This is a genomic window from Ochrobactrum teleogrylli, assembly GCF_006376685.1.
Classification (GTDB): domain Bacteria; phylum Pseudomonadota; class Alphaproteobacteria; order Rhizobiales; family Rhizobiaceae; genus Brucella; species Brucella teleogrylli.
This window is the reverse complement of record NZ_VEWL01000003.1, coordinates 113,491-344,176: the sequence shown is the minus strand read 5'-3', so window position 1 is coordinate 344,176 and position 230,686 is coordinate 113,491. Positions and strand designations below refer to the sequence as shown.

Sequence of the window (230,686 nt, the reverse complement as noted above, 5' to 3'; positions counted from 1 at the left end):
GTTGCTTTCCTGACCGTAACGCGAACGCGCTGCCTTCTGGATCGCATCGGCCATGGCCGCAAGAACGATCTCGCGGTCAATCGACTTCTCGCGTGCGACCGCATCGGCGATCTGCAGAAGCTCCAGCCTGTTAGCACTGACTGCCATAGGTCTCTCCTTGGTGTCGCACCCGGCTTCTCCTTGCGCCGAATGCCTGAAACTTTTTTCGTCGGCTTATTTCTCGTCAGCCGTATCTTCTGTCGCCGCTTCTTCCGGCGCATCGCCCAGATCGTCTCCGGGGATGCGGCCTTCACGAAGGGCCTTGTCCTTGCGCAGCGCATCGCGGATCAGATCGTCGGTGAGGACCAGACGCGCATCCGAAATCACATCGAAGGGAATGCGCACGACCGGTTCGTTGCCGTAAGACACCTGATCGCTTTCGATCACCACCGTCTCGGCATCGCCCAGCACGATACGACCGCGGAACTTCTTGCGGCCTTCATGCACGATAGAAGTCTCTACCTTGGCGATATGGCCTGCCCAGTCGGCGAAGTCCGACTTGCGCACCAGCGGACGATCGATGCCCGGCGACGAGATTTCCAGATGATATTTGCCGCTGATCGGATCTTCGACGTCGAGCACCGGCGCGACGGTACGGCTGACCAGCTCGCAATCGTCAACGGTCATCGTGCCATCGGGACGCTCGGCCATGATCTGCAAGGTCTGGCCATTGAGGCCGGAAAGACGCACGCGCACCAGACGGAAGCCGAGCGTATTGAGGACCGGCTCCACAATGCCTGCCACTTTCGCGTCGATGCCCGTTTCGCGAATGATGCGCTCATCCACAGCCACGATTGGCGTCTCTGCTTCGTTTGCCTGAACCTGTTCCGTCAACTCTGAACCTCTCGAAGGGGTCGAAAAACCTCTGTTTCCTGGCTCTAAGTAACAAAAAAGAGCGGGACCGGACGGACCCACTCTTGTTCGTTCGACCAAGAATTTGAGAGTTATATACCAGCGGAAGCGGATTTTTTCAAGTCCCGCTTCTGTCTAGAGCATTTCCAGCAAAAGTGCGCAGCGATTTTGCGCAGGATAATGCGTAAAAACAGATAGATAGAGCGGTTCCACGATACCGTTATGATCGGAACCGCTCTAGAATTTCAACGTCGGATAAATGTCAGATAGGCAGCCTTGCGGCCCTCGCGGAAGGCCTTCGCTTCATAACGCGTTCCGGGCCACCCTTCATAGGCGTCGTTCCAGTCCGCCGGACCTTCCGCTTGCCAGTCAAAAGCATCGTGACGGCGGCAATGTTGCAGCGTCCAGTTCACATAATGCTCGATATCCGACGCGAAGCGGAATTTTGCGCCGGGTTTCAAAATGCGGGCAAAACGATCCAGATTGGCGTCGCTGACAAAACGGCGCTTCCAGTGGCGGCGCTTGTGCCACGGATCGGGATAAAACAGGTCGATACCGGTCAGCGATGCATCCGGCAGCCAGTCGAGAACCGCCGTCGCATCTTCATCGTAGAGCCGCATATTGGGACGCAGCTCCTGATCGAGCGCCGCCAGCATCTTGGCCATGCCGTTGACGAAAGGCTCGACGCCAATGAAGCCTGTCTGCGGATAGCGGCCCGTTTCATGATGAAGATGTTCGCCGCCACCAAAGCCGATTTCCATGCGCACCGCGTCAACCGCGACGGGGAACAACGCGCGCAGATCCTGCGGCGCAGGCTTGGCAAGGTCGAGCTTCAGCTCGGGCAGAAGGTCCTCGAACAGGTTCCGCTGATGGCTGCGCAGCGGCTTGCCGTGACGACGGCCAAAAAAGTTTCCGGCACCGCGCAGAGGATGGGTTTCTTCGGTCATGTTTTATCCGTCAGAATAAGCGAAGAGCGCGGTCAATCTTGACGCATTATCCGACGCAAAACCGCTTCGCACTTTTGCTGGAAATGCTTTAGACCGCGCTCTTTGATATTTGCAGGACACATAACGCCAAGCGGTCTGTGATGCAACTTTTGGAACAGGCTTTAAGCGACAGACGCTTTGAGTGCCTTGGTGAGGTCGGTCTTCTCCCAGGAGAAGGAACCGTCACGGCCCGGCTTGCGGCCAAAATGACCGTAAGACGAAGTCTTGGCATAGATCGGCTTGTTGAGGTCGAGATGCTTGCGGATGCCGGTCGGCGACAGGTCCATCACTTCACGCAGCGCTTCTTCAACAGCGGATTCCGCAACCTTGCCGGTGCCGTGCAGATCGACATAGACCGAAAGCGGCTGCGCAACGCCGATGGCGTAGGCAAGCTGGATCGTGCAGCGGTCTGCAAGATTTGCCGCCACGACATTCTTGGCCAGATAACGCGCTGCATAGGCAGCCGAGCGGTCAACCTTGGTGGTGTCCTTGCCGGAGAATGCGCCGCCGCCATGCGGAGCCGCACCGCCGTAAGTGTCGACGATGATCTTGCGGCCCGTCAGGCCTGCGTCACCGTCCGGGCCACCAATGACGAATTTGCCGGTCGGGTTGATGTACCAGTTGCAGGTCGCTGCAATCGGCAGCTCGCCCAGCGCGTCGCGGATATAGGGCTCGACAACCGAACGAACCTTCTTCGAATCCCAGCTGGCATCCAGATGCTGCGTCGAGAGCACAATCTGCGTAACTTCCGCAGCCTTGCCGTTTTCATAACGCACCGTGACCTGGCTCTTGGCGTCCGGGCCAAGCTTGCCCGCATCGCCTTCGCCCTTATGGCGGGCTTCGGACAGCTTTTCGAGAATCTTGTGCGAATAATAGATCGGCGCTGGCATCAGATCAGGGGTTTCGCGGCAGGCATAGCCGAACATGATACCCTGATCGCCCGCACCTTCTTCGCCCTGACGGTCGGCGGCATTATCGACGCCCTGCGCGATGTCGGCAGACTGCGGGTGCAGAAGCACGTCGATCTTGACCGTCTTCCAGTGGAAGCCGTCCTGCTCGTAACCGATTTCGCGGATCGCCTTGCGGGCTGCCGAACGGAAGCGGGCAGGATTGATCAGCGGATGGCCAGCGGCGTCCCTGGCGATCGAGCCGTCCTTATTCTTCTTCAGGAAAGTCTCCGGCACGCGCACTTCACCGGCAATCACCACGCGGTTGGTGGTGGCAAGCGTTTCGCAAGCGACGCGGACAGACCACGGATCCACGCCGGTGCGGCGCGCTTCCTTGTAGACCATGTCGACGATTTCATCGGAGATACGATCGCAAACCTTGTCCGGGTGTCCTTCAGACACAGATTCGCTGGTGAAGAGATAAGAACTGCGCGACACGGGTAACCCCTCTTGAAAATCCAACGGAGGACATCTCCGCCTAGGAAACACAGTAGCGCCCGGAACTTTCCGGGCGCGTCAAAGTGTTAGCGAAGTTGGGATCGAACCGTCAATGCATTTTCGTATTGCGACAGGGCGCGGTTGGAAAAATTCATTTCCCAAGGTCGAAAAGCCACCGTCAAAAGGGGAAAAACGCGCATGAATCGCCAGAAAACAGGCGTAAAGGGGAGTGACTTACTCGGCGTCTGCTGCCAGCGACTTCACCAGATCGATGATTTTCCGGCGAACTTTCGGATCTGAAATTTTCGTGAACGCCCGTGTGAGCTGGACGCCTTCGTTCGAATTCAGGAAATCGACCACATAGGTCGCTTCGTTATCTTCCGCAAAGCCTTCCTGGCCGACGGGGTTTGATCCCGGTGCGTCTTCGAAGAAAAAGGAAACCGGTACATTGAGAATGGCTGAGATCGCCTGCAGGCGGCTGGCACCGACGCGATTGGTGCCCTTCTCGTATTTTTGAATCTGCTGAAACGTGATGCCCAGATTTTCGCCAAGCTTTTCCTGACTGAGGCCCAGCATGTTGCGGCGGAGACGAATGCGGCTGCCGACGTGTACGTCGATTGGGTTGGGCTTCTTTTTATTCTCAATCATACAGCTGTCACTCCTCGCGGCTGCGAGCTTTCATTCATGTACTGTTCATCTGAACAGGGATAACATCACGTTGTGGGAGGTAGTCTGACGCGTTTCGCACGACTTCACACGTGGGAACCGTCACCGCGCCGGTATAACATCTTAACAAAATTGCCGTGTCAATGAAAACGCCTGCGGAATGACACCGTGAAAGCGACGTTGACAAAGAGTAAGGTTAACAGGATCGTTATCGTCTGTTTCGATCCCGGCGCTGTGCCCCAAAATGGTGCACGAACTGACGGTAGGGAAGCATCCACAACGCCGACGGCATCCAGCGCGAGACCTTCAGTGATTCGACCGTAGGAATCCGTTACCGCCGAAAGCCCGTTATTGGCCGCACGCACGAGCGGCAGGCCTTGCTCCACGGCGCGAACCTGCGCCTGCCGGAAGTGCTGATAAGGCCCTGGCGTGTTGCCATACCAGCCATCATTCGTGACGTTGACGATTGCTTTGGGCGCGCTTGTTTCCGGCCCCGAAACGCCCAGCTCATCCGGGAAAATCGCCTCGTAGCAGATAAGCGGCAGGAGCGTCTGGCCCGGCCTCACATTCAGGAGACGCCGTGAGGAACCGGCGGTAAAGCCGCCCGGCATTTTCACCACTTCCTGAAGTCCAAGCCCCCGCAGAAGGCTTTCCAACGGCAGATATTCGCCGAATGGAACAAGATGCACTTTGTCGGTAGCGTCGGTGATCTCGCCCCGGTCGTTGATCGAATAGATGGAATTGTAATAGCGCGGCTCGCCATTGCCTGCGGCCCGCTCTTCGCGCACGGCGCCGGTCAACAGAACCTGACCGTCCTGCAATGTATTGCCGATCTGGGCCAGCGCTTCCGGTGTCGACGTCAGAATATAGGGCACTGCCGTTTCAGGCCATATGACGACATCGGGGCGCGGCTTGCCATCAGCGGGCAGCTCGGCCGTCAGCGCAATCAGCTTGTCGAAGATCGAGCGGCGCGCGGCATTGTCCCATTTCATGGTCTGCGGGATGGAGGGCTGCACGATGCGGATATTGATGTTGCCCTTTTCGTCGCCCACGGCTGGCGCGCGCGAAAGTGTCCATGCGCCAAAGCCGACATGGGTTGCAGCAAGAAGAATGGCGAGGGCGATACCGCTTTTTGCAAGCCGTCCGCCGATCAGCAATGCGGGCGATGCGAAGATGAACACGGCAAGCGCGCTCATGCCCACAAGGCCGACCACCGCGACCGACTGCATCAGCAGCGGCACCGGCATGGCCGCATAGCCGATAGCGTTCCACGGGAAGCCGGTCAGCAGGAAGGTGCGCAACCATTCTGCAAGCGCAAAGCCGAACGCGAGCGCAAAAATCCTTCCAAGCCCGTCAGACCAGAAAATGCGCGCAACCATGGTCGCAAAGGCATAGAAAATCGCCAGAAAGGCGGGCAGGCCCAGCACTGCCAGCGGCAGGGCCCAGGCAAACTCGTCTGCATCGACCAGAAGCGCCGTCCCGATCCACCAGAGGCCCGAGACGAAATAGCCGAAGCCGAACCACCACCCGACCATTGCCGCGGGCAGAATACGCCGGATCGGGCCAGCATCGGCGCGCGCCAAAGCGCCGTCGATCAGCCAGACGAGGATCGGAAAGGAAATGAAACCGGCGATGAAGAGATCAAAAGGCGGCTGGGTCAGTGTCGCGAAGGCGCCACTCAAAAAAGCGGCCAGCGCACGACGCCAGCCGCTTGAAAGAATGATCCTGCCCGCAAGCCGTTCGATCATCAGGCCTCTTTGAAGGTTTCAGTGTCTTCGGCGGTAGCCGGAGACTGCTCTTCAGGCTTGGTGGTAACAACGGCACGCTGTTGCCTGCGGCGGTCAGCGGCGGAAAGCGGCACGATGCGCACCTTCTTCACGCGGCGCGGATCAACCTCCAGTACGTGGAATTCATAGCCGGGCACGGCCTGCACCACTTCACCGCGAACCGGAATCCGGCCCAATACGGAGAAGATCAGGCCGCCAACCGTATCGACATCCTCGCCATGTTCGCCCACCGCGAAGGACGGGCCAATCTTGGCGGCGAATTCGTCCAGATCGGCGCGCGCATCGACGACGAACACGCCATCGGCTTCCTCGGCGATCATGATTTCTTCGTCATCATGCTCGTCTTCAATATCGCCGACAACCATTTCGACAATGTCTTCCAGCGAGACGAGACCATCGGTGCCGCCATATTCGTCGATGACCAGCGCCATCTGGATATGGGTTGCCTGCATGCGGGCCATCAGGCCGCTCGCCATCATCGACGGCGGCACGAACAGCACCTTGCGCATGAGGTTGAGCTCGCCGATCGTCTTGGTGAGATCAATGCGGCTCATATCGAATTTCGGCGGCGTCGCCGCAGCAGGCGTCTTGGCCGTCGTGCGGCGGCGCGTTTTCTGGCGCGCCTGACGCGTGATGAAATTCAAAACGTCGCGGATATGGATCATGCCGCGCGGATCGTCCAGCGTTTCGGCATAGACCGGCATACGGGAATGGCCGGATTCCTCGAAGAGTTCCAGCACTTCCCAAAGCGGCGTGGAAATTTCCACGGCCTCGACATCCGCGCGCGGAATCATCACGTCTTCGACGCGGATTTCACGCAGGCGCAGGATATTGTGCAGCATCGCCTTTTCTTCGGGCGAGAAGGCGGAATCCTGTTCGCTTGCCGTGCTGGACAACGCATCGGCCAGATCTTCACGCAAGGAAGATTGCTGCCGCGAGCGGATGAAAGGGAAAATATTCGACAGAAGGGAACGCTTTTCGACCGCTACCGGTCGCTGCGTACTTTGCCCTTCGGCGTCTTGGGTCTCGCTGCGATTCTCGCCCGCGGACGGAGGTTGTGAGGTTTGATCAGCCATGGTCAATCGTTGTTAATGGTCTCTTGGGATACAGCATAAGGGTCCGGGATGGCAATAGCATGAAGAATCTCGACCTCGCGGCGTTCCATTTCCTCTGCTTCCTCGTCGGTTTCATGGTCATAGCCCAACAGATGCAGGAAGCCATGCACGACAAGGTGTGAGAGGTGATGGTCAAGAGGCTTGCCTTCTTCAACCGCTTCACGCTCCACGGTTTCGCGGGCGATGACAATGTCGCCCAGCATCGGTCCCGGTTGGTTCCCGGCCTTGACCGGAAACGCGGGAAACGACAACACATTGGTAGGCTTGTCCTTGCCGCGCCATTCGGCGTTCAGCTCCTGAATGGACGCATCGTCGGTAAAGACGATACTCAATTCGCTGTCGGCATCCTTGAGGCCCAGATTGGCCCATGCCGCCTCGACAGACTTTCTGACAAGTCCTTCGAGTGTTGTTTCATCCGGCCAGTTGCCAGCTTCAATGGTGATATCGATATGGATCGCGTTGTCTGACACGTTCTGCGGCGGCTTCCCGGACAGCAAGCCGCTTCGTCCTTTCAGTTGTTCGAAAGCCGTCTGCCCCAAAAAGGCAGACAGCATTTTTTAGATCGTAGTTCTAACGACCAATTACAAGTCCTTGGCACCTATTCCGGACGGACCGGCTGCTGGACATGCGTTTTGGCATCGCGGTCATAGGCGTTGACGATTGCCGCCACCAGCGGATGACGCACCACGTCTTTTTGGGTGAACCGCACCTTGATGACGCTTTCCACATCGTCCAGCACGCGAAGCGCTTCGACAAGCCCGGATTTCTGACCGGGTGGAAGATCGATCTGGCTCGGATCGCCCGTCACGATCATCCGCGATCCTTCACCAAGGCGGGTCAGGAACATTTTCATCTGCATGGATGTCGTGTTCTGCGCCTCATCGAGGATCACCGCCGAATGGGCCAGCGTGCGCCCGCGCATGAAGGCCAGCGGCGCGATTTCGATGACGCCTGCCGTGATGGCCCGCTCGACCTTTTCGGCGGGCATCATGTCGTAAAGCGCGTCATAGAGCGGACGCAGATAGGGATCGACCTTTTCCTTCATGTCACCCGGCAGAAAGCCCAGGCGTTCACCCGCTTCAACAGCCGGGCGAGAGAGGATGATCCGCTCCACCAGACCACGTTCCAAAAGCATGGCTGCATGAGCGACGGCCAGATAGGTCTTGCCTGTACCGGCGGGACCGACACCGAACACCAGTTCGGAACGGTCGAGCGCCCGCATATAGGCGTCCTGCGTCGGGGTGCGCGCGAAGATCGTCTTCTTGCGCGTGGAAATCTGGGCAGCTGACAGCTTGCCCTTGTTTTCCATCGTCGGCAGGTCGAGCTGATCATCAGCGGCAATGGCCATGCGCAAGGCGCCATCGACATCCGATGCCGTCAGTTCATGGCCTTTCTGCACGGTTTCATAAAGATGATCGAGCGTGCGGCGCGCCTGTTCGGTCGCGGTCGGTTCGCCCCGGATCGAGAGCTGGTTGCCCTTGGAGCGAACATCGACACCGAGCTTTTGCTCGATCCGTGCCAGATTTTCGTCGAACTGACCGTAAAGCGCACTGGCCAGGCGGTTGTTCTCGAAAGTGAGCACGATATGGGCCATATCCGAGGCCCCGGTAGTCGGGCTTTTTTGCGTTAGAGTGGTTGGCTTGGCAGGTCTCAGCTTTTCCGTGGCGCTCAACCGTATCTCCTCAAGAGTTCACGCATTGCAATCACAGTTCCGACGGGATCATCGGCCCGACAGGATTATCGGCACGAGACTCAAGCGCCGAACCATCTGCCTGAACGGTATCATGCCTTCACGCCAGTTTTTGCGCAATAAGGCTATTGGTCCCAGTGGAGGTGATTTTCACATGAATAATTTCGCCGACCTGATCATTGTTGTCATCGATGATCACCGGAAGGAGCCAGGGCGAGCGTCCCACCATCTGCCCCGCCTGACGGCCGGGCTTTTCTAAAAGCACGTCCATCTCGCGACCGATCATGGATTCCTGAAACGCATATTGCTGTTCCGACAGCAAAGCCTGCAGGCGCTGAAGCCGCTCGTCTTTCACCGCTTCGTCCACATGACCGGACAGATCCGCGCCGGGCGTGCCGGGACGTGGCGAATATTTGAAGGAATAGGCCTGCGCGTAATTCACATCGCGCACCAGCTGCATCGTATCTTCGAAATCCTGATCGGTCTCGCCGGGGAAGCCGACAATGAAATCGCCCGACAGCGCCATATCCGGACGCACGTCACGGATGCGCTCGATCAGGCGTCGATATTCGTCCGCCTTGTGGCGGCGGTTCATCGCCTTGAGAATACGGTCCGAGCCGGACTGCACCGGCAGATGTAGATAAGGCATTAGCTGGCGCAGGTCGCGATGCGCGGCGATCAGGCTGTCATCCATATCGCGCGGATGGCTGGTCGTATAACGCAGGCGCGCAACACCCGGAATACGCGCGAGGCGGAACAATAATTTGCCCAGCCCCCATTCGCGGCCATCGTCGCCCTCGCCATGCCAGGCATTGACGTTCTGGCCGAGCAGGGTCAGTTCGCGCACACCGCCATCGGCAAGGCGTTCCGCTTCGGCCACGATCTGTTTGACGCTGCGCGACACTTCCGAACCGCGCGTGTAGGGCACCACGCAGAAGGTGCAGAACTTGTCGCAGCCTTCCTGCACCGTCAGAAAAGCAGAAACGCCGCGCTTGCGGGTTTCCTCGCGCTTCGGCGACGGCAGATGTTCAAACTTGTCTTCAAGCGCATATTCGGTCTCGACGACCTTTTCGCCGCCGCGAACGCGCGCCAGCGCATTGGGCAGGCGATGATAGGTCTGCGGTCCGATCACCAGATCGACATTCGGCGCTCGGCGCAGAATTTCCTGTCCTTCGGCCTGTGCCACGCAGCCAGCAACACCGATGGTCAGTTCCTTGCCATTGGCTTGCCGCGCGTCCTTCATCTTGCGCAGGCGTCCCAGCGCGGAATAGAGCTTTTCCGAGGCCTTTTCGCGGATATGGCAGGTGTTAAGCAGCACCAGATCGGCATCGTCCGGCGTATCGGTCGCGACATAGCCTTCCGCTGCAAGGCTGTCGGCCATGCGCTGGCTGTCATAGACATTCATCTGGCAGCCATAGGTTTTGACAAAAACCTTGCGCGTATTCGAACGCGTATCGGCGTGGTCTGCCGCTGGCACAATATCGGTGATGTTTTCGCTCATGCGGGGCTATCTACAGCTTTTGTCGCCGCTTTGGAAGGTGACAAACTGATCGGCTTTTTCGCTATCGCATTTTCGAACGCAAAACCGCTTCGCACTTTTGCTGAAAATGCTGGTTACTCTTCCGAAATCTCACGGCCCAGAAGTGCGCTTTGCAAAAGTGTGCGCACCCGGCTTTCCATGGTGCGGGCCAGCATCTTGCGGTCTGTGGCTGCCGTGACGACCATCGGCTCGCCGAAGCGGATTTCAACATCGATGGCGCCTTCGCGCAGGATGCCTTTCAGATGCGGCATCAGCTCGACATCGCCCGGCCAGGATGCAATCGGGCGAAAATAGCGCCCCATGGCCATGCCATGCACGCCGGTATAGGCGATGGCGACCGGCTGCACGAGCACTTCCGGCACACCGGCTTCCCTGATCGCCGCATGGGCTGCACCGAAAAGTGCCGTCTTGAACGGCAAGACGCGATTGCCATCGGAGGTCGTGCCTTCGGGAAACAGCACCATGGCATCTCCCTCGCTCATCCGCGTGGCGATTTCAGAGGTTTGTTCGCCGGTCTTGCCGCGCCGCTCGCGCTCGACAAAAACGGTCCGCTGCAAAACAGCGAACATGCCGAAAATCGGCCAGCTGCGCACTTCTGACTTGGCGATGAACGACACCTGCCCGACCGAGGACAGGACAACAATGTCGCTCCAGGACGTATGATTGGCGACCAGCAACAACGGGCGACCGCGATGCATTTCGCCGACGGTGCGCACCCGAAAGCCGAACAACCGCGCAATCACGCGGTGGAAAAAATTGGGCAGGCTGCGTTTCCAACCATTCCTGAGTTTCAGAAACACATATTGAACCGGGATCAGCGACAGGCTCAGCATGACCATGGCCGCGAGAACGAGAAAGACCCGGATCGCGCCAATCATTGCGGTCTCTTCAGATCGCGGCGCAGAACGAGCGCTGCCGAGCGCCCATTGGCGGTTTCGTAATAAGCCGGGCGATCACCGACCTTCTGAAACCCGAGACGCCGGTAAAGCGCCTGCGCCGCGACATTGGCTTCATCGACTTCGAGAAACAGCGTTTCCGCCCGTTCCTGATAGAGATAGCGCAACACGGCATCCATCAGCGCGCGACCGACACCCTGCCGCTGCACATCGCGAGAAACCGCGATGGTGAGAATTTCCGCCTCTCCGGCAACCAGCCGCGCCAGAACGAAACCGCAGGCGTCATTGGGCTTGCCTTCCGCACGGGCGACAAAGCCGAAAACCGTATCCTGCGCGATAAGCGAGCGAAAATCATCCGAGCTCCAGCCATGGTGAAACGCGACGGCATGAATGCGCTGGATCACATGGCTGTCCTGCGCGCTGAGCGCTTCCACCGAAACCTGTCGGCGACCGAAGCGACCGAATGGCAAGCCCATCATCGCCTATTCTCCGGCCTGCCTGCGCGGCAATGCAAACCCGACCTGCGGCTTGGCATCTGGCCCGCGCATATAAAGCGGCTTCGGCGCATCACCGGGCGCGCGCGCGGCTGCCAGGCGGGAGAAAGTGGCGATATTGGCCGTCGGCTCAATGGGGCCAAGCGCAAACTTGTCACCCAAGGCCTCGTTGATCGACTTTGCTGCCGATCCGGCCAGCACAGTATCGAGGGGCGCATTGCCAGCAAAAGCTTCCGCTTCCTCCCGCGACAGGACCGATGGCTTGGACAGGGCAGCACCATTGGCGTCGAATGTCTGCGCGTAAATCTCGCCGCGATGCGCGTCGAGCAGGATCGTCACCGGCTTGCCCGGCATGTGTGTGATTGTCTCATCCGCCAGCGCCTCGAAGGCGGTGACGCCAATCGCCGGGGACCCAAGCGCCAGTGCAAAACCCCGCGCCGCCGAAACACCGATGCGCACGCCCGTGAAAGAACCGGGGCCGATATTCACCGCCACCCGGTCGATATCCTTTATCGTCACGCCTGCCTCGGCCAGCGCGCGTCCGACATAATCCATCAGCACTTCGGCGTGCCCCTTGCCGATATTCTCGCTGATCTGAGCAAGAACGACATCGCGGCCAGCGTCATAGACGGCGGCGGCGCAATAGGAAGCGGCGGTATCGAGGGCGAGTATCTTCATGCACTTCCGGGTAAATGAGAATTGGCCCCGCGACAAGTCTAACCGTGCCGAAGCCGACACCAATTCATCGCCAAAGAGCAGCGCTTCTTATCATTTTCATCTTTTCTGCGGAACAAAATCGGCTGACAGGCGTTTTTTCGTCGGGTGCGGGATGATTCCGTTTGCGCCTCTCTTCGACCGCCCCGACGCTGGCGATTCTCCCAATCGCTGCGAGCCAGCCAATCGCTCGCGCCTGATTGTGCAAAGGATATGAGGATAAAATGTCCAATAAGTCGACGCATGCAACCCGCAACGATCTTCCTTCCAACACCAAGACGTCCATGATCGCGCTTCTGAACGAAAATCTGGCTGCGACCATCGATCTTGCACTGATCACCAAGCAGGCGCATTGGAACCTCAAGGGGCCGCAATTTATCGCAGTGCACGAAATGCTCGACGGTTTCCGCACCGAACTCGACGATCACGTCGACACCATTGCCGAACGGGCGGTGCAGCTTGGCGGCACAGCCTATGGCACATCGCAGATTGTGGTGAAGGAAACGAAACTGAAGCCCTATCCGACCGATATTTATGCGGTTCACGATCATCTGGGCGCGCTGATCGAGCGTTATGGCGATGTCGCCAATCTTCTGCGCAAATCGATCAAGGATTCGAACGAGGCGGGCGACGACAACACGGCGGATATTTTTACCGCCGCTTCGCGCTCGCTGGACAAGGCGCTATGGTTCCTCGAAGCCCATGTGCAGGAAAAGAATTGAGCGGCAAACTTTTTCTCAAAGCCAGCGTGGGTGCCATATAATAAAGACACGTGCGCGCTGAACGACTCGCTTAATCCCGAAATTTACGATTTTTGGGATTAAGCGACCGGAAAACTAAAGTTGCCATTTTCAACCGGGCAGGCGACTTGGATAGATACCTAAATTGTTTCAAGCCGCGGATACTCCATGATACGCCACATCGTTCTTATCAAATTCAAGCGGGAACTTGATGGCGCGGCCATCGAGCGGGCACTTGCTTCGGTCGTTGCTCTCAAAGGCAAGATCGACGGCATAGTTTCTGTCACGACCGGGGCCAACAACAGCCCCGAAGGGTTGGAAAAAGGCTTTCGCCACGGTTTTGTGGTGGATTTTTCCGATGCTGCGGCGCGTGACGCCTATCTGCCGCATCCCGAACACGTCAAGGTTGGTAAGGCTCTCGTCGAAGCTGCGGAAGGCGGTGTCGACGGCATTCTGGTGTTCGATTTCGACATCTGACCATTAGCCTATAACAGAAGCCCGCCCACGCCCATGCGGGACAAGTCGGTCGAATTGAGGTCGATGCCTGCCATCAGGCGGTCCAGCACCCAGTCGAGACTGTTTTCCCGCATGCTGCGGGCCGAACCCGGTGCCGCGATGATATATTTGCCGTCGCGCCTTCCAAGCACCAGCAGATTGCCGGGATCGACCGGCATGCCGATGCGCAGAATTTCTCCGCCACTCTGGAGGATCGAACGCGGCACGATGTCGGTGGCGTCGGCAACCGCCGATGCACTGAAAACCACGAGAATGTCGCAGCCAATGCTTATGCCCGAAATCGCGCTGGCCAGCGCCTCCGTGTCATGCGCGACACGCTTTTCCACGATGAGCGTGCCGCCATTGCGCGCAACGCGCTTTTCCATCAGCTCACGCGTCTTGTCGAGCACGGTCTCGCGGATCGAGGGAAGTCGCGACTGGATCAGGCCGATGCGCAGCGGGCGAAACGCCTTGACGTCCATCGCCTGTTGTCCGTGGAGGAGGGGGCAGATGGCATCGACAATATTTTTTGGTACGGCAAAGGGAATGATCTTGACCGTCGCGACCATCTGGCCTGCTTCCACGCGCATATGATTGCGTATTGTCGCCAGAGAAATGCGCGCGTCATAGACGTTGACCGTATCGATTGTTGAAGCATTCACGCAGAAAACGCCATCGAAGCTGGCAAAAAGATTGATGCGTCCGGTCGTCGCCGTGCCGGTATGGATCGTCTGCGAGGTGAGGGCGGCCCCGATCGACTGCGCCGCTTCGTCTTCGCCAATATCGCCGGGCTCGAAACGAGCCGCCAGAACGCTTGCGAGGCCAGCCCGCTGCAAGGCCGCGCAATGGTCGCGGGTGAGTACGGTCCCCTTGCGCAGCGTGAGCGCACCCGCTGTTACCGCATAGGCCAGTACCGCGCCTTCGGCTTCATCGAGCGGTAAGTCGGCGAAAATCATGGCGTTCCTTCCAGACTTCAGTCGGCCAGCCCCAAAACGTTGCGGGTTTTAGGTTGTGTGTTTTTAGATTGTCTTAATCGCGGCCCGGCGACTTCACAATGTTGTTTATCGGTTCCAGATCGCGCGGCTATCGCAGCATTTATCCGTTGGTTGTACTTGCATGACCGGGGACAAAGGGTTAAGTCACCGCCGCGTCAGCGCAACAGGAGCTCTAATTCCCCGCGTTCAGGCGCTGGCGGAGATGCCATTTCCGCCAATTGGAGTCTGGTTTGCGGCGTTTTTGACCGCGACATTACGATCCAGCACAAATTTCTCCAGACAGGTGACAAACGGAACTATTCGTTATAACGGTACGTTTGGAATTTTCAGAATTTACCGAAAACTGAAAAACGACATACGTGCCGGATTTGACGCTCGCGACATGACGAACCCCTGCGGTTCACGTTAACGGGCAGCTTGAAAGTGATTTCAAGTTCAAAGCCACACTGAGACGAAATCGCTCTGGTGCGATCTGAAGAACTGAAGCGTCTGACCGGGAATAATCCCGGCAGCGGGTTTCAGATTTTCAGATCGCATCGGTGCAGGATGGAAAGACAAATGAAACTCGGCATCCCTCGGACGATCGCTTCGTTCGCCGTACTGGCCCTGACTGCGTTTCTTGCCGGCTGCGAGAACCAGGTTCTTCTCTCTCCCAAGGGAGAGGTCGGCGTGGCGGAACGCGATCTTATCCTTTTTGCGACCGGCCTCATGTTGCTCGTCGTGCTGCCTGTCATCTTCATGACGCTGTACTTCGCCTGGAAATACCGCGCTACGAATGAAAAGGCGGATTATCAGCCCGACTGGCACCACTCGACCAAGATCGAACTGGGCGTCTGGCTCATCCCTCTGGCGATCATCGTGGTTCTCGGCACGGTCACCTGGATCAGCACGCATAAGCTCGATCCGTACCGCCCGCTGGAATCCAGCGTGAAGCCGATCAATGTCGAAGTGGTTGCGCTCGACTGGAAATGGCTTTTCATCTATCCCGATCAGGGCATTGCCACCGTCAATGAAATGGCCATGCCTGTTGATGTTCCGGTCAACTTCAAGCTGACCTCCAGCAACATCATGAACTCCTTCTTCATTCCGGCGCTGGGCAGCATGGTCTACACCATGCCGAGCATGCAGACGAAGCTGCATCTCATCGCCAATCATGAAGGTGAGTTCGACGGCATTTCCGCCAATTATAGCGGTCAGGGCTTTGCCCAGATGCGCTTCAAGGCGCATGCCTATAATCAGGCCGACTTCGACAAGTGGGTTGCCGACGTGAAGGCCAAGGGCGAAGAACTGGGCCGTGATCGCTATGCATCGCTGGTTCAGCCGAGCGAAAAGCATGCGGTGCAGTTCTTCAACTACAATGACAAGACGCTGTTCCACGATATCGTGAACCGCTGCTGGGACGGCAAGTCCGTCTGCATGGACGATGAAATGCACCGTCAGCAGATGATCCGCGAAGCACGCGCAAACCTGCGCAAGTCTTCGCCTGTCGATTTCAGCCAGTGGGCGAGCGACATCATCTGTGCAGTGGCGCCGCAGCGCCTGTCGCAGCTCGCAAACTGATTTGCCCTTGCGCCGTGATCTCCTGCGAGATCGCGGCCATCGGCATTCAATCTTTTGTTTCACGCGGTTCCGGACTGAAAGCCGTTAGAGGCTTTCCCGGAATTGCTCCAATCGAAGCGTGATAAAAATGTTCGGAAAACTTACGCTCGAAGCGATCCCGTATCACGAGCCGATCATCATGGTCACATTGACCGCGGTGGCTGGTGGTGCGCTCGCTATTCTGGCAGCCATCACTTATTACGGCAAATGGGCCCCGCTCTGGAAAGACTGGCTCACGACGGTCGATCACAAGCGTATCGGCATCATGTATATCATTCTGGCTTTCGTGATGCTGTTCCGCGGCTTCTCGGACGCCGTGATGATGCGCGCGCAGCAGGCTCTTGCCTCGGGCGCGAATGAAGGCTTTTTGCCCCCCCATCACTACGACCAGATCTTTACCGCCCACGGCGTGATCATGATCTTTTTCGTGGCGATGCCATTCGTCGTCGGTCTGATGAACTTTGCGGTTCCGCTCCAGATCGGTGCGCGCGACGTTGCTTTCCCCTACCTCAACTCGCTGAGCTTCTGGCTCACGGTCGCCGGTGCGGTTCTGATCAACCTGTCGCTCGGCATCGGCGAATTCGCCAAGACCGGCTGGCTTGCTTATCCGCCGCTGTCCGGCAAGGAATTCAGCCCGGATGTCGGCGTGGATTACTATATCTGGGCCTTGCAGATTTCCGGTATGGGTACGCTGCTTTCAGGTGTCAACCTGATCACCACGATCATCAAGATGCGTGCGCCCGGCATGGGCATGATGCAGGTTCCGGTCTTCACCTGGACCGCGCTCTGCTCGAACGTGCTGATCGTCGCAGCCTTCCCGATCCTCACTGTCACGCTGGCCCTGCTTTCGCTGGACCGCTATCTGGATTTCCACTTCTTCACCAATGATGCTGGTGGCAATCCGATGATGTATGTGAACCTGATCTGGATTTGGGGTCACCCGGAAGTCTACATCCTCATCCTGCCTGCTTTCGGTGTCTTCTCCGAAATCATCGCGACCTTCTCCGGCAAGCGTCTGTTCGGCTACAAGTCGATGGTTTACGCAACAGTTGCCATTACGGTCCTGTCGTTCCTCGTCTGGGTGCACCACTTCTTCACCATGGGTGGCGGCGCCAATGTCAACGCCTTCTTCGGTGTTGCGACGATGATCATCTCGATCCCGACGGGGGCTAAGGTCTTCAACTGGCTGTTCACGATGTATAAGGGTCGCGTCCGCATGGAAACGCCGGTTCTGTGGACGATCGGCTTCATGTGTACCTTCGTGGTTGGCGGTATGACGGGCGTTCTGCTTGCTGTTCCGCCTGCGGATTTCGTGCTGCATAACTCGGTGTTCCTGATCGCTCACTTCCACAATGTGATCATCTCGGGCGTGCTGTTCGGCTGCTTTGCCGGTCTCGTCTACTGGTGGCCGAAGGCTTTCGGCTTCAAGCTGAACGAACGTCTGGGCCGCAACGCGTTCTGGTGCTGGCTGGTCGGCTTCATCATGGCCTTCATGCCGCTCTATGTGCTCGGCCTGATGGGCATGACCCGTCGTCTGAACCACACCGAAAACCCGGCATGGCACATCTATCTGATCATCGCCGCCGTCGGCGTTGCGATCATCCTGTGCGGTATCGTGTTCCAGGTTCTGCAGATCATGGTTTCGATCCGCGACCGCGAAAAGCTGCGTGACAACAACGGCGACAGCTGGGGTACGGGCCGTACGCTGGAATGGTCGCTGGCTTCGCCGCCTGCATTCTACAACTTCGCTGAAGTGCCGCATGTCCGCGACCACGACAGCTGGTGGGATATGAAGCAGAACGGCTATGTGCGCCGCACGGAAAAGTTCGCACGCATCCACATGCCGAAGAACACCGGTACGGGTTTCATCATCGGCATCATGAACATTCCGCTCGGCTTTGCGCTGGTGTGGCATATCTGGTGGCTGGCCATTGCCTCTGCCGTGGGGGTACTCGCCGTTGCGATCTTCCACTCGTTCAACAATGACAGAGACTTCTACGTCTCGGCCGAAGAAGTGCAGAGCGTCGAAGACCTTCGCACCCGGCAACTGATGGCTCAGGAGGCTTGATCCATGAGCGCTAGCATTTCAACGGCCGGTCCATTCAAGGGCGGCAACGAGCATCCTGCTCACGAAGACCATCACGATGCAGGGTCGACCACGCTGGTCGGCTTCTGGATCTACCTGATGAGCGACTGCGTCCTGTTCTCGGGCCTGTTTGCAACCTATGCCGTTCTGGCGCACCAGTTTGCGGGCGGTCCGACCGGCCGTGAACTCTTCGACCTGCAGTTTGTGTTGACCGAAACCATGCTGCTGCTGGTCTCGTCGCTGACCTATGGTCTGGCGACGCTGTCCATGTACAAGAAGAACCGTGCAGGCGTGCTGTTCTGGCTGGGCGTCACGTTCCTGCTGGGTGCAGCCTTCCTCGTGATGGAAGTCTATGAATTCCATCACCTGATTCTCGAAGACGCCGGCCCGAGCCGCAGCGCGTTCCTTTCGGCATTCTTCGCGCTGGTCGGAACCCACGGTCTTCACATCACGTCCGGCCTGATCTGGATTCTGGTGCTTTCCGCCCAGCTTCTGCGTGACGGTCTGACGGAAAAGAACCAGACGCGCGTGATGTGCCTCAGCCTCTTCTGGCACTTCCTGGACATCATCTGGATTGGCGTCTTTACCCTTGTCTATCTGCTGGGTGTACTGTGATGAGTTCTGCACACGAAACACACGATCATGCCGCGCATGGCAGCCTGAAGTCGTATTTGATCGGCTTCGTGCTGGCGGTTATTCTCACCGTCGTCCCATTTCTTCTGGCAATGAACGGCTATTTCACGCCTGCCACGACCGCAGCCGTTGTTCTCGGCATCGCCGTCGTTCAGATCCTGGTGCATCTGGTTTACTTCCTGCACCTCGATCCGAAGTCGGAAGGCGGCTGGAACATTCTGGCGCTCATCTTCACGGTCATCATTCTGGCTATCGTGCTTGCCGGCTCCATCTGGGTCATGCATCACCTCGATACCAATATGATGCCGATGTACATGACGCCTGACGACGTGCGTAACCTGCCGTAATCAGCCCACGCCCGGCGGGGCTGGTCTTTGACATGCCCCGCTGAGCTACCGTTTCTCCCGTGCGCCGGACCATGATCCGCACACGGTTTGAATCGCGGCTTTATCCTCCCTCTCTCCCCCCAAAGCCGCGTGGCGCTCCGGTTCCCTCCGGAGCGCCTCCCTTTTTTGTGCGCTTCATATTTTGCATTTTCAGCGCGAAGTCTTCGCGTCTGCGACCGGGCGTTGCGTAAAGCTGTGGTAACGTTAACACTCCCTTGACTGAATCCGTTCATATCTAGAGCTTAAGCTGTAGGCTCAGGACCTGCTAATTTGATGGAAATGGCACCAGAAATGACAAGATTTGCAAGGAGAGGCGTGAAGAACGGGGTGTTTCCCCCGGTCGAGCGGCTCGACGCCGCAGATCGCCAGTCATTTCGGTGTCCAGAGGATGTGGTCCATCCGTCCGGCTACTTTGTCGAAAAGGCTCGAAAATGATTACATTTCCTTCGCCTCTTCTCCTCGTATCCGAAAACGGATGGTCTCACACCATTTTCACCAAATTAGCAGGCCCTGAGCCTCGGTTGTTGCTTGGCCCCCCGACCTCCCTATGGTAATCCCTGAAACGTCCTGGGTGGGAAATGGAAACGGGACGCTGCCAGGCGACCGCATAGACAGGAACCGGACAGTAACGCGTATGACTCGGAGTAACAGGACGATACAGGGAAAAGGCATTGCCATGCTTTTGCTGGCGGCGCATTTTTCCTCGTTTACCGTGTCGCCTGCTTTGGCGTTTGAGCTTTTTGGCGTCCGTCTTTGGGGCGAAGACAAGAAAACCGATCCCGATATCATCGATCCGAAGACCTATGAGGTCGAGGTCACTACCACCGGTGATCGCAAGAATGCGGATGGCACCGAAGCCGATCTGAAATCCATCGTTGAAGGTGCATCCGGTCTGGTGACCGACGCGGACAAGCCCGCCTCGGGTTCCGCCGGTCTGCTGGCCAAGGCGCGCGGCGATTATCGGCGTATTCTGGCCGCCCTTTACGGTGAAGGCCGCTATGGTGGCACGATCTCGATTCTCGTCGATGGCCGCGAGGCGAACGACATTCCGCCGGACGCTGATATTCCAAACAATGCGAAAGTGGCGATTTCCGTCGATCCGGGACCGCAGTTCCTGTTTTCGCGCACGGCCATTTCCAATATAGCGCCACCCGCCACCGACAAGCGCGATGTCGTGCAATCGCCCGAAGATGCGGGTTTCGCGCCCGGTCAGGTAGCGCGCTCTGGAACGATCATCAAGGCCGAGCGTCTTGCCGTCGAGGCTTGGCGTCAGCAGGGCTATCCGAAGGCGCAGGTGACAGGCGAAGAGGTTGTCGCCGACCATGACGGCAACACGGTTGCCGCCGATGTCGCGCTCGATCCGGGCCGCAAGGCGCATTATGGGCCGGTCAGCGTGGTTGGCACGGCGCGCATGGACCCGCAATTCGTCGCCTGGATGACCGGACTGACTCCCGATAAGGAATACGACCCCGACGATATCGAAAAAGCCAAGAAGCGTCTTGGCCGCATGGAAGTGTTTCGTGCGATGAGTTTCGAGGAAGCCGAAACCATCGAGCCGGATGGCAGCCTGCCGATGACGCTCAACGTGCAGGAGCGCAAACCCCGCCGGTTCGGCTTCGGTGCGGAATATTCGACCATCGACGGCTTCGGCGTGACCGGCTACTGGATGCATCGCAACCTGTTCGGCAAGGGTGAAAACCTGCGTTTCGACGCCAAGGTCAGTGGCATTGGCGGTTCGCAGGATAATTCGTTTAATCCGCAGAACTATACCTATCTGCTCGGCGGCACGTTCAAGAAGCCCGGCGTCTATACGCCTGATACGGATTTCGTTCTGTCGCTCGACGCCAAGCGCGAAGTGCTCGACGCCTATACCGAGACCTCGATCAACGCCAAGACCGGTTTCACGCAGATTTTCAGCGACGAACTGTCAGGCGCGATCTATGCCAAGGCGAGCCAGGGACGCTACACGGACTATCCTTTCGGTCCCCGTGACTTCACGACAGCCGGTCTGGAAGGCAGCGTGCTTTACGACAGCCGCAACAACAAGCCGGACCCAAGTTCGGGCTTTTATCTGGAAGGCAATATCCAGCCCTTCTACGAATTCCATTATGGCAATTTTGCCACCCGCTTCACCGCCGAGGGCCGCACCTATTACGGCCTTGGTGCAACGGATCGCGTGATTCTGGCCGGGCGCGTGAAAGTGGGATCGATTGTCGGCGCTTCGATTGAAGATTTGCCGCCGAGCCTGTCCTTCCTTGCGGGCGGCGGCGGCTCAGTGCGCGGCTATGCCTATCGCAATATCGGCGTCGATGCCGGAAACGGCAACATCGTCGGCGGACGGTCGCTGCTGGAAGCTTCGGGCGAGGTGCGCACCCGCATCACCGATTCCATCGGCGCGGTCGCCTTTGTCGATGCGGGCTATGTCGGCGAAAAATCGTTTCCGGATTTCTCGGAACAAATGCGCGTCGGCGCCGGTGGTGGTCTGCGCTACCTGACCGGCCTCGGGCCGATTCGCCTCGACGTCGCCATACCGCTTAACCGCCGCTCGGGTGATCCGAGCTATGCATTCTATGTGGGCATAGGACAGGCGTTTTGACCAGATTTATCACCGTTTTCCTCTTCCTGATTCTCGCCGCTGTGGCCGCCGTGCTGGCCATTCCGGGCGCATGGGTCACGCTTATCGGCGTGGATACACAGACCACGGCGTCGATTGTCGCCCCGGCAAATGCGCAAACGCAGGGCCAGAGCGAACAGCAGGCCGAAGCATCGGAAAGCAACGAAGAGCAAAAATCCTATTTCCTGTCTTTCGTGGAAAGCCAGCTTTCCGCGCCGAACCGCCGTATCTCGCTTTCGGGCATCAGCGGCGTCCTGTCGTCGGAAGCCTCCATCGGCTCGATCACCATTGCCGACCGTGAAGGCGTCTGGCTGCGGATCGAAAATGCCAAGCTGAACTGGAGCCGCACCGCTTTGCTGCTCGGTCGACTCAGCATTCAGTCGCTGAGCGCGGAGCGCATCGATATTGCCCGCAAGCCGCTGCCGGACAACAGCCTGCCATCGCCGGAATCGTCGAGCTTCAGCCTGCCGGAACTGCCGATCTCCATCAGTTTGGATCAGCTTGATGTGGCGCGGCTGCGTTTTGGCCCCGAGATTTTCGGCCTCGAATCGGAAGTCTCCGCAACCGGCAGCCTTTCGCTGGCCGATGGTTCACTGAACTCGTCCTTCGATATCAAGCGCCTTGACGGTCCCGGCGGCAGTTTCACCCTGCGCGCCGCCTATGCCAATGCTGACCAAAAGGTCGATCTTGATCTGAGAGTTGCAGAACCCGCCAATGGCATCGTGGCCAACTTGCTCAATATTGACGGTCGCCCGCCAGTCGATCTCACCTTGACAGGCGCTGGCCCGCTTGATGATCTGAAAGTGGATTTGGCGCTCGACACCAATGGCAGCCGCACGCTGACCGGTGCATTCACGCTGAACCGTCAGGGCGAAGCGCCCAATGGCGGTCGCGTTTTCGCAGCGCGCTTCAATGGGCCGATTGCTGTTCTCGTGCCGCCGGTGTTCCGTGACTTCTTCGGTTCCGAAACCGTGCTTTCTGCCGATGGCTTCCTGAAAGATGCGGGCGGGTTCCGTCTCGATGATCTGGCGCTGACAAGCGCCGCGCTGAAGCTGAAGGCTGCTGCCGAATCCGGCAATGATCACTTTTTGAACAAGCTCAGCATCGACGCGTCGATTGCCGATGAAAGCAAGGGCCGTGTGCTGCTGCCGGTCAAGGGCGCCGAAACCTATATCGACAATGCGCGGTTCCAGGTTTCCTATGGCGACCGTCCGACGAATGACTGGACGGGCCAGTTTTCCGTCAACGGCTTGAAGAATGCGACCATTGCCGCCTCCAGCGTGGCGCTGGACATGGGCGGCGTTGCAGAAAACCTCAACGATGCCGCAAACCGCCACATCACTTTCAAGGTGACGGGCGGCATGGACGGCATTTCATCGCCACGCGCAGAACTGGCGCAGGCACTGGGCAGCAAGATCGCGCTTCTCATTGATGGCGGCTGGCGCGCCGGTTCTCCGGTGGAACTTGCACAGGCGAATATCGAGGGCAACGGTCTCAGCCTTGATCTCAAGGGCAATATTGACGACTTCGTCTTCAATGGCGATATCGCCGCCAAGGTCGCAAGCCTTGCGCCCTTCGGCGCTTTGGCGGACAAGGAACTGGCGGGCAGTATCGACGTCAAGGCCAAGGGCACGGTTCGCCCGATCAGCGGCGCATTCTATCTCGATCTCGACGGTACGGCGCAAAACATGCGCACCGGCACCGAGGCGGTCGACAATATTCTGGACGGCGAAGTGCGGCTGGCCGGTGCTGTCGGTCGCAGCGCCGAAGGTTTTTCCGCCCGCGATTTCCGCATCGGCAATGCGCTGAGCGAAATCACCGCCAATGGTTCTTTTGCATCGGACAAGGCGAATTTCGATTTCGGCGTGATGCTGTCCGATATGAAGCTGCTTTCACCGCAGGCATCGGGCCGTATGACGGTCAAGGGCAGTGCGCGCGGTGACGACAAGCTGATAGCGCTGGCGTTGCGGGCCGACGCGCCACAGGGCACGCTTGCGGGCCGCAAGCTTACCAATGCCGGTCTTGATTTCAACGCCATGCTCGATGGCAATGCGAGCACCGGCGCGGCTCTGTCCGGCAAGCTGTCAGGCAATGCCTTCCTCAATGGAGAGCGCATTGAACTGGGTTCGCTGATCGACATCGTCAATGACGAGAAGCGCCTGACCAATCTTCTGTTCAATGCGGGCGGGGCGCATCTTTCCGGCAATGTCACGCAGACGGCCAAGGGTTTGCTCAATGGCGTGCTGAAGCTCGACGCGCCGGATATCTCCACTGCCGCCGCACTGTTTCTTGCCGAGGCAACCGGGGCGGCCAATGCCGATATCGCGCTCCAAGCGGATGGCGACCGGCAGAATGCAACCGTTTCAGCTGACGCCAAGGGCGTGAAGGTCAATGGCAATCATATTGCGTCCGCCAATATCGCGCTGACCGCACAGGATCTGTTCGGCGTGCCCGTCGTGGACGGCAATGCTGCCGCGCGCGATATCATGGTCGGCACATTCGGTATCGACACCTTCGACGCCAAGGCAAACGCCACGGGTACGAAGACCGATTTCAGCGCCAATACGAAGCTCAAGATCGGCACGGTGGCCAATGCCGCCGGCTCGCTGGAGCCGAAGGATGGCGGCTTTGAACTCGGCCTTGCCTCGGCAGATGTGAAGCAGGGTGCGCTTCGCGCCAATCTCGCCGAGCCGGTGACGATTGCCATGAAGGGCAGCGCGATTTCCTTTGGCGATATCATCATCAATACCGGTGCCAATGCAGGCGCGGGGCAGGTCAAGATCAACGGCTCGGTCGATGACCGCCTTGATCTGTCGGTGGCGCTTGCCGATCTGCCGCTGGCGCTTGCCAACACCTTCAAGCCGGACCTCGGCCTTGGCGGTACTGTCAACGGGACCGCCCGCGTGACCGGTACGCGCGATGCGCCCAATATCGCCTTCGATATGGCGGCGCGTGGCGTGACGGCTGCTGAACTGAAGAAACAGGGCATCGCTGCGCTGAATGCCGATGCCAAGGGCACGTCGGCCAATGACCGGCTCAACATCGACGCCCGGGTAACCGGTGGCGCTGCAAGCGGCAATGGCATCGACGTCACGGCGAAGGGCGGCGTGCCGCTCGGCAAGGGCGATCTTGGCGTCGATGTGACGCTTGCCAATCTGCCGCTCGGCATCCTGAACGGCGCCGTAAAAGGGCAGGACCTCGCAGGTAATGTCACCGGCACGGCGCGCGTGACGGGCCCGTTGACCAATCCCGCCGCGACCTTCAATCTCAAGGGGGCCGGCCTTGCTGCCAAGCCGCTGCGCGAAAACGGCCTTGCGCCGCTCAGCCTTCAGGCAGCAGGCAGCTATGCCGCCAAGGCGGTCGATATTTCCTCGCTGACGGTGGATGGCCCGCAGGGCCTCAATGTCACGGCGAGCGGCAAGGTGCCGTTCTCCGGTCAGGGCCTTGGCGTCAATGTCAACGGCAACGTCCCGCTGGCGCTCGCCAATCGCTTTCTGGCGGATCGCGGCGCGCAGGCCAATGGCACACTGACGCTGACCGCAAGCGTTTCCGGCGGCTTCGACCGCCCGCAATTGCGCGGCATGTTCTCCACCAGCGGTGCGACCTTCATCGATCCCGAAACCAATGTCCGTGTGAACAATATCAATATCATGGGCAGCATGGAAGGTGAAACCATCACGCTGCGGCAGGTCAATGCTGCGTTCGGTAGTGGCGGCTCCGTTTCCGCAAGCGGCACGATCTCCACGAATGCAGCGGCGAATTTCCCGGCCAATATCGATATCAAGCTGGACCGCGCCCGTTATGCCGATGGCAAGCTTGTCGTCGCAACGGTCAATGGCGGCATCTCGATCACCGGACCGCTGGCAGGCGACATGCTGATTGGTGGTCGGATAGACGTGGAACGTGCGGAAATCTCGGTGCCGGAAAATCTCGGTGGCGGCGCAACCTATGTGCCGGTCGAGCACAAGAACACGCCGAAAAATGTTGCGAAGACGCTGGAGCGCGCCAAGGTCGAAACCCGCAAGGGCAAGGCCAAGTCGGTGGCGCGGACCAATTCAGCCGGACCGCGTCTCGATGTCGTCGTCAATGCGCCAAACCAGATTTTCGTGCGCGGTCGCGGTCTCGATACGGAACTGGGCGGGCGCGTGCGCCTCACCGGGCCGGTCAGCGATATCAAGCCGGTTGGTTCCTTCGACATGATTCGCGGTCGCATCGGCATTCTCGGCCAGCGCATCACCTTTGATGAGGGGCATGTCACGCTGGTTGGCGACCTCAATCCGCAGCTCAATTTCGTGGCCCGTTCGGAAGGCAATGAAATCACCGCCATCGTCACGGTCACGGGCACGGTCGATAATCTCAATATCGTCTTCTCCTCGTCCCCGGAACTGCCGCAGGATGAAGTGCTGGCGCAGCTGATCTTCAAGCGCTCCATCGGTGAATTGTCGGCGTTCCAGATTGCACAGCTTGCTGCTGCGGCAGCGGAACTTGCGGGCGGCTCCAACAATTCGCTCATGAACAAGCTTCGCGCCAGTACTGGCCTCGACGATCTTGATGTCGTGACCGACAGCAAGGGGCAGACAGCCGTTCGCGCCGGACGCTACATCCGCGACAATATCTATCTGGGTGTGGAAGCGGGGTCCGGCGGCTCGACCAAGGGAACCGTCAATCTCGACATCACGCGAAACCTCAAGGCGAAGGGGTCGCTTGGCGCAGAGGGTGATTCCAGCGGCGGTATCTTCTACGAAAAAGACTACTGATCTTTCCTCGATTTGCTTGAATAAGCCGGGCGGTTCGTCCGGCTTTTTCTTTTCAAACGCTGCATCCCTCGGTTGAGTTTTTACGCCTGCGCTAATCTTTTATGAGTATAGAAATGCCTGGTTTAACGGTTCCTCAACCATAAGACTGCAAATTACGGTTAATACCGAGCGGCATGATGCCTGCTCCCTGTCACCTGTGTTTTGGGCGATTTGCATGTCGAAGTTGAGTGATGTTCTGAGCCGCCGCCGTTTTCTGCTTGGCACCGGGGCCGTCGTTCTGAGTGGCGCCGCAGGCTGCTCGCAGACGATGGACATGTCTGCCTTTCAGGTAGATACGATGTCGACAGGCGGCATCTCGCCGATGCGTCCGCAGATCAGTGTTGATCGCGCCATCACGACGCCGGATGTCATGTATGCATCGGTGCAGGAGGGGCCTTACGCGCTGCCTGCCATTCCTTATGACAAGGTGCCGAAGCAGTTCCGCCGCCAGATTGTGCCAGACCCGACCGGTCAGGCGCCGGGCACTATCGTCGTCAGCCTGAAAGATCATTACCTCTATTATGTGCTGCCGGGCGGCGAAGCGCTGCGCTATGGCGTCGGCATCGGCAAGGCGGGCTTTGAATGGCAGGGCCGCGCCAATGTGCAGTACAAGAAGCAGTGGCCGCGCTGGACGCCGCCGCCGGAAATGATCCAGCGCAAGCCGGAACTCGAAAAATACCGCAATGGTCAGGAGCCGGGTCCGCAGAACCCGCTCGGCGCGCGCGCGCTTTACATTTTCCAGAATGGCCGCGACACCGGCTATCGCATCCACGGCTCGCCGGAATGGTGGTCCATCGGGCAGTCCATGTCGTCGGGCTGTATCCGCCTGATGAATCAGGACATTATCGACCTGTATAATCGCGTACAGGGGCAGGCGCCGATTGTTGTCAGCTAACTGCGCCGAAGATATGAATGCTTAAACAAAAGGCCGTCAGAGACGGCCTTTTTTGCATTCTATTCGTAGCGAACCGATTTCGGCATCGCTTCGCCAAGCCTGACGAAATGACGGAACTCGGCGCGCAGGCTTTCGGCGGAAGCCATGTGAACCTGCTTTTCTGGCGCAACGTCGTTTTGCGCGATCTGGGTGGATACGCCCGGCATGACAAATGCTGCTACGGTCAGTACGAGGGCAGCGGCAATGCCGAGGCGTCGTTCGGTTCTGGCCTGCATTTTGATCTCCTTGCGCTGCGTCGCAGCGGCTTAAAACTTAGAATCGTCTTTGTTCGCAAAACGCTGGGATTTTCAGATCAGTGAAAAGTCGCGCGATGCGTAATGTTCAAAGCGGTGTCGATGGCGTGAATCGGTATTGGCAGCAAAGTCTGGCCGAAATCGGCCAAAGCTTCGGCAAAATTGCTGGCGGCAGCTGCCACATCGTCGCAGCGCCGTTTGCAGGCAATGGCTTCCAGACACGTGTCGAGCAGCAGCGCATCCTGATTATGTAATCCGGAAATCAGCCCCAGCGTCAGGCATTCCTCGCGGCAGACATGATGCGAGTCGAACGGGAAAGCGCGCAACTGGCAGCTTGCACAATGACGCAGCACACGGATGAAATGCGAAAGCTCACCGACAGCGCGCTTTGCTTCCGATGGTCCGAGCACTTCCGAATAGAGACCCCAGGTCATTTCCCACGGGATGATCGAGCCAGTCTCGAAACCCGCAGTCCAGCGGCGATAACCTTCCAGCACCAGCTTTTCCGGCAGGCGGTCGAAATAGCCTGCGCTATTGGCGCCGTTCAGCTGCGATATACGCATATTCATGAGCGCCTCCACGATGCAACATCGGCAGAGGCATGCGAGACAGGAGACTTGCCCTGTTTACGCTGAGCGGGACGTTCCGTCGCGCCGCGTATAGTGCAGTATCCGGTCGGCAAGAGACTGAGCTGCCAGGGCAGGCCGTCGATATTTGCGGACCGGCATTCACCGAGACCAACCATTGGGTCCTCCAATCGAAAGGGTTCAAGGCCCAGACATCAAAGGTGCGCAGGATTGCGCGGAGCTATATAAAAGCGGCAAATTGATCTGGAGTCAATTGGTCAACTTTTAAAAAGCCGAGAGATTTCAAGAGTGTAGAATTATTCTAGACTGTTATAGTCATGTTTATAGTATTCGAATGATAACGCAACCGCTGCGGGGAGACAGCGGTTGCGGCAAACGGGCGCAATGCCGGTGGAGGAGGGAGAGAACGACACCGCGCCCCATGCTCCGGGAATCAGTGGCCGGAATGATCGGATGAATGATCGGATGAATGTTCGCTCGTCTGGCCATTCTGGGCCGTGACGGGGAAGTTGATCTCAACCTTGCCAGCCTTTTCGAATTCGAGCGTAACCGGTACGGTTTCGCCTTCCTTGTAGGGCTTCTCCGGCTGGATGAACATGAGGTGATAACCGCCGGACTTCAGCTCGACGGTTTCGCCCGCAGGCAGGTCGAGACCGCCATCGAGCTTGCGCATCTTCATCACATTGTTTTCCATGCTCATTTCGTGGACTTCCACGCGCTTTACGCCCGTTGTGCTGACGGAGATGAGCTTGTCGGCATCCTTGCCGCCATTTTCGATTGTCAGAAAACCGCCTGCCACCTTGGCGCCGGGCACCATGGCGCGAACCGAAGGCGATGTGATGGTGAGATCGCCAAGTTTCACCGGCTCGGCTGCATGGCTGCCGTGCGCGTCGCCGTGGTCACCATGACCACCGTGGCCTGCATGCTCGTCAGCGCCGGTCGTCGCCAATACAAGAAGCTGCGGGGCCGGATGTTCAAGCTCGTGCGGGTTCTGTCCGTCTTTGGCAATTTCCGTCCATGCGACGGAAGCGTCGCTGCCGCAGATCTGCGTCACGGGGAAGGAAAGCGTGGTGTCCTTGTCGAACTTGGCCAACTGGCCGACAACGGTGAACTCGTCATAGAACTCGCCCGGCAGGTTGCCCTCGGTGAAGCGCACTTCCTTGATACCGGAGGTGACATCCTTGCCATGCACTTTGTAGCTCTTGGCATAAACGCCCTTGGCGGTTTCGATTGTCCAGCCAGCCTTGACCTGCGGCTGCGCCGACACAAAACCTTCGGGAAGCTCCACTTTGACTTCGGTCGTGGCCTTGCCGTCGCAGCCGTGCGGAATGCGGAAAGTGGCCTTGTAGAAGCTGCCAGCCCTGGCTTCGCTCTGGTCGAGCGACGAATGGGCATTGGCCAGGCTTGCGAAAAGGCAAAGAGCTGCCAGCGAAATTGCGGACGCGAAAAGACGATGATTTTTCATTCTGATAAACCTGAAGTTTAAAAAAGGAAGGCGCACCTTTTGAGAAAAGGCGCACGGCTAAAAATTTTTAATCAAACAATAGGCGGAGCCTGCGGCGGCGCCGAAGGCGGGTAGACACTGCGGAATAATGCAAGCTGTGGCGGTGCAAAGCAATGGGTGATCGCGACATGCGGCGAGGGAGCGGTCGAGCTTTCCGGTGTCGGACAAAGGAAGCCGGAGGCAATACGGCAGGCCTCGCAGCTTTCGCTGCTTACATGCTTGTCATGCCCCTGATGATTCTGTTTTTCACCCTGGTTACCGATGCAAAGAACGGGATAGGTGCCATCCGGCAGTTGATACTGCGCGAGCTGATAGCTGTCGGGAGCATTGAGGTCGATGGGCTTGTGCGCGAAGGCCACGAACATCAGAGCCAATACGCTCAGGAGGCGTATGGCGAGATTGCTCCGAAACTGGCGCGCGCTAAACTTCAACCTACGGCGTCTCCCTGTGTCGCGGAGCCTATCTAGTCGAAGCCAGGCATCTTTGCCAAGCATCAAACGAAACCGGCGCGAATTGGTCGCGCCGGTTTCATCATTGCGGGCAGTCGGGGGAGAATGCCGGTCGCGGCTCAGATCGTCCGCTTTTTCATCTGCTCGGCGATGTAATCCGCCTGACGGATGGCGAGCGCCACAATGGTCAGGGTCGGATTTTCCGCGCCGCCGGTCGTGAACTGGCTGCCATCGGAAACGAACAGGTTCTTGATGTCATGCGTCTGCCCGTGCTTGTTGACCACGCCGTCCTGCGGCTTTTCGCTCATGCGATTGGTGCCGAGATTATGGGTGGAAGGGTAGGGCGGTGTCGGGAAGGTGCGAACCGCACCGACCGCTTCATAGAGCGCCTTGCCCTGCGCATAGGCATGAGTGCGCATGGCGACGTCATTCGCGTGGTCGCTATAATGAACATCCGGCACCGGCAGGCCATGCTCATCCTTCACGTCCTTGCTCAATGTGATGCGGTTGTTCTCCTGCGGCATGTCCTCGCCAACGATCCAGAGGCCCGCCATGTTGACATAATCATCCAGCGCCGAAGTAAAGCTTCGACCCCAGCCGCCCGGATTAAGGAACGCCGCCATGAAGGGCAGGCCAAGCGAAATGGTCTCCATTTCATAACCGCCGACAAAGCCGCGCTTCGGATCGTGGATCGCTTCGTCGCGGATGATGCCTGCCATGGTCGTGCCGCGATACATGTGAACCGGCTTTTCGAACGAAGCGTAAACCGATCCCGTCGTGTGCCGCATATAATTGCGTCCGACCTGTCCCGATGAATTGGCGAGCCCGTCGGGAAATTTCGACGAGGCCGAGTTGAGCAGCAGGCGCGGGCTTTCGATCGAATTGCCTGCCACACAGACCACACGCGCTTTTTGCAGATGCTGCTTGCCGTCCTTGTCGGCATAGAGAACGCCCGTCACCTTGCCAGCCGCATTGTGTTCGATCTTGAGCGCTGTGCATTCGGGACGAACTTCCAGCTTGCCGGTCTCTTCGCCCTTGGGAATTTCGGTATAGAGCGTCGACCATTTCGCGCCCCATTTGCAGCCCTGGAAACAGAAGCCGGTTTGCTGGCAGCCCATGCGGTCATCGCGCAGCGCAGAATTGATCGCCATGCGGCCGGTATGGCATTCCTTGTAGCCGAGCTTGTCGGCACCGGCTTTCATCACCTTGAAATTGTTGTTGCCGGGCAGGCCTTCAATGCCGTTGGTGCGCGTCACCCCCATTTTGTCCTCGGCCTTGGTGTAATAAGGCTCCAGATCGGCAAGGGTAATCGGCCAGTCGAGGAGATTCGCGCCTTCCAGCTTGCCGTAATTCGTCAGCGTGTGGAATTCGTGTTCCTGAAAACGCAACGATGCGCCAGCCCAGTGCGTGGTGGTGCCGCCGACCGCCTTGACGATCCATGCGGGCAGATTTGGGAAATCCTTCGCGACCCGCCAGTCGCCGGATGTGGTGCGCTTGTCCAGCCAGGCGAGCTGCGCAAAGCTGTCCCATTCGTCATTGATGAAGTCTTCGAATTCGTGGCGCTTTCCGGCTTCCAGAATAACGACGTCGATGCCTTTCTGCGCCAGTTCGTTGCCGAGCGTACCGCCGCCAGCACCTGAACCGATGATGACGACGACCTTGTCGTCCTTGAGATCATATGGAGCAGCCATGGTTTCCTCCCAATGCTTCGCCGTGTCCGCAAAGCGCTTGGCGCTTGCCGAACGGTGATGCCGCTTTGAATTTGGTTCGGTTGAGCTTGATCCGGTCTTTTGCTTTTACGCATTATCCTACGCATCGAAGCGGGATCAGAATTCAGTCCCGTGGGCTGATTTCCCCGCGTAGACGCTACGCACCTTTGCTGGAAATGCTCTAAAGCCACTCGATATCGTCGAAGCCGCGCTGGATGTAACCGCCTTTGGAATAGGCTTCGCCTTCGTAGCCGAAGAGCGGCCAGATATCCTTTTGGTTGTAAAGGCCGGTCACAAGTCCGCTGCGCACCTTCTGGAAGAAGGGGCTTTGTTCAATATCGCGCAGGATCGCCACGCGCTCTTCCTCCCAACCGAGACCCAGATAGCCTCCGGCTCCGGCCCGTTTGTCCAGATCGGCAACACCGTCCTCAATCAGCTTTTTCAGCGTTTCATCCTTGGCGGAATCCGCGTCGTAGGGTTTGACGGCAATGGCGTAGAACCGGTCGGGAAGCTTGTCATGCGGATAAATATCGCGTGCGAGCTGGATCAGCGTCGCCATGGTTTCGGGCTTGAGCGTTGTCGTTTCAAGCGCCCATGCAAATTGCGGGCAGATAACGGCATTGCCGCTGATGACCAGCATGGCCCCAAGGCTCAGGCCCGCACCGCGCTTCAAGAGGTCGCGGCGGGAGAGCTTCTTCTTTTCGTGGGTGGAAAGACCGTCGAAAACGGTTGTCATTCGGTTCTCCTCCTTTGCTTGCCCATCCGGAATGAATGGACTGGCTGCGCGCACCCGGCGCATTTTCGTCACCGGGAACGCTGGCGTCTGTCGTGGCCGCTCCTCTCGGCCATGACAGGCGATATGGTGCCGGGCGGCTTACTGGTAACGGCCGCCGCGCTGCAGAACTTCGATCTTGTAGCCATCCGGATCTTCGGCAAAGAAGAAGCGGGCAAGCTGCACACCGTTGTTCTTGAAATCGACAAGCTTGCCGACCTTGAAGCCAAGCGCAGTGAAGCGCGCATGTTCGGCGTCGACATCGTCCACGACCACAGCAAGATGACCGTAGCCGTCGCCCAGATTGTAGGGTTCGGTGCGACCCTTGTTAACGGTCAGCTCGACTTCGAAGTCGGCTTCTGCATTGCGCAGATAAATCAGCGTGAAGGTTTCGAAATCAATGCGTTCTGCAATGTCGAGCTTGAAAGCTTGGTGGTAGAAGGAAACGGATTTTTCCTCATCGAGAACACGGATCATCGAATGGATGGCTTTAGCCACAAGTGACTCCTATTTCTTGCATGTCATTTTTGGCAGCGCTTCAGCAAAAGCGGCTTGCGATTGTCTCACTGGTTGTCGATTATGAAAGAAAAAACGACGGCGTGGTGGCAATCGGCTACCACAGCGCAGTTCGTGCTCTCAAGGGAGCGCTATTCAATCTGGAAACAGATCGGCGCTCTGAAGTTTATTTTTGCGCACATCTTTTCCGAAAACCGTTTCACACTTTTCGGGATGTGCTCTGTAATGGAGGAACCCATGTGCAAGGTTTTCGCCGAGCAGGACCCGGAAGGCTACCGGCAGATCAATCGCTCTGTGCGCATTGGCGGGCATTCCACCAGTATTCAGCTGGAGGCCACCTTCTGGCGACTGCTGGATGAGATCGCAGCCAGCCAGAATCTGACCACGCCGCGCTTCATCTCGACGCTCTATGATGAAGCGCTGGAAGCCAATGGCGCGATCCCGAATTTCGCCTCCATGCTGCGCACCACCTGCGCGCTTTATCTCATGGGGCACCGCCCGGAAGCCGCCGTCTGCGAGGAAGCGGCCTGAAGGGTGCGCCGAATGAGGCCCAGAATGAGCATTGGCCTCTTGGTGAAAAGGGATTAGGGGAGTAGGGGAATAAGGGAATAGGGCAGTAGGGCAATATGTTCTATACATACTCACTTACTCACCTATTGCCTTACTGCCTTCACTAAAGGAATCGAAATGGCAAGCGTAACGCGCGAACAGGTTCTGGAACGGCTGAAGACCGTGACGGGACCGGACTTCGAAAGCGATGTTGTGTCGCTCGGACTGGTATCGGATATTTTTATTGCCGACGGCAAGGTCTTCTTCTCCATCACGGTTCCCGCGCAGCGCGCGGATGCGCTGGAGCCGATGCGGCTTGCAGCGGAAAAGGCCGTGAAGGAAATCCCCGGTGTTTCCGGCGCGCTGGTCACGCTGACGGCGGAAAAGAGAGGCGGCCGCACCAGCGACGACGCTCCGCCGCCGCCCAAGCCGCAACCGCGCCCTGCCGCTGCCGCTGCCGCACCCGCACAGCATCGCCATCCGCCGCAGCCACAACGTGCAGCAGCCAAGCCCGGCATTCCGGGCGTCGGCGCGATCATCGCCGTCGCATCTGGCAAGGGTGGCGTTGGCAAATCCACCACGGCGGTCAATCTGGCGCTCGGCTTGCAGGCCAATGGCCTGAAGGTCGGCATTCTCGATGCCGATATTTACGGCCCCTCCATGCCGCGACTTCTGGGCCTTTCCGGTCGACCGGAAACGATCGAGGGACGAATCCTGAAGCCGATGGAAAATTATGGCCTCAAGGTCATGTCGATGGGCTTTATGGTCGATGAGGAAACGCCGATGATCTGGCGGGGTCCGATGGTCATGTCGGCGCTGACGCAGATGCTGCGCGAAGTGGCCTGGGGCGAGCTTGATGTTCTGGTCGTCGATATGCCTCCGGGCACCGGCGACGCGCAGCTGACCATGGCGCAGCAGGTGCCGCTGGCTGGCGCGGTTGTCGTGTCGACACCGCAGGATCTGGCGCTGATCGACGCGCGCAAAGGCTTGTCCATGTTCCGCAAGGTCGATGTGCCGTTGCTCGGCATTGTCGAGAATATGAGCTACTTCATCGCGCCTGATACGGGCAAGCGCTACGACATTTTCGGTCACGGCGGCGCGCGCAAGGAGGCCGAACGCCTCAATGTGCCGTTCCTCGGCGAAGTGCCACTGCATATGGATATCCGCGCCCATTCGGATAATGGCACACCGGTCACGGTGGTCGAGCCGGATAGCGAACACGCGAAAATCTACCGCGATATCGCGTCCAAGGTCTGGGAAAACATGAAGGGCGGCAATGGTGCTGGCCGACCAGCACCGGCGATTGTTTTCGATTAAGGGAGTAGGGGAGTAAGGCAGTAGGGGAATAAGTGAAAAGGGCGCTTGAATAAAGTTTCGGCCTTACTAGCCTATTCCCCTATTCCCCTATTCCCCTATTCCCCTATTCCCCTATTCCCCTATTCCCCTATTCCCCTATTACGTGACCACCGTCGGCGCATCGCGTCCGCTGCGCTTCTTCACTTCGGCGATCTGCTCGGCAGCGTCGATCAGCGCGGCAAGCGTTTCCTGCGTATCGAGATTGTGCTTGGCGGTGTCCGCTTCGTAGCGCTCGATATAGATGCGGATGGTGGCGCCTGAAGTGCCGGTGCCCGAGAGGCGAAGCACGACGCGCCCGCCATGGGGGAAATAGATGCGGATGCCCTGATGCTCGCTGACCGAATGGTCGACCGGGTCATGGTAGGCGAAATCGTCGGCTTTCTCGATCTTCAGACCGTTGACCGTGGTGCCCGGCAGGCTCGAAAGCTTGGCGCGCAGGTCAGCCACCAGCTTTTTTGCGATATCCGAATCGACCGCCTCATAGTCGTGGCGGGTGTAATAATTGCGCCCGAAGCGCGCCCAATGTTCCTCGACAATGGCCTTCACGCTTTCCTTGCGCACGGCCAGAATATTGAGCCAGAGCAGCACCGCCCAGAGACCGTCCTTCTCGCGCACATGGTCGGAGCCGGTGCCGGAGCTTTCCTCGCCGCAGATCGTGACCTTGCCGTTGTCCAACAGATTGCCGAAGAATTTCCAGCCGGTCGGCGTTTCATAGATGCCGATGCCGAGCTTTTCCGCCACACGGTCGGCGGCAGCACTAGTTGGCATGGAACGGGCGATGCCCTTGATGCCACCCTTATATCCGGGTGCCAGATGCGCATTGGCGGCAAGCATGGCGAGCGAGTCGGACGGGGTAACGAAAATACCGCGTCCGATAATCAGGTTGCGGTCGCCATCGCCATCGGAGGCTGCGCCGAAATCCGGGGCCTTATCCGACATCAGCAGATCATAGAGATCTTTTGCGTAGACGAGATTCGGATCGGGGTGATGCCCACCGAAATCCGGCAGCGGCACGAAATTGACGACGCTGCCGTCCGGCGCACCGAGACGGTGCTCGAAGATTTCCTTGGCGTAAGGACCGGTCACGGCATGCATGGCGTCGAATTTGAGCGCGAAGCCGCCCTTGATCATGGCGCGGATGGCGTCGAAATCGAACAGGCTTTCCATCAGCTCGGCATAATCGGACACCGGATCGAAAATGACGATCTCGGTGTCACCGAGCTTGGTGCTGCCGAGCTTGTCGATATCGATATCGGCCACATCGACGATTTTGTACTGGTCGATCACCTTGGAACGGGCGAAGATCGCATCGGTGATCTTTTCCGGTGCCGGGCCGCCATTGCCGATATTGTACTTGATGCCGAAATCTTCCTGCGGTCCGCCGGGATTATGGCTGGCCGAAAGCACCATGCCGCCAAATGCCTTGTATTTGCGGATCATGTTGGATGCGGCTGGCGTGGAAAGTATGCCGCCCTGACCGACCATGATGCGACCGAAGCCGTTGGCTACCGCGATCTTGATGAGCTTCTGGATCACTTCGCGATTATAGAAGCGTCCGTCGCCGCCGACCACAAGCGTCTTGCCTTCAAACCCGTCCAACACATCGAAAACCGACTGAATGAAGTTTTCGGCATAATTGGGCTGCTGGAATACGGGAACCTTCTTGCGCAGGCCTGAAGTGCCCGGCTGCTGGTCCTGGTATGGCGTGGTTGCGATCGTTTTGACGGTCATATCTTTCCCGTTTGATTCAATGAATTAAGCAGTCAATGTGTTGGCATTTGCGGTCATTGCAAGACAACATAGATCAAACTTATTGATTGAAAATAACAAAGCGTGTGTTTGTGCAGCGATGTGCTACAAATTTACCCGATGACTGACACGAACCACCATGGCCATGACGCCCGCGACATCATGCGCCTGAAACGCAACGATGCCACCGGCCTCGAAGCTGTTGCCGCGCGTTTCCACAGCCATGCCTATGACATGCATTTCCATGACGAATGGCTCGTCGGGGTGACCCATGCGGGCGTGCAGGACTTTTTCTGTCGTGGACAACGGCGGCAGAGCACGCCGGGCCGGGTGATTCTCATCGAGCCGGGCGAGCGCCATGACGGGCAGGCGGTAAAGGCGGATGGCTTCACCTATAACATGCTTTATATGCCGCAATCGCTGATCCGCGATGCGATGGGCGGCAATGATGCGCATATCGGCTTTCGGGAAACATTGGCCGATGACCAGCAGCTGTTTCAGGCCATAGCACGCGCCTGCGAAGCGATCTTTCTGCAAGCGCCGCAGCTGATGGTCGAGGATTATCGCGATCAGGTGACCCACCATCTGGCGCGGCATCTCGGGCAGGCCAGACCGGAGATGGGGACGGTGCCACATCCCGTTGCAGCCCGCGCGATGGACTATCTGCGCGCGCGCTTCGATGAAGAGTTCGGGCTGGACGAGCTGGCAAAAGTTGCAGGTGCTGCGGACCGGTTCCAGCTTTCGCGCGGGTTTCGGCGCGAATTCGGCACATCGCCCCATGCCTTTCTGGTGCAACTGCGGCTTGCCGAAGCGCGCCGTTTGTTGCGGGAAAAGACGCCCCCGGCAGAGGCAGCGGCGCTCAGCGGCTTTGCGGATCAGAGCCATATGGGGCGCTGGTTCCGGCGCGCCTATGGCATGACACCGGCGGCTTATCGCCGGGGACGCACAAACGTTCCAGAAATTGCAGCGGCAAAGGGCTAGGTCTTTTCTCGAAAAGAGGAAGCACCGATGTTTTTCGATACCAAAGTAGCCATTCTTGTTCTGAACGATTTGCCGGTCTGGCAGAAATTGAACGTGACCGCCTTCATTGCAACCGGCATATCAGGCGCGGTGCCTGATACGATGGGCACGCCTTATGAGGATGCGTCGGGCCGCCGCCATGCGCCGCTTCTGGGGCAGCCGATGCTGATTTTCTCGGCAACGCCGGAAATTTTGCAACGGGCTTGGCAGCAGTCGATCCAGCGTGATCTGGTGCGCGCACCCTATGTGCGGGCCATGTTTGAGACCGGCCATGACGAGGCCAATCGCGCCGTGTTCAAGACAGAACCGGCAGATGCACCCGATCTGGTCGGACTGGCGCTTTACGGCCCGAAAAAGGATATAGACAAGGCCATCAAGGGCGCTAGCCTGCATCCTTGAACAGCACGCTCTGGTCGAACAGATAGCGGTTGGAGAGCGGCAGACTTGCGGCGCCCATGGCCTTGGCGTGGACGCCCACATTGCCCTCGATGATCTCCGGCGCGCTGAGGCCTTGTAGGTCGAGGCGGGAGAGTTCGGCCCGCGTCGCTTCGACAATGCGATGGCGAACGCCTTCCGGCAACCATCCATCGATGATGGCCGCAGGAAAATCGATGATCGACGCAGCCGCCACCGCCGCATGGGCAAGCCCCCGCGCGGCAAGTGCGATCCAAGCATCGAGCGGTTCGCCGAAATTGTGCCAGCTTTCGGGCGATAGCCAGAGATCGTCGGACGAAATATTTCTCTCCTGCAACAGCCGCTCCAGCACGAAAAGCGAGGCGGTATCGATCAGCTGCAATGTCGCGCGTCCGTCTTCGGCGCTGCGCATGCACATCGGCATGGAACCGAGCGCACCGGCATTGCCTGTGCGTCCCGGATAAAGCGTGTTGTTCAGCACCACGCCGCCGCCAATGAACGAGCCGATGAAGAAATAGACGAAATCGGTGAATTCCGGCCCGCGCCCGAAGGTGAGTTCCGCGCCACAGGCCGCCGTGCCGTCATTCTGAAGAAACACGGGGAACGGAAAGACCGCGCCGAAATCGTTGACGAGATCGGCATCGAGCCACGCATTCATGTCGGCGGCGGGCGCGCCCACTTCCTCCACCCAGTTCCAGAGTTCAAACGGCAGCGCGATGCCGAGGCCCGCAATGCGATCGCGCTTGTCCGGATCAAGTGCGGCGGTGAAGGCGGTAATGCTGTCAAAGGCGAAACGGCGGATTTCGTCGGGCACCGGCCAGCGATAGGTGATATGCCTGCGTTCGCGGATCGCGCCCAGAAAATCCATCAGGATGATTTCCGCGCTGCGCCGCCCGATCTTGAGGCCGAAGGAAAAAACGCCGTCTGCTGCAAGCCGCATCGGCATGGAGGGCTGGCCGACGCGCCCACGCACGCGCTCGCCTTGCGTGATCAGCCCGTCTTTTTCCAGCGCGCGGATGATGACGGAAACAGTTTGCGCCGAAAGTCCGGTCAGGCGTGCAATATCGGCTCGGGCCAGCGCGCCATGCCTGCGCACAAGCGCCAGAACCAGCCGCTCATTATAGGCGCGCACGCCGATCTGGTTGGAACCGCGATTGATACTCGCGCCCGGTTCGGCAAATTTCTGCATGGCAGGGCCGGGCGAGCCTGCCGGGCCGCCCCTTGGCTCGGAAACGTCCTGTTCCGGATGATGCCTGACCATTTTCTCTCCCAGATCCCACGCTTAACACCCAGTTGCATTCTTCGTGATGCCGGTCTGCATCGAGCAATTTCCTGTGCTTCGGTGCTCACGTACTTTTAAGTACGCTCCGCTCCGGTGCTCGAAAATCACTCGTTTCGCCACGGCCTGACGAATTTGCAACTGTAGTGTTAGGACACGGCGAGGTTCCTAACCCATTCATCGCAGGAGAAAAAGCCTCATTCTGTGGGATATGAAATAAAAACAAAAGCTTAAGCAGCGAGATGCGCGCTTTTTCAACGTGGCGTCGTGTCTCCCTCGGCTCTCTCCTCCGGGGCGAGAGTGACACAATACATTAATAAATCAAGTGGATTTATTAATTGACTCTGTTTCGAAGCCGTGTTTTGCTTCAACCATGCCGGGGGAAGAAGGACCGGTTTCACTCTGGGAGGAGTTCATGAAGAAGACAGTTCTGTCGGCGGCCTTTGCTGCCTTCACGCTTGGTGCTGCCGCACTTCCAGCGCATGCTGCCGATGTCGGCGCGTGCCTCATCACCAAGACCGACACCAATCCCTTTTTCGTCAAGATGAAGGAAGGCGCTGTCGCCAAGGCCAAGGAGTTGGGCGTCAATCTCAAGACCTATGCGGGCAAGATCGACGGCGATTCCGAAAGTCAGGTAGCGGCCATCGAAACCTGCATCGCCGATGGTGCCAAGGGCATTCTCATTACCGCTTCCGACACCAAGGGCATCGTGCCGACGCTGCAAAAGGCGCGTGACGCGGGTCTTCTGATTATCGCGCTCGACACGCCGCTGGAACCGGCGGATGCGGCAGACGCGACTTTTGCAACGGATAATTTCCTGGCCGGAGAACTGGTCGGAAAATGGGCCGCAGCAGCGCTTGGTGACAAGGCCAAGGATGCGCGCGTCGCCTTCCTCAACCTGACCGCATCGCAGCCAAGCGTGGATGTTCTGCGCGATCAGGGTTTTGATGTCGGCTTCGGCATCGACCCGAAAGACAAGAACAAGCTTGGCGACGAGGACGATCCGCGCATCGCCGGTCGCGACCTGACCGACGGCAACGAAGAAGGCGGTCGCCGCGCCATGGAAAACCTTCTCCAGAAGGACCCGAACATCAATGTTGTACACACGATCAACGAACCTGCTGCCGCCGGTGCCTATGAAGCGCTGAAGGCTGTGGGCCGTGAAAAGGATGTGCTGATCGTTTCCATCGATGGCGGCTGCCCCGGCGTGAAGAACGTTGCGGCTGGCGTGATCGGCGCAACCTCGCAGCAATATCCGTTGCAGATGGCGTCGCTCGGCATCGAAGCGATCAAGAAATTTGCCGATACCGGCGAAAAGCCAAAGCCGACGGAAGGCAAAACCTTCGTCGATACGGGCGTGACGCTGGTGACGGACAAGCCTGTCGATGGCGTTCCGTCCATCGATACCAAGACTGCGCTCGACAAGTGCTGGGGCTGATCTTTTGAAATATCGGTCCGGAGGATCGTCAGATTTGCCGGACCGTTTTGCAGCTGAAAGCAGGAGATAATCATGAGTGAGCCAGAGGCGGCTTCCGCTGCACAAAAACCGTCGATGCAGGCGTTTGAAACGACCCTTTCGCAAAGCGCATCCGACGTGGCCTCCTTTGATGCGGGTGACCAGTCGGCGCTTTATCGGATGCGGAATTTCCTGCATCACAATCCGGCAGCCGTGCCGCTGATCGTGCTGGTCCTGTCGCTGGTGGTGTTCGGCGTCACATTGGGCGGCAAGTTCTTCTCCGCCTTCGCGCTCACGCTCATTCTCCAGCAGGTCGCCATCACCGGCATCGTGGCCGCAGCGCAAACGCTGGTTATCCTCACCGCCGGTATCGATCTTTCGGTCGGCGCGATCATGGTGCTGTCATCGGTGGTGATGGGCCAGTTCACATTCCGCTATGGCCTGCCAGCCGAGCTTTCCATCGTGCTTGGCTTTGCCACCGGCGCGTTGTGCGGCTTTATCAACGGCTTTCTGGTGGCCTATGTCCGCCTGCCGCCCTTCATCGTCACGCTCGGAATGTGGCAGGTGATTCTGGCCACAAATTTCCTCTATTCGGCCAATGAAACCATCCGCGCGCAGGAAATAACCGCGCAAGCGCCAATCTTGCAATTCTTCGGCGAGAGCATTCGTTTCGGTGGCGCTGTCTTCACCTATGGCGTCATCGCCATGGTGCTTCTGGTGCTGCTGCTCTGGTATGTGCTGAACCACACCGCCTGGGGCCGTCATGTCTATGCCATTGGCGACGATCCGGAGGCGGCAAAGCTGTCGGGCGTTTCGGTCAAACCGATCCTGATGTCCGTCTATGTTCTGGCCGGTATCATCTGCGCTCTGGCCGGTTGGGCGATGATTGGCCGCCTTGGCTCCGTGTCGCCGACCGCAGGCCAGTTCGCCAATATCGAATCCATCACGGCTGTGGTGATCGGCGGCATTTCGCTCTTCGGCGGGCGCGGCTCGATCCTCGGCACCATGTTCGGCGCGCTGATCGTCGGCGTATTTTCGCTTGGCCTGCGCCTGTGGGGCACCGATCCGCAATGGACCTATCTCCTGATCGGCGTTCTCATCATCGCCGCCGTCGCTGTCGACCAATGGATCAGAAAGGCTGCCGCATGAAAACCTCGGCTACACCTGTTCTCTCGGCAAAGGGTCTGGTCAAGCGTTACGGGCGCGTTACCGCGCTCGACCATGCCGATTTCGATCTCTATCCGGGCGAAATCCTCGCGGTTATCGGCGACAATGGCGCCGGTAAATCCTCGCTGATCAAGGCGCTGTCTGGCGCGATCAAGCCCGACGAAGGCGAGATAAAGCTCGACGGAAAACCGGTCAGTTTCCATTCGCCGATGGAAGCACGCCATGCGGGCATCGAGACGGTTTATCAGAACCTCGCTTTGTCGCCTGCGCTTTCCATCGCTGACAATCTGTTTCTCGGGCGGGAAATCCGCCGCAAGGGACCGCTCGGTTCGCTGTTTCGCATGCTCGATCGCGGCGCGATGGAGAAGATCGCCCGCGACAAGCTGACGGAGCTGGGCCTGATGACCATCCAGAATATCGGTCAGGCGGTGGAAACACTGTCCGGCGGCCAGCGTCAGGGCGTTGCCGTGGCGCGCGCTGCCGCTTTCGGGTCCAAGGTCGTGATCATGGATGAGCCGACGGCAGCGCTTGGCGTCAAGGAATCGCGCCGCGTGCTGGAACTGATCCTCGACGTGAAGGCACGGGGCATGCCCATCGTACTCATTTCGCACAACATGCCGCATGTGTTCGAAGTAGCCGATCGGATTCATATTCACCGGCTCGGACGTCGCCTGACGGTGATTGACCCGAAGGAATATTCCATGTCGGACGCTGTGGCTCTGATGACGGGTGCAATGCGACCGAAGGCCGAAGCTGCCTAACTCCCTTGAGCGGGCTGTACGAATCGGGACATCTGTCCGCACGACCACGAAACGGAAACCGGACATGACGCCTATCGACCGCGAAGCCTTGCCTTCAGAAATTCTTGCGCGGCTTTCGAAGGTGGATAGCCGGCTGATTGTCGCCATTGCGGGTCCTCCGGGCGCGGGCAAATCCACCCTCGCGGAGGAACTGTGCATGGCGCTCAATAAGGGCGCTGATGGCCCATCCATCGTCGTGCCGATGGACGGGTTTCACCTTGATGACGTGATTCTCGATCAGCGCGGGTTGCGCAGTCGCAAGGGGTCGCCGCCGACCTTCGATTGCGCCGGTTTTGCCGCCCTGTTGGAACGGCTGAAACATGCACGCGACGAAGTGTTCATTCCTGTGTTCGACCGTTCGCTGGAGCTTTCCCGCGCGGCGGCCTCGGTGGTCGGGCCCGAGCATCGCGTACTTCTGGTTGAGGGCAATTACCTGCTGCTCGATCAGGAACCATGGTCGGGACTTGCGCCGTTTTTCGACATGACAATCCGTCTCGATGTGCCTTTTCCGGTGCTGGAGCGGCGGTTGATCGACCGCTGGCTCTCTTTTGGTTTCGACGAGGAGACGTCGCGCAGCCGCGCATTGTCCAACGATATTCCGAACGCTAAGCTTGTCGTGAGCCAATCGCGCCAAGCGGAATTTGTCGTCGCGACGGATGGGCGATAACGGGGAATTGCTGTTTTCAAGGCTTGCGAGGATGCGCTTGCGCCTGCATGATGGGACCAATTCGTAGCATTCTGCAATTTCCGATCGGAATAATCCCCAATGACCGATTATGTTTTCGCGCCGCGCCCGCAGCCTATTCTGCCCGTGAAGGGCACGGACGCAGCTTTTCCCGTGCATCGCATCTATTGCGTCGGTCAGAATTATGCCGATCACGCCATTGAAATGGGCGGCGATCCGACCCGCAATCCGCCGTTCTTCTTCCAGAAAAATCCCGACAGTCTGGTGATCAATGGCGGCGATTTTCCCTATCCGCCCAAGACCGAGGATGTGCATCACGAGATCGAGCTTGTGGTCGCATTGAAGACTGGCGGCATCGATATTCCGGTCGAACACGCGCTGGATCACGTTTATGGCTATGCGGTGGGCATCGACATGACGCGGCGCGACTTGCAAGCGGTCGCCAAGAAGGCCGGTCGCCCGTGGGAAGTCGCCAAGGCATTCGAGCATTCCGCGCCATGCTCTGCCATCGCGCCAGTATCGGATGTCGGCCATCCGCAGTCGGCATCGATTTCGCTGTCCATCAATGGCGAGACGCGCCAGTCTGGCGACCTCAACCAGATGATCTGGAAAGTGGCGGAAACGATCTCCTATCTTTCGTCGCTCTTTGAGCTGCAACCGGGCGATCTTATATTTACAGGCACCCCCGCAGGCGTCGGTCCCGTGCAGCGCGGCGACCACCTTGTGGGCAAGGTGGATGGTGTCGGCAGCTTGTCGGTTACGGTTGCCTGATTTTCTATAAAGCGCATCCCGAAAAGTGGGAACCGGTTTTCGGACAAGATGCGCGCTAAAGCAAAGGACTACAGCGCATCCCGAAAAGTGGGAACCGGTTTTCGGACAAGATGCGCGTTAAAGCAAAGGACCAGAGCGCCGATCTGATTCAATCAGATCGAAATGCGCTCTAAGCGGAGGAGACAGAATGAGCACCTATCTTCCCGATGACGTGCATGATGCTTTGGAGCGCGTCATCGCTGAAAAGCACCCGGGTCTGAACCTGACAGAAGCCATAACGCTGATTTTGCGCAAATGGCTGGTCCATGAAGGCTATCTGCCTGCGGCACCGGAACACGGCACGCCGCCGGAAGAACTGAACGCGACCAATGATGATTAGCGCGTCCGATACCACGCCGAAGCAGCAAAGCCGGGGCGACAAGTGACGATGGCCAAGCATTCAAAACAGGGGGCGGGTCGCAAGGCTGCGCTCGGCAAACGCCTTTTGATTCTCACGATTCTGGCCATTTTGCTGGTCATCGCGCTCGTCTGGATGAGCATTTATCTGTTTGATCCGAATGGTGGGCTGGGCTTCGACGATCTTGGAATATTTGCATTGGATTTCAATGTGATAGATACGATGCTGCCGCGCATTCTCTGAGTGCGTTAATCCTTTTGTTACCATTTGAAATATTCATTTTGGCGCGACGCAGACGTTTAGCGCTTCCGTTTTTCGTCTTTTGCATGGTACAGAACTGTCATCGACCGAAAGAATATTGACTGCAACGGGCTTCCTGGAGGCCGTTAAGCCAAGAGGATCTGGATGGCATTCGAGGACATCAAGGCGGAAATTGCGCTGCTGTTTGAGCAAATGGTGAATCAGCCGCAGGACGCCCATGAAATCCGCGAAACGGTTCGCGAAAAGCTGAATGCGCTCCGTGCGAACGGTTTGCCGCTGCCTGACGATCTGGTCGAGCTTGAAAAACGCATCGAAAAAGATTTCGATTCCTGAGAACGGGTCCAGCCATGCGTTTCGCGCTTTTTTCTTCTGCATCCGCTTCCCTTCTCGGCAAGGGTGTCCTGCTTATGGGCTGCGCCGTGGCGCTGAGCGCCTGCAACACCACCAATGACGGCAAGCCCGTGAAAACGGCGCTGATTTCCCCAACGGATGCTGCAACGCAGACCGCTGCACCGGGCGCCGCACAGGCGACGGATGCGAAGACTGTTGCCGTGGCCGCCGCTGGCACTGCCGTTCCCGGCGCTGCGGCTTCCCCTGCACCAGTCGCCAATGCCGCTGTCGGCGCGACCGCAACGGCCATGGCCGCTGGTCCGGCTGCAACGGGCGGTGCTGCCGCGATTGCCGCTGCCACCACGACGGACGGCGCTGCTGTTCCTGGCGTACCGGCTGCTGGTGTCGAGGCTGTTGCTTCTGCCGAGCCGGTTCTGCCTGCCGCCGTTCCTATTCCGGGCGAACGCGGCGTTTCGCAGCCGATGATGGCCTATGCAGGGGCACGTGCCGCCGCTTCGCCTGCCTCGGTTGCCGCCAATATGGCGTTTGAAACGCCGGAGAGCGCGCCGAAAAATCTCGATGCGCTGATTGCCAAATATTCCGTCGCTTATGATGTGCCTGAGCGTCTGGTGCGCCGCGTCGTGCATCGCGAAAGCCGCTTCAATCCCGGTGCGCGCAACGGTCCCTATTGGGGTCTGATGCAGATCAGCCATCCGACCGCACGCGGCATGGGCTATACGGGTGCGCCGAAGGGCTTGCTCGATGCCGAAACCAACCTGAAATATGCCGTTCGCTATCTGTCGGGCGCATATAAGGTTGCGGGCGGCAATGAAAGCCAGGCCGTGCGTTTCTATGCACGCGGCTATTATTACGATGCCAAGCGCAAGGGCATGCTGGAAGAAACCGGCATGGACGGCGGTTTCCGCAACGGTCCGACCCGCGATGCCGCGGCTGCCATCGAGCCGGTGTCCCTGCCAAGCGGTTCTTCGGCGCCGCTGCCGGGTGTTGCACCGATCCAGGCGACCTACACGCCAGCACAATAAGCTTCTCCCGGCGGCGCTTGGCCGCCGGTTTAATTCCCCATATCGACTGGCGCATCGGCCCAAAAATCGGAATCGATTTTTGGAAAGCACGATGCGTTTAACTGTCATCTTGACGCTGCAAAGCGAAGGTAGTTCCCTGTCCGAAGACCGGACAGGGCGAAGATTATGAAGCTGCCACATTCCATCAAATGGCATTACGACAAGGCCGAACTCTGGGCGGATGGTGTTATCCATGTGCTTGGCGTGGCGCTGGCTTTCGCCGGTGCGGTTGCCATGCTGATCTATTTTCTGCCGAACAGTTCCGCAACGACCTCGATTTCGTCCAGTGTCTATCTGGCAAGCCTTCTGGGCGCGCTTGGCATTTCGGCGGTTTATAATATCTGGCCCGTCTCGCCGACAAAATGGTTCCTGCGTCGGTTCGATCACTCGGCCATTTATCTGCTGATTGCCGGAACCTACACGCCCTTCGCCATGCATATGGGAGATCGCGCCGTGCCGCTTTTGCTCTTCGTATGGGGCGTGGCTTTCGTCGGCATCATGCTGAAGCTTTTTCTGCCCGGTCGTTTCGACCGGCTGTCGATCCTGCTTTATCTGGCGCTTGGATGGAGCGGGATCATGGTCTACGACACGATTACTCAATCGCTGCCGACGACCGTGTTCTGGCTGATCGCGGCGGGCGGCATTGTCTATTCGCTGGGCGTGATCTTTCACGTCTGGCAGCGGCTGCGTTTCCAGAACGCCATCTGGCATGGCTTTGTCGTCGTCGGGGCGATGCTGCATTATTGTGCGGTGTTTTTTGTCGGTGCCTGGAACTGAAATTCTCAATGGAAGTCTCGCGACTTCGGCATGATCCGCACATTTCTCGGGTGATGCGCCATTTGTGACGGTGCGACGAGGCGTTGCGCCTCGCGCCCGCTCAGATCCATCAGAGCGCTGGAGCGGTCTTCGATCCTGGCCGCCACCAGATGCACCACGCCTTCCGGGCTGCGCTGGATGCGGCCTTCGATGCGGATCAGGCGCGCGCCCATCACCTCACGGCGAAACGCTTTCATGATTTTCGGCCAGACAACGATATTGGCAATGCCGGTCTCATCCTCGATGGTGAGAAACACAACACCCTTCGCGCTGCCGGGGCGCTGGCGCACAGTCACGACGCCCGCCACTTTCATCCGGCGACCATCGGCACCCTCCTGCACGGCGCGACAGGTGGAGATACCTTCTGCCGCCAGCCCCTCGCGCAAATATTGTAGCGGATGCCCTTTCAGCGAAAGCCGGGTGGTCTCGTAATCGGCAATGACATGTTCGGATGCCGCCATTTCGGGCAGCTTCGTGCGCGGCTCTTCCGCCAGTTCGCTGGTGGCGGCGGCCCGGAACAGCGGCAGGGTTTCGTCATTGGGCAGGCGGCGCACGGCCCAAAGTGCTGCGCGGCGGTCGATATCGAGCGAGCCGAAAGCATCGGCATCGGCCAGCGCGGTGAAGGCGCGCCGATCGAGGCGCAGGCGGCGATGCATATCCTCGATGGTGCGATAAGGCTCATGCCGGTCGGCAAGCAGCAGTTCGGTGTCACGTTTTGAAAAACCGTCGATCTGGCGAAAGCCGAGCCGCACAGCGGGGCGCGGACCGGGAGTGTCTTCCAGAAGATTATCCCATTGGCTGAAATTCACATCGACGGGGAGGACCGTCACGCCATGCTCACGCGCGTCACGCACGATCTGCGCTGGCGCATAAAAGCCCATCGGCTGTGAATTGAGCAGGGCGGCGGCAAAGACTTCCGGGTGATGATGCTTGATCCACGCGGAAATATAGACCAGATGCGCAAAGCTGGCCGCATGGCTTTCGGGGAAGCCATATTCACCGAAGCCTTTGATCTGGTTGAAACAATTCTCGGCAAAGGTCCGGTCGTAGCCGCGATTGACCATGCCGTCGATCATCTTTTTCTCCATGGTGTGGATAGTGCCCATCTTGCGGAAAGTCGCCATGGCGCGGCGCAACTGGTTGGCTTCGTCGGGCGTGAATTTCGCCGCTTCGATGGCAATGCGCATCGCCTGTTCCTGAAACAGCGGCACGCCTTTGGTCTTGTCCAATATCTGTTGCAGCTCGTCCGGTGGTCCATGTTCCGGGGCTGGCGACGGCAAGATGTTGGGCTCCTGTCCGCTTCTTCGTCTCAGATAAGGATGCACCATATCGCCCTGAATCGGGCCGGGGCGCACGATGGCGACCTGGATGACGAGATCGTAGAATTTGCGCGGGCGCAACCGCGGCAGCATATTCATCTGGGCGCGGCTTTCCACCTGAAACACGCCGAGTGAATCCCCCTTGCAAAGCATGTCATAGACGGCCCTGTCTTCGCGCGGCAGGGTCGCGAGGGTCTGCTTTTGACCGCCATAAAGCTGCGGCTTGTGCTGGTGAATGAGGTCGAAAGCCTTGCGAATGCAGGTGAGCATGCCGAGTGACAGCACATCCACTTTCATCAGTCCCACTTCATCAATGTCATCCTTGTCCCATTCGATGAAATAGCGGTCTTCCATGGCCGCCGGGCCGATGGGCACGGTCTCGTCCAGACGGTCGCGTGTGAGCACAAAGCCCCCCACATGCTGCGACAGATGACGGGGAAAGCCGATCAGCTCTATAGCGAGTTCCACAGCGCGCCGGATGACCGGATTTTCCGGGTCGAGGCCTGCCTGACGAATATGCTCCTTGTCGATGCCGCCGCCGGATATGCCCCAGACCGTATTGGCAAGGGCTGCCGTCACATCTTCCGTCAGGCCCAGTGCCTTGCCCACATCGCGGATTGCGCTGCGGGATCGATAGCTGATGACAGTCGCGACAATCGCCGCACGGTCGGTGGTGTAGCGTTCATACACATATTGCATCACCTCCTCGCGCCGCTCATGCTCGAAATCGACGTCGATATCCGGCGGTTCCTGGCGCTCGGCGGAGATAAAGCGCTCGAACAGCAGGTCCACTTCGGTTGGGTCCACGCCGGTTATGCCAAGACAGAAGCAGACGACCGAATTTGCCGCCGAACCGCGCCCCTGACACAAAATTTCTTTTGAGCGGGCATAGCGCACAATGTCATGGACGGTCAGGAAATAGGCCGCATATTGCAGCTTTTCGATCAGCGCCAGTTCCTTGTGGATCAGCGCCTGCACCTTTTCCGGTATGCTACCCACTCCGTAGAACTTGGCAGCGCCCTCCCAGGTAAGGTCGTGCAGATGCTGTTGCGGTGTCTTTCCCGGTGACACGGGCTCGTCGGGATAATCATATTTCAACTCGTCGAGCTGGAAGGTGATGGGCGCGATGAAATCGGCGGTCGCGGCAATCGCCTGCGGATATTGGCGGAACAGCCGCACCATTTCCTGCGCTGGTTTCAGATGGCGCTCGGCGTTTTTCTCCAGCAGCCGCCCGGCGGCAAAAACCGTGCTGTGATGGCGGGTTGCCGTCAGCACATCCTGAAGTGCGCGGCGGTTGGGGTGGTGATAGAGCACGTCATTGGTGGCGAGAAGCGGCACATCGGCATCGGCTGCAAAGCGGGCGATGCGTTCGGCCCGGCGTCCGTCATGGCCCTGATGCGGCATGGCGAGCGCCAGCCAGACGCAGCCTTGCGCCGCCGTGGCGATTTCCGACAGGCGTGTGGGAAAATCAGGGTCATCCTCTTCCGGGGGCATGACGGCGATCTGAAACTGTCGGGCGCGAAACAGCAGGTCGGCCCAGAGCAGATGGCATTCGCCCTTAATGGCGGCACGCCTTTTGCCTTCGGTCAGAAGGCGGCATAATTGCCCATAGGCAGGTCGGTCACGCGGATAGACAACCATATCCGGCGTGCCGTCGATGAAGGAAAGACGGCAGCCGATAAACAGCCGGAAATTGCTTTTGTCGCGAAAATCCTTCCAGGCGGCATGTGCCCGCACCACACCGGCCAGCGTGTTGCGGTCGGCAATGCCGATGCCGGAAAGGCCAAGATCGCGAGCTTGCAGCACCAGTTCCTGCGGGTGCGACGCGCCGCACAGGAACGAAAAATTGCTGGCGACAGCCATTTCATAATAAGCGGGTTTTTTCTCGATATGGGGCATCAGGCAAACAACCCATGCAGGAACCAGCGTGGATGATTGGCGCCGTCATAAAGACCTTCGCGAAAGATCCAGAAACGCTGGCCGTTCACATCTTCCACCCGGTAATAATCGCGCAGTTCCGGTACGTCGTGACCGATGGAAAGCCACCATTCCGGCTCGATCCGCTCTGGTCCTTCGGCAAGGCGAATATGATGGCGAACCCGCCGCCACAGGAAGAATGAGGGCGGGCTGTCCGGCACTTCCGCCACGCTTTCGATCAGCTGCGGCGGGCGAAACAGTTTTATGGGGCGCGCTGGCGGGTCACCAGCGAGCGTTGGGCTGCTTTCATAACCGGTCTGGTTTGCGCGGCTGCCATGCAGGGCAGGGCGCAGGCCAAAAGCGCGCTCCGGCATATGCGTATCGCGCGCGAAAGGCACCAGCACGCGGTCCGGCCCCAGACGCGCCGAGAGCCGGTCGATCAGCTGGCTGAAGCCGGCATCATCTTCCTCATGCTTGTCCAGCCCGGTCTGGCGTTGTGTGACTGCAGCGCTGCGCAAGGCGGCAAGCCTGATCATGTCGAAGCCGAAACCGGCATCCAGCGGATCGGTGAGGGCGTTGAGCCTTTCGCGCGCAAGACGCAGAAAAACCCTGTCATCGCGCAGAGGCTGGCCGGTTTCAATGCGGATATGGCGTATCTCGCCATCGACCCGGAAGAAGGATGCTTCGATCAAAAGCGCGCCTTTGCCTTCCATCTCAAGCCGGGCGAACAGCTCCTGCGCCAATTCCTGCAAGATGCGCTCCACCAGTTCCATGGCGGTCAGAGGCTCGGACTGGCGGCGTTCAGCCGTTGCGAGCGGCACCATGCGTAGCGGCGAGATGGGCGCGCGCTCCTGCCGTGTCAGGCGACCGAGACGGGTGGCGAGATCGGGACCAAAGCGCGCGGTGAGTGCTGCACGCGGCAGCGCCATCACATCGCCGATGCGTTTCAGGCCCGCGCGCTTGAGGCCGGTTTCAGCGGCATCGGCCAGTTCAAGCGCGGAAAGCGGCAGGCGCGGCAACACGGCATCGGCCTGCGCCTTGTCGAATACGCCGCCTCTGGTGCCACGCGCGAGAAGCCGCGCCGCAAAACTGTTATCGGCAATAGCTGCCCGAACGTGCAGACCGGCGCGCTCGATGCGCTGGATCACATCGGCATGCATGGCGGCCAGTCCGCCGAACAGATGCGCGCAGCCGGTAATGTCCAGCATCAGCCCGTGCGGCGGATCGAAGGCGACAAGCGGCGTATAGCGTTCGCACCAATGGGCCATTTTGTTGAGCAGGGCGCCATCGCGCTCCGGCGCGGCATTGGCCACATCAAGCCTTTCCACACGCGCCCGCGCATCGGTCAGCGCCATGCCGGGATAAAGCCCGAGCTTGGCGGCCTTGACGTCGATGGCCGTCAACCGAAGCGCATTGGCGGTGCGCTCGGTAATGACAAGCGGCAGTGCGTCGGACGCTTGCCCGGAGGATGCATCAGATCGCCCGGCGCGGTGCAGCCTGTCCGTCGGCAGGAACGGAAACCACAGCGCCATGAACGCCATAGATGCCGACGCTGCCGCTTCCTTCCCGTTCTCTGATGCCGAATTCAAGGGTTTCATTGTTCCATTCCATGATCCACTGGCCGCATGTGCCATGACGGTTGCGCTCCAGAACGGCCAGGAAGGCCGGTTTTCCGGGCGCATTGGCCCCGCTGGAGCGCGAAGGCGCAGGTGCGACACGCCATCGGCTGACGGCAGCGCTTTGCACGCCGGTGCGATGACTTCGAAGCAGGATGACCGGCAGTTGCGCTGTCTCCGCTGCCAGCAGCAGGCGACGTGAGGCTGTCAGGTCGAGGCATTTCGGCTGGCCGGTTATCGAGGTAACGATGCCGGAGACGAGATGCGAAGCCTTGCCGCCGGTTCCGGCTTCCAGCACATCATTGGCCGCCTTCAGGACATCCTGCGCATTCGGACAGCGCACGATCAGCAACCGGTGCGGGGCGATGCCGAAAGCATGCAGCCCCGGCGGGTAGAGCCCGCCATATTCGCTTGTCGCCGTTTCCTCCTCGATCCAGATGATCGGTCGCTGCTTTTGTGTGGCGCGCAATGCCATGGCGAGCGCAAAGCCGGTCGCCGCCATATGCGCACCGGGATTTTCCGCGAAAACCTCATGCAAGGCATCACCAGCAAGCCCATGCGGAAAGGCTGCGTCCGCTGCCGCGTGGCCAAGCGCGAAACTGTTTTCGCGTCCGAAACCGGCAGCTGTATCGCCAGCAAAATTTCCTTGCGGATCGTTGCCTTCAATGGCGGTAACCATGCGCCGCAACGTCGCGATGTCGATGCCGCTCACGTCAAAAATCCTGTAATCTGTCTGTGTTTGTTGGCGCGGTTCCGGAGACAGGAACCGTCATTGTTCTCTATTTGTTCTAGTATTGAATCGACTCTGAAAAGAGTCAAGCAGGGAAACGTTCGATCCCTGTGGGCGCGTCGGATTCTTCAAGGAACAAGAAAATTCAGGACAAAGAAAAACGCCCTCCGATGAGAAGGGCGTTTCCAAAACGGTAGACCTTAGGCCGTTGAGATTCTGGCGCGGTGAGCCGAAAATGGTGGGCCTCGAGAACCGGCGCGCAGCGTACTTAAAGGTACGGGCGCACCGGAAGCGCAGAAAACTGCCATTTGCAGGCCAGCAGAGCCTGAAGATCAATGCCTAACGGCGGTCGCGGGCAGCCAGCGTACGCAACCGCAGCGCGTTGAGCTTGATGAAGCCTGCTGCGTCTTTCTGGTCGTAAGCGCCCTGATCGTCTTCGAAGGTCACGAGCTTGTCGGAATAAAGCGACTTGTCCGACTCGCGACCGATCACCATCACATTGCCCTTGTAGAGCTTGAGGGTGACTTCGCCTTCGACGTTCTTCTGGCTGAGATCGATTGCGGCCTGCAGCATTTCGCGCTCCGGCGAGAACCAGAAGCCGTAATAGATCAGCTCCGCATAGCGCGGCATCAGTTCGTCCTTGAGGTGAGCAGCGCCACGGTCGAGCGTGATCGATTCGATGGCGCGGTGGGCCGCCAGCAGGATCGTGCCGCCGGGCGTTTCGTAGACGCCGCGCGATTTCATGCCGACGAAGCGGTTTTCCACGAGGTCGAGACGACCGATGCCGTTGTCGCGGCCATATTCGTTAAGCTTGGCAAGAAGCGTTGCAGGCGAAAGACGCTGGCCATTGATTGAAACGGCGTCGCCCTTTTCAAAGCCGATCTTGATGATCGTTGCCTTGTCGGGTGCTGCTTCCGGCGAAATGGTGCGCATATGCACATATTCGGGTGCTTCGAGTGCTGGATCTTCCAGAACCTTGCCCTCGGACGAGGAGTGCAGCAGGTTGGCGTCGACGGAGAACGGCGCTTCGCCCTTCTTGTCCTTGGCAACCGGAATCTGGTGTTGTTCAGCGAATTCGAGCAGATGCGTGCGGCTCTTGAACGACCAGTCGCGCCATGGAGCGATGATCTTGATGTCCGGGTTCAGCGCATAAGCGGAAAGCTCGAAGCGAACCTGATCGTTGCCCTTGCCGGTTGCGCCATGCGCAATGGCGTCTGCGCCGGTCTTCTTGGCGATCTCGATGAGATGCTTGGAAATCAGCGGACGGGCAATCGACGTGCCGAGCAGATAAACGCCTTCATAGACGGCATTGGCGCGGAACATCGGGAAAACGAAATCGCGCACGAATTCTTCGCGCACGTCCTCAATGAAGATTTCCTTGATGCCCAGCATTTCCGCTTTCTTGCGTGCCGGTTCAAGTTCTTCGCCCTGACCCAGATCAGCGGTGAAAGTCACGACTTCCGCGCCGAGTTCCGTCTGAAGCCATTTCAGGATGATCGAGGTGTCGAGACCGCCCGAATAGGCGAGCACGACTTTCTTAACGTCTTTCCACTTGCTCATAGTCAACTTCCGATACGATGGATGACCCATTGTCCGCTCGGGGAGAGCATCCGCAGGGCTTGGGAATTGGATGTTGCTGTCCTTTTATCAGTTGCTAGGCGACGTGCAAGCCGGATGGCTGCGACTTATCGAAAAGACCGGAGAATCCAGTAGCGGCGAGATTTGATTCGCGTTAGAGCATTTCCAGCAAAAGTGCGAAGCGGTTTTGCGTCGGATAATGCTCAAAACAAACGGGATAGAGCGGTTCCGACGATTCGGTCAAAACAGGAACCGCTCTATCTTGCCGCGAATTTTCGGAGCTTTTCGCATGTCGTTCCTGACAAACCTGACCTTCATTCCCGAATGGACCATTTTCGTCCAGTTCGCGATTGCAACCGCCATTCTTTCCATCACACCCGGCCCGGATATGACGCTGTTCGTCGGACGGGCCTTGTCTGAAGGCAAGGCAGCCGGTTTCGCCTGCATGGCTGGCGCAAGCACCGGCATCGTCATCCACACCACCATGGTGGCGCTGGGGCTTTCGGCGCTGATTATCGCGTCTCCAGCTGCCTTCACCGTGCTGAAGGTTGTGGGTGCGGGCTATCTCGTCTGGCTCGCCGTACAGGCAATCCGCAAGGGTTCGGCGTTTTCGCCGGAAAAGAACGGCGGTAAGAAGCATACGCTGGTTCAGAACTGGGCAACCGGGCTTGGCATCAATCTGCTCAACCCGAAGATCATTCTGTTCAACATGACCTTCCTGCCGCAGTTCGTTTCCGTAACGGACCCGCATGCAATGGGCAAATTGTTCTTTCTCGGCCTGTCCTTCATCCCGCTGGCGCTGCCCTTCACCATTCCGATGGTGGTCGCAGCCGACCGGTTTGCGGGCCTCCTGAAGAAGAACCCGACGGTCACGCGCATTGTGGATTGGTTGTTTGCGGGCGTGTTTTCGGCTTTCGCCCTGAAAATCATCACCGCGCAGGCGAAATAACCTGATGTCTACCCAGCCGGGCGGTCGGAAAGCCGTCCGGCATTGCGGCCTGCAATCAGCCAGTAGATGAAGCCGCCGACAATGCCCGCACCGACGAAGGCTGCGATCCAGAGCGGCATTTCCGGCCAGTCGTCTGATCCGCGAAACGGAATAGCGGTTCCCGCGGTTCCAAGACCGATGATGGCGCCCACAACGCAATAAAACACCGACGAGCGATAGCCGCGTGCTTCAGCAAGCAGAATGACGATGGCCGCAGGCAGGAAGCTGATGCCGCCTGCCAGCATGGCCACGATGAAACCGCCGACGAAAACGCTGCTCCAGAAGCTGGTTGTGGCCCAAAGGCTGGCGGCTTCCGTATTGCCTGCCCCGGCCATCATCGCGAAATCGTCCATCAGCGCATCAACGCCGATGCTGCGAAACAGGATTGCCGCCAGAAACCAACCGGTTGCCAGCAAGCCGCAGCAATAGCCAAAAAGAATAACGACGAAGCGCATTATGTAGTCGAATGTATCGTTCATGCGCGCTCGCTTTATCGGGTTATTCGCCCCGTTTATTCGCCGTGTCCGGCGATCATCATGGCTTCCAGCGCAAGGCGTTCGCTCTTGCGCATGCGTTCCGATTCCGACTTCAACTGACCGCAGGCGGCGAGAATGTCGCGACCACGCGGCGTGCGGATCGGCGAGGCATAACCGGCTGCATTGACGTAATCGGCAAAGCGCTCGATCTGTTCCCAGTCCGAGCACTGATAGTTGGTGCCGGGCCATGGATTGAACGGAATGAGATTGATCTTGGCCGGAATGCCCTGCAACAGCTTCACCAGAAGCTTGGCGTCTTCCAGGCTGTCGTTGATGTCCTTCAGCATCACATATTCGAATGTGATGCGCTTGGCATTCGACAGGCCGGGATATTCGCGGCAAGCCTTGATGAGCTGCTCCAGCGGATATTTCTTGTTGATCGGCACCAGGATGTCGCGCAACTCGTCGCGCACGGCATGGAGCGAAATCGCCAGCATCACGCCGATTTCATCGCCGGTGCGGTAGATTTCAGGCACCACGCCGGAGGTCGAAAGCGTGATGCGACGCTTGGAAAGCGACAGGCCATCACCATCCGAGGCGATAATGAGAGCCTTCTTCACTTCCTCGAAATTATAGAGCGGCTCGCCCATGCCCATCATCACGATATTGGTGATCTTGCGGCCTTCGGCGGGCACCATGGCACCGTCGGGCGTGTCCTTGTCCGGGAAATCGCCGAGCCGGTCGCGGGCGGTCAGAAGCTGCGCCAGAATTTCTTCCGAAGTTAGATTGCGCACCAGCTTCTGCGTGCCAGTATGGCAAAACGAGCAGGTCAGCGTGCAGCCGACCTGGCTGGAAACGCACAGCGTGCCGCGACCTTCTTCGGGAATATAGACGCTTTCGATCTCGACCGGGCGGCCAGCGCCCCGCGGCGGAAATCGGAACAGCCACTTGCGGGTGCCGTCCTGCGAAATCTGCTCTTCGACCACTTCCGGGCGCGCAATGGTGAAATGCTGCGCCAGCATGGCACGCAGGTCTTTGGAAATATTGCGCATATCGGCGAAATCGGAAACGCCGCGCACATAGAGCCAGTGCCAGAGCTGGCTGATGCGCATCTTCACCTGACGTTCCGGCACGCCAGCCTTGACGAGCGCTTCGGCCATTTCCTCGCGCGACATGCCGATGAGCGACGGCTTTGCGTCCAGATTGGCGCGCACATGGCGGGCCAGCTGGTCGCGCGTATCATCAATGGTAAGATCGAACGAAATAGACATCTGTTTTCAACTGTTAAGGGGCGACCGCGATGTCGCGCGCCGATCAATTTGGGCCCGATTGCCCTTATTGCGAGGATATATGGGCTCTGTCATCTGCATATGCGAGCCTTGTTTCGCGCGCTCTTAGCATAGAATAAGGCGTCCGTCATCCCGTTCGATCATCCCGGCTGTTATGCAGAATTGCCGGAACAGGCACGAAGAAAAAAGCCGGAGCACAGGCTCCGGCTTTGAAAAAGCAGTCCGTATTCGACGAAATGTCGCTTACTTGCAGTTCTGGATCGCGGCAAGCGCTGCCGAAACACCCTTCAGCGAATAGGTGTAATTGGTCTTGGTGCCGCGCTTCGACTGCGCTTCGACCTTGAGATCCTGACCGGACTTCATGGCTGCGATGAGCTTCGGCTCTTCGGCGGCGTTTTCCATCCAGCCCGACTTGCCGTTCACGAACATGGTGAAGCGGTTGCTGCCGACGCTGACGGTAACCTTGGCATTGGGGTTCAGATCGTAACCGGCCATGAACTGCGGCTCGAACGAGATGTTCTGGCCCGGCTTCTGGCTGATCAGGAAGAAATTGTCACCGTGATCGACCGAGGCCGGGGCCTTCACAGTCGGAACGGAGAGGACATAGCAAACCTTGCCGTTGCCCGCCTTGTAGCTATAGGCGCCCCAGGCGTCGAACTGTTTAATCTGGGTCGGTGTCTGGGCGAGGGCCGAGCCCGCCATTGCAATCGTAAACACCGAAGCCGCGACGATCGATTTTCCAAGCATGGTCTTTTACCGGTTCTCTTTCGTTTGCTTCAAACTCGAATATCGGGATGCCGCCGTTCAACACGCCGCCCCGCTCAGTTGCCGATTAAAGTGCCTTAATCTGGGTTACCAAACGGTGAAGTTTTGAAAGAAAACTTGAACGAGCAAGGGCTGGTGGCCATCCTGTGCTCAACTTCAATGCAAAGAAAGCGGCTGGAATATGACAGGAGGGGAGTAGGGCAGTAGGGGAATAAGGGAATAGGGAATTGTTTAACTTCACAATTAAGCGAGCATCCTTACTCCCTTACTCCCTTACTCCCTTACTCCCTTACTCCCTTACTCCCTTACCTTCTTCCAACGCCTGACGCGCTGCCAGCCGGTGCGCGGGCGTGATATGCGTGCGCACGGCGGTAAGAGCCGCCATCAGCACGGCGACGTCGTCGGTAAAGCCGATGCCGACCAGCATGTCGGGGATAATGTCGAAGGGCAGCACGAAATAGGCGAGCGCCGCCATCAGGGTCATACGCACGCGTGTCGGCGTGTTCTGGTCGAGCGCGCAATAATAGGCGGCCACCACTTCATCCATGAAGGGCACCATGCGACCGGCGCGGCGCGCGGCCTTCCAGAAACCTTGCTTCACCCGTTCGCTGCGTTTCTTGAAATCGCTTTCGCTGCCGGGTTCAAGGATTTCACCAATTTTGACGCTATCCATCGTCGTGCAAACTCCTGTCCGTCAGATATCGGCGTGAACAGAGCCGAAAATGACACGACCGAAAATGGGGGCAATCGACCCGGTTTTCAAGTTTTTGCTCGTTCAAGGCAGGAAGCATCCTGCAAGAACCATCAGCTACAACGGCCATGCCAAATCAAAGGAATATAGGTCCGGCCAGCCCAAGGTCAGTTTTGGGCTGGGTCAGCTTGTTGATCTGATTGAATGGAGACTGTTCATGCATCTTACCGGCTATGGAGAGAACTTTGTCCGTGCTGACCGGACAAGTCAGTTCTATCGCGGAAACCAGCTCGCATCGGCGCAGGATTTGAGCGACCACATCAATGTCGATGTGAAAGACAATGTTTGCTACGACGCGACGGCCTATATGCGCTTTCTTCTGGGGGCGGGCATTTCGGAGCATACCTTGCGCGGAACCTCCGGGCAAAACTGGATTCCGCTGCTGAATTTCCGTGCCGGAGAGCAATGGAACGGCTATTCCGCCATTACCTATGGCCGCGCCATCGGCTTCTACGATGTCCGGGCCGGGCATATTTTCCACTCGGCCATTGCGGTCGGCGATGTCTTTATCCGTAGCATCAATGGCGGCGCGCTCGGCCAGAACTGGGGCGATCGCGTCGATCTGACCAAAGCGCTGCCCTATTCGTGCCGAAACCGCGACGGCAGCTTCACTTACCAGAAGAAGAATATTATGGTTTATATTTCAAAGGTTTAAGGGGTCTCTATCGCGCTCATCTTGCGCGCCATCTTGATGTCCAGCTCGGTAACGCCATTTTCGCTATGGGTCGCAAGCATGACATCAACGCGATTATAAACGTTGAACCATTCTGGATGATGGTCGAGTTTTTTAGTATCGCTTACATCTTGTGCCTAATCTTACAGTTTATTTTTATTGTGTTTAAACATAAAGTCAAATAATTTAGTATAGGGGTGTATTATAATGCAGTTATCTCTCCAGGGTGATCAGATTGCAAAAGCGAACGCATCGGGTATGGAGGTTTATTTAGATGATATAATTCTTGGAAATGTCCAAATGGAGTTATTGGTTAAAGGTGTTTGTTTTGACTCAGCAGCTTATGTCCGATATTTATATTATGGAGGTAAAAATATTACTTATAATCAGTTGACAACAATAAGCGCATTGGACTGGTTGCCGAAATTCAATTTTACCGGCGGGCCCGAATGGGACGGTGTAAGCCCTCTCCCAAAAGCTAGGGCAATCGGCTTTTACAGGATAGCCGAGAGTAAAATTTTTCACGCAGCTATTGCTGTTGATGGAACTCAGATTAGAGCTACAAATGGCGGGGCTTTGGGAATGGTGTGGGCGCAACCGGTTGATTTAAGAAGAGTTCTTGGTAATAGGAATAGTGATGGATCATTTAATTATGATGGTACAAAAATACGCGTTTATTATTCAAATCTATAGTTTTCGTGTTGATGTCGTATGTTGAATAAATAGTTCATCTTGCGCGCCATCTTGATGTCCAGCTCGGTAACGCCATTTTCGCTATGGGTCGCAAGCGTGACATCAACGCGATTATAAACGTTGAACCATTCTGGATGATGGTCGAGTTTTTCGGCATAAAGTGCTGCCCGTGTCATGAAGCCGAAGGCAGCGCTGAAATCCTTGAACTTGAAGCTCTTGGTGATCGCCTCGCGATCCTCCACCTTCTGCCAGCCATCCAGTTCGGCCAGCGCCTGTTTCAGTTCGTCTTCAGTCAGCCGGTTGCGTGCCATCATCTTTCGCCTATGTTGCGGTTTTCGAACTAACTTATCATGAGCGCGAGGGTTCCGTGACCATAGAGAAACCGACCAGCATTCTTTTCATCTGCGCGGGCAATATCTGCCGTTCGCCGCTCGCCGAAGGCGTGATGGGGCAGCTGCTTGAAGCACGCGGCATTCGCGATGTGCTGATCGATTCGGCGGGCACCAACGGTTACCACACCGGCGAAGCGCCAGATGAGCGTTCGGTGCGCGTGGCAGCCGGGCACGGGCTTGATATTTCCGCGCAGCGTTGCCGTCAGCTGACTGCGGGAGATTTCAGCCGCTTTGATCTCATCCTCGGCATGGACCGTTACAACATGCGGATGATCGCCGAGCGCAAGCCCGGCAATGTTGCAGCCCGCATCGGATTGTTCACCGAGATTGCAGAGGGAAAGCCGGTTGAAATCCCCGATCCCTATTATGGTGGCATCGGGGATTTCGAGCTGGTTTACCGGATGGTTCTGGCTTCCTCGAAAGCATTGGCCGACCAGTTCTGGCTGGAACGGGCCACCAAGGGCCACGCTTCCTCGACGATGTAAGGTCCGCCGCCCACGGAATCGCGCGACGACATCAGCACGAAACGCCCCACCTTGAAGGGTAGCGTCGCGAAATTGCCGCGCGAGGACAGGTAATGCACCACATCATCGATGCGGGCATTCCGAAGACGCGCCAGGGTCACATGGGGAGTGAATTTGCGCGGATCGGCTGGAATGTGCAGTCTCTGGCAGATGCGTTCGATTTCCGCCTGCAATGCGTTGAGTTCAGGCGAGGGGGATACACCCGCATAAATGCTGTGCGGCTTTTTGGAGCCGAAAGCATTGACGCCTGACAGGTTGAGCATGAATTCGGGTCGCCGTACGCGGTCGAGCGCATTGGCGATCTCGTCGGCCACATGGCCTTCCACATCTCCGATAAAACGCAGCGTTATGTGGTAGTTTTCGACATCAATCCAGCGTGCGCCGGGGAGACCGCCTCGCAATAATGACAGCGAGAGCGCAGCATCGCGCGGGATTTCGAGGGCAGTGAAAAGACGCGGCATAAGGCATCCTCCTCGAAGCGTTCTGTGTCAGAGCGCTATGCGTCGTGGACGCATAAAGGACACTCTAACCTAGAGAGTCAAAGCATCGTACCTGTCAGAAATCGATTCGGCTAAGTCGATGCATTCGTAGCGAATCATCGTTTGGTTCCCGGGGCAAGCTGTTTATGCCCCTAACGGGTTTCAGCCTCCTGATGTCCCCTTGTTTTGCACATCGGACAGGCTTTTTTCGATTGTCGGCATAAAGTTTGCCACCATGGCTTCAACACCCTTTTCATTGGGGTGCATGCCATCCTCGAGCAAAAGCTCCTTCTTGGTTGCTACGCCGTCGAGGAAAAACGGGTAGAGCGGCACGCCATATTTCTGCGCCAGCTTCGGATAGATGGGGTTGAACTTGGCGGCATAGTCCTTACCCATATTGGGCGGGGCCATCATGCCTGCCAGAATGACGGCAATGCCGCGCTCCTTGAGACGCGCCAGCATGTCGTCGAGATTCTTTTCCGTGATGTCGGGCTGGATGCCGCGCAGCGCATCGTTAGCGCCGAGTTCAAGAATGACGAGATCGGTTCCATCGGGGATAGACCAGTCGATGCGCGACAGGCCGCCCGTGGTCGTGTCACCCGACACGCCTGCATTTTCGATTGAAACCTCGACGCCCTTGTCGTTGAGTGCTTTTTCAAGCTGCTGCGGAAATGCGGCACTGGCGGGCAGGAGATAACCGGCCATCAGGCTGTCGCCGAAGCCCACAACCTTGACCTGCGAAAGCTGCTCGGTCGGCAAGGCGTCTTCAAGGCCGGTCGGGTCTTCCTGCGTCGGCTCCTGCTGGGCATAGACGCTGCCCGCAAAAACCGATCCGAGGATCGCAAAAATCGAGAGCCATGCCGGAATTGAGAGTTTGAAACGCATCGTTGGCAACCCATATTCGGTAAAGGGATGAGCGACAGCTCACGGGATTGAATCAAATCTTGGCGCAACATAGGTTCAAATTTGTGGCGCGCTTTTCGGTTCTACACATACATATAGGAAGAAAACCGCGTGACGGAACAGGCTGTTGGCCCGATTATCGAACTTGAGAACGTTCATCTGACACTTGGCCATGCCGCCTCATCGGTGCATGTGCTGAAGGGTGTCTCTCTCCATATTGCGCAAGGCCAGTCGGTTGGTATCGTCGGTCCATCCGGCTCGGGCAAATCCACGCTTTTGATGGTTCTGGCTGGGCTGGAGCATGTTGATAACGGAACTGTGAAGATCGCGGGCGAGACGATCAGCCAGATGAGCGAGGATCAGGCCGCCGCTTTTCGTGGCGCCAATATAGGCATCGTGTTCCAGTCGTTTCATCTCATTCCCAATATGACGGCGCTGGAAAATGTGGCGGTTCCGTTGGAACTGGCTGGCCGCCGCGATGCATTCGAAGTCGCGGAGCGCGAGTTGAAAGCGGTTGGACTTGGCGAACGTCTGACGCATTATCCGTCCGAACTTTCCGGCGGCGAGCAGCAGCGCGTGGCGATTGCCCGCGCCCTTGCGCCATCGCCGAAAATCCTGATTGCCGATGAGCCGACCGGCAATCTCGACACCACAACGGGTCGCCAGATCGCCGATCTTCTCTTCGCCAAGCAACGCGAAAACGGGCTGACCATGGTGCTGGTCACGCATGATCCGTCGCTGGCGGCGCGCTGCGACCGCGAAATTCCCGTCCGGTCCGGTCGCATCGAAGACACCGCTGAAAAGGCCGGTGCGGTGCTTGAGAAACTGGTGGCAGACGCATGAGCCGAATGAAATCTTTTTCTCTCGCTCTCCGTTTTGCGCTGCGCGAAATGCGCGGCGGGCTTGCCGGTTTCTATATTTTTCTGGCCTGTATCGCGCTTGGCGTGGCGGCCATTGGCGGCGTCAATTCCGTGGCGCGGTCGGTCAGCACCGGCATTGCATCGGAAGGCCAGAGCATTTTGGGCGGCGATGTCAGCTTTGCACTCAATCAGCGCGAAGCAACAGCGGAAGAACGCGCCTTCATCGAAAAACAGGGCAGAATGGCCGAAAGCGCGACAATGCGCTCCATGGCCCGTATGCCCGATGGTTCCGACCAGTCGCTGGTCGAGGTGAAGGCGGTCGATGCCGCCTATCCGCTTTATGGCACGCTGAAGGCCGCACCGGCGCAGTCGCTGGCCGATATGACGGCCATCAAAGGCGATGTTTACGGTGCTGCCGTCAGTCAGGATTTTCTCAACCGCATGGGACTTTCGCTTGGCGCAAAGGTACTGCTCGGCGCGCAAACCTTTGAACTGCGCGCTGTGATCGAAAGCGAACCGGACCTCTTGTCGTCCGGCTTCAATTTTGCACCGCGTTTTCTCGTTTCGCTCGATGGTCTGCGCGCGTCTGGTCTGATTCAACCCGGCAGCCTTGTCGATCATATCTACAAGGTCGCACTTCCCAATGGCGCGCCGGATGCGGCAATTGCCGAAGTCAGACGGCAGGCCGCCGCCGATTTCCCGGATGCGGGGTGGAATATCCGCTCCCGCGCCAATGCCGCACCGGCGCTGAGCGCCAATATCGAACGCTTCTCCCAGTTTCTGACGCTGGTCGGCCTGACCGCGTTGATCGTCGGTGGCGTCGGGGTCGCCAATGCCGTGCGCGCCTATCTCGACGGCAAGCGCGGTGTGATCGCGACTTTCAAATCACTCGGCGCGCCTGCGCGCTTTGCGGTTCTGGTCTATCTCGTGCAGATCATGGTGATCGGCCTGATCGGCATCGTGCTTGGGCTCATTCTGGCGGCAATCATCCCTTTTGCCGCCGCACTGGCGCTCGCCAATTATCTGCCGGTCGCCGGTGGCGGCGACTTCTTCCCCGGCGCGCTGGCGCTTGCGGCAGTCTTCGGCCTCATCACCACGCTTGCCTTTGCGATCATTCCGCTTGGGCGCGCTCGCGATATTCCGGCGACGGCGCTGTTTCGCGAGCAGGGCTTTGAACAGCGCGGCCTGCCGCCCCTGCTATATCTCGGTCTTGCGGTTCTGCTGATTGCGGCTCTGGCCGGATTGGCGCTCTATGTCGCCTATGATCGGCGGATCGCGGCGATCTTCATCGTCTCGGCCATTGCCGCTTTCGGCGTGCTGCGACTTGTGGCCGATGGCATACGCTGGCTTGCCCGTCGCGCGCCGCGCGTGCGCTCGACGGCGCTACGGCTTGCGGTCGGCAATATTCACCGTCCTGGCGCGCTTACCCCTTCGGTGGTGCTTTCGCTCGGCCTCGGCCTCACGCTGATGGTGGCGATTGCGCTGATCGACGGCAATCTGCGCCGTCAAGTGACTGAGAATATCCCGGCACAAGCGCCGGATTTCTTTTTCGTCGATATCCAGAACCGGGACATTGGCGATTTCACCAAGCTGGTGAGCGGCATCGTGCCGGACGGCAAGCTCACCTCTGGTCCGATGCTGCGCGGGCGTATTGTGGCTTTCAATGGCACCAATGTGCGCGATATGACCATCCCGCCAGAAGCCGCCTGGGTGCTGCGTGGCGATCGCGGCATAACCTTTGCCGACAACGTGCCGGAGAATTCGACGCTGAGTGAGGGCGAATGGTGGCCTGCCGATTATAACGGCGAGCCGCTTGTCTCCTTCGCCGAACGGGAAGGCAAGGAACTGGGCCTGAAGCTTGGCGACACGGTGACGGTCAATGTGCTGGGCCGCAACATCACCGCAAAGATCGCGAGTTTCCGGCAAGTGCAATGGGAAACACTGGCGATGAATTTCGTCATGGTGTTCTCGCCCAACACTTTTGCCGGTGCGCCGGCGACATGGCTTGCGACGCTGACCATTCCGGACGGCAAGAAAAACCTCGCGCCCGATGTACTGCGGCAGGTCACCAAAACCTGGCCCGCCGTCACGACGGTCAGCGTGACGGACGCGCTTAACGTCGCCAATGATCTGATCGGTCAGCTGGCGACGGCCATTCGCGCGGGGGCTTCCATTGCGCTTGCCGCATCGGTTCTGGTGTTGGGCGGTGCGCTGGCTGCGGGCAACCGCGCCCGGGTGCACGACGCTGTCGTCCTGAAGACATTGGGCGCCACACGCGGCACGCTGATTGCAGCCTATATCATGGAATATATGCTGCTCGGCCTTGCAACAGCGCTTTTCGCACTTGCCGCTGGCAGTGCGGCGGGCTGGTATGTCGTGGTGGAGATCATGAAGCTTAAAGCGCAATTCCTGCCCGATGTGGCGCTGATGACCGTGGTGGTTGCGCTGGTGCTGACCGTCGGTTTCGGGCTGGCCGGGACATGGCGTGTGCTGGGACAGAAGCCTGCGCAGGTTCTCAGAACAATATGAGTTATTTGTAATGCGGAGAGGGCGCAATGCGTAAGCTATTGGAACCTATGGAGAATGCAGCCCGATTTTTCAAACCTGCCCTCGCGTTTTTTTACAGGCGGTACTTGTACGTGAGGGCCATAATCCCCATAATGTCAGGCAGGCATGCTGGAGTCCCGCCAGCGGCGCCTGGCGGCGGCTCGCCGGAATGAGCGCCCCGACACCGGACGGGACATGGCAAGAGGATTTAAGTCATGGCTGACTTTCGCAATATTCAGGCGCAGCAGAGGCCGGTAGGCGGCGCTCGCGCCGATGCAGGCATCGATCAGGGTTTGCGCAGCTATATGCTGGGCGTCTACAACATGATGGCTATCGGCCTGGCCGTTACCGGCCTTGCCGCATTCGCCGTTGCGGCACTCGCAACGACGACGGACCCGTCCGCAGCCGTCGCGCAGCTTGCCAATGGCAAGATGCTCACGGGCCTTGGCGTCGCGCTCTACACTTCGCCGCTGCGCTGGGTGGTGATGCTTGCGCCGCTGGCGGCAGTGTTCTTCCTGAGCTTCCGCATCGAACGTCTTTCGGTCTCGACCGCTAACGCCGTCTTCTGGGGCTATGCAGCTCTCGTCGGCCTGTCGCTGTCGTCGATCTTCCTGGTCTTCACCGGCCAGAGCGTCGTTCGCACCTTCTTCGTGACGGCTGCGTCCTTTGGTGCGCTGTCGCTCTACGGTTACACGACCAAGCGTGACCTGTCCGCTATGGGCTCGTTCCTGATCATGGGCCTGTTCGGCCTGATCCTGGCTTCGGTCGTCAACATCTTCCTTGGCTCCACCGCGCTGCAATTCGCAATCTCGGTGATCGGCGTTCTGATCTTCGCAGGCCTCACCGCCTACGACACCCAGTCGATCAAGGAAATGTATTACGAAGGCGACGCATCGGATACGCAGGGCCGCAAGATCGTGATGGGCGCGCTGCGTCTCTATCTCGACTTCATCAATATGTTCACCTTCCTGCTGCAGTTCATGGGCAACCGTGAATAGTCGCTGGATCAGGTTCTGAATGAAAAGGGCAGCGGAAACGCTGCCCTTTTTGCTTTTGTACGGTCGCTTCCTGATGCATTCTGGAAATGTGTAAAATCATTTCTCCGGTTCTGCCTCATGCCCATCGTCCGCGATTTCCACCCCACCGACATCGATGCCATCACTGCAATCTATACCGAAGCCGTGTTGAACGGCTCCGGTTCCTACGAGGTCGAGCCGCCGTCGCGCGAAGACCTGCGCCAGCGCTTTGAGGGCTTCGTCGCGCAGGGTTTCCCTATTCTGATCGCGGAAGAGGATGGTGTGGTTCTGGGCTATGCCTATGCCAGCTATTTCCGCACCAGACCGGCCTATCGCTGGCTTGCAGAGGATTCGATCTATATCGCGCCCGAGGCCAAGAAGAAGGGCGTGGGCAAGCTTCTCCTGCGCGAACTGATCGAACGGGCCGCCCAGCTCGGCTTCCGGCAGCTTTTGGCTGTCATCGGTGATGGCGAGAACAATATCGGCTCGGTGCGGCTGCATGAAAGCATGGGTTTCGTGCATTGCGGACGAATTGAGGGCTCCGGCTTCAAGCATGGGCGCTGGCTGGATACGGTGCTGATGCAGTTGCCGCTCAATGGCGGGCGCACGCTGGAGCCGGGAGCACCGCCGCTTTCATGAATCAAATGGCGGGTCAGTGCACCCTTCGACAAGCTCACCCTTCGACAAGCTCAGGGGAGGGCGTTGCAGACTACGCTCCCCTCATCCTGAGGAGCCGTTGAAAACGGCGTCTCGAAGGATCGAAGGATCGAGGAACCGAAGGCTAATCAGGCCTCGACGAGTTTTAGGCTCTTGTCGAAAACGCGCAGCACACGGTCCAGTTCATGGCCGCGCTTCATGATCAGCCCGCTTGCGGCGATGACCGCGTAAGCGCCCTGCTTTTGCGCGAGCTTGGGATTTTTCTCGATCCTGAACAGCGGAACCTCGCTGGCGCGTCGGAAGATGGAAAAGACCGCCCGGTCGCTCAGATGGTCGATAGCGTAGTCGCGCCAGGCACCGGCGGCGACCATGCGGCCATAGATGTTGAGAATCTTGCCAAGTTCATGCCGGTCGAAACTGATGGCGGTGGGAACCGGCCTTGCGCGGTCGAGAGAGACGACCTTTGGCGACGCGGACGCGTTGGACGAGGATGATGAATCCTCTGCGCTTGAAATATCCATGTCCTTCCTTTCAGCCCTGTGGGTGGCGAAGCGGCAGGTGCGTTTGAAACGCATGACAGAAGGGTGATGCTTTTGTGAAACAAATTCAAGTGCGGGAAGGCGCGGCACCGTTCAAATGACCGGGATTTCCCTCATAAAACGCTGGATTTTGCACGCGGGCCGCTGTGCATTAGCTGTTCACGAAAAACGAAAGTCTGTCGGCAATGGTGATCGTTGAACACATTTTCGCCTTGTCAGCTTCGCATTCCAGCCTGATTATGGCTTCAGCATCTACGTGTTGCCTGAGACGGTTCGGTTCGGGTATGTCCGACCCCAAGCCCCCCGCCCAAAGGACTGCCCGAGCCGAACCAACTTTTTCGTCCGACCGAGCCGCAACACCAGATATTCCCGCAATATGACAGCTAACCTCACCCCATCCGGCCCGATGCCGAATAGATAATGGCTTGCGGACGAATGCCTGCGATCAGAACCCGACCGGCGCTTTCTGCTTGAACATGGCTGCGCCATGAATGCGCCCGAGCGAGTTGTCGTCCCGGGTTTCCTGAAGAATGACCGCGCAACCGGAAACATCCTTACGCTTCAATTCGGAAGCAGGGAGCTCGATTTTCAGCGGCTTGCCATCCCACATGCCGATCGTGTTGATCTCACTCACCGTGTTTCGGTAGGTGATATCCTGACCGGCATTCTCGCCTTCAGTGATTGGGATGGTGACCGCATCGCGGAAATAGAACAGAACGACATGCACCGGCGACTTTGGCTTTTCGCCAGCCCCGATCTCGATGGACAGACGACCATCGTCGAGCCGGTTGATCGCAACCGGCACTGTCAGCTTGTCGGCGGCGACCTGCGCCTTGATGGCGCCCGCATCGCGCCCATTGACCTCTGCCTGACCATTGATGATGGCCTGCGGCGTATAGATCATGCGCGCGTTGAAGGAGTTACGGTAAGCATTTTGGCGGTCGGTATTATCCTGAGTGGCAAGCGTGTCGCGCCACCCCATATAATCCCAGTAATTGACGTGGAACGACAGCGCCAGCACGCTGGGGTCATCGGCGAACTTGGCAAAATTATCGTCCGCCTTCGGGCAGGACTTGCAGCCCTGACTGGTGAAAAGCTCTACCACCGCGGTTTTCTTGGGCGCTGCTTCAGCCGATGCAGAACCCTGCATGGAAACGCAACCGGTGAAAGCCAGCCCCAGAACGGCGCAGACATTGCGCCAGCCCGGCAGGGAATCGCCGGTCAGCCATGTGGCTGTTCCATAGAATGAGGGCTGAACGGTCACTTTGTATGATCCTGCATTAATTGACGGTGACATCTATTATGTAGGAATTACGCCGATCAATGGGAATTCACGTTGCGGTGAGATTCGGCGGCGAGTGTGCTCTATTTGCGTCAGAAACAAAAAGGCCGCCGGATTGCTCCGGCGGCCTTTTTGTTTCAGTCGGGCGCTGATTAAGCAGCGAGATCGCGCAGAACGGTCTGCAGAATGCCGCCGTTCTTCATGTAGTCGAGCTCGTCCAGCGTATCGATGCGGCAGATGAGCGGAACCTTCTTCACCGAGCCGTCGGCATAGGTGATGGAAGCTTCGACCTTCTGACGCGGACGCACATCGGCCAGACCTTCGATGGTGACGATTTCGTCGCCCTTCAGGCCCAGCGTCTGCCAGCTCGTGCCTTCCTCGAAGACGAAAGGCACAATGCCCATGCCGACGAGGTTGGAACGGTGGATACGCTCGAAGGACTGCGCAATCACGGCCTTCACGCCAAGCAGGTTGGTGCCCTTGGCAGCCCAGTCACGCGAAGAACCGTTACCGTATTCGACGCCTGCGAAGACGACGAGCGGCACGCCCTCGGCCTTGTACTGCATGGCAGCATCATAGATCGAGGTTTCTTCCTTCGACGGGTAATGGATGGTGTAGCCGCCTTCACGTCCGTTTTCGCCCAGCATGTGGTTGCGGATACGGATGTTGGCGAAGGTGCCGCGCATCATCACTTCATGGTTGCCGCGACGCGTGCCGTACTGGTTGAAGTCGGCAACGCCAACGCCATGGTCGATGAGGTACTTACCGGCAGGCGACTGCGCCTTGATCGAACCGGCAGGCGAAATGTGGTCAGTCGTGATCTTGTCGCCGAAGAGGCCAAGAATACGAGCACCCTTCACGTCGCCGATCGTGCCAGCCGACTTGCCCATGCCCACGAAGTAAGGCGGGTTCTGCACATAGGTCGAGTTGTCGTCCCATGCATAGGTCTGGCCCGCAGGAACCTGAACGGCCTGCCAGTTTTCGTCGCCCTTGAACACGTCCGCATATTTCTCCGAGAAGATTTTGCGGGTGACGTTCTTGGCGATGAAGTCCTGGATTTCCTGAGAGGAAGGCCAGATGTCGCGGAGGTATACCGGGTTGCCGTTCTGGTCTTCGCCAAGCGGCTCCTTGGTCAGGTCCTTGGTGACCGTACCGGCAAGAGCATGAGCGACGACAAGCGGTGGCGAAGCAAGGTAGTTTGCCTGTACATCCGGCGAAACGCGGCCTTCGAAGTTACGGTTGCCGGACAGAACGGCAGCCGCGATCAGGCCCTTTTCGTTGATGGTCTTGGAGATCGGTGCCGGCAGCGGACCGGAATTGCCGATGCAGGTCGTGCAGCCGAAGCCGACGAGGTTGAAGCCGAGCGCATCGAGATCCTTCTGGAGACCGGCGGATTCGAGATAGGCGGCAACGACCTGAGAGCCGGGCGCGAGCGAGGTCTTGACCCAAGGCTTGGTCTTGAGGCCCTTGGCGACGGCGTTGCGGGCCAGAAGACCGGCAGCGATCAACACGCTCGGGTTCGAGGTGTTGGTGCAGGACGTGATAGCGGCAATCACCACATCGCCATGGCCGAGGTCGAAATCTTCGCCTTCGACGGCATAGCGCGTGGTCTGGCCGGTGGTCTTCTTGTATTCGTTTTCGAGCGAGGTCGCGAAACCGGACCCGATGTTTTCCAGCGGAATGCGGCCTTCCGGACGCTTCGGGCCGGCCATCGAGGGAACAACATCGCCCATGTCGAGTTCGAGAACGTCGGTGAAGACCGGATCGGCTGCACCCTTGTCGCGCCACATGCCCTGCGCACGGCAGTATGCTTCAACCAGCTCGATGCGATGTTCGTCGCGACCGGTGGTGTTCATGTAGTTCAGCGTTTCGCTGTCAACCGGGAAGAAGCCGCAGGTTGCGCCATATTCCGGACCCATATTTGCGATGGTCGCACGGTCGGCCAGCGTCATGTTTTCGAGGCCTTCGCCGAAGAATTCGACGAACTTGCCGACAACGCCCTTCTTGCGCAGCATCTGCGTGACGGTGAGCACGAGGTCGGTCGCGGTGACACCTTCCTTGACTTTGCCGGTCAGGCGGAAGCCGACGACTTCCGGCAGAAGCATGGAAACCGGCTGGCCGAGCATGGCAGCTTCAGCTTCGATGCCGCCCACGCCCCAGCCCAGAACGCCAAGGCCGTTGACCATGGTGGTGTGGCTGTCGGTGCCGACGCAGGTGTCGGGATAAGCGACGGTTTCGCCGTCTTCTTCCTTGGTCCAGACTGCCTGGGCCAGATATTCGAGGTTCACCTGATGGCAGATGCCGGTGCCTGGAGGAACAACGCGGAAGTTCTGGAACGCCTGCTGGCCCCACTTCAGAAAGCGGTAGCGTTCGCCGTTGCGCTGATATTCGAGGTCCACATTGGCCTTGAATGCGCTTGGATTGCCGAATTCGTCAACGATGACCGAGTGATCGATGACCAGATCGACGGGCACGAGCGGGTTGATCTTTTCCGGGTCGCCGCCGAGCGCCTTGAGGCCGTCGCGCATGGCTGCAAGGTCGACAACAGCTGGAACGCCGGTGAAATCCTGCATGAGAACGCGGGCCGGGCGGTAGGCGATTTCTGCACCGGCTTTGCCGCGGTCGGCCAGCCACTTGGCGACAGCTTCAATATCCGACTTCTTGACGGAGCGGTCGTCCTCGAAGCGAAGCAGGTTCTCAAGAAGAACCTTCATGGAGAAAGGAAGCTTGGAAACGCCTTCGAGGCCGTTCTTTTCGGCTTCGGTCAGGCTGTAATAGACATAGTCTTTACCGCCGACGGTGAGGGTTTTGCGACATTTGAAGCTGTCAATGTGTGACACTGCGTTCGTCCTTATGCTACTGGCCGGAAAACCAGGACGAACGCCTAGGCTAGCGTTTCAAGGACGCGCCAAGGTGCGGGTGCAGTCATTTCCGCTGTCCGTCCCGAAGCCTGGGTCCTCACGGGCGCCAGGTGTTTGAGATCGGCCAAAAATGGTTTCCACGCCGACCGCTGGCGTGGTAGCCCTCATATAGAGAGTTTTCTAAAACGATTCCAGACTGAATTTCGTGAATTCGCTGCCTTGCGGCGAAATGTTGCGATCCTTCCGTTCGTTCCCGAGACTCTGGGAGACGGTTGGTTTTTGAGGAGAGAAAATGCGGCTTGAGGCCGAAAATCTGGGTGGCGAACGGGGTGGCGAGACGATCTTCTCCAACCTTTCTTTCACGCTCGATGGCGGGGAGGCGCTGGTTGTGACCGGCCCGAACGGGTCCGGCAAATCCACCTTGCTGCGAATCATCTGCGGTCTGCTCGCGCCGGAAGAAGGCCGGATCGCACTGATCGAGGACGGCGCATCGCTGCCCGTGCAGGCGGCCTGTCATTATCTCGGCCATCAAAATGCGATGAAACCGGCCTTGAGCGTGCGCGAAAATCTTTTGTTCTGGCAGCGTTTTAACGGCGCGGGAGCGCTCGACATTGATGACGCGCTGGAAGCTGTCAACCTGCCCGGCGTCGAACATCTGCCTTTCGGCTATCTCTCCACCGGGCAAAAGCGCCGCGTCTCCATAGCCAAGCTTCTGGTCAGCCATCGCCCGCTATGGATTGTCGATGAGCCGACCGCCGGTCTCGACAAGGCGTCGGAAACCCGTTTTGCCGTGCTGATGCGCGACCATCTGCAACAGGGCGGCATGATCATTGCCGCCACGCATATTCCGCTGGGGCTGGAAGGTGCGAACACGCTCGATATGGCCAGATTCTCGCATGAGGCGTTTTGATGCTGGCGCTGTTCCTTCGCGACATGCGCCTGAGCTTTCGCGCGGGCGGCGGTGCGCTGGTCGGCATATTGTTCTTTCTCGCTGTTATTTCGGTGATGCCATTCGGCGTCGGCCCGGACCTCAATCTACTGGCGCGGATCGGTCCGGCCATGCTGTGGATCGGCGCCTTGCTGGCGACGCTGCTCGGCCTCGACCGGCTCTTTCAGGCCGACCGTGACGATGGCTCGCTCGATCTGCTGCTGATCGGCTCCGACCGTCACATGCTGGCGCTCACGGTTCTGGTCAAATGCGTCGCCCATTGGACGGCGAGTGTCTTGCCGCTGGTAATCGCCTCGCCAATGCTCGGCCTATTCATGAATATGGATGCGGCGGCAATCGGTGCCACAACCCTGACGCTTCTGGTCGGCACACCCGCCATCGCCTTTGTCGGTGCGGTGGGTGCGGCGCTGGCGGTGGCTCTGCCGCGCGGCGGACTGCTTGTTTCGGTCATCGTGCTGCCGCTCACCATTCCGGTTCTCATTTTTGGTGTATCTGCTTCTTACGGAGCGACGGTAGACAACGCCCCCTTTCTGGCTCCATTTCTGGTGCTTGCCGCACTGACGCTGTTTTTCGCTGTGCTGGGGCCGCTGGCCGCGAGCGCGGCGCTGAAGAATTCGGCGGATTGAGCATGATCCCGAAAAGTGGGAACCGCCTTCGCGGGGAAAACAGTCCACTGGACTGTTTTCTGATCCCGCTACGATCGGAATCGGATCATGCTCGACCGATTGACGCAGTTGAGCGCGGTCAATTGAACGGCATAAGGGGGGAGGTTAAGTATAGGTCATGACGAAAGACGCCGTGAAAACCGCAAGCTGGCTCGATATGGCCAATCCCACACGCTTCCTCGCTTTTGCGGGCAAGGTTTTGCCGTGGCTGGCGGGGCTTGCCGTTCTGTTCCTTGCCGCCGGTCTCGGTATGGTTTTCCTGTCGCCGGACGATTACCAGCAAGGCCTCACAGTCCGCATCATGTATATCCATGTGCCTTTCGCATGGCTTTCCATGATGTGTTACTCGATCATGGCAGTGTCGGCTCTCGGCACGCTGGTCTGGCGGCATCCGCTGGCTGATGTCTCGATCCGGGCCGCAGCGCCACTGGGCGCGGTGTTCACGGCTTTGGCGCTTGCCACGGGTTCGCTCTGGGGTAAGCCCATGTGGGGCACGTGGTGGGTGTGGGATGCACGCCTGACCTCGGTTTTCGTGCTGTTCCTGATGTATCTCGGCATCATCGCGCTATCGCGCGCCTTCGCCGATCCGGCCAAGAGTGCCAAGCCGGTGGCGGTGCTGACGCTGGTGGGCTTCATCAACATCCCGATCATCAAATTCTCGGTCGACTGGTGGAACACGCTGCACCAGCCAGCTTCTGTTTTCCGCATAGGCGGGCCGACCATCGATGGCTCCATGTTGCGCCCGTTATTCGTGATGGCGATTGGCTTCACGCTGCTGTTCCTTGCGCTGCATATGATGGCGATGCGCAACGAAATATGGCGTCGCCGCGTGGCTTCGATGAAGAAACTGGCCGCCCGCAACGCTGATCGCAAACGCGGCAAACAAATGCAGGAGGAGGGCGCGGAATGAGCAATCATCTCGGCTTCGTCATGGCCGCTTATGGCATCACCATTGTGGCGCTTATCCTGACTGTCGGCTGGATATATATCGATCAGCGTATCCAGAAGAATGAGCAGAAGCGGCTTGAAGCGCAGGGCGTGCGCCGCCGCTCGTCAAAGGCGCCGGTTCAATGAGCGAAACGACGCAAAAGACTGCCGCGCCGAAAAAGCGTGCCACATGGGTAGCACTGCTACCGCTGCTGGTGTTTGTGGGGCTTGCAGCCGTCTTTGCCGTGCAGCTTTTGTCCGGCAAGGACAGTTCCGCTATTCCATCTGCTTTGATCGGCAAGCAAGCGCCGCAAACCAATCTCCCGGCGGTCGAAGGCCTGATGCGCGATGGCGTTCCGGTGCCGGGCCTCAACAGCGAAGATTTCAAAACGGGTCCGGGGGGCAAGCTGACACTGGTGAATGTCTGGGGATCGTGGTGCGTTCCCTGCCGTCAGGAGCATCCGCTCCTGATGGAAATCGCCAGGGACAGCCGCATCCGTCTGGTGGGCCTTAACTACAAGGACCAGCCCGAAAACGCCCGCCGCTTTCTGGGCGATCTCGGCAATCCCTTTGCCGCTGTCGGCGCCGACCGCGTGGGTCGCTCAGCCATCGAATGGGGCGTCTACGGCGTGCCGGAAACCTTCCTCGTCGGCCCGGACGGCAAGATCATTTATAAGCATGTCGGCCCGTTCACGCCGGAGTCGGTGCGGGATGATCTGATGCCTGCGGTGGAAAAGGCCTTTCAATAATCATCGACCTTACAACGTCGTGGTTTATGGACGTTGCTGCGCTGCTCTTTTCCCTCATCCTAAGGAGCTGTTGAAAACAGCGCATCACCCTGAGCTTGTCGAAGGATCGAAGGGCTGAGGGAAAAACGCACATCTCCCCTCAGCCCTTCGAGACGGTTCCCTTCGCAAGCTCAGGCCACTCCTCAGGATGATGGGGCGAAGCAACGGGTTTACAACGAGCAGATTATGAAAAAGCCCCGCATTTGCGGGGCTTTTGCTTTTCTTTTGATCAATCCAATCAATCCGGCAATTTCCGCACCGCACCCTTGGCGGCGCTGGTTGCCATGGAAGCATAGGCCTTCAGCGCGGTGGAAATCTTGCGCTTGCGCTCTTCGGCTGGCTTCCAGCCTGTTGCTTCCTGCTCTGCGCGGCGTTCGGCCAGCGTCGCATCGTCCACGGCGAGGTGAATCTTGCGGTTCGGAATATCGATATCGATGATATCGCCTTCGCGCACCAGACCGATCGTACCGCCTTCGGCTGCTTCCGGGGAAACATGGCCGATGGAGAGGCCCGACGAGCCGCCCGAGAAACGACCGTCTGTGATCAGCGCGCAGGCCTTGCCGAGGCCTTTCGACTTCAGATAGCTGGTCGGGTAGAGCATTTCCTGCATGCCGGGGCCGCCGCGTGGGCCTTCATAGCGGATCAGCACGATATCGCCAGCCTTGATCTTGCCGTTCAAAATGCCGAGTACCGCCGTATCCTGGCTTTCGAAAATACGCGCCGGGCCGGAGAACTTAAGGATGGAATCATCCACGCCTGCCGTTTTCACGATGCAGCCGTCTTCCGCCAGATTGCCGTAAAGCACGGCCAGACCGCCATCCTGACTAAACGCGTGTTCCTTGGAGCGGATAACACCCTTTTCGCGGTCGGTATCGACGCTATCAAAGCGGCGCTCCTGGCTGAATGCCACCTGCGTCGGCACGCCTCCCGGTGCCGCCGAATAGAACTTGTGCACCATTTCGCTGTTGGTACGGGTCACGTCCCAATGATCCAGCGCCTTGGCAACCGTCTGGCTGTGCACGGTCGGCAGATCGGTATTGATCAGGCCCGCTTTGTCGAGCTGGCCGAGAATCCCCATGATGCCGCCCGCGCGGTGCACATCTTCCATGTGAACCGTATTGTTGGCAGGGGCGACCTTGCAAAGCACCGGCACGCGGCGCGACAGGCGGTCGATATCGGCCATGGTGAAATCGATTTCGGCTTCCTGCGCGGCGGCGAGAAGATGCAGAACCGTATTGGTCGAACCGCCCATGGCGATGTCGAGCGTCATGGCGTTTTCAAACGCCGGGAAGCTTGCAATCGAGCGCGGCAGCACGCTTTCATCGTCCTGCTCGTAATAACGGCGGGCGAGATCGACGACTAGATGGCCGGCTTCTACGAAGAGGCGCTTGCGGTCGGCATGGGTTGCGAGCGTCGAGCCGTTGCCCGGCAGTGACAGGCCAAGCGCTTCGGTGAGGCAGTTCATCGAGTTTGCGGTGAACATGCCCGAGCACGAACCGCAGGTCGGGCAGGCGGAGCGTTCAATCGTCTTGACCTGCTCGTCGGTATAGTGATCGTCGGCAGCGGCGACCATGGCGTCAACCAGGTCGAGCTTCTTGATCTGGTCGTCCCAGACGACCTTGCCCGCTTCCATCGGTCCGCCCGAAACGAACACGACCGGAATATTCAGGCGCAGCGCGGCCATCAGCATGCCCGGGGTGATCTTGTCGCAATTGGAAATGCAGACCATCGCATCGGCGCAATGGGCATTGACCATATATTCGACCGAGTCGGCGATGAGTTCGCGCGATGGCAGCGAATAGAGCATGCCGTCATGGCCCATGGCGATGCCGTCATCGACCGCGATGGTGTTGAATTCCTTGGCCACGCCGCCAGCACTTTCGATTTCGCGCGCGACGAGCTGGCCGAGATCCTTAAGGTGAACGTGGCCCGGCACGAACTGTGTGAACGAGTTCACCACAGCAATAATCGGCTTGCCGAAATCCTCATCCTTCATGCCGGTGGCGCGCCATAGGCCGCGCGCACCCGCCATATTGCGGCCGTGGGTGGTTGTTCGCGAACGATAAGGAGGCATTTTCTGACCTTTTAGGAATTATTCTAACTTTATAATGCGGTATGACAGAACCACCCACAGCAGGCAAAGCGCAAATTGCCCCATATTGCCAGAAGCGGGACCATTTGCCGGTTTACGGACAACGAAAGGGGTTCTCTCGTGCGCCAGCTTTCGCAGGCGCAATTGACCCCAATCTAGCAGGTTCTTGTTATAATGCAAAAGAATTTGAGCTCAAAACGTAACGAAATTGCTTGAACTCAATTTGCTGCTGTCGCCATGGCTGTGTCGAGAAGGGCATTTGCCATCTTCATACGCTGTTCCGCATCGGCGCGAAACTCTTGTGGCAGGCGGTCTGGATGATTGCTCGCGGCAAAGGAGCGACGCAGGCGTTGAAGCTCAGCGCGCGTCAGGCCGGGGTGAAGGTTCAACTCTCGCCGTATCGCGTCGGGCGACTGGTTTTGCATGCGCTCAGCGATTGCTTGCCGTTCAGTCTCTCGCTGGTCGCTCTCGGCCGACTTTTCCTCAACATAGAAAAGCGGCGCAAGATCGATTTCCGGGCGTGAGGGTGCGGCACTATCGCCCAACCCTGCCGAAAAGAACGCCGATGCAAGATTGATCTGCGACCGGCGAACGGCCTCTTCCTGACCGGAATTCGCCTCGGTTTCTTTCAGGACAGTCGCAAAATCCGGGAACGCCCGCCGCATCGGTCTCAGCGCACCGCGCCGGCTGAAAGGGCGGTTGCCAGCGTGCGGGTCAGTATGGTGGGCGGGATCGGCTTCTGAAAGACCGGCACTTCAGGATAGCGCGCCGCAAGCTCGGCGGGCAGCCCGCCGCCTGTATGGATGACGACGAATGTGTTGCGGCTTTTCAGCCGGTCGAGGATAGGTTCCACATTGCCGTCGATCAGATTGACATCGAGGATGGCGGCATCGACTTCATTGCGATTGATGAGATCCATGGCCTGCCGGACAGTCCCGACCGGACCGACAACCGTTCCGTTCGCGTCTTCCACAGTCGCGGCAACGTCGAGAGCGACGAAAATTTCGTCCTCCACAACCAGTATGCGTCGCTGTTCAAGATCGTTCATCACTGTCTTTCACCTCTGCGGGAGCCCACTGAGCGAGGCCCGCGCTTCCATACAGAAAATGCGCGAACACAGAAGGTAGTTCCCTTCGCCGCATGATAATTCACTTATGGTGAATCAAATCTTTACCGCCGGAAGGGTGCTTCAGAAGGTAATTAGCCGATAATCAGAATGCCGTGAAAGTCAGCGTTGTCAGGGACCGCACGATATGCGGGATATTGAGCACGTTCTCATTGATGAACTTGCCGATATCGTCGCCCTCGGCGATATAGATTTTCGCCAGCAGGTCGAATTCACCGCTGGTCGAATAAAGCTCGGATACGATCTCGCGCTGAAAGAGAGTGTCGGCAACCTCATAGGTTTTGCCGGGAGCGCACTGCAGTTGCAGGAATACGGGCTTCATGTCTCTACCTTTCGCATCGATGGCGGCGTTCGAGGTTTCAAACACGGTCGGGCTGGCGAAATCAAGAGCCATTGCGGAATGAGGGCTTATCAATCGCTGCAAATCCTGTTCGAAACCCGACTGACGGCCCGGCCAAAAGCTGTGGTCAAAAAGAGCATTGGGTCATAATTGCTCTGGTAATATATCAATTTCAGGTGATGATCGGCTTTGCGTCCCAAATCGCTGTTATAGTCCCGCGCTTCGCATCGGGAACAATTTTCGACATATATCGATGCATTTCGAGGAGTATCCGAAAGTCTCATGAAGTTTATGTCTGTTTTGTCCCCGGCCTTTGCCCTCGCTTGCCTTGTTTCCCTGGTTTCGATGGCATTGCCTGCTTCCGCGATGAATGCGTCCGAGAAAGCGCAGCTCGAAAAGCTCGATCCGGTAACCCGTCTGGAACAGCGCTGCGATGTCGAGGCCATGGAGCGGATTACCCGCGAACAGAATAAATTTTCGGTCGATAAGGTGCTGGCCTATGCTTTTTCCGATCCGGTGACGAAGAAGAATTCCATTGCGGCAGACGGTGCTGCCTTCCGCAGCCGCGAGCACTGGTACAAGCTCGCCTTTACCTGCAAGACGGATGATGAACACATCAATATAACGTCTTTTCAATATGATATTGGCGACGAAGTCCCCGCCGACCAGTGGGACAAGCACTATCTGGTGCCGTGATTCAATAAAATCGCTGTATTTATAAATAACTGATAATCTTTGCGTCAAAGATTACAGCGCGCGGCATTCTTTCATTGCGCTCGTTCAATATTCCGGAATAATTGGGATTGCCAGCTGGGGCGATGTGTGGTCTCTCAATACATCAATTATTGCTAAACTTATAATAATAATCGGTTTTCCGGATATGACACTTAATCTGACCATTGCATTTATTGTTGTCGGGTTGCTGCTTTGGTATTTCAAATGCCGCAAGCTTGGCTTTGTTTCGATTGCCGTTGGCATCGTTCTGTATGGCGCAATCGCGTCGGCCATCCTGCCCGATTATCTGATGAACCGCCTGCAGTCGTCCTATTCATCGACGCTGCAATCCTCGCTTGAAGACAACACCGCCTTTATCGTCTTCGGCATGGGGACGCAGACTGTCATGGAACGCGGTGAAAAAGTGGTGGAACCGCTCGCCTTTTCCTATGGGCCGATCCTTGCTGCCGTGGGCATGAACCATCACTGTATCGAGAGCGCCCTGAAGTGCACCTTCATCGTCAGCGGCGCAGATGTGGCCGGGACCGGTGTGACCGAGGCGGCATCGATCGCCGGGCAATTGGTGAAGGCCGGTATTGATCCCGCTTCCATCCTGTTGGACGAAAAGAGCCGGAATACTTGGCAGAACGCCAAAAACACCGCAGCAATCCTGCGTGCGATCAAGCCCGCGAAGATCGTGCTGCTGCAAGCAGCGCCGATCATCAAGCGTGACTTGCTCTATCTGGCGCATTTCGGCGTGAAGCCCGAGCCGGTCGCAGCCGGTTTTTTGACGGCGGCGCATACCAATATGTCTTCGGCGGGACTTTCTTTTCTGGTGACCGATTTGGCCCTGCATGAAGCGATAGGCGTCTGGCGCTATGAGTTCTATAACTACATGGGATGGAATGAGCCGAAACAGCCACCGCTTGCGTTGGGCAGCGCTGCGCCTTCGGCAGTTCTCGCGCCTGCCCATTGAGTTTATGATGCTACCGCCCGACGCGTTTTGATAGGGCGCTGGAAAAAATATCCCCGAAATAACCCCAAAAGTGAGCAGATTTTTCGAAGCGGTTTTAAATTTCGGTGAGGTTGTGGCATCCTGTCGTCAAAGACCTCTGATACTGTCCTGACCAATGGCTACGAGGGATACCCGTGGGGGGCCCAAAGGAAACAATGGAGGCGGTCGTGAAATTATCGAGACTTTCGCTCACTTTGGCGGCATTGGTGGCAGCGGCCTCGCTGGCCGGAACCGTTCAGGCGAGCCACGCGGATCAGACGCTTCTGAACGTGTCCTATGATCCGACGCGTGAGCTCTACAAGGATTACAATGCGGCCTTTGCGGCGCATTGGAAGAAGGAAACCGGCGAAACCGTCACCATCCGCGCATCGCATGGCGGTTCGGGCGCGCAGGCCCGTTCGGTGATCGACGGCGTCAAGGCTGATGTGGTCACGCTGGCGCTCGAAAGCGATATCGACGCGATAGCGTCGCGCACCGGCAAGATCGACAAGGAATGGCGCAAGCGCCTTCCGAACAATTCGTCGCCTTATACATCAACGATCGTTTTTCTGGTGCGCAAGGGCAACCCCAAGGCCATCAAGGACTGGGGTGATCTGGTGAAGGACGGTGTGGAAGTCATCACGCCGAACCCGAAGACATCCGGCGGCGCGCGCTGGAACTATCTTGCCGCCTGGGCCTGGGCCTACAAGCAGTATGGCGGCGACGAACAGAAGATCAAGGATTACATCGCTGACCTGTTCCGTCACGTGCCGGTGCTTGATACTGGCGCACGCGGCGCGACGACCAGCTTCGTGCAGCGTCAGCTCGGCGATGTGCTGCTGGCCTGGGAAAACGAAGCCTATCTTTCCGTGGCCGAATTCGGCGAAGATGCGTTCGACATCGTCGTGCCGCCGCAGTCGATCCTGGCTGAACCCCCGGTCGCGGTCGTTGACAAGAACGCCGAGGAGAACGGCACCACCAAGCTGGCGCAGGCCTATCTCGAATATCTCTATTCGCCGGAAGGTCAGGCTATCGCAGCCAAGCATTTCTACCGTCCGTCGAAGCCGGACCTCATCCCGGCTGACCAGCAGCGCAAGCTTCCAGACCTGACGCTGGTAACCATCGACGATCCGATTTTCGGCGGTTGGGCCAAGGCGCAGCCTTACCATTTCGGTGACGGCGGTACGTTCGACCAGATCTACAAGCCTGGCAAATAAGGGGCAGACAAAAGCACAGTCAGCCGGTCAGAACCGAAGCTGATATTTGCAGCCACTGAAAAAGGGAACAAAACAACAGCATGTCTTCGCTCCCTGCACGGGCCAGAGCAGGGTCGCACTTTCGCAAGCCGAGCGTCATTCCAGGTTTCGGACTGACGTTCGGTTTCAGTGTTGCCTATCTGACCCTTCTCATTCTCATTCCGCTGGCGGCCCTCGTGCTGCGCTCCAGCGAGATCGGTTTCTCCGGCTTCTGGCGGCTGATCACCGATCAACGCACGTTGAAATCGCTGGAAACAAGCTTTGGAACGGCATTCATCGCCGCGCTGGTCAATGTCGTGTTCGGCGTTATTCTGGCCTGGGTTCTGACCCGCTATCGCTTTCCGGGCCGCCGTTTCATCGATGCCATTGTCGATATTCCCTTTGCGCTGCCGACAGCGGTTGCCGGTATTGCGCTGGCCGCCATCTATGCACCGAATGGCTGGATCGGCAGCCTGTTTGCGCCCTTCGGCATCCGCATCGCGTTTACGCGCATTGGCATCGTGGTCGCGCTGATCTTCATCGGCCTGCCTTTCGTGGTGCGCACGGTGCAGCCGATCATGGAAGAAATCAGCCGTGAGGTCGAAGAGGCTGCGGCGACGCTTGGCGCCACGCGTTTCCAGACCATCTGGCGGGTGCTTCTGCCCAGCCTTCAGCCTGCGATCCTGACCGGCTTTGCGCTCGCCTTCGCACGCGGCGTGGGTGAATATGGCTCGGTCATCTTTATTGCGGGCAACACGCCCTATGTGTCGGAAATCGCGCCACTGCTGATCGTCGTCAAGCTGGAGGAATATGATTACGCCGGTGCGACGGCGCTCGCCACCATCATGCTGGTGCTTTCCTTCGCGATGCTCTTATTCATTAATCTCATTCAGGCGCGTTCGAGAAAGAAATACGGCTATGGCGAATGAAACAACAGGCACTGGCCGCGCCAGCCGTAGCGCCGTGACGGAAAGCCGGACCACGCGCATCATCCTGATTGCGCTGGCGCTGGCGTTTCTGGCACTCTTTCTGATCCTGCCGGTGATTGCGGTTTTTGTGGAAGCGTTCCGCAAAGGCCCGACCGAATATCTCGAAGCCTTGCTGGAGCCGGACGCCTGGTCGGCGATCAAGCTCACCTTGACGGTCGCGGCCATCGCCGTGCCACTCAATCTGGTTTTCGGCGTTGCCGCTGCATGGGCCATCGCCAAGTTCGAGTTCAAGGGCAAGGCGCTGCTGACCACGCTGATCGACCTGCCGTTTTCGGTGTCGCCGGTGATTTCCGGTCTGGTCTTCGTGCTGCTGTTTTCCAGTCACAGCCTGCTTGGGCCATGGCTGGAGCAGCACGGGATCCAGATACTCTTCGCGGTGCCCGGCATCGTTCTGGCGACGGTCTTCGTCACTTTTCCCTTCGTGGCGCGCGAGCTGATCCCGCTGATGCAGGAGCAGGGAACCGGGGACGAAGAGGCGGCGATTTCACTTGGCGCTAATGGCTGGCAGACGTTTCGCTATGTCACGTTGCCGAATATCAAATGGGGCCTTCTCTATGGTGTTCTGCTCTGTAATGCCCGCGCCATGGGCGAGTTCGGGGCGGTATCCGTGGTATCGGGGCGCATTCGCGGTCTCACCAATACGATGCCTTTGCACGTGGAAATCCTCTATAACGAGTATAATTTCGTTGCAGCATTTGCGGTGGCTTCGCTTCTGGCTCTGCTTGCGCTTCTGACGCTGGCGATCAAGACAATCCTGGAGCTGCGCTATAGCGATGAGCTGGCGGGCAGCAACGGGCATTGAAGGCAATTTGGAAAGCTGATCCGGGTGGTTGAAACCGGGCTCGGCTTCAAGGATAAATGGCCGCGAAGCGGCAGGGGAAGGATAGGGAATGGAAGTTCGTGTTGCCGACGTGCGTAAGGAGTTTGCCCGTTTTCCGGCTTTGCATAATGTGTCGCTGGATATCCGGTCTGGCGAACTGATCGCGCTGCTCGGCCCGTCCGGTTCGGGCAAGACGACGCTGCTGCGTCTGATCGCCGGGCTGGAAACACCGACGGAAGGCACGATTTTCTTCGGTGAGGAAGACGCCTCGCAGAAGAGCGTGCAGGAGCGCAATGTTGGTTTTGTGTTTCAGCATTATGCGCTGTTCCGGCATATGACGGTCGCGGACAATATCGGTTTTGGCCTCAAAGTGCGCCCCGGTTCGACCCGTCCTGCCACCAGCGAAATCCGTCGCCGTGCGCTGGAATTGCTCGATCTGGTGCAGTTGCAGGGGCTGGAAAAGCGTTATCCCGCCCAGCTTTCCGGTGGTCAGCGCCAGCGCGTCGCGCTTGCCCGCGCCATGGCCATCGAGCCGAAGGTTCTGCTGCTCGACGAGCCTTTTGGCGCGCTCGATGCGCTTGTGCGCAAGGAATTGCGCCGCTGGCTGCGTGAAATTCACGACAAAACCGGCCATACGACCGTTTTCGTCACGCATGATCAGGACGAAGCGCTCGAACTGGCCGACCGCGTGGTGGTCATGAGCCAGGGACGGATCGAACAGCTCGGCACGCCCGATGAGATCTATGACAATCCGAACTCGCCTTTCGTCTATGGATTTATCGGCGAGTCCAGCACGCTTCCGGTCCGGGTCGAAAATGGCGAGATCTGGCTGACGGATCGCAATATCGGCCTCACCGCCGAGGGCGCGGCAGAGGGCGAGGCGCAGCTCTATTTCCGCCCGCATGATGTGGAACTTCTCGACGGTTGCGGTGGCTGTATCGCAGGCACGGTGGTGGCAAGCCGCCGCTCCGGCGGTAAGCGGCGTGTGGAGCTTGAAGTGGGCGGCGCGCGTGAGCGCATCGAAATCGAAATTCCTGCCGAACACCCGGCTGCGGAGAAAAGCCGCATCGCGTTTCGTCCGCGCTACTGGAAGCTGTTTCCGGCAGGCGGACCGGAAAAGGCTTCGAGTGAAACTTCGGCGAAGATTGGTGCCTGAATCGCGGTTTTTGACTGGCTAAGCAGACTAAAAGCGGCCTCCGCACGATGATTCTCGCGCGGAGGCCGCTTTTTTTGCCGTTCTGGACGAGAATGGCGGCGCGCGTTAAAATGGCTGCGACCGTACCCAGGGTGGTATTTTTTATAAATTCAATATGTTAGGGTTGTATTCAACGAGTTGATCCATAACGCAACATTACTACCGGGAAAGAATTGTGCGTTGCGATTTAAACGGTTTGAATATCAGCACAATCCGCCGTCGCATTTTGGCCAAATGCGGGCGACATGCAGGGAACCGATTACGGATACTGTCGTTTCCCTACATTGAATTGAAATGAATTTAGTATCCACCGCCGCAGATAACTCATCCCTTCGGAAAGGCTGTTAAGGCAGATGCCGGAATCGTCTTCGTCGCACTCCCATTCAACCTCAACCGAGAATAAATCGTCAAAGCCGCCCAAAACGAATAGTCCGATGGAGCCGAAATCCACCGGGCAGGGCGGTTCTGATCAGATTCCGCCGGAACAGCCATCGCCGATCCGCGCGCTTTACAAGACGGAAGATGAGCTGCGCGTTCTGGCGAGCACCGTTGCCCGCGGGGAAGACATTCCGCTGCCGGGCTATCTGGCGTTTCCGTTCGATCAGCGCCTGTCCGAAAACGGCAAGCTGATCCTGCATGCCTATCGCGCGTCCGACGCCGCGTCGCGTGCCGGTGAGACGATTACGCCTGCCGCGCAATGGTTGCTCGATAACCATTATCAGATCGACAAGAATGTCCAGCAGGCACGCCGCGATCTGCCGCGCCGCTTCATTCGCCAGTTGCCGCCTTACAAGGCTGTCGAAGGCATGCCGCGCATTTTCGCGCTGGCCTGGCTTTATGTCGCCCATACGGACAGCAATTTCTCGCTCAAAACCCTGACGGCCATCGTAAAGGGCTTTCAGGAAGTCGAGCCGCTGAAGATCGGTGAATTGTGGGCGCTGCCGTCCGCTGTTCGCTATTTCCTGATCGAAAATGCGCGCCGTCTGGCTCTGCGTGTTGATCGTGCGCGCCTGATGCGCAATCTCGCCAACACGGCCGCCGACCGCATTGTGGTCGCTGCCGACGGCGCGGAACTCGATGCGGTTCTGGCGCAATATGCGCAGGCCGCCCGCGACAGCACTTTCGCCACGCATCTTCTCTATCGTCTGCGTTCCGCCTCCACCGACACGACCGCTGCCGCAAGCTGGCTCGAACGGATTCTGGAACAGGAAGGCAGCAACCCGGAAGACGCCATCGTCGAGGAACATGCACGCCAGTCCACTGGCGGCGTGACGATGGGCAACGTCATTCGCAGCCTGAAATCCATCGACGACGTGGATTGGGAAACCTGGTTCGAAACGGTCAACGAGGTCGATGCGATCCTGCGCGACCACAGCGATTTCGAACTCTTGGATTTCCGCTCGCGCAATGCCTATCGCGTGACGATTGAAAAGCTCGCCCGCTATTCGGATATGAGCGAAATCGATATCACCTGGGCAGCGCTCAAGCTTGCCGAGGAAGGCCAGCGTGCCGAGCAGGCCGGTCATCCAGAAGCCGAAGGCAAGGGCTCCATCGCCTATTATCTGTCGGGCGACGGTCGCAGCGATCTTGAGAAAGTCTGTGGCTACAAGGCGCCGTTCGGCGTCAAGGCGCTGCGCTTTTATCGCGGGCTTGGACTTCTGGGGCTATTCATTCCGACGGCGATCTTCACGATCCTCATTTTGGCGCTCGTCAATTACTGCATGAGCCGCGCCGGGCTTTCGGCTGATCTGCGCACACTGTTCACGCTTCTGGCGATCTTCCCGGCGATGGATGCCTCCTATTCGCTGTTCAATGCGCTGGTGCCGTGGTTCGTACAGCCGACGCGCCTGATTGGTTTCGAATATAAGGAAGGCTTGCCTGAAGAAGCGCGCACGCTTGTCGCGGTGCCGACCTTCATCACCTCGCGTGATTCCATCGACGAGCAGATCCGCAATCTGGAAGTCCATTATCTCACCAATCCGCGCGGCGAGATTTATTTCGCGCTGGTCAGCGACTGGGTGGATGCGAAGCAGGAAATCAAGCCTGCGGACATGGAAATCTATGACTATGCGCGTGAGGAAATCGCCAAGCTCAACGAGCATTATACGGGCGGCGACCAGCCGCGCTTCTTCCTCATGCATCGCCGTCGCCTGTTCAACGACAAGCAGAATTGCTGGATGGGTTGGGAGCGCAAGCGCGGCAAGCTGCACGAGCTGAACCTGCTTCTGCGCGGCGATCAGGATACGAGCTTCTTCCCGCCGGATGAGCGTCTGCCGAAGGAAATCAAATATGTGATGACGCTGGACGCCGATACGCGTCTGACGCCGGAATCCGTCACCAATCTTGCTGGCAAACTCAGCCATCCGCTGAACCGTCCGGTCATCGATGAAAAGACCGGCAAGGTTGTTCGCGGTTATGGCATTTTGCAGCCGCGCGTGACGCCGTCGCTGACGACGGGCGACGAGGCATCGTTCCTGCAACGCGTCTTCTCGGTCAATCGCGGTATCGATCCTTACGTCTTCGCGGTTTCCGATACTTATCAGGATCTGCTGGGCGAGGGCACATTTACCGGTAAGGGTCTTTACGACATCGACGCCTTTGAGGCGGCGCTGAAGGATCGCGTGCCGGAAAACACGCTTCTCAGCCACGATCTTCTCGAAGGCGGCTATGCCCGCGCTGCACTCGTCAGCGATGTTGAAGTCGTGGAAGATTATCCGACCGGCTATAATGTCGATGTGTCGCGCCACCATCGCTGGGCGCGTGGCGACTGGCAGCTTCTGCCATGGCTGTTTTCCACCAATCGCGGCGTCAGCGCCACGACGCGTTGGAAGATGGTGGACAATCTGCGCCGTTCGCTGAACCCGATCTTGTGGTTGCTTGCCGCCGTAATCGGCTGGAGCGTGCTGCCGCTTGGCGTTGCTGCCGTCTGGCAGGGCTTCCTGATCGTCAGCATGTTCGTCGCGCCGACTTTCGGCATCGTCACCAATCTGATCCCGGTGAATATGGATTATTCGCTGAAGGGCCATGCGCAATCGGTGCTGACCGATATTGCACTGGGCACGGCGGATGTGGCGCTGCGCACCACCTTCATCGCGCATTCGGCCTTTCTGATGGCCGATGCCATTGCGCGCACGGTCTATCGTCTGTTCGTTTCGCGCCGCAACCTTCTGGAATGGCGCACAGCGGCGCAGGCCAAGACCTCACCGGACACGCTGCTGTTCTATTTCCAGCTCATGTGGCCAGCCATGGCCATTGCTGGTCTGGCGATGTTCGTGCCTCTCGCAGCCGAAAGCCACGCCGCGCTTATCGCAGCTCCCTTTGCGGTGATCTGGTTCGTCTCGCCGCTGATCGCATGGCTGGTCAGCCGTTCGGCCAAGCCGCAGGACACGCTCGAAGTTCTGTCATCCGACAAGTCTGATCTGCGCCGTTATGCGCGCCGAACCTGGCGTTATTTCGCCGAATTCGCGAATGATGAAAACCATCACCTGCCGCCGGATAACTTCCAGGAAGACCCGCTGCCGGTGCTGGCGCAGCGCACCTCGCCGACCAATATCGGCGTCTATCTTCTGTCGATTGTCGCAGCCCGCGATTTCGGCTGGATTGGCTTCGACGAAACGGTGGAGCGTGTCGAGGCGACCGTCAATACGCTGGAGAAGATGGAGAAGTATCAGGGCCATCTCTACAACTGGTATGAGACCAACACGCTGACGCCGATGCGCCCGCTTTATGTGTCGGCGGTGGATAGCGGCAATCTCGCCGGCCATCTGGTGACATTGTCTTCGGCGCTCGAAGAATGGGCCGAAGCGCCATCCGTCTATGTGCAGGGCGATCTCGACGGTATCCTCGATGTCAACGACATCCTTGAGGAAACCATCGCGAATATCCCGGACGACCGCCGCATCCTGCGTCCACTGCGCCGCCGTCTGGAAGAGCGTATCGCCAATTTCCGCCGCGCCGTGCGCACCATCAAGGAAGAGCCGGAAACGGCATCCTTCCGCACGATCAACCTGTCGCTTTTCGCCAATGATATCGTGCGTCTGATGGAAGAACTCGACAGCGAGATCGAGACGCCCGCCAGCGCCGAGGCCAAGGAATGGGCGCGTATTCTGGTCGATACCTGCCAGGCGCACACCGATGATGCCATGGGCGAACGCGACACCGACGCGTTGCGCGAGCGCCTGCGCGACCTCGCGACCCGTTCGCGCCAGCTGGCGTTCGATATGCAGTTCGGCTTCCTCGAGCGTAAAGAACGCCGCCTTCTGTCGATCGGCTTCCGCGTGCAGGAAAACGAACTGGACGAAAGCTGCTACGATCTTCTGGCTTCCGAAGCCCGTCTGGCGAGCCTGTTCGCCATCGCCAAGGGCGATGTGCCGGTCGAGCATTGGTTCAAGCTGGGCCGTCTTCTCGTGCCGGTGGGCTGGAAGGGCGCTCTGCTCTCCTGGTCCGGCTCGATGTTCGAATATCTGATGCCGCCGCTGGTCATGTCCGAGCCGCTCGGTTCGCTGCTCGACCAGACCAACAAACTCGTGGTGCAACGTCAGATCGACTATGCGACCTCGCGCGGTCTGCCATGGGGTATTTCCGAAGCGGCGTTCAATGCGCGTGACGCGCATATGAACTACCAGTATTCCAACTTCGGCGTGCCTAATCTGGGCTTGCAGCGCGGCCTGTCGCGCAATGCGGTCATCGCGCCTTATGCGAGCCTGCTTGCGTCGCAATATCAGCCAGCGGCTGCCGTCGCCAACCTCAAGCGTCTGGCCAAGCTTGGCGCGCTGGGCCGCTATGGCTTCCACGATTCCGTGGACTTCACCCCGTCGCGTGTTCGCGAAGGTGAAACCTGCGCGGTTGTGAAGAACTATTATGCCCACCATCATGGTATGGCGATCATCGCGGTCAACAATGTGATCTTCGAAGGCCGCATGCGCGAGCGTTTCCACTCTGATCCGGTGATCGAAGCCGCCGAACTCCTGTTGCAGGAAAAGGCGCCGCGCGAAATCCCGATGATTTACGCCAAGACAGAAAATCCGATGCGCGTGGATTCGGGCGGTTTCGACGATGCACCGATGCGCATCATCGACAAGCCGTTCAAGGCGCCGCGCACCACGCATATGATGTCGAACGGCCAATATGCGCTGATGGTCACGGCCAATGGTTCCGGCTACAGCCGCTGGCACAATTGGGATATCACCCGTTTCCACGCCGATGCGTCGGAAGACCTTCAGGGTTCCTTCCTGTTCCTGCGGGATATGGAAAGCGGCTATTGGTGGTCGGCGACCGGCGAGCCGGTGCGCAACCCGGAAGAAGAAACCAAGACAGTCTTCACCGAAGACAAGGCGGAATTCTACAAGACCGCCGGCGATATCAAGACGGTCATGGAAGTGATCGTCTCGTCGGAATATGACGGTGAGGGCCGCAGGCTTGACATCATCAACACGTCGGCGCGTGACCGCATCATCGAAGTTACCTCCTATGAGGAACTGGTGCTGACCGACAAGGACAGCGACGCCGCCCATCCGGCCTTTGCCAAGATGTTCGTCGAAACCGAAATCGCCGATAACGGTTCGACCATCTATGCCAAGCGCCGCAAGCGCGCGCCGTCCGACCCGGATATCCATGTTGCGCATTTCGTCACCGATCTGACCGGTGCCGTCCGTGAAACCGAGGTCGAAACCGACCGCCGCGCCTTCATCGGTCGTGGCCGCAGCCTGCGTGATGCGATTGCCTTCGAGCCGGGTGCGAAATTTACCGGCAGCCAGGGCTGCGTGCTCGATCCGATTGCTTCGGTGCGCACCCGCGTCCGCGTCCCGGCACACAAGAAGGTGAGCCTCGTTTTCTGGACCTTTGCCGGTGGCAGCCGCGATGCGGTGGAACATGCGGTGGCGATGCATCGCCATCCGGAAAGCTTTGCCCGCGAATATTCTCTGTCCTGGACCAGCTCGCAGGTGCAGCTCTACCATATTGGCATCAAGCCGGCGGAAGCCGCCGACTATCAGAAGGTCGCGGCCTATCTGCTCTATCCGGAGCGGACGCTGCGCCAGCCGCCGGAAACCATTGCCAGCGGCCTCGGCAAACAGTCAGATCTGTGGCCGATGTCGATTTCCGGGGATTATCCGATCTTCGCGCTGCGCATCGACAACGAAGCCGATCTCGAAGTGTTGCGTGGCGTTCTGCGTGCGCAGGAATACTGGCGTTCGAAGGGCCTCACCGTCGATGTGGTGGCGGTCAACGAACGCGCCTTCTCTTATGCGCAGGACACACAGCGCGCCATCGACTGGATCGTGGAAGGTTTCCGCGCCCGTGGCGGCGGCCAGCCGCATATCTTCGCGGTGCGCCGCGACCAGATGAGCGACGAAAGCTACAACACGCTTCTGGCTTCGGCCCGTATTGTCATGCATGCGCAGAACGGCTCGCTGGCCGAACAGTTGCGCCGCAGCGAGGAAATCACGGTCGATCTGGCCGCGCGCGACGCCAAGTCGGCGACCAATGGTCAGGCGGCGGCTCAGGGTCTCGGTGCTGCCGGACTTGCGCCTGCCGTCATCGAGCGCGGCGGCGGCGGTACGGAAGAGCGTCGTCCGGTCGTCAAGCCGAAGGTCAGCAATCGCCCGGCGCCGTCGGGTGACGATCTGCAGTTCTGGAACGGCTATGGCGGTTTTGCGGAAGACGGCAGCTATGTCGTGCGGGTCAATGGTCTGACCAACACCCCGCATCCATGGATCAATGTCATCGCCAATCCGTCCTTCGGTTTCCATGTCTCGGCGGAAGGTTCAGCCTTCACCTGGGCTGGCAACAGCCGCGACTATCAGTTGACCCCATGGGCCAACGATCCGGTCACCAACCGTCCGGGCGAGGCGATCTATATCCTCGACCGCGAAACGGGCCGCACCTTCGCGCCAACGTCGAATGTGCTGCGCGACGAGGCGGTGACTTACGAAGCCCGCCACAGCCATGGCTACAGCACTTTCGCCGCACAGCATGGCGAACTGGCGCTGGAACTGACCCATATCGTCGATGCCGACAAGCCGGTGCGCCTGTCGCGCCTGACAGTGACCAACAAGGGCCGCTCCAAGCGCAAGCTGCGCGCCTATGGTTACGTCGAATGGGTGCTGGGCAATGCCCGCGCCAAGAACGTGCCGTTCATCGTGCCGTCGCATGATGATGAACTGGGTGCGCTCTTTGCGGGCAACCCGTATCATCCCGACAAATCGGGCCAGATCGCCTTTTTTGCAGCGACTGAAAAGCCGCAATCGGTGACGGCTGATCGCAGCGAGTTCATTGGCACCACAGGTTCGGTGGACAGGCCGGAAGTGGTGCTCGCGGGCAAGGCGCTCTCCAACACGGTGGAAGCCGGACGTGATCCGTGCGCGGCGCTTGCGCTCGACATCGACGTCGGTCCTGGCGAAAGCCGCGAATTGGTGTTCCTGCTCGGCAATGCCGCCGATCAGGTGCAGGCGAAAAAGCTGATTTCCGATACCCGCACCGCGTCTTTCGAGGACAAGCTGCAGGCGGCGAAGAACCAGTGGGAAACGCTCTTCAATCGCGTGCAGGTGAAGACGCCTGATCCGGCCTTCGATCTTCTGGTCAATGGCTGGTTGCCTTATCAGGCGATTGCCTGCCGTATCTGGGCGCGTGCCGCTTTCTATCAGGCCAGCGGCGCCTTCGGCTTCCGCGACCAGTTGCAGGACACGCTGTCGCTGCTGCTCGTCAATCCGACGCTCGCCCGCGCGCAGATCCTCAATGCCGCATCGCGCCAGTTCCCTGAGGGCGATGTCCAGCATTGGTGGCTGCCCGCCACAGGTGCCGGTGTGCGCACGCTGATCTCGGACGATGTGGTCTGGCTCGGCTATGGCACCTCGCTTTATGTCGAGACCACGGGCGACCGCTCGATCCTCGATGAAAAGCTGCCATTCCTCGTCGGACGCAAGCTGGAGACAAGCGAACATGACGCCTTCTATGAGCCGGAAATCTCCAAGGACACGGCAAGCCTTTACGAGCATTGCGCGCTGGCGCTCGACCTTGCGGTCGACCGCACCGGCAAGCATGGTCTGCCGCTGATCCTCGGCGGCGACTGGAACGACGGCATGAACCTTGTCGGTGTGAAGGGCGAAGGCGAAAGCGTGTGGCTCGGCTGGTTCCTGGCCTATACGCTGCGCCAGTTCATCCCGATTGCCGAAGCGCGTAAGGACAATGTCCGCGTTGATATCTGGAAAGCGCATCTGGACAGCCTGACGGTGGCGCTCGACCGCGACGGCTGGGATGGCGAATGGTATCGTCGTGGCTTCTACGACAATGGCGCGCCGCTTGGTTCGAAAGACAGCGACGAATGCCAGATCGACGCCATCGCGCAATCCTGGAGCGTGTTGTCCGGTGTGGCAGATCCAAAGCGCGCCGAACAGGCGATGGCTTCGCTCCAAAAACGTCTGCTGGATGAGGAGGGCGAACTGCTTCGCCTCTTCACGCCGCCTTTCGACAAGACCGTGCAGGAGCCGGGTTACATCAAGGGCTATCCGCCCGGCGTTCGCGAGAACGGCGGTCAGTACACCCATGGCGCAACCTGGGCCATTCTGGCGCTGGCCCGCATGGGCAAGACAGCGGAAGCCTGGCGTCTGTTCTCGCTGATCAGCCCGGTCAATCATGGCCGCAACCCGGACACCTACCGTGTTGAACCTTATGTGATCGCAGCCGACATCTATTCCGTCGAGCCGCGTCGCGGGCAGGGCGGCTGGACCTGGTATACGGGTTCGGCAGGCTGGTTCTACCGCGTGGCGACCGAGGGTATCCTCGGTGTGACAAAGCGTGGAGACAGGCTGCATCTTGATCCGGCATTGCCGCCGGAATGGGACGGCTATGAAGCCGAGCTTCGTTTCGGCGAGGCGCTCTACCGGGTCAAGGTTGTCGCTGGCGCTAAGGATAAGGCGATCAAGTTCAACGGCCGCAAGGTCGGCAAACCGGACGAAGGCGTGCCGATCAAGCCGGATGGCGAACATGAAATTGTGGTAGAGCTTCCCAAACAGAAGTGAACCGATTAAAAAGGCGGGTGAAAACCCGCCTTTTGCACGACTCAGGCTAAGTAGAATTAGCCCTTGTGCCATCGGATACTTGTTGTTTGCTGGAGGCCGTGATGGCCAGAACTGATATCGCGCGCCGCGTCTATAACCATGCCTGGAAGCTCGATCCTATTATCCGCAGCCTGCTGGATACGGATTTCTACAAGCTTCTGATGCTCCAGATGATCTGGGGCCTCTATCCCAAGGTGGACGCGACCTTCTCGCTCATCAATCGCACGACCTCTGTGCGCCTCGCCGACGAGATCGAAGAAGGCGAGCTGCGCGCGCAGCTTGATCATGCGCGCACGCTGCGCTTCTCCAAAAAGGAAATGATCTGGCTGGCGGGTAACACCTTCTATGGCCGCAAGCAGATTTTCCAGCCGGAATTCCTGGCATGGCTGCATGATTTCCAGCTGCCGGAATATGAGCTTCGTCGCAAGGACGGGCAGTACGAGCTGCATTTCCACGGGCCGTGGTCTCACACATCGATGTGGGAAATTCCGGCGCTTGCCATCATCAACGAACTGCGTTCGCGCGCGGCGATGAAGAACCTCGGGCCGTTTTCGCTCGATGTGCTCTATGCCCGCGCCAAAGCGAAGATGTGGAGCAAGGTGGAACGGCTGCGCCTGCTGCCGGATCTGAAGATTTCCGATTTCGGCACCCGCCGTCGACATTCGTTCCTGTGGCAGCGCTGGTGCGTGGAGGCGCTGAAGGAGGGCATCGGCGATTCCTTTACCGGCACCAGCAACGTGCTTCTGGCGATGGATACCGACCTTGAAGCGCTCGGCACCAACGCGCATGAATTGCCGATGGTGCTGGCCGCGCTCGCCAAGACGGATGAAGAGCTGCGCAGCGCGCCCTATCGCGTGTTGCAGGACTGGAACCGTTACTATGGCGGCAATCTGCTGATCGTCCTGCCGGATGCCTTCGGCACGGCGGCCTTTCTGCGCAATGCGCCGGACTGGGTTGCCGACTGGACGGGTTTTCGTCCCGACAGCGCCCCGCCCGTCGAAGGCGGCGAACGCATTATCGAATGGTGGAAATCGCGCGGCAAGGACCCGCGTGAAAAGCTGCTCATTTTCTCCGATGCGCTCGATGTCGATACGATCGAAGACACCTATCGCCATTTCGAAGGCCGTGTGCGCATGAGCTTCGGTTGGGGCACAAACCTCACCAATGATTTCATGGGTTGCGCGCCGAAGAACATCGAAGGGCTGAATGCCATTTCGCTGGTCTGTAAGGTCACGGATGCCAATGGTCATCCGGCGGTCAAGCTTTCCGACAATCCGCAGAAAGCGACGGGCGACCCGAAGGAAGTGGCGCGTTATCTCAAATTCTTCGGCAATGAGGAAAGAGTGGAGCAGCTCGTCAGAGTTTAAACGTCAGCGGATATTCGGGTTCTGGTGGCCTGCAAATACCGCTCTTCTGCGCTTCCGGTGCTCACGTACCTTTAAGTACGCTGCGCGCCGGTTCTCGAAGAACGGCATTTTCGTCTCACCATAACGCCGAATCTCCACTGACGTTACGAGCCGCGTTTTACCGCTATTCCATCAGCCGTGCTGTGCCGGAAAGGCGGATTGATCCGCCGCGTTCCGTGCCGATCTGGGCGCGAAGATGCGACGGACTGCCCATATCCTCGCCCTGAAACACTTCGATCTCGCCGCCATGCGGCCAGCCGATATCGCGCAGATAGGCGGCAAAGGCCGCCGTGGAAGCGCCCGTCGCCGGGTCTTCATAGACGCCACCAGCGGCAAACGGGTTGCGGCTATGGAAGCGTTGCGGCGTTTCCGAATGGATCAGCAGGATGGTCGTCCAACCCTGCCGCTTCATCATTACACGGCCACGCGCCAGATCATAATGCATCGAAGCAAGCTTCTCGCGTGAGCGCAGCGGCAACAGGATATGGTCCGCGCCCGCATGGATCAGCGCCGGCGGAATGCCCGGCGCGAGATCGTCCTTGTCGTAGCTGAACAGCGAGAGTGCCTGCTCCACCTCAACCTCTGCGGCGGCACGGTTGCGCGTCGGCGGCGATTGCAGGCTGGCGGCGAACAACTCGCCTTCCTTGTGACCGTCCACGCTGATGGTGCTGTTATTGAGCTTCAGGTTGAAATGTCCGTCGCCCATGCGCATGGCCAGCGCTGCACCGAGCGCAATGGTGGCATGGCCGCAGAACGGCACTTCCATTTCTGGTGCGAAATAACGCACGCGCCAGCTTTCGCCGTCCGGCGCGGCGAAAGCCGTTTCAGAAAAGCCCACCTCCTTGGCGATTTTCTGCATTTCCTCTGGAGAGGGGAGGCGGTCCGCAATCAGCACACCTGCTGGGTTGCCGCCCTGATTGCCTTGTGAGAAGGCTGCGATGCGCAAGACGTCCACTGAATTGTCCTTCGCCATATTCGATTCTCTCCCACCCACTCCCTATAGAAGGCGGGAATTGAGTCGGGTCAATGGCGTAGGTTAGAAGGCGCTGTCTTATCTGTAGATGACGGAATCAATCGCGCATTTCTGCGGCCCATGGCGGGTTTGCGCCCGCGCGGGAAACGGTGACGGCAGCAGCCCGGACGCCGAGCGCGACGGAGGCGTGAATCTGGTCGTCGTTCAGATTTGCGATGGCCGCCTTGTTGAGCAAGCCCTGATTGTGCAGGCTGACCAGAATGCCCGCATTGACCGTATCGCCCGCGCCAACCGTGTCCACGACATCAACTTTGACGCCCGGCACACGCACCGTTGCATGGGCCGTATAGGCATCGGCGCCATGGGCGCCCTTGGTGATGACGATCAGCTTTGGCCCGAGCTTCAGCCACTCGGCGGCGATTTCGTCATGGCTGCCATGTTCGCCGAACCAGTTGAGGTCTTCGTCGGACAGTTTCACGATATCGGCCAGCGCGATCATGCGTTTCATGCGCGCCAGATGCTTCTCGCGGTCGGTGATGAAACCGGCGCGGATATTGGGATCGAGGAACATGACCCGCTTTTTAGCTTCGCGGGTCATCAGCGCTTCATAGACGCTGCCGCATGGCTCGGAAATCAGGCTGATGCAGCCAAACAGCATCGCGTCCATGCTTTCATCCACGAAAGGCATGTCGCTTTCGGAAAGCATGCGGCCAGCCGTATTCTCGTCGTAGAAAGCATAGCGCGCCTGACCGTCCACGAGGCGGACGAAGGCAAGCGTCGTCGGGCGATCCGAAATGGCGGCAAAGGAATAATCGACATTGGAGCGCGCCAGCGTGTCACGCAGCACTTCGCCGAAGAAATCCGAGGAAATGCCGGAGAAGAAACCTGTCGGCACGCCAAGTCGCCCAAGCGCTATGGCCGAGTTGAAAACCGAACCGCCCGCAAAAGGCACGAAGGCCGTTTCGCCGGTCGCGGCTTCGCGTGGCAGCATGTCGATCAAGGCTTCACCGCAACAAAGGATCATGGCTCGGTTTCTGTTGAATTGGGTTTTAAATCGATTGAAGGCAGCTAAACAAAAAGCGCAGTGTTTTTCAACAGCCGCGCTTTGCATTTGTTAGACGTGCTGGCCGCCATTGATATGGATTTCCGATCCCGTGACATAGGATGAAGCTTCAGTGCACAGGAAGTAGATGGTTTCCGCGACTTCCGAGGTTTTGCCAAGGCGGCGCATGGGCAATTGTTCCACCAGCTTTTCTGTGCCCGGCGACAGGATCGCCGTGTCGATTTCGCCCGGCGCAATGGCGTTGACGCGGATGCCGTAGGGGCCGAAATCCGAGGCCATTTCGCGGGTCAGCGAGGAAAGCGCTGCTTTCGACGTGGCATAAGCGGTGCCTGCAAAGGGGTGAACACGGCTGCCTGCAATGGAGGTCACATTGACGACCGAACCCTGTGCGGCTTCCAGTTCCTTGAACAGGCCACGCGCCAGCATGATCGGGGCCATGAAATTGACCTGAAACACGTCGCGCCACACGGCCATCGGCGTTTCAATCGAATTCAGGCGGCGTCCGCCCTGTGCTTTCGGCGAAATGCCTGCATTGTTGACGAGCGCATGCAGCTTGCTGCCATTGGCTTCAAGGCGACGGCGGATTTCGGCAATCGCCTTGCCGACGTCTTCCTGATCGGCCAGATCGACCTTGATATGGTCTTCCGGTCCGGCGGGCCATGGGCAATTATCGGAAAAATCCTGCCGCGAGCAGGTAATCACGCGCCAGCCTGCACGCGAAAAACGCTTGACGGTCGCATGGCCGATACCGCGGCTGGCGCCGGTCAGAACCAGTGTCTTGCGCTCTTCGTCAACCTTCGGGGTTTCAGATGGGGACGCGTCTGTTTTGGTCATTTGGGTCATGGAAAACCTCGCTCTCAAATCTTGAATAGACCATGCCGCTCAAGATTTCGAGGGGAATTAGCAATTGCGTGCAGAAGGTGCTTCACTTGATCGCGACTGCGGGAGCGGACTGTCATCCACTCCTGCATTTCTTGCAAATCTCTACTGCGAATTGCCCATGATGATGTCAAGCAACGTGGTGGAGCCACCCTGCCGTCGCTGCGGCTGCTGAACCGGCTGGCCGCCGACCTCGCCGGGTGGCATCGGGCGGTAGGTGTCGTTATACCCGCCGGATGCGTTGCCCTGCGGCCCCGGCGCATTCACAGGATAAGCGCCTTCCGGTGCAGCCTGCTGGATGTCGTTGCGCGTGGTGGTTTCCGGCGCTGGCGGCCAGTAACCATCGTCGCCATTTCCAGCCATCGGCTGATCGCCATAGCCGCTCTGTGGCATCATGTTGGGATCGTAAGGCGCATTCGGGTCCATGCCGTCGCTGCCGCCGGGAACGACATTCTGGATGTCGTAATGGCCGGGCAGTTCGGAGATGGGCACGCCCTTGTGCGCTTCCTGCATAAAGCTTTTCCAGGCGGCAACGGGCAAGGTCGAGCCGAAGACGCGCTTCATGCCCTTGCCATCGTCATTGCCGAACCAGACGCCAGTGGTGAGATTGGATGTGTAGCCGACGAACCATGCGTCGCGGAAATTCTGGCTGGTGCCGGTTTTCCCCGCTGCGGGCCAGCCGCCAAAGGCCGCCTTGCGCGCCGTACCGTCCTCGACGGTGCGCCGCAACATGGCGTTCATCATGCCGACATTGCGCTCGTCGATGACACGCGGGCCAATCGCGTCATCTTTCTGGTAAAGCACCTTGCCATCGGCATCCGTCACCTTGGTGATGAAATAGACCGGCGCGCGATAGCCGCCATTGGCAAAAGGCACATAGGCATCGGCCAGTTCGAGAAGGGTCACTTCCGAGGTGCCAAGCGCCAGCGAAGCGTTGGGCTCAAGCTTCGATTGCACGCCAAGACGGTGCGCGGTATCCACCACGGTCTGCGGGCCGACTTCCATCACAAGCTGGGCGGAAACCGAGTTGAGCGAGTGCGACAGCGCGGTCGCCAGCGTCACTTCGCCCATATATTTGCCGTTGTCGTTGCTGGGAGTCCACTTGCCGATGCGCACCGGCGCATCGTTGCGCACCGAATCCGGTGTGCGGCCCTGTTCCAGCGCCGAAAGATAGACGAACGGCTTGAAGGAGGATGCAGGCTGACGGCGCGCATCGGTCACGCGGTCAAACTGGCTGGCGGCATAATCGACGCCACCGACCATGGCGCGCACCGCGCCGGTGCCGTCGATGGAAACGAGAGCACCCTGGCTCACATTCATTTTCTTGCCGCTTTGGGAAATCTGGTCCTTGATCGCCTCTTCGCCTGCCGATTGCAGGCCGAGATCGATGGTCGTTTCCACCGTGATATCGGTCTTCGCCTCGCCGATCAGGGCCGGCAATGCCGACACGACCTTGTCGGCGACATAGTTTTCCGAACCCTGCCAGAAGGATGGCGCACGGGTCGGCGGTTCGCTTTCGGCGATCGCCAGTTGCCTGTCGTCGATCATGCCTTCTTCGCGCATGGCACCCAGCACCAGCTTGGCGCGGGCGGCGGCGGCTTCCGGATCGCGGGCGGGCGACAGGCGGGACGGGGCTTTGAGAAGGCCAGCCAGCGTGGCGGCTTCCATCAGGTTCACATCCTTGGCCGACTTGTTGAAATAGCGCCGCGAAGCCGCGTCGACGCCATACGCGCCCGAACCGAGATAGACCCGGTTCAGATACATCTCCAGAATCTGTTCCTTGGTGTATTTATGCTCGAGCCATACGGCGAGCATCACTTCCTGTACCTTGCGTTCCAGCGTGCGGTCAGGTGACAGGAACAGGTTTTTGGCGAGCTGCTGTGTCAGCGTCGAACCGCCCTGCACGGCGCGGCCTGAAACAACATTGGTCACGATTGCGCGGGCAAGGCCGATCGGGTCGATGCCGAAATGCGAAAAGAAACGCCGGTCTTCGATGGCGACAACCGCCTTTGGAATGAAGGCCGACATTTCATGCAGACCCACAGCCTCGCCGCCGGTGGTGCCGCGATTGGCAATCAGCTTTCCGCTCACATCGACAATCCGCACGTTGGGCGGACGGTCGGGGATTTCCCAATCCGTCGTCGGCGGCATCTTGGCTGCAAAATAGACGAGCACACCGGCAAGGCCGATACCGCCCCACAGGCCGAGCACGAAGCACCAGTAGATCGCGCGGCGCAGAAAGCCGAAGAAGCCGCGCTGCTTCGCCTTGCCGCGGCGTGCTGCACGCGGTTCGCGATCCCGGGACGGGGTCCGTTTGCGTTGCTGCGAGCGCGCCATACGCTCCTCCTCATCGACACGGAAATCGTCCTCGTCAGTCCTCTTCTCTTCTTTGCCGAAAGAAGGGTCGATGCGTCCGTTCCTGTCGTCTCGCGATGCCATAGTCTGCCTAAGTTACCCACCTGCGCGCCGGTCCGTTATGCGTGCGAACCGATCATTTTCCAAAATTAATCTGCATTGCCGTCATGTTATTCAACCAATGCGAAGAAGGGTCTACCCGGTGCAGGGTAAATGCGGCGGTTTAAAGGGACGTAAATCGCCGGTTAATAAAAAGCCCGCCATGCGGCGGGCTTTTCCAGTTTTACGAACAGCTTACTCGCTGCGAGGCTTTTTGCTATAGCCGCCTTCGGACTTCTTCGGGCCTTTTTTGAAGCCGTCACCACGCGGCTTGTCACCCCAGGATTTTTCGCCACGCGGCTTGTCACCCCATGACTTTTCCCCACGTGGCTTGTCGCCCCAAGGCTTGTCTCCGCGCGGCTTGTCGCCCCAGGATTTCTCGCCATAAGACTTTTCACCACGCGGCTTGAAGCTCTTGCTTTCGCGGCGTCCGGCATCTTCACCGGCGCCAGCAACCGCAGGACGGATCACCAGACCCTTTTCGCCCGTGCCGCGCTCGGCAACCGACTGACGGAATTCATCGGCCTTCGATGCGGCGATTTCAAAGCGGGTTTCGCCGTCGAGGATCTTGATCGAGCCGACATCGCGCTTCGACACGTCGCCAGCCTTGCAGATCAGCGGCAGCAGCCACTTCGGATCGGCGCGGTGCTTTCGACCAGCCGAAACCGAGAACCAGACGCCATCGAAATGCGCATTGCGGTCGAAGCGTTCGCCCGGTTCGCCGCGTTCTCCACGATCAAAACGGTCGTTACGCTCGAAACGATCGCCGCGGTCAGAACGTTCGCGCGGTTTCTTGCCGCCAACCGGATGAACCGGCGCGTCCGACACTTCTTCCGGTGCAGGCGCCAGCGACAATTCGCGATTGAGATAGGCGGCTGCCAGCTGTTCCGGCGTGTAACGCTCCAGAAGCGCTTTCAGCACGTCCTGATGTTCTTCCTCGACCGGCTGGCCAAATGCCTCGGCATTGAGAATGCGTTCGTTGTTTTTGGCCTGAACGGCGGCAATGCCCGGCGCAGGGATGGTCTGCGCGTCGAGCTTCGCCATATGCAGAAGGCGCTCGGCGGAACGGCGGCGCGAGAACGGCACGACCAGCACGCAGGTGCCCTTGCGACCGGCGCGACCGGTGCGGCCTGAACGGTGCAGCATGGTTTCAGGATTGTTCGGCAGATCGGCATGGATAACCAGATCGAGATTCGGCAGATCGATACCGCGTGCGGCAACGTCGGTCGCCACGCAAACGCGGGCGCGACCATCGCGCATGGCCTGCAGCGCATTGTTGCGCTCGGCCTGGCTCAGTTCGCCCGAAAGCGCCACCACTGCAAAGCCGCGATTGGAAAGGCGGCTTGCCATGTGCTTTACCGCTTCACGGGTTGAGCAGAAGATGATCGAGTTCTGTGAATCGTAATAAAGCAGCGTGTTGATGATCGCGTGGTCGCGCTCATGCGGCGGAACCGGCATGGCGACATAATCGATATCGGCGTGCTGGCTGGTTTCGCTCTGCACGGTGAGGCGCAGCGCATTGTTCTGGAAACGCTTGGCGAGCTGCGCGATGGGCTTCGGCACGGTTGCCGAGAACATCAGCGTGCGGCGGTCTTCCGGCGCTTCACCGAGGATGAATTCGAGGTCTTCGCGAAAACCCATGTCGAGCATTTCGTCGGCTTCGTCGAGCACGACGACGCGCAGCGCAGACATATCCAGCGCTGAGCGGGTGATATGGTCGCGCAGGCGGCCCGGCGTACCAACGACGATATGGCTGCCACGCTCCAGCGCACGGCGCTCGGTGCGGATATCCATGCCGCCAACGCAGGATGCAATGCGCGCGCCGGTATCGGCATAAAGCCATTCCAGCTCGCGGCGCACCTGAAGCGCCAGTTCGCGCGTCGGCGCGATGATCATGGCAAGCGGCGCACCCGCTTCGCCGAAGCGAAGCTCGTCTTCCAGAATGGTGTTGGCCATGGAGAGACCGAAAGCAACCGTCTTGCCGGAACCGGTCTGGGCGGACACGAGAAGGTCGGAATCGAGCGTTTCAGGTGCCAGCACGGCGTTCTGAACGGCGGTGAGGGTGTTATAACCGCGAGCGGCAAGAGCTCCGGACAAGGCCGGAGCGATGGTTTCGGGCAGAGACATGGACAACTTTCACAAAAGCTTCACAAGTCGCAAACCCATTGGCCGTAAACCTAACGTTCACGGCTCCCCTGGCGACCACCGAAGCAACAGAATTGCCGCTTCCCTATAGGGTTCAGGTCGCGAGGTCAACCATGGCTGGCGACATGGCAGCCCTGCGCCCGGCGTATGCCAATTGACCGACTTTCCGGGGCTCAGTTTTCATTTAATATATAAACGTCACTATCAATAATGATTGGCTATCAATTCGATTTAATCAAAGTAATTGCGAGATAAAAATGAGAAAATTATTGGCTGTTTCAGCTTTTTTAATCGTTGGCTTGATGTTTTCTGTCAATTACGGTGTCGCAAGGCCGATTTCGTACTGTGCATCTGGAATTCCTCCCAAGAGTAACCCCAATGAATATGATGATTTCAGAAATGCAAAATTCCAGCTCGACCAATATTTGAAGGGGAAGGGGCAGAGGCCCACGGTCTTCAACAATAACGAGGGAATTCTCCCGAATGTGCCTCGTATGACCTATTTTGAGTTCGATCTCGGCAAGGATCGATACGGTCGCCGTGGACGGCACCGGGCCATTATCGGTTATGATGGGAGTGCAAATCGCACCTATTATTATACGGATAATCACTACAGATCGTTCTGTATGATCCGTTAAAATGCGGGTTTAAAGCAAGGCCGAGCCGCAACCGTCTGGCAGTGACGGCTCGGTAAAGAGTGTTAGTGGGCCTCGTCCCAGTTATGCGCTGCGCGCGCATCGACATGCAGCGGAACCGTCAGAGATACCGCCGGAAGGGCCGCATTCTCCATGATATGACGCACCAGCGGAATGGTTTTTTCCACTTCATTTTCCGGTACTTCGAAGATCAGTTCGTCGTGCACCTGCAATAACATGCGGGCGGCGAGCTTTTCTTTTTCAAGCGCATCTTCCATGCGAATCATGGCGCGGCGGATAATGTCGGCAGCCGAACCCTGAATGGGCGCGTTGATGGCCGCGCGCTCGTTGAAAGCGCGGATTTGCGGGTTGGAAGCGCGGATATCCGGATAATGGGCGCGGCGTCCGAATATGGTTTCGACATAGCCATTTTCACGCGCAAAAGCCTTGGTCGCTTCCATATAATCCTTGATGCCGGGGAAGCGCTCGAAATAGGTGCGGATATATTGCCCGGCTTCCTCACGCGGGATGGAAAGCTGGTTGGCGAGACCGAAAGCGGAAATGCCGTAGATGATGCCGAAATTGATCGCCTTGGCGCGGCGGCGCACTTCGGACGGCATGCCTTCCACCGGCACGCCGAACATTTCCGATGCGGTCATGGCGTGAATATCGACGCCATCGGCAAAAGCCTGTTTCAATTGCGCAATATCGGCCACATGGGCCAGCACGCGCAGCTCGATCTGGCTGTAATCGGCGGAGATCAGCTTGTTGCCCGGTTCCGCGATGAAGGCCGTCCTGATCTTGCGACCTTCGGCGGTACGCACCGGAATGTTCTGCAAATTCGGTTCGGAAGAGGAGAGGCGGCCCGTCGAGGTGGACGCCATTGCGTAAGATGTGTGGACGCGTTTGGTCTGCGGATGGATGAAACCGGGCAGCGCATCGGTATAGGTGGATTTCAGCTTGGTCAGCTGGCGCCAGTCAACGATTTTGCGCGGCAGCGGATGTCCCTCGGCGGCCAGATCTTCCAGCACTTGCGCCGAGGTGGACCATTGGCCGGTCTTGGTTTTGGACGCGCCGGGCAGGCCCATCTTGCCGAACAGAATATCGCCGAGTTGCTTCGGCGAGCCGATGGTGAATTTCTCACCGGCCAGTTCGTAGATTTCATCTTCGTAAGCGGCGGCAGCCTGTGCCAGATCGCCAGACAGGCGCGACAGCACCTGACGATCCACGGAAATGCCGCGTTCTTCCATGCGCGCCAGCACATCGACCAATGGACGCTCCAGCCGCTCGTAGACCGACATGAGGCCCTCAGCAGCGAGGCGTGGTTTGAGGACTTGCCATAGGCGCAGCGTTACATCGGCATCTTCAGCCGCATAGGCTGTCGCGCGGTCGATATCGACCATGTCGAAGGTCACGGCGCTTTTACCGCTGCCTGCAACATCCTTATAGGCAATCGGCGTATGGCCGAGCCAGCGTTCCGAAAGCGGGTCCATGCCATGGCTGCCCGTTCCGGCGTCGAGTACGTAGGAAATCAGCATCGTGTCGTCGAAGGACACGGTGTTGATCCCGTGGCGGCGCATCACCAGCCAGTCATATTTCATGTTCTGCGCAATCTTGAGAACGGAAGCATCCTCAAGCACGGCCTTCAGCGCTTCAAGGGCCTGGCCGAGCGGAATCTGCCCATCGACCATGCCACCGCCGAGCAGATCGCCCTGACCGGATTTGTGCTGAAGCGGGATATAAGCCGCCCTGGTCGTGCCATTCTGGCCGGGGAGCGCCAGCGAGAAGCCAACGAGTTCGGCCTGCATCGGATCAAGCGAATTGGTTTCCGTATCGAAAGCCATCACGCCGGTTTCGACCGCTTCGGCCAGCCAGAGCTTGAGCGTGGCAATATCGCGAATGCAAGTGTAAGCGCTGGTGTCGATCTTCTGCGCAGTGGCATTCGCGGCGCGCTTGTCGGCCAGCGCCTGTGGGGTGTAGCCTGTCGCAGCGGCAGGCTCGCCCGTCGCCACGGCGACGACCGTGACGTCCGCAACACTTGTCACGACGACATCGACATCGGGGCCATGCGCATCCGCGCCCCATTGCGTCTCGACATGGCACGGCTCCACGGCGGAAGCATCCGTATCGGTCGCTTCGGCCACGCGGCGGGTCAGGGAGGTGAACTCCATGGCCTTGAGGAATCCGATTAGCTTCGGGCCGTCTTGCGGTTCCAGAACCAGACCGTCGAGATCGACATCCAGCGGCACATCGGTCTTGAGCGTCACCAGCTCGCGCGAAATCTTGGTCTGGTCTGCAAAGGCCAGAATGTTTTCGCGGCGCTTGTTCTGCTTGATTTCCGAGGCGCGGGCGAGAAGCGTGTCGAGATCGCCGAATTCTTCCAGCAATTGCGCCGCCGTCTTTGGGCCAATGCCCGGAATGCCGGGCACATTATCCGTGCTGTCGCCGGTCAGCGATTGCAGGTCGATCATCTTTTCCGGCGGCACGCCCCATTTTTCGATCACTTCGGGGATCGAAATCTGCTTGTCCTTCATGCTGTCATACATCGACACGCCCGGCGTCACGAGCTGCATGAGGTCCTTGTCGGAAGAGACGATGGTGACATCGCCGCCCGCCTGTTCGGCAAGGCGCGCATAGGTCGCGATCAGGTCGTCGGCCTCAAACCCTTCCTTTTCGATGCAGGGCAGGTTGAAGGCGCGGGTTGCCTGACGGATCAGGCCGAACTGCGGAACGAGGTCTTCCGGCGGTGCGGTGCGATTGGCTTTGTATTCAGGATAAAGCGCGTTGCGGAACGTCTTCGACGAATAGTCGAAAATCACCGCGAAATGGGTCGGCACCACGCCTACATCGGTGTTGCGCGCATCTTTCAGCAGCTTCCACAGCATGTTGCAGAAGCCCGATACGGCGCCCACCGGCAAACCATCGGACTTGCGGGTCAGTGGGGGAAGGGCGTGATAGGCGCGGAAAATATAACCCGAGCCGTCAACGAGAAAGAGATGATCGCCTTTTTTCATGGCTTAGAAGTAGATCAAAGCAGTCCTAAAGGGAACTGGCTCAATGTCAGGAGAAACAATGATCCACGCGAAAGAACCTCGTCACGGATCGATAACAAGTTTGTTACAGATTTGTAATCTTCCGTGCCCTTGAATAGCCACGATTGAAAACCAAATTTCAGTCATCGACAGTTCGTCGGTCGCCGGTTTTCTGACCCGTCCCCCGTTGGATACCGGATGTTGCGGCAGCCTCATTCCCCTCTCCGGGCTGCCGCTTTGAGTGTAGTGATATGGCCGCTGTGGTATCCCCTCACCGCAGCGGCCAAATCATTTTCGGGCGCCCGCTCTCAAACCGGGTTTCCTCCTGACGATGCTGGTTGTAGTGTGCCGCCAGTTTAAGACTCGTCAGGAAATTTTCATGTCCACGGAAACGTCTCAGCAATCGCTCGACAAAGTTCTCAGCCACCTCGACGCCAATCTCGATAAAAGCCTCGAACGCCTGTTCGAACTGCTGCGGATCAAGTCGATTTCGACCGACCCGGCCTATAAGGCCGACTGCCGTAAAGCTGCGGAATGGCTGGTCGAGGATCTGAAGACGATCGGCTTCGACGCCAGCGTGCGCGACACGCCGGGGCACCCGATGGTCGTTGCGCATCACGATGGCGCCAAGCCCGATGCGCCGCATGTGCTGTTCTATGGTCACTATGATGTGCAGCCGGTCGATCCTCTGAACCTGTGGGAAAACGACCCGTTCGATCCGGCGATCAAGGATGTCGGTAACGGTCGCAAGATCCTGACCGGTCGCGGCACGTCCGACGACAAGGGCCAGCTGATGACCTTCGTGGAAGCCTGCCGCGCCTATAAGGCGATCCATGGCAATCTGCCGGTCAAAGTGACGCTGTTGTTCGAAGGCGAGGAAGAATCCGGTTCGCCGTCGCTGAAGCCATTCCTTGATGCCAACAAGGCGGAGCTGAAGGCCGACGTGGCGCTGGTCTGCGACACCGCCATGTGGGACGCGGAAACCCCTGCCATCAGTGTGGGCTTGCGTGGTCTCGTCGGCGAGGAAATCGTCATCAAGGCTGCCGACCGTGATCTGCATTCGGGCTTCTTCGGTGGTGCTGCCGCCAATCCCATCCATATTCTGAGCAAGATTCTGGCCGACCTGCATGACGAAACCGGACGCGTCACCGTTCCGGGCTTCTATGAAGGCGTGGAAGAAACCCCGTCGCAAATCCTGCAATCCTGGGAAAGCCTCGGTCGCACGGCGGAAAATTTTCTCGGTCCTATCGGCCTGTCGGTCCCATCCGGCGAAAAGGGCCGCAGCGTTCTGGAACTCACCTGGGCGCGCCCGACTGCGGAAGTAAACGGCATCACCGGCGGTTATACCGGCGAAGGCTTCAAGACGGTTATCGCGGCGCAGGCTTCGGCCAAGGTCTCGTTCCGTCTGGTCCACAAACAGGACCCGGCGAAGATCCGCGAAGCCTTCCGCGCCTTTGTGCAAGAGCGTCTGCCAGCCGATTGTTCGGTGGAGTTCCACCCGCATGGCGGCTCGCCCGCAATCCAGCTGCCTTATGATTCACCGCTGGTTTCCAAGGCCAAGGACGCGCTGTCCGACGAATGGCCGAAGCCAGCGGTGCTGATCGCCATGGGCGGCTCGATCCCGATTGTCGGCGACTTCGACACGTTCCTCGGCATGGAATCGCTGCTCGTCGGCTTCGGCCTCGAAGACGACCGGATCCATTCGCCCAACGAAAAATACGAGCTGAACTCCTTCCACAAAGGCCAGCGCTCATGGGCGCGTATTATGGCGGCTATCGCCGCCAAGTAGGGCTCGCATCATGGCGGTTATCGCCGCCAAATAAGGATAATAGAGAATGACCATCCGTTTTCATAAAAACGATCTACCGAACCTCGATCACTATCAGGTCGATGCGGTCGCCATCGATACCGAGACGCTGGGGCTGAACCCGCATCGTGACCGGCTTTGCGTGGTGCAGATTTCGCCCGGTGACGGCACGGCAGACGTAATCCAGATCGAAGCCGGTCAGAAAAAGGCGCCCAATCTGGTCAAGCTTTTGAAAGACCGCTCGATCACGAAAATCTTCCATTTCGGCCGATTCGATCTGGCGGTGCTGGCGCAGGCTTTCGGCACCATGCCGCAGCCCGTCTTTTGCACCAAGATCGCATCGAAGCTCACCCGCACCTATACGGACCGCCATGGTCTCAAGGAACTGTGCAACGAGCTGCTGGACGTTTCTATCTCCAAGCAGCAACAGTCATCCGACTGGGCTGCGGAAATTCTCTCGCAGGCGCAGCTCGAATATGCCGCTTCCGACGTGCTCTATCTGCATCGCCTGAAGGCCGTTCTGGAACAGCGCCTTGAGCGCGATGGCCGCGTGAAACAGGCCGAAGCCTGCTTCAAATTCCTGCCGACCCGTTCGGAGCTCGATCTGATGGGCTGGCCGGAAGACGATATCTTCGCGCATAGCTGATACTGGGCGAAAAATCCGAAACCATCAAACGGCGGCTGTGGCCGCCGTTTTCTTTTGCGGGGCCTGATCAATATAGGCCCATGCCGGGCGGCGGAACAGAAACTGGCCATAGCCGGTCCATTGGATAAGCCCGTAAAGAATGACCGGCCCGATCACGCCGCTTGCGGTGGTCAGCAGCGATACTGTGCCGATATCGATGAAGCCGAGTTTCAGCAGCACCGTGCGCGCAATGGCCATTGGTAGGAAGAAGGCCAGATAGATCACAATCGAATGTGCGCCGAGCCAGCTTAAGGCCCGATGCAGCCAGTTGCGCGCGGACAGCAGGCTTAACAGCGACGAAATCGAGATAATCGCCAGCGCGCCGACCAGTCCCAGCAGCAGCGAGATAACGGGCAGATCGCTGATAGCGCCACGCCCGTTCAGAAGATCGCTTGCCGGCGCGATCAGCGATGCGAGGCTTTCCGGCACCGGCATGAAGACGAGCTTATATTCGACAAGACCCCAGACGAGTAGCCCGGCAACGCCGACAAGAGGACGCTGGCGCAGCCAGTCCGCAACCTTGAAGATGGCCGGTGCGAAGGCATAGCCCGCGAAGAAGTAGACGAAACGCGAGCAGAATTCGTCAATCATCACCCAGCCCGTATGCACGGGCAGGATTTCCAGCACAGCCAGCACCGTAAAGGTCACGCCCACCGGCACACGCTTCAAAAGCCGTGTCGCGATAAAGAAGATTGGCAGGATATAAATGAACCACAGCGTTCCAAACGGCTCGACGAAAGCCATGAGATAGGCCTGCACAACGCCTGAAATACCGGCTTCGCTGGCAATGCCCGGCGCCTTGAACGCAAACTGGATCGTGAGCCACAGAATGTAGAAATACAGGAAGTGCACAACCTTGCGATCGAGATAGCGCCGCCAGGGCCGGTCGATGACGAGGCTGAGAAACAGCCCGGAGATCATGAAGAAATCCGGCATGCGGAATGGTTTGGCGAAGGCAACCACATAATGCATCCAGCCTTCGGCACCCGCCGCCTTTTCGACGCCCAGCGTGGAATGCATCATAACGACGAAGATAATGCAGATGCCCTTGGCAATATCGACCCAGTCGATCCGTTCGCTGCCGCCCGCTATCTGCATATCGGTCTCCCACCTTTTAAGCCCGGTTTTCTATAACCCGATTGGATCTAGATTAATATAGGCCTGCACAGAGCGGCTCTTTCGGTGGTTTTTAACCGAATTTTAACTAGAGAAGGCGGTTTCACGGCTTCGTGTACGGGTTTTTGCACATTTCGCTTGCTGTGGCTTCCTTGCTACAGACTTTTCTGAGCAGTCGCTTATATTAGGGGCAAGCTTGGTTCAGAAAATTTCCTTTGGAGGTTCATCATGAAGCTCAAGACGCTTCTTCTCGCATCCACCGTCGCCCTCGTTGCTGCCACCGGCGCAAAGGCTGCTGACGCGGTTATCGAACAGGAACCAGCACCGGTTGTCGTCGCTCCGACCTTTACCTGGAACGGTGCTTACATCGGTGGTCAGGTTGGCTATGGCTGGGGTAAGTCCGACTTCAGCGGTGACCTTTTCACCTATGGCAATGTGAAGCCTGATGGCTTCCTCGGCGGTCTCTATGCCGGTTACAACTTCGATCTGGGCAACAATGTTGTTCTCGGTATCGATGGCGACATCACCTATAATGACGTCTCGAAGGGCATCGACATTTACGATGGCGATCTCGCAGTCGGTTCGTTTGAAAACAAGCTGCGCTGGTCGGGTGCCGTTCGTGCCCGTGCTGGTTACGCCTTTGACCGCTTCCTGCCTTACATCGCTGGCGGTGTTGCATTCGGCAATATCAAGAACAGCGGCGACATCGACGGTATCGGCTTCTCCGAAAGCAAGACGCTTACCGGCTGGACCATTGGCGGCGGTGTGGACTATGCCGCAACCGACAACCTGATCCTGCGTCTTGAATATCGCTACACCGATTACGGCGATAAGGACCTCGATTTCGGTGGCCTGAGCGTCAACAACGACTTCAAGACCAACGAAGTTCGTCTGGGCGTTGCCTACAAGTTCTGATCCTTCGTTAAAGGATTGCAAGGGAAAGGCCCCGCATTGCGGGGCCTTTCTTTTTGCGGTTGTGATACCGCCAGATAAACAAAAGGCCTCTGCGAGCAGAGGCCTTTATTTTTGTCAGGGGCCGAGCTGGATCAGACGTCCAGATTGGCGACGCTCAGCGCGTTTTCCTGAATGAACTCGCGGCGTGGTTCCACTTCGTCGCCCATCAGGCGCGAGAAGAGCGAATCCGCATCGGTCGCATCGGTCACCTTGACCTGCAGAAGCGAGCGCACATTCGGGTCAAGCGTGGTTTCCCACAGCTGTTCGGCGTTCATTTCGCCCAAGCCTTTGTAACGCTGTAGGGTGAGGCCCTTGCGACCCGTCGCGAAAACTGCATCCAGCAGCGCCATCGGGCCGGACAACACGTCCGACCTGTCCTTGCGGCGCAGCATGGGCGGCTCGGCGAAGGTTTCGCTCATGCGGCCTGCCACACGGTCGATCTGGCGGGCATCGGCAGAGCCGAGCAGCGCCATGTCGAGAATGGCGACATCCTTGACGCCGCGCACCATGCGCTCGAAGCGATAGCCACCATCTTCCATGACATGGCCGGTCCAGCCGCGCTCGGTTTCTTCCGAAATCATGTCGAGGCGCGTCGCAACCGTATCGGCAGAGCGTTGCGCCGTGGCATTGTCCTTCGATGCGTCGGGGTTGAGCAGGCCAGCAATTGCCGCCTGTTCGACAACGCGGCGGTCATAGCGGGTGTGCAGGCCATGCAGAAGCTGGCGGAGCGTGCGCGCATCGTCCACGACGGCGCGCAGATCAGGCCCGGCGCGCACTTCGCCGCTTGCCATTTCAAGGGCTGCTTCTTCAAGGCCGGTCTCGATGAGGAAGTCCTCGAAGGCGGCTTCGTTCTTGATATATTGCGAGGACTTGCCGCGCGACACCTTATAGAGCGGCGGCTGCGCAATATAGATATGGCCGCGCTCAATCAGCTCCGGCATCTGACGGAAGAAGAAGGTGAGCAACAGCGTGCGAATATGCGCACCGTCGACGTCAGCATCGGTCATGATGATGATCTTGTGATAACGCAATTTGTCGGCGTTGAAGCCGTGCGTCTCATCCTTGCCGATCGAGGTGCCGAGCGCGGTGATCAGCGTGCCGACCTGATCGGAGGAGAGCATGCGGTCGAAGCGGACGCGTTCCACATTCAGGATCTTGCCGCGCAGCGGCAGGATCGCCTGGTTCTGGCGTGAGCGCCCACTCTTCGCGGAACCACCTGCCGAGTCACCTTCGACGATGAAGAGTTCCGACTTGGCCGGATCGCGTTCCTGACAATCGGCGAGCTTGCCCGGCAGCGAGGTGACGCTGAGCGTGCTCTTGCGGGTGATGTCGCGGGCCTTGCGCGCCGCTTCACGGGCGGCGGCGGCCTGAATGACCTTCTCGACCACGGCTTTGCCTTGCGCCGGATGCTCTTCCAGCCAGATCGACAGCGCTTCGTTGACGAGGCTTTCGACCACCGGGCGCACTTCCGACGAAACCAGCTTGTCCTTGGTCTGCGACGAGAACTTCGGGTCCGGCACCTTGACGGAAAGAACGGCCGTCAGGCCTTCGCGGCAATCGTCGCCGGTGAGCTGCACCTTTTCCTTCTTGGTCATGCCGGAAGCATCCGCATAGCCCGTGACCTGACGGGTCAACGCGCCACGGAAACCGGCCAGATGGGTGCCGCCATCGCGCTGCGGGATGTTGTTGGTGAAGCACAGCACCTTTTCGTGGTAGGAATCGTTCCACCACATGGCGACTTCAACCGTCATGCCGTCCTTTTCGCTGCGGATATAGACCGGCTCGTCGATCAGCGGCTTCTTGTTCTGATCGATATATTTCACGAATTCGATCAAACCGCCGTCGTAATGCAGTTCGTGTTCCTTGGCGTCCGCATGACGGTTGTCCGTCAGCTTGATGCGCACACCGGAATTGAGGAAGGCAAGCTCGCGCAGGCGGCGCTCCAGCGTGTCATAGTCGAATTCGACCATGCTGAAGGTTTCCGTCGAGGGCAGGAAGGTCACGGAAGTGCCGGTTTCGCCGTCGGCCACATCGCCCGTCACCACCAGCGGCGCATCGGCGACGCCGTGGGTAAAGCTCATTTCGTGAACCTTGCCATAGCGGCGGATCTTCAGCTTCAGCCAGACCGAAAGCGCGTTGACGACCGAAACGCCCACGCCGTGCAGACCGCCGGAAACCTTGTAGGAATTCTGGTCGAACTTGCCGCCCGCATGGAGCTGGGTCATGATGACTTCAGCAGCCGAAACGCCTTCTTCCTTATGGATGTCGGTCGGGATGCCGCGACCGTTATCGGTCACAGTGCAGGAGCCATCGGCGTTGAGCGTCACGGTGACGAGTGTGGCATGGCCCGCCAGTGCTTCGTCGATGGCGTTGTCCACGACTTCATAAACCATGTGATGCAGGCCGGAGCCGTCATCCGTGTCACCGATATACATGCCCGGACGCTTGCGAACGGCATCCAGACCTTTCAGAACACGAATGGAATCCGCGCCATATTCGGCGGAGGCTTCGGAATTCATCTCGGGCGTATCGCTCATGAAAATCTTTCGAAAACGTGCTGCGAATGCAGCCTGATAGCCTGCTGCAAATGCAGCCTTAAAGAACGTGTCGAATCACACGACAAACATGGCTTTAATATAGGCGCTAACGGCTTATTTTCCAAATTTCACGCGCAAATTTGCCGGGGATTCCGGTAGTTTGGGCGGATATCGACCCCATATGGCAGATGCGGCCTCGATTGGGCTTCTGGAAGCGCCACAATTACCCCTTATATGTCATAAAACAACGGTATCTGGAACGCTTGGATGAAACTGCGATGACTATGCCGGAAGTGCTAGAACCCTTCGTGCCGCCCGCGCCGCGTCCGCGCGAAAAGCCGGTCGGCCGTTTCGAGATGATGCGCGTGGTTTACAAGAACCCGCTCGAATTGTGGGGCGAGCCTTCCTACAATGAGCGCTGGGTCGAGGTCAGCTGGCTCGGCATCAAAACCATCATCGCCAACGATCCGGGGCTGATCCGCCACGTGCTGGTGGAAAATGCCGCCAATTATCCCATGTCCGCCATTCGGCAGCGCGTGCTGCGCCCGCTGCTGCGCGATGGCCTTCTGACGGCTGAGGGGCAGGTGTGGAAGCGTTCGCGCAAGGCCATGGCGCCTGTCTTCACGCCGCGCCATATTGCGGGCTTTGCGCAAACCATGCGCGACCGTTCACGCCTGTTCGTCGAGCGCTACAGGACCAACGGCACCGTCACCGATGTTGCCCATGACATGACGCTTTTGACCTATGATATTCTGGCCGAAACGCTGTTTTCCGGTGAAATCGCAGGCGATCCTAACGATTTTGCGCGCCAGATCGACAAGCTGTTTGAAACCATGGGGCGCGTCGATCCGTTCGATCTGCTGGGACTGCCCGACTGGCTGCCACGCTTCACGCGCTTGCGCGGCCAGCAGTCGCTGGGCTTTTTCCGTGCGCTTGTCTCCGACACGATTGCCCTGCGCAAGGCGCGTATGGACAAGGGCGAGGCGGTGCCGAGCGATTTCCTGACGCTGCTTCTGCGCGCCGAAGGTCCGGAAGGCCTGAGCCGCTCCGAGATCGAAGACAATATCATCACCTTCATTGGCGCCGGTCACGAAACCACGGCCCGGGCGCTCGGCTGGACGCTCTATCTGTTGGCCAAGGCACCGGATGAGCGTGAGCGCGTCGAAGCGGAAATCGACGCCTTTTTCGAAAAGGGCGGGCGCGATCTCCCGCCGCATGAATGGCTGGCCAGCCTGCCTTTTACGCGCGCGGCTTTCGAGGAAGCGATGCGTCTTTACCCGCCTGCGCCATCGATCAATCGCGAGGCGGCGGAGAATGATCGCTATGGCGATCTGGCAATACCGAGAGGCGCAACGGTGCTGGTCATGCCGTGGGTGATCCACCGTCACCGCCTCTACTGGGATCAGCCGGATGCTTTCATGCCGCAGCGCTTCTGGCCGGAAAACCGCGACCGGCTCGACCGTTTCCAGTATCTGCCCTTCGGCGCGGGACCGCGCGTCTGCATCGGGGCGAGCTTTGCCTTGCAGGAAGCGGTGATTGCGCTGGCGACTTTGCTCGACGGTCACCGCTTCGACGTGCTGGAAACCACCAGACCGTGGCCGGTGCAAAAGCTCACCACGCAGCCGCAGGGCGGTCTGCCCATGAAGGTGGTGAGGCGATAGCAAAAAGCCCGGCCAAGCCGGGCTTTTCTGTGTCTTACAGCCGTTCTGCATGCCAGCGCAGATGGTCATCCATGAATGTCGAAATGAAGAAATAGGAATGATCATAGCCCTCGCGCATGTTGAGCGTGAGCGGAATGCCAGCTTTCTTGCAGGCTTCTTCCAGCAGCCACGGACGCAAGCCGTCGTTCAGGAAACCGTCTGCGGTGCCCTGATCGACCAGAAATGCCGGGAATTTGTAGCCATCCTCGATCAGCAACGACGCATCATAGGGACGCCATGCACGTTCTTCCGGTCCGAGATATTTTTCCAGCGCCGGTTTCGACCATCCGGCGGTCGATGGCTGCACGATCGGCGCGAAAGCCGAGGCCGACTTGAAGCGGTCCGGGTTTTTCAGCGCAATCGTCAGCGCGCCATGACCGCCCATGGAATGGCCGGTGATGGCTTGCCGCGCCATATCCAGCGGAAACTCAGCCGCAACCAGATCGGTCAGTTCCTGCGTGATATAGCTATACATCTGGTAGTTCCTGGCGAAAGGCGCCTGCGTCGCATCGACATAAAAGCCTGCGCCCTTGCCGAACTGCCAGTTCTCCGGTTCGTCCGGAACGTCATCACCGCGCGGGCTCGTATCCGGGCAAATAACGGCAATTCCAAGTTCTGCAGCCAATTGTCGATATTCGCCCTTGTCTATCACGTTTTGATGCGTACAGGTGAGGCCGGATAGGTACCAGAGCACCGGGACCGGACCATCCTTGGCCTGCGGCGGCAGGAAGACGGCAAAGGTCATATCGCACTGGCAGGTCGCGCTTTTGTGCCGGTAGACGCCTTGCGTCCCGCCAAAGCACTTGGCTGTCGAAATTGTTTCGAGGGTCGTTGTCATGTGAATTCCAGTTCCTGATTTTGCGCGCGGGCCGGGCTATTCAGCTGCCGAGCGCGACGGCGGCATTGACCGCTGCCGCGACGAGAATGGTGTTGAAGAAATAGGATACCACGCTGTGCATCAGTGTCAGCCGCCGCATGGCGGTGGTGGTGACGCCCGTATCGGAAGTCTGCGCGGTCATGCCGATGACATAGGCGAAATAGGCGAAATCCCAGCCCGATGGTTCCTGCGTGCCGGGAAAGTCGAACCCGCCGCGATGGCGGCTGGCGTGGCCGTTGTCGTCACCGGCTGGTTCCTGCGGTTGCCAGAAGGCATGGGCGTAGTGAATGGCCGTCATCATGTGGATGGTCGCCCAGCCGAGCGGCACCGATGCAAGCGTGGTCACCAGCGCCAATGCATCCGCCTTCGGCTGCCGGTTGAGCAGAATGAACAGCGAGGCCACTGCGACGATAACGGTTGCGAAAGTCACCAGAAAGATGATCCAGGCCGGTTCATCGGCGGCGGCGGCGTGCTTTTTGAGAAAAGCGGCGGTGAGCTTCGGAATGGCCACAAGCGCCAGCACCAGATAAAGCACGAAGAATGTGTCCGCCCCGATCACCGGCGCCAGCGGACTGTCGAATAGCCAGGCGATGATAAAGGCCGCTGCGCCGCCGATGGCCGCAAGATAAAAGGACATATGGCGGCGCAGCAGAAACATCAGTTGCTCTTTTCCCGGCGTTCCAGCCGCATGTCCACATGCGGGATGCCGTCTTCCAGATATTCATCCGAAATGACTTCAAAACCGAACGAGCCATAGAATTTCTGCAAATGGCTCTGGCCACCGAGCTCAATGGCGATGCCGGGAAAATGCTGTTGCGTGAAGGCAATCGCTTCCTGCATCAGCCTTCGGCCAAGTTGGTAGCCCCGGTAATCCGGGGCCACGACCACACGCCCGATCTTGGCAGGTTTGCCATCACTTTCCGGCGGCAGAACCCGCAAGGCGGCTGCGAGTTCTTCGCCGTCAAGAATGCGCAGGTGGAACGCGCCAATGTCCTTGCCATCGATTTCGGGATAGGGGCATTTCTGCTCCACCACGAAAATATCCACGCGCAATTTCAGCAGCGCATAAAGCGCGCGCGGCGTAAAATCGTCCAGCTCATCCCAGCGGGATATCAGCGTTTTTTCGCTCATCAGTAGACAATCACCGAACGGATCGACTTGCCTTCATGCATCAGGTCGAAGGCCGTGTTGATTTCATCGAGCGGCATGGTGTGGGTGATCAGATCGTCGATGTTGATCTTGCCGTCCATGTACCAGTCGACGATCTTCGGCACGTCGGTGCGGCCGCGCGCGCCGCCGAAGGCGGTGCCTTTCCAGACGCGGCCCGTGACCAGCTGGAATGGACGCGTGGCGATTTCCTTGCCAGCTTCCGCAACGCCGATAATGATGGATTCACCCCAGCCGCGATGGCAGCATTCCAGCGCCTGACGCATGACATCGGTGTTGCCGGTGGCGTCGAAGGAATAGTCCGCGCCGCCATCGGTCAGGTCTTGAATCGCCTGAACCACCTTGTCATTGCCGATTTCACGCGGGTTGACGAAGTCGGTCATGCCGAACTTCTTCGCCATTTCGACCTTGGCCGGGTTGATATCAACGCCGATGATCTTGTCCGCGCCGACCATGCGCGCGCCCTGAATGACATTGAGGCCGATGCCGCCGAGGCCGAATACCACCACATTCGAACCCGGACGAACCTTTGCCGTATAGATCACCGCGCCGATGCCGGTGGTGACGCCGCAGCCGATATAGCAAATCTTGTCGAAGGGCGCGTCTTCACGCACCTTGGCGACGGCGATTTCCGGCAGAACAGTGAAGTTCGAGAAAGTCGAGCAGCCCATATAATGGAACACTTCGCCGCCATCGCAGGAAAAGCGCGTGGTCTTGTCCGGCATCAGGCCCTGACCTTGCGTGGCGCGGATCGAGGTGCAGAGGTTGGAGCGCTGCGACAGGCAGGTTTTGCACTGGCGGCATTCCGGCGTGTAAAGCGGGATGACATGGTCGCCCGGCTTGACGGAGGTCACGCCTGCGCCAACTTCGCGCACGATGCCCGCGCCCTCATGGCCGAGAATGGCCGGGAACTTGCCTTCGGAATCGAGGCCCGACAGCGTATAGGCGTCGGTGTGGCACACGCCGGTCGCCATGATTTCGACCAGCACTTCACCGGCCCGCGGTCCGCCGATTTCGACGGTTTCGATGGTGAGCGGCTTTTTTGCCTCCCAGGCAACGGCTGCACGTGATTTCATGACGATGTTCCTTCTGGATCTGGAGCGCATCCCGAGAATTTTGAAACTATCTTCCGACAGGATGGGCTCAAAAACAAATAGTTAGTCCGGTTTGGCGCCCTATTTCAGATAGGTGCGCAAAATCTGCATGATTTGATCGATCTCGGCGTCCGGGTCTGTCGCGACATCCCGCACAATGGTCTCACGCGCTTGCCCGAATGTCTCGCGGAAGTGACTTTCCAGAACTTCCGCCATCAGCCCGTTGGCCGCGCCGCGCAAGGCTGCGATCTGTTGCAACAGCGCCGCGCATTCCGTGCCCGCTTCCACGGCGCGTTCCAACGCTTCCGCCTGTCCGCGAATGCGGCGAAGGCGGGTTAGCGCACGCTTTTTATCGTCCGGTGAATGCGGCATGAATCCTCTCGATTTTGCGAAAATCTATATACTATGGGGGAGTATGTCAATTGCTCCTGAAGCGTCTTTTTCAGGAAAGGATTTGCGCGTGCGGCCAGATACGCGCAAACCTTTCAGACCGGTATCAGGCAGGTTTTTGCTGGCGCATATGGATCAGCGGGTAGGGGCGTCCCTGATCGTCGGTTTCGGAACGTCCGGTTTCGATGAAGCCCATATGCCGGTAGAAGCCGACGGCCTGAACGTTCTGCTCGTTCACATCGACGGTCAGCGTGCCGCCATTGAGGGATTGCGCGTGGGCGATGAGCCGCTTGCCAATGCCCTTGCCGCGCTGGTCTGCCGCGATGAACAGGCTGTCGATCTGATTGTCGGTCAGCCCCATGAAGCCGACAGGCCTTCCGTCGTCTTCGATGACCCAGACTTCAGCATTAGGCAGATAATGCTCGGATACGAGGGTTTCTATTTCCCGGAAATCCTCGGGACTAAGAAAGTCATGCGTGGCGCGCACGCTGGCCCGCCAGATTTCAGTGAGAGCAGGCGCGTCGGTCGCGCTCGATAGGCGGATATGGGGCATGTGTGTTCCTGACAGAATAGGTGTGAAAGCACGCTCTTCTACCACCTTATCAGTTCGGACTTGAAGAAGCCGATTTTGCTTTTCTCCCAGACCGTTCCGTGGGCCGGAAGAGCCGCGCTGTGCCTCTGCCATGGACTGTTGGAAACGGTGCTCCATCCCTTTTGCGCCATGCCGGGTAGGCGCGGCAGGATCAGAAAACTCAAATCATCGAAACTCTTGATCGTTTCGCACCAGATTGCGGCACCCACGCCCGCAATATGCGCGTTCTTGCCCCCGCCGGGCAGGGATTTGCCCGGATTCCAGTTATAATATTCCTCGACGGTCTGGGGCCGATAGGTGCGCAATCCAAGACGTGCCTTGAGCGCATTCTGCTCGGGTAGAATGGACGCTTCCTTATAGGGCACGTCGAGATAGCTATGGGCAAACGGCGTGAGCAGGATCGGAAGCGCGCGCTCCATCGCGCGGTTGAGGTCGTTCAAACTGTTCTGGACATTCTTGACGACCATTTTCTGCAACTGGAGTGCCTGTTGCGATCCCATCTGCGCGCCGAGTTCCATATTGGCATATTTGGGGTCGGTGGAAATCCAGTGCTGAACGACGATATCGCGGTCAAGTCCGGCTCGCATGGTTTCCTGACAGGCGATCGGCTTTTTCCCGGCCAGCACCGCCACCTTATGCTGATGCCGGACGAATTTCGTATAAAGCTGTTCCGGCATCCCGAAGGCTTCATCACCGCCGATATCGAGCCAGCGCCCGGGGAAGACTTCCAACAGATAGGCTATGATCTCGTCATAGACTTTGAAGCTATCGGGCAGATCGGGGTTGAGCCAGGCGCGATGCTGCACCACGCCCGGTGTCAGTTCGAAACGTTGTACGTTGCTGCCCATCGCCAAGTCCGGGTGCAGCCTGATCAGTGCCGCGGCATGGCCGGGCGCGTCCGAAGATGGAATGACGGTGATGTGACGTGCCTGCGCATAGGCGACGATTTCGTTGAGATCGGCGCGGCTATAGATGGGCTCGTCATCCGGCTGTTTGCCATCCGGTCTAGCGGCTTCAATGCGCCAGGTCTCATCATCGGTGAGATGAAGATCGAGCGCGTTGAACTTGTAGAACGCAATCAGATCGATGACCGTCTTGATCTCGTCCGTGGTGAAATAATGCCGGGCAACATCGAGATGGAAACTGCGCCATTTGTAATGCGGACCGTCCACGATGCGGACAGCAGGAATTTCGATGCCGCTGGCATCCTGTTGCGGCGCAGTGGCGAAAAGCTGCAACAGCGTGGTCAGGCCCATGGCTAGCCCTTGCGAACTGTTCGCCCTGATGACGACCCCGGTTTCGTCTGCGTGCAGAAAATAGCGCTCGTCCAGATCGTCCTGCTCGGCGGGCGAGAGGCCCGTCGACCGGGGAGCCTCTTTGATTTCCGGTGTCGGACCGATTTCCAGATGAATGGCGCCCTTCGGTGAATTCGCGCTGGAACGCGGTGCGTTTACGAGTTTTATTTCCGAGAAGGGTCGTATTGCTTCTTTGAAAACGCGAATACTGTTTTCAATGGCGGGATCGTCATAGGTGATCCTGGCGCCGCTCTCGACGCGGAATTTTCCGCTCAAATTCCTGATCCTGTGCGGGGTCGGGATGAGAGGAATGGCTGCATCCGTGTCCTTCGCAGCTGCATCGAAGAGGCCGGGAAAACCCGATGTCGCCAGGCCGCCTGCGAGACTGGAAAGAATAAGTCCTTTTAAAAATTCCCTTTTGCTAATATTCATCCCGATTAATTCCCCAGGTTTCTTAATTTTATAAATACTATGCATAATTATACGAATAAAATATACAGAAATACTTTTGTGAAGTCTTGTAGGATGCGGGAGCCTGTTCGATCGGGTTTCGAATATGGATAATGGCCAGCACTTGTGTGATAAGCACAAGTGCTGCTGCCCCTGATCGACGGATATTCTTTTGACGCGCCTGCCTGATCTTCCCGTTACCCGCATTCTGCCGCAACTGGATACGGCCATGGACACCCATGCAAGCGCGGTTCTGGTCGCGCCGCCGGGTGCGGGCAAGACGACGCTGGTGCCGATCCATATGCTGGATGCGCAGTGGCGCGGCGATGGCATGATCGTGCTTCTGGAGCCGAGGCGACTTGCTGCCCGCGCGGCTGCCCGTCGCATGGCCGAGCTTTTGGGCGAGGAGCCGGGCGAAACGGTCGGCTACCGGATGCGTCTGGAGAGCAAGGTTTCGGGCAGGACGAAAATCCTCGTCGTCACTGAGGGCGTCTTTGCGCGGATGATCCTTGATGATCCGGACCTCAAGGGTGTGGCGGCAGTGCTGTTCGACGAGTTTCACGAGCGCAGCCTCGATGCGGATTTCGGGCTAGCGCTGGCGCTCGATGTGCAGGCGGCTTTGCGCGACGATCTGAAAATTCTGGTCATGTCGGCAACGCTCGACGGTGCGCGTGTGGCCGCACTCCTCGGCGATGCGCCAGTGATTGAAAGCGAGGGCCGGGCCTTCCCTGTCGATATTCGTTATCGCGAACGAAAAGCCGACGAGCGGGTGGAAGACGCGATGGCGCGGAGCATTCGCGACGCGCTGGCCGATGAGACCGGTAGCATTCTGGCTTTCCTGCCGGGGCAGGGCGAAATCGAGCGCACGGTGCGCCTTCTGGAAGATCGCGTGCCGGCCCATGTGATACTCGCGCCGCTTTATGGAGCGATGGAAGGCCGCGATCAGGATGCGGCGATCAAGCCGGCACCGGAAGGCAGGCGTAAGGTGGTTCTGGCGACCTCGATTGCTGAAACCTCCATCACGATCGACGGCGTGCGCGTGGTGATCGACAGCGGGCTTGCTCGCCTGCCGAAATATGAACCAGCCACCGGCCTGACACGGCTGGAAACGGTGCGGACCTCGCGCGCAAGCGCCGATCAGCGGGCGGGCCGCGCCGGGCGAACGGAGCCGGGCATGGCCATTCGCCTCTGGCATCAGGGGCAGACGGCATCGTTGCCCGCCTTTTCTCCGCCCGAAATTCTGGAGGCCGATCTATCCGGCCTTGTGCTCGACAGCGCCGCTTGGGGCGTGATCGATCCGGCAACGCTTGCCTTTCTCGATGCGCCGCCGAAACCGGCGCTGAATGAAGCCCGTGCTCTGTTGCGCAGGCTTGGCGCGCTGGACGAGGCCGGGCGTCTGACCCCCGACGGAGAAGCGATGCGTCAGCTCGCTCTGCCTGCGCGTCTTGCCCATATGGTGGCCGAGGCGGGCAAGCGCGGCGAAGTTTTAAAGGCTGCCGAACTGGCGGTCCTCTTAACCGAGCGTGGTCTTGGCGGTAACGAAACCGATCTCGATACGCGCTTTTCGCGCTTTCGCAATGATCGTTCGGACCGTGCTCAAAGGGCCAAGGGTCTGGCAAAGCGCCTTGCCGCGAATGTGCCCAATCAGGGCGCGCCCGCTGGATCAGGCATCGGGCGCATGCTGATAGACGCCTATCCCGACCGGATTGCCAGAGCGCGCGGCCAGACCGGGCAATTCCTGTTGGCCAACGGTCGCGGCGGCGAGGTGGATAGCGCGATCAGCCTCAGTCGTGCACCCTGGCTGGTCGTGGCGGATATGTCCGGCAAGGCGGGCCGTGCGCGTGTTCTTTCGGCTGCCGAAGTGTCGGAAGCGGAAATCCGGTCAGCTCTCGGCGAGCGGATCGAGAGCGGGCGACAGGTCGTCTATGACCCCGAAAAGAACGCGCTCAGGGCGCGTGAGGCCGTGCGCATCGGCGCCATCGCCCTTTCGGAAAAGCCGCTGGCCGCGCCATCGGGCAGCGCTGCCGATGAGGGCGTGATCGCCGCCCTGCGCGAACATGGGCTTGGCATTCTGCCCTGGGGCAAGGAAGCCGAAATTCTGCGTCGCCGTCTTGGCTGGCTTTATCGTGGGCTGGGCGATCCATGGCCATCCATGGACGACGAGCATCTGCTGGAGACGCTGGAAGACTGGCTGCTGCCCTTCCTGACCGGCGAAGCGCAACTCGACCGCATTCCGGGTCACGTGCTGAAAAACGGCCTGATGAGCCTTGTGCCCTTTGATCTTCAGCGCAGCGTGGATCAACTCGCGCCAACGCATTTCACCGTGCCGACCGGCTCGCATATTCCAATCCGCTACGATGCCGAAGAGCCGGTGCTGGCCGTCCGCGTGCAGGAACTGTTCGGACTTGGTGTGCATCCATCTATCGCCAATGGCAAGGTGCCTTTGCTGCTGGAACTTCTGTCGCCCGCCCATCGCCCGATCCAGATCACCCGGGATCTGCCGGGATTCTGGAAAGGATCATGGGCCGATGTGCGGACCGACATGCGTGGGCGCTATCCAAGACATGTCTGGCCGGAAGACCCGGCCAATGCGGAAGCAACCCGCCGGGCAAAGCCGCGCGGAACCTAACACGACAGTTGCATTCTTCGTGATGCCGGACTGCAAAGAGCAATTTTCTGCGCTCCGGTGCTCGCAAGTCACTCTTTTCGCCACGGCCTGACGAATTTGCAACTGTCGTGCTAAAACGAAGCATTAACCGCCTGCGACCGGATAACGCAGTTCCGCTTGCATTCCTGTCTTCGCTTGTCCCATAAGGGGCAGGATAGAGGGACAGCAGAAAATGCACGCAGAGTTCGAGAACCGCGCTTCCAATCTTTCGCGCCGCCCGCGTTTGACCACGTTGGTTCGTGTGCGCTGGCTGGCCATCGCCGGGCAGACGGCAGCCGTCATGCTGGTGGCGCTTTACCTGCAATTCCCCTTTGCTGTCGGTATCTGTTTTGCGCTGATTGCCTGCTCGGCCTGGCTCAATCTCTATCTGGCCTTTCGTTTTCCGACCAATCACCGGCTGAACCCGGAAGCGGCGAGCCTTGTGCTGGCCTTCGATATTCTGCAACTGGCGGGCCTGCTTTATCTCACCGGCGGGTTGCAAAACCCCTTCGTCATCCTGATGATCGTGCCGGTCATCATTTCGGCCACCTCGCTTTCAGCCCGGCACACGCTCGCGCTGGCTTTACTGGTCGTGGCCTGCACATCGGTGCTTTCGGTGCGGCACGAGCCGCTGCCCTGGTATCCGGGGCAGGAACTGAACCTGCCCTTCCTGTTCGTGATCGGCATCTGGTGCGCGATCACCTCGGCACTGGGCTTTACCGGTGTCTATGCCTATCGCATCGCGGAAGAAGCGCGCCAGCTGGGCGATGCTTTGAGCGCTGCGGAACTCATTCTCCAGCGCGAACATCACCTCACCGCTCTGGATGGTCTCGCCGCTGCTGCCGCTCACGAGCTGGGAACGCCGCTCGCCACCATCGCGCTGGTGGTGAAGGAAATGCAGCGTTCCTATGCCAAAAATCCGGTTGATACGGGGCTTGGCGAAGACATTGCGCTTTTGCATTCGCAGACGCAGCGCTGCCGTGAAATTCTGCAACGGCTGACCAGCTTGTCCTCGGAAAACGAGGAGCATATGTCGCGCCTGCCATTGTCCTCGCTGATCGAGGAAGTGATTGCACCGCATCGCAATTTCGGTGTCACCATCGACGTGGAGAAGGTGGAAGGGCCGAAGCCCGAGCCGGTCACGCGGCGCAATCCCGGCCTGCTTTATGGCCTCGGCAATCTGGTAGAAAATGCTGTCGATTTCGCGCGCGGCAATGTCAGTGTCACCTGGGGCTGGACCGACAATCAGGTCAGCGTGACCATTCAGGACGATGGCGAAGGTTTCAAGCCGGAAATCCTCGACCGCATCGGTGAGCCCTATATGACCAGCCGCGACAGCACCCGCAATGGCGGCGGGCTTGGCCTTGGCCTGTTTATCGCAAAAACCTTGCTGGAGCGTTCCGGCGCACAGATTGCGTTCCGTAATCGAAGCAATCCGGGGCAGGGGGCAGAAGTCAAAGTGGTTTGGCCGCGTTCAACCTTCACCCACGTCTGACGCAAAACCGCCTCGCAAAATTGTTTTTGCTCAACTTCTTGTGTTGTCTTTTAGAATTATTAATCAAATACAATGATTTATAGTCTGGCGTAAAATTCATGGCCGTAGAAATTGCTTCAACGATTCAATGGCTATTTGACTTTTTGACGCAGGGGTATCAATAAGGGATCAAAAATACAGGCAGGAAGCACCCGATGGACGACTTGAAGCAGGAAGACAGCGAAGCCATAGGCAACGACCCCACCCTCCTTCTGGTTGATGACGACAAACCTTTCTTGCAACGCCTGGCCCGCGCCATGGAAAGCCGGGGCTTTCAGGTGACCACAGCGGAATCGGTTGAAGAAGGCATCGCCGCCGCCAAGGCCGCAGCGCCCGCCTATGCCGTGGTCGATATGCGGCTGGGAGACGGCAACGGTCTCGACGTCATCGAGGCCATTCGCCTGCGTCGTTCCGATACGCGTGCCATCGTCCTCACCGGTTATGGCAATATCGCCACCGCCGTGAATGCGGTGAAGCTCGGAGCCATCGACTATCTGTCGAAGCCTGCCGATGCGGATGAAGTCTTTGCAGCCCTGACCCGCCGTCCGGGCGAAAAAGTCGCTCCGCCGGAAAACCCGATGTCTGCCGATCGCGTCCGCTGGGAGCATATCCAGCGCGTTTACGAGATGTGCGAGCGCAATGTTTCGGAAACCGCGCGCCGTCTCAACATGCATCGCCGTACCTTGCAGCGCATTCTCGCCAAGCGCGCGCCGCGCTGAGGCCTTGATTCTGCATTTTGGCGTTCGCCCGCCGAAAATTAGTAATTTCTTAATTCAGTGAAAAATCCAGTAAAACCTCCGTGTTTTGCTGGATTTTTTTATTAGAGGGGATTTCAAAGGTAATTTCCCTATATTGTGTATCATTCCTAGTGGATTGTTCTAAAGTTGAATATAAAAATCTATAATAATAAGGCAACTAAGGCACATCCCGAAAAGTGTGAAACGGTTTTCGGATAAGATGTGCTCCAAAAACAAATAGTTAGAGCGGTCATGCGCCGCTCTAGGGCCATTCGGAGGAGAATGCTGCGCCCTGTTCCACCGCAGCCCGGTTCTCTTGTGCTCGAATGCGCTATCTAACATTCAAGGCAACACATGACTGCTCATACTGATGCACCTTCGAGCGCGACCGCCCGCCGGCGAGCGCTTATCGCCAGCTTGACTGGCAGCTCCATCGAATGGTTCGACTACTTTCTCTACGGCACAGCCGCCGCGCTTGTTTTCAACAAGCTGTTCTTCCCCAACTTCGACCCCGTTGTCGGATTGATGCTGTCTTATCTGTCGTTTTCGCTGACCTTCTTCATCCGTCCGCTGGGTGGCGTGATTTTCGCGCATATCGGCGACCGTATCGGCCGCAAGAAGACGCTGGTCATCACGCTGTCGCTGATGGGCGGTGCAACCGTTCTCATCGGTCTGCTGCCGACCTATGATCATATTGGCGTCTGGGCACCCATTTTGCTGATCCTGCTGCGCATGGTGCAGGGGCTCGGCATTGGCGGCGAATGGGGCGGTGCTCTGCTGCTGGCCTATGAATATGCACCTGCCAATCGCAAGGGCTTCTTCGGCAGCGTTCCGCAGGTCGGCGTGACCATCGGCATGTTGCTGGCGACGCTTTCGGTCAGCCTGATGGTCACTCTGCCGGATGAATCCTTCATGGCCTGGGGCTGGCGCGTTCCCTTCGTGCTGAGCGCGGGTCTGGTTTTCCTCGGCCTTTGGATCCGTAACGGTCTTGACGAGACGCCGGAATTCAAGCAGGCGAAGGAAAGCGGCAATGTCGCCAAGATGCCGCTCGTTGAAACCCTTCAGAACCATTGGCGCGAAGTGCTGATCGCCGCTGGCCTGAAGGTCGTGGAAACAGCACCGTTCTACATCTTCTCTACCTTCGTGGTGAGCTATGCGGTGAGCACACTCGGCTTCGAAAAGAGCGCGGCGCTGAACGCCGTGATGATCGGCGCGCTGGTCGCTTCAATCCTGATCCCGACCATGGGTCTCGTGTCCGATTATGTTGGCCGCAAGACGGTCTATGTCGTCGGCTGCATCCTGCTCGGCCTGTTCATCGTTCCCTACTTCATGCTGCTCGACACCAAGACCGTCTGGGGCCTGACGCTGGCAACGGTTATCAGCTTTGGCGTTCTCTGGTCGCCGATCACCGCTGTTCTGGGCACGCTGTCGTCGGAAATCTTTGCGACCAAGGTGCGCTATACCGGCATCACGCTCGGCTACCAGCTGGGTGCCGCGCTGGCTGGCGGTACTGCGCCGCTGATCGCCACCTGGCTGCTCGCCAAATATGAAGGCAGCTGGCATGCGGTCGCGGTCTATCTGCTGGTGACGGTGCTGATTTCTCTGGTCGCCATCATCGCGATCAGCCGCAGCCGTTCGCGCCAGTAAGCGCCTCTGCTAAAGCATTGAAAAGCGGGGAAACCACATCGGTTTCCTCGCTTTTTGTTTAAAAATCGCCGCCCGGCATTTCCAGTCCGGAAAGCTCGGCATAGGTGAGGCGCGCCGCGCCCGCCCGGGCAAAGCGCAGCATCAGCGCCTTGCGGGTAGCACCTGCCAGCTTGTGTTCAGGCGCATCGCGCAGGATTTCCGCGCCATAACCGTCAGAGAGAATGAAGCCGCATTCCTCCGGGAATATCTCACGCGGCACCGCCGGATGGGTGGCGAAAAACAGCCGGTCGCAATAGGCGCGATAGTCCGGCCATTTGCGATCCGCCTTCCAGTCCTCAATCGACGACTTAATCTCGACAATCCAGATTTCGCCCTTGCGGCTGACCGCAATCAGATCGGCGCGGCGGCCGGATGCAAGCGGCAGCTCCGGCAAGGTCGCAAGCCCCATATCCAGAAACAGGCGCTGCACACCACGGCGCACAAGCATGGCGTTGTCTGATTGCCGTCCGTCGGACAGCGGATGGGTCTGGTTGGGAATCACGATGGGCATGGCGGCATTTTGCGTGCGGTTTCAAAGCGAAACAACCGAAAACGCGCGATTCTTTGTGGCGATTTTTGAGTATTGGTCCGTCAAACAAGGCGAAAAAAGGCAGAAAAATGGCCTAATAAAGAATTTTTCAATTTACGGTTAACGTACAGTTAACAATACTGCCGCATCTTCAAGCATGAATGGGCGATTCGCTCCTTTTGACGGCACATTGATTCTATCTTGGGGGAATGCATGAATTCTCGCGTCCTTAAACTGACGGCGGCACTTTTTCTTGCAGGCGGACTTGCTGGCTGCTCTACTGTCGGCGGAACGTTCTACACAGCCTCTTACTCGTCGGTCACCGATGCTGGCTATGTGCTTCCCGCCATTCCGAGCGAAAAGATACCGGCGCAATATCGTCGCCAGATCGTGAAGTATCAGACCGATGAAGCCCCCGGCACCATCATCGTCGATACGCAAGCGAAGTTCCTCTATTACATCATGCCGGATGGCAAGGCGATGCGCTATGGCATCGGCGTCGGGCGTGAAGGCTTTGGCTGGTCGGGCACAGCCCGCGTTGCCATGAAGCGCGAATGGCCGACCTGGACGCCGCCATCGGCAATGATCAAGCGTCAGCCGGAACTGGCGAAGTTCCGCAATGGCATGGACCCGGGCCTCAAAAATCCGCTCGGCGCGCGTGCGCTCTATCTGTTCAACAAGGGTGGTGATACCGGCTATCGCCTGCACGGGACGCCGGAATGGTGGACCATCGGCAAAGCCATGTCGTCGGGCTGCATCCGTCTGATGAATCAGGATATCATCGATCTCTATGATCGTGCCGAACAGGGCGCAAAGGTTATCGTGAAGCAGTAAATAATGCTATATCGGCGATACACGACATTAAAGTGGTGATCGTGTATCGCCGAACTTATTTTCAAATAGTTTAAAGTCTGTTTTCAGAGCAGTGCGGGAAATATATCTGCATATTGCAGAATGACATCTGAAACGGAGTGCATAAAGTATCCATACGCCTCCTTTAGTTCTTCCAAGTCTGAACTGCCGATCGGTATATGAAACATCATGTCCTCTTTCTTGAAACATGAGTGAATCTATACTTTTTACGGGGCGCTGCAATCGCCATAGTTTGGTACACGATAAGTACGATGATATCGCTTATACTTAATATACGATATGCGCCAGGACGGCGTTGAGCGCGGCGCTTTCATAAAAAAACGCCGGTCTGGCGACCCGGCGTTTTTCAGATTTCAGTTTGTGAGACCGATCAGATCTGTTCGACCTGCTGCACTTCCGGCACGAAGTGACGAAGCAGGTTCTGGATACCGTGCTTCAGCGTCGCGGTCGACGACGGGCAGCCCGAGCAGGCGCCCTTCATGTTGAGAAACACGGTGCCGTTTTCGAAGCCACGGAAAGTGATGTCGCCGCCATCCTGCGCAACGGCAGGGCGAACGCGGGTTTCGATCAGTTCCTTGATGGTTTCGACGATTTCGGTATCGGCTTCATCGAAGAATTCTTCATCTCCATGAGCGGCTGCGGCGTCTGCATTGGCGTTGCCAGCCATGGCCGAGGCGCCCGACATGAAATGCTCCATGATCGTGCCGAGGATTGCAGGCTTCAGGTGCTGCCAATCGCCATCGTCCTTGGTGACGGTAATGAAGTCATAGCCGAAGAAAACGCCGGTAACGCCCGGAACGGCGAACAGCTTGGCTGCCAGCGGCGACGTGTTGCCGGCGGATGAAGCATCGCGGAAATCGGCGGTGCCTTCCGGCATGACCACCTTCCCGGGCAGAAACTTCAGGGTCGCCGGATTGGGCGTGGTTTCAGTCTGGATGAACATGCCAGTTCTCCGCTTTCAATTTTGGAACTGTTCTAATAATAGCGAAACCGCGCAGAAACAAGGGCTGTCGCTCTCAGGCGCGTTTCAGTTGCTATCAATATAGGGTGATTGCACAACAGTTGCAAATTCGTCAGGCCGTGGCGAAAAGAGTGATTTTCGAGTACCGGAGCGGAACGTATTTAAAGGTACGTGAGCACCGGAAGCCTCGCATAATCCCGAAAAGTTGCAGACTTTTCGGATCAGATTATGCGAACGCAAAACTCAAAATTGCTCTTTGCAGCCCGGCATCACGAAGAATGCAACTGTTGCGTCAGGTCACCGCATCAATGTCGTCATCGGTCAACCCTGCGGGAACAACGGTGACGGGGATGGGAAACTGGGCGCGGCCAGCCAGCGATTGCACGAGAGGGCCGGGGCCTTCCTTGCCGGAACCGGCAGCGAGAACCAGAATGGCAATGTCCTGGTCTTCCTCGATCAGGCTGAGCAGCTCTTCCGCTGTCTGGCCTTCACGGATGCTGAGTTCAGGTTCGATGCCCTGATCTTCACGTACGACGGCGGCGAATTTTTCCAGCGCGGATCGCGCTCGATCCTGCGCTTCGGCACGCATGATTTCGCCGACGCCCAAAATTTGCTGGAAATCGGAGTCATCAATAACGAAAAGCAGAATGAGCGAGCCGCTCGTGTTTTTGGCACGGCGTGCGGCATAGGCGACAGCGCGCCCGCATTCGGGCGTTTCATCGATGACGGCGAGAAATTTGCGTCGGTGACCGGATTCCCGGCTTAGTCGTTTGGATACCATGGCCGCAATTTGCCATCAGGATTGGCCGCCTGCAAGCCAGCATTCTTTGCTATGGCCCTTAACAGCAGGCAATTTCACAAAAACAAGGGCGACCGCAAAAAACCAGTCGCCCTTGGTGACGCTGTTGAAAATCAGTTCTGCAACCAGCCGATAATGTCGCGCACATCGCGCATGGTCTTCTCGGCGACCACACCTGCGCGCTCGCCGCCATCCCGCAAAACGCTGTCGATATGGGCCGGATCGGCCACCAGACGGCGCATTTCATGGGTGATCGGCGAAAGCTTCGTCACGGCCAGTTCGGCCAGTGCCGCCTTGAATTCCGAGAACTGGCGTCCACCAAATTCCCCAAGGATATCTTCTTTCGACTGCGAGGCGAGAGCCGCATAGATTCCGACCAGATTGTCCGCTTCCGGACGACCGGACAGACCATCCAGTTCCGATGGCAGGCCATCGGAATCGGTCTTGGCCTTGCGGATCTTCTTGGTGATCGTTTCTTCGTCGTCGATCAGATTGATGCGCGACAGGTCCGACGGATCGGATTTCGACATTTTCTTGGTGCCGTCGCGCAGCGACATGATGCGCATAGCCGGACCCGAAATCATCGGTTCGGTCAGCGGGAAGAAGCCCGAAACCTTCTCGTCGCCCACCTGCATATCCACGCCGATGCCAAGCGATGCAATACGGTCGGAATAGTCATTGTTGAATTTTTGCGCGATATCGCGCGTCAGCTCCAGATGCTGCTTCTGGTCTTCGCCAACGGGCACGGCGGTGGCGCGATAGAGCAGAATGTCGGCAGCCATCAGGCTCGGATAGGCAAAGAGGCCCAGCGAAGCATTTTCGCGGTCCTTGCCGGCCTTGTCCTTGAACTGCGTCATACGGCTCATCCAGCCGATGCGCGCAATGCAGTTGAACACCCAGGCCAGTTCCGCATGCTGCATGACACGGCTCTGGTTAAAGACGATGCTCTTCTGCGGATCAATGCCGGAAGCCAGAAACGCCGCCGTCACTTCGCGGGTGGATTGCAGCAGTTCAGCCGGGTCGGGCGACACGGTCAGCGCGTGCATGTCCACGACGCAATAAATGCATTCTTGGGTCTTCTGGACCTCGACCCACCGCTTGATCGCCCCCAGATAATTGCCGAGGTGGAGATTTCCGGTCGGTTGGACGCCGGAGAAGACAAGCGGTTTGAACGTGCTCATGGTTCTATCCTAAAAATGAACCCCTGCCGGTGGAGAGCAGGGGGCTTTGACGATGGGGCGTGTTTTCGCAGAGACGCAGAGGCGTTTCAAGGACAATTATGCGTCACTCTCGGGCTCTTTCTTGACCGCGCCGCGTTTGACATTGCGGCGGATCATGCCGGTATTTGCACCGCCGAGACCGAAGGCGAGGCCGAAATAGACAATCATCGCGGCAATCACCATGGCGCAGACTGTTCCGGCTCGAACGACAAAGGGCGCAGCGGAAGAAAGCTCATAGGCGAAATGGCCGATGGCATAATGAATGCCAAACGCCATGATGCCCGCCGCGATCAACAGGCGCGGAATGCGGGTGAGAAGCGGAATATCCTGTCCCCAATGGCCGCGTTTCACGAGCGTTGCAAACAGCAGAACGGCATTGACCCAGCCAGCCACGATTTCTGCTGTGGCGATGCCGGTCGGGCCGAGACGCGGGAACAGCGTGATGGCAAGCGAAACATTCACCGCAACGGAAATGGCCGCGAAGATCATCGGCGTACGCGTATCCTCGCGGGCGAAGAAGCCCGGAATAAACGCCTTGATCAGCACGAAAGCGGGCAGACCGAGACCGTAGATCGCCAGAATGTTGGAGACGACGATTGTGGAATCCGGGCTGAATTTGCCGCGCTCAAACAAGAGCCGCACGATGGGCTCCGACATGACGAGCAGTGCGGCGGCGGCTGGCAGCGTGAGGAACAGCGTGAACTCGACCGAGCGGTTTTGCAGGTTCGAGGCTTCCTTCATGTGGCCGCCGCGCAAGGCGCGCGACAGTTCCGGCAGAAGCACGGTGGCAACCGCAATGCCCACGACGCCCAGCGGCAATTGATAGATGCGGTCGGCATAGACCAGCGAGGAAACAGCGCCTTCCATGCCGGAAGCGATGTTGGTGTTGATGAGCAGGTTGATCTGCGTGATGCCCCCGGTGATTGCGGCGGGCAGCGCCAGCACCAGCAGCCGCTTGACGTTGGCAGTCAGGCGTGGGCGGCGAAAGCCGATCTTGATGCCCGCATTGCGCACCGCGAGCCAGACAATGGCGAGCTGCACCAGACCTGCCGCCATGACGCCCCAGGACAGGCCGTAGCCGACAGTCAATGGATCATGACCGCGCCACCAGGCAAAGGCCAGAACGCCGATCAGGATGATGTTGAGGAAGACAGGCGCTATCGCTGCCGCGAAATAGCGGTGCAGCGAGTTGAGCATGCCGCCCATCATCGCCGCCAGCGACATGCAGGCGAGATAGGGGAACATGATGGTGGCGAGCCGCACCGTGTTGTCGAACTTCACCGGATCGTCCATGAAGCCCGGCGCAATGACGGTGCGCACGATGAAGGGCATCGAAAGTTCCATCACGATGGTGATGAACAGCAGCACCGTGAACAGCACGCCGAACACTTCCTCGGAGAAACGGCGGGCGCCGTCCATGCCGTTGTTTTCGATTTCCTTGGCGAAAAGCGGCACGAAAGCGGAGTTGAATGCGCCTTCGGCGAAAAGCCTGCGGAACGTGTTCGGAAAGCGGAATGCTGCGTTGAAAGCATCGGCCACCGGGCCGGTGCCGAGCGCTGCCGCCATGAACATCTCGCGGGTGAAGCCGAATATGCGGCTCATCAGCGTGCCGGATGCCACCGTGGCGAACTTTTTGACCAGACTCATGCTTTTGAGAAACCTAACTTATGCTGCCTGCGACGAGCGGCCATTGGCCTTGCTGCCGTTTTCACCGCTGAGCAACGCAAGAACCTTGCGCCGGATATTGCCCTGGCGGGTGGCGTTTGAAATCTTGTGACCCACGAGGTCCGTTACATAAAAACTGTCGATGACCTTTTCGCCGAAGGTCGTGATATGCGCCGAAGCAATATCCAGCGAAAGGTCGGAAATAAGGCCAGTCAGTTCCGACAAAAGGCCGGGACGGTCCAGACCTTCCACTTCGATGACGGTGAACTTGTTCGACAGCGTGTTGTTGATCTCGACACGCGGTTCCACGGTGAAGGCCTTGGCGTTCTTCTTCGGCTTGGTGCGCTTGGCCAGCACGTCGGGCAGATGCGCCTTTCCGGAAAGCACGTCTTCGATCACCTTGCCCACGCGCTCGGCGCGGCGGCGTTCATCCTCATCCAGATCGAATTCGCGGCTGATCAGGATCGTATCGAGCGCGCGTCCGTCGCCAGTGGTGAAGATCTGCGCATCGACGATGTTGCCGCCTGCGGCAGCGCAGGCGCCGGTGATGATCGACAAGAGGCGCGGATGGTCGGGCGCAAGAACGGTGATTTCCGTCACGGCTTCGAAGCTCTGTGGCTTGGCCATGGTGGCAAGGGCGCGGCCCGCCCGGTCGGCTTCGCGGATGAAATGGGCGTGGCGCACCTGATCGTCTAGGCTGACGGTCAGGAAATAATTGATGTAATGCAGGCCAAGATAGGCGTCACGCTCGGCGGCTGGCCAGTCGGAAAGCTTTTCGGCCAGCGCTTCACGGGCCTGCCGGTCGCGGTCGGCGCGTGAAAGCTCGGAGAAACCGCCGGTCAGCACCAGTTCGGTTTCATAGAAAAGCGTGCGCAGAAGCTGGCCCTTCCAGCCGTTCCAGACACCGGGGCCGACGGCCTTGATATCGCAGACGGTCAGGATCAGGAGCAGCTTCAGCCGTTCCATGGTCTGCACCGTGTCGCCAAAGTCGATGATGGTCTTGCGGTCGTTGAGATCGCGCGACTGGGCCACCATGCTCATGGTCAGATGTTCGCGCACCAGCCATTCCACCGTCTCCGTCTCGGAAGGGGAGAGGCCGAAGCGCGGGCAAAGCTTGCGGGCAATGCGGGCACCGGCAATCGAATGATCTTCCGGGCGACCCTTGGCGATATCGTGCAGGAGAAGTGCCACATAGAGCAGATTGCGGTCGCGCTTGATCGTGGTGATCAGATGGTTGGAAAGCGGATGCTCGTTTTCCAGTTCGCCATGCTCGATTTCCGACAGCACGGCAATGCAGCGTAAGAGGTGTTCGTCCACCGTATAGTGGTGATACATGTTGAACTGCATCATCGCGACGATCTTGCCGAAATCCGGGATGAACTTGCCCAGCACACCGGATTCGTTCATGCGGCGCAGGATCAGTTCGGGATTGCGCGGCGATGTCAGAACGTCGAGGAAAAGCTTGTTGGCTTCGGGGTTCTCGCGCAGATCGGCATTGATGAGTTTCAGCGAGCGGGTCAGCTGCTGCATCGCTTCCGGGTGAAACTCCAGCCCGTGCTTGTCGGCCAGCTGGAAGATGCGGATGATATTGACCGGATCTTCCGAAAACACGTCGGGGCGCGCGGTGTTGATGCGATGGTTTTCCGAGACGAAATAGCCGTCCGTCGAAAGCTTGCGCTTGCGGCGTGAAAAGGTGAGGAAAATGCGGTTGAAGCCCGGCACATGCTTGGCCTGTTCCTCTTCCAGCGCGGCGCAGATGATGCGGGTCAGGTCGCCGACATCCTTGGCCACGAGGAAATAATGCTTCATGAAGCGCTCGACATGATTCTGTCCGGGATGCGCGGTATAGCCAAGGCGCTGGGCGATTTCCGGCTGAATGTCGAAGGAAAGGCGCTCTTCCGCTTTCAGCGTGGCGAAATGCATGTGGCAGCGCACAGCCCAGAGAAAATCTTCCGCCTTGTTGAAGATGCGCAATTCGGCACGTGACAGCACGCCGAGCTTGACCAGCTCTTCCTTGGTTTTGACGCGATAGAAATATTTGGCGATCCAGAACAGCGTATGCAGATCGCGCTGGCCGCCTTTGCCTTCCTTGACATTGGGCTCCACCAGATAGCGCGTCTCGCCCGCCTTGCGGTGGCGTTCGTCGCGCTCGGCAAGCTTGGCCTGGATGAATTCGGGCCCGGTATCCTTGACGATTTCCTCATCGAAGCGGGAGACGAGCGCGGTGAACAGATCCTTGTTGCCGGTGAGAAAACGCGCATCGAGAATGGCGGTGCGGATCGTCATGTCTTCGCGCGACAGCCGGATGCACTCATCGATATTGCGTGTCGAGTTGCCGACTTTCAGCCCCATGTCCCAGAGCATGTAAAGCATATATTCGACGACCTGCTCGCCCCACGGCGTCTGCTTGTAGGGCAGCAGGAACAGAAGGTCGATGTCGGAACCCGGCGCCAGCCCGTTGCGCCCATAACCGCCGACTGCGACGATGGCCATGTTTTCCGCCTTGGACGGATTGACCATCGGATAGACCTTGGTGGTTGCAAATTCGAACAGCGCCTCAATCAGCGTGTCCATGAGATAGGAGAGGCGTCGGGCGCACAGCGTGCCGCCGCCATCCTTCATTAGCAGCCCTTCCGCATTGGCGCGACCGCGCACCAGCGCATCTTTCAGCGCATGCAGAACCACCTTTCGCACCGGAAGGCTCGTATAGCTTTCGTCGGTCGAATCCGCCAGCTCATTGAGCTTGCGACGGAGCGTTTCGGGATTGACGATCTCTTCCAGCTTCAGGTCGTGTGCGCTCATGCGGCTTGCAGGTCCGGCTTTTCGGGAAAGGAATTGCGGTGACAAGACTATCCTATAGCGGCTTTTACAATGGATGAATATGCAAAAGGAAAGGCCGGGTTTCCCCGGCCTTTCTGTTTGTATTTTCTAATGTTCAATTGGTCGCGTTATAGGCCGCGATAGCCGCCATATTGACGATATCGGAATCCTTCGCGCCGATGCTGACGATCTGCGCCGGCTTGTCGAGACCGACCAAAAGCGGGCCAATAATGGTCGCGCCGCCCAGTTCCTGCAACATATTGGCGGCAATCGACGCCGAATGATTGTCTGGCGTTACGATGACATTGGCGGGACCCGACAGGCGGATGAACGGATATTGTTCCATTAGCTTAGGGTTCAGCGCCACATCAGCGCTCATTTCGCCGTCGAATTCGAAATCGACATGGCGCGTGTGGAGAATGCGCACCGCTTCCTGAATGCGGGCCGAGCTTTCGCCGCCCATATGGCCGAAGGTCGAGAACGCGGTGAGCGCAACGCGCGGCACATAGCCCATGCGACGCGCCATGCCTGCGGCTTCCACCGCAATATCGGCAAGCTCGTCGGCGGTCGGCTTTTCATGCACGGCCGTATCGGCGATGAACACGGTGCGACCGCGGCAGAGCGCGATGGAAACACCAACCACGCGATGGCCGGGCTTGGAATCGACCACGCGGCGCACATCTTCCAGGCCGACCGCGTAGTTGCGGGTCACGCCCGTCACCATGCCATCGGCATCGCCCAGCGCCACCATGCAGGCCGCGAAATGATTGCGGTCATTGTTGATGAGGCGGTGGCAATCGCGCGCCAGATAGCCCTTGCGCTGCAATTTCTCATAGAGATAGTCGGCATAGGCCGAATTGCGGCTGGAAAGGCGCGCATTGATGATCTCGATGCCGGGGCGGTCGAGGTCCATGCCTGCGGCTTTGGCAGTGTCCTTGATGCGCTCGTCGCGACCGACGAGAATGGCCGTGCCTAGCCCCTGATTCACATAGGAAACGGCGGCGCGCATGACCTGCTCTTCTTCACCTTCGGCAAAGACGATGCGCTTTGGCTGGCGACGCACACGCTCGTAAATCCCGCGCAGCGTCGAGGCGATCGGGTCGCGTCGCGCCGACAATTCGCTCTTGTAGCCTTCAAGGTCGGTGATGATGTGACCGGCAACGCCGGTTTCAATCGCGGCCTTGGCGACGGCTGCCGAAACGGAAGCGAGCAGACGCGGATCGAACGGCACCGGAATGATATAGTTCGGGCCGAAGCGCGGGCGGCTGCCCTGATAGGCGGCGACCACATCGTCCGGCACATCTTCGCGGGCAAGCTCCGCCAGCGCATTGACGGCGGCGATCTTCATCGCGTCGTTGATTGTCGTGGCGCGCACGTCGAGCGCACCGCGGAAGATGTAAGGGAAGCCAAGCACATTGTTGACCTGGTTCGGATAGTCCGAACGACCGGTGGCGACGATGGCGTCATCGCGAATGCGGGCGACTTCTTCCGGGGTGATTTCCGGGTCGGGATTGGCCATCGCGAAGATGATCGGATTGGGCGCCATGGCGCGCACCATCTCTTCGGTCAGGGCACCCTTGGCCGAGAGGCCGAAGAACACATCCGCATCTTTCAGCGCATCGGTCAGCGAACGGCGGTCGGTCTTGACCGCATGCGCCGATTTCCACTGGTTCATGCCTTCTTCACGGCCCTGATAGACGACGCCCTTGGTGTCGCACAGGATGATGTTTTCCGGCGCAAAGCCCATGGCCTTGATCAGCTCGATACAGGCGATGCCCGCGGAACCTGCGCCATTGCAGACGAGCTTGGTCGTCTTCATGTCGCGTCCGGTCAGATGCAGCGAATTGATCAGACCGGCGGCAGCGATGATCGCGGTGCCATGCTGGTCGTCGTGGAAAACCGGAATGTCCATCAGCTCGCGCAGGCGCTGCTCGATGATGAAGCAGTCTGGCGCCTTGATGTCTTCCAGATTGATGCCCCCGAAGGACGGGCCGAGATAACGCACAGCGTTGATGAAGGCGTCGATATCGGTCGTATCGATTTCGAGATCGATGGAATCGACATCGGCAAAGCGCTTGAACAGAACGGCCTTGCCTTCCATGACCGGCTTCGACGCCAGTGCGCCGAGATTGCCGAGGCCGAGAATCGCGGTGCCGTTGGAAATGACGGCGACGAGATTGCCCTTGGCCGTATAGTCATAGGCGCGCGCGGCGTCTTCCGCGATGGCCTTGACCGGCACGGCCACGCCCGGCGAATAGGCCAGCGACAGGTCGCGCTGGGTGGTCATCGGTTTTGTAGGGTTGATTTCCAGCTTGCCGGGGCGGCCCTGCGCGTGAAAGTCGAGCGCTTCTTTCTCACTGGCTGTGGGTGTGCGTTCTGGCGTGTTGCCCTTCGGCGTCGAGACTGGCATGTTCCCTCCGGAATCTTGTGCGGTCGCATTCGATAGCGCCAGTCTGGAAATGTGTAAACAGCGCTTTTGGGAATAGTTATTCATTCAAAAACGAACGAATGCGTAATTTAATAACGCTGGTCGTGCAAAACACGCAACAAAATAAGGTTTTATAGCATGGACGTGCGGGGCGAAAACGACAAGCCGGAAGCGGAAGAAAATGCCGCACAGGAGACGGTTGTTCGCCTCACGCCTATGATGGAGCAGTATATCGAGATAAAGGCGGCGAATGTTGATTCGCTCCTGTTCTATCGCATGGGTGATTTTTACGAGCTGTTCTTCGACGATGCGGTGGAAGCGTCGGGCGCACTTGGCATCACGCTGACCAAGCGCGGCAAGCATCTGGGCGAAGACATTCCCATGTGCGGTGTGCCCGTCCATGCCGCCGACGATTATCTGCAAAAGCTCATTGCCAAGGGCTATCGCGTCGCCGTCTGCGAACAGGTGGAAGACCCGGCGGAAGCCAAAAAGCGCGGCTCGAAATCCGTGGTGCGCCGCGACGTGATCCGTCTGGTGACGCCCGGTACGCTGACGGAAGAAAAACTGCTTGATCCGTCGGAGGCCAATTTCCTGATGGCGCTTGGCCGCACCAAGGGAGACGGCGCGCTGGCGCTTGCCTGGATCGACATTTCCACGGGCACATTCCGCGTGGCGGAAACGACGGAAGAGCGGCTTTTTGCCGATATCATGCGCGTCGATCCGCGCGAGCTGGTGGTGGCCGATACGGCGTTTCACGATCCCGAATTGCGCCCGGCTTTCGATCTGGTCGGCAAGGCGGTGTCACCGCAGCCTGCCACTTTGTTCGACAGCGCGGCTGCGCAGGCGCGCATCCAACGTTATTACGATGTCGCCACGCTGGATGGTTTCGGCCAGTTCAGCCGGTCGGAACTGTCGGCCATTTCCGGCGCCATCGCCTATATCGAAAAGACGCAGATTGCCGAGCGTCCGCCGCTGATGCGGCCGGAGCGCGAGCATGAAGGCGGCACGATCTTCATCGACCCCGCCACGCGCGCCAGTCTGGAACTGGTGCGCACCATGTCGGGCAATCGCGATGGCAGCCTGCTCAAATCCATCGACCGCACGGTCACTGGCGGCGGGGCGCGGCTTCTGGCGGAGCGGCTCACCGCGCCGCTGACCGATCCCAAGGCAATCGCATTGCGGCTTGATTCCGTGTCGTTCTTTCTCAGCGAGCAGACGCTTTGCAACGGAATGCGGGCAGAGCTGAAAGGCGTGCCCGACATGCCGCGCGCGCTGTCGCGTCTGGCAGTGGGGCGCGGTGGTCCACGTGATCTGGGCGCGTTGCAGCGCGGTTTTGAGGCAGCGGGCACGCTGGTCTCGCTGTTGGAAGGCGCGCTTTTGCCGGAAGAGCTGGCTGCGGCGCGGGATGCGCTCGACGCCATGCCTGCGGCTTTTGCCGTGCATATCGACCGGGCGCTGGCCGACGAGCTGCCGCTGTTGAAGCGCGACGGCGGTTTCGTGCGCGAGGGCTACAACACCGAACTGGATGAAATGCGCGCCTTGCGCGACCAGTCCCGCCGGGTGATCGCCGGTTTGCAGGCCGATTATATCCAGGAAACCGGCATCAAGTCGCTGAAGATCAAGCACAACAATGTGCTTGGCTATTTCATCGAAGTGACGGCGAATAATTCCGGCGCGATGACCGATACGGATGCCGCCAAGGGGCGCTTCATCCATCGTCAGACCATGGCCAATGCCATGCGTTTTACGACGACGGAACTAGCCGCGCTTGAAAGCAAGATTGCCAACGCCGCCGACCGGGCGCTTTCTATCGAGCTCGCCATCTTTGAAGAACTGACGGCGGAAGCCGTCTCTCATGCCGATGCGATCCGCGCTGCCGCTGCCGCTCTTTCGGTCTTCGACGTTTCGGCAGCCCTTGCCGTGCTGGCCGAGGAACAGGGCTATTGCCGCCCGATGGTCGATGACAGCCTGTCGTTTAACATCGTGGCCGGTCGCCATCCGGTGGTGGAACAGGCGCTGCGCCGTCAGGCGGCCAATCCATTTGTTGCCAATGATTGCGATCTCTCGCCGCAAAGCGACGCTGGCAATGGCGCGATCTGGTTGCTGACCGGGCCGAATATGGGCGGTAAATCGACCTTCCTGCGCCAGAATGCGCTGATCGCGATCCTCGCCCAGATGGGTTCCTTCGTGCCTGCGGGCGCCGCTCAGATTGGCGTGGTGGACCGGCTGTTCAGCCGCGTCGGCGCTTCCGACGATCTGGCGCGCGGACGCTCGACTTTCATGGTCGAAATGGTGGAAACGGCGGCAATCCTCAATCAGGCGGGCGAACGTTCGCTGGTCATCCTCGATGAGATCGGTCGTGGCACTGCCACCTTCGACGGGCTTTCCATCGCCTGGGCAGCGGTGGAATATCTGCATGAGAAGAACCGCTGCCGGGCTTTGTTCGCGACTCACTTCCACGAGATGACCGCACTTTCGGAAAAGCTGGAGCGGCTTTCCAATGTCACGATGCGGGTCAAGGAATGGGACAATGATGTCGTCTTCCTGCATGAAGTGGCCAAGGGTGCTGCCGACCGCTCTTACGGTGTGCAGGTGGCACGGCTGGCCGGTCTGCCGGAAGCGGTCGTCAACCGTGCGCGTGATGTGCTGCACCAGTTGGAAGCGGGTGAAACATCCGGCAAGGCTGACAAGCTGATCGATGATCTGCCGCTCTTCTCCGTTGTGCTGCAACAGGAAAAGCCGAAACCGCAAGCATCGGCAAAGGACAGTGAGCTTGCAAAAGCGGTCGCAGGCATCAGCCCCGACGAGCTGACGCCCCGTGAAGCGCTCGACCTGATCTATAAGCTGAAGGAACTGTCAAGAATCTGATTAGATTTTGAGCAGTATACCATAAGAATATTCAGGCCACGGAAATGAAATGGCCTATTTTTCAGTACCTGACTCTTTTTTAACTGGAGGTAATAGACTAAATCCAGCTAATTGATCAGAATAACAACGTTCAATTTTAAAATCTAAATTTGATATAACGGCGGTCATTAAAGCCAGATAAGTTTCATGGCCTCCCGAGTCTCCCGTCGTAGCTTTAACTGAAATGTCGTCTTCAGCTTTACTTATATTGTCTACGTAATGAAATGAGATGTAACCAGCTGTTTCGTCGTCTACCCCTAAAGATACATATGTAACTTTTCCAGTAGTTCCTTTAACTGCGTTGCAATTTCCAAATATTCCTCTATCGGCGGAAAATGAGTAGGGAATGCTAAAAACTAAAATGGCACCGGCAATAATTAATTTACTAAGCATAAAATTTCTCCTATTTTAAATGCTTAGATAATATAGAGAATATAATCTAATTCGTAACTGGCAGCTGAAACAGTGTGATGAGAGAATTTCTCCATTTGGTTGGTATGTCCGATTCGATACTCGGTGCATGTATATACAGAGAAAAGCGCTATTTGCAGACGTTATAGTTGAAGAAGACTGCTTTCTCGGATTTGTTTGGCGAGAAAAACCAAAGCGCGTCTCGATCAAAACGAAACGCGCTTTCGAACCAGAATATCTACAGTCTACACGAAGCGGTTTGCTTCAGCGCCGTAGTAAGTGATGTAGCGGCTGGAGATGCGCTCAATCGGCAGGATGATGAACACATCGGTCGTGCCGAAGGCCTCATCGATCACCGCGCCGTCGCCAATCATCGCGCCGAGGCGCAGATATCCCTTGACCAGTGGCGGCATGGAGAACAGCGCAACCTTGTTGTTGATCGCTTCCTTTGGCATCAGGTCCATCGGCTGATAGCGATGCGGCAGTGCGCGCACATCCCAGTCGGGCGTGGCGCGGCAATTCTGGTGCAGGAACGACAGGCCGAGTGCGTGGGCGGCAGGAACCGCGCCATGAAACGAAGCGCAGCCGAACATGACGTCAATCGAATGGCGGCGGCAATAGGCCCATGCGCCCTGCCACAGCAGCTCGACGGTGCGCTTTGAACGATATTCCGCCTTCACGCAGGAGCGGCCAAGCTCAAGCAGCTTGAGATTGGGGCGGGACAGCGCCAGGCGCTGCACGTCATATTCATCCGCCGAATAGAAACCGAGCGCCTTGTCGGCCTGATCGCTGCGCATCAGCCGGTAAGTGCCGACGATCTGCTGGTGCTCAGGGACTGGCAGGGCCGTGTCATAGACGAGAAGGTGATCGCAGATCGTGTCGAAACGGTCGGCATCGCGAAGCTCCACGGCCTCGATGGATTCCTTGCGCGCGCCCATTTCCTCGAAGAACACGCGGAACCGAAGTTCCTGCGCGGCCTCGATGGCCTCACGGGAGTTTGCAAGTCGCACTTCCAGCGAGCCGATACGTCCGAGAACGATCGGGTCTTCACCGGTTGCGAATAGCGCCTGTTGTGCTTCTAAGCCTGACATGACCGTATCATCAATGATTTGCTGGCCCATTCCAAGCAGTACTGTCATGATGATTCGCTCCTGATTTGTCTATTCACGTATTCCTGAACCTTTTCCCACCGATTAGGCAGTGGAATCGGCCTTCTCATTTATAGGTCGGCGGCGCAGCCTGAACTGCATCTGGCCGACGTACTAGAGAGCGAGTGCTACGTGAGGATGACAGAAGCGTGTCACCAATGTGTCATTTCGGCTGGGCGCCGCTTATCCCCTTCAAAAGTCTTTAAAATTACAGCCTTCACGTTATGCGAAAGCCCAATAACGATCAAGTTACCCGGGTGCCCGCAATATATTGGGCGTCATATGAGTGGCTTATCGGGCAGCGCGTTCGCGCCGCCAGCCGAGGAATTCTTCCAGAATGATCAGCGCCGCGCCGATGGTGATAAAGGTGTCGGCAAGATTGAAGACAGCAAACGACCATGTCGGCAGGTGGAACAGGATATAATCCACCACATAGCCATGCATCACGCGGTCGATCAGATTGCCGATGGCGCCGCCGATCACTAGTGCAAAACCATAGCGCGCAAAGACGCGGTCATGCGCATTGGTCCACCAGAGATAAAGCACGAAGACGATGACCGCAGCTGTCAACGCCACCAAACCCCAATCGTGCAGCCCGGCGAGCATGGAGAAGGCGATGCCTTCATTATGCGTGCGAAACAGCGCCAGAAACGGCAGCAGGTCGATCTGCTGGGCGTAGTCCATGCGGGTTTCGACCAGATGCTTGACGCCCTGATCAATCAGAACCGTGAGAATGACGACGAAAAGCGAGGACAGAACCGCGTGGCGCTTCATGACTAACCTCTTTCGTCGAGGGTAAGCGCCTCACGGCGGATTTCATAGAGCATGACGCCGGTGGCGATGGCGAGATTGAGCGAATCGGCGCGGCCTGCCTGCGGAATACGCGCAAGCTTGTCGCATGCATTGGCGAGATTGTCCGGCAGGCCCTGCTGCTCATTGCCCATCATCAGCACGACGGGCTTGTTGGCATAGGGAATGGTGCGGTAATCGACAGCGCCCTTCAGATGCGTGCCGACGATCAGACCGGAGAAACCCTTGCGCCAGTTGAGGAAGTCATTTTCCGTCGTCTTGTAGAGCGGTACGGAAAAGACCGACCCCATGGTGGCGCGCACGGTTTCGAGCGAATAGGGATCGGTGGTGTCACCGATCAGGATGACGCCTTTTGCCCCGACTGCGTCGGCGGTGCGGATGACCGTGCCGAGATTGCCCGGATCGCGCACGCGGTCGAGCGCGATATAAACATCATTGTGCTTGGGCCTGAGGCTTGCCAAAGGCTGGTATTGCTGTTCGAAAACGCCAACCACCACCTGGGGATTGTCGCGGCGGGTGATCGCGGCAATCACCTTTTCGGTCACTTCCAGCACCAGTCCGCCCTTGGCGAAGGTGCGGGCGGCGACCTGCTCGACCATTTTGTTGCCCTTGCCGGATTTGGCGAAAACCAGCGTCTTGATGCGCCAGTCCTGCTCCAGCGCGTCGATGACGAGCTTCAGCCCTTCGGCGAGGAACACGCCCTGCTGATCGCGGAATTTCTTCAGCGCCAGCGAGCGCAAATCCTTGACGATCGGGTTGGTCAGGCTGGTGACTTCCTTCACCTGACCGACTTTGGAGTGCCCACCTGAATGATCACCGCGCGAACCGCTGTTTCTGGAAAAATCGTCGTTACGGCTCATTTGGCTACCCAGCGGCTGAACATGGATGTTGAAAGCGCGCGCCCAGCAGAACGCTCACGCAGAATAAGTTCGCCCGATTCGACTGTGCCGCCAAGGCCGGTGAAGCGGTCGCGCATCAACTCATGAATCGCGAAAAACGATGCGCGGATCGAATAGGCGGTCAGGATCACGGCGAGCGGCTTCGGCGTCAGGATCGAACGGCACGTATCGACCATGGCGGACAGATGCTCGAACAGTTGCCAGACTTCGCCGCTCGGTCCGCGCCCGTAGGCGGGCGGGTCGAGCAGGATGATGTCGTAGAAACTGCCACGGCGTTCTTCGCGCGCCACAAATTTCATCGCGTCTTCGCAAATCCAGCGGATCGGCTTGTCCGACAGGCCCGCCATTTCCTGATTTTCGCGCGCCCAGATGATGGCTTTCTTGGAGGCGTCCACATGGGTGACTTCCGCACCGGCGCGGGCTGCAACCAGCGAGGCAACGCCCGTATAGCCGAACAGGTTCAGCACCTTCACGTTGCGTCCGGATTTCACGCCATCGCGGATAAGGCCATCCATGAAAGACCAGTGCGCGGCCTGTTCGGGAAATACGCCGACATGGCGGAAAGAGGTGAAGCGACCGTGGAAGGAAATGCCGTCATGCTGCATCGGCCATGTTTCGCCGAGCGGCACTTTCGGGAACGCCCAGCGTCCGATGCCTTCCTCGTCCGTATTGCCGGTGAAGACCGCATCGGCCTGATCCCATTCCTTTTGCGGCAGGCTGGGCAGCCAGATCGCCTGACCTTCCGGGCGAACGATGCGGTAGGGACCGTATTGCTCAAGCTTCAGCCCGTTGCCGCTGTCGAGCAGCGCATAATCGGCGGACGGTTCTGTTTCGAGGATGACCGGGAGTTTCTCGCCCGGGCGAGGGCCGGTATAGGGCTTGATTTCGCGCTGCGGGGCGGCGGAACGTTCGCGTTCTTCGGCGGCTACCGGCTTTGGCGCTGCCTTGGCAAATTGCGGACGCGGCTTTTTGAACGCCTGGCCTTTACCCGGATTGGCGGATTCAAACTTGTTTTCATGACGCGGCGCATCATGCTTCGCGCGTTCAAAACCGCGATCCTGTTTGCCACCCGACGGCTTTTTGCCTTTTCCCTTTGGCGCTTTCACCCGAAACTCCAATCACAGTGATTGCGGTCTAGGTAGGATAAACAAGGCCGGTGTGGAAGGGGAAAACGACGTTCTTTCCCGTGCGCAGGCCTTTTCAGGACCGGAAAACCCGGAAGTTTCGCTTCCGGGCTTGCGAAGAGGGGGCGTTTCAGGTGTTCGCGACCGATGTGTTGCGCCTCTCGGCGGCTTCTGCACGTTCCAGCAGACGGGCTGCTTCCTGCTTGCTGTCACGGACGCGGCGACGGTGCTTGCCCTGCGTCAACCAGGTCACCGCAGAGCCGATCACCACGCCGACGAGCAGCGCGCCAAACAGCCAGACGAACAGCGGCGCGCTGTAGGACAAGGCCGGATTGCCCGGATTGAACGGATCAACCGTCAGGGCCGTGGACGCACGATTGGCAACCGACAGCGCGATCAGAATGACCGCGAGCGGGACCAGAATGACGATTGCGACAATACGTTTTGCCAGCATGATCTTCTATCAGACGGCGCCGTTGAGACGGTCGCGCAGCTCCTTGCCGGTCTTGAAGAAGGGAACCCACTTTTCTTCCACATCCACCGTTTCGCCGGTGCGCGGGTTGCGACCACTGCGGGCGGGGCGGTTCTTGACCGAAAAAGCGCCGAAGCCACGCAGCTCGACGCGGTTGCCGTCCGCGAGTGCATTGGTGATCTCGTCGAAAACCGCGCCGACGATGTTTTCGACATCGCGCTGAAAGAGATGCGGATTGCGGCTGGCGATAATCTGAACGAGTTCCGATTTGATCACGGCTTTACCCCTGTTTCCTGTTATGTGCTGTCAGGCCTTGACGCCGGACATTGTTAGTTTGCTGAATTTGCATCTGGCGTTCCGTCAACGTGCCAAACCGAGAGAAGTCCGTCAAGAAAGATGCGATCCTTTGCTATCCCCTTGAGCATACTATCGGCTTCCTGCGGCAGACCGATCAGCCGCGCACCGGCATGGATGATGAGATCGCGCAGCGAAAAACCCGTTTCACTGTTGACTGGCTTCCATTCAAGGCGCGGCAAAGTGGTGGAAACGCCCTTGGTGCCAAGCCAGGCCACGGCTTCGTCCTCACCGCCAAGCCCATCGATAAGTTTTTTCTCCAGCGCCTGACGGCCTGTGAAAACCGCGCCATTGGCGAGCGCCAGCGCCTGTTCATGCGTAAACGAGCGGCGCTTTTCCACAATGTCCACGAACCAGGCATAGGAATCCATGATCATGTTGCGGATCATGCCCTTGGCTTCGTCGCTGGCCGGGCTGAAATAATTGGGTTCCGCTTTCAGCGGCGCGGATTTGATGGTTTCGACTTTGACGCCGATTGTGTCGAGAAGCTTGGAAAGGTCGGGATACTGGAACAGCACGCCGATGGAGCCGATGATGGAGGTCTGCCGCGCCACGATATGGTCCGAAGCGCTGGCGATCATATAACCGGCAGACGCCGCCAGCGTGCCGACCTGCGTGACGACCGGCTTTTTCTCGGCGATCTTGCGCACGGCTTCAAAAATCGCTTCACCGCCGACCGTCGTGCCGCCGGGCGAATCGAGAACCAGAATCACGCCCTTCACCGCATCGTTCTTGGCGATCCGGTCGAGACGCTTCAGAAGCTCCTCATTCTCGAAGATCGTGCCTTCGATGCGCACCTTGGCGATATGCGGCTGGGTGAGATTGGCGCCGCGCATCGACCATGAGGCGAAACCGGCGATCAGAACGGCGAGCAGAAGCAGAAAAGCCACGCGCCAGACGGTCAGCTTGCGGCGCAGCTTTCGTCTTTCGATCAGTGCTTCGGCGTCCTGGGCCATTTTTTCCATCCAATCGTCTTTATCAATATGACCGGCCCCGAGGGGCGATCCTGAAAACTCTGGCGATCTTTGTGCCCCCAATTCAGTCGGGCGGCAAGAGCTTCGATCTTGCTACAGATTTCAAAGAGATAGTGCTGCACAACTGCATTGTCATGACATGGGGACGAAAGATTCTGTCTTTGGTCAAAAAACCGGGCTCATTTGCAAGTTTAGCGGCCCTGCGGCGCGCTGTAATTCAAGAGCAATTTGTGGTATCAAAGAGTTGATTAGCATTCTACCTAATTAAGGTGGGTGCTGATTGTGGTGAAATATCAATGGGATAGACGTGCTTGTCTTTCAATTTGAGGCAGGTGCGATATTTTGTGTCGCCTTCTTGCTATTGAGCATCCGATCAAATTATCCCAAATAAACCATATTAAAATGAAAAAGCGCCTATTGATTACAGGGAATGGACCTTACATCGGGCGTGCGCCTGTCTTCTGGGCGAGTGTTTCTCGACCGTAAGTTTATTGACCGGAAGTTTCTTGAATTGAGTGCCGTGGATTATCTGAAGGACGTCATGACAACCGACACCACAAACAGCCCCGTTGCGCAGACCGCAGCCCCTTCCGGGCGCGGCAAGGGCGGCGTGCGTTTTGGTGCGTCCCAGAAGGCCGAGTCGCTTTTTCATGCCGCGCAGCGCCATTCGATCCGGGTGCGGGTATTGAAAACCGCCCTGCCGGTCGCGGCCGTCGCGCTTGCAGCGGTGTTTTCCTGGTACACATTTCTGGCAACGCCAGCGACCCCGATCAAGGTCGAGATGAATACGGGCGGCGAGAACGGCAAGCTCGTCATGGCCAGCCCGCATCTCAACGGTTACACCAAGGACAACAAGCCCTATTCGATGACCGCCTCCAAGGCGACGCAGGATGCCAAAAATAGCGGCGTCATCACGCTGGAAGGCATTCAGGCGGAACTGCCGGTCGGTGAAAGAGGCACGGCAAAGGTCGAGGCGGCCTCCGGCATTTACGATAATGCCAATGGTCGTTTGCAACTTGATAAGGACTTTGTCGTAACCACGAATGAAGGTTTGCGTGCGGTGATGCGTTCGGCAGATGTCAATCTGAAGAGCGGACAGATCACAACCGACAAGCCGGTCGATATTCGCAGCGGAAATACGCATATTCTGGCCGATACCATGCAGGTCAAGGACAACGGCAAGGTTCTGATTTTTGAGAACCGCGTTCAGATGACCGTTGACGGCAGCGTGGTTTCGGGAAACAAGGCGCCCTGACCGGGTGCAAAAGAACGGCATATCCGGCGTTCAGCCCCATTTTCGGGCACGGCGCGGATTTGTTTTTTATACGCATTTTGCAAAGCCTTATGTTCCCATTTGGCGGCAAAGTGCTTAATGTTGCATCTGGAGGCAGGTTGTTTACATCATGACGCCTGCATTCGGGGACTGAATTTATGGAACGTGAGACGGGCAAGATGATCAAGGGCACTATGGCTCGCACGATGCGGGCAGGATTCGCAGTTCTGGCGCTTGGCATCGTTGCCGCTCCTTTTGCCGCTTCCGCACAGGAAGCCGCAGGCGGCGCAGTGAACGGCCTCAAGCTTTCCAACAGCAAGGCACCGGTCAAGATCGATGCCGACAAGCTGGAAATGCGCGACAAGGAAGGCGTTGCGGTTTTCACCGGCAATGTTTCCGTGGCGCAGGGCGACGCGCTGTTGAAGGCAGGTCTGATGACTGTCTATTACAACAAGGCGGCCAAGGACGGCGAAGCCCCGAAGGAACCGGCAAGCGCCGGTGTTGGTGGCCTCGATTCGTCGAGTATCGATCACATCGATATTTCCGGGAAGGTCTACCTGAAGTCGGGCACGCAGGTCGCAACCGGCGATACCGGTCGTTACGACGCAAAAAACCAGATCATGATTCTCGAAGGCTCGAAGGTCGTTCTGACGGATGGTGACAATGTCGTCACCGGTTGCAAGCTGACGGCGCATCTCGATACGGGCCGCGCCAATGTCGAAAGCTGCAAGAGCGGCGCGAACAGCAAGGGCCGCGTGTCGATCATCATGGCGCCGAAGGATCAACAGCAGGGCGGTGCCGCGCCCAAGCAGAACTGACCGGAGCACGTGTGGGATTGTTCTGGAACAAGAAAGACGGCGAGCCGCAGGCGGTTGCCGAGAGTGTCGGCTCTTCGGGTGAACCTCATGGCGCCATGCCAGCACAGCCGGGCAAGACGGCGCGCCTGAAGGGCACGCTGGTCGCGCGCGGCCTCTGCAAGAGCTATCGTGGTCGTCAGGTCGTCAATGGCGTGTCGTTTGGCGTGCGCGCTGGCGAGGCGGTTGGCATCCTCGGCCCTAACGGTGCGGGCAAGACCACCTGTTTCTATATGGTGACGGGTCTGGTTCCAGCCGATGCGGGTTCTATCGAAATCGACGGTTTCGACGTGACATCCATGCCGATGTATCGCCGTTCGCGTCTTGGTATCGGCTATCTGCCGCAGGAAGCCTCGATTTTCCGTGGCCTTTCGGTCGAGAACAATATCAAGGCCGTGCTTGAAGTGGTCGAAAAGGACCGCAAGAAGCGCGCTTCCGAACTCGACGCGCTGCTCGAAGAATTCCATATCGCGCATCTGCGCAAGGCGCCCGCCATCTCGCTGTCGGGCGGTGAGCGCCGTCGTCTGGAAATTGCCCGCGCGCTTGCCTCCCGCCCGAATTTCATGCTGCTCGATGAGCCTTTCGCGGGCGTCGATCCCATTGCGGTTTCCGATATTCAGCAGCTCGTGCGCCATCTGACCAGTCGCGGCATCGGTGTTCTCATCACCGACCACAATGTGCGTGAAACGCTCGGTCTGATCGATCGCGCCTATATCATCCATGCCGGTCAGGTGCTGACTCATGGCCGCCCGGCCGAGATCGTCGCCAATCCTGACGTCCGTCGTCTCTATCTTGGCGATCAGTTCACGCTCTAAGTTTTCCCTGACGACACAATAATCTGGCCCGAAAGCTTCGGCTTTCGGGTCTTTTAAAGCTGGCTCCGTTACAGCCGCTCTAAAAAACCCGTCAATATTGCGACTATTTTCCTCATTTGTCCCAAAACTGCACATTCTGAATTGACAAGCAAGGTTCATACCAGTTTTGATCGGGAAGAAGCGCCGGTCAGAAAGACCGGCTGAAAATAGCGGCTCAGGGTTCGGTCGACCAGTCGTTCGCAGGGGGAATTAACGCATCGTATGGCTCTGTCGCCTAAGCTCGATTTTCGTCAGTCACAATCGCTGGTGATGACGCCTCAGCTGATGCAGTCGATCAAACTGCTGCAGATGACGCATCTTGAGCTTGAACATTTTCTCGATCTGGAAATCGAAAAAAATCCGCTGCTGGACAGAATAGAGGCAGCAAATGATGATTTTTCCGGCGCTGACGCGGCGCGGGATGAGGACCGTTCTCCCGGAAGTGATGATGGGACGCAGGATCACTCCGCGGATGATGGGGCCTTCGACGAAGCGCAGGCGGATTGGTTCAAGACCGACGCGCCGGACGCAGCTGAAAATCTCTCCACCACCTTCGATAGCTCGCTGGAAAATATCTTTCCCGATGATCCGGGGCGCTATGACGAGATCAATCCAGACCTTGCCGCCCAGTGGAAATCGTCGACCCTCGACGCCTATAGTGGCGGCAGCGGTGGCGGATATGATCTCGATCAGGTGACGGCGAGCCGGGTCTCGCTGGCTGACTTTGTGGGCGAGCAGATTGCCCTGACTTTCCCGAAAACCTCCGACCGTTTCATCGCGATGGCTCTGGCCGATGCGCTGGACGAAAGCGGCTATCTGCGGGGCGATATTATCGGTCTGGCGCAAAATCTCGGCGTCGAGACCTCGGAGGTCGAACGGGTGCTGGCGATCCTGCAAAGCTTTGATCCGCCAGGGATTTTTGCACGCGATCTGCGCGAGTGCCTTGCGATTCAGTTGCGCCTGAAAGACCGTTTCGATCCAGCCATGGCAGCGCTGGTGGACAATCTCGACCTTTTGGCGCGACGGGATTTTGCGACGCTGAAAAAGCTCTGTGGGGTTGATCAGGCTGACATTCTCGACATGCTGTCTGAAATCCGCACGCTGGACCCGAAGCCCGGCGCTTTGTTCGAGGTGGCGGTGGCCGACGCCATCGTGCCGGATGCGGTGGTGACGCCTTCACGTGACGGAGGCTGGGCGATTGAACTCAATCCGGCGGCCATGCCGAGGCTTATCGTCAACAATGAATATTATGCGGAAGTCAGTGCTTCCGTGAAGGCTGAGGAAAAGACGTTTCTGGCCGATTGTATGCAGACGGCGAGCTGGCTGGTGCGCAGCCTCGATCAGCGCGCGCGAACCATATTGAAGGTGACGCAGGAAATTGTGCGCCAGCAGGACGGATTTCTGCGTCAGGGCGTGACCCATCTGAAGCCCTTGAACCTGCGCATGGTCGCCGATGCGGTGGGTATGCATGAATCCACAATCAGCCGCGTGACCGCCAACAAGTTCATGGAAACGCCGCGCGGCGTGTTCGAATTGCGCTATTTCTTCACGGCTTCCATCGCCTCTTCGGAGGGCGGTGACGCCCATTCTTCTGAAAGCGTGCGGCATCGTATTCGCCAGATGATCGACGCCGAAAAGCCCGATGATGTGCTGTCTGACGATGCAATTGTTGATGCGTTGAAGAAGGACGGTGTGGATATTGCGCGCAGAACGGTCGCAAAATATCGGGAATCGATGAATATTGCTTCATCGGTTCAGCGCAGGCGTGAAAAGAAAGCCAAGCTTTCTGTTTCTTAGAACGCATCCCGGAACGCGAAGCAGTTTTCGGAAAAGATGTGTGTCAAAACAACTGTTTAAACCACCGGTTCCCCGGTGGCCTGGAATAGACGATTGTACCTCCAGAGCGTTTTCGACCAGTTCAAGCCCCAGGAGAATGCTCTGAAATTTTGAACTTGAAGCACCGCACGATCAGAAAAAATCGATGATGATCGTGAGAACCGGCAGCGTTTCGAGTTGGCCTACTGGCAGGAGGACCAATTGACAAGCGCCATTTCAATCAATAGAAGCCCCGCTCGCGCTGCGACGCTGGCCCGAAAATGCCGGAATTCTTCGGTTTTGCGGGCTTATGCGTATGTGGCACGAAATATGCATCGGCTTTTTCTGAAAGAGAATGCGGATGTCCGATTGCTTAAAGGAAAGGCAGTTTAGCAGAAAGGGCAACGATCACGCGTTTGGGGCGTTGCATAAGACAAGGGATGTTCGGGGTGCCGTTTGACCGGTTTTAAACCGGAAAAGCGTGGATTTCGAAGGTGTTTCAAGGCTCTGACCGGCGATCCGGATCAAGGCTGAAAAACCCGTAGGATGAAAGCCATCTTTGATGACGGTTCGCTTTGCGCTTCGCTTGCCTTGTGATTAGACTAAGCCCTGTGGTGTAACGCAAATGAGGTGTGCCAATGACTCTGCGTGTATCTGGAAAGCATATGGACGTCGGTGAAGCTTTCACAACCCGGATCGTGGATCGGGTGAATGAAACGGTCGGCAAATATTTCGATCATGGCTTTTCCGGGCAGGTAACGGTCACGAAGTCCGGTTCACGATTCAGTGCGGATTGTACATTGCACCTCGACAGTGGTGCGACGCTACAAAGCACTGGCGATGCGCAGGATCCGCAGCTGGCTTTTGATGCGGCAGCGGACAAGATCGAAACCCGCCTTAGGCGCTACAAGCGCCGTCTGAAGTCGCGTACGGCTACCCAGCCAAATGCGATCTATGACGACGTGGCATATCGTGTTATGGCACCGCTGCCGGAGGAAGAGGAGGAGCTTCCGGCCGATTATGCGCCAACCATTGTGGCGGAAACGTCCGTCGCCCTGCGCACCATGTCGGTGGCTTCGGCGGTGGTCGAGCTTGATCTGATTGAAAATCCCGTTCTGGTTTTCCGGAACGCGGGCAATGATGAAGTAAACATCGTCTACCGTCGAGCGGACGGCAATATCGGCTGGGTTGACCCATCGACGGTTACCCGCCAGGCCGCGCCTCGCGTCTGACGGCAAACCCGAAGCGCACGTTACGCGTTATCGCCAGTGAAGGGCGAGCCCATTTATGGGTGGTTGCGTGCGCTTCCCAAAACCGGGCCGCAAACGGTCTGATTGAAGAAGGAACGGAGAGAATGGATCTTAGTGATCTGATTCAGCCGGGGGCGATTATCCCCGCGCTGAAAGCCAGCTCCAAAAAGCAGCTTTTGCAGATTTTGTCTGAAAAGGCTGCGGAACTGACCGGTCTCCCTGAGCGTGAAGTTTTCGAAACAATTCTCCAGCGTGAACGCCTCGGTTCAACCGGGGTGGGCAGCGGTGTGGCCATTCCACACGGCAAGCTGGCGAATATCGGCAAGATTGCCGGCATCTTCGCGCGCCTTGAAACGCCGGTTGATTTCGAGGCGCTGGACGATCAGCCTGTCGATCTCGTTTTCCTGCTGTTGGCTCCGGAGAATGCCGGGGCCGATCATCTGAAAGCCTTGTCGCGCATTGCGCGTATGCTCCGCGATCCGGATATGGTCGCCAAGCTGCGAGGCACCCATGATGCACAGGCGCTCTATTCATTTTTGACAGCCCAGCCGGCGTCCAACGCCGCCTGAGCCACTAAGCATAATCCGACCGGCGTGAAACGCGGCTCTACAGATTGTGCTTCAAATACAAGAACTGGAGCGCCGGATTTGTTCGTACCGGCGCTTTTCAAAAGGAAGTGTGTAACGGTTTTGCGTTCAGAAATGCCAGAAAGCAAATATACGGAGCGGTTCTGACGATTTCGTCAAAACAGAAGCATTCCGGTAAATCATTTTGGTAACGCCGTCACTCGGACAGAGTGGCGGCTTTTGTATTTCGGCGTCATCGCTAGTATTATTAGACTAATATAATATATGGATTATGCAATTGATGACATTCGTGTAAACGGAACGTGTAAATTTCATAACCAGGACAAATTACATGAAGAAATATATTTCAATATTTATTGTTACGATTGTGTTTTCCGGTTCCGCCCTAGCTGAAGAAACTAAGGCGGAGTGCGTAGAGCGTGTCGTCAAAGAATGTACCGCGAAGCACGGGAGCGATTTACTAGAATTCAATCCTAATTATCATAATTGTCTAATGGAAAATCTGCCCCTCTGTCCCGGATTTGGAAAATAATTTAGATTAATTATACTAAGGAAGAATAAATTGAGAAAAGTAATTTTTGCATTGATTTCGTTGCTATCTATTTCAAATGCTGCTTTGGCTGTGGACAGGATGGCGTGCATCAATAAAGCTGTCGAAATGTGCAATAAAAGACATTCGGATCAGTTTTCGCAGGAACATCGTGACTGTGTCAAACATATCGGCACTCTGTGCTCGGTTGAGGCAATACAATTGGGCACATCAAAGTGAAGGCCTTCCGGTTCCGCGCTGGCTAATGCGAGGGAGGCTTGCTTCAAGAATGCCCAGGCGACTTGTAAGCAAGCGCTTATCGAGGCTCAACACGGGAAGCAATCTCAATTTCTCGAAGCAGTATCATGACTGCTTCAAGCAAGAACAACTCAAGTGTCAGTAGATTGAGAAGTCGCGCCCGGCTGATGCTGGCAATGGCGCAATGAGGACGATAGCGGCTTCCTTACAAGGCGGGCCGCTATCGCTACATATTCGACAGGGCTGCCATTTTAGTTGAGCAGCACCGTGCGTAATTCGTGTTCATGGGCGCCTTGCAGCGCGGTGGCGCGGACATCGGAGAGCACGATAGGCTCACCGCTTGCGCCAAAGAGGGCCCAGAGCTCAAGGCCCGGCTCGATTGGTGGGAGGGCAGGGAAGCTGCGAGCAAGGTCGTCGGAGCGAATCTTGCGCACGTAGGCAATTTCACCTTCGCCCAGATGAGCGAATTCATTTTCGGTGAGAACCTGTTGTCTGTTCATGGTCTTAGCCTCCATTTGAGCGGCACACCATTCACGGCTATGCCGCACCAGAGCTTCACGATAGTTATCATAGCCTTAATGACTGAACGAAACCTGAACGTTTTTCAGTCTTTCACAGCTATGTTGATTTTCTTGATCAGCCGTTCCGGTTCCGGTCGGTCGAGATCGACAGCGAGAAGACCGTTTTTCAACTCGCAACCCAGCACCCGCATACCATCGGCCAGCACGAACACACGCTGAAACTGACGCGCCGCGATGCCGCGGTGCAGATATTCGCGCTCGGTGTCGTCGGTCTGTCGACCGCGGATGACAAGCTGGTTGTCTTCCGTCATGACGTCGAGATCGTCGCTGGCAAAACCTGCCACGGCAAGCGTGATGCGCAAGCGCTCAGAGCCTGTTTCGCCGCGCAGGCGTTCGATATTATAGGGTGGGTAGCCATCGCCGGATTTTGCAATCCGTTCGAGTGTCTTTTCCATCGTGTCGAATCCGAGCAAGAGAGGGCTCGAAAACGGAGTCATTCTTGTCATTGCATCAGTCCTTGATGAGAAGCGACCGTTATGAAGAGAACCCGTTCGGCGTATCTCTTCGCTAACTGATATGGCTTGTGAAAAGCCCGACTTCAAGGGCCAATGCCGGAATCCCCCTTCGTTCTATCGTAAAACGACGATGGGGAGGGCGATACCCGCCACTGTTGCGGGGCGGGCAGTGTCAAACTTAGCATATCGAGAAATGTGTTCTACCGTCTTGCTTCGGCAAGCGCTGCGCGAAAAGCGGTGGCGAAATCCTCACGGTCGTCGGGGTTCAGAAAGCTGCCGATGGCGACATGCTTGTCGCGGCTTTCAACGCTCATATCCGTGATGCCGATGTCCGGCTTTCGCGCCACGCGAAAGCGTGTCCAGAACGGATTGAACTGATGTGCGGTCAGTTTGCCGGATGGTGCGTATTGGCGGATGTGCAGTGCTGCGCGCGAAACGGAAATCTCTTCGCGGGCTTGGGCCGCGCGATAATTCCAGCGAAATGCCAGATAGATCAACAGCACGTCGAGGCCGAAAAAGCCGAAGATCGGCCAAGCGCCGATGGACCAGAACAGAATGCCGACAGCAATCCAGCAGGCGATGAGAGCTGCCATCAGAACGGTAAAGCCCGTGCGCCCCAGCGAGCGATAGGGCTTCAACAAGGCTTCAAAAATAGGGGTCTCGAACCTGTCCGGTTCCGCGCCGTCTGGATGGTGCATGGGTGTCTGAGCCTTTGAACGCCGCATGCGTCAAGCTGCGGGTTGTCTTCCAGGAACAGACCTCAGTATAGAGACAGAATGCAAAAGGCCAAAATCAAATCGCCCGTGACTGTTTCCGCCGCCCCGCCAGCACGGCGTCCGCGCCGCGTGGCTGGTACGCTCTATACGGCTGATGAGATTCACGAAATCTTTCGCCGCTTCTCCGTGCAGCGCCCGGAACCGAAGGGCGAACTGGAGCATGTGAACGCCTTCACACTGCTGGTCGCGGTGGTGCTGTCGGCGCAGGCGACGGATGCGGGCGTCAACAAGGCGACGCGCGGCCTGTTTGCGGTTGCCGATACCCCGCAGAAAATGCTGGCGCTGGGCGAGGAAAAGGTCGGCAGTCACATTCGCACCATTGGCCTTTGGCGCAACAAGGCGAAGAATGTCATTCTACTTTCGGAAGCCCTGATCCGCGACTATGGCGGCGAGGTGCCAGGCGACCGTGACGAGCTGGTCAAACTGCCGGGCGTCGGGCGAAAGACGGCCAATGTTGTGCTAAACATGTCGTTCGGCCAGCCGACCATGGCGGTGGACACGCATATATTGCGTATCGGCAACCGGATCGGTCTGGCGCCCGGCAAGACGCCGGAAGCGGTCGAGGCGATATTGGTGCGGGTGATACCGGCGGAATATATGTTGCACGCCCATCACTGGCTGATCCTGCACGGGCGCTATACCTGCAAGGCGCGCAGGCCCGAATGCGAACACTGCGTCATCGCCGATATCTGCAAGTCGCCGGAAAAGACCTGCGACGTGCCCGCCGCACTGGTTCCGCTTCCGCCTCAGGCTTAAGTTCTGACAGGCTTTGCGGCCTCGCGCTGCGATATGGCCTTGTGCAGATGCACCATCATGGTTGCCGCAAAAAGCGGGGTCAGAAGATTGACCAGCGGAATGGCCATGAAACCGGCGATCAGCAAGCCTGCCAGAAAGACCGTCACGCCATAATGCGAGCGTAGCGCCCTGGCTTCCGCTTCGGTGCGATGGCGCATGGCGGCGAATTCGAAAAATTCGCGTCCGAGCAGATAGGCGTTGATGACGAAAAAGGCGATCAGGTTGATCCCCGGTACGAAAAGCAGGGCTAGCGCCAGCAGGTTGCCAAGGATCACCACGCCGAGGAATTTCAGCGACGTCACAATTGAACGTCCAAGCGGCAGGGCATTGCCCGCAGGATCGTTCGGATAATCCGTGCGCTCGACCACTTCCGCCACATCGTCGAGGAACAGACCGGCCACAAGAGCGGTCACCGGCGCGATCATCAGCGCCAGCACAAGCGCAAGCCCCAGTCCCGCCGCGATAGCGGCGACCATTCCGAGCCAGCCTGCCCATGCGGGCATGCCCGGCAGCAATTGCTCCATCCACGGCCAGGCATAGGTAAAAAAGATTTGACGAATGCTGACCCAGAGACCGGCCAGCAGCAAAAGCGTCAGACCCAGCGTTTTCCAGAAAACCGAGCGAAACTCCGGCGTCAGCAGGCGGGAGAGGGCTTTCAAGGCAGCGTCTATGATCATTCTTTTTCCGTTTTGCGCCTGTTTTGGCTGTGGACGAACTGAAAATAGGAACGAGCCGTGGGCTGTGCAAGCCGGACTACCCACATCCCGGGATTGGCGCGGGGTAGCCAAAAGGGCGGCAAAAGGCTAAACCCGCACGCGCATATTTGCATAAGCGTATCAATTCCACGATACGCAGCTGGCGCCAAAGCCTCCTCCTGCCATATCGAGGGCGGGCTGGAGAACTGAAAAAAGGGGAGCTTCTCGCGCTCATGGCCACATTCGACGTTCTTTGCATCGGCAATGCCATTGTCGATATTCTGTCGCGTACGGACGACTCATTTCTCGAAACTAACGGTATCGTCAAAGGCGCAATGAACCTGATCGATGCCGATCGTGCAGAATTGCTCTATAGCCGCATTGCAGGTCCGGCGACTGAAATGTCGGGCGGCAGCGCGGGCAACACGGCGGCAGGCGTCGCCAGCCTGGGCGGACGCTCCGCCTATTTCGGCAAGGTAGCGACTGACCATCTCGGACGTGTCTTCGCGCATGATATCCGCGCGCAGGGCGTGGCCTTCGATACGCGTCCGCTGGAAAAGGGGTCGCCGACCGCCCGCTCGATGATTTTCGTGACGCCGGATGGCGAACGCTCGATGAACACGTTTCTCGGCGCTTGCGTCGAGCTTGGACCGGAAGACGTCGAGACCTCCAAGGTCGCCGATGCCAAAGTCACCTATTTTGAAGGCTATTTGTGGGACCCGCCGCGCGCCAAGGAAGCCATCGTGATGGCGTCAAAGATCGCGCATGAGGCGGGCCATGAAATGGCCATGACGCTCTCCGATCCGTTCTGCGTGGACCGCTATCGCGAAGAGTTTCTCGACCTGATGCGCCAGCGCACGGTCGATATCGTTTTCGCCAATGAAGACGAAGCCAAATCGCTCTATCAGACCAAGTCGCTCGAAACGGCGATTGCCTCGATGCGGATGGATTGCAAGCTGTCGATCATCACGCGCTCGGAAAAGGGCGCCGTCATTGTGACGCCTGATCAGACGCTCGAAGTTCCCGCCATCGAGATCGACGAACTGGTCGATACGACCGGTGCAGGCGATCTTTATGCGGCGGGTTTCCTCTATGGCTATACCAAGGACCGCTCGCTGGAAGATTGCGCACGGCTTGGCTCGCTTGCCGCCGGTCTCATCATCCAGCAGATGGGCCCGCGTCCGCTGCTCAGCCTTGAGGCTGCTGCAAGTCAGGCTGGCCTGATCTAGCACTACAGTTGCATTCTTCGCCATGCCGGGCTGCAACGAGCAATTTCCTGCGCGCCGGTGCTCACGTACCCAAAAGTACGCTCCGCTCCGGTGCTCGAAAATCACTCGTTTCGCCACGGCCTGACGAATTTGCAACTGTCGTGCTGGTCTCTATTCGGACCGAATGATCCGGTCGCGCTGGAGTTCTTCTTCGGTGCGGCCGGGACGGCTTTTATAAACCGGCAGGTTCCAGCCGAAATAAAGCGCCCCGCCGCGCACGGTAAAACTGGTCAGCGCTGCGACCACCGCCGAGAAGAACGGATCGACACCAAGGCGCGCCAGCCCGACATAGAGGCAGGCTCCCGCCAGTGCCGCCGTGATATAGATTTCCCGACGCATGATCACCGATGGCTCTCCGGCCACCATATCGCGCAGGATACCGCCCAGCGTGGCGGTGAAAATCCCCGTGACGATGGCAACCGGCGCGCTGACGTCAAGCGCAAGCCCCTTGGCGGCACCCATGACCGTATAGGCCGACATGCCGATGGCATCGAGCCAGAGCAGCACGCGATAGCGTGATTCCACCCTATGGGCGGTGAAATAGACCGCGAAGGCGGCCAGTGTGCCCGCCAGCAGATAGATCGGTTCCTGAACCCAGAAAACCGGCGTGCTCAGCATCAGATCGCGCAGCGTTCCGCCGCCGATGCCGGTGATATTGGCAAGAAAGATGAAGCCCACAATATCGAGCTGCCGCCGCGAGGCTGCAAGCGCGCCTGTTGCCGCGAAGACGAAAACACCCGCAAAGTTCAGAAACTGCACGACGGTCACGCGGGCTCCCCCCAGCAAGATACATGAAGCGATTTTCTATTGCTCTGCGCGCCTTGGCAATATGTGTGTATGAGTGCAGGTCAGCAGATACAAAAAGCGGCGGATAAACCGCCGCTCTGATCGTCTAACTCAGTAGATAGGCTTTATCAGCTGTTGGCTTCCGCGCTGCCATTTTCGGCAGCAGCCTTGGGGCCACCCTTGGATACGCCGACCATGGCCGGGCGCAGCACGCGGTCGCCAATGGCGTAACCAGCCTGCACAACCTGCACGACGGTATTGTTCGGCAGATCCGGGTTCGGTACTTCGAACATGGCCTGATGGAAATTCGGGTCGAATTTCTGGCCTTCCGGCTCAAGCTTGGTAACGCCGTGGCGTTCCAGCGCCTGCAGCATGGCGCGTTCGGTCATTTCCACGCCTTCGGCCAGCGACTTCAGGCTGGCATCGGCTTCCAGCATTTCGGCTGGAATGGTGTCGATGGCGCGGCGCAGATTGTCGGAAACCGACAGCATGTCGCGGGCGAAATTGGTCACAGCATAGGTGCGGGCATCCTGCACGTCGCGCTGGGTGCGCTTGCGCAGATTTTCCATTTCGGCAGCAACGCGCAGAACCTGGTCCTTGAGTTCCTTGTTATCGGCTTCGAGCGCGAGAATACGGTTTGCGGTTTCATCGACCGCATTGTCCGCTTCGTCTTCCGCAACTTCGGCGCTGGCTTCCGCCTTGCGCGCTTTCAGGAAATCGGCGGCAGCCCGGTTCAGCGCCTCACGATCCCGTGGATTGTTGATGTCGCGCTGCTCAAGATCGGGGTTCTCGGTTTTGTTCTTTTCGTCAGACATAATGCTTCTTCCGTCTTGAATATCTTCTGGGGCGGATATCGAGTTTCAGGCCATTAAAATCAAGGCTTAATTTCTGCTGACCCGGTAAGATTGACACCTCACCGCAACAGCCGCGACACGATCTGTGCCGTATAGTCCACCATCGGCACGATACGCGCATAATTGAGGCGGGTCGGGCCGATGACGCCAAGAGCCCCGACCACGCGCTGTTCGCTGTCGCGATAGGGCGCAACCACCAGCGACGAGCCGGACAGTGAAAACAGCTTGTTTTCCGAGCCGATGAAAATGCGCACGCCCGAACCGGTTTCGGCCAGATCGAGAAGCTGGACCATGCCGTCCTTGGTTTCCAGATCGTCGAAGAGATGGCGCAGGCGCTCGATATCTTCCTGCGCGTGAATATTTTCGAGAAGATTGGCGCGCCCCCGCACGATCAGCCGTGACGGCTGGTCGGAACCGGTGCCGCCCCAGACGGCGAGGCCCTGTTCGACAAGTTCCTGCGAAAGCTGGTCGAGTTCCTGACGGGTTTCCTCCATCAGCACTTTCAACTCGGCCTTGGCTTCGGAAAGCGTATGGCCGTGAATATGCGCGTTGAGGAAATTGGACGCTTCGACCAGCTGCGATGCGCTGATGCCGACCGGCAGATTGATGACGCGGTTTTCCACATCGCCATTCTGCATCACCAGCACGGCCAGCGCGCGGGTCGGCTCAAGCCGCACAAACTCGATATGTTTCAGCGCGCCTTCGGTCTTGGTGGCGAGCACGAGACCAGCCCCCCGCGACAGGCCCGACAGGACCTGACTTGCCTCGGTCAGCACGTTTTCAACCGAATTGCTGTTTCCGGCGGCGCGCACCTGCGCCTCGATGGACGAGCGCTCGCCGGGCGCCAGATCGCCGACTTCCATAAAGGCATCGACGAAAAAGCGCAGGCCGATCTGCGTCGGCAGACGGCCCGCCGACACATGCGGCGCATAGATCAGGCCCAGATGCTCCAGATCGCTCATCACATTGCGAATGGTGGCGGGCGAGAGCGAATGTGGCAGAAGACGGGACAGATTGCGCGAACCGACCGGGTCGCCGTCGTTGAGATAGCTCTCGACGACCAGCCGGAAAATTTCGCGCGACCGCTGGTCGAGCGAATTCAAAAGCTGATGTTCAGGCGATTTCATCATGATAAAGCGGCGAACCTGTTGATTGCTTGCCTTGAATATAAGGTTGCTGCGCCAAGCGTCAAAGGCTTTAGCCTCACACTGGCAATCCTCTCAACATATCTTTGGCCCCGGAACGATGTGAAATGCCTTTCTATTTGTGCCCGGGGGGCCTAAAAAGCCGCACGGAAAACTTTGAATCCCAAAAAACTCGATCAAGGAATTTACTATATGCGTCCATCCAAGCGTGCTGCCGACGAAATGCGCGCCGTCTCTTTCGAGCGCGGCATCTCCAAACATGCGGAAGGCTCCTGCCTGGTCAAATTCGGCGACACCCATGTTCTGTGCACGGCAAGCCTTGAGGAAAAGGTGCCGGGCTGGATGCGCAATACCGGCAAGGGCTGGGTTACGGCGGAATACGGCATGCTGCCGCGTTCGACCGGCGACCGCATGCGCCGTGAAGCAGCCACCGGTAAGCAGGGCGGACGTACCCAGGAAATCCAGCGTCTGATCGGACGCTCCTTGCGCGCTGTTGTCGATATGCAAGCGCTGGGCGAAGTGCAGATCACGGTGGACTGCGATGTCATTCAGGCCGATGGCGGCACGCGCACGGCAGCCATCACCGGCGGCTGGGTGGCCCTACATGAATGCCTGCGCTGGATGGAAGCGCGCCAGATGGTACGGGTCGAGAAGGTGCTGAAGGACCACGTTGCGGCTATTTCCTGCGGCATCTATGAAGGCGCTCCTGTTCTCGATCTCGATTATGCGGAAGATTCCGTCGCCCAGACCGACAGCAATTTCGTCATGACCGGCGCAGGCGGCATTGTTGAAATTCAGGGCACCGCCGAGGGTGCGCCTTTCTCGGAAGAAGAGTTCCTGAACCTGATGAAGCTGGCGCGCAGCGGTGTGGATCGTCTTGTGTCGTTGCAGAAAATGGCGGTCGCTTAAGAGCCTCACTCAAAAAAGCGTATTTGCAGCCGCACAAGACGACTTTTGGAACAGGCTCTGCTAGGACAGTGTCTGCTCCATCTGAATAAGGAGACCTGATCCATGCGCGCTGCACGTATTCTTGAAACGGCTCTCTATGTTCGCGACGTCGCCGAGGCGGTAGAATTCTATCGCGACACAATGGGGCTGGAGCCGGTGGGCCAGCTTAGCGAGCGCAACGCTTTCTTCCGCTGCGGCGAGGGCATTTTGCTGCTTTTCAAGGCGGAAGAAACCTTGAAGCCGCCTTTGCCCGGCCATCTGCCTGTGCCACCACATGGCACGACGGGGCCGGGTCATGTATGTTTTGCCGCAAGTCGTGCCGAGATCGACGACTGGCGGGAACATCTGCAACAACATGGCGTCGCCATTGAGGCCGGTTTCGATTGGCCCAATGGCGCACATTCGATTTACTTCCGCGATCCATCCGGCAATTCGCTGGAGATCGCCGAACCCAAACTATGGAACTGAAAATGAGAACGCTGGAAAAGGGCAAGCTGATTGTCGCCTCGCACAATGCGGGCAAGCTGAAGGAATTCGACGGGCTGATCGGCCCGTTCGGCTTCGATGTCAGCTCGGTCGCGGCACTTGGCCTGCCGGAGCCGGACGAGACCGGCACCACGTTTGAGGAAAACGCCTATATCAAGGCGCTTGCTGCGGCTGAAGCCACCGGCTTGCCCGCATTGTCCGACGATTCCGGCCTGATGGTCGATGCGCTGGATGGCGAGCCGGGCGTCTATACCGCCAACTGGGCCGAGACCGAAGACGGCACGCGTGATTTCAACATGGCGATGCGCAAGGTCGAAGATCTTTTGCAGGAAAAGGGTGCGACGAGCCCGGACAAGCGCGGCGCACGTTTCGTCTCCGTCATCTGCCTTGCATGGCCGGATGGCGAAGCGGAATATTTCCGTGGCGAAGTGGAAGGGGTGCTGATCTGGCCGCCACGCGGCACGACCGGCTTCGGCTATGACCCGGTGTTCTTGCCGGATGGCCATGAGAAAACCTTTGGTGAAATGTCCGCCGACGAGAAGCACGGCTGGAAGCCCGGCGACGCTTCGGCCCTGTCGCATCGCGCCCGCGCCTTCAAGCTTTTCGCCGAAAAGGCGCTCAACGTGGAGCCGGCTTCCGCGAAATGAACAGGCTCTTTCCCCCTTTGCAGGCGAAAAATGCTGCCAGCATGATCCCTATCGCGCGGGTAAACGGGGAAAATGCGTTCGGCGTCTATGTGCATTGGCCGTTCTGTCTGGCCAAATGCCCGTATTGTGACTTTAACAGCCATGTCCGTCATAAGCCGGTGGATCAGGCGCGGTTTTCTGAAGCGTTTCGCCGCGAGATGGAAACGCTGCGCGAGCGCACCGGCCCACGCACGGTCACCAGCATTTTTCTGGGCGGCGGCACGCCCTCGCTGATGCAGCCCGAAACAGTGGGTGCGCTTCTCGATAATATTGCGTCGCATTGGTCTGTCGCACCCGACATCGAAGTGACGCTGGAAGCCAATCCGACCAGTGTGGAAGCCGACCGTTTTCGCGGCTATCGCGCCGCAGGCGTCAATCGCGTGTCGCTCGGCATTCAGGCGCTGAACGATGCCGATCTGCGCCGTCTGGGGCGTATGCATTCGGTCGATGAGGCAAAGGCGGCCATTCGCTTAGCGCGTGAGATTTTCCCGCGCCTGTCCTTCGATCTGATCTATGCGCGTCCGAACCAGAGCATCGAGGCATGGCGCGAAGAGCTGAAGGAGGCCATCGGACTGGCTGCCGATCACCTCTCGCTCTATCAGCTGACCATTGAGGAAGGCACGCAGTTCTATAATCTCTGGAAGGCTGGGAAGCTGACCACGCCGGAGCCGGACCACGCCGCAGCGCTCTATGAAGAAACGCAGCGGGTTACGGCAGAGCATGGACTTCCGGCCTATGAGATTTCCAATCACGCAGTGCCGGGGCGCGAGTCGCAGCACAATCTGGTCTATTGGCGCTATGGCCAATATGTCGGCATCGGCCCCGGCGCGCATGGGCGTTTCGTGGAAAACGACGTGCGCACGGTTACGATTACCGAAAAGCATCCGGAAACCTGGCTCGATCACGTTGAACGGCGCGGCCACGGTATTGTCGAGGAAGAGTATCTCGATGGCGGGCAGGAGGGTGACGAGTTCCTGATGATGGGGCTTCGTCTGCGCGAAGGCATCGATCTGGATCGCTACAAGCGGCTGTCGGGCCACAGCGTTGACCAGAAGCGCCTGGCGAAATTGATTGCCGAGGGCATGATCGAGCCGATGGGCGGCAGCATCATTCGCGCAACGCCGGACGGTGCGCTGGTGCTGGATGCGCTCGTAGCCGATCTGGCCGCATGAAGCGGATTTAGTGCCGAAAACGGCGCATTTTCAAAAAAGAAGTATAGGATTGATTTTGGTATGCTCAGACGGTTTCAGTTTGTTTTTAACTTGAAAATCATCTTCCCTTCAGTCGTCTTGTCTCTCATGGGAGCAACGCCATCTTTTTCGAAATCTTGCACTGATTTCGAAAAAGATGTTGCGGCACTTGCTGTGGAAGCGAAGGAATTTCAACGCTCTGCACGTTTTAAGGAGTATGGTTTCTCTGGCAGAGGAGGTTTTGCGCCTTGGCTCGCACGCATGCATTCTTTGGCCGATCGCCCAGAGGCTAAAGATTTTTTTTCTAAATACGGATACGGCCCAATGAGTATTTATCAGGTTGCAGATGAATACAGGACTGCTGGAGAGTTGGATTCATTTTATCGGAGCATGGAAGCCGACATAAATCACGGTCCAAAGTGCAAAAAATGAACGGGGACCGAGGTATATTTTTTGTCTCCTTTCGAGCAAGGCGCAGTACTTCTCGATTCCGAGCGGCGTAGAAAGTTGAACATGCACGACGAGACCAGTGAAGTGAAACGCGATTATGTGGTGGGTGGCACAGCCATGCGCGCCCGTCCGCTGGAACCCGCGCTTTATATCGTCTCGACGCCGATCGGCAATCTTGGCGATATGACGCTGCGCGGCATCGAAACGCTCGCCGCAGCCGATGTTTTGGCCTGCGAGGATACGCGTGTGACCCGCGTTCTCCTCGACCGCTACGGCATTTCCCGCCGCCCGATCAGCTATCACGAGCACAATGCCGCCGAAGCCGGAGAAAAGCTGATTGCCGCGCTGTCAGCGGGCAAAAGCGTTGCGCTGGTGTCCGATGCGGGCACGCCGCTCGTTTCCGATCCGGGCTTTCGTCTGGTCGGCGAAGCACGCGAGGCGGGTATTCGTGTCGTTCCCATTCCGGGTGCTTCCGCCGTTCTGGCCGCACTCGCCGCTTCGGGCCTGCCGACCGACGCCTTCATGTTCTGCGGCTTCCTGCCATCCAAGCATGGGCAAAAGCAGACGAAGCTGGAAAGCCTCAAGGGCATCGACGCAACGCTGGTCTTCTATGAGTCGCCAAACCGGACAGCGGCGACGCTGGCCGAAATGGCCGAAGTGTTCGGGTCGGATCGTCTGGGCGCGCTCTGCCGCGAACTGACCAAGGCCTATGAAACCATTCGCACTGCTCCGTTGGGCGAACTGGCGAAGGAATTCGACGGTGAGGATCGCATTCGCGGCGAAGTGGTTCTGCTGGTCGGCCCGCCGACAGGCAACACAATTCCGCAAAGCGAGGAAGACATCGACAAGCTGCTTCTGTCGCTTGCCGCCGAACTGCCGCCATCCAAGGCTGCAGGCGAGGCGGCGCGCATGACAGGCGGGCAGAAATCGGTTCTCTATCAGCGTCTTATGCAACTGAAATCGGATCAGCGATGACAGACCTCCGCGAGAAAAAGCGCGTTGCTTTCTTTCGCGGACATAGCGCCGAACGCTTTGCGGCGATGGTGCTTCTTTTGAAAGGTTTTCGCATTGTCGCGCGGCGCTATCGGACACGGCTCGGCGAAATCGATCTGATCGCCCGGCGGGGCAATCTGGTGCTGATCGTCGAGGTCAAGGCGCGCAGCAGTCTTGAAGCAGCGCAATTGGCCGTCACGCCGCAGGCGATGCGCCGTATCGAAGCTGCAGCTGATCTCTGGCTGCAACGCCAGCCCGACCTTGACCGTCTGTCTCTTCGTTTCGACCTGATTGCCGTGCTGCCGCGCCGCTGGCCAAAACACGTTCCGGCCTTCTTCTCGAGTGGCGCTTATCGATAAGCCTATGTAAATCCTATAAAAATTGTGGGATATATTTCCGGCCTTACGGGAAATTAAAATCCCGCAAACGGCTGTTTTGAGAAAAAGTGATGCTCGCCATCATTTTCGCGCGCAAGCCCGTTTCTTATAAATCTCCCGCTCTCCATGGATAATGGCGCCAACTTTCACAAGACGCATTTCCGCACGCGAAGACGGTATCCGCGTTCGCTGGAAATGCTCTCAAGGATGGCATCGTGTCTCTACCGCAAAAGCGTTTATTGGCTGATTTTCCTGCCTTCTTCCGGGTGTCGGAAGAGGTGGTTGTCGTCGTTGGCGGCGGCGAGGAAGCTTTGAACAAGGCGCGCCTTGTGGCGCAGACATCCGCACGCCTTCGCATCGTTGCCGAGGAAACGGAACATCATCTGGCCGAGTTCATCGCAAGCCATGGTGCGGAGCATGTGGCGGCACCTTTTGCGCCGGAACATGTCGCGGGCGCAAAGCTTGTTTTCGTGGCAACCGGCGACGAAGCGCAAGATCGCGCCATTGCCGCTGTGGTCAAGGCCGAGAAGGTTCCGGTCAATGTCGTTGACCGTCCTGCCCTTTGCGATTTCCTGACGCCTGCCATCGTCAACCGCGCGCCACTGACGATTGCCATCGGCTCGGAAGGAAGCGCTCCGGTTCTGGCGCAGATGGTTCGTGCACGTATTGATGCCGCCTTTTCGCCACGCCTTGGCGAGCTTGCGCATTTCGCCGAAAGCTGGCGTCCGCTGGTCGAGCGCGCATTGCCCAAGGGGCTGGCGCGCCGCAGTTTCTGGCGCGGTTTCTTTTCGGGCCGTGTTGCCAGCGCCATTGAAAATGGCGACCGCGCGGAAGCTTATAAGGCTGCGGGCGACCTGATCGAGCAGCGCGACAATGCCGCCGGTTATGTCTGGCTGGTTGGTGCCGGACCGGGTGCTGAAGACCTGCTGACCTTGCGCGCCCACCGCGCTTTGATGGAAGCCGATGTCATCGTGCATGATGCGCTGGTGCCGGAAGGCGTGATTGCCATGGGCCGCCGCGATGCCGAACGCCTTGCCGTCGGCAAGCGCAAGGGCTGCCATTCCAAAAGCCAGGAAGAGATCAATCGCCTGCTGGTTTCGCTGGGGCGGGAAGGCAAGCGCGTTGTGCGGCTGAAATCCGGCGATCCGCTGGTGTTCGGACGCGCAGGCGAGGAAATGGCGGCGCTGCGTGCCGCCGGTATCGGTTTCGAAATCGTGCCCGGCATCACCTCGGCCTTTGCTGCCGCTGCCGATATGGAATTGCCGCTGACGCTGCGCGGTGTCGCCTCGTCGCTGGTGTTCACCACTGGTCACGATATGACGGGCGATGTGCTGCCGGGCTGGGCCAAGCTTGCCGTCTCCGGCGCAACCATTGCCGTCTATATGGGCTCCACGGTCGCGGCATCGGTTGCCGCACGCCTGATTGGTGCGGGCCTGCATGAAGATACCGCCGTGGCGGTGGTGGAAAATGCGAGCCGGCAGGACAAGCGCCTATTCCACGGCACGCTGAAGGATTTGCCGGATCTGGAAAGCCGCAAGGAGCTTTCCGGCCCGGTCATGGTGATCATTGGCGATGCGGTCGCCGGTGCCGCAATCGACAAAGCCGAAGCGCTGGCCCTCAAGCCGGTTTCCGTCGCAGCCTAAACCCGCAGGATGCGCGGTCAACAAAAGTTTGGAGTTTGGAAATGGTCGTAAAAGTTCTCACTGCAAACCGGCTGATCGACGGGCAGGCTGTGTGGCTCGGTGCCGACGGTTCGTGGCAGGAGACCATCGACGGCGCGCTGGTTGCACGCCACGCCGAAGCGGTGACGGCGCTGGAAGACGCGGGCAAGGTTGCAGCGAAAGCCAATCTGGTTGTCGATGTGAATGTGATCGATGTCGAGGAGCGTGAGGAGGGGCTTTACCCGATCCGCCTGCGCGAGCGCATCCGCCTTTCCGGCCCGACCATCGTGACCTTTGGTGATCTGCCCCTCGACAAGCCTGCTTTGAAGCGCGCCTCGTAATATCTGTTGACGCATTTCCGGACGCAAAACCGGTTCCTACTTTTGCTGGAAATGCTCTGATCTGGATTTAGACTATGTATCGTTATGATGAATTCGACCGCGATTTCGTTGCGGCCCGCGTTGCCCAGTTCAAGGATCAGGTCGAGCGCCGCCTGACCGGAGAGCTGACGGAAGAACAGTTCCGTCCGCTGCGCTTGATGAATGGCCTTTACCTGCAATTGCACGCCTATATGCTGCGCGTGGCCGTTCCCTATGGCACGCTGTCGAGCCGCCAGTTGCGAAAGCTTGGTCACATTGCGCGCGTCTATGATCGCGGCTTTGGCCATTTCACCACGCGCCAGAATATCCAGTATAACTGGCCTGCGCTGAAGGACGTGCCGCGCATTCTGGAAGAGCTGGCGGAAGTCGAGATGCACGCCATCCAGACCTCCGGCAATTGCATTCGCAACGTGACTGCCGATCACTTCGCAGGCGCTGCCGCCGACGAAGTGGCCGATCCGCGCCCCTTCGCCGAAATCCTGCGCCAGTGGTCGTCGCTGCATCCGGAATTTTCCTATCTGCCGCGCAAGTTCAAGATCGCCATTGTCGGCTCGGACCATGACCGCGCCGCCATTCAGGTGCATGACATCGGCTTGCAGCTGAAGAAGAACGAGGCGGGCGATCTGGGCCTTGCCGTCTATATCGGCGGCGGTCAGGGCCGCACGCCGATGGTGGCGAAGAAGATTCGTGACTTCCTGCCCATCGAGGACATGCTGACCTATGTGACGGCCATCGTGCGCGTCTATAATCTGCATGGCCGTCGCGACAACAAATATAAGGCGCGCATCAAGATTCTCGTCCATGAAACGGGCGTTGAAGAACTGACCCGCGAGATCGATGCTGAATGGGAAGAAATCCGCAATGGCGAGCTGAAGCTGCCGCAGCGCGATATCGACGCGATTGAAAGCTATTTCCGCATGCCGAAGCTGCCGCAACGGCCGGAAGGCTGGGAAGTGCTGGCTGTTACCCAGAAGGCCGATGCGGAATTTGCAAGCTGGGTGGCGCGCAATGTCACGCCGCACAAGAACCCGGATTATGCGGTCGTCACCATTTCGCTGAAGCCCATCGGCGGTATTCCCGGCGATGCGAGCGCCGAGCAGATGGAACTGGTGGCGGATATTGCCGAAACCTATTCTTTCGACGAAATCCGCGTCAGCCACGAGCAGAATCTGGTCCTGCCGCATGTGGCTAAGGCCGATCTTGCAGCCGTCTATGATCTGCTGCAATCGGATGGGCTGGTGACGCCGAATGCCGGTCTCATCACCGATATCATCGCCTGCCCGGGCCTCGATTACTGCGCGCTTGCCAATGCACGCTCCATTCCGGTGGCGCAGCGCATTTCCGAACGCTTCGGCGACCAGCAGCGCCAGCTTGAAATCGGTGATCTCAAGATCAAGATTTCCGGCTGCATCAATGCCTGCGGCCATCACCATGTCGGCCATATCGGCATTCTGGGCGTCGAGAAAAAGGGCGAGGAACTCTATCAGATCACGCTTGGCGGTTCGGCGGACGAGCATTCGACCATAGGTGAAATCACCGGTCGCGGCTTTTCGTCGGAAGAAGTGGTGGATGCCATCGAAACGGTGGTCGATACCTATCTCGCCTTGCGTGAAAGCCCGGAGGAAAACTTCCTGGCCGCCTATCGCCGCGTTGGCATGGAACCGTTCAAACGCGCGCTTTATGGAGAAATAAGCCGTGCAGCTTGATGCTGAAGAAAGTGCTGCCGCCGAAGCCCGCCTTCTGGAGGCAAGCCACGGCGCGTCTACCCCGCAGGAAGTGATCGCGCTCGTCACGCGCGAGCTCTATGACGGGCAGATCGCGGTTGTGTCTTCCTTCGGGGCGGAATCGGCTGTGCTTTTGCATATGATCTCGGAAATCGATCCGGCGATACCGGTACTATTTCTCGATACGGGCAAGCATTTCCGGGCCACGCTCGATTATCGTCACGATCTGGTGGACCGGCTGGGGCTGACCGATGTGCAGGATATCCTGCCGCTTGAGGACAGTCTTAAAAGCGATGATCCGTTTGGCGCGCTGTCGATGACCGATAAGGACCGCTGCTGCTTCATCCGCAAAGTTGAGCCGATGGCGCGCGCCGTCGCGCCTTATCGCGCCTGGATGACGGGCCGCAAGCAGTTTCAGGCATCGACACGCGAAAGCTTGCCGGTGTTTGAATCGGTCGGCCCGCGCATTCGTATCAATCCGCTAGCGCGTTTGCAGGCAGCAGACCTCAAGGCCTACGCTGAAAAGCACGATCTGCCGCCGCATCCTCTGACTGCGCAGGGCTATCGTTCCATCGGCTGCATGCCTTGCACGCGGCCCGTGAACGACGGCGAAGACCAGCGTGCCGGACGCTGGGCGGGATCAGAAAAGACAGAATGCGGCATCCATCTGACTGGCCTTGCCGACAGCCTTAAAACATTGGGAGCCACCGAGCGGAAATGAGCGATATCAACGAAACCAAACTCTGGTCCTCCGATGGCTTTCGCGAAGACGATTATGTCTTTGCCGACGATCTTGAAGCTGCGGGCGATGCCCCGGCAATCATCGTTCCGCTCGCCGTCTGGCTCGGCCTGGATGAAGAGCGCCGCCGCGCCTCCAACCGCCGCATCGGGGTTTCGGTTGCGCCGGGCGAAGCGATTGAACCGCTGTTGAATGATCTGGGCAGCCTGCCGCTGATCGCCTTGCAGTTCCCGGCCTTCAATGATGGTCGCTCCTATTCCAAGGCCGAGATTTTGCGCCGCGAAGGTTTTGCGGGTGAGTTGCGCGCCGTCGGCGATGTGCTGATCGATCAGGCGGCGCTGATGCTGCGCACCGGCTTCGACAGTCTTCAGGTGACCAACAAGGTCGCCCAGAGCCGTCTTGGCGAAAGCCGTCTGGTCGATACGCCCGGTTACTATCAGCCGGGGCGCGGTTCCGTGCCGGCGGAAGGTGGGTTCGCCTGGCGGCGGGTAAAGGCTAGTTAGACACATCGCTCAAACTTGCCATTTTTTTGGCTGTCTTGATGCGCTAGATACGCCTTGTCATTTACAGGGAGTCGATGCGTGATCCGGCACATTGTTTTCTTCAGCGTCAAGCAAGGTCAGGATATCGAGACAGTCAGAAAAGGGCTGGAGCAGCTTGCCACCATCCCGCATTCCGAAGTCTTCGAAGTTCTGCCGAATTCCAGGGTCGATCCGATGTGCGACCGCATCGATCTCGTCGTCTATGCCGAGTTCAAGGATGAAGAAGCGCTTTTCGCTTTCAAGAAACATCCGACCTATGACGCCACGACGCAACTCGTGCGCCCGATGCGCGAATTGCGTTTTTCCGCTGATGTTGTCACTGATAAAGAGTAGTTACCACTCCGCCTGTGGTCGTTCCTGAAGTGGCAGGCCGCCGAATAGATCTGGCTCGGTGGAGATTTTGGCGCGCTCGATATTCAGAAGCTTCAGTTTCGTCGCCGTACCGCCCGCCGCTGAAAACCCGCCGACCTTGCCGTTGGAACCGAGCACCCGGTGACAGGGCACGATGATCGGAAACGGGTTTTTGCCAAGTGCATAACCGACCGCTTGCGACAGGCTCACGTCACCAAGTCGTCTGGCAATCGCGCCATAGGTGGTGGTTTCGCCCGCCTTCAGTTCGAGAATAATCTCGTAAACCTGCCGGTTGAGGTCGGGGAGCGATTCGAACGCTAGCGGCGTTTGCGAGAAATCCGGCGATCCGCCGTCGAGAAGCGCGCGCACTTTTTCGATGGCTTGCGTTACAAAGGCTGGCACATCGGCCTGAGCATCGGAAAACTGTTCGCCCACCCGCTCACCAAGGCGGTAACGGGTTTCTTTCTCGTCCGTATCGCCGATTTCGACACCGATGACTTTTGCGCCGCGCCAGGCAATGCCGCACGGGCCAATCGGCGTCTCAAAGATGGTGATTCCGGATGGTTCCATACGTATCAATATAGCACGGATTTCGCGACGAACGGCGACTGGAAACGATAAGTTGCAACATTTGCAGCGTATGGCGCTGCGAAATGGTTGAAGAACGTTCCGAATAATGATTGTGTGAGCGGGAAGGTCAGGATCGTGGCATGAGAGATTCCATGCCCTTAAATGGCCAAACGGGTCGATATAAGTTTCCGTCGCAGTTTTCGCGAGATCGGAACCGAGGAATTTAAATGGACGATTATGAGCGTTATGCCACGGGGTTAATGATCGTTTTCGGCGCGCTGATCATCGGCGGGCTGATGGCGGCAAACCTTTATCATGGCGACAAGCCGGGTTTTCTCTTCGCGCTTGGTGCAGCCGTCGTCGGCTGGTTTTCAGCTTTCGCCGTTCTTTTCGACAAGCCGCGCGTTTATGGCGTGATGATTGCCGTTGCAATCGGCCTTGTCGCGGCTTCTATCGGTGCCTACGTCACCTGAGAGCCATCAATATTTCGAAGCAATTGAGAGAAAAGCCCCGCAATGCGGGGCTTTTTCGTTGGTTGCGGCCTTACAGATAAGGCGAATAGCACTGGCGGCGCGGACCGTAATTGGGTTGGAACGTATTGTCATAGGCGCGGTATGACCGATAGCGGCTGTAGCACCAGCGGGTATGCGGGTTGCGGCTGCGGTAAGTCGGTGCCGGACGGTAGGCAGGACCCGGACCCCAGTAACGCCGGTCATGTCTGTAATAGGGCCGGTAACGCGGACGGTCGTAGCGCCAATAGCGCCGGTCGTCGCGATAATCGTAATATTGCACCGTTTGCGCAGTAGGTGCCGATGCCTGAGCCGGCGCCGTGGTAGGGGCCGCCATCAGCGAGGGCTGCGCCGCATTGGCTGTTCCGGCAGCGGCGGACAGGCCGATGCCCAGCGACAGACACGCGGCAACAACGGAATAACCAAACCTTTTCATAGGTCTCTCCTAATCAAAGCAATCGTTTATGCGCGTATTTCTGCTCGCCCATTGTGGCGGAGCGGTGGCTTTCGCCAGTCACGATTTCTTCTGTGCTGCAACAGACCAGGGAGGGAACACAGAGCTGCCTGCACCATCGAGCGAGCAGTTTATAGCGAGTACATATAATGCTTCGAGAGCTGAACAATAATTGACATAAAGATATGTTTATGTCATTAAGCGGCCTCCTGCGATTGTGCATATCAGAATACAGGCGGTACTCTTATGGCGTCTTCCCTCGACGATCTTTTCGGTGCAACGGCGGCTCAGCCCGATGGTTCGGAGGTGCTGGCCGCGCTGACCAAAGCGGCGCGCGAGCGTATTCTGATCCTCGACGGGGCGATGGGAACGCAGATTCAAGGGCTTGGCTTCCATGAAGAGCATTTCCGCGGTGAGCGTTTCGGCGCCTGTGATTGTCAGCTTCAGGGCAATAATGACCTTCTGACGCTGACGCAGCCAAAGGCCATTGAGGAAATCCACTACGCCTACGCCATTGCGGGCGCGGATATTCTCGAAACCAATACATTCTCCTCCACGACGATTGCCCAGGCCGATTACGGCATGGAAGAGCAGGTCTATGAGCTGAACCGCGACGGTGCGCGCCTTGCGCGTCGCGCTGCCCTGCGCGCCGAGCAGAAGGACGGTCGCCGCCGTTTCGTCGCAGGCGCTCTTGGACCGACAAACCGCACCGCTTCGCTGTCGCCGGATGTCAATAATCCAGGCTTCCGCGCCGTCACCTTCGACGATCTGCGTGTTGCCTATGCCGAGCAGATCCGGGGGCTGATCGACGGCGGTTCCGACATCATCCTGATTGAAACCATCTTCGACACGCTGAATGCGAAGGCCGCCGTCTTCGCTTCGGAGCAAGTGTTCGAAGAGAAGGGCATTTTCCTGCCGGTGATGATTTCCGGCACGATCACCGATCTTTCCGGCCGCACCCTGTCGGGCCAGACACCAACGGCGTTTTGGCACTCGCTGCGTCACGCCAAGCCGTTCACCATCGGTCTCAACTGCGCACTCGGCGCCAATGCCATGCGCGCGCATCTGGACGAATTGTCGAATATCGCCGATACGTTCATCTGCGCCTATCCGAATGCCGGTCTGCCGAACGAGTTTGGCCAGTATGACGAAACGCCGGAGGCGATGGCTGCCCAGATCGAGGGCTTTGCCCGCGACGGCATGGTTAATGTGGTTGGCGGTTGCTGCGGCTCCACGCCGGATCATATCCGCGCTATTGCCGAGGCTGTTGCAAAGCACCCGCCGCGTAAACCTGCCAAGGTTGCGCCACTGATGCGCCTTTCCGGCCTCGAGCCTTTCACGCTGACCGAGGACATTCCCTTCGTCAATGTCGGGGAACGCACCAACGTGACCGGCTCCGCCCGGTTCCGTAAACTCATCAAGGCTGGTGACTTCGCCGCCGCCCTTGATGTGGCGCGCGATCAGGTCGCCAATGGCGCGCAGATCATCGACATCAATATGGATGAGGGCCTGATCGATTCCGAAAAGGCGATGGTCGAATTTCTCAATCTGATCGCCGCCGAGCCGGATATCGCCCGCGTGCCGATCATGATCGACAGCTCCAAATGGGAAGTGATTGAGGCTGGCCTGAAATGCGTTCAGGGCAAGCCGGTGGTCAACTCGATTTCGATGAAGGAAGGTGAGGAAGCCTTCATTCATCATGCGAAGCTCGTCCGTGCTTATGGTGCGGCGGTCGTGGTCATGGCGTTCGACGAAACCGGACAGGCCGATACCGAAGCGCGCAAGATCGAAATCTGTAGTCGGGCCTACAAGATTCTGACCGAGCAGGTTGGTTTTCCGCCGGAAGACATCATCTTCGATCCGAACATCTTCGCGGTGGCGACCGGCATCGACGAGCACAATAATTACGGCGTCGATTTCATCGAAGCGACCCGGAAAATCATGGCGACCCTGCCGCATGTCCATGTGTCGGGCGGCGTGTCGAACCTGTCCTTCTCGTTCCGCGGCAATGAGCCGGTGCGTGAGGCGATGCATGCCGTGTTCCTCTATCACGCCATTCAGGCGGGCATGGATATGGGCATCGTCAATGCGGGTCAGCTGGCGGTCTACGATGCCATTGATCCGGAACTGCGCGAAGCCTGCGAAGACGTGGTGCTGAACCGCCGTTCCGACGCGACCGAACGCCTGCTGGAGATTGCCGAACGTTTCCGCGATTCAGGCTCGAAGGAAGCCAAGGCGCAGGATCTGGCCTGGCGCGAATGGTCGGTGGCGAAGCGTCTTGAACATGCGCTGGTCAACGGCATTACCGAATATATCGAAGCCGACACGGAAGAAGCGCGCCAGTCCGCCGATCGGCCGCTGCACGTCATCGAAGGCCCGCTGATGGCCGGTATGAATGTGGTTGGCGATCTGTTCGGAGCGGGCAAGATGTTCCTGCCGCAGGTGGTGAAATCCGCCCGCGTGATGAAACAGGCTGTGGCCGTCCTCCTGCCTTACATGGAAGAGGAAAAGCGCCGCAATGCCGAAAATGGCATTGAGGGCGGCGAGCGTCAGAGCGCCGGCAAGGTGCTGATGGCGACCGTGAAGGGCGACGTGCACGATATCGGGAAGAATATCGTCGGCGTCGTGCTGGCCTGCAACAATTACGAGATTATCGATCTCGGTGTCATGGTGCCTTCGCAGAAGATTTTGCAGGTGGCGCGTGAAGAGAAGGTCGATGTCATCGGCCTTTCCGGCCTCATCACGCCATCGCTCGATGAAATGGCACATGTGGCCGCGGAAATGGAACGCGAAGGATTCGACATTCCGCTTTTGATCGGCGGGGCGACCACGAGTCGCGTCCATACGGCGGTGAAAATTCATCCGCGTTACGAGCGCGGCCAGACGGTCTATGTGATCGATGCCAGCCGCGCGGTGGGTGTCGTGTCCAGCCTGCTGTCGCCGGAAGCCAAGGGCAATTATGTCGATGGCATCCGCGAGGAATATGCCAAGGTTGCAGCCGCCCATGCGCGTAGCGAAGCGGAAAAGCAGCGCCTGCCGCTTGCCCGCGCCCGCGCCAATGCGCACAAGCTCGACTGGGACGCATTTGCACCGGTGAAGCCAAGCTTTACCGGCACGAAGACATTCGACGATTACGATCTGGCCGAAATTGCGCGCTATATCGACTGGACGCCATTCTTCCAGACCTGGGAGCTGAAAGGGCGCTATCCGGCAATCCTTGAGGACGAAAAGCAGGGCGAGGCCGCGCGCCAGCTCTGGTCTGATGCGCAGGCTATGCTGACGAAGATCATCGACGAAAAATGGTTCACGCCGAAAGCCGTGGTTGGTTTCTGGCCCGCCAATGCGGTCGGCGACGATATCCGGCTGTTCACCGACGAGAGCCGGAAAGAGGAGCTGGCCACCTTCTTCACGCTGCGTCAGCAGCTTGGTAAGCGCGATGGCCGCCCGAATGTCGCCATGTCCGACTTCGTGGCGCCGGTCGAGAGCGGAAAGCAGGATTATGTCGGCGGCTTCGTCGTCACGGCGGGCATCGGCGAAGTGGCGATTGCCGAGCGTTTCGAGCGGGCCAATGACGACTATTCCGCTATTCTTGTGAAGGCGCTGGCCGACCGTTTTGCCGAAGCCTTTGCGGAACTGATGCATGAGCGCGTGCGCAAGGAATTCTGGGCCTATGCGACCGAAGAAACCTATACGCCGGAAGAACTGATCGGCGAACCTTACAAGGGCATCCGCCCGGCTCCGGGTTACCCGTCACAACCCGACCACACCGAAAAGACCACCCTGTTCCGTCTGCTTGATGCAACGGCGGAGACGGGTGTGGAACTGACCGAAAGCTATGCCATGTGGCCAGGCTCGTCGGTTTCGGGCCTCTATATCGGCCACCCGGAAAGCTATTATTTCGGTGTCGCCAAGGTGGAGCGCGATCAGGTCGAGGATTATGCAAGCCGCAAGGGTATGAGCGTCGGGGAGGTGGAGCGCTGGCTCGCGCCGATTCTCAATTACACCCCCGGCAATGTTACGGACGAAGCGGCATAGCCGACGCAGCTGTCACAACCAAAAGAAAAAGGGCCTCGCACGTTGCGAGGCTTTTTTGTTTGCAATATTTCTTATCCCACGATGGCATAACTGTTTAAAAACAGAGGTTTTGCGAAATTCACGCTGCTTTTTGGAAGCAATCCTTCTGGAGAGAGTTACAGGAAAATGCTATTTAAGGCTGTGCGTTCGAAATTTTGTGAGCGTTAAAGTTGTATTGTGCGTAAGTTATTGAAAACAAAATATTAGGATGGCAGCAATGAAATGGGAATTGTTATGCGATGCCATGCAGTCCGCCGGTAATGCGGACAAATTGTTTGAATATGTAAAAAAATATGCCCGCGAAATCGGCTTTGATCATGTTTCTTATGTCATGTCGGTTCCGTCCTTGAATGGGGCGGTCAAATGGGTGCGTTACGAAGATATGCCGAAAGGCTGGACTGCACTCTATGCCAGCAAAAAATATGTTGAGATCGATCCCCTTGTCCGGCTCGGCCTGCACAGCATCGACCCGCTGGTCTGGTCGCCGAAGCTTTTTGCCGAAACGCCGCAATTATGGGCCGATCTGCAAGCGTTTGGCCTGAAGGTCGGTATTTCACAACCATGCTGGGCGGCACAGGGCGTGTTTGGAATGTTGACATTCCTGCGCAGCGGCCAGCCGCTGACCGCAGCCGAAGTCACAGCCCTGCGGCGTCAATTGCAGATGGTGACCAATCTCCTGCATCTGTCGATGTTCGAACTGGTCAATGTGCCGCGGCTGAATTGCGCCAGTGAAGTCTGTCTGACGGCACGGGAGCGTGAAATCCTGCGTTGGACAAGTGAAGGAAAAACCGCTGAAATTATCGGGGCGATCCTCAATATTTCGACCCGTACCGTCAATTTTCATATCAGCAATGTACTGACGAAGCTTGTTGCAGTGAACAAGGTTCAGGCAGTCGCCAAGGCGCGTACCTTCGGCCTGCTCTGATCCACTCTAAGCCCCACGGCGGTTTGGCCCGTTGGGTGCTTTCAAAAATCTCCCTCCAAAAACCGTTCCATCCTTATCGCGCGCGGCAGAAGATGCCCGGCGGTGGCCGCTCTTTTGAGCAAGAATTTGCCCGGCGTGAACGCTCCAAAACTGCTAAATATCACAATTTTAGTAGGATTTTCCGACATTTACGCCAAAATTCACTTTTTGCCGGCGGCGCAAGTTTGTTCCGGCCTTGTGCGAAAGACCGCAAGTTTTTGGCGCAGGCAATCGCTAATACGCGAAAGCATTCTTTCACTTTTCGGCTTCTTTTCACGACAATGCGCGCAACTTAGCCAGGGTACCGATTTCGCTCCGTCAGAACCGTAATCCTGCTTTCTCGTCTCTATCCGGTTTCCGGGAGTTAATGTCGTGCATCATGCATCCCTGACCAAGAATTTGACGCATCTGCAACGTCTCGAAGCAGAAGCGATTCATATCTTTCGCGAAGTCGCAGCAACCTTCTCCAATCCGGTGATGCTCTATTCGGTGGGCAAGGATTCGTCGGTCATGATGCATCTGGCGATGAAGGCGTTTTATCCCGCACCACCGCCCTTTCCCTTTCTCCATGTCGATACGACCTGGAAATTCCGCGAGATGATCGAATTCCGCGACGCACAGGCGCGCGAAAAGGGTTTCGAGCTGCTGGTACATATCAATGAGGATGGCGTGCGCGAGGGCGTCGGCCCGTTCACCCATGGTTCGAATGTCCATACCCATGTGATGAAAACGGTCGGTCTGCGGCAGGCGCTCGACAAGTACAAGTTCGATGCGGCTTTTGGCGGCGCGCGTCGCGATGAGGAAAAATCCCGCGCCAAGGAGCGCATTTTCTCATTCCGCAATGCGCAGCATGGCTGGGACCCGAAGAACCAGCGGCCTGAAATGTGGAAGATTTACAATACGCGTGTCGCGGCGGGTGAATCGATCCGCGTCTTCCCGCTCTCCAACTGGACCGAGCTCGATATCTGGCAATATATCCTGCAGGAAAACATCCCCATCGTGCCGCTCTATTTCGCCGCCCGCCGTCCGGTGGTGGAGCGCGACGGCATGCTGATCATGGTCGATGACGACCGCATGAAGCTGCGCGATGGTGAAAAGGTGGAAGACCGGCTGGTGCGTTTCCGCACGCTTGGCTGCTATCCCCTGACCGGGGCGATTGAATCTAGCGCCTCCAGCCTTTCGGATATTGTCGAGGAAATGCTGATCGCCCGCACGTCGGAACGTCAGGGCCGTGCCATCGACCGCGATGAAGCCGGTTCCATGGAAAAGAAGAAGCGCGAGGGCTATTTCTGATGAATGCCGTGTTGAAGCCTTCCGTAACCAGCGCAGCGGTGACCGAGTTTCTGGCCGATCAGGAGCGCAAGACGCTCTTGCGGTTTCTCACTTGTGGTTCCGTCGATGACGGTAAATCGACGCTGATCGGGCGTCTGCTCTATGACACCAAGCTGATCTTCGAAGACCAGCTTGCAGCGCTTAAGAACGACAGCCGCAAATTCGGCACGACAGATGACGATTTCGACTTCGCGCTTCTGGTTGACGGTCTGGAGGCCGAGCGCGAGCAGGGCATCACCATCGATGTCGCCTATCGGTTCTTTTCCACGCCGCGCCGCAAGTTCATCGTCGCCGATACGCCCGGCCATGCGCAATATACGCGCAACATGGCGACCGGTGCCTCGACCGCCGATCTTGCCGTGGTGCTGATCGATGCGCGGCAGGGCGTGCTGACGCAAACGCGCCGCCATTCCTTCATCGCCTCGGCGCTCGGCATTCGCAATATCGTGCTGGCGGTCAACAAGATCGACCTTGTCGATTTCTCGCAAGAGGCCTTCGACCGCATCGTTGCCGATTATATGAGCTTCGCCAAAGACCTCGGTTTTGCCAGCATCCAGCCGATCCCGCTTTCGGCCCGCTATGGCGACAATGTCACCAGCCTCTCGCCGCGTATCGGCTGGTATGATGGCCCGCATCTGCTCGAACATCTGGAAACCGTGCGCATCGATACGGAAGCGGCAGCCAGGCCATTCCGCTTTCCGGTGCAATATGTGAACCGTCCCAATCTCGATTTTCGCGGTTTTTCCGGCACGGTAGCTTCCGGCTCGATTGCGGCAGGCGACACGGTCGTCGTGGCTAAATCCGGCAAGCAGTCGCGGGTAAAGCGCATCGCGACCTATGATGGCGATCTGCCCCGCGCCTCGGAAGGACAGGCCATCACGCTGGTGCTGGAAGACGAGATTGAAGTTTCACGCGGCAATATGCTGGTCGGCGCGGAAGCACGGCCGGAAGTGGCGGATCGTTTCGCAGCCAATATCGTCTGGTTCGGCGAGGACGCCTTGCAGCCCGGACGGTCCTATCTCCTGCGCACCGAAACCGACCAGACGCCGGTGACGGTCAGCGAGATCAAATATCGGACCGATGTGAACACATTCGCCCGTGAGGATGCGGCCCATCTGGACCTCAACGAGATCGGCTTGTGCCACCTCCAGACGGCCGACCCGATTGTGTTCGACGCTTACGCCGAGAACCGCGTCACCGGCGCTTTCGTGCTGATCGACCGGGTGTCCAACGCGACAGTTGGTGCCGGAATGATCGACAGTGCGTTGCGTCAGGCGACCAATGTGCATTTGCAGGCTTTCGACCTCGACGGAAAGGCGCGGGCCGCGCAGAAATTCCAGAAGCCAGCGGTGCTGTGGTTCACCGGCCTTTCGGGATCGGGCAAGTCCACCATCGCCAACCGGCTGGAACAGCGCCTGCACGCGCTGGGCAAGCACACTTATCTTCTCGATGGCGACAATGTCCGCCATGGCCTCAACAGCGATCTTGGTTTCTCCGATGCGGATCGGGCGGAAAACATCCGTCGCGTCGGCGAAGTGGCGCGGCTGATGGCCGATGCCGGGTTGATCACGCTGGTTTCGTTCATTTCCCCGTTCCGCTCGGAGCGCGATACGGTTCGCGCGCGGCTGCCGGAAGGGGAGTTCATTGAAATCTTCGTCGATACGCCGATTGAGGAATGCATTGCGCGTGACCCCAAGGGTCTTTATGCGCAGGCGCTGCGTGGCGAAATCAAGTCTTTCACGGGCATCGATTCACCTTATGAAGCGCCAGCCTCGCCGGAGCTGCGCCTCGATACGACGGGGCGCAATGTTGACGAACTGGTCGCGGAAGTAGAAAAGTATCTGGCCGAGCGTGGTATCATCGGCAGTTATGGTAGCGATTCCTGGTCGATCTGAGCGATGAACATTCCAGCCTCTCCCAAAGCAGACCCGAATGGCGCAGCCCTGCTCGCCGTTTTTGAACAAGCAGCGCTTGAGGCTGGCCGGGTCATCATGAAGCATTATGTCGATGGCTGCGCCGTCGAACATAAAAAGGATGAATCGCCCGTCACGGAAGCAGACCGCGCCGCCGAGGCGATCATCCTTGCCGCACTTTCGTCGGTCGCGCCCGATATTCCGGTCGTGGCCGAGGAGGAGGTTTCCGCGGGCCGCCTTCCAGCCCATTTCGGACGGCGCTTTCTGCTGGTCGATCCTCTGGATGGCACGCGGGAGTTTCTGCTGCGCAACGGCGATTTCACAGTCAATATCGGCCTGATCGAAGATGGCGTGCCGGTCACGGGCATCGTCTATGCCCCGGCGCGCAATCTGCTTTTTACCGGCACGGGCAACCGCGCCGAGGAAGCGGAAACCACTGCGGATCACAAGATTGCCCGCCGGCGTGCAATCCGAGCGCGGGAAGGTGCCGCGGAACGCATTGCCGTGTGCAGCCGTTCGCACAACACGCCCGAAACCCAGCGCTTTTTGCAGGCAAATCAGATTTCCGGCCATGTTTCGGTCGGTTCGTCGTTGAAGTTCTGTCTGATCGCGCGCGGTGAGGCGGATATCTATCCGCGCTTTGCCCCGACCATGGAATGGGACACGGCGGCTGGCGACGCTGTGCTGCGTGCCGCAGGCGGCATGACCGCCACCCTTGACGGCAAGCCGTTCGCTTATGGCCAGCGCGCCGGACAGGGCGTGAAGGGCTTCGCCAACCCGCATTTCGTCGCCTATGGCGCGGGCTTTACGCCCGTCTTTCCGGCGGAAGTGCTCTGATCCTGTGACATTTATGAGCAGGTTTGAGTGTGGCGGCAAAAAAACTGCGTCATGCACTTGCGGCATCAAAAATGCAGCGTTATAAGCCGCCTCAACGGTTGCGCCACTGGCTGCGACCGACTGGTTCGGAGTGTAGCGCAGCCTGGTAGCGCACCTCGTTCGGGACGAGGGGGTCGGAGGTTCGAATCCTCTCACTCCGACCATTCAGATGCTGGAAGCTGTTCCCGATTTTTCCAGAAACTCTTCCCTTCGCACATATTTTTCTATTGCTGGCGACCGAAAACCGACATGCGCATGAATTCGCCGTCATATTCGGCAAGCGCCACCAGACGCGCGCGATCGAGAATCTCGACCCGGTTGGAGCGGAACAGGACAAGCCCTTCCTCGCGCAGATCCCGCAACATGCGATTGAGATGAATCGGCGTCAGGCCCAGCGCGTCGGCCAGCTGATATTGCGTCAGCGGACAATAATAGGAATCGGGATCATCGACGCAGCTGGCCTTGACCCGGTCAGACAGTTCCAGGAGCAGATGCGCGGTGCGGACATAGGCGCTGCGGCGTCCGACATTGGTGAGATGCTCGATCAGCATGGCGCGCTGTCGTGACAAAAGCTCGATGAAGATCATCGCCAGACGCGGCACGCGCCGAATGGCGCTTTCAAGCGAAGCCACTGGAATTTCAATGACTTTCATCGGCGTAATGGCCGATATCGTATTGTAGCTATAGCCGTCGGCGGTGCGAAGGCCGATGAAATCGCACCGCATCGGAAAGTCGATGATCTGCCTTTGCCCGCCGGAGAGGTCGCGATAGACGCAGCCCCAGCCGGACACGACCATATGCACGTTTCTGACGCGCTCGCCCTGTTCGATGATGATGGTATCGGTGGTAAAACTGTTCTCGGTGACGACAAGCGAAGCCAAAGCACCAATGGCATGTGCGTCGAGGTCCGCCAGAATCGGCGAAGATTCCAACAAGTCGATCAGCGCCCCCACGGAAGGTGCCGCGATGCCTCTACCACTATGCATAACACTTCCGCACTAAACGAAAGATATAGTTTTATATCTTCCTATTGTTTAAGTCGCTCTTACGGACAAGATAAATTTTCGTACTTGCTAACATAAATTAATGACACGATTGCTGCGAGGTAGCAATATTGGGCCATTGGATGGGGGAATTTCGTTAATATAAGTCATAAGCATAATTTAAATACCGAACCTGTGACGGCGGGAACGGCGGATCACTGTGTAGGAGTAAGTAACCTTCGTGCCGGGGAGACGCGCCGATGTTGGATGCAAGGGGTGCCAGCCTGTGGGCTGTACCGGAAGATAGAGATAATGGAGCGGTCGGTGTCGGCGTTCTGCCGAACAGTGATCGCCATCTGCTGCTTGTGTGCAAGAGCAATCTGGAGCGGGAGTGCCTTTTCAACGGGCTCCTGATGAATGGGCTGAAAATGCCGGTGACGTGCTATGGAGCAATCGAGCAGGCAAAGCTTTTCAGCGGAAGCGCCGTCATTCTGCTGCATATCGGGGCCAAGCGGCTTGCCGATCCGTTCTTTTCCGAGGAGATCCGATCTCTCGTGGAGATGTGGGCGCCATCGCCGATCGTGCTTCTCGCCGAGCGGGAGGAATGGGCGCAGGTCGTGCGGGCCATGGAAATTGGCGCGAGGGGGTATATTCCAACCTCCGTCGATGTCAGGGTCTGCGTCGAGGCGATCCATCTGGCGAGCGCGGGCGGCATGTATATTCCAGCCTCCATGGCTGTCAAAGCGCCGCCGCCCGATATTGACGAGGATGCGCTGGGCGAATTGCTGACGGCACGCGAAATCGAGGTGGTTCATGCGATTCGCATCGGTCGCTCCAACAAGGTGATCGCTTTCGAACTTGGCATGAGCGAAGGCACCGTGAAAGCGCATGTTCATAACATCATGCGCAAGATCGGCGCCGCCAACCGGACCGAAGTGGCCTGCAAGCTGCACAATATGTACAATAACGGCCTGGGAGACGATTGAGCGGTTTCAGACGTCCGGCAGGGCCGGCATATGTGCAAGGCGGTTGCTTTCTCTTCGAAAACAGAGACATTACAGGCTCGCAATTCTAACAAATTCAGCGCGGGCAAAAAATGCAGCTTACCCCTCGTCACAATGCAATTCTGGAACTCGCCCGCCGACAGGGGCAGGTTCTGGTGGACGATCTGGCCGCGGCTTTTGACGTGACGCCGCAGACCGTGCGCAAGGATCTCAACGATCTGTGTCGCGCACGGCTGCTGCGCCGCATCCATGGCGGCGCGCTTTATCCGTCCGGCGTGGAAAATATGGAATATGAGGCGCGCCGCCGGATCGCCGCCCGCGAGAAGGAATCGATCGGCAAGGCCGCAGCCGATATCATTCCGGATGGCGCATCGCTTTTCATCAATATCGGCACCACGACCGAAGCGGTCAGCCATGCCCTCATCGATCACAGCGAGCTGATGGTCATCACCAACAATATCAACGTGGCCAACACGCTGCGCGTGCACACCTCTATCGAAGTGGTCATCGCCGGCGGCGTGGTCCGCTCGTCTGACGGCGGTATTGTGGGCGAGGCGGCAGTCGATTTCATCCGCCAGTTCAAGGTCGATTACGCGATCATCGGCGCATCGGCCATGGATGAAGACGGTGCGCTGCTCGACTTCGATTTCCGCGAAGTGAAAGTCGCACAAGCGATTATCGCCAATGCGCGCCACGTCATTCTGGTGTCCGATTCCACCAAGCTGGAACGCACCGCACCGGTGCGCATCGGCCATATTTCGCAGATCAATACCTTCATCACCGACCGTTGCACCTCGAAGCAGCTGCGCGATCTCTGCGCGGAACATGAGGTGGAGCTGATCGAAACCCTCCCTGTCTGATCCAAAAGCCGCCATGCCGGGCTGCAAATGGCAATTTCTGCGCTTCCGGTGCTCACGTACAAAAAAGTACGCTGCGCTCCGGTTCTCGAAATCACCATTTTCGCCACGGCCTGCCGTTTTTTGATTCAGACAGTCAGCGAGAGAAGTCAAAGCACGGCGGTTTCGTTTATTTTCGCTTTGCTTTCATATTAAATAGTTTTATATTCGCTTTGGTGTTTCTGAGGCGCGTGCTGTCACGCGCCCTAAAATGAATGTTCGAGCGTCTGTCTGCTGCAAGCGCTCTGAAACCGCTTTTAAGGTTTGCCATGGCGCAGGAAGACATATTCGACATTTTCGTTATTGGTGGCGGCATCAATGGATGCGGCATTGCGCGTGATGCGGTCGGGCGCGGCTTTTCCGTCTTCCTGGCGGAAATGAACGATCTGGCGAGCGGCACCTCATCCCGTGCCACCAAGCTGATCCATGGCGGCCTGCGTTATCTGGAGCATTACGAGTTTCGTCTGGTGCGCGAGGCGCTGATGGAACGCGAGGTGCTGTGGGCGAATGCGCCGCATATCATCCATCCGATGCGCTTTGTGCTGCCCTATCACAAGGGCGGCGTGCGGCCCGCGTGGCTGTTGCGGCTGGGCCTGTTCCTCTACGATCATCTGGGCGGGCGCAAGAAACTTCCGGCGACACGCACATTGAATATGCGCACCGACGCCGCCGCCAAACCGCTGAAGCCGCTTTTCACCAAGGCATTTGAATATTCCGACTGCTGGGTCGATGATGCCCGTTTCGTGGCACTGACTGCGCGCGATGCTTCCGACCGTGGCGCGTCGATCCGTACGCGGACCAGAGTTGTGGCGGCGCGCCGCGACAGCCAGGGCTGGACAGTGACGGTCGAAGACACGGAGACTGGACGTCGCGAAGAAATTCGCGCCCGCCTGCTGGTCAATGCCGCCGGTCCTTGGGCCGACAAGGTTTTGCAGGGTGTCGAAGGCGACCGCCAGTTGCATAATGTCCGGCTGGTGCAGGGCAGCCACATCGTGGTGCGCAAGAAATTTGCCGATCCACGCTCCTATTTTTTCCAGAACAATGATGGGCGCATCATCTTTGCAATCCCGTATGAAGATGATTTTACCCTGATTGGCACCACCGATCAGGATTACAAGGGTGACCCCGCCAAGGTGGCGATCACCGAGGCTGAAACCGATTATCTCTGCGCGGCGGCAAGCGAATATTTCGCGGAGCCGGTGCGGCGCGAAGATGTGGTCTGGACCTATTCCGGCGTGCGCCCGCTCTATGATGACGGCGCCAGCAAGGCGCAGGAAGCAACGCGCGACTATGTTCTGAAGGATGATGCGCCAGCCGGTCTTGCGCCGCTGATCAATGTCTTTGGCGGCAAGCTGACGACTGCGCGCAAACTTGCCGAGCACATGATGGAAAAAATCGAACATCATCTGGGCAAAAAGGGCGCGCCGTGGACCCATGGGGCAGCGCTGCCGGGCGGGGATTTTCAGGAAGTTGCTTTCGAAAGCGAGTTGCGGAAAATACAGTCGGCTTATCCATTTCTGTCGCCAGACCATGCGCGTCGCCTGTTCCGGCTCTACGGAACGCGCGTCCATCACCTGCTTGGCAAGGCCGCATCACTTTCCGATCTTGGTCGCCATTTCGGCGCCGATCTCTATGAGGCGGAAGTCACCTATCTCATTGAAAATGAATGGGCTTGCACGGCAGAGGATATCCTTTGGCGGCGCACAAAACTCGGCCTTCGTCTGAATGCGGCAGAAGTAGAGGGACTGAATAATTACCTGCAAGACGAAGAAAAAATGCAATCCCGATTTGTTGCTGGCGCTTAATCGCAATCAAATGTTTGTAATTTTCAATTATTCTTTGACGTGATAGTTTACTAATGTACTTAAAGACTTTTTATACTTAAAAATTTTAAAACAGTACTTTATGAATGCGGTGCGGATGCTGATCGTTTCCTCCCGATACCACTCGGACTGGTGTATTTTTGTCCGGGTGTCATCACTTAGATTGGTTCCGCACCGTTCATGCAATCGTCTCTCACGAGGCGCATACCCCTGACAATACATACCTCCCATCAGTTGACCTTGCGGCCCGGCGGCTCTCTCCGCCGGGCCGCTTTTTCGTCGCTTTGATGATGCGCTTGCCAGTTGTGGGGGAAAAAGCCATTATTCATTGACGAGCATTCCGGCAAGACTGCGCAGCGGTCCTGCAATCGGGCATGTTCAACAAGAATTCGGCGGTTCCAGCCTTCCTGGGAGGAGAAAGATGGGTGCACCGCAAGAAAGGGTTCATGCGGACCGTATTCTGTCCGCAATCCACACCGGCGGGTCTGCCCGCTCGGCACTGGTGGCGTCGTGGCAGCGTTCTGCCGAACTGCACAAGCTCGATCCTGCCGCCCCCGGTGCGGTGCGCACACTTTCAGAAGGCGAATTCCGCACCGCGCACGAGCGGGTGGAGCGGCTGGTCAGCGTGGCGCAGGCCAGCATGGATCGCCTTTACCTGGCGGTCGGCGGTGTCGGCTGCTGCGTGCTTCTGGCCGATAGCGAAGGCGTGCCGGTCGAGCGGCGCGGGGCGGCCAGCGACGACGACACCTTCTATCGCTGGGGCCTCTGGACGGGCGCGGTATGGAGCGAGGAAAGCGAAGGCACAAACGGTATCGGCACCTGTATTGTCGAACAGCGCGCGCTGACCATTCACCGCGACCAGCACTTTCATTCGCGCAATGTCGGACTGTCCTGCACGGTGGCCCCGATCCACGATCATCAGGGTCGCCTCATGGCCGCGCTCGATGTTTCATCCTGCCGCTCCGATCTGACGGAAGCCTTTGCGCAGCTCATTTCGGTGGCGGTGATCGACGCGGCGCGCCGGATAGAGGCGGAAAATTTCCGGCAGGCTTTTCCAAAGGCGCGCATCATGCTTGCGCCCAGCGTGGACCGCAGCGGCGGCGCCTTGATCGCGGTCGACAAGGACGATCTGGTAATCGGCGCGACACGAGCTGCGCGTCTGGCGCTCGGCCTTGACGATGCGGCGCTGGCGGGCCCGCTGCCTGCTGCCGATATTCTCGGCTGGAATGCCGATCCGCGCGAGGATATGGCAGAGTCAGAACGCGGCGTCATCCTGCGGGCGCTGGCCCGCGCGGAAGGGAATATTTCCGCCGCCGCAGGGCTTCTGGGCATCAGCCGGGCGACGCTGCATCGCAAGCTGAACCGTCTCAAGATCATTCGCCCTCATTGAACTGCTGGCAAAATCATCTGACGCAACTGTCTCAATATTGCGACACATGATCTTGCGAGCATGGAATGGCGGGATGACTCTTCCCCGCTATCGCGCGATCCTCCCTGTTGAAGCGCTGTAGGAGCGGCGTTAACTCGGGAGGAAGTCATGAATAAGGTTGAATTCAGCCGGACGGTGAAGCCGGCTTTTGCCAAACGTTATGGCAATTTCATCGGCGGCAAATGGGTCGAACCCAAGTCGGGTCGCTATTTCGAAAATACCTCACCGGTCAATGGCCAGGTTCTGTGCGAAGTCGCGCGTTCCGACGCGGCGGATGTTGAAGCCGCGCTCGATGCCGCTCATGCCGCCAAGGAAGCATGGGGTCGCACAAGCGTTGCCGAACGCGCGCTGATCCTCAACCGCATTGCTGATCGCATCGAGGAAAACCTGCCTGCGCTCGCTGCCGCCGAAACATGGGACAACGGCAAGCCGATCCGCGAAACCACCGCTGCCGATCTTCCGCTGGCCGTCGATCACTTCCGCTATTTCGCCGGTGTCATTCGCGCGCAGGAAGGCGGCATTTCGGAAATCGACCACGACACGGTCGCCTACCACTTCCATGAACCGCTGGGCGTTGTCGGCCAGATCATTCCGTGGAACTTCCCGATCCTGATGGCGGTGTGGAAACTGGCCCCGGCGCTCGCCGCTGGCAACTGCGTGGTGCTTAAGCCCGCCGAACAGACCCCTGCCTCAATCCTCGTCCTAATGGATCTGATCGGCGATCTGCTGCCCGCAGGCGTGGTCAATGTGGTCAATGGTTTCGGTCTCGAAGCAGGCAAGCCGCTGGCATCCAGCCCGCGCATCGCCAAGATCGCCTTCACCGGCGAAACCACGACTGGCCGCCTCATCATGCAATATGCCAGCCAGAATCTCATCCCGGTCACGTTGGAACTTGGTGGCAAGTCGCCCAACATCTTCTTCAAGGACGTGGCAGCCGAAGATGACGACTTCCTCGACAAGGCCATCGAAGGTTTTGTCATGTTCGCGCTCAATCAGGGTGAAGTCTGCACCTGTCCGAGCCGTGCGCTGGTTCATGAATCGATCTACGACAAGTTCATGGAAAAGGCGTTAAAGCGTGTGGAAGCCATCGTGCAGGGCGATCCGCTCGACCCGGCAACGATGATCGGCGCGCAGGCATCGAGCGAGCAGCTTGAGAAAATTCTAAGCTATCTCGACATCGGTCGTCAGGAAGGCGCCGAAGTGCTGACCGGCGGTGAGCGCAATGTCCTGCCGGGCGATCTGGCGGGCGGCTATTACGTCAAGCCGACCGTGTTCAAGGGCAACAACAAGATGCGCATCTTCCAGGAAGAAATTTTTGGACCGGTCGTGTCTGTTGCAACCTTCAAGGACGATGCGGAAGCGCTCTCGATTGCCAATGACACGCTCTATGGTCTGGGTGCCGGTATCTGGACCCGTGACGGTACACGCGCCTATCGCTTCGGTCGCGCCATTCAGGCGGGCCGCGTGTGGACCAACTGCTACCACGCCTATCCGGCCCATGCGGCCTTTGGCGGCTACAAGCAGTCGGGCATCGGTCGCGAAAACCACCTGAAGATGCTGGAGCACTATCAGAACACCAAGAACATGCTCGTCAGCTACAGCCCGAAAAAGCTTGGTTTTTTCTGAGGTCTGAATATCGCGCGTTGCAATGCGGAGAAGATGTCTCCGCATTGCGTCTAATCAAAGAGCATTCCCGTCTTCCATGTCAGTATTGCGTTGGAAGAACGGTATCAGTTCACCCTCCCAAGGGGACTGTCGAAGGGGCCTGGGCGAAAATGCCCGGGCGACCCTTTCGGCCCATAAGTGTCACGCGGCTGGCTGGACGCGGCAACAGGGTGCACCATATTTCCGACTACATTTCTTCCGTCCCGTCTCGGGGAACAGCTTGAAAGAAACTCAATTCGATAACGAAGGAGAGACTTTATGGCCAAGACAATGAAAGCGGCAGTGGTACGAGAATTTGGCAAGCCGTTGACAATCGACGAAGTGCCGATACCTGAGCCGGGACCGGGGCAGATTCAGGTGGCCATTCAGGCTTCCGGCGTCTGCCATACAGATCTTCATGCCGCCGAAGGCGACTGGCCGGTGAAGCCCAATCCACCATTTATCCCGGGTCATGAAGGTGTGGGTTTTGTGTCGGGCGTGGGGGCTGGCGTCAAGCATGTGAAGGAAGGCGACCGCGTTGGCGTTCCATGGCTTTACACGGCCTGCGGTCATTGCCGCCACTGTCTCGGCGGCTGGGAAACACTCTGCGAGGAACAGCTCAATACCGGCTATTCGGTCAATGGCGGCTTTGGGCAATATGTGGTGGCCGATCCGAATTTCGTCGGCCATTTGCCAAAAAATATCGATTTCAACGAGATCGCCCCGGTGCTTTGTGCTGGTGTCACGGTCTATAAGGGCCTCAAGGTGACCGACACCAAACCGGGCGACTGGGTGGTGATTTCCGGTGTCGGCGGTCTTGGCCATATGGCGGTGCAATATGCCAAGGCCATGGGGATGAATGTTGCGGCCGTCGATATCGACGACAAGAAACTCGACCTTGCCCGCAAGCTTGGTGCGACGGTGACGGTCAATGCCAAGACGAACAAGGACCCGGCAGCTTATATCAAGAAGGAAACCGATGGCGGCGCGCAAGGCGTACTGGTGACGGCAGTTTCGCCGATCGCCTTTGAACAGGCGCTCGGCATGGTGGCGCGCGGCGGCACGGTATCGCTGAACGGCCTGCCGCCGGGCGATTTTCCGCTGTCGATTTTCAACATGGTGCTGAACGGCGTCACCGTGCGCGGGTCCATCGTCGGCACTCGCCTTGATCTTCAGGAATCGCTCGACTTCGCCGCCGACGGCAAGGTCAAGGCAACCATCCGCACCGAGAAACTGGAAGATATCAACTCCATCTTCGATGACATGCGCAAGGGCAATATTGAAGGCCGTGTCGTGATGGATCTGACGCAATAAAGCGTGCAGGATAGACTCTGTAAGTTCCGAGCGGGCGGACCTGTTTCGCTCGCTTGCATGCGAGGGAGGAGAAAATGTTGCAAGAAAACCCGCAAAGGGGCGAGCAGGACAACGGCAAGGGGCAAGTCAGCGCCACCCTCGACGCTCTCAAGCTTATTCGTGAATTGCAGGCTGAATATGGGCCGATCATGTTCCATCAGTCGGGCGGCTGCTGCGATGGTTCTTCGCCAATGTGCTATCCGCAGGGCGAATTCGTCATTGGCGATACGGATGTGAAGCTGGGCGAGATTGGCGGCGCGCCGGTCTATATCAGCGGCCCGCAATATGAAGTCTGGAAGCACACCGAACTCATCATCGATGTTGTTCCGGGGCGCGGGGGCATGTTCTCGCTCGATAATGGGCGGGAGGTGCGTTTTCTGACGCGATCCCGCATATGTTCCGTTCCCTGAAAGCTTTGGCCTTTTCGTTATCCGGCGAACAAGCTATTTACATAGGCTCTTCGGGGAGGAAGTCGATTCTACATGGCCGCAACGGGTAAGAGAGCGACGATACACGATGTGGCGCGTCTGGCGGGCGTGTCGATCAAGACCGTTTCACGCGTTTATAACGACGAACCGAATGTGCGCGAGGCGATCCGCGAAAAGGTGCGCGAAGTGGGGCAGGAGCTGCGCTATCGGCCCAATGCGGCGGCACGCAATCTGGTGGAGCGCCGCTCGCATCTGATCGGCCTTTTCTTCGAAAATCCCAGTTCCAGCTATGTCGCCGAATTGCAGATGGGCGCGCTGGAACGCCTGCGCGGCACGCGCTATCGCCTGCTGATTTTTCCGGTCGAGAACCGCGCCGATATTCGCGGTGCACTGATCGAAACCGCCCATGCATCGGGCCTCGACGGCATCATCGTGACGCCGCCCATGTCGGACGATCCGGAAATTTTGCAGGAACTTTCCGCTTCGGCCATGCCCTTTGCGCGCGTGGCGGGCGATGTCAACGTACATCCAACCGACAGTATTTCAATCGATGACGAGGCCGCAGCCGTCGATTTGGTGAACTATCTTCTGAAACTCGGTCATCGGAAGATCGCCATCATCATCGGCGACCCGACCCACCGCTCCGCCGAATTGCGGCTTGCCGGATACCGGAAGGCGCTGGACGCGGCGGGGATCGAGCGCAATCCGGATTATGAGGCGCAGGGCGGGTTCAGCTTCGCCAGCGGTTTGGTCGCCGGAAAGAAGCTTCTGTCACTCGAAAATCGTCCAACGGCGATCTTCGCGTCCAATGATGATATGGCGGCAGCCGTGGTGCAGATGGCGCATGACCACAAACTGTCTGTTCCGGGCGATATTACCGTGGTCGGTTTCGACGACAGTTCGATTGCCAGCATGGTATCGCCGCAGATCACCACCGTGCGCCAGCCAATCTTCGAAATGGCGCGCGGGGCGGCGGATATGCTGTTGAACCATATCGAAAATGGCCAGATTTCGCCTGCCCGGAAGATCGATTACAAGCTGATCATTCGTCAGTCAGCCGGCAAGGCCCCTGTATAGCTTTCAGCTTTGGGATGGCACGGGGAAAAACCGGTCTCGCGCGTAACTGCTGCCGAAGATCATGTCATATTGCAGCATCTGGTAATCGCGCAGCAGGGGCGCAAAAGGCGGGCGCTGTTGCCAGCCTTCATCGGCATTTTCACCGCTATCGAACACGGCATGCGCATCGACGACGCGATACTGGTCATGCAGCTGGCGCAGGAAACCGGTGTAATAGGGATGCTGCATCCCGGCCATTTCGAGTATCTGCATTGGCAGGAATGCCGGGCTGATCGTGCCCGTACCGCGTTCCGCGCCGCGCTTGTTCGACCACAGCACCAGCGGCGTTTCATGCTGGAGAAGCATGTCGCGAGCAGGCGCGATGCGGCTTGCAACACGTTCCTGCATGAAGCCGGTTTCCGTATAGACGGGCCCGAGCGGCGGCAGGTGATCGCCGAAGAATACAAGAATGGTCTCGCGTTCGCGCTTTGACGCCCAGTCCATCAGACGTGCGAGGCTGGCGTCGGCATCCATCGCGCCTTGTGAATAGGTGCGGATCGACTGGCGCACAGCGTCGCTGGCGTCGGCCTGCACGTCGAGCTTCGAATCCGGATAGCGGTTGGCCTCATAGGGACCGTGGCCTTGCAGCGAAACAGCAAAGAAGAAGAACGGGTCTTCCTGCGCATCCGCCTCGCGAATGATCTCGCTGGTCAGCGCATCGTCCGAGGCGAGCATGCCGCGCTTTTCCAGAGGTGGCATGTTTTCTTCGGACATGAACTTGTCAAAGCCCATATTTTCATAGACGGGACCGCGGTTCCAGAACCACTGGCGATAGGGGTGGATCGCCCGGGTTGCATAGCCCTGTTCCTTGAAGAAGCTCGCGAGCGAAGGCAGCGGACGCCGGACATATTGCTGATAGGGAATGCTGCCGGAAGGCAGGAATGCCTTGGAAAAACCGGTCAGCGCTTCGAACTCGACATTGGCGGTCATGCCGCCAAATTCCGGCGAGAACACATGGCCGGATTGTTCAGCGCGCACGGTCGGGATCGGATCAGCACTGAACGCCACGCCCGGCAGGCGGGTCGGGTCCCAGAAGGACTCGCTCATGATCATGATGACGTCGGGTTTGCCGGTTTCAAGTGCTGCGGGAATGAGCTGCGCGGGCGGCTCGATCGAGGCAATTGCTTCCGGCGAATAGCCTTCCGGCGCAAACACGGTTGCCATCGGCACATTCAGGATGAAGGCCATGGTGAAACCATTATGCGCGTAATTTTCCTTCTGATCCCACATGATGGGCAGAACGCGCAGACGGTCACGCGCCAGCGAAAAGCTGGAATAATCGGAAATGAAGGCGAACCACGCCAGCAGCGGCAGCGCGAAGGCCAGACGAAGCACGCGGCCTTTCCACGGAATGCGGTCGAAACGACGCCACCAGAAAAGGCTCGCGGCAATCAAAAGTGCTGCGCTGGCAAGCAGGAGAAGGGCGATGCCGACAGCGCTCCACGGGCGTTCACGCACCAGAAGCGGCAGCAGATCGACGATCTGGCGGGCATAGAGAAAATCGCTCGGATAAAGCGGGTCGCCGAGATAAAGGCTTTTCTCCCGCGCAGTGGCGGCGGCGATCAGCGCCAGCGGCCCCACCACGAAAAGCCCGTAATGGATGCGCCCGAAAATCGCGTCGCTGGCGGTCAGCACCACAACGAAGAAGGCAACCGTCGTCCATGCAGGCTTGTGCGGCGTGCGGAAAAACGCAATCGTTTCGGCAAAAGAACCGCGAAAAATCCATTCAACGGAGAAAACCAGAAGAACGGACAGAACAATGGAAGCAAGAGCAACCCAGGCAACACGCACAGGCCAGGAAACATGCGAAGCGCCGAAAATGGCAGCATCGCTCCAGCGACGTTCGCCCGCGTTTTCCACTACTCCAGACATGCCTTACTCGCTACCATTTCTTCCTGTGAGAAATTTCGTGTCACATTTCTGTCATGGAAATGTCAAGCCACGGTTGAGCGGCGGGTGATACCGGACGTGATCTGAACGCACAATGAATGGAAAAAGCCCAATAAAAATAGGGCCGGAATTGCTCCCGGCCCTATTCTTCAAGTGCTGACGATAATCGTCGTTTAAATGACGTCCTCAAGCCCCTTGGTTAGTTCCAGCGCCTGCCGTTCGAACAGGCGGCGATAGATCCCGCCCGGCTTCCGGATCAACGCGTCGTGGTCGCCTTCCTCGATGATGCGACCCTTGTCGAAGACCAGCAGCCGGTCGAGTGCGCGCACCGTCGAAAGCCGGTGCGCGATGACGAGCGTGGTGCGCCCGACCATCAGGCGTTCCATCGCCTGCTGGATCAGCACTTCCGATTCCGAATCGAGGCTGGACGTTGCCTCGTCGAGGATCAGAACCGGCGCATTGGCGAGAAACGCCCGGGCGATGGCCACGCGCTGGCGTTCGCCGCCCGACAATTTTACGCCGCGCTCACCCACCAGTGTCGCATAGCCCTTCGGCAGCCGCATGATGAAGTCATGCGCGCTGGCAAGGCGTGCCGCTTCCTCGATCTCGGCTTGTGTTGCGCCGGGGCGGGCATAGGCGATGTTCTCGGCCAGCGTGCGGTGAAACAGGATCGGCTCCTGCTGCACGATGGCGATCTGCGAGCGCAGTGACGCCTGTGTCACGTCGGCGATGGTCTGGCCGTCAATGCGGATGGCGCCGTCATTAACGTCGTAAAGCCGCTGGATGAGCTTCACGAAAGTGGTCTTGCCGGAGCCGGAATGGCCGACAAGGCCAACCCGCTCGCCCGCATCGATCTTGACCGAGAAGTCGCGGTAAAGCGCGGCTTCATGGTTGCCATAATGGAAGGTGACGTGATCGAAGGTGATCTCGCCCGCGCCGATCCTGATGGCGGGCGCGCCAGACCTGTCGGCAATGCCATAGGGCTGTGCTTCGATCTCGACCAGTTCCTCCATGTCGTTGACCGACCGTTGCAGGTTGCGGATATGCATGCCGACATCGCGCAGATAGCCCTGTAGCATGAAGAATGCCGTCAGAACGAAGGTGATATCGCCTGCAGTGGCCTTGCCCTGGCTCCACAGATAGAGCGCAAAGGCAATAACAACGCCGCGCATAACCAGAAGGTTCGCGCCCTGAATGAAGCCATTCAGCGTGCCGATCAGCCACGTGCGGCGCGTGCGACTGCGCCACTTGGTAACGACCTTCGAAAGACGAACATCTTCGCGGCTTTCCGCGCCGAATGCCTTCACGACAGCGTTGCAGGAGATGGCATCGGCCAGCGAGCCACCCATGCGCGTGTCCCAGCTATTGGCCAATGTTGCGGCAGGCGCAACGAAGCCGAGCGAAATCACAATCGTGCAGACGATGAATAGCACAGAGCCGATTGCAACCAGCAAGCCCATCAACGGCCAATACCACGACAGCAACGCAACGGAGCCAAGCAGCATCAGCAAGGATGGTAGCAAGGCGATGATCAGCGTGTCATTGAGCAGATCGAGCGCCCACATGGCACGCGAAACCTTGCGCACCGTCGATCCGGCAAAGGCATTGGCGTGCCAGTCGGTCGAAAACCGCTGCAACTTGTGGAACGAACTTGCCGCCATGTCGCTCATGATCTTCAAGGTAAAGTCGGTGATGACATAGAAGGTCAGCTGGCGGGTGATCAGCGCCAGCGCGCCGAGTGCAAGCAAGATCACCAGTGCTTCGATTGCACTGTTCCAGGCGCTGTCGCCGCTTAGCGAAAGCGCATCCACCAGCCGTCCGGAATAGAGCGGGGTCAAGACATCTGCGGCTGTTGCAAGCAGCATGCCGATTATCATCAGCGCCAGCCGCAAGGGCTGACTTCGCCAATGGCTGAAAGTGTAGCCGAGGACATTGCGGAACGCAGGCCCCCGGAAATCGAGACGAAACCGAGTCATATCCATATTACCAGCCTGTGCTCGCGCGCAGAAACTGGCCCTTGATTGAGAAAAACAAAACGATCGGCACCCGGAGGAGCCGCGAACAGCGATGGTTTGGAAAGATGCTCCGAAGGAGCGGACAGGTCAGCCTGCCGGGTGGGCCGCGGACCTAGCGGTTAGAAGCGCCCGCGAAAACACTGGGCACCATTGGGAACGGGTAATGGACACGCATCTCATACCTCCTGCCAGTGTTTCAGATGGTTGCACAATAAATGAGCAAACCCATTTGCCAAGGCCCAAAATGCAATTTCTGGTCTGCAAGGGGCGGGGTGTGGCAATTTTGCAAGTTTTCGAATTTCTGAATTTTAAAAGTAATACTTTTCAATTTTTCTGTTACAAGCGCTTGCGCCCTTGCATTCGCCTGTTCGCTGCGCGAATGAAGGTCAGATATATCAGTGCCGCACGGCCGATATCGGGAATTCACGGGAGAGTTACATGACAATTCATCAGAATCTGATCGCTGGCGAGTGGGTTGGCGGCGACGGCATTGCCAATATCAATCCGTCCGACACCAACGATGTGGTGGGCACCTATGCCCGCGCCACCGCCGACGACACCAAAGCTGCGATTGCCGCTGCAAAGGCCGCTTTCCCGGCCTGGTCGCGTTCCGGCATTCTGGAGCGCCACGCAATTTTGCGTAAGGCTGCCGACGAAATTCTGGCGCGCAAGGACGAGCTTGGCCGTCTCCTGTCGCGCGAAGAGGGCAAGACGCTGGCCGAAGGCATTGGTGAGACCATCCGCGCCAGCCAGATCTTCGATTTCTTCGCAGGCGAAGCCTTGCGCCTTGCCGGTGAAACGCTGCCTTCGGCGCGTCCGGGCATCGGCGTTGAAGTCACCCGTGAACCGGTCGGCGTCGTCGGCATCATCACGCCGTGGAATTTTCCGATCGCCATTCCGACCTGGAAGATTGCGCCCGCGCTCTGCTATGGCAACACCATTGTTTTCAAGCCAGCCGACCTCGTGCCGGGCTGCTCCTGGGCGATTGTTGATATCCTGCACCGCGCCGGACTGCCGAAGGGCGTTCTCAACCTCGTCATGGGCAAGGGCTCGGTTGTCGGTCAGACCATTCTGGACAGCGCCGATGTTCAGGCCGTGACCTTCACCGGCTCGACCGGCACGGGCAAGCGCGTTGCTGCCGCCTCCATCGAGCATAACCGCCGTTTCCAGCTGGAAATGGGCGGCAAGAACCCGGTCGTTGTTCTGGATGATGCCGATCTCAATGTCGCGGTCGAATCCGTCGTCAATTCAGCCTTCTTCTCGACCGGCCAGCGCTGCACGGCATCCTCGCGCATCATCGTGACGGAAGGCATCCACGACAAGTTCGTTGCCGCCGCCATCGAAAGGCTGAAGGGCGTCGTGGTCGATAATGCCCTGAAGCAGGGCACGCATATCGGCCCGGTCGTGGATGAAAGCCAGCTTCAGCAGGACATGGATTATATCGAGATCGGCCGCAAGGAAGGCGCGAAGCTTGCCTTTGGCGGCGAACGCCTCAACCGCGAAACGCCGGGCTTCTATCTCCAGCCAGCGCTCTTCACCGAGGCCACCAACCAGATGCGCATCAGCCGCGAGGAAATCTTTGGCCCGGTCGCTTCGGTCATCCGCGTCAAGGATTATGAAGAAGCGCTTGCCACCGCCAACGATACGAACTTCGGTCTGTCGTCGGGCATCTGCACGACGAGTCTGAAATATGCGACCCATTTCAAGCGCAATTCGGAAGCGGGCATGGTGATGGTCAATCTGCCCACCGCCGGCGTCGATTTCCACGTGCCATTCGGCGGGCGCAAGGGTTCGAGCTACGGTCCGCGGGAGCAGGGCCGCTATGCCGCCGAGTTCTACACGACGGTCAAGACGGCCTATACGCTGGCCTGATGAAGCATGTCTCCCGAAAGTGGGAACCGGTTTCGGGATAAAGACATGCGTAAAAACAAAAGCTTTAGCGGTCTGAGAGAATGCGAAAACCGGCGGTTCCCCCGCCGGTTTTTTTATGCGGCTTTTTTAGGCCATGCGGCGAGCTTGCGGGCGAAATGCGATACCGTGCCATGCAGCAGCATGGTGAAAGCCGCCAGCACGAACAAGCAGGCGAACATCAGATCCACCTTGGCGCGACCATTGGCGAGCAGCATCAGATAGCCGAGACCTTTCGATGCGCCGACCCATTCGCCCACCACCGCGCCGATGGGCGCATAGACGGCGGCAAGACTGAGGCCCGACGCCAGCGATGGAAAGGCGGACGGGATGCGGATGCGAAACAGGATCGCCATGCGTCCGGCCCCCAGAATTTCCGCTGCGTCGATCAGGCTCGTTTCGGTGCGCCGCATGCCGTCGAAGAAGGTCGAAACGATGGGGAAGAAAATCATCAGCACGGTGACCGCTATCTTCGATGCGGGACCATAGCCGAGCCACAAGGTCAAAATGGGGGCGAGTGCGAAGATCGGGATCGCCTGACTGAATACCATGGCGGGCATGACAAGCCGCTGCGCCAGCGGCGACATCATCAGGCAGATCGCGGTGGCGATGCCGACCGCACTGCCGAGGACAAGGCCGCCCAGCACTTCGCCGATGGTGGCGGCGGCGTTCTCAGCAATCAGCCCGGCATTGCCGATCAGCGCCTGCACCACATCGAGCGGGCCGGGCAGGATGAAGCGCGGCATCTGGCCGATGCTCACCACCGCTTGCCAGATGGCCAGCGCCACTGCCGCCGACAGCAAGCCGTCGGCGATGCGCCTTGTGCGGGAACGAGTCGAAATCGTGGCGTCCAACTAAGCCGCCTTCATCATTTTGCTGACGCAGTTTCGGACGGAAAACCGGTTCCCACTTTTCCTGAAACTGCTTTCAACCCCATCGACCAGAAATCGGCTTCGAGCCTGCTTGCGGTTGCAAAAATCTGGCAGAGCCTTGGCCAACGCGGGCTTTTCTCGAAGTCGTCGCCGATGCGGTCTTTGGCGGCCTGATCGAACAGCTTGCCGACCGTGTGGCACATGTCCTGATATTCAGGCCCCGCATAGGTGTCGATCCACTCCTGATAGGGTGTGCCGGGCAGGGCGGTCACGGCGAGGTTGAGGCCGATTTCACCATAGCCATGCGCGCAGGGCACAAGCGCGGTGAGAAGATCGAGGAAGTCGCCGGCCTGCCCGCAGTCGAGCACATAGCGCGTATAAGCGAGGTTTTCCGGCTCTTCTTTGGTCGCGTAAAGCTCGTCTTCGCTGATCCCCTCGCGGGCGCAGATGCTGACATGCAGCGGCAGTTCCATATGGGCAAGGCCGTGCATGATATCGGCGCAGAGCCGGGTTTCCTGCAATGTGTTGGCCTTGACCACGCCGAGCGCAAAAGCACGGGCATAGTGGTGCAGATAGACATAATCCTGACGCAGATAATGCAGGAAGGCGGCTTTCGGCAGCGTGCCGTCGCCCAATCCCCGCACGAAGTCATGCTCGATATAGGGCTTCCAGTCGGCAAGGGTCGCGGCGCGAAGCCGCGTGAACAGTTCGGATGAATAATGCGGCTGTGGCTGGCTCATGACTTGCTCCCTTCGGCGTTGACGTCGATGGCGAATTTCTCGACCGGCAGGATGGAAGGAACCAGATTGTTCTCCTTGAGATAGGCCTCGTAACGCTGCCAGCGACCATAATCGAGGCTTGCAGGCGCGCGGGAAAAGCGCGCGACGGTGTCTTTCCAGGCGCGCTGGTTCAGCTCGTCGTTGAGTTCGGTGCTGTAGGATGAAAACAGCTCAAAGCCCTTTTCCGGGTGATTGACGATATATTGCGCTGCCTTTTCGGTGGCTGCGAGGAAGCGCGAAATCTTGTCCTTTTCCGCTGCATCCAGTTTGTCGGAAGCGGCGACATAGACCAGCTCGTCATAAACCGGCACGCCTTCTTCCTCGACGAAAAAGCATTTGCCGGGCACGCCTTCGACAGCCATCTGGTTCAGCTCGACATTGCGATAGGCACCCATCACCGCATCGACCTGCTTCGACATAAGCGATGGCGCCAGCGAGAAATTCACATTGATGAGTTCAACGTCGGAGAGTTTGACGCCATGCTGGCCGAGAATGGTGCCAAGCAAGGTTTCTTCGGTTCCGGCGACCGAATAGCCGATCTTCTTGCCCTTGAGATCGGCAATGGCATTCACCGATCCGTCATCGCGGGTCATCAGGCAGTTGAGCGGCGAGTCGATCAGTGTCCCGACGCGGATCAGCGGAAGGCCTTCATGCACCTGAAGATGCACCTGCTGCTGATAGGAAATGGCAAGATCGGCCTGTCCTGCCGCCACCATTTTGGTGGGCGTCGACGCGTCGGCAGGCGCGACGATTTCCACGTCCAGCCCGGCATCCTTGAAATAGCCGAGCTTGTCGGCGACGATGACCGGGCCATGATCGGGGTTCACATACCAGTCGAGAATGAGTTTCAGCTTGTCGTCAGCGTGAGCCGCAGTGGCAGCCGTGACGGCGAGGCCGAACAGGGCGGCGAAGACGGTCTTTTTCATAATGTCTGCTCCAGAGCATGGTCAGCATAAGCGCGCGTGGTTTCGATCCACTGGCGCAGGCGGCTTTCGGGGTCGGCATTAAGGGTGATGTCGGTGACAACGGACACGATATCGGCGCCCGCATCGAACACGCCCGGCGCGCGTTCGACGCTCATGCCGCCGATGCCCACCAGCGGAATGTCGCCAATGCGCGCCTTCCATTGGCCAAGACGGGGCAGGCCCTGTTCGTGCCATTTCATCTTTTTCAAAATGGTCGGGTAGATGGGGCCAAGCGCGATATAGTCAGGCTTTACCGACAAAGCGCGGTCGAGTTCGGCCTCATCATGGCTCGAAACACCCAGTTTCAAACCACCGGCGCGAATGGCGTCGAGATCGGCATCGTCAAGATCTTCCTGTCCGAGATGGATGAAGTCGCAGCCTTCCTCCAGCGCCAGCTTCCAGTAGTCGTTGACGATCAGCTGACAGTCATGGGCAAGGCAAATTTCCCGTGCGGCGCGGATTTCGCTGCGCAGCTCCGCCTCGGTCTTGTCCTTGACGCGTAGTTGCACCAGCCTGACGCCGAGCGGCACCATGCGCTCAAGCCATTTGGCGCTGTCGAAGATCGGGTAGAACGGATCGAGAGCCATTACAAAAATGCCTTTCCGAGAAGAGGGGTGGATGGCGCGGCCATGTCTCGCGCTTCGATGGCGTCTGCCTCGAAAGCGAGCCGCCCGGCTTCAACCGCAAGCGCGAAACCGCGCGCCATGGCGACGGGATCGCCAGCCTTGGCGACGGCGGTGTTGATGAGCACGGCGTCATAGCCCAGCTCCATCGCCGCCGCCGCGTGGGACGGCACGCCGATGCCAGCATCGACCACCAGCGGAATATCGGGGAAATGCGCCCGCATGGTTTTCAGCGCGTAAGGATTGTTGAGGCCACGGCCCGAGCCGATGGGCGCGCCCCAGGGCATCAGCACCTTGCAGCCAGCCTCGATCAGCTTTTCCGCGACGACGAGATCGTCATTCATATAGGGAAAGACCTCAAAGCCATCGTCGCAGAGAATGCGCGCGGCTTCCACCAAGCCGAACGGGTCGGGCTGCAATGTGTCGTGGTCGCCGATCACCTCCAGCTTGATCCAGTTGGTGCCGAAGATTTCGCGCGCCATCTTGGCCGTGGTCACCGCTTCACGCGGCGTGTGGCAGCCTGCCGTATTGGGCAGAACGGCCACGCCCAGTTCGCGGATCAGCGCCCAGAAGTCCTGTCCGGCGCGCGCATCGCCGCTTTCACGGCGCAGCGACACGGTGACGATTCCGGCCCGCGAGGCGCGCACCGCATCTGCAAGAACAGCGGGCGATGGATATTGCGCCGTGCCGAGCAGCAGGCGGCTTTCGAATTGTTTTCCATAAAAGTCCAGCACGTCAGCCTCCCTGCATCGGGGCGAGAACTTCGATGCGGTCGCCAGAAGACAGGGTCGCGGTGGAGCGCTCATCGCTGGCCACGAATTCACCATTCAGCGCGGTTGCGACCACCGCTTCGTCCAGTTCGATTTCGGCGAGCAGCGCCGCCAGATTGGCTGCTGCCGTGGTGATGACTTCACCGTTCAGCACGATCGTCATGCATAGTCCTCCACAAATTCGGGCTTGGTTTCGGGCGTGGTCGCGCTCGCAACCGCCATCCGCGCTATCGCCGGCGAGAGCAGGAAGCCGTGGCGATAAAGCCCGTTGACATAGATGGTTTTGCCGCGTCGCCTTACGCGGGGCAGATTGTCGGGAAAGGCGGGGCGCGCATCGACGCCGGTTTCGAGAATCTCCGCTTCGCCGAAGGCCGGATGGAGGGCGTAAGCAGCGCTCAAAAGCTCCAATGTCGAGCGCACGCTGATGCCACTGCGCTGATCGCTTTCGATCATCGTCGCGCCGATCATGTGCACACCGTCGCCGCGCGGCACGATGTAGAGCGGAATGCGCGGATGCAGCAGGCGCACGGGCCGCGAAAGGTTGATGTCACGCGAGCGGACAACCAGCATTTCCCCCTTCACACCGCGCAGATCGGGAAGGGCGTCACGGGCGCTGAGGCCGCGTGCATCCACCACGATATCCGCATCGATCTTCGCTGCGTCCGCTTCCGTATTGAGGTGAAAGACGACACCCTTTCGTTGCAGGTTTCCGGCCAGCTCAACGAGTGTCTTGCGCGGATCGAGATGCCCTTCGCGCGCGAAGAACAGGCCCTGCCGGAAACGCTCGGCCAGATCAGGTTCCAGTGCATTGATGCGTTCATGATCGATTGTGTCGAAGGCTTCCGTCCGGCGGGCGAAACGGCGCAACTCGCTGGCATCGCGGTTGTGCGACAGAACCAGTGTGCCTTCGCGTTTGACGCCGGAAACATGTTTTTCCCACCAGCCGATGGATTCCTGACCAAGCCGCACCACAGGCTCTTCGGCGCTTTCGCCCTCGCACCATGGCGCCAGCATGCCGCCTGCCAACCACGAACAGCAATCGGAACCGATCTGCGGGCTGCGGGCAATCACTGTGACGGCATGGCCCTGATCGGTGAACTCTGCGGCGGTGGCAAGACCGGCGACACCCGCTCCGATGATGGTGACGCGCATCACGCAATCTCCTCCGCCCGGATTGTCCAGAGGTCATGGAAATGATGCACCGGCCCGTGGCCGTGTCCGATCTTCAATGTGTCGGCGGCGCGGATTGCCCCTTGCAGATAGGTATGTGCGTTCAGAACGGCTTTCTCCAGCGGCAGGTTTTTGGCAAGCTCTGCGGCTATGGCCGAGGAGAGCGTGCAGCCTGTGCCATGGGTGTTACCGGTCAAGATACGCGGTGCTTCAACCCGCAGCGTCGGCTGATCGGGGCGCACCAGCAGATCGACGCATGTTTCGCCTTCCGCATGGCCGCCTTTCATCAAAACGGCTTTCGCGCCGAATTCGAGCAAGGCGCGTCCTTGTTCCTCGGCGTCCGCATCGTCGAGCGCCAGACCGCAGCCGAGCAGGCAAGCCGCTTCTGGCCGGTTGGGCGTCAAAAGCGTGGCCAGCGGCACCAGTTTCTGGCGCAAAAGCGCAATGGCGTTTTCGCTCAAAAGCCGGTCGCCCGACTTTGCCACCATCACCGGATCGACAACGACGGGACCGGAAAAATGCGCAAGGCCGCGCGCGATGGCGTCGATGGTTTCAGGCACGGAAACCATGCCGATCTTCACTGCCGCAACATCGAGATCGCTGAAAACGGCGTCGATCTGCCCTGCGACGATAGCGGGCGGGATATCGTGCACCGCGCTTACCGTGCAGGTGTTCTGCACGGTCACAGCGGCAATGACGCTTGCGCCATAAACGCCAAGTGCGGAAAATGTCTTGAGGTCGGCCTGAATGCCAGCGCCGCCACCGCTGTCGGAACCGGCAATGGTTACACAGATGGGCACAGACCGCATCTGGCCATTGTTGGTTTTGCTTCGGGAGAAACTATGTTTCTGGTTCATCGTGTCGTCTCTCATTCCGAACGGAAAGATGAGACGCCATGAACCTTTATGGAGCGTAAGCTCCTCTGGGGAATGAACCCCGTCCGCGACGCGTCAAACTCCGTTCCCTACGCAGGTATTACCCGGATCAGGTTCAATGGGTTAACGCGAGAACGCGCCTCTCAGCCTCTTTAGAGGCACCCCAACGAATTTTGCGTCCATAGGCATAGGCCGGAAGTTTTGAGTGGTCAAGCAATGTCTTCGCTGGTCGGGAAACAGTGTTGTCCCGTGTCTTGCACTGTGATTGGGCGCGATGAAAACGCCATCATCAGAAAAAACTTATATGAGCCTGTTTTTCATATATGGTTTGTTAAAACCATTGGTCGTAATCTAGTTGCGGGGAAGTGTGTCTGGGTGGCGGTCCCCGCTTGTCTGTTTGTGAGCCTGTCTCATGAACACATGCGGAATATGATGTTCCAGTGAGAGGTTTTGTTGGCTAATTAGAACGACGGCATGTGTCGGCTTGGGGCAAGGGGTTTATAATGGCGAAGCGGAAAGCCGGTCCGGTACAGGCGGGAAGCTCCATGGCGAGCACGCCCCAGCAGGATTTCCGTATTCTGTTCACCACCCATCCAACGCCGATGTGGGTCTATGATCCACAAACATTGGGCTTCATCATCATGAATGATGCCGCCTATGCGCTTTACGGCTACACGCCCGATGAACTGCCCGGCATGACGGTCCTCGATATTCGTCCGCATACCGAGCGCGAGCGTATGCTGAGCGCTGTCCGGGATCGCAGCGATCTGGAACGTCCGGAGCGCTGGCAGCACCGGCGCGCCGATGGCGAAATCATCGAAGTTCTGACCTATGGACGTGAGGTGCAGTTCGATGGCCGGGAAGCGATCCTCGCCATCGTGCAGGACCGGACCGAACTGGCCAAGGCCAACCGGCAGGCGATCCATGCCCAGTCGCTGCTCGACAGCCTCGTTAGCAATCTGCCGCTCGGCGTGTTCATCAAGGACATGCAGGATGATGGCCGCTATGTCCTCTATAATCAGGCGGCGTCGCGAGCGAGCGGCAAGGCGGTCGATGCGGTTGTCGGCTTCACCGATGCGCAGCTGATGTCGGATCTGGAACGCCGCCAATATGCGCAGCAGGATCGTCAGGTGATGAGCAAGGGCGAGGCGCTCAGCGTCGAATATAAGTCCCAACATGACGACGGAACGCAGCGCATTCTGCGTGTCATCAAGAGTTCCATTCCGCCGGTTGAGGGCGGCACGCCGCGTTATCTGATCGGCCTGATCGAAGATGTCACCGAACGGCGCGAAATCGAGGAACGCATGGCCCATATCGCCATGCATGACAGCCTGACGCGCCTGCCCAACCGCGCCGCTTTCTCCCATCATGTGGAGGAATTGCTAAAAAAGCGCGGCGATGCGGAGCCTTTTGCGCTGTTTTGTATCGATATCGATCACTTCAAGAGCATCAACGACAATATCGGCCATCAGGCGGGCGACCAGCTTTTGCAACAGGTTGCCGAGCGTTTGCGCCAGATTACCACGTCCGACCAGTTCATCGCGCGGCTTGGTGGCGACGAATTCGCCGTCATCTATCGCAGCGGCACCGTCGGCCAGATCGCCATGTTTGCAGACCGGGTGCTTTCGGCCTTTCAGGAACCGTTCCGGCTGGGTGACAATTCCGAATTCGTCACCTGCAGCATGGGCATCGCGCAGGCGCCGCTGCATGGCGACAATTCCGACGTGCTGATGCGCAATGCCGATCTGGCGCTCAATGCGTCAAAATCGAGCGGCAGGCGCACATTCCATTTCTACCAGCATTCGCTGCGTCTGGCCGCCGAAAAGCGCCACATCATGACGAGCGAACTGCGTCAGGCCTTGCTGTCCGAACAGTTCGAACTGCATTACCAGCCGATCTTCAATCTGGAGAGCGGACTGATTTCCGGCTTCGAAGCGCTGATCCGCTGGCGTCATCCCGAACGCGGCATGGTATCGCCTGCGGAATTCATTCCGCTTGCCGAGGAAACCGGATTGATCGGCCCGATTGGCGATTGGGTGCTGCTGGCTGCCTGCCGCGAGGCGGTTTCCTGGCCGGAAGATATCAAGGTCTCGGTCAATCTTTCGCCGGTCCAGTTCAGCCAGACCTCGCTTCTGCGCTCTGTCACCGATGCGCTGGATGCAGCCCGCCTGTCGCCGAACCGGCTGGAACTGGAAATCACGGAATCGGTGTTTCTCTCCAACAGCAAGCACAATATCGAATTGCTGTTCGAGTTGCGCCGTCTGGGCGCCCGCATTGCTATGGACGATTTCGGCACCGGCTATTCCTCGCTCAGCTATCTGCGCTCCTTTCCGTTCGACAAGATCAAGATCGACCGCAGCTTCGTGTCCGGCATCGAAGCGGATACGCGCGATCTTGCCATCATCCAGGCGGTGGCGACACTTGGCGCCGGCTTCAATATCGTCACCACCGCCGAGGGCGTGGAAACAGCGCAGCAGCTGGAACGCCTGAGAACCGAACGTTTCGGCGAAGTGCAGGGCTATCTGACCGGACGCCCGATGCCAGCCAGCGATGTGCATGCCTTCATCCAGAGCAATAACGGCACTGGTCTTGCCATGCCCGCAGCCCATAACCGCCTGCCGGTCTGACCCGGAAACTCCAGAAAAAACGCTGCCGCAATTCCGCTTTCAAAAAAGCGCTTGACCTTCCAACGGTGGGAAGGACTACTTATATGGCAATTCAGAAATCTAGCCTCTGTTAGAGCGCATCCCGAAAAGTGTGAAACGGTTTTCGGACAAGATGCGCGCCCGAAGGCTGAAAAGGGACCGCTAAAGGTCTCGAAGAGGATTGCCATGAACAAGCCCGTCGATCACGAAACCATCAGCTTTCCCGTTCCCGTGGAAGGCATGAGCTGCGCATCCTGTGTTTCCTCGGTCGAAAAGGCGGTGTCGAAGGTTGCAGGCGTCGATAAGGTTTCCGTCAATCTGGCCACCGAGCGCGCCGACGTAACCTTCAAAGACGCGCCGGATCTGCCTGCCGTCATCGATGCCATTCGCAAGGCGGGCTATGAGGTTCCTTCGAGCAGCGTCGATCTTGCCATTGAGGGCATGAGCTGCGCTTCCTGCGTCAGCAAGGTCGAAAAGGCGTTGAATGCGGTGCCGGGCGTGACGCGCGCCAGCGTCAATCTGGCGACCGAACGCGCCCATGTGGAACTGGCGGGTGGGGTCGAGACATCCGAACTCGTCAAGGCCGTCGAGAAAGCTGGTTACGAAGCGCGGTCGCTGAACGATAGAAAAGATGAAGCGCCAGCCGAAACCCAAAGCGAAAAGCGCGATGCCGAAGCTGCGGAACTGAAGAAGAGCGTTCTGCTGGCCGCCGTCCTGACGCTTCCGGTCTTCGTGCTGGAAATGGGATCGCATCTCATTCCCGCTGTCCATATGTTCGTGATGGACCGGATCGGCATGCAGAACAGCTGGTATCTGCAATTCGTGCTGACCACGCTCGTCCTGTTCGGCCCCGGTCTGCGCTTCTTCAAGAAGGGCATTCCGGCGCTGCTGCGCGCCACACCGGATATGAACTCGTTGGTGGTCGTCGGCACGCTTGCGGCCTGGGGCTTCTCGCTTGTCGCAACCTTCCTGCCGGGCGTTTTGCCAGCGGGCACCGTCAATGTCTATTTCGAGGCGGCGGCGGTTATCGTCACGCTGATTCTGATCGGGCGCTATCTTGAAGCGCGCGCCAAGGGGCGCACCAGTGCGGCCATCAGCCGTCTGGTCGGCTTGCAGGCCAAGTCGGCCCGCGTGGTGCGCAATGGCGAGACGATCGATGTGCCGCTGGAAGACGTGCGCGCAGGCGATATCGTGCAGGTGCGGCCCGGCGAGAAAGTGCCGGTCGATGGCGAGGTGGTCGAAGGCTCGTCCTATGTCGATGAATCGATGATCACCGGCGAGCCTGTCCCTGTCGCCAAGGACGAGGGCGCGGAAGTGGTCGGCGGCACCATCAATAAAACCGGCGCTTTCACCTTCCGCGCCACCAAGGTGGGCCGCGACATGGTGATCTCGCAGATCATCCGCATGGTCGAGGATGCGCAAGCCGACAAGCTGCCCATTCAGGCCAAGGTCGACAAGGTGACGGGCTGGTTCGTGCCCGCCGTCATGGCCGCCGCCGCGTTGACTTTCGTGCTCTGGCTCGCCATCGGAGGGACGGCCATGCTTGGCTACGCGCTGGTCAATGCCATTGCGGTGCTCATCATCGCGTGCCCTTGCGCCATGGGCCTTGCCACGCCGACCTCCATCATGGTTGGCACCGGTCGCGCCGCCGAGTTCGGCGTTCTGTTTCGCCGGGGCGATGCACTGCAAACCTTGCGCGATGCATCGATCATCGCCGTCGACAAGACCGGCACGCTGACCCAGGGCAAGCCTGCACTGGCGCATTTTGCAACGGTAGACGGTTTCGACAGGCACGAACTTCTGGCGCTGGTGGCAGCTGTCGAAGCTCGCTCGGAACATCCGATTGCCGACGCCATTGTGACGGCAGCCAGGGAAAAGGGCCTGAAGCTTGCCGATGTCTCGGCTTTCGAAGCAGTGCCGGGTTTCGGCCTCAAGGCGACCGTCTCGGGGCATGAAATCGCTATCGGCGCTGATCGCTATATGGCGAAGCTCGGCCATGATGTGGCGGTGTTTGCAGAGGATGCGACGCGCCTTGGCGATGAAGGGCAGTCGCCGCTTTATGCCGCCGTTGACGGAAAGCTTGCGGCTATCCTGACGGTCGCAGACCCGATGAAGGAGACAACGCCTGCCGCCATCGCCGCTCTACACGAACAGGGGCTCACCGTGGCGATGATTACCGGCGACAACCGCCGTACCGCACAGGCCATCGCCAAGCGGCTCGGCATTGATGAAGTGGTGGCGGAAGTGCTGCCCGACGGCAAGGTCGAAGCGCTGAAGCGGCTTTCGGCTGGTGGCAAGCGCATCGCTTTTGTCGGGGACGGCATCAACGACGCCCCGGCGCTGGCAGCGGCAGATGTGGGCATCGCCATCGGTACCGGAACGGATATCGCGATTGAAAGTGCGGATGTGGTGCTGATGTCGGGCGACCTGCGTGGTGTCGCCAATGCCATCGCCATATCCAAGGCGACGATCCGCAATATCAGCGAAAATCTCTTCTGGGCCTTTGCCTATAATGTGGCGCTCATTCCGGTCGCCGCCGGTATTCTCTACCCCTTTACCGGCACTTTGCTGTCGCCGGTTCTGGCGGCGGGCGCGATGGCGCTGTCGAGCATTTTCGTGCTCAGCAATGCGTTGCGGTTGCGGCGGTTCAAGAGTCCCCTCGGCTGACCAAAACCGCAATTCAAACTAACTCCCAAGCAAAGGCGGCTCTCACGAGTCGCCTTTTTTCATTTCCTCTGGATTTATTTTATTTCTGCCTAATGTTTAATACAGGCAGAGAGTGTCGCGGCGTCTGAAACGCAGCGGCGCTCCCACCCATCAGGACTTCTCGCATTCGATGTGTTCCGTGCGTTTCGGCTCAGGCACGGCGGGTCTGCAGTCACACTTGAAGGGGTAATATTTTGCTGATTTCCTTGACCTCCATCGTCCTTCTGCTGGTCGGGCTTGCGCTCGGCTGGGGCGGTATCGAGCTGATCACCCTGGGGGGCAGCTGGTACTATATCGTTGCGGCTGTCGGCTTTTTGCTGACAGGCGCTCTTCTCTTCAAAAGAAGCGCTTCGGCCCTGTGGCTCTATGCGCTGATCGTGCTCGGTTCGTTGGGCTGGGCCGTCTATGAAGTCGGTTTCGACTGGTGGCAGCTTGGCGCGCGTGGCGGCATTATCGTGCTGCTCGGCCTGTGGCTTTTGACCCCTTGGATCAGAAAGCCGCTCAATAGTGGCAAGGGCGGCGGCGGGCTGCCGCTGACGGTCGCGAGCGTCATCGCGCTTGCCATTGCTGGCTATTCCATGACGCAGGACCCGTACAATATTTCCGGCGACCTGCCGACAGAGAAGGTTGCGGCGACGCCGGACCTCGGCGGCAATGTGCCGGAAGGCGAATGGCACCAATATGGCCGCACGCCTTACGGCCAGCGTTATTCGCCGCTGGCGCAGATCACGCCTGACAATGTCTCCAAATTGCAGGTGGCCTGGCAGTACCAGACCGGCGACGTGAAGCAGCCGCAGGATGTTGGCGAAACCACCTATCAGGTGACGCCGCTGAAGATCGGCGATTCGCTTTATCTCTGCACGCCGCATAACTGGGCGATTGCGCTCGACGCCGCGACCGGCAAGGAAAAGTGGAAGTTCGACCCGAAGGTCGGCTTCAACACCGACCGCCAGCACCAGACCTGCCGTGGCGTGAGCTACTGGAAGGACACCAATGCAACGGCTGGCGCGAAATGTACAGAACGCGTGTATCTGCCGACCTCGGATGCGCGTCTGATCGCGCTCGACACGGCGACCGGTGAGATCTGCACCGATTTCGCCAATGGCGGTACGCTCGATCTCGGCCATGGCATGAAATATAACCCGGCCGGTTATTATTACTCGACCTCGCCTCCTGCTGTTGTTGGCGACAAGATCATTGTCGGCGGCGCCGTCAACGACAACTATTCGACGGAAGAGCAGTCGGGCGTCATCCGCGCCTTCGATATCCGCACGGGCCAGCTTATCTGGAACTGGGATTCGGGTAATCCGGACGTCACGACACCGCTGCCGGAAGGCCAGTTCTACACCACGAATTCGCCCAATAGCTGGTCGGTGTCCAGCGTGGACGAAAAGCTCGGCCTGATCTTCGTGCCGCTCGGCAATCAGGTGCCTGACCAGCTCGGCATGGGGCGCAGCGAAAATGTGGAGAAATATTCCTCCTCCATCGTCGCGCTCGATGTGAATACGGGTCAGGTGAAGTGGGTGCGCCAGACGGTCCACCATGATCTGTGGGACATGGACGTTCCGGCGCAGCCGGTGCTGCTCGATATCAATGGCACGCCTGCGCTGGTCGGCCCGACCAAGCAGGGTGACCTCTATGTGCTCGACCGCCGCACCGGCGAGCCGATCATTCCGGTCAAGGAAATCCCGGCTCCGACCGGCACTATCCCGGAAGATCATTCGTCGCCGACGCAGCCGATCTCCGATCTGACCTTCAGCCCGCCTGCATTGCGTGAAAGCGACATGTGGGGTGTGACGATGTTCGATCAACTGGCCTGCCGCATCAAGTTCCACCAGCTTGCCTATGAAGGCCGCTACACGCCACCTTCGCTGAAGGGCACCATTGTCTATCCGGGCAATTTCGGCGTCTTCAACTGGGGCAGTGTGGCGGTCGATCCGGTGCGTCAGGTCATGTTCGGCATGCCGACCTATCTGGCCTTCACCTCGCGCCTTGTCCCGCGTTCGGAAATTCCACCGAAGGGACAGGATGAGAAGGGCAGCGAACAGGGCCTGAACCGCAATGACGGCGCGCCTTATGGCGTCTTCATGGGACCGTTCCTCGGCCCGCTCGGCATTCCGTGCCAGACCCCGCCATGGGGCTATGTCACGGGCGTCGATCTGCGCACCGGCAAGACCGTCTACAAGCATCGCAACGGCACCATCCGCGATATGGCGCCGGTTCCGCTGCCGCTGAAAGTCGGCGTACCGGGCATAGGCGGACCGATGATCACGGCAGGCGGCGTTGCCTTCCTCGGTGCCGCCGTGGACAACTATCTGCGCGCCTATGACCTGACAAATGGCAAGGTTCTGTGGGAAGCACGTCTGCCCGCGGGCGGACAGGCGACACCAATGTCCTACACGGTCGGCGATCAGCAATTCGTGCTGATGGTGGCCGGTGGTCATGGCTCGATCGGCACCAAGCCGGGCGATTACGTTATCGCCTATACGCTGCCGAAGAGCTAACTCCCAACGGAAGTTGCAACAAAAACGCCGGGAGAAATCCCGGCGTTTTCTTCTGAATATGTGGGTTGGTCAGACCTTGCTGTGCAGCAATTCGCCCTTGCGCGCGGCAGGACGTTTGCGCGGCTCGGCGACGTTTGCCGCGAGCTGGTGGATGATCGGGCAGTCGGGACGGTTATCGCCATGGCAGTTTTGCGCCAGATGGCGCAGCGTATCGGCCATTTCCTGCAGCTGCAGCATTTTGGCTTCCAGTTCCTCGACATGGACGAGCGCAACTTTCTTCACATCGGAAGAAGCGCGGTTGCGATCACGCCAGAGCGCCAGAAGTTCCTTGATCTGCTCGACCTGAAAACCGAGATCGCGGCTGCGACGGATGAAGCGCAGCGTCTCGACATCTTTTTGCGTGTAGACGCGATAGCCGGAACCTGTGCGTTCGGCAGCCTCGATAAGCCCGATGGTTTCATAATGGCGGATCATCTTCGCCGATATGCCCGATGCTGTGGCTGCCTGCCCGATATTCATTCCGTTCCTCATCCAATGGTCATTTACGACGATATAGGAATGCAATGCGGCTATTCAAAGGGGGCTGGTGCGGTTCAGGCGTCGGTTCCGGCCTGTTTCATGAGATAATGTTCAAGGGCCTGAAATCCGTCGAAGATCAAAATGGCCAGCGCCGCGACGACAAGGCCGCCTTGCAGCACGAAAGCAAGATTGTTGGAGATGAGACCGGCGATGATGACTTCGCCAAGCGTCCGGGCGGCCACTGTCGAGCCGATGGTGGCGGTGGCAAGGCCGATCACCGCCGATAGCCTTATTCCGGCAAGAATGACCGGCATGGCAAGCGGCATTTCCACTTTGACCAGACGCTGCATTCCCGTCATGCCCATGCCGCGCGCCGCTTCCACGACAGGCGCAGGCAGGGTGGTGAGCCCGGTCAGCGTGTTCTCGAAGATCGGCAGCAGCCCATAGAGAAACAGCGCGATCAGCGTCGGCTTGTCGCCGAAACCGAAGATCGGCACGGCGAGCGCCAGCACCGCAACGGGCGGAAAGGTCTGGCCGATATTCACCAGACTGCGCGAAAGCGGCAGAAACTCCGCGCCCTGCCGTCTTGTGACGAAGATCGCCATGGCGACGGCCACCAGCGTGGATATCAGTGTCGCCAATGCCACCAGCCCCAAATGCTGCAAGGTCAGCGTCATCAGATTGGCGCGGTCATAGATGACGGGCGCGCCATCGCTGACCAATGGGCGGAAGACGGGTTCGAACAGATGCGGCTGCATCAGAAAGAGCAGCAGCATCGCCAGAAGCGCCAGCCGTGGAATGATGGAAATGAACAGCCTCATGCCGGGCGTTCCGCTTTTCGCAACAGCTTTTCCAGTGTGACGCGGCCAAGCGGTCTGCCGTCTGCGTCCAGAACCGGCAGAGCATTGCGACCCGACCATAAAAGCTCGGCCAGCGCATCGCGTTGCGAGGCGGAAACCGGCATGGCGTCGCCGCTGGCATCACCCGGTTGCAGGACCGTCTTGAGATCGGTGAGCGAGAGCAGGCGGAAAGGGCGTTCGCCGGTGCCGACCAGCCTTTCGACGAAGTCCGTCGCGGGTCGCGCCAGAATGTCCGCAGGCGGGCTATATTGCAAAAGCTTGCCGTCATCCATCACCGCAATATGGTCGCCAAGCGAAATGGCTTCCTCCATATCATGCGTGACCAGCAGGATCGTGGTGCCGAAACGGCGCTGGATCGCCTTCAGGTCTTCCTGCGCCTTGGCACGGATGACCGGGTCGAGCGCGCCGAAAGGTTCATCCATCAGCAATATGTTCGGCTCCGCCGCCAGCGCCCGGGCGACGCCGACGCGCTGCTGTTGCCCGCCGGACAGTTCCTGCGGATAGCGGTCGCGATAATCCGCCGGTTCAAGCTGAAACAAATCGAGCAGTTCATCGACGCGGGCATCGATACGCTGTTTCGTCCAGCCGAGCAGAACCGGCACGGTGGCGATATTTTCCGCGACCGTGCGATGCGGGAAAAGCCCGTGCTGCTGGATCACGTAACCGATCCGCCGCCGCAAGGCGTGCCCCGGCTCGTCCATATTGCTGTGCCCGTCGATGCGAATTTCGCCTTCGGTCGGCTCGACGAGACGGTTGACCATGCGCAGCAGGGTCGTCTTGCCTGAACCGGATGTGCCGACAATGGCCGCGATACTGTGCGGCTCAACGGAAAAGCTGACTGCATCGACGGCAGCGTGACCGTTATAGCGTTTGGTGATCCGGTCGAACTCGATCATGCGGCGGTTCCTTTTCCGGTCATTTCGATAGCCGCGTCGAGCACGACGGCAGCGGCAAAGGCCAGCAGAACGGTCGGCAGCGCGCCGAGCAGCACCAGATCCATGGCCGTTTGCCCGATCCCCTGAAAGACGAATGTGCCGAAACCGCCGCCGCCGATCAGGGCGGCAATGGTGGTCATGCCGATATTCTGCACCATCACGATGCGGATGCCGGTGAGGATCACCGGAAAGGCTAGTGGAAATTCGGTTTTGAACAGCCGTTGCAGCCGCGTCATGCCCATGCCGCGCGCGGCATCGCTGACCGGTGCTGGCACCTGCGCGAGCCCGGCCACCGTATTGGCGACGATGGGCAGCAGCGAATAGAGAAACAGCGCCACGAAAGCGGGAGCGGCCCCAATGCCGCGAATGCCGAGGCTTGCCGCCCATGGCGCGTTGGCCGCAAGCCAGCCGAGCGGTGCGATCAGAATGCCGAAGAGCGCCATGGAGGGAATGGTCTGCACGATGTTGAGGCTGTTCAGCACCAGTCCGCGCAGCCGTGGCACACGGTGGCAGACGAGGCCAAGCGGAATGCCGATGATCGTCGCTGCGACAAGCGAGCCGAGCGCGAGTTCCACATGACGGCGGGCTTCGTTCCAGAAACTGTCGGCGCGGCTGAGATATTCCTTCATGAAGGACAGATTGTCCCAAAATCCCGAGGCGAGCAGCGCATAAAGAAGAAGGGCCGCGAGTATCAGCAAGCCCACACGCATGAGCGGTCGCACTTGCAAGCGCACCAGAGCGTCGGCAACCGAAATGCCGCTGGCAAACAGCAGCAGCCAGAAGCCCGATGCAGGTGAAACGCGGGCATAATTATTGCCGTCGGGTGAAAGATGTGTTGCCGCAAGCCCGATCGCGATCAGGATGGCGGCAAGGCCGACAAGGCTTGCGCCAAGCCGCAGCATGGCTTTGGCCGAGAAGAGGCCAAAAAGCAGGACCGCTGCCATTATGCCAAGCAAAAACAAGGCTTCGGCCATCGGCAAGGCGTCGAGCACAAAGCGCGGCTCGCCCTGCACGATGCGGTTGGCGCGGAAATTGGCAAAGGGCAGCAGCAGCCCGGCAATGGACAAAACCGCGATGACGAAGCCAAGCTTGTCGACATGGCCGAACAGGCCATGCGAGGCCTTTTCAGCATTCGCCGAATTGGAATGAGGGACTGCGATTCTATCCGGCAACGGGTCGCCTTTATCCGCCTATTTCAAAAAGCCGTTCTTCTTCAGGAAGTCTTCGGCGACCGCCTTGGCCGGTTCACCGCCCAACTGCACGCGACCGTTCAGTTCCTGCAGCGTGGTCAGGTCGAGCTTTGCGAAAACCGGCTTCAGCAGTTCTTCGATCTTCGGGTTCTTTTTCAGCACGTCCTCGCGGATGATGGGTGCGGGCTGATACACGGGCTGCACATGCTTGTCATCTTCCAGCACCACCAGCCCGGATGGGGCGATGCCGCCATCGGTGCCGTAGACCATGGCCGCGTTCGCGCCATTGGTCTGGTTGGCGGCGGCGGCAATGGTCGCAGCCGTATCGCCACCGGACAAAGTGATCAGCTGATCCTGCTTCAGCGCGAAGCCATAGGCGGTCTGGAAGGCGGGCAGGGCGGCAGCCGAATTCACGAATTCCGACGAGGCGGCCAGAATGACCTTGCCGCCGCCAGAAGCATATTTGCCGAAATCGCTGAGACTGGCGAGCTTGTTTTCGTCCGCCACATCCTTGCGCAGTGCAATGCCCCAGGTGTTGTTGGCGGGCGAAGGCGACAGCCAGACAATCTTGTTGGCGTCGTAATCGAGCTTCTTTGCCGTCTCAAACGCCTTGGCCGGGTCTTTCCAGAGCGGATCGTCTGCCTTGTTGAAGAAGAAGGCCGCATTGCCGGTATATTCGGGGTAAATATCGATCTCACCGGCCACGATTGCCTTGCGCACCACCGGCGTCGCGCCGAGCTGAATACGGTCGGTCGTCTGAATGCCGTTGGCGTTGAGCATGGCGAGAATGATGTTGCCCAGCACGCCGCCTTCCGTATCGATCTTGGATGAAACGACAACCTGTGATTGTGCTGGATTTGAAAGTCCCGTCGCGCCCGCAATCAGGGTGACTGCGATGGCTGCGCCCTTCAGAAGACCTCGGTATGACATTTTCCTCGTCCCATATTGCTTAATTGTGTTCATGATAAACTATAGCGCGACCGCAAAAAGGAAACCTTGGGTGGAACCGGCTCCTGACAGCTGTCTGTCAGGAGGACTGGCGGGCAGGCAAAAAGCCATCGTTATTGCGCGGGGCGTCATGTCGCGAAATGGTGCGCATGTCGTATTTATGGCGTCTTTTGACGCAAGCCTGCTGTCGGGTTTTCACAGGACACAATAGAAATATCATCAAAGGCTTCGCATGTGCCGTCAGGGTGCTTGCAGCCGCGAAACTGGTGGTTGTTCATGTCCCGCTTTTCTGCAGCTTCTATTATCAAAAACGCGCTTTCCGGTAACAAGAACTGGGACCCGCAATGGCCCAATGCCGAACCCAAGGCCGAGTATGATGTGATCATCGTCGGCGCGGGCGGTCATGGTCTGGGTGCCGCCTATTATCTGGCCAAGGAACACGGCATCACCAATGTCGCCGTGATCGAAAAGGGCTGGCTCGGCGGTGGCAATACGGGGCGCAACACCACCATCATTCGCTCCAACTATCTCTATGACGAGAGCGCGCATCTCTACGAACATGCGGTGAAGCTGTGGGAGGGGCTCAGTCAGGACCTCAACTACAACGTTATGTTCTCACAGCGCGGCGTCATGATGCTGGCGCATACGGTGCATGATGTGCAGAGCTTCAAGCGCCATATCCATGCCAACCGCCTCAACGGCATCGACAATGAATGGCTGTCGAAAGAAGAAGCCAAAGAATATTGCCCGCCGCTCGATATTTCGCCCAATGCCCGCTATCCGGTGGTTGGCGCAACCTTGCAGCGTCGCGGCGGCGTGGCCCGTCATGATGCGGTGGCCTGGGGCTATGCGCGCGGCGCGACCCAACGCGGCGTGGATATCATCCAGAATTGCCCGGTTCTATCGATCCGTCGTGATGCTTCTGGCCGTGTGACCGGCGTTGAAACCGCGCGCGGTTTCATCAAGGCCAAGAAGGTCGCCGTTTCGACCGCAGGCAACACCTCGGTCGTCATGGATACGGCTGGTGTGCGCATGCCGCTTGAAAGCTTCCCGCTGCAGGCGCTGGTGTCCGAGCCGGTCAAGCCGATCTTCCCCTGCGTGGTCATGTCCAACACCGTCCATGCCTATATCAGCCAGTCCGACAAGGGCGAGCTGGTGATCGGTTCGGGTACGGATCAGTACACTTCCTACAGCCAGCGCGGCGGCCTGCCGCTGATCGAGCATACGCTGGCGGCGATCTGCGAAATCTTCCCGATCTTCACCCGCATGCGTATGTTGCGCAAATGGGGCGGCATCGTCGACGTCACCCCGGATCGCTCGCCGATCATCGGCAAGACGCCGGTTCCGGGCCTCTATGTCAATTGCGGCTGGGGCACCGGCGGCTTCAAGGCAACGCCGGGTTCGGCGCATGTCTTTGCCCACACCATCGCTCGCGACGAGCCGCACTGGATCAACGCGCCGTTCACGCTCGACCGTTTCAAGACGGGTCGCCTGATCGACGAAGCGGCGGCTGCCGCAGTTGCGCACTGAGGAAATATCGACATGCTTTTGATCCGTTGCCCTTACTGCGACATGGAACGTCCGGAACTCGAATTCGCCTATGCGGGCGAAGCGCATATTGCGCGTCCTGCCGATCCTTCAACCTATTCCGACGATGAATGGCGCGATTTCCTGTTCACCCGCTCAAACCCGCGAGGGACGCATTTTGAACGCTGGCGGCACATCAACGGTTGCGGCCGCTTCTTCAATGCGGTGCGCGACACGGTGAGCGACAAATTCGTCACGACCTATAAGGCCGGTGAGCCGCGCCCTGTATTGGCAGAAACTCCCGCTGCGGAGACGAAATAATGACCGACATGCGTTTGAATAATAAAGGCCGCATCAACAAGGCGAAGCCCGTGCGCTTTTCCTTCAACGGCAAGACTTATAGCGGCTTTGAGGGTGATACGCTTGCATCCGCGCTTCTGGCCAATGGCGAGCATCTGGCGGGCCGTTCGTTCAAATATCACCGTCCGCGCGGCATTCTTTCTGCCGGATCCGAAGAGCCGAATGCACTGATGGGCGTTTCGCGCGGAGAGGGCCGTTACGAGCCGAACACCCGCGCCACGGTGCTGGAGCTTTATGACGGGCTGAAGGCGGAAAGCCAGAACCACTGGCCGTCGCTGAAGCACGATGTCGGCGCGGTCAACGACGCCTTCTATATGTTCTTCTCGGCAGGCTTCTACTACAAGACCTTCATGTGGCCGAAGAGCTTTTGGAACAAGGTCTATGAGCCTTTCATCCGGGGTGCTGCCGGTCTCGGCAAATCGCCGTCCGAGGCCGATCCCGACAGCTATGCCAGCCGTTATGCCTATTGCGACGTGCTGGTGGTGGGCGCCGGGCCTGCCGGTCTTGCCGCAGCCCTTGAAGCCGCCAAGAGCGGCGCGAAAGTTTTCCTCTGCGACGAGCAGGCGGAAATGGGCGGCTCGCTCCTGTCCGAGCCGGAGCCGGTCATCAATGGCCGCACCAGCTGGGACTGGCTGAACCAGACACTGGCAGCACTGGGCGCGATGGCGAATGTCACGCTTTTGCCGCGCACCACGGCGATTGGCTATTATCATCAGAACATGGTCGGCCTTTGCCAGCGCCTGACCGACCATCAGGCAAAGCCTGCCGCCAATGCCCCGCGTGAGCGCATGTGGCGTGTCCGTGCCAAACAGGTTGTGCTGGCGCAGGGCTCAATCGAAAAGCCGCTGGTCTTTGCGGGCAATGATCGTCCGGGCGTGATGCTGGCCGGTGCCGCACGCACCTATCTTAATCGCTACGGCGTCAAGGTCGGCGAAAAGGCTGTCGTTGTTACCTCGCATGATTCCGCCTGGCTTGCGGCCTTCGATCTCGCGGTTGCGGGCGTGAAGGTACCGGCCATTATCGATGTGCGCGATCAGGTCGCCGACAGTCTGGTGAACCGCGCCAAGATGCTCGGCATCGAAACGCTGACCGGCTGGACCGTCAGCGATACGGCGGGTCGTCATCGTGTTTCCTCCGTTCGTGTCAATCCGGTCAAAAACGGTTCGGTCGGCGCGGCGCGCACCATTGCTTGCGATGTCGTGCTGATGTCTGGTGGCTGGAATCCGAGCGTGCATCTTTTCTCGCACACCAAGGGCTCGCTCATCTGGGATGAGGAACGCCAGATCTATCTGCCGGGCGAACGCACGGAAGAAAGCCGCTGCGCCGGTGCCGGTAACGGCAATTTCGATCTTCAGGCTGCGCTGCGCGAGGGTGCCGTCAGCGGTGCGGCTGCGGCAAGCGATGCCGGACACAAGACGAAACCCGCCGAATATGCGGTGGCGGGCGATTTCGTCTGCGCGGGCGTCAATTGCCGCGAGCTGCCGACAGATCGCGATCCCGGCAAGGCAAAGGCCTTCATCGATTTCCAGAACGACGTGACCGCCAAGGATATTCGTCTGGCCGTGCGTGAGGGTTTCCGCTCCATCGAGCATATCAAGCGCTACACCACCAACGGCATGGCGACAGATCAGGGCAAGACCTCGAACATCAACGGTCTCGCCGTTGCGTCCGATGCGCTCAGCCGTCCCGCACCGCAGGTCGGTTTGACGACCTTCCGTCCGCCCTATACGCCGACGACCTTCGGCGCTTTCTGCGGCTACAATCGGGGCAAGCTGTTCGACGTGACGCGCAAGACGCCGATTGATCCATGGGCGGAAGAACAGGGCGCTGCTTTCGAGCCGGTCTCGCTGTGGCGTCGCGCCTGGTATTTCCCCAAGACGGGCGAAGACATGCACAAGGCCGTCGCGCGCGAATGCAAGGCCGTGCGCACCAGCCTTGGTATGTTCGATGCATCGACGCTCGGCAAGATCGAAGTGGTCGGCCCGGATGCAGCCGAATTCATGAACCGCATGTACACCAATCCATGGACGAAGCTCGGTGTCGGGCGCTGCCGTTACGGTCTGCTGCTCGGTGAAGACGGCTTCATCCGCGATGACGGTGTCGTCGGCAGGCTGTCGCAGGATCGGTTCCACGTCACCACCACCACCGGCGGCGCGCCGCGTGTGCTGAACATGATGGAGGATTATCTCCAGACGGAATGGCCGGACCTCAAGGTTTCGCTGACCTCCACGACTGAACAATGGGCCGTGGTGGCGCTGAACGGACAGAATGCGCGCAAGCTGATCGAACCGATGGTCGAGGGCGTGGATATTTCCGACGAAGCCTTCCCGCATATGTCGGTGGCGGAATGCACATTCCTCGGCGTACCGGCGCGTCTATTCCGTATGAGCTTTACCGGCGAACTCGGCTTCGAAATCAATGTCCCGTCGCGTTACGGCCTGGCTTTGTGGAAGGCGCTTTATGAAGCGGGCCAGAAATACGACATCACGCCCTATGGCACCGAAACCATGCATGTGCTGCGCGCCGAAAAGGGCTATATCATCGTCGGTCAGGATACGGACGGCACGGTGACGCCGGACGATGCCGCGCTCGGCTGGGCCATCGGCAAGCAGAAGCCGGACTTCGTCGGCAAGCGTTCGCTGGCGCGCCCGGACATGCTGAAGAAGGATCGCAAGCATCTGGTCGGCCTGCTGCCGAAGGACCCTAAGCTGGTGCTGGAGGAAGGCGCGCAGATCGTCGCCGATCCGAAACAGGCCGTGCCGATGACCATGCTGGGCCATGTCACTTCGTCCTATTGGAGCGAGACGCTGGGCCGTTCCTTCGCCATGGCGCTGGTTGCTGGCGGCAAGGATCGCACGGGCGAAACCATTTATATGCCGATGCCGGATGGCAGTGTGCATGAGGCGGAAATCACTGGGCTCGTCTTTTATGACCCAGAAGGCAAGAAGCTGAACGGATAAGGATCGCATCATGCTGCAACAGACCAACCCTTTTGCGAGCCGCGCGGTTGCCATTCCGGGCAAGCTCGATATCCGTCCGGCTGCTGATGGTGCGCGCTTTGTCCTGCGCTTCAAGCCGGAAAAACTGGCGCTGGCGGAAAAGGCGCTCGGCGCAAAAATCCCGGCAAAGATTGGCGGGCTTGTAAAAACCGGCGAGATCGCCGTCGCCTGCATCGGACCGGATGAATGGTATATCTGGGCCGATGACGGCAAGGCCGCGGAGATCGTCGCGGCCTTCGCGAGCCTTTACGAGACAGAACCGCATGCGCTGGTCGAGGTAAGCCATCGCGAGACCGGCATCGACATCACCGGCGCGCAGGCCGAATGGCTGCTCAATGCCGCTTCGCCGCTCGACCTTGCTTCCATGGCCGCGCCCGGTGTGGCGCGCACCATCTTCGACCGCGTGCAGATCATCCTCCTGAAATGGGATGCGGATCACTACCGGATCGAAGTGTGGAACTCGCTTGCCGACCATGTCTGGACGCTGCTCGAAACCGCAAGCCGCGAAGTCGAACTGGCGATCTGACCGTCTTTCGCATTTTCTTTTTAGAGAGCTGAAAACGCCGTCCGTTTCGGGCGGCGTTTTTGTTTTTAGGGCAATTTCAGTCTTGCCTTCTATAAATCCATATGTGAAGATTATATTTACATAAGAAATTCATGAGGAGGGAATTTCCCGATGCCGGAAAATGAACTGCCGCTGAGCGGGCTCGTTGTTGTGGATATGAGCCAGTTTCTGTCGGGGCCTTATTGCTCGCTGCGGCTGATGGACCTTGGAGCGCGGGTCATCAAGATCGAGCGCCCGGACGGCGGCGACCTGTCGCGCAGGCTTTATCTGAGCGATACGGAGATCGGTGGCGATTCAACGATTTTCCACGCCATCAATCGCGGCAAGGACAGTCTGGCGCTGGACCTGAAAAATCCGGATGATGTGGAAGCGCTGAAGAAGCTCATCACCAAGGCCGATGTTCTGATCCAGAATTTCCGTCCTGGCGTCATCGAACGCCTCGGGCTTGATTATGAATCCGCCAAGGCGATCAATCCGCGCCTCGTCTATGCCTCCATCAGCGGCTATGGCGAGGAAGGTCCTTGGGTCAAGCGTCCCGGGCAGGATCTGCTGGCGCAGGCGCGTTCAGGCCTGATGTGGCTCAATGGTGATGAAGGGCAGGGACCGGTGCCGTTTGGTCTGGCTGTCGCCGACATGCTGGCAGGCGCTGCGGTGGCGCAGGGCATTCTCGCTGCACTGGTGCGGCGCGGCATTTCCGGCAAGGGCGCGCATGTGGAGACAAGCCTGCTCGAAGCGCTGGTCGATTTCCAGTTCGAAGTGCTGACCACCCATCTCAATGACGGACGCCGTTTACCAAAACGTTCCGATTTCCGCAGCGCGCATGCTTATCTCTCTGCACCTTACGGGGTCTATCAGGCGGCGGATGCCTATCTCGCCATTGCCATGACGCCGATCCCGAAACTGGCGGCGCTGCTGGAGGCCGACACGCTGGCGCCCTATGCCGACGATCCGTCGAGCTGGTTTACCAAGCGCGATGAAATCAAGCGCCTGATCGCCGACCGCATCGCCCAGAAGACGGTGGATGAATGGCTGGCCATTCTGGAACCGGCGGATATCTGGTGCGCCCGCGTTCTCAACTGGGAAGAGCTTCTGTCCAGCGACGGCTTTTCGGTTCTCGACATGCTGCAGACCGTCACGCGTGAGGATGACGTGTCCATCACCACCACTCGCTCGCCGCTGCGCATCAACGGGCAGCGCCACAAGGTGGAACGGGCAGCGCCGCGCGTCGGAGAAAATAGCAAGGCAATTCGTGAGGAATTTGGTCTATGAGTGCGATCAAGCTGAAAGGCATGACCTGGAGCCACCCGCGCGGTTACGATCCGATGGTTGCCGGCGCCACGCAATGGCTGAGCGACAAGGGCGTCGAGATCGAATGGGAAAAGCGTTCCTTGCAGGATTTCGAGACCTTTCCGGTCGAGGAATTGGCGCGCAATTTCGATATGATCGTGATCGATCATCCCCATGTCGGCCAGATCACCAAGGAAGGCTGCCTGCTGCCGCTCGATGTGCCGGGCCGCGAAGCCGAGCTGGAGGCGCTGGCCGACGGTTCGGTCGGGCAATCCTTCCCAAGCTATAACTGGCAGGGCCATCAATGGGCGTTTCCGCTCGATGCGGCCACGCAGGTTCAGGCATGGCGTCCGGACCTGATCAAAAAGCCCGCCACAAGTTGGGCCGAAGTGCTGGAACTGGCGCGCGCGGGCAAGGTGCTTTTGCCATTGCGCTCGCCGCATTCGCTGATGTGCTTCTATACATTCGCTGCCAATAACGGTTCGCCTTGTGCCACCGAGGGCGCGTTGATCCGCCTTGAAGACGGCGTGACGGCTTTTGAACAGCTTCGGGAAATCGCTGCGCTGGTGAAGCCGGAATGTTTCAGCATGGACCCGATTGCGGTGTTCGAAGAAATGGCAAAGCCCGATTCCGGCATTGCCTGCGTGCCCTTGATCTATGGATATGTGAACTATGCCATGCCGGGTTTCCGCGACCGTCTGATCCGTTTTGCCGATATTCCGGCAGGCGTGAAGGGTGTCGTGGGTTCGGCTCTGGGCGGAACAGGTATTGCCGTCTCGGCCTTTACGAAGAACCCGCAAGCGGCCATCGACTTCGCCTATTGGATAGCGAGCGGCGCAGTGCAGAAGGGGCTTTATGCTGCTTCCAACGGCCAGCCCGGCCATGCGGAAGCATGGGAAGACGACAGCGTGAATGCGGCCACGTCGGACTTCTATCGCGACACCCGCGCAACGCTTGAAGGGGCGTGGGTGCGCCCACGCCATGACGGCTATATGCCGTTTCAGGAAGCAGCGTCAGAGCGCATCAACAAGGGGCTTCAGGGCCATGAACCGGCAGAACAGGTGATCGCCGATCTGAACCGGCTGTTCCGCGAAAGCTTCTGACGGCTTGTATTGATCGACCTCTCCATCCCCTCATCCTGAGGAGCCTCCTGAGCTTGCGAAGGAGGCGTCTCGAAGGGTGAGGAGCCAGGCACTGTGTTTCTTCTCGTTTCCTATCCCTCGATCCTTCGAGACGTCTCCCCGAGCTTCGCTCAGGGAGCCTCCTCAGGATGAGGGTCGAGGAGAAAGCTATTCTCGTCTACTTAAAGGTTCCAGATACGGCGCGCGTTCTCAGACAGAAGGCGCGCTTTTTCGTCCTTGCCACAGCCTTCAAGCAGGGTGTGGGTCGTCGCCACCCATGTCGAAAGTCCGGCATCGATAGAGCTTGCAAGCGTGCAGACCGGCCAGTCGCTGCCCCATACCACTCGGTCCCAGCTGAACGCCTCGATGACATGTTCGACATAGGGGCGGATGGTTTCGGCAGTCCAGCTTTCAGCATCGGCATAGGCTACCACACCGGAAATCTTCGCCACCACATTCGGCCTGCGGGCAATCTCGGTGATGCCTTTCTGCCAGCTTTCCAGTGCGCCCGACTTGATGTCCGGCACGCCGCAATGGTCGAGCACGAATTGCAGGCCCGGCGCCAGATCCGCAAGCGCGGTGACCTTGTCGATCTGATGCGGCAGGGTGCAGAGATCGAAGGTCAGACGCGTATTGTCCATGCGCTTGAGGTTTTCGCGGAAAAGCGCGCCTTCGGAAAGCTCGTCCGGCACGACATGCAGAACGCGGCGAAAGCCTTTGACAAAGGGATCAGCAAGCTGGCGCTCAAGATAGGCGGCAAAGCCGTCTTCTTCGGGGCGGCAGGATGCAATCGCGCCTTTGATGAAGCCGCCATTTGCGATGGAAAGCGCCCGAATATGGTCCGTTTCGGCCTGAATCGCTTCGGGCGCGACATCCACTTCCATATGCAGGGCGGCGGCGATGCCGCAGCGTTCCGCCTGCTGCCGGTAGGTGTCGAACAGAAAATCCCGATCAAGCGCTGGCACGTCGCCTAGCCATGGATAGGTGAGCGCGCTTTTGTCGATCAGGTGCAGATGGGTATCAATCAGCATAGAGATTCCTCCTATCCCGATATTTTCAAAAAAGAAGATAGTTTTCAAATAAGAATTTAGGGCGTGGTCCGACCCGGACGGAACCAGCCCTAATCGAGTGTGGAAAGATCTGCGCCCACCAGCTTGGACAATTCCTGCACCGTCTTTTGCAGCAGCGTGATGGTCTGGGTAATGTCGGGCGAGGCACCGGAATTGACCAGCGTGACATAGGGGCAGGTCAGCGCCGCGATGCAGGTGCCGTCTGGTCCGAGAATGGGCGCGGAGAGGTTATAAACGCCTGCAACCTGGGCACTTGGCATCATTTCATAGCCGCGCTCACGGATCTGGTCGAGCCGCTCATAGAAGCTTGGATCGAGATCGACGGTCTCGCCATCCTTGCCATATTCAGCGATCATCATCTTGCGCTCTTCCGGCGAACGGAAGGCAAGCAGCACATGGCCGGAACCCGTGTCGAACAGGCTGATATGCGAGCCGACGCGGATCGAAATGCCCCAATAGTCCGGCGCTTCCTGCTGGGCAATCACCACCACGGAACCGCGGTCGAACACGGCAAGCTGGTTTGCCTGCTTGGAACGGTCGGCAAGCTCACGCATGAAGGGCGTTGCGAACGAGGCGAGGCGGCGCACCGGCGCGTGCAACTGGGCAAGGCCGAACAGTTTCAGCGTCAGCGAATAGCGGTCACCCTCTAGCTTGGTGACATAGCCGCGTTTCACCAGCCGGTCGAGCATGCGGTAGAATTCGTTCGGGCTGCGATCCAGATGCTTGGCGATCTCGGCCTGCGTCAGTCCGCCGTCCACGCCTGCCAGCAATTCGAGGATATCAAGGCCCTTGTCGAGCGCGGGCGCGCGGTAGCGGTCATCGGTTTCCAAATGCGTTCCCCCAAGGTGGCTCTTCGTGAATTTCGTCATTCATATACAAACATTTCCGACTGCGAAAGTCGTATATCGGCGATAAAACGCCTTGACCGTTCTTGAATACTATGTTTGCATATAAATACAACCTTCACAACCGGGGGTGCGGGCAGGGAGTGCCCGTTTTAGGAGGAGAAGTGATGCAAAGTTTCAAGGCGCACATTTTGGCAGGTGTGGCGTGGCTCGCCGTGGGGATGGCCCCGGCAGTTGCAGCCGATCTGCCCGGCAAGTTCGAAGGCGTGACGATCAACGCCAAGCTGATCGGCGGTCAGCAATATGAGGCGCTCTATTCGCGTATCGGCGAATGGGAAAAGGCGACTGGCGCCAAGGTCAACATCCTGTCCAAGAAGAACCATTTCGAGCTGGACAAGGAAATCAAGTCCGACATCGCTTCGGGTTCGATCAACTGGTGCGTCGGTTCCAACCACTCGTCTTTCGCGCCGCAATATACCAGCCTCTATGTCGATCTGAACTCGCTGCTTCCGAAGGAAGAAATCGACGGTTTCGTGCCATCGGTCATCAAGGCGTCCACGCTTGACGGCAAGCTGATCATGCTGCCGCGTGCGCAGTTCGACGTTTCGGCACTCTATTATCAGAAGAGCCTCTTCAACGACGAAGCCAAGAAGAAGGCGTTCAAGGAGAAATACGGCTACGACCTCGCACCGGCCAAAACCTGGAAGGAAGTGTCGGATCAGGCAGTATTCTTCGCCGATCCGCCGAATTTCTACGGCACGCAGTTTGCGGGCAAGGAAGAAGCCATCAATGGCCGCTTCTATGAAATGCTGGTCGCCGAAGGCGGCGAATATCTCAAGGACGGCAAGCCTGCTTTCAATTCGGAAGCCGGTGTTCGCGCCCTCGACTGGTTCGTCAATCTCTACAAGGCCAAGGCTGTTCCGGCTGGCACCACCAACTATCTGTGGGATGAGCTGGGCGCTGGTTTTGCTTCCGGCACCATCGCGGTCAACCTGGATTGGCCGGGCTGGGCGACCTATTTCAACGATCCGAAGTCGTCGAAGGTCGCTGGCAATGTCGGCATCGCTCCGGCGCCAACCGGTTCTTCCGGCAAGCGCACCGGCTGGTCGGGTCATCACGGCTTCTCGGTAACGGAAGCTTGCGAAACCAAGGAAGCCGCCGCCTCGCTCGTCTGGTTCCTGACCAACGAAGATTCGCAGAAGCAGGAATCGGCTGCAGGCACCCTGCCGACCCGCACCGCTGTCTGGGATTACGTGATCGAGCAGGCCGCTTCCGACCCGTACAAGAAGGAAGTGCTGTCGGTGTTCCAGGAAACGGCAAAGACCGCTTTCCCGGTTCCGCAGACCCCATCCTGGATCGAAATCTCCAACGCGGTCTATCCTGAGCTTCAGGCAGCGATCCTTGGCGACAAGACCTCCCAGCAGGCCCTCGATGACGCTGCCAAGAAGGCAACGCAGATTCTTGAGGATGCAGGCGAGCTCTGATCCTGCCTGAATAAAATCATGGGCCCGCCCTGAAGCCTTTTTTGGGGCGGGCCTTTTTTGCCAGTGACGGCGCTGAGGCAGTTCCGCTGTTCGCCCGTTCCACTGTTTGCCAGTCCACTATTTGGAAGCGCAATGTTCAAGAGACTTTCCCCGCCGGTCCTGCTTCTGCTTCCGGCCTTCATCATTCTCGCAGCGGTGGTTCTGTTTCCTCTCGCGCTGTCGCTT

The 230,686-nt window shown here is 58.6% G+C and carries 200 protein-coding genes, 1 tRNA gene, 1 pseudogene and 1 riboswitch (2 of these 203 running past the window's edge); of the genes and pseudogenes, 103 read left to right on the top strand and 99 right to left on the bottom strand.

From position 1 onward, the window contains the following. From nusA to tsaB, 13 genes are all read right to left on the bottom strand, one after another. Positions 1 to 147 carry the beginning of a transcription termination factor NusA gene (gene nusA / locus FIC94_RS08155; RefSeq protein ID WP_109370105.1) on the bottom strand. 1,479 nt of this gene lie to the left of the window's left edge, so 147 of the gene's 1,626 nt are visible here — the first part of the coding sequence; it begins with the start codon at positions 145 to 147; its stop codon lies off the left edge, out of view. Between the two features lie 66 nt (positions 148 to 213). Then, positions 214 to 873, bottom strand: coding sequence for a ribosome maturation factor RimP (gene rimP, locus FIC94_RS08150; protein WP_140024518.1), 660 nt, complete (start codon positions 871 to 873; stop codon positions 214 to 216). A 263-nt stretch (positions 874 to 1,136) separates the two neighbouring features. Then, positions 1,137 to 1,838 carry a tRNA (guanine(46)-N(7))-methyltransferase TrmB gene (gene trmB, locus FIC94_RS08145; protein WP_140024517.1) on the bottom strand — a complete coding sequence of 234 codons (702 nt, stop codon included), beginning with the start codon at positions 1,836 to 1,838 and terminating at the stop codon, positions 1,137 to 1,139. Positions 1,839 to 1,999: 161 nt separating this feature from the next. After that, a complete protein-coding gene (gene metK, locus FIC94_RS08140) occupies positions 2,000 to 3,262 on the bottom strand; it encodes a methionine adenosyltransferase (protein WP_109370102.1) in 1,263 nt (420 codons plus the stop codon). A gap of 234 nt (positions 3,263 to 3,496) precedes the next feature. Beyond that, positions 3,497 to 3,910, bottom strand: a complete 414-nt coding sequence (locus tag FIC94_RS08135; protein WP_078337717.1) for a helix-turn-helix domain-containing protein — start codon at positions 3,908 to 3,910, stop codon at positions 3,497 to 3,499. Between the two features lie 158 nt (positions 3,911 to 4,068). Continuing rightward, positions 4,069 to 5,676: an apolipoprotein N-acyltransferase gene (gene lnt / locus FIC94_RS08130; protein ID WP_140024516.1), complete on the bottom strand. Its 1,608-nt coding sequence runs from the start codon at positions 5,674 to 5,676 to the stop codon at positions 4,069 to 4,071. Further along, positions 5,676 to 6,791, bottom strand: coding sequence for a hemolysin family protein (locus FIC94_RS08125; protein WP_109370100.1), 1,116 nt, complete (start codon positions 6,789 to 6,791; stop codon positions 5,676 to 5,678). Before FIC94_RS08125 ends, lnt begins: the two co-directional genes overlap by 1 nt. 2 nt (positions 6,792 to 6,793) lie before the next feature. Next, complete coding sequence (gene ybeY / locus FIC94_RS08120; protein WP_121537432.1) at positions 6,794 to 7,300, bottom strand: rRNA maturation RNase YbeY; 507 nt, start codon at positions 7,298 to 7,300, stop codon at positions 6,794 to 6,796. Positions 7,301 to 7,428: 128 nt separating this feature from the next. Beyond that, positions 7,429 to 8,502 carry a PhoH family protein gene (locus FIC94_RS08115; protein ID WP_171316966.1) on the bottom strand — a complete coding sequence of 358 codons (1,074 nt, stop codon included), beginning with the start codon at positions 8,500 to 8,502 and terminating at the stop codon, positions 7,429 to 7,431. A gap of 118 nt (positions 8,503 to 8,620) precedes the next feature. Next, complete coding sequence (gene miaB, locus FIC94_RS08110; RefSeq protein WP_140024515.1) at positions 8,621 to 10,021, bottom strand: tRNA (N6-isopentenyl adenosine(37)-C2)-methylthiotransferase MiaB; 1,401 nt, start codon at positions 10,019 to 10,021, stop codon at positions 8,621 to 8,623. A gap of 113 nt (positions 10,022 to 10,134) precedes the next feature. Continuing rightward, positions 10,135 to 10,938, bottom strand: coding sequence for a lyso-ornithine lipid O-acyltransferase (olsA, locus tag FIC94_RS08105; RefSeq protein ID WP_109370097.1), 804 nt, complete (start codon positions 10,936 to 10,938; stop codon positions 10,135 to 10,137). Then, positions 10,935 to 11,435 carry a ribosomal protein S18-alanine N-acetyltransferase gene (rimI, locus tag FIC94_RS08100; RefSeq protein ID WP_109370096.1) on the bottom strand — a complete coding sequence of 167 codons (501 nt, stop codon included), beginning with the start codon at positions 11,433 to 11,435 and terminating at the stop codon, positions 10,935 to 10,937. Before rimI ends, olsA begins: the two co-directional genes overlap by 4 nt. 3 nt (positions 11,436 to 11,438) lie before the next feature. Further along, complete coding sequence (tsaB, locus tag FIC94_RS08095; protein ID WP_140024514.1) at positions 11,439 to 12,128, bottom strand: tRNA (adenosine(37)-N6)-threonylcarbamoyltransferase complex dimerization subunit type 1 TsaB; 690 nt, start codon at positions 12,126 to 12,128, stop codon at positions 11,439 to 11,441. A gap of 260 nt (positions 12,129 to 12,388) precedes the next feature. Between tsaB and dps the strand changes: the two genes are divergently transcribed. Then, on the top strand, positions 12,389 to 12,886 hold the full coding sequence (dps, locus tag FIC94_RS08090) for a DNA starvation/stationary phase protection protein Dps (RefSeq protein WP_140024513.1): 498 nt from the start codon (positions 12,389 to 12,391) through the stop codon (positions 12,884 to 12,886). Positions 12,887 to 13,072: 186 nt separating this feature from the next. Then, positions 13,073 to 13,381: a Dabb family protein gene (locus FIC94_RS08085; RefSeq protein WP_140024512.1), complete on the top strand. Its 309-nt coding sequence runs from the start codon at positions 13,073 to 13,075 to the stop codon at positions 13,379 to 13,381. Positions 13,382 to 13,389: 8 nt separating this feature from the next. Here FIC94_RS08085 and FIC94_RS08080 read toward each other — a convergent pair whose 3' ends face one another. Beyond that, positions 13,390 to 14,355, bottom strand: a complete 966-nt coding sequence (locus FIC94_RS08080; RefSeq protein WP_140024511.1) for a molybdopterin-binding protein — start codon at positions 14,353 to 14,355, stop codon at positions 13,390 to 13,392. Between the two features lie 597 nt (positions 14,356 to 14,952). Here FIC94_RS08080 and cyoA point away from each other — a divergent pair. The 7 genes from cyoA (at position 14,953) to FIC94_RS08045 (ending at position 27,403) form a co-directional block, all read left to right on the top strand. After that, positions 14,953 to 15,954: a ubiquinol oxidase subunit II gene (gene cyoA, locus FIC94_RS08075; RefSeq protein ID WP_140024510.1), complete on the top strand. Its 1,002-nt coding sequence runs from the start codon at positions 14,953 to 14,955 to the stop codon at positions 15,952 to 15,954. 127 nt (positions 15,955 to 16,081) lie between these two features. Then, positions 16,082 to 18,061: a cytochrome o ubiquinol oxidase subunit I gene (cyoB, locus tag FIC94_RS08070; RefSeq protein WP_109368094.1), complete on the top strand. Its 1,980-nt coding sequence runs from the start codon at positions 16,082 to 16,084 to the stop codon at positions 18,059 to 18,061. Between the two features lie 3 nt (positions 18,062 to 18,064). Beyond that, on the top strand, positions 18,065 to 18,694 hold the full coding sequence (gene cyoC / locus FIC94_RS08065) for a cytochrome o ubiquinol oxidase subunit III (protein WP_078337796.1): 630 nt from the start codon (positions 18,065 to 18,067) through the stop codon (positions 18,692 to 18,694). Further along, the gene (gene cyoD / locus FIC94_RS08060; RefSeq protein ID WP_109368096.1) at positions 18,694 to 19,059 is read left to right on the top strand and encodes a cytochrome o ubiquinol oxidase subunit IV; all 366 of its coding nucleotides are present in this window, start codon (positions 18,694 to 18,696) and stop codon (positions 19,057 to 19,059) included. The genes cyoC and cyoD overlap by 1 nt, the downstream gene beginning before the upstream one ends. 673 nt (positions 19,060 to 19,732) lie before the next feature. After that, positions 19,733 to 21,694, top strand: coding sequence for an autotransporter assembly complex protein TamA (locus FIC94_RS08055; RefSeq protein WP_442945214.1), 1,962 nt, complete (start codon positions 19,733 to 19,735; stop codon positions 21,692 to 21,694). Between the two features lie 89 nt (positions 21,695 to 21,783). Continuing rightward, the gene (locus FIC94_RS08050) at positions 21,784 to 26,469 is read left to right on the top strand and encodes a translocation/assembly module TamB domain-containing protein (RefSeq protein ID WP_371830898.1); all 4,686 of its coding nucleotides are present in this window, start codon (positions 21,784 to 21,786) and stop codon (positions 26,467 to 26,469) included. Between the two features lie 214 nt (positions 26,470 to 26,683). Beyond that, the gene (locus tag FIC94_RS08045; RefSeq protein ID WP_109368098.1) at positions 26,684 to 27,403 is read left to right on the top strand and encodes a L,D-transpeptidase; all 720 of its coding nucleotides are present in this window, start codon (positions 26,684 to 26,686) and stop codon (positions 27,401 to 27,403) included. Between the two features lie 59 nt (positions 27,404 to 27,462). Here the strand turns inward: FIC94_RS08045 and FIC94_RS08040 are convergent, their stop codons facing one another. The 7 genes from FIC94_RS08040 to FIC94_RS08005 all read right to left on the bottom strand — a co-directional run bounded on the left by FIC94_RS08040 (position 27,463) and on the right by FIC94_RS08005 (position 33,215). Further along, positions 27,463 to 27,678 carry a hypothetical protein gene (locus tag FIC94_RS08040; RefSeq protein ID WP_109370136.1) on the bottom strand — a complete coding sequence of 72 codons (216 nt, stop codon included), beginning with the start codon at positions 27,676 to 27,678 and terminating at the stop codon, positions 27,463 to 27,465. A gap of 77 nt (positions 27,679 to 27,755) precedes the next feature. After that, positions 27,756 to 28,265 (bottom strand): hypothetical protein, encoded by a 510-nt coding sequence (locus tag FIC94_RS08035; RefSeq protein WP_171316895.1) that lies wholly within the window; start codon positions 28,263 to 28,265, stop codon positions 27,756 to 27,758. A gap of 451 nt (positions 28,266 to 28,716) precedes the next feature. Further along, positions 28,717 to 29,748, bottom strand: a complete 1,032-nt coding sequence (locus FIC94_RS08030) for a DUF1775 domain-containing protein (RefSeq protein ID WP_140024509.1) — start codon at positions 29,746 to 29,748, stop codon at positions 28,717 to 28,719. Positions 29,749 to 29,819: 71 nt separating this feature from the next. Continuing rightward, on the bottom strand, positions 29,820 to 30,218 hold the full coding sequence (locus FIC94_RS08025; protein ID WP_140024508.1) for a hypothetical protein: 399 nt from the start codon (positions 30,216 to 30,218) through the stop codon (positions 29,820 to 29,822). A gap of 137 nt (positions 30,219 to 30,355) precedes the next feature. Beyond that, on the bottom strand, positions 30,356 to 31,927 hold the full coding sequence (locus FIC94_RS08020; protein ID WP_140024507.1) for a GMC family oxidoreductase: 1,572 nt from the start codon (positions 31,925 to 31,927) through the stop codon (positions 30,356 to 30,358). A gap of 199 nt (positions 31,928 to 32,126) precedes the next feature. Continuing rightward, complete coding sequence (locus FIC94_RS08010) at positions 32,127 to 32,681, bottom strand: gluconate 2-dehydrogenase subunit 3 family protein (RefSeq protein WP_140024505.1); 555 nt, start codon at positions 32,679 to 32,681, stop codon at positions 32,127 to 32,129. 138 nt (positions 32,682 to 32,819) lie between these two features. Continuing rightward, positions 32,820 to 33,215 carry a VOC family protein gene (locus tag FIC94_RS08005; protein ID WP_140024504.1) on the bottom strand — a complete coding sequence of 132 codons (396 nt, stop codon included), beginning with the start codon at positions 33,213 to 33,215 and terminating at the stop codon, positions 32,820 to 32,822. Between the two features lie 255 nt (positions 33,216 to 33,470). On the opposite strand from FIC94_RS08005, the gene FIC94_RS08000 reads away from it, so the two are divergent. Both FIC94_RS08000 and apbC read left to right on the top strand, forming a co-directional pair. Further along, complete coding sequence (locus FIC94_RS08000; RefSeq protein WP_006471202.1) at positions 33,471 to 33,764, top strand: ribbon-helix-helix domain-containing protein; 294 nt, start codon at positions 33,471 to 33,473, stop codon at positions 33,762 to 33,764. A gap of 156 nt (positions 33,765 to 33,920) precedes the next feature. Continuing rightward, entirely contained in the window at positions 33,921 to 35,099 is a 1,179-nt protein-coding gene (gene apbC / locus FIC94_RS07995) for an iron-sulfur cluster carrier protein ApbC (protein ID WP_140024503.1), read from the top strand. A gap of 138 nt (positions 35,100 to 35,237) precedes the next feature. On the opposite strand, the gene FIC94_RS07990 is transcribed toward apbC, so the two are convergent. After that, positions 35,238 to 36,869 carry an alpha-D-glucose phosphate-specific phosphoglucomutase gene (locus FIC94_RS07990; protein WP_140024502.1) on the bottom strand — a complete coding sequence of 544 codons (1,632 nt, stop codon included), beginning with the start codon at positions 36,867 to 36,869 and terminating at the stop codon, positions 35,238 to 35,240. A 138-nt stretch (positions 36,870 to 37,007) separates the two neighbouring features. Between FIC94_RS07990 and FIC94_RS07985 the strand changes: the two genes are divergently transcribed. Both FIC94_RS07985 and FIC94_RS07980 read left to right on the top strand, forming a co-directional pair. Then, positions 37,008 to 37,868, top strand: coding sequence for an AraC family transcriptional regulator (locus FIC94_RS07985; protein WP_140024501.1), 861 nt, complete (start codon positions 37,008 to 37,010; stop codon positions 37,866 to 37,868). A 27-nt stretch (positions 37,869 to 37,895) separates the two neighbouring features. After that, positions 37,896 to 38,306: a DUF2000 domain-containing protein gene (locus FIC94_RS07980; protein WP_140024500.1), complete on the top strand. Its 411-nt coding sequence runs from the start codon at positions 37,896 to 37,898 to the stop codon at positions 38,304 to 38,306. On the opposite strand, the gene FIC94_RS07975 is transcribed toward FIC94_RS07980, so the two are convergent. Next, positions 38,290 to 39,582, bottom strand: coding sequence for an ROK family transcriptional regulator (locus FIC94_RS07975; RefSeq protein WP_140024499.1), 1,293 nt, complete (start codon positions 39,580 to 39,582; stop codon positions 38,290 to 38,292). The two genes, FIC94_RS07980 and FIC94_RS07975, sit on opposite strands and share 17 nt — an antisense overlap. 433 nt (positions 39,583 to 40,015) lie before the next feature. Here FIC94_RS07975 and FIC94_RS07970 point away from each other — a divergent pair, with 433 nt between their 5' ends. From FIC94_RS07970 to trhA, 10 genes are all read left to right on the top strand, one after another. Beyond that, positions 40,016 to 41,038: a sugar ABC transporter substrate-binding protein gene (locus FIC94_RS07970; RefSeq protein WP_140024498.1), complete on the top strand. Its 1,023-nt coding sequence runs from the start codon at positions 40,016 to 40,018 to the stop codon at positions 41,036 to 41,038. Positions 41,039 to 41,110: 72 nt separating this feature from the next. Continuing rightward, complete coding sequence (locus tag FIC94_RS07965) at positions 41,111 to 42,205, top strand: ABC transporter permease (protein WP_140024497.1); 1,095 nt, start codon at positions 41,111 to 41,113, stop codon at positions 42,203 to 42,205. Beyond that, positions 42,202 to 42,984: an ATP-binding cassette domain-containing protein gene (locus tag FIC94_RS07960; protein WP_109368111.1), complete on the top strand. Its 783-nt coding sequence runs from the start codon at positions 42,202 to 42,204 to the stop codon at positions 42,982 to 42,984. The genes FIC94_RS07965 and FIC94_RS07960 overlap by 4 nt, the downstream gene beginning before the upstream one ends. Before the next feature lie 64 nt (positions 42,985 to 43,048). Further along, complete coding sequence (locus tag FIC94_RS07955) at positions 43,049 to 43,690, top strand: nucleoside/nucleotide kinase family protein (protein ID WP_140024496.1); 642 nt, start codon at positions 43,049 to 43,051, stop codon at positions 43,688 to 43,690. A 99-nt stretch (positions 43,691 to 43,789) separates the two neighbouring features. Continuing rightward, positions 43,790 to 44,479 carry a fumarylacetoacetate hydrolase family protein gene (locus tag FIC94_RS07950; protein ID WP_140024495.1) on the top strand — a complete coding sequence of 230 codons (690 nt, stop codon included), beginning with the start codon at positions 43,790 to 43,792 and terminating at the stop codon, positions 44,477 to 44,479. Positions 44,480 to 44,666: 187 nt separating this feature from the next. After that, on the top strand, positions 44,667 to 44,858 hold the full coding sequence (locus tag FIC94_RS07945; RefSeq protein WP_140024494.1) for a hypothetical protein: 192 nt from the start codon (positions 44,667 to 44,669) through the stop codon (positions 44,856 to 44,858). 48 nt (positions 44,859 to 44,906) lie between these two features. After that, entirely contained in the window at positions 44,907 to 45,119 is a 213-nt protein-coding gene (locus tag FIC94_RS07940; RefSeq protein WP_140024493.1) for a hypothetical protein, read from the top strand. Between the two features lie 162 nt (positions 45,120 to 45,281). Then, the gene (locus FIC94_RS07935; protein ID WP_078339953.1) at positions 45,282 to 45,470 is read left to right on the top strand and encodes a hypothetical protein; all 189 of its coding nucleotides are present in this window, start codon (positions 45,282 to 45,284) and stop codon (positions 45,468 to 45,470) included. Positions 45,471 to 45,484: 14 nt separating this feature from the next. Continuing rightward, positions 45,485 to 46,510, top strand: a complete 1,026-nt coding sequence (locus FIC94_RS07930) for a lytic transglycosylase domain-containing protein (RefSeq protein ID WP_140024492.1) — start codon at positions 45,485 to 45,487, stop codon at positions 46,508 to 46,510. A 165-nt stretch (positions 46,511 to 46,675) separates the two neighbouring features. After that, the gene (gene trhA, locus FIC94_RS07925) at positions 46,676 to 47,326 is read left to right on the top strand and encodes a PAQR family membrane homeostasis protein TrhA (RefSeq protein ID WP_140024491.1); all 651 of its coding nucleotides are present in this window, start codon (positions 46,676 to 46,678) and stop codon (positions 47,324 to 47,326) included. Between the two features lie 5 nt (positions 47,327 to 47,331). Here the strand turns inward: trhA and FIC94_RS07920 are convergent, their stop codons facing one another. The 4 genes from FIC94_RS07920 to FIC94_RS07905 form a co-directional block, all read right to left on the bottom strand. Next, a complete protein-coding gene (locus FIC94_RS07920; RefSeq protein WP_140024490.1) occupies positions 47,332 to 50,583 on the bottom strand; it encodes an error-prone DNA polymerase in 3,252 nt (1,083 codons plus the stop codon). Then, on the bottom strand, positions 50,583 to 52,034 hold the full coding sequence (locus FIC94_RS07915; RefSeq protein ID WP_140024555.1) for a Y-family DNA polymerase: 1,452 nt from the start codon (positions 52,032 to 52,034) through the stop codon (positions 50,583 to 50,585). Before FIC94_RS07915 ends, FIC94_RS07920 begins: the two co-directional genes overlap by 1 nt. Before the next feature lie 40 nt (positions 52,035 to 52,074). Then, positions 52,075 to 52,929 (bottom strand): ImuA family protein, encoded by an 855-nt coding sequence (locus FIC94_RS07910; protein WP_140024489.1) that lies wholly within the window; start codon positions 52,927 to 52,929, stop codon positions 52,075 to 52,077. A gap of 357 nt (positions 52,930 to 53,286) precedes the next feature. After that, on the bottom strand, positions 53,287 to 54,507 hold the full coding sequence (locus FIC94_RS07905) for an argininosuccinate synthase (protein WP_109368119.1): 1,221 nt from the start codon (positions 54,505 to 54,507) through the stop codon (positions 53,287 to 53,289). 307 nt (positions 54,508 to 54,814) lie between these two features. Here FIC94_RS07905 and FIC94_RS07900 point away from each other — a divergent pair, with 307 nt between their 5' ends. Then, the gene (locus tag FIC94_RS07900) at positions 54,815 to 55,474 is read left to right on the top strand and encodes a LysE family translocator (RefSeq protein WP_109368120.1); all 660 of its coding nucleotides are present in this window, start codon (positions 54,815 to 54,817) and stop codon (positions 55,472 to 55,474) included. Positions 55,475 to 55,482: 8 nt separating this feature from the next. On the opposite strand, the gene FIC94_RS07895 is transcribed toward FIC94_RS07900, so the two are convergent. From FIC94_RS07895 to FIC94_RS07875, 4 genes are all read right to left on the bottom strand, one after another. Further along, the gene (locus FIC94_RS07895) at positions 55,483 to 55,992 is read right to left on the bottom strand and encodes a hypothetical protein (protein WP_140024488.1); all 510 of its coding nucleotides are present in this window, start codon (positions 55,990 to 55,992) and stop codon (positions 55,483 to 55,485) included. Between the two features lie 32 nt (positions 55,993 to 56,024). After that, positions 56,025 to 57,260: a dual-specificity RNA methyltransferase RlmN gene (gene rlmN / locus FIC94_RS07890; RefSeq protein WP_121537042.1), complete on the bottom strand. Its 1,236-nt coding sequence runs from the start codon at positions 57,258 to 57,260 to the stop codon at positions 56,025 to 56,027. A gap of 261 nt (positions 57,261 to 57,521) precedes the next feature. Beyond that, positions 57,522 to 58,025, bottom strand: a complete 504-nt coding sequence (locus tag FIC94_RS07880) for an invasion associated locus B family protein (protein ID WP_113533733.1) — start codon at positions 58,023 to 58,025, stop codon at positions 57,522 to 57,524. Positions 58,026 to 58,332: 307 nt separating this feature from the next. Next, positions 58,333 to 58,716: a YkvA family protein gene (locus FIC94_RS07875; RefSeq protein ID WP_109368122.1), complete on the bottom strand. Its 384-nt coding sequence runs from the start codon at positions 58,714 to 58,716 to the stop codon at positions 58,333 to 58,335. Positions 58,717 to 58,765: 49 nt separating this feature from the next. Here FIC94_RS07875 and FIC94_RS07870 point away from each other — a divergent pair, with 49 nt between their 5' ends. Further along, positions 58,766 to 59,449 carry a hypothetical protein gene (locus tag FIC94_RS07870; protein WP_235891968.1) on the top strand — a complete coding sequence of 228 codons (684 nt, stop codon included), beginning with the start codon at positions 58,766 to 58,768 and terminating at the stop codon, positions 59,447 to 59,449. On the opposite strand, the pseudogene FIC94_RS07865 reads toward FIC94_RS07870, so the two are convergent. Beyond that, positions 59,446 to 59,583: pseudogene (locus FIC94_RS07865) on the bottom strand (4a-hydroxytetrahydrobiopterin dehydratase); the annotation flags it as partial. The gene FIC94_RS07870 and the pseudogene FIC94_RS07865 sit on opposite strands and share 4 nt — an antisense overlap. Positions 59,584 to 59,674: 91 nt before the next feature. Here FIC94_RS07865 and FIC94_RS07860 point away from each other — a divergent pair. Then, on the top strand, positions 59,675 to 60,160 hold the full coding sequence (locus FIC94_RS07860; protein WP_210237287.1) for a hypothetical protein: 486 nt from the start codon (positions 59,675 to 59,677) through the stop codon (positions 60,158 to 60,160). Here the strand turns inward: FIC94_RS07860 and FIC94_RS07855 are convergent. Continuing rightward, a complete protein-coding gene (locus FIC94_RS07855; RefSeq protein WP_140024553.1) occupies positions 60,145 to 60,471 on the bottom strand; it encodes a 4a-hydroxytetrahydrobiopterin dehydratase in 327 nt (108 codons plus the stop codon). The genes FIC94_RS07860 and FIC94_RS07855 overlap by 16 nt on opposite strands. 56 nt (positions 60,472 to 60,527) lie before the next feature. Here FIC94_RS07855 and FIC94_RS07850 point away from each other — a divergent pair, with 56 nt between their 5' ends. After that, positions 60,528 to 61,037: a low molecular weight protein-tyrosine-phosphatase gene (locus FIC94_RS07850; RefSeq protein WP_140024487.1), complete on the top strand. Its 510-nt coding sequence runs from the start codon at positions 60,528 to 60,530 to the stop codon at positions 61,035 to 61,037. On the opposite strand, the gene thpR is transcribed toward FIC94_RS07850, so the two are convergent. After that, on the bottom strand, positions 60,947 to 61,537 hold the full coding sequence (gene thpR / locus FIC94_RS07845; protein WP_109368125.1) for an RNA 2',3'-cyclic phosphodiesterase: 591 nt from the start codon (positions 61,535 to 61,537) through the stop codon (positions 60,947 to 60,949). The two genes, FIC94_RS07850 and thpR, sit on opposite strands and share 91 nt — an antisense overlap. A 180-nt stretch (positions 61,538 to 61,717) precedes the next feature. After that, positions 61,718 to 62,440, bottom strand: coding sequence for an arylesterase (locus tag FIC94_RS07840; RefSeq protein WP_140024486.1), 723 nt, complete (start codon positions 62,438 to 62,440; stop codon positions 61,718 to 61,720). Positions 62,441 to 62,569: 129 nt separating this feature from the next. Here FIC94_RS07840 and FIC94_RS07835 point away from each other — a divergent pair, with 129 nt between their 5' ends. The 4 genes from FIC94_RS07835 (at position 62,570) to FIC94_RS07820 (ending at position 67,520) form a co-directional block, all read left to right on the top strand. Next, a complete protein-coding gene (locus FIC94_RS07835) occupies positions 62,570 to 63,301 on the top strand; it encodes an ABC transporter ATP-binding protein (protein WP_140024485.1) in 732 nt (243 codons plus the stop codon). Further along, positions 63,298 to 65,847 carry an ABC transporter permease gene (locus tag FIC94_RS07830; RefSeq protein ID WP_140024484.1) on the top strand — a complete coding sequence of 850 codons (2,550 nt, stop codon included), beginning with the start codon at positions 63,298 to 63,300 and terminating at the stop codon, positions 65,845 to 65,847. Before FIC94_RS07835 ends, FIC94_RS07830 begins: the two co-directional genes overlap by 4 nt. Before the next feature lie 233 nt (positions 65,848 to 66,080). Next, entirely contained in the window at positions 66,081 to 66,863 is a 783-nt protein-coding gene (locus FIC94_RS07825; RefSeq protein WP_109368129.1) for a Bax inhibitor-1/YccA family protein, read from the top strand. A 117-nt stretch (positions 66,864 to 66,980) separates the two neighbouring features. Continuing rightward, complete coding sequence (locus FIC94_RS07820) at positions 66,981 to 67,520, top strand: GNAT family N-acetyltransferase (RefSeq protein WP_109368130.1); 540 nt, start codon at positions 66,981 to 66,983, stop codon at positions 67,518 to 67,520. Between the two features lie 146 nt (positions 67,521 to 67,666). Here FIC94_RS07820 and FIC94_RS07815 read toward each other — a convergent pair whose 3' ends face one another. From FIC94_RS07815 to acnA, 3 genes are all read right to left on the bottom strand, one after another. Continuing rightward, a complete protein-coding gene (locus tag FIC94_RS07815) occupies positions 67,667 to 68,059 on the bottom strand; it encodes a DUF2794 domain-containing protein (RefSeq protein ID WP_109368131.1) in 393 nt (130 codons plus the stop codon). Positions 68,060 to 68,522: 463 nt separating this feature from the next. After that, positions 68,523 to 69,257: a DUF1223 domain-containing protein gene (locus FIC94_RS07810; protein ID WP_109370140.1), complete on the bottom strand. Its 735-nt coding sequence runs from the start codon at positions 69,255 to 69,257 to the stop codon at positions 68,523 to 68,525. Between the two features lie 254 nt (positions 69,258 to 69,511). Continuing rightward, entirely contained in the window at positions 69,512 to 72,199 is a 2,688-nt protein-coding gene (gene acnA / locus FIC94_RS07805) for an aconitate hydratase AcnA (protein ID WP_121537044.1), read from the bottom strand. A 313-nt stretch (positions 72,200 to 72,512) separates the two neighbouring features. Here acnA and ccmA point away from each other — a divergent pair, with 313 nt between their 5' ends. The 5 genes from ccmA (at position 72,513) to FIC94_RS07775 (ending at position 75,510) form a co-directional block, all read left to right on the top strand. Further along, complete coding sequence (gene ccmA, locus FIC94_RS07795; protein ID WP_121537046.1) at positions 72,513 to 73,130, top strand: heme ABC exporter ATP-binding protein CcmA; 618 nt, start codon at positions 72,513 to 72,515, stop codon at positions 73,128 to 73,130. Beyond that, complete coding sequence (gene ccmB, locus FIC94_RS07790; RefSeq protein WP_121537048.1) at positions 73,130 to 73,795, top strand: heme exporter protein CcmB; 666 nt, start codon at positions 73,130 to 73,132, stop codon at positions 73,793 to 73,795. The genes ccmA and ccmB overlap by 1 nt, the downstream gene beginning before the upstream one ends. 157 nt (positions 73,796 to 73,952) lie before the next feature. Further along, complete coding sequence (locus FIC94_RS07785; protein ID WP_140024483.1) at positions 73,953 to 74,744, top strand: heme ABC transporter permease; 792 nt, start codon at positions 73,953 to 73,955, stop codon at positions 74,742 to 74,744. Continuing rightward, a complete protein-coding gene (gene ccmD / locus FIC94_RS07780) occupies positions 74,741 to 74,908 on the top strand; it encodes a heme exporter protein CcmD (protein WP_140024482.1) in 168 nt (55 codons plus the stop codon). The genes FIC94_RS07785 and ccmD overlap by 4 nt, the downstream gene beginning before the upstream one ends. Next, positions 74,905 to 75,510 (top strand): DsbE family thiol:disulfide interchange protein, encoded by a 606-nt coding sequence (locus FIC94_RS07775; RefSeq protein WP_140024481.1) that lies wholly within the window; start codon positions 74,905 to 74,907, stop codon positions 75,508 to 75,510. The genes ccmD and FIC94_RS07775 overlap by 4 nt, the downstream gene beginning before the upstream one ends. 277 nt (positions 75,511 to 75,787) lie before the next feature. On the opposite strand, the gene ilvD is transcribed toward FIC94_RS07775, so the two are convergent. From ilvD to FIC94_RS07755, 4 genes are all read right to left on the bottom strand, one after another. Then, complete coding sequence (gene ilvD, locus FIC94_RS07770; RefSeq protein ID WP_121537056.1) at positions 75,788 to 77,623, bottom strand: dihydroxy-acid dehydratase; 1,836 nt, start codon at positions 77,621 to 77,623, stop codon at positions 75,788 to 75,790. A gap of 236 nt (positions 77,624 to 77,859) precedes the next feature. Further along, a complete protein-coding gene (locus FIC94_RS07765) occupies positions 77,860 to 78,306 on the bottom strand; it encodes a hypothetical protein (RefSeq protein WP_140024480.1) in 447 nt (148 codons plus the stop codon). Between the two features lie 5 nt (positions 78,307 to 78,311). Continuing rightward, on the bottom strand, positions 78,312 to 78,689 hold the full coding sequence (locus FIC94_RS07760) for a response regulator (RefSeq protein ID WP_109368140.1): 378 nt from the start codon (positions 78,687 to 78,689) through the stop codon (positions 78,312 to 78,314). A gap of 163 nt (positions 78,690 to 78,852) precedes the next feature. Further along, positions 78,853 to 79,089, bottom strand: coding sequence for an Lrp/AsnC ligand binding domain-containing protein (locus FIC94_RS07755; RefSeq protein WP_140024552.1), 237 nt, complete (start codon positions 79,087 to 79,089; stop codon positions 78,853 to 78,855). Between the two features lie 300 nt (positions 79,090 to 79,389). Between FIC94_RS07755 and FIC94_RS07750 the strand changes: the two genes are divergently transcribed. From FIC94_RS07750 to pncB, 8 genes are all read left to right on the top strand, one after another. Next, the gene (locus tag FIC94_RS07750; protein ID WP_109368141.1) at positions 79,390 to 79,803 is read left to right on the top strand and encodes a DUF930 domain-containing protein; all 414 of its coding nucleotides are present in this window, start codon (positions 79,390 to 79,392) and stop codon (positions 79,801 to 79,803) included. 184 nt (positions 79,804 to 79,987) lie between these two features. Beyond that, the gene (locus tag FIC94_RS07745; RefSeq protein WP_121537060.1) at positions 79,988 to 80,797 is read left to right on the top strand and encodes a YdcF family protein; all 810 of its coding nucleotides are present in this window, start codon (positions 79,988 to 79,990) and stop codon (positions 80,795 to 80,797) included. 206 nt (positions 80,798 to 81,003) lie between these two features. Then, positions 81,004 to 82,032: a sulfate ABC transporter substrate-binding protein gene (locus tag FIC94_RS07740; RefSeq protein WP_121537440.1), complete on the top strand. Its 1,029-nt coding sequence runs from the start codon at positions 81,004 to 81,006 to the stop codon at positions 82,030 to 82,032. Between the two features lie 80 nt (positions 82,033 to 82,112). Continuing rightward, a complete protein-coding gene (cysT, locus tag FIC94_RS07735) occupies positions 82,113 to 82,979 on the top strand; it encodes a sulfate ABC transporter permease subunit CysT (RefSeq protein ID WP_109368142.1) in 867 nt (288 codons plus the stop codon). After that, entirely contained in the window at positions 82,969 to 83,841 is an 873-nt protein-coding gene (gene cysW, locus FIC94_RS07730; RefSeq protein WP_140024479.1) for a sulfate ABC transporter permease subunit CysW, read from the top strand. The genes cysT and cysW overlap by 11 nt, the downstream gene beginning before the upstream one ends. A gap of 88 nt (positions 83,842 to 83,929) precedes the next feature. Further along, a complete protein-coding gene (locus FIC94_RS07725) occupies positions 83,930 to 85,015 on the top strand; it encodes a sulfate/molybdate ABC transporter ATP-binding protein (protein ID WP_140024478.1) in 1,086 nt (361 codons plus the stop codon). Positions 85,016 to 85,488: 473 nt separating this feature from the next. Continuing rightward, positions 85,489 to 94,071 (top strand): glycoside hydrolase family 94 protein, encoded by an 8,583-nt coding sequence (locus FIC94_RS07720; protein WP_371830897.1) that lies wholly within the window; start codon positions 85,489 to 85,491, stop codon positions 94,069 to 94,071. 101 nt (positions 94,072 to 94,172) lie between these two features. Continuing rightward, on the top strand, positions 94,173 to 95,477 hold the full coding sequence (pncB, locus tag FIC94_RS07715) for a nicotinate phosphoribosyltransferase (RefSeq protein WP_109368146.1): 1,305 nt from the start codon (positions 94,173 to 94,175) through the stop codon (positions 95,475 to 95,477). Between the two features lie 163 nt (positions 95,478 to 95,640). Here the strand turns inward: pncB and FIC94_RS07710 are convergent, their stop codons facing one another. From FIC94_RS07710 to FIC94_RS07690, 5 genes are all read right to left on the bottom strand, one after another. Next, complete coding sequence (locus FIC94_RS07710) at positions 95,641 to 96,471, bottom strand: PhzF family phenazine biosynthesis protein (protein WP_140024551.1); 831 nt, start codon at positions 96,469 to 96,471, stop codon at positions 95,641 to 95,643. Between the two features lie 115 nt (positions 96,472 to 96,586). Beyond that, complete coding sequence (locus FIC94_RS07705; RefSeq protein WP_140024476.1) at positions 96,587 to 97,513, bottom strand: carbohydrate kinase family protein; 927 nt, start codon at positions 97,511 to 97,513, stop codon at positions 96,587 to 96,589. Between the two features lie 90 nt (positions 97,514 to 97,603). Further along, positions 97,604 to 98,395, bottom strand: a complete 792-nt coding sequence (locus FIC94_RS07700; RefSeq protein WP_109368148.1) for an SDR family NAD(P)-dependent oxidoreductase — start codon at positions 98,393 to 98,395, stop codon at positions 97,604 to 97,606. 141 nt (positions 98,396 to 98,536) lie between these two features. After that, positions 98,537 to 100,870, bottom strand: coding sequence for a transglycosylase domain-containing protein (locus FIC94_RS07695; protein WP_140024475.1), 2,334 nt, complete (start codon positions 100,868 to 100,870; stop codon positions 98,537 to 98,539). Positions 100,871 to 101,080: 210 nt separating this feature from the next. Next, complete coding sequence (locus tag FIC94_RS07690) at positions 101,081 to 103,012, bottom strand: DEAD/DEAH box helicase (RefSeq protein WP_121537076.1); 1,932 nt, start codon at positions 103,010 to 103,012, stop codon at positions 101,081 to 101,083. A gap of 275 nt (positions 103,013 to 103,287) precedes the next feature. Between FIC94_RS07690 and FIC94_RS07685 the strand changes: the two genes are divergently transcribed. Next, positions 103,288 to 103,668, top strand: coding sequence for a ribonuclease domain-containing protein (locus FIC94_RS07685; protein ID WP_121537078.1), 381 nt, complete (start codon positions 103,288 to 103,290; stop codon positions 103,666 to 103,668). 62 nt (positions 103,669 to 103,730) lie between these two features. Here FIC94_RS07685 and polA read toward each other — a convergent pair whose 3' ends face one another. Further along, positions 103,731 to 106,679, bottom strand: coding sequence for a DNA polymerase I (gene polA, locus FIC94_RS07680; RefSeq protein ID WP_140024474.1), 2,949 nt, complete (start codon positions 106,677 to 106,679; stop codon positions 103,731 to 103,733). 397 nt (positions 106,680 to 107,076) lie between these two features. Between polA and FIC94_RS07670 the strand changes: the two genes are divergently transcribed. Further along, positions 107,077 to 108,486 (top strand): dipeptidase, encoded by a 1,410-nt coding sequence (locus tag FIC94_RS07670; protein ID WP_109368153.1) that lies wholly within the window; start codon positions 107,077 to 107,079, stop codon positions 108,484 to 108,486. A 46-nt stretch (positions 108,487 to 108,532) separates the two neighbouring features. Then, complete coding sequence (locus FIC94_RS07665) at positions 108,533 to 109,150, top strand: ribonuclease D (RefSeq protein WP_109368154.1); 618 nt, start codon at positions 108,533 to 108,535, stop codon at positions 109,148 to 109,150. Between the two features lie 24 nt (positions 109,151 to 109,174). Here FIC94_RS07665 and FIC94_RS07660 read toward each other — a convergent pair whose 3' ends face one another. Continuing rightward, entirely contained in the window at positions 109,175 to 110,287 is a 1,113-nt protein-coding gene (locus FIC94_RS07660; protein WP_140024473.1) for an acyltransferase family protein, read from the bottom strand. Positions 110,288 to 110,533: 246 nt separating this feature from the next. Here FIC94_RS07660 and FIC94_RS07655 point away from each other — a divergent pair, with 246 nt between their 5' ends. After that, on the top strand, positions 110,534 to 111,220 hold the full coding sequence (locus FIC94_RS07655; RefSeq protein WP_140024472.1) for an outer membrane protein: 687 nt from the start codon (positions 110,534 to 110,536) through the stop codon (positions 111,218 to 111,220). 131 nt (positions 111,221 to 111,351) lie between these two features. Here the strand turns inward: FIC94_RS07655 and gyrB are convergent, their stop codons facing one another. Then, positions 111,352 to 113,796 (bottom strand): DNA topoisomerase (ATP-hydrolyzing) subunit B, encoded by a 2,445-nt coding sequence (gyrB, locus tag FIC94_RS07650; protein WP_140024471.1) that lies wholly within the window; start codon positions 113,794 to 113,796, stop codon positions 111,352 to 111,354. 284 nt (positions 113,797 to 114,080) lie between these two features. Between gyrB and FIC94_RS07645 the strand changes: the two genes are divergently transcribed. Then, positions 114,081 to 115,457 carry a cytochrome P450 gene (locus FIC94_RS07645; RefSeq protein ID WP_140024550.1) on the top strand — a complete coding sequence of 459 codons (1,377 nt, stop codon included), beginning with the start codon at positions 114,081 to 114,083 and terminating at the stop codon, positions 115,455 to 115,457. Between the two features lie 34 nt (positions 115,458 to 115,491). On the opposite strand, the gene fghA is transcribed toward FIC94_RS07645, so the two are convergent. The 7 genes from fghA to FIC94_RS07610 all read right to left on the bottom strand — a co-directional run bounded on the left by fghA (position 115,492) and on the right by FIC94_RS07610 (position 121,343). Beyond that, positions 115,492 to 116,334, bottom strand: coding sequence for an S-formylglutathione hydrolase (gene fghA / locus FIC94_RS07640; RefSeq protein ID WP_140024470.1), 843 nt, complete (start codon positions 116,332 to 116,334; stop codon positions 115,492 to 115,494). A gap of 40 nt (positions 116,335 to 116,374) precedes the next feature. Beyond that, entirely contained in the window at positions 116,375 to 117,031 is a 657-nt protein-coding gene (locus FIC94_RS07635; RefSeq protein ID WP_121537092.1) for a DUF1345 domain-containing protein, read from the bottom strand. Further along, on the bottom strand, positions 117,031 to 117,504 hold the full coding sequence (locus tag FIC94_RS07630; RefSeq protein ID WP_109368160.1) for a GNAT family N-acetyltransferase: 474 nt from the start codon (positions 117,502 to 117,504) through the stop codon (positions 117,031 to 117,033). The genes FIC94_RS07635 and FIC94_RS07630 overlap by 1 nt, the downstream gene beginning before the upstream one ends. Then, positions 117,504 to 118,616, bottom strand: coding sequence for an S-(hydroxymethyl)glutathione dehydrogenase/class III alcohol dehydrogenase (locus FIC94_RS07625; RefSeq protein WP_121537094.1), 1,113 nt, complete (start codon positions 118,614 to 118,616; stop codon positions 117,504 to 117,506). Before FIC94_RS07625 ends, FIC94_RS07630 begins: the two co-directional genes overlap by 1 nt. Before the next feature lie 99 nt (positions 118,617 to 118,715). Next, entirely contained in the window at positions 118,716 to 119,006 is a 291-nt protein-coding gene (locus tag FIC94_RS07620; protein ID WP_109368162.1) for a metal/formaldehyde-sensitive transcriptional repressor, read from the bottom strand. A gap of 124 nt (positions 119,007 to 119,130) precedes the next feature. Continuing rightward, positions 119,131 to 119,577, bottom strand: coding sequence for an acetyltransferase (locus tag FIC94_RS07615; protein ID WP_121537096.1), 447 nt, complete (start codon positions 119,575 to 119,577; stop codon positions 119,131 to 119,133). Between the two features lie 38 nt (positions 119,578 to 119,615). Continuing rightward, positions 119,616 to 121,343 (bottom strand): family 20 glycosylhydrolase, encoded by a 1,728-nt coding sequence (locus tag FIC94_RS07610; RefSeq protein ID WP_180917929.1) that lies wholly within the window; start codon positions 121,341 to 121,343, stop codon positions 119,616 to 119,618. 190 nt (positions 121,344 to 121,533) lie between these two features. Between FIC94_RS07610 and hrpB the strand changes: the two genes are divergently transcribed. The 4 genes from hrpB (at position 121,534) to FIC94_RS07590 (ending at position 127,926) form a co-directional block, all read left to right on the top strand. After that, complete coding sequence (gene hrpB / locus FIC94_RS07605) at positions 121,534 to 123,990, top strand: ATP-dependent helicase HrpB (RefSeq protein WP_140024468.1); 2,457 nt, start codon at positions 121,534 to 121,536, stop codon at positions 123,988 to 123,990. Positions 123,991 to 124,201: 211 nt separating this feature from the next. Then, the gene (locus FIC94_RS07600; protein WP_121537102.1) at positions 124,202 to 125,503 is read left to right on the top strand and encodes an ActS/PrrB/RegB family redox-sensitive histidine kinase; all 1,302 of its coding nucleotides are present in this window, start codon (positions 124,202 to 124,204) and stop codon (positions 125,501 to 125,503) included. A 194-nt stretch (positions 125,504 to 125,697) separates the two neighbouring features. Further along, the gene (gene regA / locus FIC94_RS07595) at positions 125,698 to 126,261 is read left to right on the top strand and encodes a global response regulator transcription factor RegA (RefSeq protein WP_078339656.1); all 564 of its coding nucleotides are present in this window, start codon (positions 125,698 to 125,700) and stop codon (positions 126,259 to 126,261) included. Between the two features lie 372 nt (positions 126,262 to 126,633). Further along, positions 126,634 to 127,926, top strand: coding sequence for an MFS transporter (locus FIC94_RS07590; RefSeq protein ID WP_140024467.1), 1,293 nt, complete (start codon positions 126,634 to 126,636; stop codon positions 127,924 to 127,926). Between the two features lie 58 nt (positions 127,927 to 127,984). Here the strand turns inward: FIC94_RS07590 and FIC94_RS07585 are convergent, their stop codons facing one another. Beyond that, the gene (locus tag FIC94_RS07585; RefSeq protein WP_109368168.1) at positions 127,985 to 128,476 is read right to left on the bottom strand and encodes an MmcB family DNA repair protein; all 492 of its coding nucleotides are present in this window, start codon (positions 128,474 to 128,476) and stop codon (positions 127,985 to 127,987) included. Between the two features lie 231 nt (positions 128,477 to 128,707). Here FIC94_RS07585 and FIC94_RS07580 point away from each other — a divergent pair, with 231 nt between their 5' ends. Beyond that, entirely contained in the window at positions 128,708 to 129,328 is a 621-nt protein-coding gene (locus FIC94_RS07580; RefSeq protein WP_109368169.1) for a L,D-transpeptidase, read from the top strand. Between the two features lie 409 nt (positions 129,329 to 129,737). Here FIC94_RS07580 and FIC94_RS07575 read toward each other — a convergent pair whose 3' ends face one another. The 6 genes from FIC94_RS07575 to FIC94_RS07550 all read right to left on the bottom strand — a co-directional run bounded on the left by FIC94_RS07575 (position 129,738) and on the right by FIC94_RS07550 (position 139,242). Beyond that, entirely contained in the window at positions 129,738 to 130,310 is a 573-nt protein-coding gene (locus FIC94_RS07575; RefSeq protein WP_140024466.1) for a NifU family protein, read from the bottom strand. A gap of 310 nt (positions 130,311 to 130,620) precedes the next feature. Then, complete coding sequence (locus tag FIC94_RS07570) at positions 130,621 to 131,109, bottom strand: universal stress protein (RefSeq protein WP_109368171.1); 489 nt, start codon at positions 131,107 to 131,109, stop codon at positions 130,621 to 130,623. 131 nt (positions 131,110 to 131,240) lie between these two features. After that, positions 131,241 to 132,308, bottom strand: a complete 1,068-nt coding sequence (gene trpS / locus FIC94_RS07565; protein WP_140024465.1) for a tryptophan--tRNA ligase — start codon at positions 132,306 to 132,308, stop codon at positions 131,241 to 131,243. A 96-nt stretch (positions 132,309 to 132,404) separates the two neighbouring features. Next, positions 132,405 to 133,994 carry a murein biosynthesis integral membrane protein MurJ gene (gene murJ / locus FIC94_RS07560; protein WP_140024464.1) on the bottom strand — a complete coding sequence of 530 codons (1,590 nt, stop codon included), beginning with the start codon at positions 133,992 to 133,994 and terminating at the stop codon, positions 132,405 to 132,407. Between the two features lie 18 nt (positions 133,995 to 134,012). Then, the gene (locus FIC94_RS07555) at positions 134,013 to 136,814 is read right to left on the bottom strand and encodes a [protein-PII] uridylyltransferase (protein ID WP_140024463.1); all 2,802 of its coding nucleotides are present in this window, start codon (positions 136,812 to 136,814) and stop codon (positions 134,013 to 134,015) included. 133 nt (positions 136,815 to 136,947) lie between these two features. Next, complete coding sequence (locus tag FIC94_RS07550; RefSeq protein ID WP_140024462.1) at positions 136,948 to 139,242, bottom strand: NADP-dependent malic enzyme; 2,295 nt, start codon at positions 139,240 to 139,242, stop codon at positions 136,948 to 136,950. A gap of 156 nt (positions 139,243 to 139,398) precedes the next feature. On the opposite strand from FIC94_RS07550, the gene mutS reads away from it, so the two are divergent. Beyond that, positions 139,399 to 142,128, top strand: coding sequence for a DNA mismatch repair protein MutS (gene mutS / locus FIC94_RS07545; protein ID WP_140024461.1), 2,730 nt, complete (start codon positions 139,399 to 139,401; stop codon positions 142,126 to 142,128). A 54-nt stretch (positions 142,129 to 142,182) separates the two neighbouring features. Here mutS and FIC94_RS07540 read toward each other — a convergent pair whose 3' ends face one another. The 8 genes from FIC94_RS07540 to sppA form a co-directional block, all read right to left on the bottom strand. After that, complete coding sequence (locus tag FIC94_RS07540; protein WP_140024460.1) at positions 142,183 to 142,560, bottom strand: hypothetical protein; 378 nt, start codon at positions 142,558 to 142,560, stop codon at positions 142,183 to 142,185. A 263-nt stretch (positions 142,561 to 142,823) separates the two neighbouring features. Further along, complete coding sequence (gene olsB, locus FIC94_RS07535) at positions 142,824 to 143,717, bottom strand: l-ornithine N(alpha)-acyltransferase (protein ID WP_180917927.1); 894 nt, start codon at positions 143,715 to 143,717, stop codon at positions 142,824 to 142,826. A 300-nt stretch (positions 143,718 to 144,017) separates the two neighbouring features. Next, positions 144,018 to 144,500, bottom strand: a complete 483-nt coding sequence (lspA, locus tag FIC94_RS07530) for a signal peptidase II (protein ID WP_109368177.1) — start codon at positions 144,498 to 144,500, stop codon at positions 144,018 to 144,020. A 2-nt stretch (positions 144,501 to 144,502) separates the two neighbouring features. Next, entirely contained in the window at positions 144,503 to 145,396 is an 894-nt protein-coding gene (locus tag FIC94_RS07525; protein WP_140024459.1) for a TrmH family RNA methyltransferase, read from the bottom strand. Beyond that, complete coding sequence (locus FIC94_RS07520) at positions 145,393 to 146,541, bottom strand: RsmD family RNA methyltransferase (protein ID WP_140024458.1); 1,149 nt, start codon at positions 146,539 to 146,541, stop codon at positions 145,393 to 145,395. Before FIC94_RS07520 ends, FIC94_RS07525 begins: the two co-directional genes overlap by 4 nt. A gap of 148 nt (positions 146,542 to 146,689) precedes the next feature. Further along, the gene (locus tag FIC94_RS07515) at positions 146,690 to 147,013 is read right to left on the bottom strand and encodes a lipopolysaccharide assembly protein LapA domain-containing protein (protein ID WP_140024457.1); all 324 of its coding nucleotides are present in this window, start codon (positions 147,011 to 147,013) and stop codon (positions 146,690 to 146,692) included. Between the two features lie 9 nt (positions 147,014 to 147,022). Next, the gene (locus FIC94_RS07510) at positions 147,023 to 147,307 is read right to left on the bottom strand and encodes an integration host factor subunit beta (RefSeq protein WP_061344837.1); all 285 of its coding nucleotides are present in this window, start codon (positions 147,305 to 147,307) and stop codon (positions 147,023 to 147,025) included. A gap of 53 nt (positions 147,308 to 147,360) precedes the next feature. Continuing rightward, on the bottom strand, positions 147,361 to 148,341 hold the full coding sequence (gene sppA / locus FIC94_RS07505; protein ID WP_109368181.1) for a signal peptide peptidase SppA: 981 nt from the start codon (positions 148,339 to 148,341) through the stop codon (positions 147,361 to 147,363). Positions 148,342 to 148,900: 559 nt separating this feature from the next. Between sppA and lptC the strand changes: the two genes are divergently transcribed. The 6 genes from lptC to ptsN all read left to right on the top strand — a co-directional run bounded on the left by lptC (position 148,901) and on the right by ptsN (position 154,974). Continuing rightward, positions 148,901 to 149,614, top strand: a complete 714-nt coding sequence (gene lptC / locus FIC94_RS07500; RefSeq protein WP_109370146.1) for an LPS export ABC transporter periplasmic protein LptC — start codon at positions 148,901 to 148,903, stop codon at positions 149,612 to 149,614. A 176-nt stretch (positions 149,615 to 149,790) separates the two neighbouring features. Continuing rightward, positions 149,791 to 150,450 carry an LptA/OstA family protein gene (locus FIC94_RS07495; protein WP_109368182.1) on the top strand — a complete coding sequence of 220 codons (660 nt, stop codon included), beginning with the start codon at positions 149,791 to 149,793 and terminating at the stop codon, positions 150,448 to 150,450. An 11-nt stretch (positions 150,451 to 150,461) separates the two neighbouring features. Next, complete coding sequence (gene lptB / locus FIC94_RS07490) at positions 150,462 to 151,301, top strand: LPS export ABC transporter ATP-binding protein (protein ID WP_109368183.1); 840 nt, start codon at positions 150,462 to 150,464, stop codon at positions 151,299 to 151,301. 261 nt (positions 151,302 to 151,562) lie between these two features. Next, a complete protein-coding gene (rpoN, locus tag FIC94_RS07485) occupies positions 151,563 to 153,137 on the top strand; it encodes an RNA polymerase factor sigma-54 (RefSeq protein ID WP_140024456.1) in 1,575 nt (524 codons plus the stop codon). A gap of 656 nt (positions 153,138 to 153,793) precedes the next feature. After that, positions 153,794 to 154,387 (top strand): ribosome hibernation-promoting factor, HPF/YfiA family, encoded by a 594-nt coding sequence (gene hpf, locus FIC94_RS07480; protein ID WP_109368185.1) that lies wholly within the window; start codon positions 153,794 to 153,796, stop codon positions 154,385 to 154,387. Positions 154,388 to 154,509: 122 nt separating this feature from the next. Further along, complete coding sequence (ptsN, locus tag FIC94_RS07475; protein ID WP_078339638.1) at positions 154,510 to 154,974, top strand: PTS IIA-like nitrogen regulatory protein PtsN; 465 nt, start codon at positions 154,510 to 154,512, stop codon at positions 154,972 to 154,974. A 1,056-nt stretch (positions 154,975 to 156,030) separates the two neighbouring features. On the opposite strand, the gene FIC94_RS07470 is transcribed toward ptsN, so the two are convergent. The 3 genes from FIC94_RS07470 to FIC94_RS07460 form a co-directional block, all read right to left on the bottom strand. Continuing rightward, positions 156,031 to 156,294, bottom strand: a complete 264-nt coding sequence (locus FIC94_RS07470) for a BQ00720 family protein (protein WP_371830795.1) — start codon at positions 156,292 to 156,294, stop codon at positions 156,031 to 156,033. 89 nt (positions 156,295 to 156,383) lie between these two features. Beyond that, the gene (locus tag FIC94_RS07465) at positions 156,384 to 156,806 is read right to left on the bottom strand and encodes an Hsp20 family protein (protein WP_109368187.1); all 423 of its coding nucleotides are present in this window, start codon (positions 156,804 to 156,806) and stop codon (positions 156,384 to 156,386) included. 209 nt (positions 156,807 to 157,015) lie between these two features. Next, complete coding sequence (locus tag FIC94_RS07460) at positions 157,016 to 157,513, bottom strand: DUF2244 domain-containing protein (RefSeq protein ID WP_140024455.1); 498 nt, start codon at positions 157,511 to 157,513, stop codon at positions 157,016 to 157,018. Between the two features lie 78 nt (positions 157,514 to 157,591). Between FIC94_RS07460 and nth the strand changes: the two genes are divergently transcribed. Beyond that, positions 157,592 to 158,347, top strand: coding sequence for an endonuclease III (gene nth / locus FIC94_RS07455; protein ID WP_109368189.1), 756 nt, complete (start codon positions 157,592 to 157,594; stop codon positions 158,345 to 158,347). On the opposite strand, the gene FIC94_RS07450 is transcribed toward nth, so the two are convergent. After that, the gene (locus FIC94_RS07450; RefSeq protein WP_140024454.1) at positions 158,344 to 159,063 is read right to left on the bottom strand and encodes a sulfate transporter family protein; all 720 of its coding nucleotides are present in this window, start codon (positions 159,061 to 159,063) and stop codon (positions 158,344 to 158,346) included. The two genes, nth and FIC94_RS07450, sit on opposite strands and share 4 nt — an antisense overlap. Positions 159,064 to 159,314: 251 nt before the next feature. Here FIC94_RS07450 and FIC94_RS07445 point away from each other — a divergent pair, with 251 nt between their 5' ends. Next, complete coding sequence (locus FIC94_RS07445) at positions 159,315 to 160,310, top strand: adenosine kinase (protein WP_109368191.1); 996 nt, start codon at positions 159,315 to 159,317, stop codon at positions 160,308 to 160,310. Between the two features lie 150 nt (positions 160,311 to 160,460). On the opposite strand, the gene FIC94_RS07440 is transcribed toward FIC94_RS07445, so the two are convergent. The 3 genes from FIC94_RS07440 to hrcA all read right to left on the bottom strand — a co-directional run bounded on the left by FIC94_RS07440 (position 160,461) and on the right by hrcA (position 163,119). Further along, positions 160,461 to 161,117: a trimeric intracellular cation channel family protein gene (locus FIC94_RS07440; RefSeq protein WP_121537132.1), complete on the bottom strand. Its 657-nt coding sequence runs from the start codon at positions 161,115 to 161,117 to the stop codon at positions 160,461 to 160,463. 146 nt (positions 161,118 to 161,263) lie between these two features. Continuing rightward, positions 161,264 to 161,950, bottom strand: a complete 687-nt coding sequence (gene grpE, locus FIC94_RS07435) for a nucleotide exchange factor GrpE (RefSeq protein ID WP_140024453.1) — start codon at positions 161,948 to 161,950, stop codon at positions 161,264 to 161,266. 98 nt (positions 161,951 to 162,048) lie between these two features. Then, on the bottom strand, positions 162,049 to 163,119 hold the full coding sequence (hrcA, locus tag FIC94_RS07430; RefSeq protein WP_109368194.1) for a heat-inducible transcriptional repressor HrcA: 1,071 nt from the start codon (positions 163,117 to 163,119) through the stop codon (positions 162,049 to 162,051). Between the two features lie 207 nt (positions 163,120 to 163,326). Between hrcA and rph the strand changes: the two genes are divergently transcribed. The 13 genes from rph to FIC94_RS07365 all read left to right on the top strand — a co-directional run bounded on the left by rph (position 163,327) and on the right by FIC94_RS07365 (position 173,643). Then, a complete protein-coding gene (rph, locus tag FIC94_RS07425; protein WP_078339626.1) occupies positions 163,327 to 164,043 on the top strand; it encodes a ribonuclease PH in 717 nt (238 codons plus the stop codon). A gap of 102 nt (positions 164,044 to 164,145) precedes the next feature. Then, the gene (locus tag FIC94_RS07420) at positions 164,146 to 164,550 is read left to right on the top strand and encodes a VOC family protein (protein WP_109368195.1); all 405 of its coding nucleotides are present in this window, start codon (positions 164,146 to 164,148) and stop codon (positions 164,548 to 164,550) included. 2 nt (positions 164,551 to 164,552) lie between these two features. Next, positions 164,553 to 165,215, top strand: a complete 663-nt coding sequence (gene rdgB / locus FIC94_RS07415) for an RdgB/HAM1 family non-canonical purine NTP pyrophosphatase (RefSeq protein WP_109370147.1) — start codon at positions 164,553 to 164,555, stop codon at positions 165,213 to 165,215. Then, positions 165,212 to 166,426 (top strand): radical SAM family heme chaperone HemW, encoded by a 1,215-nt coding sequence (gene hemW / locus FIC94_RS07410; protein ID WP_140024452.1) that lies wholly within the window; start codon positions 165,212 to 165,214, stop codon positions 166,424 to 166,426. Before rdgB ends, hemW begins: the two co-directional genes overlap by 4 nt. Before the next feature lie 60 nt (positions 166,427 to 166,486). Next, positions 166,487 to 166,876, top strand: coding sequence for a hypothetical protein (locus tag FIC94_RS07405; RefSeq protein WP_140024451.1), 390 nt, complete (start codon positions 166,487 to 166,489; stop codon positions 166,874 to 166,876). Positions 166,877 to 166,957: 81 nt separating this feature from the next. After that, on the top strand, positions 166,958 to 167,869 hold the full coding sequence (gene rsmI, locus FIC94_RS07400; RefSeq protein ID WP_140024450.1) for a 16S rRNA (cytidine(1402)-2'-O)-methyltransferase: 912 nt from the start codon (positions 166,958 to 166,960) through the stop codon (positions 167,867 to 167,869). Then, complete coding sequence (locus FIC94_RS07395) at positions 167,866 to 168,246, top strand: YraN family protein (protein WP_109368198.1); 381 nt, start codon at positions 167,866 to 167,868, stop codon at positions 168,244 to 168,246. The genes rsmI and FIC94_RS07395 overlap by 4 nt, the downstream gene beginning before the upstream one ends. Before the next feature lie 233 nt (positions 168,247 to 168,479). Further along, positions 168,480 to 169,907, top strand: a complete 1,428-nt coding sequence (gene cysG / locus FIC94_RS07390; protein WP_140024449.1) for a siroheme synthase CysG — start codon at positions 168,480 to 168,482, stop codon at positions 169,905 to 169,907. Positions 169,908 to 169,948: 41 nt separating this feature from the next. Continuing rightward, positions 169,949 to 170,266, top strand: a complete 318-nt coding sequence (locus FIC94_RS07385; protein ID WP_109368200.1) for a DUF2849 domain-containing protein — start codon at positions 169,949 to 169,951, stop codon at positions 170,264 to 170,266. A 74-nt stretch (positions 170,267 to 170,340) separates the two neighbouring features. Then, positions 170,341 to 172,011 carry a nitrite/sulfite reductase gene (locus tag FIC94_RS07380; protein ID WP_140024448.1) on the top strand — a complete coding sequence of 557 codons (1,671 nt, stop codon included), beginning with the start codon at positions 170,341 to 170,343 and terminating at the stop codon, positions 172,009 to 172,011. After that, positions 172,001 to 172,750 carry a phosphoadenylyl-sulfate reductase gene (locus FIC94_RS07375; protein ID WP_140024447.1) on the top strand — a complete coding sequence of 250 codons (750 nt, stop codon included), beginning with the start codon at positions 172,001 to 172,003 and terminating at the stop codon, positions 172,748 to 172,750. Before FIC94_RS07380 ends, FIC94_RS07375 begins: the two co-directional genes overlap by 11 nt. Beyond that, the gene (locus tag FIC94_RS07370) at positions 172,747 to 173,271 is read left to right on the top strand and encodes a DUF934 domain-containing protein (protein ID WP_140024446.1); all 525 of its coding nucleotides are present in this window, start codon (positions 172,747 to 172,749) and stop codon (positions 173,269 to 173,271) included. Before FIC94_RS07375 ends, FIC94_RS07370 begins: the two co-directional genes overlap by 4 nt. 78 nt (positions 173,272 to 173,349) lie before the next feature. Next, a complete protein-coding gene (locus FIC94_RS07365; protein ID WP_109368204.1) occupies positions 173,350 to 173,643 on the top strand; it encodes a Dabb family protein in 294 nt (97 codons plus the stop codon). On the opposite strand, the gene FIC94_RS07360 is transcribed toward FIC94_RS07365, so the two are convergent. Then, on the bottom strand, positions 173,644 to 174,231 hold the full coding sequence (locus FIC94_RS07360; protein ID WP_140024445.1) for a methylated-DNA--[protein]-cysteine S-methyltransferase: 588 nt from the start codon (positions 174,229 to 174,231) through the stop codon (positions 173,644 to 173,646). It lies immediately after the preceding gene. Positions 174,232 to 174,458: 227 nt separating this feature from the next. On the opposite strand from FIC94_RS07360, the gene FIC94_RS07355 reads away from it, so the two are divergent. Then, positions 174,459 to 174,704: a hypothetical protein gene (locus FIC94_RS07355; protein ID WP_006465911.1), complete on the top strand. Its 246-nt coding sequence runs from the start codon at positions 174,459 to 174,461 to the stop codon at positions 174,702 to 174,704. Between the two features lie 70 nt (positions 174,705 to 174,774). On the opposite strand, the gene FIC94_RS07350 is transcribed toward FIC94_RS07355, so the two are convergent. Beyond that, positions 174,775 to 175,176 carry a BA14K family protein gene (locus FIC94_RS07350; RefSeq protein WP_140024444.1) on the bottom strand — a complete coding sequence of 134 codons (402 nt, stop codon included), beginning with the start codon at positions 175,174 to 175,176 and terminating at the stop codon, positions 174,775 to 174,777. A gap of 264 nt (positions 175,177 to 175,440) precedes the next feature. On the opposite strand from FIC94_RS07350, the gene metH reads away from it, so the two are divergent. The 6 genes from metH to FIC94_RS07320 all read left to right on the top strand — a co-directional run bounded on the left by metH (position 175,441) and on the right by FIC94_RS07320 (position 184,517). After that, positions 175,441 to 179,229, top strand: coding sequence for a methionine synthase (gene metH, locus FIC94_RS07345; RefSeq protein WP_140024443.1), 3,789 nt, complete (start codon positions 175,441 to 175,443; stop codon positions 179,227 to 179,229). A gap of 256 nt (positions 179,230 to 179,485) precedes the next feature. Beyond that, a complete protein-coding gene (locus tag FIC94_RS07340; RefSeq protein WP_140024442.1) occupies positions 179,486 to 180,193 on the top strand; it encodes a LuxR family transcriptional regulator in 708 nt (235 codons plus the stop codon). A gap of 411 nt (positions 180,194 to 180,604) precedes the next feature. Further along, positions 180,605 to 181,525, top strand: coding sequence for a sulfate adenylyltransferase subunit CysD (cysD, locus tag FIC94_RS07335; RefSeq protein ID WP_140024441.1), 921 nt, complete (start codon positions 180,605 to 180,607; stop codon positions 181,523 to 181,525). Beyond that, a complete protein-coding gene (gene cysN / locus FIC94_RS07330; RefSeq protein WP_140024440.1) occupies positions 181,525 to 183,459 on the top strand; it encodes a sulfate adenylyltransferase subunit CysN in 1,935 nt (644 codons plus the stop codon). The genes cysD and cysN overlap by 1 nt, the downstream gene beginning before the upstream one ends. 3 nt (positions 183,460 to 183,462) lie before the next feature. Next, complete coding sequence (gene cysQ / locus FIC94_RS07325; protein WP_140024439.1) at positions 183,463 to 184,314, top strand: 3'(2'),5'-bisphosphate nucleotidase CysQ; 852 nt, start codon at positions 183,463 to 183,465, stop codon at positions 184,312 to 184,314. Positions 184,315 to 184,440: 126 nt separating this feature from the next. After that, a tRNA-Pro gene (locus FIC94_RS07320) sits at positions 184,441 to 184,517 on the top strand. 60 nt (positions 184,518 to 184,577) lie between these two features. Here the strand turns inward: FIC94_RS07320 and FIC94_RS07315 are convergent. Beyond that, positions 184,578 to 185,339, bottom strand: a complete 762-nt coding sequence (locus tag FIC94_RS07315) for a Crp/Fnr family transcriptional regulator (protein ID WP_121537156.1) — start codon at positions 185,337 to 185,339, stop codon at positions 184,578 to 184,580. Positions 185,340 to 185,596: 257 nt separating this feature from the next. On the opposite strand from FIC94_RS07315, the gene FIC94_RS07310 reads away from it, so the two are divergent. The 8 genes from FIC94_RS07310 (at position 185,597) to FIC94_RS07275 (ending at position 194,990) form a co-directional block, all read left to right on the top strand. After that, positions 185,597 to 186,322, top strand: a complete 726-nt coding sequence (locus tag FIC94_RS07310; RefSeq protein WP_140024438.1) for a response regulator transcription factor — start codon at positions 185,597 to 185,599, stop codon at positions 186,320 to 186,322. A 110-nt stretch (positions 186,323 to 186,432) separates the two neighbouring features. Further along, on the top strand, positions 186,433 to 187,200 hold the full coding sequence (locus FIC94_RS07305) for a DeoR/GlpR family DNA-binding transcription regulator (RefSeq protein ID WP_140024437.1): 768 nt from the start codon (positions 186,433 to 186,435) through the stop codon (positions 187,198 to 187,200). A gap of 305 nt (positions 187,201 to 187,505) precedes the next feature. Further along, a complete protein-coding gene (glpD, locus tag FIC94_RS07300) occupies positions 187,506 to 189,041 on the top strand; it encodes a glycerol-3-phosphate dehydrogenase (protein WP_140024549.1) in 1,536 nt (511 codons plus the stop codon). A 439-nt stretch (positions 189,042 to 189,480) separates the two neighbouring features. Then, positions 189,481 to 190,449, top strand: a complete 969-nt coding sequence (locus tag FIC94_RS07295; RefSeq protein WP_109368213.1) for a GAF domain-containing protein — start codon at positions 189,481 to 189,483, stop codon at positions 190,447 to 190,449. 147 nt (positions 190,450 to 190,596) lie between these two features. Continuing rightward, entirely contained in the window at positions 190,597 to 192,114 is a 1,518-nt protein-coding gene (gene adh, locus FIC94_RS07290; RefSeq protein ID WP_140024436.1) for an aldehyde dehydrogenase, read from the top strand. A 297-nt stretch (positions 192,115 to 192,411) separates the two neighbouring features. Continuing rightward, the gene (adhP, locus tag FIC94_RS07285; protein ID WP_109368215.1) at positions 192,412 to 193,446 is read left to right on the top strand and encodes an alcohol dehydrogenase AdhP; all 1,035 of its coding nucleotides are present in this window, start codon (positions 192,412 to 192,414) and stop codon (positions 193,444 to 193,446) included. A 74-nt stretch (positions 193,447 to 193,520) separates the two neighbouring features. Beyond that, positions 193,521 to 193,895 carry a DUF779 domain-containing protein gene (locus FIC94_RS07280; protein WP_140024435.1) on the top strand — a complete coding sequence of 125 codons (375 nt, stop codon included), beginning with the start codon at positions 193,521 to 193,523 and terminating at the stop codon, positions 193,893 to 193,895. Positions 193,896 to 193,967: 72 nt separating this feature from the next. After that, positions 193,968 to 194,990, top strand: a complete 1,023-nt coding sequence (locus FIC94_RS07275) for a LacI family DNA-binding transcriptional regulator (RefSeq protein ID WP_109368217.1) — start codon at positions 193,968 to 193,970, stop codon at positions 194,988 to 194,990. A gap of 3 nt (positions 194,991 to 194,993) precedes the next feature. On the opposite strand, the gene FIC94_RS07270 is transcribed toward FIC94_RS07275, so the two are convergent. After that, a complete protein-coding gene (locus tag FIC94_RS07270) occupies positions 194,994 to 196,901 on the bottom strand; it encodes an LTA synthase family protein (RefSeq protein ID WP_140024434.1) in 1,908 nt (635 codons plus the stop codon). Between the two features lie 191 nt (positions 196,902 to 197,092). Further along, a complete protein-coding gene (locus FIC94_RS07265; protein WP_140024548.1) occupies positions 197,093 to 198,895 on the bottom strand; it encodes an ABC transporter ATP-binding protein in 1,803 nt (600 codons plus the stop codon). A 477-nt stretch (positions 198,896 to 199,372) separates the two neighbouring features. On the opposite strand from FIC94_RS07265, the gene FIC94_RS07260 reads away from it, so the two are divergent. Next, on the top strand, positions 199,373 to 200,806 hold the full coding sequence (locus tag FIC94_RS07260; protein ID WP_140024433.1) for an aldehyde dehydrogenase family protein: 1,434 nt from the start codon (positions 199,373 to 199,375) through the stop codon (positions 200,804 to 200,806). A gap of 113 nt (positions 200,807 to 200,919) precedes the next feature. On the opposite strand, the gene FIC94_RS07255 is transcribed toward FIC94_RS07260, so the two are convergent. Genes FIC94_RS07255 through thiD form a run of 8 tightly spaced genes read right to left on the bottom strand, consistent with a single transcriptional unit; the run spans position 200,920 to position 206,878 of the window. Beyond that, positions 200,920 to 201,696, bottom strand: a complete 777-nt coding sequence (locus FIC94_RS07255) for an ABC transporter permease (protein ID WP_140024432.1) — start codon at positions 201,694 to 201,696, stop codon at positions 200,920 to 200,922. A 14-nt stretch (positions 201,697 to 201,710) separates the two neighbouring features. Further along, complete coding sequence (tenA, locus tag FIC94_RS07250; RefSeq protein WP_140024431.1) at positions 201,711 to 202,454, bottom strand: thiaminase II; 744 nt, start codon at positions 202,452 to 202,454, stop codon at positions 201,711 to 201,713. Further along, a complete protein-coding gene (locus FIC94_RS07245; protein ID WP_140024430.1) occupies positions 202,451 to 203,419 on the bottom strand; it encodes an ABC transporter substrate-binding protein in 969 nt (322 codons plus the stop codon). The genes tenA and FIC94_RS07245 overlap by 4 nt, the downstream gene beginning before the upstream one ends. Continuing rightward, entirely contained in the window at positions 203,416 to 204,045 is a 630-nt protein-coding gene (locus FIC94_RS07240; protein WP_140024429.1) for a thiamine phosphate synthase, read from the bottom strand. The genes FIC94_RS07245 and FIC94_RS07240 overlap by 4 nt, the downstream gene beginning before the upstream one ends. Continuing rightward, positions 204,045 to 204,815, bottom strand: coding sequence for a thiazole synthase (locus FIC94_RS07235; protein ID WP_140024428.1), 771 nt, complete (start codon positions 204,813 to 204,815; stop codon positions 204,045 to 204,047). Before FIC94_RS07235 ends, FIC94_RS07240 begins: the two co-directional genes overlap by 1 nt. A gap of 1 nt (position 204,816) precedes the next feature. Beyond that, complete coding sequence (thiS, locus tag FIC94_RS07230; protein ID WP_121537176.1) at positions 204,817 to 205,014, bottom strand: sulfur carrier protein ThiS; 198 nt, start codon at positions 205,012 to 205,014, stop codon at positions 204,817 to 204,819. Further along, a complete protein-coding gene (gene thiO, locus FIC94_RS07225; protein ID WP_140024427.1) occupies positions 205,011 to 206,003 on the bottom strand; it encodes a glycine oxidase ThiO in 993 nt (330 codons plus the stop codon). The genes thiS and thiO overlap by 4 nt, the downstream gene beginning before the upstream one ends. Continuing rightward, entirely contained in the window at positions 206,003 to 206,878 is an 876-nt protein-coding gene (gene thiD, locus FIC94_RS07220; protein ID WP_140024426.1) for a bifunctional hydroxymethylpyrimidine kinase/phosphomethylpyrimidine kinase, read from the bottom strand. Before thiD ends, thiO begins: the two co-directional genes overlap by 1 nt. A gap of 87 nt (positions 206,879 to 206,965) precedes the next feature. Then, positions 206,966 to 207,072, bottom strand: a riboswitch (TPP riboswitch). Between the two features lie 327 nt (positions 207,073 to 207,399). Here thiD and FIC94_RS07215 point away from each other — a divergent pair. The 3 genes from FIC94_RS07215 (at position 207,400) to FIC94_RS07205 (ending at position 214,751) form a co-directional block, all read left to right on the top strand. Then, entirely contained in the window at positions 207,400 to 209,523 is a 2,124-nt protein-coding gene (locus tag FIC94_RS07215; RefSeq protein ID WP_235891966.1) for a putative bifunctional diguanylate cyclase/phosphodiesterase, read from the top strand. Positions 209,524 to 209,727: 204 nt separating this feature from the next. Then, positions 209,728 to 212,208: a heavy metal translocating P-type ATPase gene (locus tag FIC94_RS07210; protein ID WP_140024425.1), complete on the top strand. Its 2,481-nt coding sequence runs from the start codon at positions 209,728 to 209,730 to the stop codon at positions 212,206 to 212,208. Positions 212,209 to 212,441: 233 nt separating this feature from the next. Beyond that, positions 212,442 to 214,751, top strand: coding sequence for a glucose/quinate/shikimate family membrane-bound PQQ-dependent dehydrogenase (locus tag FIC94_RS07205; protein ID WP_140024424.1), 2,310 nt, complete (start codon positions 212,442 to 212,444; stop codon positions 214,749 to 214,751). Between the two features lie 69 nt (positions 214,752 to 214,820). Here the strand turns inward: FIC94_RS07205 and cueR are convergent, their stop codons facing one another. From cueR to osmF, 5 genes are all read right to left on the bottom strand, one after another. Then, complete coding sequence (gene cueR, locus FIC94_RS07200) at positions 214,821 to 215,270, bottom strand: Cu(I)-responsive transcriptional regulator (protein ID WP_109368231.1); 450 nt, start codon at positions 215,268 to 215,270, stop codon at positions 214,821 to 214,823. 74 nt (positions 215,271 to 215,344) lie between these two features. Further along, complete coding sequence (locus FIC94_RS07195; RefSeq protein WP_140024423.1) at positions 215,345 to 216,091, bottom strand: ABC transporter permease; 747 nt, start codon at positions 216,089 to 216,091, stop codon at positions 215,345 to 215,347. Next, positions 216,088 to 217,026: an ABC transporter ATP-binding protein gene (locus FIC94_RS07190; RefSeq protein ID WP_140024422.1), complete on the bottom strand. Its 939-nt coding sequence runs from the start codon at positions 217,024 to 217,026 to the stop codon at positions 216,088 to 216,090. The genes FIC94_RS07195 and FIC94_RS07190 overlap by 4 nt, the downstream gene beginning before the upstream one ends. Further along, the gene (locus FIC94_RS07185; protein WP_235891972.1) at positions 217,023 to 218,225 is read right to left on the bottom strand and encodes an ABC transporter permease; all 1,203 of its coding nucleotides are present in this window, start codon (positions 218,223 to 218,225) and stop codon (positions 217,023 to 217,025) included. Before FIC94_RS07185 ends, FIC94_RS07190 begins: the two co-directional genes overlap by 4 nt. A gap of 30 nt (positions 218,226 to 218,255) precedes the next feature. After that, positions 218,256 to 219,185 carry a glycine betaine ABC transporter substrate-binding protein OsmF gene (gene osmF / locus FIC94_RS07180; protein WP_140024420.1) on the bottom strand — a complete coding sequence of 310 codons (930 nt, stop codon included), beginning with the start codon at positions 219,183 to 219,185 and terminating at the stop codon, positions 218,256 to 218,258. 294 nt (positions 219,186 to 219,479) lie between these two features. Between osmF and FIC94_RS07175 the strand changes: the two genes are divergently transcribed. From FIC94_RS07175 to FIC94_RS07150, 6 genes are all read left to right on the top strand, one after another. Continuing rightward, a complete protein-coding gene (locus FIC94_RS07175) occupies positions 219,480 to 220,733 on the top strand; it encodes a sarcosine oxidase subunit beta family protein (RefSeq protein ID WP_109368235.1) in 1,254 nt (417 codons plus the stop codon). A 12-nt stretch (positions 220,734 to 220,745) separates the two neighbouring features. Next, positions 220,746 to 221,051 carry a sarcosine oxidase subunit delta gene (locus FIC94_RS07170; protein WP_140024419.1) on the top strand — a complete coding sequence of 102 codons (306 nt, stop codon included), beginning with the start codon at positions 220,746 to 220,748 and terminating at the stop codon, positions 221,049 to 221,051. Further along, positions 221,051 to 224,050, top strand: a complete 3,000-nt coding sequence (locus FIC94_RS07165) for a sarcosine oxidase subunit alpha (RefSeq protein WP_140024418.1) — start codon at positions 221,051 to 221,053, stop codon at positions 224,048 to 224,050. The genes FIC94_RS07170 and FIC94_RS07165 overlap by 1 nt, the downstream gene beginning before the upstream one ends. 10 nt (positions 224,051 to 224,060) lie before the next feature. Then, positions 224,061 to 224,615 carry a sarcosine oxidase subunit gamma gene (locus FIC94_RS07160; protein WP_140024417.1) on the top strand — a complete coding sequence of 185 codons (555 nt, stop codon included), beginning with the start codon at positions 224,061 to 224,063 and terminating at the stop codon, positions 224,613 to 224,615. Between the two features lie 150 nt (positions 224,616 to 224,765). Beyond that, complete coding sequence (locus FIC94_RS07155; RefSeq protein ID WP_140024416.1) at positions 224,766 to 225,923, top strand: CaiB/BaiF CoA transferase family protein; 1,158 nt, start codon at positions 224,766 to 224,768, stop codon at positions 225,921 to 225,923. Further along, a complete protein-coding gene (locus FIC94_RS07150) occupies positions 225,920 to 227,044 on the top strand; it encodes an ABC transporter substrate-binding protein (RefSeq protein ID WP_140024415.1) in 1,125 nt (374 codons plus the stop codon). Before FIC94_RS07155 ends, FIC94_RS07150 begins: the two co-directional genes overlap by 4 nt. A 200-nt stretch (positions 227,045 to 227,244) precedes the next feature. On the opposite strand, the gene FIC94_RS07145 is transcribed toward FIC94_RS07150, so the two are convergent. Together FIC94_RS07145 and FIC94_RS07140 are read right to left on the bottom strand one after the other, a co-directional pair. After that, the gene (locus FIC94_RS07145) at positions 227,245 to 228,093 is read right to left on the bottom strand and encodes an amidohydrolase family protein (RefSeq protein WP_140024414.1); all 849 of its coding nucleotides are present in this window, start codon (positions 228,091 to 228,093) and stop codon (positions 227,245 to 227,247) included. A gap of 89 nt (positions 228,094 to 228,182) precedes the next feature. Continuing rightward, positions 228,183 to 229,001, bottom strand: coding sequence for an IclR family transcriptional regulator (locus FIC94_RS07140; protein ID WP_171316747.1), 819 nt, complete (start codon positions 228,999 to 229,001; stop codon positions 228,183 to 228,185). Positions 229,002 to 229,144: 143 nt separating this feature from the next. On the opposite strand from FIC94_RS07140, the gene FIC94_RS07135 reads away from it, so the two are divergent. Then, positions 229,145 to 230,461 carry an ABC transporter substrate-binding protein gene (locus FIC94_RS07135; RefSeq protein WP_109368242.1) on the top strand — a complete coding sequence of 439 codons (1,317 nt, stop codon included), beginning with the start codon at positions 229,145 to 229,147 and terminating at the stop codon, positions 230,459 to 230,461. Positions 230,462 to 230,593: 132 nt separating this feature from the next. After that, a protein-coding gene (locus tag FIC94_RS07130; protein ID WP_109368243.1) for a carbohydrate ABC transporter permease crosses the window boundary here: on the top strand, positions 230,594 to 230,686 show its beginning. Its footprint extends 801 nt past the window's final position; 93 of the gene's 894 nt are visible here — the first part of the coding sequence; the start codon lies at positions 230,594 to 230,596; the stop codon falls past the right edge of the window.

What these genes read in the sequence shown, in the direction of transcription:
- trmB (WP_140024517.1), bottom strand. Translation starts at nt 1,838, where the DNA reads ATGACCGAAGAAACCCATCCTCTGCGCGGTGCCGGAAACTTTTTTGGC.
- FIC94_RS08135 (WP_078337717.1), bottom strand. Translation starts at nt 3,910, where the DNA reads ATGATTGAGAATAAAAAGAAGCCCAACCCAATCGACGTACACGTCGGC.
- lnt (WP_140024516.1), bottom strand. Translation starts at nt 5,676, where the DNA reads ATGATCGAACGGCTTGCGGGCAGGATCATTCTTTCAAGCGGCTGGCGT.
- FIC94_RS08125 (WP_109370100.1), bottom strand. Translation starts at nt 6,791, where the DNA reads ATGGCTGATCAAACCTCACAACCTCCGTCCGCGGGCGAGAATCGCAGC.
- miaB (WP_140024515.1), bottom strand. Translation starts at nt 10,021, where the DNA reads ATGAGCGAAAACATCACCGATATTGTGCCAGCGGCAGACCACGCCGAT.
- olsA (WP_109370097.1), bottom strand. Translation starts at nt 10,938, where the DNA reads ATGATTGGCGCGATCCGGGTCTTTCTCGTTCTCGCGGCCATGGTCATG.
- rimI (WP_109370096.1), bottom strand. Translation starts at nt 11,435, where the DNA reads ATGATGGGCTTGCCATTCGGTCGCTTCGGTCGCCGACAGGTTTCGGTG.
- tsaB (WP_140024514.1), bottom strand. Translation starts at nt 12,128, where the DNA reads ATGAAGATACTCGCCCTCGATACCGCCGCTTCCTATTGCGCCGCCGCC.
- dps (WP_140024513.1), top strand. Translation starts at nt 12,389, where the DNA reads ATGTCCAATAAGTCGACGCATGCAACCCGCAACGATCTTCCTTCCAAC.
- FIC94_RS08085 (WP_140024512.1), top strand. Translation starts at nt 13,073, where the DNA reads ATGATACGCCACATCGTTCTTATCAAATTCAAGCGGGAACTTGATGGC.
- FIC94_RS08080 (WP_140024511.1), bottom strand. Translation starts at nt 14,355, where the DNA reads ATGATTTTCGCCGACTTACCGCTCGATGAAGCCGAAGGCGCGGTACTG.
- cyoA (WP_140024510.1), top strand. Translation starts at nt 14,953, where the DNA reads ATGAAACTCGGCATCCCTCGGACGATCGCTTCGTTCGCCGTACTGGCC.
- cyoB (WP_109368094.1), top strand. Translation starts at nt 16,082, where the DNA reads ATGTTCGGAAAACTTACGCTCGAAGCGATCCCGTATCACGAGCCGATC.
- cyoC (WP_078337796.1), top strand. Translation starts at nt 18,065, where the DNA reads ATGAGCGCTAGCATTTCAACGGCCGGTCCATTCAAGGGCGGCAACGAG.
- cyoD (WP_109368096.1), top strand. Translation starts at nt 18,694, where the DNA reads ATGAGTTCTGCACACGAAACACACGATCATGCCGCGCATGGCAGCCTG.
- FIC94_RS08055 (WP_442945214.1), top strand. Translation starts at nt 19,733, where the DNA reads ATGACTCGGAGTAACAGGACGATACAGGGAAAAGGCATTGCCATGCTT.
- FIC94_RS08045 (WP_109368098.1), top strand. Translation starts at nt 26,684, where the DNA reads ATGTCGAAGTTGAGTGATGTTCTGAGCCGCCGCCGTTTTCTGCTTGGC.
- FIC94_RS08040 (WP_109370136.1), bottom strand. Translation starts at nt 27,678, where the DNA reads ATGCAGGCCAGAACCGAACGACGCCTCGGCATTGCCGCTGCCCTCGTA.
- FIC94_RS08035 (WP_171316895.1), bottom strand. Translation starts at nt 28,265, where the DNA reads ATGAATATGCGTATATCGCAGCTGAACGGCGCCAATAGCGCAGGCTAT.
- FIC94_RS08030 (WP_140024509.1), bottom strand. Translation starts at nt 29,748, where the DNA reads ATGAAAAATCATCGTCTTTTCGCGTCCGCAATTTCGCTGGCAGCTCTT.
- FIC94_RS08020 (WP_140024507.1), bottom strand. Translation starts at nt 31,927, where the DNA reads ATGGCTGCTCCATATGATCTCAAGGACGACAAGGTCGTCGTCATCATC.
- FIC94_RS08010 (WP_140024505.1), bottom strand. Translation starts at nt 32,681, where the DNA reads ATGACAACCGTTTTCGACGGTCTTTCCACCCACGAAAAGAAGAAGCTC.
- FIC94_RS08000 (WP_006471202.1), top strand. Translation starts at nt 33,471, where the DNA reads ATGTGCAAGGTTTTCGCCGAGCAGGACCCGGAAGGCTACCGGCAGATC.
- apbC (WP_140024503.1), top strand. Translation starts at nt 33,921, where the DNA reads ATGGCAAGCGTAACGCGCGAACAGGTTCTGGAACGGCTGAAGACCGTG.
- FIC94_RS07990 (WP_140024502.1), bottom strand. Translation starts at nt 36,869, where the DNA reads ATGACCGTCAAAACGATCGCAACCACGCCATACCAGGACCAGCAGCCG.
- FIC94_RS07985 (WP_140024501.1), top strand. Translation starts at nt 37,008, where the DNA reads ATGACTGACACGAACCACCATGGCCATGACGCCCGCGACATCATGCGC.
- FIC94_RS07980 (WP_140024500.1), top strand. Translation starts at nt 37,896, where the DNA reads ATGTTTTTCGATACCAAAGTAGCCATTCTTGTTCTGAACGATTTGCCG.
- FIC94_RS07975 (WP_140024499.1), bottom strand. Translation starts at nt 39,582, where the DNA reads ATGGTCAGGCATCATCCGGAACAGGACGTTTCCGAGCCAAGGGGCGGC.
- FIC94_RS07970 (WP_140024498.1), top strand. Translation starts at nt 40,016, where the DNA reads ATGAAGAAGACAGTTCTGTCGGCGGCCTTTGCTGCCTTCACGCTTGGT.
- FIC94_RS07965 (WP_140024497.1), top strand. Translation starts at nt 41,111, where the DNA reads ATGAGTGAGCCAGAGGCGGCTTCCGCTGCACAAAAACCGTCGATGCAG.
- FIC94_RS07960 (WP_109368111.1), top strand. Translation starts at nt 42,202, where the DNA reads ATGAAAACCTCGGCTACACCTGTTCTCTCGGCAAAGGGTCTGGTCAAG.
- FIC94_RS07955 (WP_140024496.1), top strand. Translation starts at nt 43,049, where the DNA reads ATGACGCCTATCGACCGCGAAGCCTTGCCTTCAGAAATTCTTGCGCGG.
- FIC94_RS07950 (WP_140024495.1), top strand. Translation starts at nt 43,790, where the DNA reads ATGACCGATTATGTTTTCGCGCCGCGCCCGCAGCCTATTCTGCCCGTG.
- FIC94_RS07945 (WP_140024494.1), top strand. Translation starts at nt 44,667, where the DNA reads ATGAGCACCTATCTTCCCGATGACGTGCATGATGCTTTGGAGCGCGTC.
- FIC94_RS07940 (WP_140024493.1), top strand. Translation starts at nt 44,907, where the DNA reads ATGGCCAAGCATTCAAAACAGGGGGCGGGTCGCAAGGCTGCGCTCGGC.
- FIC94_RS07935 (WP_078339953.1), top strand. Translation starts at nt 45,282, where the DNA reads ATGGCATTCGAGGACATCAAGGCGGAAATTGCGCTGCTGTTTGAGCAA.
- FIC94_RS07930 (WP_140024492.1), top strand. Translation starts at nt 45,485, where the DNA reads ATGCGTTTCGCGCTTTTTTCTTCTGCATCCGCTTCCCTTCTCGGCAAG.
- trhA (WP_140024491.1), top strand. Translation starts at nt 46,676, where the DNA reads ATGAAGCTGCCACATTCCATCAAATGGCATTACGACAAGGCCGAACTC.
- FIC94_RS07920 (WP_140024490.1), bottom strand. Translation starts at nt 50,583, where the DNA reads ATGCCCCATATCGAGAAAAAACCCGCTTATTATGAAATGGCTGTCGCC.
- FIC94_RS07905 (WP_109368119.1), bottom strand. Translation starts at nt 54,507, where the DNA reads ATGAGCAAGTGGAAAGACGTTAAGAAAGTCGTGCTCGCCTATTCGGGC.
- FIC94_RS07900 (WP_109368120.1), top strand. Translation starts at nt 54,815, where the DNA reads ATGTCGTTCCTGACAAACCTGACCTTCATTCCCGAATGGACCATTTTC.
- FIC94_RS07895 (WP_140024488.1), bottom strand. Translation starts at nt 55,992, where the DNA reads ATGAACGATACATTCGACTACATAATGCGCTTCGTCGTTATTCTTTTT.
- rlmN (WP_121537042.1), bottom strand. Translation starts at nt 57,260, where the DNA reads ATGTCTATTTCGTTCGATCTTACCATTGATGATACGCGCGACCAGCTG.
- FIC94_RS07880 (WP_113533733.1), bottom strand. Translation starts at nt 58,025, where the DNA reads ATGCTTGGAAAATCGATCGTCGCGGCTTCGGTGTTTACGATTGCAATG.
- FIC94_RS07875 (WP_109368122.1), bottom strand. Translation starts at nt 58,716, where the DNA reads ATGGATAGCGTCAAAATTGGTGAAATCCTTGAACCCGGCAGCGAAAGC.
- FIC94_RS07870 (WP_235891968.1), top strand. Translation starts at nt 58,766, where the DNA reads ATGACACGACCGAAAATGGGGGCAATCGACCCGGTTTTCAAGTTTTTG.
- FIC94_RS07860 (WP_210237287.1), top strand. Translation starts at nt 59,675, where the DNA reads ATGCAGTTATCTCTCCAGGGTGATCAGATTGCAAAAGCGAACGCATCG.
- FIC94_RS07855 (WP_140024553.1), bottom strand. Translation starts at nt 60,471, where the DNA reads ATGGCACGCAACCGGCTGACTGAAGACGAACTGAAACAGGCGCTGGCC.
- thpR (WP_109368125.1), bottom strand. Translation starts at nt 61,537, where the DNA reads ATGCCGCGTCTTTTCACTGCCCTCGAAATCCCGCGCGATGCTGCGCTC.
- FIC94_RS07840 (WP_140024486.1), bottom strand. Translation starts at nt 62,440, where the DNA reads ATGCGTTTCAAACTCTCAATTCCGGCATGGCTCTCGATTTTTGCGATC.
- FIC94_RS07830 (WP_140024484.1), top strand. Translation starts at nt 63,298, where the DNA reads ATGAGCCGAATGAAATCTTTTTCTCTCGCTCTCCGTTTTGCGCTGCGC.
- FIC94_RS07825 (WP_109368129.1), top strand. Translation starts at nt 66,081, where the DNA reads ATGGCTGACTTTCGCAATATTCAGGCGCAGCAGAGGCCGGTAGGCGGC.
- FIC94_RS07820 (WP_109368130.1), top strand. Translation starts at nt 66,981, where the DNA reads ATGCCCATCGTCCGCGATTTCCACCCCACCGACATCGATGCCATCACT.
- FIC94_RS07815 (WP_109368131.1), bottom strand. Translation starts at nt 68,059, where the DNA reads ATGGATATTTCAAGCGCAGAGGATTCATCATCCTCGTCCAACGCGTCC.
- ccmA (WP_121537046.1), top strand. Translation starts at nt 72,513, where the DNA reads ATGCGGCTTGAGGCCGAAAATCTGGGTGGCGAACGGGGTGGCGAGACG.
- ccmB (WP_121537048.1), top strand. Translation starts at nt 73,130, where the DNA reads ATGCTGGCGCTGTTCCTTCGCGACATGCGCCTGAGCTTTCGCGCGGGC.
- FIC94_RS07785 (WP_140024483.1), top strand. Translation starts at nt 73,953, where the DNA reads ATGACGAAAGACGCCGTGAAAACCGCAAGCTGGCTCGATATGGCCAAT.
- ccmD (WP_140024482.1), top strand. Translation starts at nt 74,741, where the DNA reads ATGAGCAATCATCTCGGCTTCGTCATGGCCGCTTATGGCATCACCATT.
- FIC94_RS07775 (WP_140024481.1), top strand. Translation starts at nt 74,905, where the DNA reads ATGAGCGAAACGACGCAAAAGACTGCCGCGCCGAAAAAGCGTGCCACA.
- ilvD (WP_121537056.1), bottom strand. Translation starts at nt 77,623, where the DNA reads ATGCCTCCTTATCGTTCGCGAACAACCACCCACGGCCGCAATATGGCG.
- FIC94_RS07765 (WP_140024480.1), bottom strand. Translation starts at nt 78,306, where the DNA reads ATGCGGCGGGCGTTCCCGGATTTTGCGACTGTCCTGAAAGAAACCGAG.
- FIC94_RS07760 (WP_109368140.1), bottom strand. Translation starts at nt 78,689, where the DNA reads ATGAACGATCTTGAACAGCGACGCATACTGGTTGTGGAGGACGAAATT.
- FIC94_RS07755 (WP_140024552.1), bottom strand. Translation starts at nt 79,089, where the DNA reads ATGAAGCCCGTATTCCTGCAACTGCAGTGCGCTCCCGGCAAAACCTAT.
- FIC94_RS07750 (WP_109368141.1), top strand. Translation starts at nt 79,390, where the DNA reads ATGAAGTTTATGTCTGTTTTGTCCCCGGCCTTTGCCCTCGCTTGCCTT.
- FIC94_RS07745 (WP_121537060.1), top strand. Translation starts at nt 79,988, where the DNA reads ATGACACTTAATCTGACCATTGCATTTATTGTTGTCGGGTTGCTGCTT.
- cysT (WP_109368142.1), top strand. Translation starts at nt 82,113, where the DNA reads ATGTCTTCGCTCCCTGCACGGGCCAGAGCAGGGTCGCACTTTCGCAAG.
- cysW (WP_140024479.1), top strand. Translation starts at nt 82,969, where the DNA reads ATGGCGAATGAAACAACAGGCACTGGCCGCGCCAGCCGTAGCGCCGTG.
- FIC94_RS07725 (WP_140024478.1), top strand. Translation starts at nt 83,930, where the DNA reads ATGGAAGTTCGTGTTGCCGACGTGCGTAAGGAGTTTGCCCGTTTTCCG.
- FIC94_RS07720 (WP_371830897.1), top strand. Translation starts at nt 85,489, where the DNA reads ATGGAGCCGAAATCCACCGGGCAGGGCGGTTCTGATCAGATTCCGCCG.
- pncB (WP_109368146.1), top strand. Translation starts at nt 94,173, where the DNA reads ATGGCCAGAACTGATATCGCGCGCCGCGTCTATAACCATGCCTGGAAG.
- FIC94_RS07705 (WP_140024476.1), bottom strand. Translation starts at nt 97,513, where the DNA reads ATGATCCTTTGTTGCGGTGAAGCCTTGATCGACATGCTGCCACGCGAA.
- FIC94_RS07700 (WP_109368148.1), bottom strand. Translation starts at nt 98,395, where the DNA reads ATGACCCAAATGACCAAAACAGACGCGTCCCCATCTGAAACCCCGAAG.
- FIC94_RS07695 (WP_140024475.1), bottom strand. Translation starts at nt 100,870, where the DNA reads ATGGCATCGCGAGACGACAGGAACGGACGCATCGACCCTTCTTTCGGC.
- FIC94_RS07690 (WP_121537076.1), bottom strand. Translation starts at nt 103,012, where the DNA reads ATGTCTCTGCCCGAAACCATCGCTCCGGCCTTGTCCGGAGCTCTTGCC.
- FIC94_RS07685 (WP_121537078.1), top strand. Translation starts at nt 103,288, where the DNA reads ATGAGAAAATTATTGGCTGTTTCAGCTTTTTTAATCGTTGGCTTGATG.
- polA (WP_140024474.1), bottom strand. Translation starts at nt 106,679, where the DNA reads ATGAAAAAAGGCGATCATCTCTTTCTCGTTGACGGCTCGGGTTATATT.
- FIC94_RS07670 (WP_109368153.1), top strand. Translation starts at nt 107,077, where the DNA reads ATGTCCACGGAAACGTCTCAGCAATCGCTCGACAAAGTTCTCAGCCAC.
- FIC94_RS07665 (WP_109368154.1), top strand. Translation starts at nt 108,533, where the DNA reads ATGACCATCCGTTTTCATAAAAACGATCTACCGAACCTCGATCACTAT.
- FIC94_RS07660 (WP_140024473.1), bottom strand. Translation starts at nt 110,287, where the DNA reads ATGCAGATAGCGGGCGGCAGCGAACGGATCGACTGGGTCGATATTGCC.
- FIC94_RS07655 (WP_140024472.1), top strand. Translation starts at nt 110,534, where the DNA reads ATGAAGCTCAAGACGCTTCTTCTCGCATCCACCGTCGCCCTCGTTGCT.
- gyrB (WP_140024471.1), bottom strand. Translation starts at nt 113,796, where the DNA reads ATGAGCGATACGCCCGAGATGAATTCCGAAGCCTCCGCCGAATATGGC.
- FIC94_RS07645 (WP_140024550.1), top strand. Translation starts at nt 114,081, where the DNA reads ATGCCGGAAGTGCTAGAACCCTTCGTGCCGCCCGCGCCGCGTCCGCGC.
- fghA (WP_140024470.1), bottom strand. Translation starts at nt 116,334, where the DNA reads ATGACAACGACCCTCGAAACAATTTCGACAGCCAAGTGCTTTGGCGGG.
- FIC94_RS07635 (WP_121537092.1), bottom strand. Translation starts at nt 117,031, where the DNA reads ATGTTTCTGCTGCGCCGCCATATGTCCTTTTATCTTGCGGCCATCGGC.
- FIC94_RS07630 (WP_109368160.1), bottom strand. Translation starts at nt 117,504, where the DNA reads ATGAGCGAAAAAACGCTGATATCCCGCTGGGATGAGCTGGACGATTTT.
- FIC94_RS07625 (WP_121537094.1), bottom strand. Translation starts at nt 118,616, where the DNA reads ATGAAATCACGTGCAGCCGTTGCCTGGGAGGCAAAAAAGCCGCTCACC.
- FIC94_RS07620 (WP_109368162.1), bottom strand. Translation starts at nt 119,006, where the DNA reads ATGCCGCATTCACCGGACGATAAAAAGCGTGCGCTAACCCGCCTTCGC.
- FIC94_RS07615 (WP_121537096.1), bottom strand. Translation starts at nt 119,577, where the DNA reads ATGCCCCATATCCGCCTATCGAGCGCGACCGACGCGCCTGCTCTCACT.
- FIC94_RS07610 (WP_180917929.1), bottom strand. Translation starts at nt 121,343, where the DNA reads ATGAATATTAGCAAAAGGGAATTTTTAAAAGGACTTATTCTTTCCAGT.
- FIC94_RS07600 (WP_121537102.1), top strand. Translation starts at nt 124,202, where the DNA reads ATGCACGCAGAGTTCGAGAACCGCGCTTCCAATCTTTCGCGCCGCCCG.
- regA (WP_078339656.1), top strand. Translation starts at nt 125,698, where the DNA reads ATGGACGACTTGAAGCAGGAAGACAGCGAAGCCATAGGCAACGACCCC.
- FIC94_RS07590 (WP_140024467.1), top strand. Translation starts at nt 126,634, where the DNA reads ATGACTGCTCATACTGATGCACCTTCGAGCGCGACCGCCCGCCGGCGA.
- FIC94_RS07585 (WP_109368168.1), bottom strand. Translation starts at nt 128,476, where the DNA reads ATGCCCATCGTGATTCCCAACCAGACCCATCCGCTGTCCGACGGACGG.
- FIC94_RS07580 (WP_109368169.1), top strand. Translation starts at nt 128,708, where the DNA reads ATGAATTCTCGCGTCCTTAAACTGACGGCGGCACTTTTTCTTGCAGGC.
- FIC94_RS07575 (WP_140024466.1), bottom strand. Translation starts at nt 130,310, where the DNA reads ATGTTCATCCAGACTGAAACCACGCCCAATCCGGCGACCCTGAAGTTT.
- FIC94_RS07570 (WP_109368171.1), bottom strand. Translation starts at nt 131,109, where the DNA reads ATGGTATCCAAACGACTAAGCCGGGAATCCGGTCACCGACGCAAATTT.
- trpS (WP_140024465.1), bottom strand. Translation starts at nt 132,308, where the DNA reads ATGAGCACGTTCAAACCGCTTGTCTTCTCCGGCGTCCAACCGACCGGA.
- murJ (WP_140024464.1), bottom strand. Translation starts at nt 133,994, where the DNA reads ATGAGTCTGGTCAAAAAGTTCGCCACGGTGGCATCCGGCACGCTGATG.
- FIC94_RS07555 (WP_140024463.1), bottom strand. Translation starts at nt 136,814, where the DNA reads ATGAGCGCACACGACCTGAAGCTGGAAGAGATCGTCAATCCCGAAACG.
- FIC94_RS07550 (WP_140024462.1), bottom strand. Translation starts at nt 139,242, where the DNA reads ATGCCAGTCTCGACGCCGAAGGGCAACACGCCAGAACGCACACCCACA.
- mutS (WP_140024461.1), top strand. Translation starts at nt 139,399, where the DNA reads ATGGACGTGCGGGGCGAAAACGACAAGCCGGAAGCGGAAGAAAATGCC.
- FIC94_RS07540 (WP_140024460.1), bottom strand. Translation starts at nt 142,560, where the DNA reads ATGCTTAGTAAATTAATTATTGCCGGTGCCATTTTAGTTTTTAGCATT.
- olsB (WP_180917927.1), bottom strand. Translation starts at nt 143,717, where the DNA reads ATGACAGTACTGCTTGGAATGGGCCAGCAAATCATTGATGATACGGTC.
- lspA (WP_109368177.1), bottom strand. Translation starts at nt 144,500, where the DNA reads ATGAAGCGCCACGCGGTTCTGTCCTCGCTTTTCGTCGTCATTCTCACG.
- FIC94_RS07525 (WP_140024459.1), bottom strand. Translation starts at nt 145,396, where the DNA reads ATGAGCCGTAACGACGATTTTTCCAGAAACAGCGGTTCGCGCGGTGAT.
- FIC94_RS07515 (WP_140024457.1), bottom strand. Translation starts at nt 147,013, where the DNA reads ATGCTGGCAAAACGTATTGTCGCAATCGTCATTCTGGTCCCGCTCGCG.
- sppA (WP_109368181.1), bottom strand. Translation starts at nt 148,341, where the DNA reads ATGGCCCAGGACGCCGAAGCACTGATCGAAAGACGAAAGCTGCGCCGC.
- lptC (WP_109370146.1), top strand. Translation starts at nt 148,901, where the DNA reads ATGACAACCGACACCACAAACAGCCCCGTTGCGCAGACCGCAGCCCCT.
- FIC94_RS07495 (WP_109368182.1), top strand. Translation starts at nt 149,791, where the DNA reads ATGGAACGTGAGACGGGCAAGATGATCAAGGGCACTATGGCTCGCACG.
- rpoN (WP_140024456.1), top strand. Translation starts at nt 151,563, where the DNA reads ATGGCTCTGTCGCCTAAGCTCGATTTTCGTCAGTCACAATCGCTGGTG.
- hpf (WP_109368185.1), top strand. Translation starts at nt 153,794, where the DNA reads ATGACTCTGCGTGTATCTGGAAAGCATATGGACGTCGGTGAAGCTTTC.
- ptsN (WP_078339638.1), top strand. Translation starts at nt 154,510, where the DNA reads ATGGATCTTAGTGATCTGATTCAGCCGGGGGCGATTATCCCCGCGCTG.
- FIC94_RS07470 (WP_371830795.1), bottom strand. Translation starts at nt 156,294, where the DNA reads ATGGAGGCTAAGACCATGAACAGACAACAGGTTCTCACCGAAAATGAA.
- FIC94_RS07465 (WP_109368187.1), bottom strand. Translation starts at nt 156,806, where the DNA reads ATGACAAGAATGACTCCGTTTTCGAGCCCTCTCTTGCTCGGATTCGAC.
- FIC94_RS07460 (WP_140024455.1), bottom strand. Translation starts at nt 157,513, where the DNA reads ATGCACCATCCAGACGGCGCGGAACCGGACAGGTTCGAGACCCCTATT.
- nth (WP_109368189.1), top strand. Translation starts at nt 157,592, where the DNA reads ATGCAAAAGGCCAAAATCAAATCGCCCGTGACTGTTTCCGCCGCCCCG.
- FIC94_RS07450 (WP_140024454.1), bottom strand. Translation starts at nt 159,063, where the DNA reads ATGATCATAGACGCTGCCTTGAAAGCCCTCTCCCGCCTGCTGACGCCG.
- FIC94_RS07445 (WP_109368191.1), top strand. Translation starts at nt 159,315, where the DNA reads ATGGCCACATTCGACGTTCTTTGCATCGGCAATGCCATTGTCGATATT.
- grpE (WP_140024453.1), bottom strand. Translation starts at nt 161,950, where the DNA reads ATGTCTGACGAAAAGAACAAAACCGAGAACCCCGATCTTGAGCAGCGC.
- hrcA (WP_109368194.1), bottom strand. Translation starts at nt 163,119, where the DNA reads ATGATGAAATCGCCTGAACATCAGCTTTTGAATTCGCTCGACCAGCGG.
- rph (WP_078339626.1), top strand. Translation starts at nt 163,327, where the DNA reads ATGCGTCCATCCAAGCGTGCTGCCGACGAAATGCGCGCCGTCTCTTTC.
- FIC94_RS07420 (WP_109368195.1), top strand. Translation starts at nt 164,146, where the DNA reads ATGCGCGCTGCACGTATTCTTGAAACGGCTCTCTATGTTCGCGACGTC.
- rdgB (WP_109370147.1), top strand. Translation starts at nt 164,553, where the DNA reads ATGAGAACGCTGGAAAAGGGCAAGCTGATTGTCGCCTCGCACAATGCG.
- hemW (WP_140024452.1), top strand. Translation starts at nt 165,212, where the DNA reads ATGAACAGGCTCTTTCCCCCTTTGCAGGCGAAAAATGCTGCCAGCATG.
- FIC94_RS07405 (WP_140024451.1), top strand. Translation starts at nt 166,487, where the DNA reads ATGCTCAGACGGTTTCAGTTTGTTTTTAACTTGAAAATCATCTTCCCT.
- rsmI (WP_140024450.1), top strand. Translation starts at nt 166,958, where the DNA reads ATGCACGACGAGACCAGTGAAGTGAAACGCGATTATGTGGTGGGTGGC.
- FIC94_RS07395 (WP_109368198.1), top strand. Translation starts at nt 167,866, where the DNA reads ATGACAGACCTCCGCGAGAAAAAGCGCGTTGCTTTCTTTCGCGGACAT.
- FIC94_RS07385 (WP_109368200.1), top strand. Translation starts at nt 169,949, where the DNA reads ATGGTCGTAAAAGTTCTCACTGCAAACCGGCTGATCGACGGGCAGGCT.
- FIC94_RS07380 (WP_140024448.1), top strand. Translation starts at nt 170,341, where the DNA reads ATGTATCGTTATGATGAATTCGACCGCGATTTCGTTGCGGCCCGCGTT.
- FIC94_RS07370 (WP_140024446.1), top strand. Translation starts at nt 172,747, where the DNA reads ATGAGCGATATCAACGAAACCAAACTCTGGTCCTCCGATGGCTTTCGC.
- FIC94_RS07360 (WP_140024445.1), bottom strand. Translation starts at nt 174,231, where the DNA reads ATGGAACCATCCGGAATCACCATCTTTGAGACGCCGATTGGCCCGTGC.
- FIC94_RS07355 (WP_006465911.1), top strand. Translation starts at nt 174,459, where the DNA reads ATGGACGATTATGAGCGTTATGCCACGGGGTTAATGATCGTTTTCGGC.
- FIC94_RS07350 (WP_140024444.1), bottom strand. Translation starts at nt 175,176, where the DNA reads ATGAAAAGGTTTGGTTATTCCGTTGTTGCCGCGTGTCTGTCGCTGGGC.
- metH (WP_140024443.1), top strand. Translation starts at nt 175,441, where the DNA reads ATGGCGTCTTCCCTCGACGATCTTTTCGGTGCAACGGCGGCTCAGCCC.
- FIC94_RS07340 (WP_140024442.1), top strand. Translation starts at nt 179,486, where the DNA reads ATGAAATGGGAATTGTTATGCGATGCCATGCAGTCCGCCGGTAATGCG.
- cysN (WP_140024440.1), top strand. Translation starts at nt 181,525, where the DNA reads ATGAATGCCGTGTTGAAGCCTTCCGTAACCAGCGCAGCGGTGACCGAG.
- cysQ (WP_140024439.1), top strand. Translation starts at nt 183,463, where the DNA reads ATGAACATTCCAGCCTCTCCCAAAGCAGACCCGAATGGCGCAGCCCTG.
- FIC94_RS07315 (WP_121537156.1), bottom strand. Translation starts at nt 185,339, where the DNA reads ATGCATAGTGGTAGAGGCATCGCGGCACCTTCCGTGGGGGCGCTGATC.
- FIC94_RS07310 (WP_140024438.1), top strand. Translation starts at nt 185,597, where the DNA reads ATGTTGGATGCAAGGGGTGCCAGCCTGTGGGCTGTACCGGAAGATAGA.
- FIC94_RS07305 (WP_140024437.1), top strand. Translation starts at nt 186,433, where the DNA reads ATGCAGCTTACCCCTCGTCACAATGCAATTCTGGAACTCGCCCGCCGA.
- glpD (WP_140024549.1), top strand. Translation starts at nt 187,506, where the DNA reads ATGGCGCAGGAAGACATATTCGACATTTTCGTTATTGGTGGCGGCATC.
- FIC94_RS07295 (WP_109368213.1), top strand. Translation starts at nt 189,481, where the DNA reads ATGGGTGCACCGCAAGAAAGGGTTCATGCGGACCGTATTCTGTCCGCA.
- adh (WP_140024436.1), top strand. Translation starts at nt 190,597, where the DNA reads ATGAATAAGGTTGAATTCAGCCGGACGGTGAAGCCGGCTTTTGCCAAA.
- adhP (WP_109368215.1), top strand. Translation starts at nt 192,412, where the DNA reads ATGGCCAAGACAATGAAAGCGGCAGTGGTACGAGAATTTGGCAAGCCG.
- FIC94_RS07280 (WP_140024435.1), top strand. Translation starts at nt 193,521, where the DNA reads ATGTTGCAAGAAAACCCGCAAAGGGGCGAGCAGGACAACGGCAAGGGG.
- FIC94_RS07275 (WP_109368217.1), top strand. Translation starts at nt 193,968, where the DNA reads ATGGCCGCAACGGGTAAGAGAGCGACGATACACGATGTGGCGCGTCTG.
- FIC94_RS07270 (WP_140024434.1), bottom strand. Translation starts at nt 196,901, where the DNA reads ATGTCTGGAGTAGTGGAAAACGCGGGCGAACGTCGCTGGAGCGATGCT.
- FIC94_RS07265 (WP_140024548.1), bottom strand. Translation starts at nt 198,895, where the DNA reads ATGACTCGGTTTCGTCTCGATTTCCGGGGGCCTGCGTTCCGCAATGTC.
- FIC94_RS07260 (WP_140024433.1), top strand. Translation starts at nt 199,373, where the DNA reads ATGACAATTCATCAGAATCTGATCGCTGGCGAGTGGGTTGGCGGCGAC.
- tenA (WP_140024431.1), bottom strand. Translation starts at nt 202,454, where the DNA reads ATGAGCCAGCCACAGCCGCATTATTCATCCGAACTGTTCACGCGGCTT.
- FIC94_RS07245 (WP_140024430.1), bottom strand. Translation starts at nt 203,419, where the DNA reads ATGAAAAAGACCGTCTTCGCCGCCCTGTTCGGCCTCGCCGTCACGGCT.
- FIC94_RS07240 (WP_140024429.1), bottom strand. Translation starts at nt 204,045, where the DNA reads ATGGCTCTCGATCCGTTCTACCCGATCTTCGACAGCGCCAAATGGCTT.
- thiS (WP_121537176.1), bottom strand. Translation starts at nt 205,014, where the DNA reads ATGACGATCGTGCTGAACGGTGAAGTCATCACCACGGCAGCAGCCAAT.
- thiO (WP_140024427.1), bottom strand. Translation starts at nt 206,003, where the DNA reads ATGCGCGTCACCATCATCGGAGCGGGTGTCGCCGGTCTTGCCACCGCC.
- thiD (WP_140024426.1), bottom strand. Translation starts at nt 206,878, where the DNA reads ATGAACCAGAAACATAGTTTCTCCCGAAGCAAAACCAACAATGGCCAG.
- FIC94_RS07215 (WP_235891966.1), top strand. Translation starts at nt 207,400, where the DNA reads ATGGCGAAGCGGAAAGCCGGTCCGGTACAGGCGGGAAGCTCCATGGCG.
- FIC94_RS07210 (WP_140024425.1), top strand. Translation starts at nt 209,728, where the DNA reads ATGAACAAGCCCGTCGATCACGAAACCATCAGCTTTCCCGTTCCCGTG.
- cueR (WP_109368231.1), bottom strand. Translation starts at nt 215,270, where the DNA reads ATGAATATCGGGCAGGCAGCCACAGCATCGGGCATATCGGCGAAGATG.
- FIC94_RS07195 (WP_140024423.1), bottom strand. Translation starts at nt 216,091, where the DNA reads ATGAGGCTGTTCATTTCCATCATTCCACGGCTGGCGCTTCTGGCGATG.
- FIC94_RS07190 (WP_140024422.1), bottom strand. Translation starts at nt 217,026, where the DNA reads ATGATCGAGTTCGACCGGATCACCAAACGCTATAACGGTCACGCTGCC.
- osmF (WP_140024420.1), bottom strand. Translation starts at nt 219,185, where the DNA reads ATGTCATACCGAGGTCTTCTGAAGGGCGCAGCCATCGCAGTCACCCTG.
- FIC94_RS07175 (WP_109368235.1), top strand. Translation starts at nt 219,480, where the DNA reads ATGTCCCGCTTTTCTGCAGCTTCTATTATCAAAAACGCGCTTTCCGGT.
- FIC94_RS07170 (WP_140024419.1), top strand. Translation starts at nt 220,746, where the DNA reads ATGCTTTTGATCCGTTGCCCTTACTGCGACATGGAACGTCCGGAACTC.
- FIC94_RS07165 (WP_140024418.1), top strand. Translation starts at nt 221,051, where the DNA reads ATGACCGACATGCGTTTGAATAATAAAGGCCGCATCAACAAGGCGAAG.
- FIC94_RS07160 (WP_140024417.1), top strand. Translation starts at nt 224,061, where the DNA reads ATGCTGCAACAGACCAACCCTTTTGCGAGCCGCGCGGTTGCCATTCCG.
- FIC94_RS07155 (WP_140024416.1), top strand. Translation starts at nt 224,766, where the DNA reads ATGCCGGAAAATGAACTGCCGCTGAGCGGGCTCGTTGTTGTGGATATG.
- FIC94_RS07150 (WP_140024415.1), top strand. Translation starts at nt 225,920, where the DNA reads ATGAGTGCGATCAAGCTGAAAGGCATGACCTGGAGCCACCCGCGCGGT.
- FIC94_RS07145 (WP_140024414.1), bottom strand. Translation starts at nt 228,093, where the DNA reads ATGCTGATTGATACCCATCTGCACCTGATCGACAAAAGCGCGCTCACC.
- FIC94_RS07140 (WP_171316747.1), bottom strand. Translation starts at nt 229,001, where the DNA reads ATGACGAAATTCACGAAGAGCCACCTTGGGGGAACGCATTTGGAAACC.
- FIC94_RS07135 (WP_109368242.1), top strand. Translation starts at nt 229,145, where the DNA reads ATGCAAAGTTTCAAGGCGCACATTTTGGCAGGTGTGGCGTGGCTCGCC.